The organism is Lacrimispora xylanisolvens, from assembly GCF_002934545.1.
GTDB classification, from domain to species: domain Bacteria; phylum Bacillota; class Clostridia; order Lachnospirales; family Lachnospiraceae; genus Lacrimispora; species Lacrimispora xylanisolvens.
Genome location: NZ_PTJA01000004.1, coordinates 1 through 230,686 on the forward strand (window position 1 = coordinate 1; position 230,686 = coordinate 230,686).

Annotated in this window: 214 protein-coding genes, 3 tRNA genes and 3 pseudogenes (1 of these 220 cut by a window edge); 51 read left to right on the forward strand and 169 right to left on the reverse strand. The window is 40.9% G+C overall.

Features of this window, described 5'->3' with window-relative positions:
- Positions 1-693: 693 nt before the first annotated feature.
- From BXY41_RS08020 to BXY41_RS08045, 6 genes are all read right to left on the reverse strand, one after another.
- Positions 694-1,758 (reverse strand): pentapeptide repeat-containing protein, encoded by a 1,065-nt coding sequence (locus tag BXY41_RS08020; protein ID WP_104436318.1) that lies wholly within the window; start codon positions 1,756-1,758, stop codon positions 694-696.
- A 651-nt stretch (positions 1,759-2,409) separates the two neighbouring features.
- Positions 2,410-4,257 carry a P-loop NTPase fold protein gene (locus tag BXY41_RS08025; protein ID WP_104436319.1) on the reverse strand — a complete coding sequence of 616 codons (1,848 nt, stop codon included), beginning with the start codon at positions 4,255-4,257 and terminating at the stop codon, positions 2,410-2,412.
- Positions 4,258-4,387: 130 nt separating this feature from the next.
- Positions 4,388-8,947 (reverse strand): hypothetical protein, encoded by a 4,560-nt coding sequence (locus BXY41_RS08030; RefSeq protein ID WP_104436320.1) that lies wholly within the window; start codon positions 8,945-8,947, stop codon positions 4,388-4,390.
- A 300-nt stretch (positions 8,948-9,247) separates the two neighbouring features.
- On the reverse strand, positions 9,248-10,501 hold the full coding sequence (locus BXY41_RS08035; protein ID WP_104436321.1) for a recombinase family protein: 1,254 nt from the start codon (positions 10,499-10,501) through the stop codon (positions 9,248-9,250).
- Between the two features lie 433 nt (positions 10,502-10,934).
- Positions 10,935-11,438, reverse strand: a complete 504-nt coding sequence (locus BXY41_RS08040) for an SF0329 family protein (RefSeq protein ID WP_104436322.1) — start codon at positions 11,436-11,438, stop codon at positions 10,935-10,937.
- Between the two features lie 102 nt (positions 11,439-11,540).
- Positions 11,541-12,191 carry a TetR/AcrR family transcriptional regulator gene (locus BXY41_RS08045; protein WP_104436323.1) on the reverse strand — a complete coding sequence of 217 codons (651 nt, stop codon included), beginning with the start codon at positions 12,189-12,191 and terminating at the stop codon, positions 11,541-11,543.
- Positions 12,192-12,307: 116 nt separating this feature from the next.
- Here BXY41_RS08045 and BXY41_RS08050 point away from each other — a divergent pair, with 116 nt between their 5' ends.
- The 3 genes and pseudogenes from BXY41_RS08050 to BXY41_RS08060 all read left to right on the forward strand — a co-directional run bounded on the left by BXY41_RS08050 (position 12,308) and on the right by BXY41_RS08060 (position 15,920).
- The gene (locus BXY41_RS08050; RefSeq protein ID WP_104436324.1) at positions 12,308-13,558 is read left to right on the forward strand and encodes an alpha/beta hydrolase family protein; all 1,251 of its coding nucleotides are present in this window, start codon (positions 12,308-12,310) and stop codon (positions 13,556-13,558) included.
- 167 nt (positions 13,559-13,725) lie between these two features.
- A pseudogene (locus tag BXY41_RS08055) lies at positions 13,726-15,272 on the forward strand (IS1182 family transposase).
- 12 nt (positions 15,273-15,284) lie between these two features.
- A complete protein-coding gene (locus BXY41_RS08060; RefSeq protein ID WP_104436325.1) occupies positions 15,285-15,920 on the forward strand; it encodes a hypothetical protein in 636 nt (211 codons plus the stop codon).
- 213 nt (positions 15,921-16,133) lie between these two features.
- Here BXY41_RS08060 and rlmD read toward each other — a convergent pair whose 3' ends face one another.
- Positions 16,134-17,672, reverse strand: coding sequence for a 23S rRNA (uracil(1939)-C(5))-methyltransferase RlmD (rlmD, locus tag BXY41_RS08065; RefSeq protein WP_104436326.1), 1,539 nt, complete (start codon positions 17,670-17,672; stop codon positions 16,134-16,136).
- A gap of 154 nt (positions 17,673-17,826) precedes the next feature.
- On the opposite strand from rlmD, the gene BXY41_RS08070 reads away from it, so the two are divergent.
- Complete coding sequence (locus tag BXY41_RS08070; protein ID WP_104436327.1) at positions 17,827-18,420, forward strand: prolyl-tRNA synthetase associated domain-containing protein; 594 nt, start codon at positions 17,827-17,829, stop codon at positions 18,418-18,420.
- A gap of 59 nt (positions 18,421-18,479) precedes the next feature.
- Here the strand turns inward: BXY41_RS08070 and BXY41_RS08075 are convergent, their stop codons facing one another.
- Positions 18,480-19,379, reverse strand: coding sequence for a GGDEF domain-containing protein (locus tag BXY41_RS08075; protein ID WP_104436328.1), 900 nt, complete (start codon positions 19,377-19,379; stop codon positions 18,480-18,482).
- A 171-nt stretch (positions 19,380-19,550) separates the two neighbouring features.
- Between BXY41_RS08075 and BXY41_RS08080 the strand changes: the two genes are divergently transcribed.
- A complete protein-coding gene (locus BXY41_RS08080; RefSeq protein WP_432765506.1) occupies positions 19,551-19,892 on the forward strand; it encodes a helix-turn-helix domain-containing protein in 342 nt (113 codons plus the stop codon).
- 23 nt (positions 19,893-19,915) lie between these two features.
- Here BXY41_RS08080 and BXY41_RS08085 read toward each other — a convergent pair whose 3' ends face one another.
- Genes BXY41_RS08085 through BXY41_RS08095 form a run of 3 tightly spaced genes read right to left on the reverse strand, consistent with a single transcriptional unit; the run spans position 19,916 to position 23,926 of the window.
- Positions 19,916-21,703, reverse strand: a complete 1,788-nt coding sequence (locus BXY41_RS08085) for an aminopeptidase P family protein (protein ID WP_104436329.1) — start codon at positions 21,701-21,703, stop codon at positions 19,916-19,918.
- Positions 21,700-23,133, reverse strand: a complete 1,434-nt coding sequence (gene lpdA / locus BXY41_RS08090; RefSeq protein ID WP_104436330.1) for a dihydrolipoyl dehydrogenase — start codon at positions 23,131-23,133, stop codon at positions 21,700-21,702. The genes BXY41_RS08085 and lpdA overlap by 4 nt, the downstream gene beginning before the upstream one ends.
- A 7-nt stretch (positions 23,134-23,140) precedes the next feature.
- Positions 23,141-23,926 carry a Cof-type HAD-IIB family hydrolase gene (locus BXY41_RS08095; protein WP_104436331.1) on the reverse strand — a complete coding sequence of 262 codons (786 nt, stop codon included), beginning with the start codon at positions 23,924-23,926 and terminating at the stop codon, positions 23,141-23,143.
- Positions 23,927-24,053: 127 nt separating this feature from the next.
- On the opposite strand from BXY41_RS08095, the gene BXY41_RS08100 reads away from it, so the two are divergent.
- From BXY41_RS08100 to BXY41_RS08120, 5 genes are all read left to right on the forward strand, one after another.
- Positions 24,054-24,127: transfer RNA gene (locus tag BXY41_RS08100), tRNA-Pro, on the forward strand.
- A gap of 75 nt (positions 24,128-24,202) precedes the next feature.
- Positions 24,203-24,275: transfer RNA gene (locus BXY41_RS08105), tRNA-Val, on the forward strand.
- 162 nt (positions 24,276-24,437) lie between these two features.
- A complete protein-coding gene (locus BXY41_RS08110; protein WP_104436332.1) occupies positions 24,438-24,617 on the forward strand; it encodes a hypothetical protein in 180 nt (59 codons plus the stop codon).
- 71 nt (positions 24,618-24,688) lie between these two features.
- Positions 24,689-25,117, forward strand: coding sequence for a GNAT family N-acetyltransferase (locus BXY41_RS08115; RefSeq protein ID WP_104436333.1), 429 nt, complete (start codon positions 24,689-24,691; stop codon positions 25,115-25,117).
- Positions 25,118-25,233: 116 nt separating this feature from the next.
- Complete coding sequence (locus BXY41_RS08120) at positions 25,234-25,839, forward strand: DJ-1/PfpI family protein (RefSeq protein ID WP_104436761.1); 606 nt, start codon at positions 25,234-25,236, stop codon at positions 25,837-25,839.
- Positions 25,840-25,939: 100 nt separating this feature from the next.
- On the opposite strand, the gene BXY41_RS08125 is transcribed toward BXY41_RS08120, so the two are convergent.
- A complete protein-coding gene (locus BXY41_RS08125) occupies positions 25,940-26,503 on the reverse strand; it encodes an HD domain-containing protein (protein ID WP_104436334.1) in 564 nt (187 codons plus the stop codon).
- A gap of 215 nt (positions 26,504-26,718) precedes the next feature.
- Positions 26,719-27,216 carry a GNAT family N-acetyltransferase gene (locus tag BXY41_RS08130; RefSeq protein WP_104436335.1) on the reverse strand — a complete coding sequence of 166 codons (498 nt, stop codon included), beginning with the start codon at positions 27,214-27,216 and terminating at the stop codon, positions 26,719-26,721.
- A gap of 360 nt (positions 27,217-27,576) precedes the next feature.
- Here BXY41_RS08130 and BXY41_RS08135 point away from each other — a divergent pair, with 360 nt between their 5' ends.
- Positions 27,577-27,942 carry an ACT domain-containing protein gene (locus BXY41_RS08135; RefSeq protein WP_170072275.1) on the forward strand — a complete coding sequence of 122 codons (366 nt, stop codon included), beginning with the start codon at positions 27,577-27,579 and terminating at the stop codon, positions 27,940-27,942.
- Between the two features lie 85 nt (positions 27,943-28,027).
- The gene (locus tag BXY41_RS08140; protein ID WP_104436337.1) at positions 28,028-29,698 is read left to right on the forward strand and encodes a S8 family peptidase; all 1,671 of its coding nucleotides are present in this window, start codon (positions 28,028-28,030) and stop codon (positions 29,696-29,698) included.
- A 10-nt stretch (positions 29,699-29,708) separates the two neighbouring features.
- On the opposite strand, the gene BXY41_RS08145 is transcribed toward BXY41_RS08140, so the two are convergent.
- Positions 29,709-32,105, reverse strand: a complete 2,397-nt coding sequence (locus BXY41_RS08145) for an HAD-IC family P-type ATPase (RefSeq protein ID WP_341457815.1) — start codon at positions 32,103-32,105, stop codon at positions 29,709-29,711.
- Between the two features lie 276 nt (positions 32,106-32,381).
- Here BXY41_RS08145 and BXY41_RS08150 point away from each other — a divergent pair, with 276 nt between their 5' ends.
- Positions 32,382-32,582: a cold-shock protein gene (locus BXY41_RS08150; protein ID WP_104436338.1), complete on the forward strand. Its 201-nt coding sequence runs from the start codon at positions 32,382-32,384 to the stop codon at positions 32,580-32,582.
- A 177-nt stretch (positions 32,583-32,759) separates the two neighbouring features.
- Here the strand turns inward: BXY41_RS08150 and BXY41_RS08155 are convergent, their stop codons facing one another.
- A complete protein-coding gene (locus BXY41_RS08155; protein ID WP_146088559.1) occupies positions 32,760-32,969 on the reverse strand; it encodes a hypothetical protein in 210 nt (69 codons plus the stop codon).
- 409 nt (positions 32,970-33,378) lie between these two features.
- Positions 33,379-33,516, reverse strand: coding sequence for a hypothetical protein (locus tag BXY41_RS26675; RefSeq protein WP_170072273.1), 138 nt, complete (start codon positions 33,514-33,516; stop codon positions 33,379-33,381).
- 107 nt (positions 33,517-33,623) lie between these two features.
- Between BXY41_RS26675 and BXY41_RS26680 the strand changes: the two genes are divergently transcribed.
- Positions 33,624-33,770 carry a hypothetical protein gene (locus BXY41_RS26680; RefSeq protein WP_170072277.1) on the forward strand — a complete coding sequence of 49 codons (147 nt, stop codon included), beginning with the start codon at positions 33,624-33,626 and terminating at the stop codon, positions 33,768-33,770.
- Positions 33,771-33,892: 122 nt separating this feature from the next.
- On the opposite strand, the gene BXY41_RS08160 is transcribed toward BXY41_RS26680, so the two are convergent.
- The 16 genes from BXY41_RS08160 to BXY41_RS08235 form a co-directional block, all read right to left on the reverse strand.
- Positions 33,893-34,198: a hypothetical protein gene (locus BXY41_RS08160; RefSeq protein WP_104436340.1), complete on the reverse strand. Its 306-nt coding sequence runs from the start codon at positions 34,196-34,198 to the stop codon at positions 33,893-33,895.
- A gap of 99 nt (positions 34,199-34,297) precedes the next feature.
- The gene (locus BXY41_RS08165) at positions 34,298-35,182 is read right to left on the reverse strand and encodes an ROK family protein (protein ID WP_104436341.1); all 885 of its coding nucleotides are present in this window, start codon (positions 35,180-35,182) and stop codon (positions 34,298-34,300) included.
- A 16-nt stretch (positions 35,183-35,198) separates the two neighbouring features.
- Positions 35,199-36,134 (reverse strand): type I phosphomannose isomerase catalytic subunit, encoded by a 936-nt coding sequence (locus tag BXY41_RS08170; protein ID WP_104436342.1) that lies wholly within the window; start codon positions 36,132-36,134, stop codon positions 35,199-35,201.
- A gap of 83 nt (positions 36,135-36,217) precedes the next feature.
- A complete protein-coding gene (locus BXY41_RS08175; RefSeq protein WP_104436343.1) occupies positions 36,218-37,012 on the reverse strand; it encodes a DUF7402 domain-containing protein in 795 nt (264 codons plus the stop codon).
- A complete protein-coding gene (locus tag BXY41_RS08180; protein ID WP_104436344.1) occupies positions 37,012-37,716 on the reverse strand; it encodes a GntR family transcriptional regulator in 705 nt (234 codons plus the stop codon). Before BXY41_RS08180 ends, BXY41_RS08175 begins: the two co-directional genes overlap by 1 nt.
- A gap of 127 nt (positions 37,717-37,843) precedes the next feature.
- Positions 37,844-38,650, reverse strand: a complete 807-nt coding sequence (locus BXY41_RS08185; protein ID WP_104436345.1) for a gluconate 5-dehydrogenase — start codon at positions 38,648-38,650, stop codon at positions 37,844-37,846.
- Positions 38,651-38,821: 171 nt separating this feature from the next.
- On the reverse strand, positions 38,822-39,496 hold the full coding sequence (locus tag BXY41_RS08190; protein WP_104436346.1) for a response regulator: 675 nt from the start codon (positions 39,494-39,496) through the stop codon (positions 38,822-38,824).
- Positions 39,493-41,100 carry an ATP-binding protein gene (locus tag BXY41_RS08195; protein ID WP_242980118.1) on the reverse strand — a complete coding sequence of 536 codons (1,608 nt, stop codon included), beginning with the start codon at positions 41,098-41,100 and terminating at the stop codon, positions 39,493-39,495. Before BXY41_RS08195 ends, BXY41_RS08190 begins: the two co-directional genes overlap by 4 nt.
- Before the next feature lie 172 nt (positions 41,101-41,272).
- On the reverse strand, positions 41,273-42,256 hold the full coding sequence (locus tag BXY41_RS08200) for a 2-keto-3-deoxygluconate permease (RefSeq protein ID WP_104436347.1): 984 nt from the start codon (positions 42,254-42,256) through the stop codon (positions 41,273-41,275).
- Positions 42,257-42,305: 49 nt separating this feature from the next.
- The gene (locus BXY41_RS08205) at positions 42,306-43,478 is read right to left on the reverse strand and encodes an NAD(P)-dependent malic enzyme (protein WP_104436348.1); all 1,173 of its coding nucleotides are present in this window, start codon (positions 43,476-43,478) and stop codon (positions 42,306-42,308) included.
- Between the two features lie 260 nt (positions 43,479-43,738).
- Positions 43,739-44,029 carry a hypothetical protein gene (locus BXY41_RS08210; RefSeq protein WP_104436349.1) on the reverse strand — a complete coding sequence of 97 codons (291 nt, stop codon included), beginning with the start codon at positions 44,027-44,029 and terminating at the stop codon, positions 43,739-43,741.
- A gap of 81 nt (positions 44,030-44,110) precedes the next feature.
- Positions 44,111-46,180 carry a ribonucleoside triphosphate reductase gene (locus BXY41_RS08215; RefSeq protein WP_104436764.1) on the reverse strand — a complete coding sequence of 690 codons (2,070 nt, stop codon included), beginning with the start codon at positions 46,178-46,180 and terminating at the stop codon, positions 44,111-44,113.
- A 17-nt stretch (positions 46,181-46,197) separates the two neighbouring features.
- Positions 46,198-48,240 carry a cell division protein FtsA gene (locus BXY41_RS08220; protein ID WP_104436765.1) on the reverse strand — a complete coding sequence of 681 codons (2,043 nt, stop codon included), beginning with the start codon at positions 48,238-48,240 and terminating at the stop codon, positions 46,198-46,200.
- Positions 48,241-48,417: 177 nt separating this feature from the next.
- Positions 48,418-48,936: a GNAT family N-acetyltransferase gene (locus BXY41_RS08225; RefSeq protein ID WP_104436350.1), complete on the reverse strand. Its 519-nt coding sequence runs from the start codon at positions 48,934-48,936 to the stop codon at positions 48,418-48,420.
- 241 nt (positions 48,937-49,177) lie between these two features.
- Positions 49,178-49,528, reverse strand: a complete 351-nt coding sequence (locus BXY41_RS08230) for a VOC family protein (RefSeq protein WP_104436351.1) — start codon at positions 49,526-49,528, stop codon at positions 49,178-49,180.
- A 257-nt stretch (positions 49,529-49,785) separates the two neighbouring features.
- Positions 49,786-50,493, reverse strand: coding sequence for an SHOCT domain-containing protein (locus BXY41_RS08235; protein ID WP_104436352.1), 708 nt, complete (start codon positions 50,491-50,493; stop codon positions 49,786-49,788).
- A gap of 180 nt (positions 50,494-50,673) precedes the next feature.
- Here BXY41_RS08235 and BXY41_RS08240 point away from each other — a divergent pair, with 180 nt between their 5' ends.
- Positions 50,674-51,168 (forward strand): HIT family protein, encoded by a 495-nt coding sequence (locus tag BXY41_RS08240; protein WP_104436353.1) that lies wholly within the window; start codon positions 50,674-50,676, stop codon positions 51,166-51,168.
- 47 nt (positions 51,169-51,215) lie between these two features.
- Here the strand turns inward: BXY41_RS08240 and BXY41_RS08245 are convergent, their stop codons facing one another.
- The 3 genes from BXY41_RS08245 to BXY41_RS26685 form a co-directional block, all read right to left on the reverse strand.
- Positions 51,216-51,725, reverse strand: coding sequence for a DUF6773 family protein (locus tag BXY41_RS08245; RefSeq protein WP_341457818.1), 510 nt, complete (start codon positions 51,723-51,725; stop codon positions 51,216-51,218).
- Positions 51,691-51,900: a helix-turn-helix transcriptional regulator gene (locus BXY41_RS08250; RefSeq protein WP_104436355.1), complete on the reverse strand. Its 210-nt coding sequence runs from the start codon at positions 51,898-51,900 to the stop codon at positions 51,691-51,693. Before BXY41_RS08250 ends, BXY41_RS08245 begins: the two co-directional genes overlap by 35 nt.
- A 285-nt stretch (positions 51,901-52,185) precedes the next feature.
- On the reverse strand, positions 52,186-52,338 hold the full coding sequence (locus BXY41_RS26685; RefSeq protein ID WP_170072279.1) for a hypothetical protein: 153 nt from the start codon (positions 52,336-52,338) through the stop codon (positions 52,186-52,188).
- A 315-nt stretch (positions 52,339-52,653) separates the two neighbouring features.
- Between BXY41_RS26685 and BXY41_RS08255 the strand changes: the two genes are divergently transcribed.
- Complete coding sequence (locus tag BXY41_RS08255) at positions 52,654-53,004, forward strand: hypothetical protein (protein ID WP_146088560.1); 351 nt, start codon at positions 52,654-52,656, stop codon at positions 53,002-53,004.
- 115 nt (positions 53,005-53,119) lie between these two features.
- On the opposite strand, the gene BXY41_RS08260 is transcribed toward BXY41_RS08255, so the two are convergent.
- The gene (locus BXY41_RS08260) at positions 53,120-53,974 is read right to left on the reverse strand and encodes a hypothetical protein (protein WP_104436357.1); all 855 of its coding nucleotides are present in this window, start codon (positions 53,972-53,974) and stop codon (positions 53,120-53,122) included.
- Positions 53,975-54,476: 502 nt separating this feature from the next.
- Here BXY41_RS08260 and BXY41_RS08265 point away from each other — a divergent pair.
- The gene (locus BXY41_RS08265) at positions 54,477-54,956 is read left to right on the forward strand and encodes a hypothetical protein (RefSeq protein ID WP_104436358.1); all 480 of its coding nucleotides are present in this window, start codon (positions 54,477-54,479) and stop codon (positions 54,954-54,956) included.
- Positions 54,957-55,252: 296 nt separating this feature from the next.
- Here the strand turns inward: BXY41_RS08265 and BXY41_RS08270 are convergent, their stop codons facing one another.
- The 4 genes and pseudogenes from BXY41_RS08270 to BXY41_RS26690 all read right to left on the reverse strand — a co-directional run bounded on the left by BXY41_RS08270 (position 55,253) and on the right by BXY41_RS26690 (position 57,156).
- Positions 55,253-55,591: an LPS biosynthesis protein gene (locus tag BXY41_RS08270; protein WP_104436359.1), complete on the reverse strand. Its 339-nt coding sequence runs from the start codon at positions 55,589-55,591 to the stop codon at positions 55,253-55,255.
- Positions 55,592-55,943: 352 nt separating this feature from the next.
- Complete coding sequence (locus BXY41_RS08275) at positions 55,944-56,195, reverse strand: TIGR04076 family protein (protein ID WP_104436360.1); 252 nt, start codon at positions 56,193-56,195, stop codon at positions 55,944-55,946.
- 217 nt (positions 56,196-56,412) lie between these two features.
- Positions 56,413-56,940 (reverse strand): annotated as a pseudogene (locus tag BXY41_RS08280) (manganese catalase family protein); the annotation flags it as partial.
- A gap of 54 nt (positions 56,941-56,994) precedes the next feature.
- On the reverse strand, positions 56,995-57,156 hold the full coding sequence (locus tag BXY41_RS26690) for a hypothetical protein (protein WP_170072283.1): 162 nt from the start codon (positions 57,154-57,156) through the stop codon (positions 56,995-56,997).
- A 142-nt stretch (positions 57,157-57,298) separates the two neighbouring features.
- Between BXY41_RS26690 and BXY41_RS08285 the strand changes: the two genes are divergently transcribed.
- Positions 57,299-57,979 carry a DUF3298 and DUF4163 domain-containing protein gene (locus BXY41_RS08285; protein WP_104436361.1) on the forward strand — a complete coding sequence of 227 codons (681 nt, stop codon included), beginning with the start codon at positions 57,299-57,301 and terminating at the stop codon, positions 57,977-57,979.
- A 15-nt stretch (positions 57,980-57,994) separates the two neighbouring features.
- On the opposite strand, the gene BXY41_RS08290 is transcribed toward BXY41_RS08285, so the two are convergent.
- Positions 57,995-58,174, reverse strand: coding sequence for a hypothetical protein (locus BXY41_RS08290; RefSeq protein WP_104436362.1), 180 nt, complete (start codon positions 58,172-58,174; stop codon positions 57,995-57,997).
- 93 nt (positions 58,175-58,267) lie between these two features.
- Here BXY41_RS08290 and BXY41_RS08295 point away from each other — a divergent pair, with 93 nt between their 5' ends.
- Positions 58,268-59,728 carry a recombinase family protein gene (locus BXY41_RS08295; RefSeq protein WP_104436363.1) on the forward strand — a complete coding sequence of 487 codons (1,461 nt, stop codon included), beginning with the start codon at positions 58,268-58,270 and terminating at the stop codon, positions 59,726-59,728.
- Here BXY41_RS08295 and BXY41_RS08300 read toward each other — a convergent pair.
- From BXY41_RS08300 to BXY41_RS26695, 3 genes and pseudogenes are all read right to left on the reverse strand, one after another.
- A pseudogene (locus tag BXY41_RS08300) lies at positions 59,728-59,823 on the reverse strand (manganese catalase family protein); the annotation flags it as partial. The gene BXY41_RS08295 and the pseudogene BXY41_RS08300 overlap by 1 nt on opposite strands.
- Positions 59,823-60,095, reverse strand: coding sequence for a spore coat protein CotJB (locus tag BXY41_RS08305; protein ID WP_104436364.1), 273 nt, complete (start codon positions 60,093-60,095; stop codon positions 59,823-59,825). The pseudogene BXY41_RS08300 and the gene BXY41_RS08305, both read right to left, overlap by 1 nt.
- On the reverse strand, positions 60,095-60,331 hold the full coding sequence (locus BXY41_RS26695) for a spore coat associated protein CotJA (RefSeq protein ID WP_170072284.1): 237 nt from the start codon (positions 60,329-60,331) through the stop codon (positions 60,095-60,097). Before BXY41_RS26695 ends, BXY41_RS08305 begins: the two co-directional genes overlap by 1 nt.
- 65 nt (positions 60,332-60,396) lie before the next feature.
- On the opposite strand from BXY41_RS26695, the gene BXY41_RS26700 reads away from it, so the two are divergent.
- Together BXY41_RS26700 and BXY41_RS26705 are read left to right on the forward strand one after the other, a co-directional pair.
- Complete coding sequence (locus BXY41_RS26700) at positions 60,397-60,642, forward strand: hypothetical protein (RefSeq protein ID WP_170072285.1); 246 nt, start codon at positions 60,397-60,399, stop codon at positions 60,640-60,642.
- Entirely contained in the window at positions 60,609-61,073 is a 465-nt protein-coding gene (locus BXY41_RS26705; protein ID WP_170072286.1) for a hypothetical protein, read from the forward strand. The genes BXY41_RS26700 and BXY41_RS26705 overlap by 34 nt, the downstream gene beginning before the upstream one ends.
- A 222-nt stretch (positions 61,074-61,295) precedes the next feature.
- Here the strand turns inward: BXY41_RS26705 and BXY41_RS08315 are convergent, their stop codons facing one another.
- The gene (locus tag BXY41_RS08315) at positions 61,296-62,630 is read right to left on the reverse strand and encodes an FAD-dependent oxidoreductase (RefSeq protein WP_104436366.1); all 1,335 of its coding nucleotides are present in this window, start codon (positions 62,628-62,630) and stop codon (positions 61,296-61,298) included.
- 174 nt (positions 62,631-62,804) lie between these two features.
- Here BXY41_RS08315 and BXY41_RS08320 point away from each other — a divergent pair, with 174 nt between their 5' ends.
- Positions 62,805-64,157, forward strand: coding sequence for a GGDEF domain-containing phosphodiesterase (locus BXY41_RS08320; protein ID WP_104436367.1), 1,353 nt, complete (start codon positions 62,805-62,807; stop codon positions 64,155-64,157).
- A gap of 57 nt (positions 64,158-64,214) precedes the next feature.
- Here BXY41_RS08320 and BXY41_RS08325 read toward each other — a convergent pair whose 3' ends face one another.
- The 13 genes from BXY41_RS08325 to BXY41_RS08385 form a co-directional block, all read right to left on the reverse strand.
- The gene (locus BXY41_RS08325; RefSeq protein ID WP_104436368.1) at positions 64,215-64,664 is read right to left on the reverse strand and encodes a CBS domain-containing protein; all 450 of its coding nucleotides are present in this window, start codon (positions 64,662-64,664) and stop codon (positions 64,215-64,217) included.
- A 110-nt stretch (positions 64,665-64,774) separates the two neighbouring features.
- The gene (locus BXY41_RS08330) at positions 64,775-65,530 is read right to left on the reverse strand and encodes a M23 family metallopeptidase (RefSeq protein ID WP_104436369.1); all 756 of its coding nucleotides are present in this window, start codon (positions 65,528-65,530) and stop codon (positions 64,775-64,777) included.
- A 40-nt stretch (positions 65,531-65,570) separates the two neighbouring features.
- Entirely contained in the window at positions 65,571-66,491 is a 921-nt protein-coding gene (locus tag BXY41_RS08335; RefSeq protein ID WP_104436370.1) for a SpoIID/LytB domain-containing protein, read from the reverse strand.
- A gap of 101 nt (positions 66,492-66,592) precedes the next feature.
- Positions 66,593-69,046 carry a glycogen/starch/alpha-glucan phosphorylase gene (locus tag BXY41_RS08340; RefSeq protein ID WP_104436371.1) on the reverse strand — a complete coding sequence of 818 codons (2,454 nt, stop codon included), beginning with the start codon at positions 69,044-69,046 and terminating at the stop codon, positions 66,593-66,595.
- A 21-nt stretch (positions 69,047-69,067) separates the two neighbouring features.
- Entirely contained in the window at positions 69,068-72,181 is a 3,114-nt protein-coding gene (ileS, locus tag BXY41_RS08345; RefSeq protein ID WP_104436372.1) for an isoleucine--tRNA ligase, read from the reverse strand.
- Positions 72,182-72,557: 376 nt separating this feature from the next.
- The gene (locus BXY41_RS08350) at positions 72,558-73,103 is read right to left on the reverse strand and encodes an accessory gene regulator ArgB-like protein (protein ID WP_170072287.1); all 546 of its coding nucleotides are present in this window, start codon (positions 73,101-73,103) and stop codon (positions 72,558-72,560) included.
- A gap of 13 nt (positions 73,104-73,116) precedes the next feature.
- Positions 73,117-73,263: a cyclic lactone autoinducer peptide gene (locus BXY41_RS08355; RefSeq protein WP_104436374.1), complete on the reverse strand. Its 147-nt coding sequence runs from the start codon at positions 73,261-73,263 to the stop codon at positions 73,117-73,119.
- 86 nt (positions 73,264-73,349) lie between these two features.
- Positions 73,350-74,006, reverse strand: a complete 657-nt coding sequence (locus BXY41_RS08360) for a 3-oxoacid CoA-transferase subunit B (protein WP_104436767.1) — start codon at positions 74,004-74,006, stop codon at positions 73,350-73,352.
- A gap of 3 nt (positions 74,007-74,009) precedes the next feature.
- Positions 74,010-74,666, reverse strand: a complete 657-nt coding sequence (locus BXY41_RS08365) for a CoA transferase subunit A (protein ID WP_104436375.1) — start codon at positions 74,664-74,666, stop codon at positions 74,010-74,012.
- Positions 74,667-74,683: 17 nt separating this feature from the next.
- Positions 74,684-75,427 carry an acetoacetate decarboxylase gene (locus BXY41_RS08370; RefSeq protein ID WP_104436376.1) on the reverse strand — a complete coding sequence of 248 codons (744 nt, stop codon included), beginning with the start codon at positions 75,425-75,427 and terminating at the stop codon, positions 74,684-74,686.
- A gap of 29 nt (positions 75,428-75,456) precedes the next feature.
- Entirely contained in the window at positions 75,457-76,641 is a 1,185-nt protein-coding gene (locus tag BXY41_RS08375; protein WP_104436377.1) for an acetyl-CoA C-acetyltransferase, read from the reverse strand.
- A 232-nt stretch (positions 76,642-76,873) separates the two neighbouring features.
- Positions 76,874-78,181 carry a sensor histidine kinase gene (locus BXY41_RS08380; protein ID WP_104436378.1) on the reverse strand — a complete coding sequence of 436 codons (1,308 nt, stop codon included), beginning with the start codon at positions 78,179-78,181 and terminating at the stop codon, positions 76,874-76,876.
- Between the two features lie 8 nt (positions 78,182-78,189).
- Entirely contained in the window at positions 78,190-78,933 is a 744-nt protein-coding gene (locus tag BXY41_RS08385; RefSeq protein WP_104436379.1) for a LytR/AlgR family response regulator transcription factor, read from the reverse strand.
- 879 nt (positions 78,934-79,812) lie between these two features.
- On the opposite strand from BXY41_RS08385, the gene BXY41_RS08390 reads away from it, so the two are divergent.
- On the forward strand, positions 79,813-81,276 hold the full coding sequence (locus tag BXY41_RS08390) for a nicotinate phosphoribosyltransferase (protein ID WP_104436380.1): 1,464 nt from the start codon (positions 79,813-79,815) through the stop codon (positions 81,274-81,276).
- Between the two features lie 232 nt (positions 81,277-81,508).
- Here the strand turns inward: BXY41_RS08390 and BXY41_RS08395 are convergent, their stop codons facing one another.
- Positions 81,509-81,691 carry a DUF6472 family protein gene (locus BXY41_RS08395; RefSeq protein WP_104436381.1) on the reverse strand — a complete coding sequence of 61 codons (183 nt, stop codon included), beginning with the start codon at positions 81,689-81,691 and terminating at the stop codon, positions 81,509-81,511.
- 12 nt (positions 81,692-81,703) lie between these two features.
- A complete protein-coding gene (locus BXY41_RS08400; RefSeq protein ID WP_104436382.1) occupies positions 81,704-82,762 on the reverse strand; it encodes an acyltransferase in 1,059 nt (352 codons plus the stop codon).
- A gap of 145 nt (positions 82,763-82,907) precedes the next feature.
- Here BXY41_RS08400 and BXY41_RS08405 point away from each other — a divergent pair.
- Positions 82,908-82,979 (forward strand) — tRNA-Glu (locus BXY41_RS08405).
- Between the two features lie 118 nt (positions 82,980-83,097).
- On the opposite strand, the gene BXY41_RS08410 is transcribed toward BXY41_RS08405, so the two are convergent.
- From BXY41_RS08410 to BXY41_RS08455, 10 genes are all read right to left on the reverse strand, one after another.
- A complete protein-coding gene (locus BXY41_RS08410) occupies positions 83,098-83,520 on the reverse strand; it encodes a flavodoxin (protein ID WP_104436383.1) in 423 nt (140 codons plus the stop codon).
- Positions 83,521-83,553: 33 nt separating this feature from the next.
- Complete coding sequence (locus BXY41_RS08415) at positions 83,554-84,108, reverse strand: DUF3793 family protein (protein WP_104436384.1); 555 nt, start codon at positions 84,106-84,108, stop codon at positions 83,554-83,556.
- 507 nt (positions 84,109-84,615) lie between these two features.
- On the reverse strand, positions 84,616-85,380 hold the full coding sequence (locus BXY41_RS08420) for an SDR family NAD(P)-dependent oxidoreductase (protein ID WP_104436385.1): 765 nt from the start codon (positions 85,378-85,380) through the stop codon (positions 84,616-84,618).
- A 12-nt stretch (positions 85,381-85,392) separates the two neighbouring features.
- Positions 85,393-86,415, reverse strand: coding sequence for an alcohol dehydrogenase catalytic domain-containing protein (locus BXY41_RS08425; RefSeq protein WP_104436386.1), 1,023 nt, complete (start codon positions 86,413-86,415; stop codon positions 85,393-85,395).
- A gap of 32 nt (positions 86,416-86,447) precedes the next feature.
- The gene (locus BXY41_RS08430) at positions 86,448-87,698 is read right to left on the reverse strand and encodes an enolase C-terminal domain-like protein (protein ID WP_341457821.1); all 1,251 of its coding nucleotides are present in this window, start codon (positions 87,696-87,698) and stop codon (positions 86,448-86,450) included.
- Entirely contained in the window at positions 87,695-88,696 is a 1,002-nt protein-coding gene (locus BXY41_RS08435; protein WP_104436388.1) for an ABC transporter ATP-binding protein, read from the reverse strand. Before BXY41_RS08435 ends, BXY41_RS08430 begins: the two co-directional genes overlap by 4 nt.
- Entirely contained in the window at positions 88,696-89,664 is a 969-nt protein-coding gene (locus BXY41_RS08440) for an ABC transporter ATP-binding protein (protein WP_104436389.1), read from the reverse strand. Before BXY41_RS08440 ends, BXY41_RS08435 begins: the two co-directional genes overlap by 1 nt.
- Positions 89,665-89,680: 16 nt before the next feature.
- Positions 89,681-90,535: an ABC transporter permease gene (locus BXY41_RS08445; protein ID WP_104436390.1), complete on the reverse strand. Its 855-nt coding sequence runs from the start codon at positions 90,533-90,535 to the stop codon at positions 89,681-89,683.
- A gap of 12 nt (positions 90,536-90,547) precedes the next feature.
- Positions 90,548-91,477 carry an ABC transporter permease gene (locus BXY41_RS08450; RefSeq protein WP_104436391.1) on the reverse strand — a complete coding sequence of 310 codons (930 nt, stop codon included), beginning with the start codon at positions 91,475-91,477 and terminating at the stop codon, positions 90,548-90,550.
- A gap of 22 nt (positions 91,478-91,499) precedes the next feature.
- A complete protein-coding gene (locus tag BXY41_RS08455) occupies positions 91,500-93,083 on the reverse strand; it encodes an ABC transporter substrate-binding protein (protein WP_104436392.1) in 1,584 nt (527 codons plus the stop codon).
- Between the two features lie 265 nt (positions 93,084-93,348).
- On the opposite strand from BXY41_RS08455, the gene BXY41_RS08460 reads away from it, so the two are divergent.
- From BXY41_RS08460 to BXY41_RS08525, 15 genes are all read left to right on the forward strand, one after another.
- A complete protein-coding gene (locus BXY41_RS08460) occupies positions 93,349-95,652 on the forward strand; it encodes a helix-turn-helix domain-containing protein (protein ID WP_104436393.1) in 2,304 nt (767 codons plus the stop codon).
- Between the two features lie 106 nt (positions 95,653-95,758).
- The gene (locus tag BXY41_RS08465) at positions 95,759-96,043 is read left to right on the forward strand and encodes a hypothetical protein (protein ID WP_104436394.1); all 285 of its coding nucleotides are present in this window, start codon (positions 95,759-95,761) and stop codon (positions 96,041-96,043) included.
- 62 nt (positions 96,044-96,105) lie between these two features.
- The gene (locus tag BXY41_RS08470; protein ID WP_104436395.1) at positions 96,106-96,396 is read left to right on the forward strand and encodes a hypothetical protein; all 291 of its coding nucleotides are present in this window, start codon (positions 96,106-96,108) and stop codon (positions 96,394-96,396) included.
- A 37-nt stretch (positions 96,397-96,433) separates the two neighbouring features.
- A complete protein-coding gene (locus BXY41_RS08475) occupies positions 96,434-98,164 on the forward strand; it encodes a motility associated factor glycosyltransferase family protein (protein ID WP_170072288.1) in 1,731 nt (576 codons plus the stop codon).
- A gap of 29 nt (positions 98,165-98,193) precedes the next feature.
- Complete coding sequence (locus BXY41_RS26710) at positions 98,194-98,358, forward strand: hypothetical protein (protein ID WP_170072289.1); 165 nt, start codon at positions 98,194-98,196, stop codon at positions 98,356-98,358.
- Between the two features lie 30 nt (positions 98,359-98,388).
- Positions 98,389-98,715 carry a carboxypeptidase regulatory-like domain-containing protein gene (locus BXY41_RS08480; protein WP_104436397.1) on the forward strand — a complete coding sequence of 109 codons (327 nt, stop codon included), beginning with the start codon at positions 98,389-98,391 and terminating at the stop codon, positions 98,713-98,715.
- Positions 98,712-99,008, forward strand: coding sequence for a hypothetical protein (locus tag BXY41_RS08485; protein WP_104436398.1), 297 nt, complete (start codon positions 98,712-98,714; stop codon positions 99,006-99,008). Before BXY41_RS08480 ends, BXY41_RS08485 begins: the two co-directional genes overlap by 4 nt.
- 15 nt (positions 99,009-99,023) lie before the next feature.
- Complete coding sequence (locus tag BXY41_RS08490; RefSeq protein ID WP_104436399.1) at positions 99,024-99,260, forward strand: hypothetical protein; 237 nt, start codon at positions 99,024-99,026, stop codon at positions 99,258-99,260.
- Between the two features lie 11 nt (positions 99,261-99,271).
- Entirely contained in the window at positions 99,272-100,252 is a 981-nt protein-coding gene (locus BXY41_RS08495) for an NAD-dependent 4,6-dehydratase LegB (RefSeq protein ID WP_104436400.1), read from the forward strand.
- A gap of 22 nt (positions 100,253-100,274) precedes the next feature.
- A complete protein-coding gene (locus tag BXY41_RS08500) occupies positions 100,275-101,423 on the forward strand; it encodes a LegC family aminotransferase (RefSeq protein WP_104436401.1) in 1,149 nt (382 codons plus the stop codon).
- Positions 101,424-101,444: 21 nt separating this feature from the next.
- The gene (locus BXY41_RS08505) at positions 101,445-102,491 is read left to right on the forward strand and encodes a nucleotidyltransferase family protein (protein ID WP_104436402.1); all 1,047 of its coding nucleotides are present in this window, start codon (positions 101,445-101,447) and stop codon (positions 102,489-102,491) included.
- Positions 102,488-103,135, forward strand: a complete 648-nt coding sequence (locus BXY41_RS08510; protein WP_104436403.1) for an acetyltransferase — start codon at positions 102,488-102,490, stop codon at positions 103,133-103,135. The genes BXY41_RS08505 and BXY41_RS08510 overlap by 4 nt, the downstream gene beginning before the upstream one ends.
- Positions 103,128-104,123 (forward strand): N-acetylneuraminate synthase, encoded by a 996-nt coding sequence (gene neuB, locus BXY41_RS08515; protein WP_146088562.1) that lies wholly within the window; start codon positions 103,128-103,130, stop codon positions 104,121-104,123. Before BXY41_RS08510 ends, neuB begins: the two co-directional genes overlap by 8 nt.
- Positions 104,120-105,283 (forward strand): UDP-N-acetylglucosamine 2-epimerase, encoded by a 1,164-nt coding sequence (neuC, locus tag BXY41_RS08520; protein ID WP_104436405.1) that lies wholly within the window; start codon positions 104,120-104,122, stop codon positions 105,281-105,283. The genes neuB and neuC overlap by 4 nt, the downstream gene beginning before the upstream one ends.
- A complete protein-coding gene (locus BXY41_RS08525; protein ID WP_104436406.1) occupies positions 105,283-105,990 on the forward strand; it encodes an acylneuraminate cytidylyltransferase family protein in 708 nt (235 codons plus the stop codon). The genes neuC and BXY41_RS08525 overlap by 1 nt, the downstream gene beginning before the upstream one ends.
- Here BXY41_RS08525 and BXY41_RS08530 read toward each other — a convergent pair.
- From BXY41_RS08530 to BXY41_RS08600, 14 genes are all read right to left on the reverse strand, one after another.
- On the reverse strand, positions 105,985-107,130 hold the full coding sequence (locus BXY41_RS08530) for a M20/M25/M40 family metallo-hydrolase (RefSeq protein ID WP_242980120.1): 1,146 nt from the start codon (positions 107,128-107,130) through the stop codon (positions 105,985-105,987). The genes BXY41_RS08525 and BXY41_RS08530 overlap by 6 nt on opposite strands.
- 18 nt (positions 107,131-107,148) lie before the next feature.
- Positions 107,149-109,125, reverse strand: a complete 1,977-nt coding sequence (locus BXY41_RS27135) for a glutathione S-transferase C-terminal domain-containing protein (RefSeq protein WP_104436407.1) — start codon at positions 109,123-109,125, stop codon at positions 107,149-107,151.
- 50 nt (positions 109,126-109,175) lie between these two features.
- Positions 109,176-109,667 carry a GNAT family N-acetyltransferase gene (locus BXY41_RS08540; RefSeq protein ID WP_104436408.1) on the reverse strand — a complete coding sequence of 164 codons (492 nt, stop codon included), beginning with the start codon at positions 109,665-109,667 and terminating at the stop codon, positions 109,176-109,178.
- Complete coding sequence (locus tag BXY41_RS08545; RefSeq protein ID WP_242980121.1) at positions 109,660-110,682, reverse strand: glutathione S-transferase C-terminal domain-containing protein; 1,023 nt, start codon at positions 110,680-110,682, stop codon at positions 109,660-109,662. Before BXY41_RS08545 ends, BXY41_RS08540 begins: the two co-directional genes overlap by 8 nt.
- A 13-nt stretch (positions 110,683-110,695) precedes the next feature.
- Positions 110,696-111,454, reverse strand: coding sequence for an amino acid ABC transporter ATP-binding protein (locus BXY41_RS08550; RefSeq protein ID WP_104436769.1), 759 nt, complete (start codon positions 111,452-111,454; stop codon positions 110,696-110,698).
- 9 nt (positions 111,455-111,463) lie between these two features.
- Positions 111,464-112,189, reverse strand: a complete 726-nt coding sequence (locus BXY41_RS08555) for an amino acid ABC transporter permease (protein ID WP_104436410.1) — start codon at positions 112,187-112,189, stop codon at positions 111,464-111,466.
- 23 nt (positions 112,190-112,212) lie between these two features.
- On the reverse strand, positions 112,213-113,148 hold the full coding sequence (locus BXY41_RS08560) for a transporter substrate-binding domain-containing protein (RefSeq protein ID WP_104436411.1): 936 nt from the start codon (positions 113,146-113,148) through the stop codon (positions 112,213-112,215).
- A 29-nt stretch (positions 113,149-113,177) separates the two neighbouring features.
- The gene (locus BXY41_RS08565; protein WP_104436412.1) at positions 113,178-114,155 is read right to left on the reverse strand and encodes a glutathione S-transferase family protein; all 978 of its coding nucleotides are present in this window, start codon (positions 114,153-114,155) and stop codon (positions 113,178-113,180) included.
- A 148-nt stretch (positions 114,156-114,303) separates the two neighbouring features.
- The gene (gene cysK / locus BXY41_RS08570) at positions 114,304-115,236 is read right to left on the reverse strand and encodes a cysteine synthase A (protein ID WP_104436413.1); all 933 of its coding nucleotides are present in this window, start codon (positions 115,234-115,236) and stop codon (positions 114,304-114,306) included.
- A gap of 345 nt (positions 115,237-115,581) precedes the next feature.
- Positions 115,582-116,766 (reverse strand): MalY/PatB family protein, encoded by a 1,185-nt coding sequence (locus tag BXY41_RS08580; protein ID WP_104436415.1) that lies wholly within the window; start codon positions 116,764-116,766, stop codon positions 115,582-115,584.
- The gene (locus BXY41_RS08585; protein ID WP_104436416.1) at positions 116,759-117,913 is read right to left on the reverse strand and encodes a trans-sulfuration enzyme family protein; all 1,155 of its coding nucleotides are present in this window, start codon (positions 117,911-117,913) and stop codon (positions 116,759-116,761) included. Before BXY41_RS08585 ends, BXY41_RS08580 begins: the two co-directional genes overlap by 8 nt.
- Positions 117,914-118,051: 138 nt before the next feature.
- Positions 118,052-118,960, reverse strand: a complete 909-nt coding sequence (locus tag BXY41_RS08590; protein WP_104436417.1) for a LysR family transcriptional regulator — start codon at positions 118,958-118,960, stop codon at positions 118,052-118,054.
- 73 nt (positions 118,961-119,033) lie between these two features.
- The gene (locus BXY41_RS08595) at positions 119,034-120,341 is read right to left on the reverse strand and encodes an O-acetylhomoserine aminocarboxypropyltransferase/cysteine synthase family protein (protein ID WP_104436418.1); all 1,308 of its coding nucleotides are present in this window, start codon (positions 120,339-120,341) and stop codon (positions 119,034-119,036) included.
- A gap of 143 nt (positions 120,342-120,484) precedes the next feature.
- Positions 120,485-120,943, reverse strand: a complete 459-nt coding sequence (locus tag BXY41_RS08600) for an HIT family protein (protein WP_104436419.1) — start codon at positions 120,941-120,943, stop codon at positions 120,485-120,487.
- Positions 120,944-121,103: 160 nt separating this feature from the next.
- Here BXY41_RS08600 and BXY41_RS08605 point away from each other — a divergent pair, with 160 nt between their 5' ends.
- A complete protein-coding gene (locus BXY41_RS08605; protein WP_104436420.1) occupies positions 121,104-121,745 on the forward strand; it encodes a superoxide dismutase in 642 nt (213 codons plus the stop codon).
- 462 nt (positions 121,746-122,207) lie between these two features.
- On the opposite strand, the gene BXY41_RS08610 is transcribed toward BXY41_RS08605, so the two are convergent.
- Complete coding sequence (locus BXY41_RS08610) at positions 122,208-122,585, reverse strand: hypothetical protein (RefSeq protein WP_104436421.1); 378 nt, start codon at positions 122,583-122,585, stop codon at positions 122,208-122,210.
- A gap of 214 nt (positions 122,586-122,799) precedes the next feature.
- Here BXY41_RS08610 and BXY41_RS08615 point away from each other — a divergent pair, with 214 nt between their 5' ends.
- Positions 122,800-123,519 (forward strand): LytR/AlgR family response regulator transcription factor, encoded by a 720-nt coding sequence (locus tag BXY41_RS08615; RefSeq protein WP_170072290.1) that lies wholly within the window; start codon positions 122,800-122,802, stop codon positions 123,517-123,519.
- Positions 123,520-123,804: 285 nt separating this feature from the next.
- Here the strand turns inward: BXY41_RS08615 and BXY41_RS08620 are convergent, their stop codons facing one another.
- The 8 genes from BXY41_RS08620 to BXY41_RS08655 form a co-directional block, all read right to left on the reverse strand.
- Positions 123,805-124,815, reverse strand: a complete 1,011-nt coding sequence (locus BXY41_RS08620) for a GGGtGRT protein (RefSeq protein ID WP_104436423.1) — start codon at positions 124,813-124,815, stop codon at positions 123,805-123,807.
- 74 nt (positions 124,816-124,889) lie between these two features.
- Entirely contained in the window at positions 124,890-125,582 is a 693-nt protein-coding gene (locus tag BXY41_RS08625) for an iron-sulfur cluster assembly scaffold protein (protein WP_104436424.1), read from the reverse strand.
- A 178-nt stretch (positions 125,583-125,760) separates the two neighbouring features.
- The gene (locus BXY41_RS08630) at positions 125,761-127,008 is read right to left on the reverse strand and encodes a C40 family peptidase (protein ID WP_104436425.1); all 1,248 of its coding nucleotides are present in this window, start codon (positions 127,006-127,008) and stop codon (positions 125,761-125,763) included.
- A gap of 85 nt (positions 127,009-127,093) precedes the next feature.
- Entirely contained in the window at positions 127,094-128,458 is a 1,365-nt protein-coding gene (locus BXY41_RS08635; RefSeq protein WP_104436426.1) for an MATE family efflux transporter, read from the reverse strand.
- Between the two features lie 61 nt (positions 128,459-128,519).
- A complete protein-coding gene (gene gltA, locus BXY41_RS08640) occupies positions 128,520-129,908 on the reverse strand; it encodes an NADPH-dependent glutamate synthase (protein ID WP_104436427.1) in 1,389 nt (462 codons plus the stop codon).
- Positions 129,908-130,798: a sulfide/dihydroorotate dehydrogenase-like FAD/NAD-binding protein gene (locus tag BXY41_RS08645; protein ID WP_104436428.1), complete on the reverse strand. Its 891-nt coding sequence runs from the start codon at positions 130,796-130,798 to the stop codon at positions 129,908-129,910. Before BXY41_RS08645 ends, gltA begins: the two co-directional genes overlap by 1 nt.
- Positions 130,799-130,932: 134 nt before the next feature.
- Positions 130,933-131,439, reverse strand: coding sequence for a dihydrofolate reductase (locus BXY41_RS08650; RefSeq protein ID WP_104436429.1), 507 nt, complete (start codon positions 131,437-131,439; stop codon positions 130,933-130,935).
- A 15-nt stretch (positions 131,440-131,454) separates the two neighbouring features.
- Positions 131,455-132,078, reverse strand: a complete 624-nt coding sequence (locus BXY41_RS08655; protein WP_104436430.1) for a hypothetical protein — start codon at positions 132,076-132,078, stop codon at positions 131,455-131,457.
- 226 nt (positions 132,079-132,304) lie between these two features.
- Between BXY41_RS08655 and BXY41_RS08660 the strand changes: the two genes are divergently transcribed.
- The gene (locus BXY41_RS08660) at positions 132,305-132,625 is read left to right on the forward strand and encodes a helix-turn-helix domain-containing protein (RefSeq protein ID WP_104436431.1); all 321 of its coding nucleotides are present in this window, start codon (positions 132,305-132,307) and stop codon (positions 132,623-132,625) included.
- Between the two features lie 59 nt (positions 132,626-132,684).
- On the opposite strand, the gene BXY41_RS08665 is transcribed toward BXY41_RS08660, so the two are convergent.
- From BXY41_RS08665 to BXY41_RS08690, 6 genes are all read right to left on the reverse strand, one after another.
- The gene (locus BXY41_RS08665) at positions 132,685-135,849 is read right to left on the reverse strand and encodes an AAA family ATPase (RefSeq protein ID WP_104436432.1); all 3,165 of its coding nucleotides are present in this window, start codon (positions 135,847-135,849) and stop codon (positions 132,685-132,687) included.
- Entirely contained in the window at positions 135,846-137,015 is a 1,170-nt protein-coding gene (locus BXY41_RS08670) for an exonuclease SbcCD subunit D (RefSeq protein WP_104436433.1), read from the reverse strand. The genes BXY41_RS08665 and BXY41_RS08670 overlap by 4 nt, the downstream gene beginning before the upstream one ends.
- A gap of 44 nt (positions 137,016-137,059) precedes the next feature.
- Positions 137,060-138,337 carry a hypothetical protein gene (locus BXY41_RS08675; protein ID WP_242980123.1) on the reverse strand — a complete coding sequence of 426 codons (1,278 nt, stop codon included), beginning with the start codon at positions 138,335-138,337 and terminating at the stop codon, positions 137,060-137,062.
- Positions 138,338-138,478: 141 nt separating this feature from the next.
- A complete protein-coding gene (locus BXY41_RS08680; RefSeq protein ID WP_242980126.1) occupies positions 138,479-139,825 on the reverse strand; it encodes a methyl-accepting chemotaxis protein in 1,347 nt (448 codons plus the stop codon).
- Positions 139,826-140,197: 372 nt separating this feature from the next.
- Positions 140,198-141,475, reverse strand: a complete 1,278-nt coding sequence (locus BXY41_RS08685) for a 2-hydroxycarboxylate transporter family protein (RefSeq protein WP_104436434.1) — start codon at positions 141,473-141,475, stop codon at positions 140,198-140,200.
- A 1-nt stretch (position 141,476) separates the two neighbouring features.
- A complete protein-coding gene (locus BXY41_RS08690) occupies positions 141,477-142,646 on the reverse strand; it encodes an NAD(P)-dependent malic enzyme (RefSeq protein ID WP_104436435.1) in 1,170 nt (389 codons plus the stop codon).
- A gap of 202 nt (positions 142,647-142,848) precedes the next feature.
- Here BXY41_RS08690 and BXY41_RS08695 point away from each other — a divergent pair, with 202 nt between their 5' ends.
- Entirely contained in the window at positions 142,849-144,465 is a 1,617-nt protein-coding gene (locus BXY41_RS08695) for an ATP-binding protein (protein ID WP_104436436.1), read from the forward strand.
- The gene (locus tag BXY41_RS08700; RefSeq protein WP_104436437.1) at positions 144,437-145,117 is read left to right on the forward strand and encodes a response regulator; all 681 of its coding nucleotides are present in this window, start codon (positions 144,437-144,439) and stop codon (positions 145,115-145,117) included. Before BXY41_RS08695 ends, BXY41_RS08700 begins: the two co-directional genes overlap by 29 nt.
- Positions 145,118-145,144: 27 nt before the next feature.
- Here the strand turns inward: BXY41_RS08700 and BXY41_RS08705 are convergent, their stop codons facing one another.
- From BXY41_RS08705 to ssnA, 69 genes are all read right to left on the reverse strand, one after another.
- On the reverse strand, positions 145,145-146,281 hold the full coding sequence (locus tag BXY41_RS08705) for a TRAP transporter substrate-binding protein (RefSeq protein ID WP_104436438.1): 1,137 nt from the start codon (positions 146,279-146,281) through the stop codon (positions 145,145-145,147).
- Between the two features lie 115 nt (positions 146,282-146,396).
- A complete protein-coding gene (gene recQ / locus BXY41_RS08710; protein ID WP_104436439.1) occupies positions 146,397-148,229 on the reverse strand; it encodes a DNA helicase RecQ in 1,833 nt (610 codons plus the stop codon).
- 585 nt (positions 148,230-148,814) lie between these two features.
- Complete coding sequence (locus tag BXY41_RS08715) at positions 148,815-150,815, reverse strand: glycoside hydrolase family 31 protein (RefSeq protein ID WP_104436440.1); 2,001 nt, start codon at positions 150,813-150,815, stop codon at positions 148,815-148,817.
- 180 nt (positions 150,816-150,995) lie between these two features.
- On the reverse strand, positions 150,996-151,958 hold the full coding sequence (locus BXY41_RS08720; RefSeq protein ID WP_104436441.1) for an AraC family transcriptional regulator: 963 nt from the start codon (positions 151,956-151,958) through the stop codon (positions 150,996-150,998).
- Positions 151,959-152,041: 83 nt separating this feature from the next.
- Positions 152,042-154,810, reverse strand: a complete 2,769-nt coding sequence (locus BXY41_RS08725; RefSeq protein ID WP_104436442.1) for a Spy0128 family protein — start codon at positions 154,808-154,810, stop codon at positions 152,042-152,044.
- Positions 154,811-154,840: 30 nt separating this feature from the next.
- On the reverse strand, positions 154,841-156,082 hold the full coding sequence (locus tag BXY41_RS08730; protein WP_104436443.1) for an ABC transporter substrate-binding protein: 1,242 nt from the start codon (positions 156,080-156,082) through the stop codon (positions 154,841-154,843).
- Between the two features lie 24 nt (positions 156,083-156,106).
- Positions 156,107-156,676, reverse strand: a complete 570-nt coding sequence (locus BXY41_RS08735; RefSeq protein ID WP_104436444.1) for a hypothetical protein — start codon at positions 156,674-156,676, stop codon at positions 156,107-156,109.
- Positions 156,677-156,703: 27 nt separating this feature from the next.
- A complete protein-coding gene (locus BXY41_RS08740; protein ID WP_104436445.1) occupies positions 156,704-157,252 on the reverse strand; it encodes a TadE/TadG family type IV pilus assembly protein in 549 nt (182 codons plus the stop codon).
- Positions 157,253-157,275: 23 nt separating this feature from the next.
- Positions 157,276-157,797 carry a TadE family protein gene (locus BXY41_RS08745; protein ID WP_207657060.1) on the reverse strand — a complete coding sequence of 174 codons (522 nt, stop codon included), beginning with the start codon at positions 157,795-157,797 and terminating at the stop codon, positions 157,276-157,278.
- Positions 157,790-159,349, reverse strand: a complete 1,560-nt coding sequence (locus BXY41_RS08750; RefSeq protein ID WP_104436446.1) for a coiled-coil domain-containing protein — start codon at positions 159,347-159,349, stop codon at positions 157,790-157,792. The genes BXY41_RS08745 and BXY41_RS08750 overlap by 8 nt, the downstream gene beginning before the upstream one ends.
- A gap of 1 nt (position 159,350) precedes the next feature.
- On the reverse strand, positions 159,351-159,701 hold the full coding sequence (locus BXY41_RS08755; protein ID WP_207657061.1) for a DUF192 domain-containing protein: 351 nt from the start codon (positions 159,699-159,701) through the stop codon (positions 159,351-159,353).
- A 2-nt stretch (positions 159,702-159,703) separates the two neighbouring features.
- Positions 159,704-160,621, reverse strand: a complete 918-nt coding sequence (locus BXY41_RS08760) for a type II secretion system F family protein (protein WP_104436448.1) — start codon at positions 160,619-160,621, stop codon at positions 159,704-159,706.
- 20 nt (positions 160,622-160,641) lie between these two features.
- On the reverse strand, positions 160,642-161,577 hold the full coding sequence (locus tag BXY41_RS08765) for a type II secretion system F family protein (RefSeq protein ID WP_207657062.1): 936 nt from the start codon (positions 161,575-161,577) through the stop codon (positions 160,642-160,644).
- Positions 161,578-161,579: 2 nt separating this feature from the next.
- On the reverse strand, positions 161,580-162,938 hold the full coding sequence (locus BXY41_RS08770) for a TadA family conjugal transfer-associated ATPase (protein ID WP_104436449.1): 1,359 nt from the start codon (positions 162,936-162,938) through the stop codon (positions 161,580-161,582).
- 3 nt (positions 162,939-162,941) lie between these two features.
- Complete coding sequence (locus tag BXY41_RS08775) at positions 162,942-164,138, reverse strand: CpaE/TadZ family protein (RefSeq protein WP_104436774.1); 1,197 nt, start codon at positions 164,136-164,138, stop codon at positions 162,942-162,944.
- A 27-nt stretch (positions 164,139-164,165) separates the two neighbouring features.
- Positions 164,166-164,984, reverse strand: a complete 819-nt coding sequence (gene cpaB, locus BXY41_RS08780) for a Flp pilus assembly protein CpaB (RefSeq protein WP_170072291.1) — start codon at positions 164,982-164,984, stop codon at positions 164,166-164,168.
- Between the two features lie 118 nt (positions 164,985-165,102).
- Positions 165,103-165,267 carry a Flp family type IVb pilin gene (locus BXY41_RS08785; protein WP_104436451.1) on the reverse strand — a complete coding sequence of 55 codons (165 nt, stop codon included), beginning with the start codon at positions 165,265-165,267 and terminating at the stop codon, positions 165,103-165,105.
- Between the two features lie 113 nt (positions 165,268-165,380).
- A complete protein-coding gene (locus BXY41_RS26715; protein ID WP_170072292.1) occupies positions 165,381-165,542 on the reverse strand; it encodes a Flp family type IVb pilin in 162 nt (53 codons plus the stop codon).
- 12 nt (positions 165,543-165,554) lie between these two features.
- Entirely contained in the window at positions 165,555-166,232 is a 678-nt protein-coding gene (locus BXY41_RS08790) for a prepilin peptidase (RefSeq protein WP_170072293.1), read from the reverse strand.
- Between the two features lie 292 nt (positions 166,233-166,524).
- Positions 166,525-167,412 (reverse strand): tyrosine-type recombinase/integrase, encoded by an 888-nt coding sequence (locus tag BXY41_RS08795; protein ID WP_104436453.1) that lies wholly within the window; start codon positions 167,410-167,412, stop codon positions 166,525-166,527.
- Between the two features lie 336 nt (positions 167,413-167,748).
- The gene (locus tag BXY41_RS08800; RefSeq protein WP_104436454.1) at positions 167,749-168,633 is read right to left on the reverse strand and encodes a hypothetical protein; all 885 of its coding nucleotides are present in this window, start codon (positions 168,631-168,633) and stop codon (positions 167,749-167,751) included.
- Complete coding sequence (locus BXY41_RS08805) at positions 168,617-170,173, reverse strand: hypothetical protein (protein WP_104436455.1); 1,557 nt, start codon at positions 170,171-170,173, stop codon at positions 168,617-168,619. Before BXY41_RS08805 ends, BXY41_RS08800 begins: the two co-directional genes overlap by 17 nt.
- Positions 170,173-170,322 (reverse strand): hypothetical protein, encoded by a 150-nt coding sequence (locus tag BXY41_RS26720; protein WP_170072294.1) that lies wholly within the window; start codon positions 170,320-170,322, stop codon positions 170,173-170,175. Before BXY41_RS26720 ends, BXY41_RS08805 begins: the two co-directional genes overlap by 1 nt.
- Positions 170,323-171,059: 737 nt before the next feature.
- Positions 171,060-171,269, reverse strand: a complete 210-nt coding sequence (locus tag BXY41_RS08820) for a hypothetical protein (protein WP_104436456.1) — start codon at positions 171,267-171,269, stop codon at positions 171,060-171,062.
- A gap of 8 nt (positions 171,270-171,277) precedes the next feature.
- A complete protein-coding gene (locus tag BXY41_RS08825) occupies positions 171,278-172,054 on the reverse strand; it encodes a hypothetical protein (protein WP_104436457.1) in 777 nt (258 codons plus the stop codon).
- A gap of 67 nt (positions 172,055-172,121) precedes the next feature.
- Positions 172,122-174,740, reverse strand: a complete 2,619-nt coding sequence (locus tag BXY41_RS08830; RefSeq protein ID WP_104436458.1) for a molecular chaperone — start codon at positions 174,738-174,740, stop codon at positions 172,122-172,124.
- Between the two features lie 50 nt (positions 174,741-174,790).
- Positions 174,791-175,342, reverse strand: coding sequence for a DUF5071 domain-containing protein (locus tag BXY41_RS08835; RefSeq protein WP_104436459.1), 552 nt, complete (start codon positions 175,340-175,342; stop codon positions 174,791-174,793).
- Positions 175,327-175,860 carry a hypothetical protein gene (locus tag BXY41_RS08840; RefSeq protein ID WP_104436460.1) on the reverse strand — a complete coding sequence of 178 codons (534 nt, stop codon included), beginning with the start codon at positions 175,858-175,860 and terminating at the stop codon, positions 175,327-175,329. The genes BXY41_RS08835 and BXY41_RS08840 overlap by 16 nt, the downstream gene beginning before the upstream one ends.
- Positions 175,860-177,110, reverse strand: a complete 1,251-nt coding sequence (locus BXY41_RS08845; protein ID WP_104436461.1) for a tetratricopeptide repeat protein — start codon at positions 177,108-177,110, stop codon at positions 175,860-175,862. Before BXY41_RS08845 ends, BXY41_RS08840 begins: the two co-directional genes overlap by 1 nt.
- Positions 177,111-177,157: 47 nt before the next feature.
- Complete coding sequence (locus tag BXY41_RS08850; RefSeq protein ID WP_104436462.1) at positions 177,158-177,349, reverse strand: hypothetical protein; 192 nt, start codon at positions 177,347-177,349, stop codon at positions 177,158-177,160.
- Positions 177,350-177,550: 201 nt separating this feature from the next.
- Positions 177,551-178,471 carry a hypothetical protein gene (locus tag BXY41_RS08855; RefSeq protein WP_104436463.1) on the reverse strand — a complete coding sequence of 307 codons (921 nt, stop codon included), beginning with the start codon at positions 178,469-178,471 and terminating at the stop codon, positions 177,551-177,553.
- Positions 178,472-178,494: 23 nt separating this feature from the next.
- On the reverse strand, positions 178,495-179,925 hold the full coding sequence (locus BXY41_RS08860; RefSeq protein ID WP_104436464.1) for a hypothetical protein: 1,431 nt from the start codon (positions 179,923-179,925) through the stop codon (positions 178,495-178,497).
- A gap of 3 nt (positions 179,926-179,928) precedes the next feature.
- The gene (locus tag BXY41_RS08865) at positions 179,929-180,513 is read right to left on the reverse strand and encodes a hypothetical protein (protein ID WP_104436465.1); all 585 of its coding nucleotides are present in this window, start codon (positions 180,511-180,513) and stop codon (positions 179,929-179,931) included.
- Between the two features lie 3 nt (positions 180,514-180,516).
- A complete protein-coding gene (locus tag BXY41_RS08870; protein ID WP_104436466.1) occupies positions 180,517-181,089 on the reverse strand; it encodes a hypothetical protein in 573 nt (190 codons plus the stop codon).
- Positions 181,090-181,110: 21 nt separating this feature from the next.
- On the reverse strand, positions 181,111-182,379 hold the full coding sequence (locus BXY41_RS08875) for a hypothetical protein (protein ID WP_104436467.1): 1,269 nt from the start codon (positions 182,377-182,379) through the stop codon (positions 181,111-181,113).
- Between the two features lie 49 nt (positions 182,380-182,428).
- The gene (locus tag BXY41_RS08880; protein WP_104436468.1) at positions 182,429-183,817 is read right to left on the reverse strand and encodes a hypothetical protein; all 1,389 of its coding nucleotides are present in this window, start codon (positions 183,815-183,817) and stop codon (positions 182,429-182,431) included.
- Between the two features lie 1,020 nt (positions 183,818-184,837).
- On the reverse strand, positions 184,838-185,668 hold the full coding sequence (locus BXY41_RS08890) for a hypothetical protein (protein WP_104436470.1): 831 nt from the start codon (positions 185,666-185,668) through the stop codon (positions 184,838-184,840).
- Between the two features lie 351 nt (positions 185,669-186,019).
- Entirely contained in the window at positions 186,020-186,622 is a 603-nt protein-coding gene (locus tag BXY41_RS08895) for a hypothetical protein (protein WP_104436471.1), read from the reverse strand.
- Positions 186,623-186,678: 56 nt separating this feature from the next.
- Positions 186,679-186,906 (reverse strand): PAAR-like protein, encoded by a 228-nt coding sequence (locus tag BXY41_RS27470; RefSeq protein ID WP_432765510.1) that lies wholly within the window; start codon positions 186,904-186,906, stop codon positions 186,679-186,681.
- 189 nt (positions 186,907-187,095) lie between these two features.
- A complete protein-coding gene (locus BXY41_RS08900; RefSeq protein ID WP_242980128.1) occupies positions 187,096-187,674 on the reverse strand; it encodes a hypothetical protein in 579 nt (192 codons plus the stop codon).
- Positions 187,652-188,344 carry an iron-dependent peroxidase gene (locus tag BXY41_RS08905; protein ID WP_104436472.1) on the reverse strand — a complete coding sequence of 231 codons (693 nt, stop codon included), beginning with the start codon at positions 188,342-188,344 and terminating at the stop codon, positions 187,652-187,654. The genes BXY41_RS08900 and BXY41_RS08905 overlap by 23 nt, the downstream gene beginning before the upstream one ends.
- Complete coding sequence (locus BXY41_RS08910; RefSeq protein WP_104436473.1) at positions 188,341-189,654, reverse strand: hypothetical protein; 1,314 nt, start codon at positions 189,652-189,654, stop codon at positions 188,341-188,343. The genes BXY41_RS08905 and BXY41_RS08910 overlap by 4 nt, the downstream gene beginning before the upstream one ends.
- A gap of 39 nt (positions 189,655-189,693) precedes the next feature.
- Complete coding sequence (locus tag BXY41_RS08915; RefSeq protein WP_104436474.1) at positions 189,694-191,577, reverse strand: PP2C family protein-serine/threonine phosphatase; 1,884 nt, start codon at positions 191,575-191,577, stop codon at positions 189,694-189,696.
- A gap of 29 nt (positions 191,578-191,606) precedes the next feature.
- Entirely contained in the window at positions 191,607-192,452 is an 846-nt protein-coding gene (locus tag BXY41_RS08920; RefSeq protein ID WP_104436475.1) for a PP2C family protein-serine/threonine phosphatase, read from the reverse strand.
- Between the two features lie 54 nt (positions 192,453-192,506).
- The gene (locus tag BXY41_RS08925) at positions 192,507-193,037 is read right to left on the reverse strand and encodes an FHA domain-containing protein (protein ID WP_104436476.1); all 531 of its coding nucleotides are present in this window, start codon (positions 193,035-193,037) and stop codon (positions 192,507-192,509) included.
- A gap of 71 nt (positions 193,038-193,108) precedes the next feature.
- The gene (locus tag BXY41_RS08930) at positions 193,109-193,663 is read right to left on the reverse strand and encodes an FHA domain-containing protein (protein ID WP_104436477.1); all 555 of its coding nucleotides are present in this window, start codon (positions 193,661-193,663) and stop codon (positions 193,109-193,111) included.
- A gap of 69 nt (positions 193,664-193,732) precedes the next feature.
- Positions 193,733-193,972, reverse strand: coding sequence for a hypothetical protein (locus tag BXY41_RS08935; RefSeq protein WP_104436478.1), 240 nt, complete (start codon positions 193,970-193,972; stop codon positions 193,733-193,735).
- Between the two features lie 596 nt (positions 193,973-194,568).
- A complete protein-coding gene (locus BXY41_RS08940) occupies positions 194,569-195,351 on the reverse strand; it encodes a hypothetical protein (protein ID WP_146088565.1) in 783 nt (260 codons plus the stop codon).
- A gap of 41 nt (positions 195,352-195,392) precedes the next feature.
- Positions 195,393-196,583 (reverse strand): DUF4280 domain-containing protein, encoded by a 1,191-nt coding sequence (locus tag BXY41_RS08945; protein WP_104436480.1) that lies wholly within the window; start codon positions 196,581-196,583, stop codon positions 195,393-195,395.
- Positions 196,584-196,770: 187 nt separating this feature from the next.
- The gene (locus BXY41_RS08950; RefSeq protein ID WP_104436481.1) at positions 196,771-197,358 is read right to left on the reverse strand and encodes a hypothetical protein; all 588 of its coding nucleotides are present in this window, start codon (positions 197,356-197,358) and stop codon (positions 196,771-196,773) included.
- A 93-nt stretch (positions 197,359-197,451) separates the two neighbouring features.
- On the reverse strand, positions 197,452-198,090 hold the full coding sequence (locus tag BXY41_RS08955; RefSeq protein ID WP_104436482.1) for a hypothetical protein: 639 nt from the start codon (positions 198,088-198,090) through the stop codon (positions 197,452-197,454).
- 111 nt (positions 198,091-198,201) lie between these two features.
- Positions 198,202-198,657, reverse strand: a complete 456-nt coding sequence (locus tag BXY41_RS08960) for a DUF5991 domain-containing protein (RefSeq protein ID WP_104436483.1) — start codon at positions 198,655-198,657, stop codon at positions 198,202-198,204.
- 34 nt (positions 198,658-198,691) lie between these two features.
- Complete coding sequence (locus BXY41_RS08965) at positions 198,692-199,450, reverse strand: transglycosylase SLT domain-containing protein (RefSeq protein ID WP_104436484.1); 759 nt, start codon at positions 199,448-199,450, stop codon at positions 198,692-198,694.
- 76 nt (positions 199,451-199,526) lie between these two features.
- Entirely contained in the window at positions 199,527-199,967 is a 441-nt protein-coding gene (locus BXY41_RS27330) for a DnaJ domain-containing protein (RefSeq protein WP_104436485.1), read from the reverse strand.
- Between the two features lie 125 nt (positions 199,968-200,092).
- On the reverse strand, positions 200,093-200,521 hold the full coding sequence (locus tag BXY41_RS08975; protein WP_104436486.1) for a membrane-associated protease 1: 429 nt from the start codon (positions 200,519-200,521) through the stop codon (positions 200,093-200,095).
- 27 nt (positions 200,522-200,548) lie between these two features.
- Entirely contained in the window at positions 200,549-200,980 is a 432-nt protein-coding gene (locus BXY41_RS08980; RefSeq protein WP_104436487.1) for a hypothetical protein, read from the reverse strand.
- Positions 200,981-201,026: 46 nt separating this feature from the next.
- Positions 201,027-203,210, reverse strand: a complete 2,184-nt coding sequence (locus tag BXY41_RS08985) for a transcriptional regulator (protein WP_104436488.1) — start codon at positions 203,208-203,210, stop codon at positions 201,027-201,029.
- Between the two features lie 41 nt (positions 203,211-203,251).
- A complete protein-coding gene (locus tag BXY41_RS08990) occupies positions 203,252-205,093 on the reverse strand; it encodes a vWA domain-containing protein (protein WP_104436489.1) in 1,842 nt (613 codons plus the stop codon).
- Between the two features lie 201 nt (positions 205,094-205,294).
- Positions 205,295-206,791, reverse strand: coding sequence for a hypothetical protein (locus BXY41_RS08995; RefSeq protein ID WP_104436490.1), 1,497 nt, complete (start codon positions 206,789-206,791; stop codon positions 205,295-205,297).
- Positions 206,792-206,984: 193 nt separating this feature from the next.
- Positions 206,985-207,707, reverse strand: coding sequence for a LytR/AlgR family response regulator transcription factor (locus BXY41_RS09000; RefSeq protein ID WP_170072295.1), 723 nt, complete (start codon positions 207,705-207,707; stop codon positions 206,985-206,987).
- A gap of 339 nt (positions 207,708-208,046) precedes the next feature.
- The gene (locus BXY41_RS09005) at positions 208,047-209,789 is read right to left on the reverse strand and encodes a sensor domain-containing diguanylate cyclase/phosphohydrolase (protein WP_170072296.1); all 1,743 of its coding nucleotides are present in this window, start codon (positions 209,787-209,789) and stop codon (positions 208,047-208,049) included.
- Between the two features lie 135 nt (positions 209,790-209,924).
- Positions 209,925-210,500 carry a nucleotidyltransferase family protein gene (locus BXY41_RS09010; protein ID WP_104436492.1) on the reverse strand — a complete coding sequence of 192 codons (576 nt, stop codon included), beginning with the start codon at positions 210,498-210,500 and terminating at the stop codon, positions 209,925-209,927.
- On the reverse strand, positions 210,497-211,312 hold the full coding sequence (gene yqeB, locus BXY41_RS09015; RefSeq protein ID WP_104436493.1) for a selenium-dependent molybdenum cofactor biosynthesis protein YqeB: 816 nt from the start codon (positions 211,310-211,312) through the stop codon (positions 210,497-210,499). The genes BXY41_RS09010 and yqeB overlap by 4 nt, the downstream gene beginning before the upstream one ends.
- Before the next feature lies 1 nt (position 211,313).
- On the reverse strand, positions 211,314-212,348 hold the full coding sequence (locus tag BXY41_RS09020; protein WP_104436494.1) for a molybdopterin-binding protein: 1,035 nt from the start codon (positions 212,346-212,348) through the stop codon (positions 211,314-211,316).
- A gap of 24 nt (positions 212,349-212,372) precedes the next feature.
- Positions 212,373-213,176: a selenium cofactor biosynthesis protein YqeC gene (gene yqeC / locus BXY41_RS09025; RefSeq protein ID WP_104436495.1), complete on the reverse strand. Its 804-nt coding sequence runs from the start codon at positions 213,174-213,176 to the stop codon at positions 212,373-212,375.
- Positions 213,176-214,552 carry a dihydropyrimidinase gene (hydA, locus tag BXY41_RS09030; protein ID WP_104436496.1) on the reverse strand — a complete coding sequence of 459 codons (1,377 nt, stop codon included), beginning with the start codon at positions 214,550-214,552 and terminating at the stop codon, positions 213,176-213,178. The genes yqeC and hydA overlap by 1 nt, the downstream gene beginning before the upstream one ends.
- A gap of 137 nt (positions 214,553-214,689) precedes the next feature.
- Positions 214,690-217,257 (reverse strand): selenium-dependent xanthine dehydrogenase, encoded by a 2,568-nt coding sequence (xdh, locus tag BXY41_RS09035; protein WP_104436497.1) that lies wholly within the window; start codon positions 217,255-217,257, stop codon positions 214,690-214,692.
- A gap of 16 nt (positions 217,258-217,273) precedes the next feature.
- Positions 217,274-220,264, reverse strand: a complete 2,991-nt coding sequence (ygfK, locus tag BXY41_RS09040; protein WP_104436498.1) for a putative selenate reductase subunit YgfK — start codon at positions 220,262-220,264, stop codon at positions 217,274-217,276.
- 64 nt (positions 220,265-220,328) lie between these two features.
- A complete protein-coding gene (gene ssnA / locus BXY41_RS09045) occupies positions 220,329-221,663 on the reverse strand; it encodes a putative aminohydrolase SsnA (protein ID WP_104436499.1) in 1,335 nt (444 codons plus the stop codon).
- A gap of 321 nt (positions 221,664-221,984) precedes the next feature.
- Here ssnA and BXY41_RS09050 point away from each other — a divergent pair, with 321 nt between their 5' ends.
- Genes BXY41_RS09050 through BXY41_RS09080 form a run of 7 tightly spaced genes read left to right on the forward strand, consistent with a single transcriptional unit; the run spans position 221,985 to position 229,295 of the window.
- Positions 221,985-222,635 carry a helix-turn-helix transcriptional regulator gene (locus BXY41_RS09050; protein WP_104436500.1) on the forward strand — a complete coding sequence of 217 codons (651 nt, stop codon included), beginning with the start codon at positions 221,985-221,987 and terminating at the stop codon, positions 222,633-222,635.
- Positions 222,636-222,692: 57 nt separating this feature from the next.
- Entirely contained in the window at positions 222,693-223,898 is a 1,206-nt protein-coding gene (gene dpaL / locus BXY41_RS09055; RefSeq protein WP_104436501.1) for a diaminopropionate ammonia-lyase, read from the forward strand.
- Between the two features lie 29 nt (positions 223,899-223,927).
- Positions 223,928-225,241, forward strand: a complete 1,314-nt coding sequence (locus BXY41_RS09060) for a YgeY family selenium metabolism-linked hydrolase (protein WP_104436502.1) — start codon at positions 223,928-223,930, stop codon at positions 225,239-225,241.
- 27 nt (positions 225,242-225,268) lie between these two features.
- Entirely contained in the window at positions 225,269-226,465 is a 1,197-nt protein-coding gene (gene ygeW / locus BXY41_RS09065; RefSeq protein WP_104436503.1) for a knotted carbamoyltransferase YgeW, read from the forward strand.
- 17 nt (positions 226,466-226,482) lie between these two features.
- Complete coding sequence (gene arcC, locus BXY41_RS09070) at positions 226,483-227,427, forward strand: carbamate kinase (RefSeq protein WP_104436504.1); 945 nt, start codon at positions 226,483-226,485, stop codon at positions 227,425-227,427.
- A 26-nt stretch (positions 227,428-227,453) separates the two neighbouring features.
- Entirely contained in the window at positions 227,454-228,779 is a 1,326-nt protein-coding gene (locus tag BXY41_RS09075) for a uracil-xanthine permease family protein (protein WP_104436505.1), read from the forward strand.
- A gap of 51 nt (positions 228,780-228,830) precedes the next feature.
- Complete coding sequence (locus BXY41_RS09080) at positions 228,831-229,295, forward strand: TspO/MBR family protein (RefSeq protein WP_104436506.1); 465 nt, start codon at positions 228,831-228,833, stop codon at positions 229,293-229,295.
- 85 nt (positions 229,296-229,380) lie between these two features.
- On the opposite strand, the gene BXY41_RS09085 is transcribed toward BXY41_RS09080, so the two are convergent.
- Positions 229,381-230,686: the 3' portion of an NCS2 family permease gene (locus BXY41_RS09085; protein ID WP_104436507.1), read on the reverse strand. Its footprint extends 89 nt past the window's final position; 1,306 of the gene's 1,395 nt are visible here — the last part of the coding sequence; its start codon lies beyond the right edge, outside the window; its stop codon occupies positions 229,381-229,383.

The following is a 230,686-nucleotide window of genomic DNA, read 5'->3' on the forward strand; positions in this document are numbered from 1 at the left end:
TTCTGTGTGAAAAGTTTGTTAGAAACTTTTCAACTTTACACCATTATCTCAATTTTATGAGGAATCCAAAAGTAGACGGGTTATTTACCATTTACGAATGATCTGCTTTTAAGACAGTGGTGGTATTTTATATTTCGTTTCCGGAGGTTGCCAGTCTTCTCCATATAATGCCCTGCATTGCCTTAGCCCAATATTTTTATTCGTGGTCGCAGATTCACGTTATTTTGGTTGTGTATATAGAACTAAGGGCATCAGGATTTTGATTTCCTGATGCCCTTGTTTTTTTCTTTAATTTTGATTTTGAAGGTTTCATACTCTGAATAACCTTTTGTCATCTATGAAAACGGGTCAATATTTGCACTCTTCAGCCTCAAATTTTGCCTGATTTCCGTCCAATAACTGCAACATCTTGTGGTCAAAGTACCTATTTTCCATTTCGACCACAATTCTGCATCATTATTATACACTCAACGTGCCTTGAGTGTACAAAAATGATGCCCATTGAAGCTGATACCCCCTTGGCGTCATGACTAATTTCTAAACAATCACTGGAGTAGACCTTTTTATTACTTTGCAAATTAAATGAGTGCTTATCTCCTATAGGCTTTATTCGATGCAATTCTCTCATCTTACCAACCATAGTATGCCAGACAATTGAGAATTATCCGTCGAGTATAACAACAATAAAGGAGCTCACTTCAAAGTATCCTCACGCTGATCAATAATTATCTTCTCTAATATATCTCCAACCTGATTAGGTTTATATGTCATAATAGGCTTGACCCAATTATATTCTAGCAAGTCATTAAACATCCCATATTCTTTATCACCACATACTATTAATGGATAGAAAGTGACTGATGGGAGTTTAGGTACAATTGTAGCAAGCTCATGCCCAATGCTTCGGACGCTGCTTAAATCTGCAACAACAAATCGAGCCATATTCGCTAATGTAAATACAGTTTCTGTAAAGTTCCGTGACGATGGTTTTTCAAAATCAAACATTACTGGTATATAGTCATAGTCCCGAAGCTTTTCTCTTATTTCATCTAAAACTATTTTTCGCTCAGGAGAAAAGTTACCAAGTATCAATACCACTTTTGAAGTAAGTGTATCAATGATGCTCCGCAATTTTGTGTTGTTGATCATCAAATATATAAATTGTGCTAACTCTATATTATCTACAGTTATCGTTGGTTGATCATCTTTCGTTATAATCAGGTTCTTTTGAGTTGAATTATCTAAGTTTAAGTCCCATGAAGAAATACCATATACAGAGCATCCAATTAGCTCAGTATCAGAAAAATTGTTTGCTACAAAAGTAACATGTTCTAAAGCAGTGTTTATAAATTTTGACCCTTCAAATGAAGTATCTTTGGCTGAACAATACGATAAATCAGAATTTTCAAATATACAGCTACTAAAAGTTGCTGAACCAATTTTCGAGACACGCATATTTACATCTTTAAAAGTGCAATCTACAAAATACGCATCAACAAGATCAGCAAAAGTAATTTTTGCACCATCAAAACGGCATTCATCAAAAAAGCAGTTGCGTAGTGATGACATATGCAAATCTACATTAGTAAAATCGATACCGTAGAAGCGTGGCAAATCATATATGTCTTTCTTATCTTTCATTAATTCATTTACAAAGTTAACTTCTCGTAAACTCGGAGTTTGTTCTGGATACTTTCTTCTCCACTCATTCCATGCCAACGCATTATTTTTTAGCAGTTCAACAAATTCTTGTTCCACACATTCACCTCCATTTATTATCGCTAACAAGTTCTTAGCTTCGTATCATAGTCATAGAATCAAAATTATACCTCTGAATTAAATAAGTTTCCATAAACTAATAATCATTGCGAAAAGTATACGACCATTTCTTTCATAATTCAGAAAAGCTTTGATTCACTGGGATTTCCACTCTCTATCAGACGAACAGGTTCAACATGCCCAGAGGATATAGAAAAGATGATGGATGAAGCTAGTAAGGGGTCTTGGTAAAAGTGTAACTCGCCTTGGTTAATTATTTATTCTTTGTCTACAATCATCGCTACAATTCCCCCAAAATATCTGCCAGCTTAATTCCTTAATAATCATATGTATATATAATCCCATTATATCCCATAAACTCTTTTGTCTGCTCAATTCGCCCTCCCATAACACCGTCTTCGCTGCCGTAAACGACACCACATAAGAATCTTAGTTCATGTTCTGAGCTATATTTTTTTCCTTAAGTACCCAAGGTAAAATAGAAATCGTAAATCTATGAAAATTATCGCTTGTAAAATTAACTTCAGATTTATTCAAATATATTACAGGAAAAATTTGTCTATATCCACTAACTTAAATTTTAAACATAGCCATTTGCATCTAAGCATATTTCCTTTCATAAAATTAAAATCACTTAAAATTGTCTATAATCTGTTGTACAGCTTGCTCAGAAGTTTCCCCATTAGAAAAAGTTTTTTCAGTGTAATATATACCTAAATCCTTGATCTTTTTTAATAAATCAGTAATACACCTACTTTTTTCACTTGAGTATGACCCGGCCTCATTGTAAAAAGCATATCTTCTACCTATGCCTGAATCAATAATAACCAAAAGCGAATATTCTTCATCTGTATACCATGTTTTCCCACCATCTCGTACTCTTTTCAGCCATATTATTTTATTAATATTAAAGTAATTTGATATTATTAAATGCTCCATTGCTTCTTCATACGCCTCTGGCTCATTATCTCCTAACTTGACCAGTTGAATTGTACCTATACCATTAGTGTGAGTTCCCAGTCCTTTCTCATAAAAAGGATAAAAACTCTCAATTCTTATTCTATTATTTAGTGTTACCCTTTTATTTAAATTATGATCATGGGCCTCCAAGCTCTCCCATGAATTATGTAAATACATATCCTTATCATACCCTATGATTATCCTATCATTTTCAAATTTAACCATTTTCATCTCTAAGCTATCTTTATAATTTCTAATGCATTCCAATATTTCATTTGCCTCAGGATATCTGTTTGTTCTGACATTATTAAAATAATCAGTAGCTGTAGATATCTGACATTCTTTTATGTCAAAGATAAATTCGATGAGTGCTTTAACATCAACTTTGAGCATATCTTTTTTAAACATTCTCATATCATCAACATCCAAGTCATATCGAATGCTCTCTATAATATAGTGAAACAATCTTGCCTTATATAATAAAGCAACGTGTGCAGAATCAAACAAATTAAGTCTGAAATGTGTCTTGTAATTAATATTTATTATTCTGGTATTTCCAAGTGAAATATAATACAGTACATCAGCATTACATAGCTCTTCTTCACAATGTTGTCCAAAACAATACCTTAGTGTTTCTTCATATGACATATTTGATAAATAGAAGGCTTTTATAAAATAAGTAAATAGTAAACTGTCTCTTGATTGCATGAAAGCTTTATACATCTTTTCATCTGTTAGAAATATACTGAAAATCTTAAAATTAGTTAATAAATCTTTATATTGATTAAATATTTCATCTAAAAACGTTGTACTACACTTGTCCACTTCATCAAAAATAAAACTTAATCTGATACCTAAACTTTCAAACTCATTTAATAATTGTCTAAATAATTCATGTGGATCTTCTTGCATATCGTATTCAATTTTTCTTTTCGTATTTGACTCTGATTCAGTCTTAGTATTATTGCTACTCGTTTGCCCACGTATTAATTTTCCTATTAAAGGTAATTTAAATGCTCCGGCTACATCAACTCCAACTTGTTCTTCTTTTGTGAAAGAACTCGTAATGCCTTCATTAAGTGTAGATGCAACCTCTTCTTCCCAATGAACTTGTAAATTTCCAGAACATACAAGTTCTATTTTTCTTAGCTTGTTATAAAAGACATTTATAAGGCTGTTTTTATCTGTTGAAACACGTAGCAACTCTTTAATCAGTAACAAAAATAATTTATTAACATCAGCCACACGAGTGGAATTTAATTTGATTGTAACATAAGATTTTTTGAATATTTGATCCTCTAAATTTGATAAAGTAGTATTAATAAAACTTGTTTTCCCAATACCTTTCATACCCGATACTAAATAGCAACCATATGTGTCCTCTTTTATGAGGTTTTGCAATTCACAAATCTGTTTTTTTATATTTTCGGCAACAAAAAAGAAACCCGTTTGTTCCTCCGTTATTGGTTCGATAATATTATTAGCTCTATAAGAACTTAATGAATACTTTCTACTCATAATTTACCCTTTCTCTAAATAAGCTTATTAAGCAGATATACTGTATTAATTTTCATTCCACATCCTCCTTTCTACATAATTTTACAATGCCCTCTGTATGACATGGAGTGTACGATAGTACTAACTATTTTCACCTATCCATCATCTCCTGACTCAATTTCCTAACTGGCCCTATTTGCTTTTCAAACATCAAATCCCATAAATCAAGACATTCTTTTGCAATGTTCTTCAACTCAGGTTGATATGAACCGCATGTCTCATCATATAATCCAATTACTAACTTAGAAATTTCATCTTCTATTTCCCAAATACCCTCATCCTTATCATATTCATTTTGTAATAAATGATAGCTCATTGACATTATAATATCTTTGTAATCAACCACTGATTTTGATTCCTCTTCAAGATAATGTACAAATGAATACACTGCCCTACGGCTTAAACCAGAACTCATAATATCAATCAAAAATTCCTTATCTCTAGTTAAATCTATGAGATTATCATAAAATAACCTTGAAATCGGCATTTCTAAATCTAAAGCACTTGTCTTAAAGTTACGTATAATATCTTTAGCCAAAGAATTGTATCCATCTTTATTAAAATAAATAACAGCCATATGAAGAACCGCTTCTGCCTGTATTTTACTCATACTATCTACATGATTCATTTCATCAACAAATTCATCTTTAAGAATAAACATTTCAGCTAAACTATATGCTCCTGTTTTAGTTAATTCTTTATCTTCAGAGTCATAGCATTCTTTTATAATTTTCAACACACGTTCACGATATTGGGGATACAATAGGAAAAACATATTTTTCGAATCATAAAAACCCGCTAGTCTATAATCTTGCTCATATAAATTTAGGATTTTTGCAGATGCCCAATCTCTGTCAATATTGTACACAGGCCATAGCGAAAATAGGCTTGAATATTTTACTGCCGGATTTTCATCCGATGCCAATTTTTCAATCGTATTTTTAAACTGGTCAAAAAGAGTATCATCTTTCCATAATAAATTTGCGATTGCTTGGGCAGTCTGACCTCTTACGCAGTTTAATGCATTACTTTGTAACATTTCAAAGCTATGCATTTCTTTATCTTCACTATTAGTTACATTTGGTTTATCTATTTCTGGATTCTTATGATTTACTGCAATTTTCTTAATAATATCTAATATTTCCTGTGACCATCTATCATCTGCTCTTTTTTCAATAATCGTGCAAATATAATTTGCTCTAAATGAAGTATAATCGCACGGATAACTTAAAATCATTGTTTCTAGCAATTTTAAAGGCACTTTATCCAATTGCTTACTATATGCCACACCGCTAATAAGTGAATCTATATACACATCCGGAATTTCTTCACTATGAGAAAGAACCAATTTTATCATTCGTTCCGGTTCTTCAGAAGCAACATTATTAAAACTTCTGGAAAATTCTTCAATAGAACTTTCTATAAACCCTCCTTGGACCTCCTTCCAATGAGAATGCTTTTTATGGTTTATTTTTTTATTTGTTAATATTTCTAACCACTTTTTATCATTTAATCTTTTCCCTCCTATGGGTGAACTTACCCATCCACTATGTCCATCTGTATATTTATACAGAGTAGATTCACTAGAAAATTTACGTTTTAAGATTCGTATTAAATCTTTTGCCTTATTACTCAAACGATTATTTGGAAGAACTTCTAGGATTTCTTTCTGCAAATCACCCCAAAAACTCCAATATACCACATACCCATTATTCTCTTTATTGCAATTAATTCTACGTTGATATAAATCTTTCGCTTTCGGTGACACATAGTTGATAACAGTTTCCTCTAATACCTCAAAAACATTTTGCCTACAAGATTGAGAATGCTTACCCAAAACTAACTTGACAAGCAATAATTCATCACCATTACCACTTGTCTTATCAAATATGTTATTATTAAGGTCTTTACATAAATATTGAATAACTACATCACTATATACTTCTGGTAAACGGTATAATGCATCTAATATAATTTCATTGAATAAATTATTCCCTATGCCCATATATTCTTTATAACATTCCAAGAACACTTCTGGATTTAAGTCTATCAAAGCTGCATTCGCTTTCTTTATAATTTGAATGCATGTTCTTTCAAGACCTCTTTTATGAAAACATCTCCCAGACCAATCGCTAAAAGACGATATTTTATCATTCTCCATTGGTATATTTGGTAATAATAAATTAACAACATCGATACTATTTTTAATTAATATTTCTGAACCTTCCTGTAAAAATTCTTCTTCATACCTGTAAATACTTTTACCCTTACTCTTAATTTTATTTTCCAGTAAAAAAGCAAACAATCGTATTGTTCTCATTTCACAATTTTTAAGCATTGATTTAAAATCCAGGTATGCATCAGCCATTTGCGGATACTTATGATAAAATTTCATCCGCAATTCAAACATTTCATCTGTATCTTGATTAATATCGTGTAAAAAGCACCGAGAGAATTTGTTATCATCTTTCTCTGACAGAAATGCATGTTTTTCTATTAATAAAACATCCTTTATCTCATATTCTGGGCGTATACTGAAAAGTAAGTTAAATACAATATCCTTCTTTTCAGAAGTATCGAGCCATTTATCCAAAATGCCACAATCTCTAAGCAATTTAATAAACAGAGGTTTCGAATATATGACATTATTAATAATATGTTTACTGTATATTCCATCTTCGCAATTTTTTATAATAAAATTCTTTATATTTTCATCTAAAATATCTAGTTGATTTAATACTTCATAAAACACAAATTTAATACTATATCTAATTTTATCTGAAGTTAAAATCGTTTGACCTGCATTTAGAAAATCCTGACTATCAAATTCAATTAAATTTTGCATTAACATTTGTACCTGATATCTTCTTCCTGGTGTTTGTTTTTCTTTGTTTCCGATAATTTCAACTATATCTTCACCCGCATAGTATCTCATAAACATTTTTTCAGTTAAAAAACAGTCTAATATAGATTGATGTGCAAATGAGACTTTACTGTCTTGAATTACCAAAAAACCGTTGGAAGATAAAAATTCCAAACACGACTTATTGACTTTCAGTATATTTAAGGGAATACATATCCGACCTAAATTATCACACCACATTACCAGTATTTCCTTTGTCTCATTTATATCTGTTTCACTAATTCCCATTTCAAAACATTTTACTGATAACTGTATCCACCATTCAGAAACTAAATGATTTGCTGTAGAGCATTCATTATATTCTTTCCTTGGATCTAATTGATGCCATATGTATAAATTACTTGGATTTCTTAATATTTCTTTCAATTTACCAGTTAAACTTTCATAACGTTTCCCAATAATTAATTTTACAATATCCTCGCTCAATTCATGAACTTGAATTTTATTCCAATTGATATTTTCGCTTTTTTTATCCTCCTTTTTAAACAACGCCCTGATATTATTGTCATTCTCTAAGTCGTATGTTCTACATACGAAAACAATAGATATCTTATATTTTCTTTCAAAATTTAATTGTTCTACTTGATTTATAATTTGAGTGCACACTAATAAAGCATCTCTGGAATGCGCTTGTGTCCAACGCAATGCATCTAACTGATCTAAAATAATTACTGCTCTTTCATTTTTAGATACACTATGTATACAATGAACAATGGACGCTGGTAATCCTAAATCCCAGCCCCATTTTTGAGCATTCCCATTGGGGATACGTTTATCTAATTTTATAGCCAAATATCGAATTGATCTTTCCAAACAATAATCAATAATATCCTCTGTGCATCCACTTTTTCCTCTACCAGCTTTTCCATGTATTATTAAAGAATTTCCTAAGTCAATTGCGTCTCTACAAATAGAGAATTCATTTCTTTTCATTAGTTCATGATTTATTGGAATGAACACTGATCTATATTCCTTGTTCAATTCCAGTAATCTTGGAATAATATGACTATCCATGGCTAGATTTTTTAGTTTTATATCTTTTTCTTTTAAAAACGCGTACAAAACAGAGTGATTTATTTGTTTCCCTAGAATATTCCCATCTACAATCCATGCAATAAATGTATCATAGATATCTTCTTCATTCCCTACAAATAAATAATTAATTTTAGACAATATTATTTCTTTCAATTCTGAATCCGGAAATTGACGATACGTTATTCTTTTCAAATACTCAATACATTTTATTAGTCCCAATTCTTGTTCTGTATCTATATTCATAACTTTACAAAAATTCTTAAAAAAATTCGATAATTCTTTACTAGAATTCAATATTTGACTATTATAAAAATCTTTAGGGTTATTGTTTGTATTCTTAGCTCTTTCAATTAAATCTTCTAATAAAGTAAAAGATAGAGGTGATACTAAAGCGACTAAGTTGGATTTATCCCTATCTAGCTGAAACTTCCAATTAGTAAAAATATTTCTTGCATTAGTAGTGCCAAAATCCCAATACTCCTTACTTCCATTTCTCCCTTTACATTGCTGCCCCTCTCTGCAACCATTCCTGTTACCAATCCATACATCAATACCTTCTTCATCATCACCAAGTGCTTCTAAAACAACATAATCTAATTTTTCTTCTAATACTCTAAGCATTTGGTATACTACCCATTTGATTTCAAATTTATTTCCACTTTTATCAGCTCTTCCTCCCAATTCATATGGCATACCAAACACCTCCGAGTTTTTTATTACTAGATTCCTTATATAAACTTTTTACAATAAGCACAATATACCAATATAAACATAATAAAATTATACCATTTCATACATATAAATACAATTTCTTTATCAGGCACTAATTCTCCCACAAATACAACGTTTTATGCTAACTTAATGAATCAGATTATTTTCACCAGTGTCTTATATAGAACATGATCGAATCTCTGAACTATCTTTATAAAACTATGGTTTTATTTATATTGAATTACTCTATACATACTAATCACAAACAGCTTTCTATTTATATTAAAACAACTTAACATTCAACTTTTTCTCATTTCTATAACATATTTCTAGATAACTCTCAAAAATTAAAATCTTCTCAATGGAATTTCGCACTGTATCTTCATTATAAACATCATTTTCACATACCATTTCACCTAAAACTTTTTGAATCCAATCTTCATTCAATGTGGGAGAATTGAAGCATACCTCTTTGCCTTTTTCAATTCTCTCTGCACATCTCCAAACTACCTTACCTCTTTCCGTTCTCCTTCGAAATGATGCTCCGCAATCACCACAGACAAGTAAATTTCCCAAAAGATATTTTCCATTATATTTTCTGGAATTAGACTCCACTGTACCATCTGCTTTACGAACTAACCTTACCCGTTTAGCCATTTCTACCTGCACCTTGTCAAATTCTTCACCAGATACAATAGCTGGGTGACTATTTGCTACATAGTATTGATTACGTTGCCCTACATTTCTTGCTTTTTTACCTATCATAAAATCTTCCGTATAAGTCTTTTGCAGCATAGTATCACCCTTATATTTCTCATTCTTGAGCATTTTCTGTATAGTTGTCGTATCCCAATACTCGTTACCTGTAACAGTCTTAATTCTCATTGCCTCCAGATAAGCTTTTATCTGCCCAAATGATAAACCCTGTAAATACAATTCAAATATCTTTCTGACAACCTCAGCCTGCTCCGAAACAATGACGATTTCACCATCGACACAGGTATATCCCATAAAATTCTTATACTTCGTGAAGATATCACCTTTTTCAAATTTGCGTTGAAAGCCCCACTGTATGTTTTCGCTGATATTTCTGCTTTCGTCCTGTACAAGCATGCTCCTAAGTGTAATTTCAAATTCCTTGTCTAATCTGATAGAATCTAAGTTTTCATTTTCAAAATACATGTTTATTCTCCTCTCTCGCAAATATCTTACTATTTTTAAAACTTCCACAGTATCTCTTGATACTCTGCTGATAGATTTTGTTATGATATAATCAATTTTCCCTTTTGCTACCTTCTTTAGCATTTTGTTAAGTCCGATTCTTCCACTCCTCCTTAATCCGCTTTTACCCGCATCATAAAATACACCGGCAAAAATCCAATCCGGATGCTCTGATATCATCTTTGTATAAGATTTGATTTGCCAATCAAGGCTACGCTTTTGAGTTGGACTTAATGTACTGACTCGACAATACGCTGCAACTTTCAGCTTTTTAGGTTCTGGTGGTTTAGGTGGTATGAATATAATCTTTTTCATAAAGTAATTCTTCGGCATTTATGTAAAATGGGTGACCCCATATAATTTTCTATTAAAAAAGGACGTGAAAGTTTCCACTCCCATGTCCTTAATTTTACCGTATTTCTATTAATTTTTCTTCGATTATTTAACTGTTTTTCCGTTGCAACAGGATTATGGATTCCACATGCGTTGATGCTGTGATAATGATTCCTGAAAAACGCATTTCACCCTTGGCGTAGGCATAAAATTGACTAATGTTTATAGAAGAAAGATAACTGATGGAGCCTTGAGCTTGTCAACTAGCATTTACTTACGCCTTTTGAAGCTGGTTGGACCTTGGCTAAACTGAAAACCAACCGCTAGGCAGTTAGATGCTACGCTAGCCGCAAAAATCACACTGGCCATATTTTTTATTACTTACAGTAGCCACCGTGCAGTCTGTTCTAATTCTTCATAATAATCTTAACCTATAGAACTGTTGAAGCCATTCATTTTGCTCTTCCATCGTTTCTTTCAGCTTTTCGAGGCTTCTTTTACCAACTCGTCTATCTAAAACAGCAAACATCCTTTCCAATGGATTTTCAGATTGTATGCTGTCCTGAATACTTTGATTTCGGTAATTCTCCAACGACTTACAGAATTCATTATCCGTATATTCCTGTCTTGATTGCATTGGAACAGTATCCATGAGTGCCCAAAACTCATCCCAATATTCGATTATACCAAAGTAATTTGAATCCATTTTATATTCGTTTTCTATAAAATAAGTATTTACTGTTTCCCAAGAGAACTGCTTCACCATTTTATTATCAATGTAAACTTCGAAAATATGACATCCATCCATACCAACATAAGTAGTACAGTTATACCGAATTCGTCCGTGCAAACAGTCTGCAAGCATTTCTTTCTCAAGATATTTTCGCATTCCACTCCATGATCCTAATATTTTACCCATTCAACTCCTCCTAATTCCAAGTTTACCGGCGTAAACTGTTGCTAATCTTAAAGCAATAATGAGACCAATTCCATTTGCAAGACCTAATCGGCACCTCACCTGCTACAGGGAATTACGAACCAACGGTAAAAAGATATCGTCAACGATTTCCATAACTCTTTCGTTAGAAATTGGTTCATGGGTTGTGAGAACTTCATACCGAATCAGATCCATTGGCAATGATATTATCCGATTTTTGATTTTTTTGAGATCAACTTCACCGCGTGCCTCCGCATTTGTAAGAATGGTCATCATAATCCTATCACTCTCATCAGATATTGCACCTATTTTCAACGGGAGAGACGTGGACAATTCCATGCCAAATTGATCTGCCATAAGTCCGTGCAGGGTTTCCGCTCCAATACCTTTCATGGTTTTTGTGATATTGTAAAGTAAATCCAGCAAATCGCTTCGCAGACTTCCTGTATTGGGAATAACAACGTCCCGCTCAGATAATTGCTTTTGAAGTGACGCAATAACGAGTTCAGATTTTTTTGGCCAACGGCGGTATACCGATGGTTTATTTGTCTTTGCACGAGCCGCGACCCCTTCCATCGTCAGATGAGTATAGCCAACCTCGGCAAGCTCAGCCCAAACTGCCTGTAAAATATCATCTTCAAGGATTTTTCCCCGGCGTCTTGAATTCGGATTGTTCTGGCTCTTATTGACGGATTGTTCAAAATCAGAGGGATGTACTCTTTTTTCTTCTTTCATATCCTATATCCTCCTCCTTTATAAATTATTTTACTTTGGTATTGCAATTTTTACAAGCATATAATATAATAAGGTACGGTACGTACCGTAAAAAATATAAAAGGAGGTTAATTTAAATGGCAAAGGTAGAATTGAAATTAACACAACGCTTAAAAACCAAACTTTTTTTTGATGATGAGGACATGGATTTTGATTTTCAGTTGTTTCTAGCAAACCTTGAGAATCATGGTGCCTCAATCGGAGAGATATTTAACACTGCCCGCAGAATTGATACCAAGAATGAGTTGAGCTGGAAAACAGAATTTGTGAAAGAGGCAGAGAGGGTTGAAGCCCTGGCTGAAAACTGCTTGAAGAAAGGACATCGAATCAGCGCTGGAGACGCGTTCCTTAGAGCCTTCACCTACTATCGGTCCGCTTTTATGGCTATATTGCCTGAGGAGGACGATTTTAAGCGTGTCTATCATAAGTCCGTCTCATGCTTTAGAAGGGGGCTGGACGCAAAGGCTAAACTCATCCCCCACGAGTGGGTGACCATCGAGTACAACGGGTATAAGTTCCCGGGTTGCTTTTTAAAGGCTGATAATACCGGCAAGAAAAGGCCTACGATTACGATGCACAACGGCGGAGATTCACATTCCGAGGATCACTTCTTCATGTATGGGCAGGCGGCCATTGATCGTGGATACAATTGCTTGTTATGGGATGGTCCCTTGGATACGGGCGGAAGGTTCTATGAACCTGATGCAACGTACAAAACATTCGGTAGAAAAGAATTAACAGGTGCCTATAGGGCTGCTGTTGACATGCTGATTGCCCGCCCGGATGTCGATCCGGACCGTTTGATTTTGACTGGTGAAAGTTATGGTGGCGCGAAAACAATGTTCAACGCGACCATCGACGACCGTTTTGCAGCAGTCATTCCAAATTCACCCATTTATTCGGCACCGAAAATGGTAAGATTCATGAATGAGAATCTACCTGTCTTTGAGGGTGTAACCAAGGAAGAGTCCAACGCGCTCCTCAATAAGATGCCGTTTTTCAGCCGAAATACATTGAAAACCTTAATCTGGTACAATGGATTTGACAGTCTTCTGGATTGGATACCGGCTGCAGAGGAATTATTTGAAACAGACTGTAAAAAAATCACTGCACCGTTCCTGGCCATGTACTCTGAAAGCGAGAATACGCAGTTTCGCGAGCAGGCTGAATATGCTTATAAGCATGTATCCAGCAAAATAAAAGACATTATCATGACGACTGTTGCGGAAGGCGCGGATCTGCATTGTCAGGTCAACAACTATGCAAAAAGCCAACAGGTGATGTTCGACTGGTTGGATGAACTTTTAGACTACCAGGTAGAAAAATAGGTCCTACTAGAAAAGTTGAACATCACAATGATTGCAAGACGGCAGTCTCCATGAGACTGCCGTCTCAGACTGTAGACAAAGTCCGGGCTTACGCCTCGGATTTTGTTGCTTTTTGGGGTCTGTTTTTGATATAATGTAAGTATCAAACCAGAGGCGGTGGATTACTTATGCTGACACAGAATTCGGATAAAAAACGAGATCAATTGCAGATTTTTTGTATGGATGACTTAGTACCTCAAGATCATCTTTTGAGGTTGATTGATAAAGCCATTGATTGGAGCTTTATTTATGATCTGGTCCAGGACAAGTATTCTATAGATACTGGTAGACCCAGCATGGATCCGGTTATGCTGATTAAAATTCCTTTTATTCAGTACCTTTATGGGATTAGAAGTATGCGACAGACTATGAAAGAGATAGAAGTCAATGTTGCTTATCGTTGGTTTCTTGGACTCGAAATGACGGATAAAGTCCCTCACTTTTCAACTTTTGGAAAGAACTATGCGAGACGTTTTCGAGATACTGACCTTTTTGAACAAATTTTTACGCATATTCTCGAACAATGTTATAAATTCAGGCTGGTGGATCCAGGAGAAGTTTTTGTGGATGCCACGCATGTAAAAGCCTGTGCTAACAATAAAAAGATGCAGAAACGGATCGCAAAAGAAGAAGCATTATTCTACGAAGAACTTCTGAAAAAAGAAATTAATAAAGACCGTTCTTTGCATGAAAAAAAGCCTTTAAAGGACAAAGACGACAGTGGGGACCAGCCTCCATCTTCGGGAAGTTCTAGTATAGAGCCAAAAACCATAAAATGCAGCACAACAGATCCTGATAGCGGCTGGTTTCGAAAGGGAGAACATAAACATGTCTTTGCTTATGCAGTGGAGGCGACCTGTGATAAAAATGGCTGGATTCTTGGGTATACAGTGAATCCGGGGAATTTGCATGACAGTAGAACTTTTAAAGGTCTTTATGATAAAATTAAAAATATAGGGATCCAAACCCTGGTAGCAGATGCAGGGTATAAAACCCCAGCAATTGCTAAGCTGTTAATAGATGATGGAATAAATCCACTATTTCCGTATAAGCGTCCTATGACAAAAGAAGGTTTTTTTCGAAAACACGAGTTTGTATATGATGAGTATTATGACTGTTACATTTGTCCAAATAACAAGACATTAAAATATAGTACAACAAACAGAGAAGGCTATCGTGAGTATAAGAGTTGTGGTTATATATGTGAGACCTGCCCTTATCTAAAGCAATGTACAGAAAGTAAGGAACATGTGAAACTGGTGACCCGCCATATCTGGGAGCCCTACATGGAGATGTGTGAAGACATCCGTCAGACACGGGGGATGAAGGAACTTTATGGGCACCGTAAAGAAACGATAGAACGGCTCTTTGGAACAGCGAAGGAAAATCACGGATTCCGATATACGCAGCTGATAGGAAAAGCTCGAATGGAAATGAAGGTCGGGCTTACATTTACGTGCATGAATTTGAAAAAACTAGCAAAAATGCAACAAAGGTTTGGTCTGTTAAAAGCTAGTTTAACTTTGTTAGCGTCTAAAATTACAGAAAAACCGTATATACAGAGAAAATCGGTGCTAGGACTTGCGTCCTGACACCGATTTGTCTACAGTCTGAGACGGCAGTCTCCATGAGACTGCCGTCTTATAACAATTGCTTATACGGTAAAAATACTTAAGGGGGATTTTAAATGATTTTGAAAGAATTAAATCATAGTAAAACCGAAACAGGGACATCCGAAAAACAAGAGCGGCCGGGGGACCCCGGACCAGCATTAACCTTTATTTTCACAATGCTTACCATGGAGTTTTGGGGAATTCAAGCTGGTATTTTCAACGGCCCCACAATGCTATCGGTTGGTCTGGTGCAGATCGCCTGCTTTATTCCCTATCTGATTGGTGCAATCCTATTCTTCATTAGAGGCGATTCCGTCAATGGCAACATTTTTCTCATCTTCGCCACCTTGTTCGGCGGAGTCGGCGGTTTCTGCAATACAATGATCGGCTTTGGAAATATTATGGGCTGGCCAATCTGCACACAGATGACGGCACTTCCTTACATCTTAGGCGGCTTATCGATTTTTCCGGTTTTATGGGTCAACCGTAAAACGGCGGATAAAGTTACCGCCATCTGTTATCTGGCGGCAGCCTTCTTCCTTTCGCTTTCAGGACTTGTCAGCCTGAATATTCTGAGTGGTAGTTGGAACGCAATCATCCAGTGGCTGAGCCTTACCGTCGTTATCACCGGTTTCTACAGTTGCTTCAACGGTCTGCTGGTCTGCGGCGGAAGCAGAGGCATCCCTGTAGGAAAACCTTTCTATAAATAGACATCTGAAAGAATACACAGAAAGCCCGGCTTTCACGTCGGGCTTTCTTCTTTACAGACTTCCCTATACAGGGTGGACTTAAACGCAATGCAGGCGCTCCCCAGCTGAGCTATATCCCATCCTTTTCCTAACTATAAAAGCACTTCGGAAAGATTTTGCCTTTAACTATCCTATGTCATCCGTGGAAGAGCAAAAAACACAACAGCTTGTGGTTCAACCCCTATTTTTCTTATCTAAACCGCAATACGTCATCATTATCACCGCTTCAACATGCGTCGTCCAGGGAAACATGTCCACCCCCCACGCCTTCTTCGCCTCATACCCCTTCTTCTTAAAATACTCCAAATCCCGAGCCAACGTCTCCGGCCCGCAAGACACATACACCACTTTATCCGGCCGCATTTTAGTTACAGCGTCAATAAACTCCTCCGTGCTTCCGCTTCTTGGGGGATCCATAAACACCACATCCACATGCTCTCCGGATTCTGCCATATTGACCATAAATTTTCCTGCATCATTACAATAAAAGCTTGCATTCTTTATATGATTAAGTTTTGCATTTTCAATTGCATCACGTACTGCATCCTTATTTAATTCCACGCCAATCACTTCTTTTACATGGCTGCTGGCAACAATTCCGATTGTACCGATTCCACAATAAGCATCAATAATTCTTTCTTTTCCAGTCAGCCCCGCTGCTTCAATGGCCTTCTTATAAAGAACCTCTGTCTGCACCGGATTTACCTGATAAAAGGATTTGGAGGATATGCGGAAACGGCATCCGCAGAGAACATCTTCTATATAGCCCTTGCCATAGAGTACATTCTCCTTATCTCCAAGCACCATACTGGTTCCCCTGTTGTTTAAATTTTGTATCACTGTGGTGATTTCCGGATGGCGTTCTCTTAGTGCTTTAATAAAATTGTTCTTTGATGGAAATACCGGGGAAGCTGTTACAAGCACAACCATAATCTCACCAGTCTCAAAACCGCGGCGGATTAAAACATGGCGCAGCAGACCATATCCTGTATCCTCATCGTAAGTACGGATTTTGAAGGATTTGAGCATTCCCCTGATAGTTCCGATAATCTCATCTGATTTCTGATCCTCAATGAGGCAGCTTTCCACAGGAACAACAATATGAGAATTGGCTTCATAAACGCCAGAAATAGGATTTCCCTTTCTGTCATGGTCAAATACGGCATGTACCTTATTGCGATAATGATAAGGATCACTCATCCCAATCATAGATTCCAGACGGCAGAAAGGTTTTAACAGCGTTTCCAGATCTTTTTGTTTCTGCTCCAGCTGTTTTTTATAAGGCAGATGAAGGAGCTGACAGCTTCCACATCTTCTATAAACAGGACACTGAGACGAATTTCCCTGGCCGCGTTCTTTATGAAATTTATTACCTGGCCTCTCATCATTTCTTATCTTATCATTCCGAGTCTTATCATTCCAAGTTTTATCATTCCGAGTCTTTCCATCTTGTCTCTTATCACTTTGTGGAGTTCGGGAAAATGTTTTTTCATTCTGCACTTTACCATTCTGCGCCTTCCCATTCTCTCCCTTCCCGTTATACATCTTCTCACTCCGCGTCTCCACTCTCGGCTTCTTCCCGCTTATGGCCTTTCCGCCTTGTGTCCCCACTCTCCCCTTATTATCACTGGCAAACTCTTTCTTCTCGGTTTTTGCCACCGGTTTTTTGCCTTCTATACGAAATTTTTCTTTCTTCAAACGATTATCTATCATTTCATTAATCCGCCTTTTCTTCTCTGTTATCAAAAGCTATTATAGTATATTCTTCCCCATAAAACCACCGAATTCCGTTGTTTATTGAAAAACTATTGCATTTTCGCCATTGGCGTTTATAATAATTCAAAAAGAGAAAAGGAAGAATCGACAAATGACTGATGAAGACAACAGCTTCTATATAGATAAAACACTTTACAACGGACGTCCCGCAAATTCTTCGGACCGATTGGAAAAGGAGTCTCGCACCTATGATCTCTTAGACCAGCTTGAAATCCCTTATCAGCGACTTGACCACGAACCACTCCCAACCATTGATGCCTGCCGGGAAGTTGATACCCTGTTAAACATTGATATTTGCAAAAACTTATTTCTCTGCAATGCAAAAAAGACGGAATTTTATTTACTCCTGCTGCCAGGAAAAAAGAAATTCCGTACTGCCTGCCTTTCAAAACAAATTGGCTCCTCCAGGCTCTCATTTGCTGATCCGGAGTTTATGATTCAGTTTCTTGATATCACCCCGGGCTCTGTTTCTGTTCTTGGACTCATGAATGACAGAGACAACAAAGTTCAGCTCTTAATTGACAAAGATGTGCTGTCCTTTGAGTTCTTCGGATGCCATCCCTGCATCAATACCAGCAGCCTGAAAATGAAAACAGCCGACTTAATTGACCGGATTCTTCCTGCCATAAATCACAATTATATTCTGGTGGATCTTCCTGATGAACCGGATCCTGCAACGAATTGAAAAACTAAAAAAGGGCAGGATTTCTATCTCCTGCCTGATCTTTATTTTCTTAATATATCTTACTTTACCTGCCAGATATTGTCGTGATAAGAGGCAATTCGGTTCTTCCCTGCCTGCTTGGCATAATACATGGCACGATCCGCCTGTGAAAAAAGTCTCTGATAATTCTCTTCCTTCTTACCAGTGCTGGAAACGATTCCGATACTGACGGAAAGGCGTCCTTCTCCTTCCGGTACCGATTTCTTTGCCCGCTTTAACAGTTTTTCCGCCCGCTTGTACACATCGGGTTCGGAGGTAAATACTACGAATTCATCGCCGCCGACTCTGCCTACCAGATCCGGCTCCGGGAAAAGATCACAGAGCATTCCGCCGACTTTCATAAGAATGCGGTCTCCTGTGGGGTGACCGTAGGAATCGTTAATTTCTTTGAAGTTATCAATGTCAATCATGCACAGCCAGCTTTCTGAGTCACCTTTTAACAGCTCATCGACCCGGTATTCGAAGGCTGATTTGTTGTAAACTCCTGTCAATCCGTCTTTCAAGGACTTTAAAAGGAGTTGCTCTTCTCGCGCTTTTGATCCGCTGATATCCTGAAGCTTGCCGATCATCTTAAGCGGAGCAGTCTTTTTGTCTTCCCAGATAGCGGTTAAATTACAGCAGCACCAGTGAAATGGTTCCCCTTTCTTTGCCATACTGAATTCGAAGGACCGCATCTCCCCTTCATTGGGTGCATTATCTCTGTGCTTCATAAAAAAACGCTCAAATGCCTGTAAATTAATCTGGCCTTTTGCATTAGCTGAAAGATACAGCCGCTTCTCTGGATAGGAATACTCGAACAATACAGTGTCAGTAAAAAAACTCATGTTCCCGTACAGCTGCTCTGCCTGGCTGAAACGGAAAGACTCCTGTATGATTCCCTTACTCTCACTTTCTAATTGTCTTTCTGAATTTCCTGTCATGATACTTCCCCCTGTACCTCACGGAATCCTTTATTACCCGTCTTTTCTATATGTATATCATACATGATAACGCTTTTTACCCGTATATGCAACTTGTTTTTGGAGCATTATTACGCATATAATACGTAATGTCTGGTTAAAATATCCTTTATGATAAACCAAGAGGTGATAATGTTGAATGAACAATTTGTCAGGAACCGAATCACAGAACTCCGCCTGAAGAAAAATATTTCGGAATATCAGATGAGCTTAGATCTGGGGAAGAATAAAAGCTATATTCAAGGTATTTCTTCAGGACGTTCTATGCCATCCATGAAACAGTTTTTCGAAATCTGTGATTATCTTGAACTTACTCCCATTGAGTTTTTTAATACAGAAAAAAAAGAGCAGACTCTTTACAGGGAGGCCGCCGCAATTTTGAATGAATTAAGCCTCGAAGATCTGGAAGCGGTTTTTCCAATTTTACTGCGGCTCAGGGCGAAGACGGACATAAAAAAACAGGCAGAACCTTAAATCACTAAGGTCCTGCCTGTTTTTTATATTGCTCTGGTCTGCTCTTTCAGCCAGACAGCTTCTTCCTCTGTCAGATGAGGCGCTACCGCATCATATACTTTTTTGTGATAATCATTTAAAAGTGTTTTATCCCGTTCTGTCATCAGTGACGGATCTAATGCCTCTAAGTCAATGGGTACCATAGTCAGAGGTTCAAATTCCATAAACTGACCGTATTCATTCAACTCCGCTTTTTTACATACAATCATGTTCTCAGTTCTTACTCCGTGGCTTCCCTCGATATAAACTCCAGGTTCATCAGAAGTGATCATTCCTTCTTCCAGAACGCAGTTGTCCTGACGCTCGGCAACCATACGCCAGCGGAAACCATTGGGACGCTCATGAACATTGAGAAGATATCCAACTCCATGCCCTGTACCGTGGTCAAAGTTAATTCCTCGGCTCCAGAATGGTTCTCTGGCAACATAGTCAAGTGTCAGACCTCTGCAGCCATGCAGGAACTTTACAGCTGCCAGACGGAGCATGCTGATGACTGTAAGTGTAAAATGCTCCCGTTCTGCATCGGTAAGGGGGCCTACCGCAATGGTTCTTGTTACGTCAGTGGTTCCCTCATAGTACTGGCCGCCGGAATCCACCAGGTAAAGTCCTCTCGGTTCAATGGAAGCATTGCTTTCTGAAGTTGCCTTGTAATGACACATGGCGGCATTGGATCCATAAGCTGAGATGGTGTCAAAGCTGATTCCTAAATTACCTTCCTGCTCAGAGCGCAGCTTATCTAAGTATTCCTGAGCACTGATCTCGGTGATTTCCTGCTTACCTACATTGTGCTTCAGCCAGTAAATAAATTTCACCATGGCTGTTCCGTCTTTTATATGGCCCTTTTTCATATTTTCCACTTCAACAGGGTTTTTGATTGCCTTTGCCAGTACAGAAGGGTTCATACGGTCAATGATCCGGTTGGAAGAATCAATTCCTTTTACAATGGCGTAATTGGTCCTGCCCGTCTCAAGGAGAATTCTCTGATCTCTTAACTGGCTGACAGAAGCATAGATGTCATTATAAGGGCGCACCGTTACGGAAAGATCTTTTAAATATGCTTTTACCTGGTCATTTAAGGTTTCTTCATTTATAAACAGGTAGAAACGCTCCATTGTCACCATTGCATAGGAAAGAACAACCGGATTGCAGCTTACGTCATTTCCCCTGATATTTAAAAGCCATACGATATCATCCAGTGAGGTGAGAATATGAACAGTTGCTTTTTCTTTTTTCATCTCTTCTCTTAAATCACTGATTTTTTCAGCTGCAGATTTACCGGCAAACTTTTCGTCGAGAATCCAGACCGGCTCTTTTGATAAATGGGGACGCTGCTTCCAGATCTGGTCCACAAGATCCTCTTCATATGCCAGGGTTACATGTTTATCTGCCAGCTTTTCTTCAAAATCCAGTCCCTGACGGCAATTTACAACCCGTCCGTCAAAGCCCAGCGTTCCGCCTTCTGGCAGCACCGTTTCTAAATATTCCAGAATTTCAGGAACTCCCGGATTTCCCATCTTTCTCAGTTCCACACCTGTGCCGGAAAGCTGCTTTCCCGCCTGAACAAAATATCTCCCGTCTGTCCACAGACCTGCTTCATCTTTTGTGATTACGGCAGTTCCTGCAGAACCGGTAAAGCCTGTCATAAATTCTCTGGCTTTAAAATATTCTCCTACATATTCTGATTCATGAAAATCAGAGGTGGGAATCATATAAGCGTCCATATGGCGCTCTGCCATTAAGTCTCTTAACTGTTGCAGTCTTTCACTTATCATTGCTTTGCTTCTCCTTTGGTTTCAAAATAATTTTCTATTGCCTCCGTAATGCCCTCGCTGTATGTGGGGTGGGCGCGCATGGCCAGCCGGAGCTGTTTGGCCGTTAACCCGTTTGCAATTGCGGTTGCCATCTCACTAATCATATCCGTTGCTCTGGGACAGACAATCTGGGCTCCCACCAGAGTTCCGGAGTATTCCTCAAATACCAGATGAATAAATCCGTTCTGCCTGCTGGTAATAATGGATTTTCCATTGGAACTCATGGAATAGCGGCCACAGCGCACATTCATATTGTTTGCATTGGCCAGTTCTCTGGTAATTCCCACCGAAGCGATCTCAGGCTCTGTATAGATACAGCTGGGAACCACCGGCAGTTTCACAAACATTCCGTTTGGTACAACACTAAGGCGGATGGTATGCTCGATCCCCGCGATCTTTTCCACTACATAAGTTCCCTGTGCAGCAGCAACGTGAGCCAGCAAAATATCTGATGCCACATCTCCGATGGCATAAATTCCGGGCTCACTGGTCTGAAATTCTGAGTTTACTTTTAAGCGGCCATTCTCCACCTCTAAGCTTACATCTTCTCCCAGAAGTTCGTCAATGCAGGGAATCCGTCCTGCTGCAATCAATATCTGACTGGTACGAATGGTCTGTTCCTGCCCGTTCATTTCAAAGACACAGGCAAGTCCGTGTTCTTCCTCTTCTTTAATTTCCTTAATATTCACCAGGCAGTGAACTGTAATTCCTCTCTGCTTCAGCTCTTCTTCCAGTGCCTGTGACACTTCTAAATCCATGGGACCCAAAAGATGGTCTTTCTGTTCAAGAATTGTTACATTGGAACAAAGCGCGCTGAAAATGGTGGCAAACTCCACCCCAATCACACCTCCCCCGATCACAAGAAGGCGGTCATAATTCCAGGTATCTGACGCAAGGAGCCTCTCACTGGTTAACACTCCCGGCAAATCCACTCCCGGAATATTGGGTATGGCACATTTTGCTCCAGTGGCTATTATGAGATGATCCGCAGAATAAAAATCTTTTCCTTCCGGGCCGCTCACTTCCACCGTTTTATTTCTACGAATCACAGCCGTACCGGTGATCACTGTAATATTCTCAGCTTCAATCAAATCTGTAATGCCTTTTCGGTATGATTTCACCGAGTTTTTTTTGTAATGCTGCATCTTCTTAAAATCAAAGGAAATAAAATCCGTAGATACACCGAATTCATCACAGTTTTGAAGCTCTTTAAATTTACTGGCGGCATGGAGAAGGGATTTTGTTGGAATGCACCCTTTGTTCACACAGGTTCCTCCAAGCTTTTCTTTTTCCACAATGGCCGTCTTTAATCCCAAAGAAGCAGCCTTTAACGCGGCAGTATAACCGCCCGGCCCTCCTCCAATGATAATGATGTCATAATGTTTTGCCATAAACCTCCTACTGCCGGATCAGTCCATAATGAAGGCAGGCATTCTTAATTCCATCCTGATCGATGGCATCTGTAATATAATCTGCTGCCCGCTTCAGCTCATCCATGGCATTGCCCATTGCAATTCCGATTCCTGCAGCCTTCACAATATCATAATCATTCATGCTGTCTCCAAATGCAATCGTTTGGGAAAGAGGAATCTTATAAAAGTCACAAAGTCTGGCAAGCCCTACCGCCTTAGATGCCTTTCGTTCTACTACATCTGCACCTTTCTTGTCCGCAAACATATGAACGTGGATTTCCGGGAACTCCTCTTCCATGGTTCTTGCACCAGCTTCGTCTCCGATGTATGCCATGGTTCTTACATCAAGATGTACCAGCTTATCGGCATCTGCAAAATTTCTTCTGCATTCTCCCCATAGCTTCCTGTCATGCTCTGCAACTGTCTCCGGGTTTACATAATAATCGTATTCCCCTACCGTGGTACCAACACTGTATGATGTGGTCTTTGCATAGGCCAGAATCTGCTTTAAAAGATTTTTATCAAAAAAATGTTCATAAATTACAGTCTCTCCCACAGTCACCTTGGTTCCATTGAGATGAATAATTGCATCGGGCCGAATCTGATCCCTTATTGCTGTACTGAATATGGAATCCATATCTCTTCCAGTTGCCACCACTATGGTATAATTCTCCCTCAGTTTCTCGATTGTCTCCATCGCACTTGCCGGAATCGACCAGTCTTTATGATCTAGCAGCGTCATATCTATATCAAAGCTTACGATTGGTTTCATCTATTTTCACCTTTTTTTCTTCCTGATTAGTCTTGTCTATTCCATCATATATTAAATTTTGAAATATTTCAACAAATATACTTTACCAATTGGAAATTTTCTGCTATAATGTCTGAGTGTCAGGAAACGGAGTATGGCGTAGCTTGGTAGCGCGCTCGGCTGGGGGCCGAGAGGTCGCAGGTTCAAATCCTGTTACTCCGATTGACGATTGTATTATTAGTACCGGATTTCCCATCAGATAGGAAACCGGTGCTTTTGGTTTACCGATAAATGTATGGAGACATAGCTCAGCTGGGAGAGCATTTGCTTGACGTGTAAAGGGTCGCAGGTTCGAATCCTGTTGTCTCCATTAATTTTGAACCCTGGTAAATACAAGGATTCCTTGTGTTTACCAGGGTTTTTGTATTTTAAAGATTACGGACCCGTTAGACTTTATTAAATAAAAAATATATGAAAATGCTTGACCAATCGAACAAACGTTCTTATAATTATCTCCAGGAGGTGATTATAGATGAAGGCAAAATGTGAACTTGAGCCAGTTTTGAATAAATGTCCCCATTTTGATCCAGTGGAACAGGAATGTAATTCTGATAATAGCTGCTGCGGATTTTATAGAATTCCCAGCGCAGAAAGTATCCCTCAGTATTTTAGACAGCCACGGTGGTATGAACAATACTACAAAAAACGATAGCTCAATACGGGCTCACAAAACAGGACCCGACTTTAAACAATTATTTATACTTTGTGACGGAGGTTGTAAATATGAAAATAACACATTTAGAAGTTATTTCTGATGAGGTTATTAAACTCTTTTCCGATCAAGATGACTTTATGATAGACTTTCTCGGTACTGATTGTGCTTATTATACCCGTTATAGCAAAAATGAAAATATAAAAATTGTTTGGTTAGCCTACTTGGATGACTTACCAATAGGATGTGTTGCTTATAGAAAAAAATCTGATAATGTGGGCGAAGTTAAACGTATGTTTATAAAGAATGAATATCGCGGACGTGGAATTTCTAAATTATTGCTTAATATGGTAGAGCAATATGCAAAACAGTGTGGTGATAATAAACTACATCTAAGTACGCGTATTACACTTGAGCCAGCTGTCACATTGTACCGACATTCTGGATTTTTTGAAACATTTCGCAATGGTCTTTATATAGAGATGGAAAAGAAACTGTGATTAAAATTTGGGGAAACTTAATATTGATAGTTAGTAAGATGTGTAGTAGTCTATTCATTAAGATTATTTATATAATGGAACCCATTCCTGAAGCACATGAGATTGGAGAAATAGATATGAAAAAGTATTGGAACGTTGGTATACTTCTTTTTAACGAGGTTGAATTGCTGGATTTTGCTGGGCCATATGAGGTTTTTTCAATTGCTTCATATCCAAATTGTAAACAGAAGCCCTTTACAGTAAAGACTGTCGCTCAAACAACAGATTTAGTCAGCGCTCGAAATGGTCTAAAAGTTCAACCCGATTTTGACTTTAGTAATAGTCCTCATTTTGATATATTAATTGTACCCGGGGGGTATGGAGCAGAAGAAATAGAAATCCATAATGAAGCTCTAAAAAAATGGATTAAGATCAAGGCAGAGGAATGCGATATTATCGCATCTGTGTGTACAGGCTCATTATTATTAGCTGAGACTGGATTATTAGATGGAAAAAGAGCAACAACACACTGGCTGGATATAGATAGACTGGAAAGTGAGTATAAGGAAATAAAGGTTCAAAGAGGAGTTAAATATGTTGATGAAAACGATATAATCACATCTGGTGGTATTTCAGCCGGAATCGATATGTCTTTTTATCTTCTTAATAGACTTGTTGGAAAAGAAATTGCCATTACTACAGCTAAAAGAATGGAGTATGATATAGACCTCCATAATATTTAAGGATAATTTTAATTTATTGGTTCCTATTCGTGTAAGAAGTTCAAAAGTACTTCTGACGAATAAATCTTATACACTTAAATTGGGTAGTTTGTCTATAGGTTCAATTCAAAACGTTCATAACTTGATCAAATTTGGTTTTGTACAACATTTTACTCTTGTCAGAGAGTTTTTCATAACTCCTTATTAATTTATTTCTTACAAATTCTCTACCTTCATTAATATCCAGCTTTTTATTTACATAAGCTAAATATAATAAACCTGGGACATTATCAAAATGAGATATAGCATCTGCATCTGTAACACATAGTTCCTCCAGAGTAACTCTTGAATTCGATATACTACCCCTGTGATTTCTGATACATTGCTGTATAAGTTTAATTTTATCAGGGGAATAGTTAAATTTGTGCAGAATATCCTCAGCCATTTCTGCACCATGAATATGATGATCCTCGTAAAAGCTATAATCTGTTATAGAAGCAATATCATGTAACCATGCAGCAATTAATACAACTTCCTTATCCGCACTATAGCTATCGGCCAGAATTTCAGCATTTTTAACTACAGCCTGGATATGATAAAAACATCCCATTCCAAAATGATTAGTTGGTAATTTACACCTTTGTTCAACTTCTTCACATAAGTAATTTAAAATATCTTCTCGCATATTGACCTCACTTAATACAGCCATAAATTCTTGTATTATAATAATACAGGACATTATATGAACTATCAATATTAATTTTTACAACATACGCTACTCCATCAAATACTAATTTGCTTTGTCCGCTCAATGGGCAGAATAACGATCTATTCTCTCCATTTTCTGAATTCATATAGAAAACACGGAGATTCCTTTCAGCACAAGGTTTCTGGTGATACTTATCTTTTTATTGAATAATAAATACAATGCTGCAATCTATCCTGATAAACCAGATCTTCTTCCCCATCAATTCGTTTCATACCACATTTCTCCATCACCCGGATACTCGCTTTATTTGTGTCAAAAGTACCTGTAATAACTTCATTATATCCCCTTACAAATAAATCTTCTATAACCGCTTTTAACACCTCTGTTGCAAAGCCATTATTATGATACTTCGGATTAATCACATAACCCAGTTCTATTGCATCCGTGTCCATAGATACGTCATTAACCCAGCCAATTAATTGATCATCCTTATAAACACCAAATTCATAATGGTCATCTGAATAAGAAAACTTCTGAATTTTTTTAAAAAGAGAATACGCTTCTTCTTTCGTATTAAAGTCAGGTATCATATAGGTTTTCTTAATAATTTCATTTATTAACATTGCGGCCATTACCTCTTGGTCTCCATCAGAATACGGTCTTATTACTAATCTTTTTGTTATAATCATAAAATCCCCCTCAGATTGCATTCTATTTTCCGATATCATAGTTCACGCCTTATCTTTTTTTTAAGCATCCTTTCATTACAGATTATAGAAATTAATGCTAAGTGTCAATATCCAAATTCTAAAGTACGATAAACGCTAAATATTAATTTACTGGCTCAAAATCCAACCACAATAGCCCTGCCTCCCATTTTTTAAAATCACTTGACCTCAAACACAAATAGTGGTAAATTATACACAATCGTTTATAATTATTCACGCAGACTTTGCCGCCGGGTAAAGTATCACACCAGCGTTCAGATTTCATACCATTAGGCCATTGAAGGTATGATATTCTGGACTTTTTTAATAGGAGGAAATGAAATGGATTTGCAGATTATTGACAGAAAGTTTTCTATCTGTAAGCTGAAAGAAATAAGTACTGAGCTTTTAAATCATGAATTTACATTTGTCAGCAAGACCGATAACGAATTATCGTTGATATGCGAAACGGATCATATGCCAGAAATAAATCTGACTGCAGAACATGGATGGCGTTGTTTTCGGATTGCGGAGGATGCGTCATTTGAGAAGTATGGCATGATTTCGTTCTTATCTAAAATTATTGCTGATGAGAAGACCTGCATTTTAGTTGTGGCCACTTATGATACGGATTACATATTTTTAAAAGAAGATCGTTTAGAAGACGTCAAAAAGGCCTTGCTGTCAAATGGGTGCATATTTATCTAAATCCCCATTCAGCCATACTTAGAAAGAATACATAACCGGCATCCGCATACTATATACCATAAGTAAAACAGATTGGATGCCGGTTATGCAAAAAATATTGGATGAGAATTATTACGATTTTATCATTGATAACTCCATGATACCAAGATATAGTACCGGAGATAACATCACATTATTAAATGATGCTCATTCATTGCTGCATGTCTCCAGAAGTGTGATGGACGTTTGCGATATCGGACGCACTCCCTATTACGCCTTCCCATCAGTTTATACCCTTGCCTCTTCTGCCAGTGATGAAAATTCACCCAATAAAACCGTGGAGCAAAATACCAATTACAATCTCCTTGGGCAATGTACACTGGTTGGCATTGTGGACACGGGAATCGATTATCAGCATCCTGCTTTCCGAAATGCAGATGGTTCCACCCGCATCGTATCCCTATGGGATCAGACTGACCAGAGCGGGGCATCTCCAAAAGACTTTACCTTTGGAACAGAATACACCAAGCAGCAGATCAATGCCGCACTGCTCTCCAATAATACGATGTCGCTCGTCCCTACAGTTGATACGATCGGTCATGGAACCGCTATCGCAAGTATTATATCAGGCAGTATAGATACCAAAAATTCATTTAGAGGAATTGTTCCCTATAGCGAACTTGTTGTGGTGAAATTAAAAGAGGCAAAGAAAAATCTGAGAAATGTTTTTTTAATACCAGAGGATGAACTGTGTTTCCAGGAATCTGATGTAATTCTTGGTATCCGTTATCTGGTTGAAGAAGCAAAAAAAATGGAGCGTCCCCTTGTTATTTGTATTGCAATGGGAACCAGCCAGGGAATTCATGACGGGCAGGGCGTAATGAGCCAGTATCTGGCAAATCTTCTGCTCTTATCAGGTGTTAATGTTTCCATTGCTGCAGGTGATGAGGGGAACCGGGGCCGGCACTATTTTGGAAGCATTGATTCGGCTCCCTATAGCACCGAATTCCAGTTAAACATAAGTAATGAAGATAAAAAATTATCCATGGAAATATGGCCCAGCATTCCTGGCAGACCGGCAATCCAGATTATTTCTCCGGATCGATTGATCACATATAAAATAGAACCTTCCTTTAACGAATGTATTAAATTTGCTTTTGACCAGGGTCTGGTATGGGTGAATAACATTATTTTTGAGGAAGAAACCGGGCAGCAGCTGATCTTAATACGCTTTGACCAGGCTGAGCCAGGACTTTGGACCTTCCGTCTGGACAGCACGGAAATCCAGCCTTTTTATTTTAATTCCTGGCTTCCATCTGGTAATCTCATATCGGATGATACCTACTTTATAAATGCAAGTTCCGATACTACCATAATCAATCCGGGAAACTCAATTAATACTCTGACTACCTCCGCCTACAACCAGCTTGACGGTACAATATTAGTGCAGTCCAGCAGAGGCTATACCAGCAACGGAATGGTGAAACCAGACATTGCAGCTCCCGGTTACCAGATCCCATGCGCACTTCCCCAAAACCGGTACGGAACCATGAGCGGGACAGGAGCTGCAGCTGCCCAGGCGGCGGGGGGAATTGCCATGGTCATGGAATGGACGCTGTGCAAAGGAAATTTTACCTCTCTTACCGGAAAACAGATTAATCGCATGATTGCCCGTGGAGCAAAACGCAGCAGCTCCTATCTCTACCCCAATAATGTATGGGGTTATGGACAATTAGATATTAATGGGTTAATAACCCGGCTGATTAATGTTTTATAATCCATGAAAATTATTGTTTCTTTTGTCTAATCTTCCTGTACAATTCATCCAGCTTCTCTATACCAATGGTCAGATACCGGAAAAGAGACTCTGCCGCAAAGGAAAAAACAATCAATAATAACACACATATATTGGACATTTCACTTATGGCAAACAGCTGATGAAGAAAGATCCCGCAAAATACCAAACCCAGAATATTAAATATTATAATGCCGTTTTTAAAAGGATTGAGCGGCGCACTGATCTTCGTGAGTATCATAAAGCCAACCACAGACAAAAGCATGGTAGACGCGGTGGCAATATCATTCTTAGGAAGTGAAAATACTTCTCCGCAAACCACCAGGGCTCCCACTGCCAGTACGTCTGTCAGGCCAGCAGGAAGCGCTTTAATCAGCACATTTTTCAGGAAATGACCTTTGATGCGGTTTTTATTTGGTTCCAAGGCCAGCAAAAATCCGGGGAAACCTATGGTAAACATACTGATCAGCGATATTTGGGACGGTTCCAGTGGGTAGGTAAACGAAATTACCAGTGAAAGCAGAGCCAGCAATATGGAGAAGATATTCTTCACCAAAAATAAGACCGCCGAGCGCTGTACGTTATTTACTACCCGTCTTCCTTCTATTACCACGTTGGGCATATGGGCAAAATCGGAATCCAGTAAAACCACCTGAGCAGCCTGTGCAGCAGCTTCGCTTCCCGACGCCATTGCCACACTGCAATCGGCATCCTTCATTGCAAGAATATCATTTACTCCGTCTCCGGTCATAGCAACCGTATGACCAGCCTTTTGCAGTGCCTGTACCAGCTTTTGTTTCTGTTTGGGCGTAACACGCCCGAAAACCGTATATTCCTCTAAAGCACTTGCAAGCTTACTGTCTGTATCCAGTGTCCCTGCATCTATGAACTGATCTGCATGCTCTATTCCTGCACGTTTTGCGACCTCCGATACTGTTTCTGGATTGTCTCCCGATATGACTTTGACGCATACCCCCTGCTCTTTAAAATAGGAAAAGGTCTCTCTTGCATTTTCCCGGATAGGGTTTGTTAAAATAATGTACCCCATGGGCACTACCTTTTCTGACAGTCCATCCTTGAGACTGGTTCCTTCATATTTTCCCAGCAAAAGGACTCTGTGACCATTTTTAATATAAGTGCTGATTTCAGGAAGTACCAAAGGATACTCTTCCCGCATTATAAATTCAGGTGCCCCAAGTAAGAAGCTGCCATCTGAAAATGATATCCCGCTGTATTTTGTAGTAGAAGAAAATGGGATAACCTCCATGGTTTCCCTTTTTTTTGAATTGGTATCAAAAGCTGCAACATATTCCCGGATTGCATGCATTGTTGCATTATCATCTGGAATGGAAATAGCATAATCCGCTAAAAGCAGCTCAAGTTCTTCTTTCGTCTTAATTACCTGGGAGTTTACTTTGCTTGGGATAATTTCCAGAACCTCCATACCCGGTTCCGTAATTGTCCCTGTCTTATCGACACACAGTACGTCTACCCTTGCAAGGGCTTCGATACTTTTCATATCATGGAGAATGACCTGATTTTTTGCCAATCGCATGGTACTTAAAGCGAGGGCTATGGTAGTCAGTAAATAAAGTCCCTCCGGTATCATACCGATAATAGCGGCTACCATGGAAACAATGCTTTTTTGCATGGTTTCATGATTCATATAATATCCCTGGGAAAACAGAAGGATACCGATGGGAATAATTCCTATACCAATCCATTTCACCAGCTGATTGATGGAACGTATCATTTCTGACTGCTCACCGCTGCCCATGGCTTTTGCTTCCGCCGTGAGTTTTGTTATATAGGAGTCATTTCCCACATGCTCCAGCTTTGCATAACATTGCCCGGATACCACAAAACTTCCGGATAAAAGACTACTTCCACTTATTTTTTCAATTTCATCTGCCTCTCCTGTTAAAAGGGCTTCATTAACCTGTATATTACCCTCAACCACAATTGCATCTGCACAAATCTGATTTCCGGCTGACAGTAAAACTATATCGTCCTTTACCAGTTGCTGGGAAAGGATTTGTTTCTGTACTCCATTTCTGAACACGATGGAATGGGGGGCATTAATTAAATTCATTTTATCCAGTATTTGTTTGGCACGAAGTTCCTGGACGATACCTATTACTATGTTTCCTATAATAACAGGTAAAAATGTCAGGTTGCGGTAGGAGCCAACGTAAATCAGCAGTATGGCTATGATTAAAAAAATCAGGTTAAAATAGGTCAGTATATTGGACAAAATAATATTTTTAACGGACTTTCCAGTTGAAATGTCGCTTTGATTTATCAGCCCCTGCTCTACTCTTTCATTTACCTCATCTTCCGTAAGTCCTCTCCAGCCAGTGTTTTGCGCATCATTTGTCATATCACTCATCTTACACCTCATAATCATTTTATAAGTTTCTATTGTATCAATAATATCTTAAACAACTGCTAAAACTTTATTAATAATTCCAAAGCAGAATGGAAATTTTTAATTACTTTATTTTATATTGACTATTGTTCTCTTCTGTGGTATATTAGATTAGTATTTTAATAAAGTTTTGATTTCGCATATATTTGTAAGTCATTATTCTATTGATGATTTACAAGTATATGCGATTTTTAGTTTTAAGCAGAATACACAATAATTTTAAGGAGGTATCTTTTCATGAAAAAAGGTACAGTAAAATGGTTTAATGCACAAAAAGGTTTTGGTTTCATCTGTGACGAAGAAGGCAACGATATTTTCGTTCATTTCTCCGGTCTTGCTATGGAAGGTTTCAAATCTTTAGAAGATGGCCAGTCTGTTGTTTTCGAAACAATCAACGGTAACCGTGGTCTTCAGGCTGTTAACGTTCACGTAGCTTAATTTCATACAGATGTACGAATCACGTCTATTTATCCATTTTCTTCAAATACCCATTTGATAAAGTGAATTTGTTAAGGTGAAAATGTACCAACTATCTGTATTTTAAAAAGTCAGAGTAATTTTTATTTATTACAGCTAAGCCAGCAAGGTTTATTTTATATTCCCTGCTGGCTCAAACTATTTATATATTATTATATATTTGTTAAGAAGGCGGGTACCGGAATCAACCGGATACCCGCCTTTATTATGATTAATTGCAGCCACAATCATCGTCATCATCAAAACGACGATGGCAGCGAGGATCATTACAGCCAGCTCTATATCCAGCCCAGTAAGCTCTTCTAACTTCCTCTGAGCAGTCAACTTCATCATCATCATCGCAGTCACAATTATTATTCCAATTGCCATTACAATTATTATTGCAATTATTATTGCAGCGATTTCCGCAACCCCAGAAGCATCCCATTGTTTACTACCCCCTTTTCAAATTATAATGTATTATATGGTGTATAAAGACAAGATGTGAATGGAGTAGCGCTGGCATGTCCGGCTTGTTCACACAATATAAGAACATGCATATATTATTATTACAGAACGAGATATCAAAACATTACCGGGGAACACAAAAACGAGCGCAAGCCGCCGCAAATCCGCCTTACCAATGTAAAAAACTCATTTTCCGCGCTGTCAGATATTGTATCTTCGGTTGATAATGAGTTCTGTAAACTGCCCGATCATAAGTATGAAACCTCAGCAGGGCGAAAACCAACGCATCCTGGTTTTCGCCCTTTTCTAATTAATCTGATCTTCGTTTGGTATTGGGTCCCATACCTTCTCTGCGGGAATTATGGGTGTGGTTCTGGTTTTCAACTTTTCCTTTTTCTTCCCTGTATTGATTGGCTGAATTTGTTTTTTTTGTATCATCCTTTGACATAATTATCACCTCTTATTTAATATGTCTGCCAGTCCCATATTTTATGCAAATCTGGATTCACGCATAAATAATTCCTCCTGGTACATTCTAATTATGAGGTGATAATCATGTCATATATAGCTCCTGCAGTCCAGGCAAAATTTGAAACGCTTTCCATCGATTTAAAAAATCAGATCCTGGAACGAAATGTGCAGATCAACAACATTTACGACCTGATCCGTGTTCTGGAAGAAATCGTAAATGAAGGAAAATGATCCTTATGTCAGCAGCCACAGGCCTGTTAAGACCTGTGGCTGTTTTCATCTGCTTCACAGTCATAAAAAAGAAATAAGGGCCGAACCCCTGAGGAACGACCCATGAAAAAATGAATATTCAATTATCTGCAGCTTCTTAAGAATGAGGAAAGCTGACGGGTATTGCAGGAACTTCCGGTATTGCAGGTCTTGCCTGTGGATGCACCTTTTTTGCCAGTTGAAGTATTGCAGTTAGAGCTGTTGGTGTTACATCCATACTTGCTTAACAGACTGTTTAAAGACTGTCCATAGCAGGATGAAGTATAGCAGTTAGATGAATAACAATTAGGCACTGAACTGGAACAGGTCGCTGCCTGTGCTGTGATTGGTGTTCCTGCTACGGTGAATACAGCTGCTGCTGCTAATACAAATGCTGGTAATTTTCTCATGGTAATATCCTCCTTATTTGTTACGCAATTGTTACATTTCCTTTACAAAATGTATCATAACATACATAAAATGGAATTACACTAGGAGAAAAATGGCAATTAACCTATCTTTTCCAGTTGATATTCATCCACTGCCAGCTTCAGGGCACCCATGATCCCCTGATTGTCGTTAAGGCTTGGTAAAACAATATAATGCTCCATATCTTCCAGTTCTTTTGTTTTGATATAACCGCCCAGCTGACGGGTTACTTCCTCTCTCACCAATGGAATTAAATGCTCCTGATGCATCACACCGCCTCCCAGAATAATACGCTGGGGAGAAAGTATCATAATATAATCAACAAGTGCCTGGGCGATATAATAAGCTTCCAGCTCCCAGACTTCTTTTCTGTCTGCCAGCTGTGCTCCCTTCATTCCCCAACGAGCCTCTATGGCAGGGCCTGCCGCCATGCCTTCCAGGCAGTTTTTGTGATATGGACAAGCTCCTTCAAAGGAATCTTTCGGATGTCTGGATAGAAGCAGATGTCCGCCCTCCGGGTGAAGCATTCCGTGAAGCAGCTTTCCATTGGATATAATACCAGCTCCCACGCCAGTTCCAATGGTAATATACATACTGTTCTCAAGCCCCTTTGTAATCCCCCAGGTAGCCTCCCCAAGGGCAGAACCATTCACATCGGTATCAAACCCCACCGGTACCTTTAAAGCCGCTTTAAATGCTCCCACAATATCATAGTTCAGCCACGCAAGCTTGGGAGTGGTGGTAATATAGCCATACGTATCTGAATTCCTGTTAAGATCAATGGGACCGAAGCATCCGATCCCCAATGCTTCAATTTCCTTATCCAAAAAATATGCAATCAGTTTGGGCATGGTAATCTCCGGTGTCTCCGTGGGTATGGAAACCCGCTCTAAAATCTCGCCGTTCTCATTGCCTATGGCACAAACCATCTTTGTGCCCCCTGCTTCTAATGCTCCCAGTCTCATAACTTCTCCTCCTGCTTTATTCGGGATTGGAACAGATGACAGACATCTTCCCCTCAAATCTGCACTCTTTACTCTTTGCCGGTATAATAAAATTCTGACCTGCTTCCAACGGGATTCCATTGATGGAACCTTTACCGCTTATCACACTGACATTGGTAAAATACTTGGAAAACTCTTTTGCGAACACCCCATCAATCTCATACTTGTCCACGGAGTAGTACTTACAGGTGATTAAATGTGTATGCACAGCCCCGGACAGCTTCTCTGTTACAGCAATTGCCTGATTTTCCTTAAATGGTGCTCTGATGGTGGCAATACTCTGTTCCACATGCAGCTGTCTTGGTTTTCCATCTGAAAGACGGTCATAGTCATAAACACGGTAAGTGATATCACTGCTCTGCTGGGTCTCAAGAATTAAAGTTCCGCCCTTAATCGCATGGACACAACCCGGATTAATCTGGAAGAAGTCTCCCTTCTTAATGGGAACAGTCCGTATGAATTCCTCCCACTGATGGTTCCGTATCATAAATTCCATCTCGTCCCGGTCTTTGGCATGATGCCCGATTACAATTTCTGTGTCCGGTTCACAGTCCAGAATATACCAGCATTCTGTTTTTCCAAGAGAACCATTCTCATGAATCTTTGCATAACTGTCGTCAGGATGTACCTGAATGCTTAAATCATTCTTTGCATCGATGATTTTAACCAGAAGAGGAAACTGGTCTCCGGGATAAAAACCGAATATCTCCGGTTTTTCCTTCCATAAACGGCTTAGAAGCTTTCCGTCATAAATCCCCCCGGCAATCTGGCATTCCCCATTCTTGTGAGCACTGATTGCCCAGCATTCCCCTGTGGTATCGCTTGGTATGTCATATCCAAATACTGTCCGAAGCTGATTGCCGCCCCAGATGGCTTCCTTAAAAACAGGTTCCAGAAATAAAAACTCCATCACTCTTCCTCCTTATGTGTCAACCCTGTATGCTTACTGCCTATATTTTACATGAATATCAGCAAAAGGAAAAGAGGTATTTCAAGTTAAAGAGAATCTTTTCCATATACTTCAATCTGAGTAAGGGCAGGAAACGGAGAAGGATCATCTGCTTTGATTAAATTACTAAGCTTTAGCCAGGTAATCTTGTTCTTTTTTATTGAGAATCCATGAGGTTTTATGCTTTTTTCCATTTTCACAGCCTGGCTCGATCCGTCTGAAAATGTAAAGGTTGCTTCCACCCACCAGTTATCGTGGGGGAAATCGGCACGGGTATATAATACAATCTGGTCAAAATCCACTTCCCGTCCAAAATCCAGAGTGATTTCTGCATCATCCTGTCGGTTAATTCCCCATGATTCATATGGCCACTCCCCATGGGATTCATTGGCAAGAACGCCATCGATGGCATTGCGTGCAGCAAATACTGCCTCACCTCTGGTTTCTACATTGGCAAATGCATGAGGAAAACAGCCGGTATCACCATGCTGGTCCATCACATTGACAGCAAGATTGCGGTACTGTTTTACTTCTGTTTCCCCTGCTTTCCGAATGGTAAGGTAATGCTTCGTTCCTGTAAATGCCTTGGGGTTGTAAGATACTTTTTTATCTCCAAAGGGTATGGTAAAAATCACTTCCGGTTTTGTTATATAGACTAAGGATTCATCCATGCAGTCATCAATCCGGATTACGTAATGTCCGCCGGGCTCATCAGTTTTGCATACAATGGCATCTCCTTCTTCATAACTGCCTTCATACACCAGGACTGCCTGCTCCTCTCCTGATGCAAATGCTTTTATGGTATCACTTAATCCCTTTACAGTAATGGATACACTGGTCATCATTCGTCCTCCTGCTCTTCCTGTTCAAAATAGTCTTTGTATTCTACCTCAATCTGGTGTTTCATACGTTTCATGCTGTAAGTCAGGTGTTCTCTGAGGGATTGTTCCAGACCTTCAATATCCTTTTTTTCCAGCAATTCAAATAACTCCGTATGCTCTCTGATAATTCTTGTAAAATCGGTTTCTGTTACAAAATCCAGCATTCGGAATCTGGTGTAATGAAGCTGCTGTGCCTGTATCATATCCCAGAGTTTCCGTTTACCGGTAGCCCGGTACCAGATGGCGTGCATCTGTGCGTCCATGCGGTAAAACTGCTCTGGTTCAAAACCTTTTTCCAGTATAAGCGCCTGCTGCCTGCGGATCATATACCGGACTTCCTCCATCCAGAGTGGAGTAGCCATATTGGCAAAATCACGCATAACCATGGTTTCCACGGCAACGCGCATATAAATCATCTGTTTGATGGTATCCAGATTAAGAAGTGTCACCTGCGTACCGGAATAAGGTACGGATATGACGAATCCCTGCTCCTGCAGCTTTCTTACCGCTTCTCTTACAGGAGTCCGCGATACACCAAACCGTTCGCAAATCTCATTTTCACTTATGATCTGTCCGGGCTTTAATTCCAGATCCAGAATCTCCTGCTTTAAAGTTTCAAATACCAGGTCGCCACGGTTTTTATAGGTCTTGGTCTTTCCTTCCATTGAACCCTCTCCGTCCTTAAAATTTAAACGTAACAATTAAATAAAATATGCCATGACTCCCGCCTGTTAAGGGCGGGCATCATGGCCATGTTTATCCCACTGGGGACTTCCCTGTAAGGGCATGCAATTACTGTGGCTGTTTACCGATGTAAGCTAAAATACCGCCGTCAACGTAAAGAATATGTCCATTGACAAAGTTAGAAGCATCAGAGGAAAGGAATACTGCAGGACCTGCAAGATCCTCAGCCTCACCCCAGCGTCCTGCCGGTGTCTTAGCAATGATGAACTGATCAAACGGATGTCTGGAACCATCTGCCTGTACCTCACGTAAAGGTGCAGTCTGTGGTGTTGCAATATAGCCAGGTCCGATACCGTTACACTGAATGTTGAATTCACCGTACTCAGAAGCAATGTTCTTTGTCAGCATCTTCAGTCCGCCCTTTGCAGCTGCATAAGCAGATACAGTCTCACGTCCAAGCTCAGACATCATGGAACAGATATTGATAATCTTTCCGTGACCTTTTTTAATCATTGACGGAATTACTGCCTTTGCTACGATAAACGGAGCATTTAAGTCAACATCAATTACCTGTCTGAACTGTTCTGCTGTCATATCGCACATGGGAATACGTTTGATAATGCCTGCGTTATTAAACAGGATATCGATTACGCCTACTTCTTTTTCTATCTGAGCAACCATGGCATTAACAGCCTCTTCGCTGGTAACATCACAAACATATCCGTGAGCAGTAATGCCCTCTTCTTTGTATGCTGCAATTCCTTTGTCTACTAATTCCTGCTTAATATCATTAAAAACAATGGTAGCGCCAGCTTCTGCAAGAGACTTAGCAATCGCAAAGCCAATACCATAAGATGCGCCAGTTACAAGTGCAACTTTTCCTTCAAGAGAAAACTGTTTTGTAAAGTTATCCATATTCGTGATTCTCCTTTGCTTTTATTCTGGTCAGTTATTTCGTCATTAGAAAATTAGTTTGTATTCAAATATAAAAGTTTGTATACAAATTCTATGACTTGTATTTATGCTAACACAGCCCGATTTTTTTTTCAATATACATTATAAACAAAGTACTGTAATTTTATTTAGTCATAATTTTCGATACTTGTGCTGGGGCCTTCCTACTTTCCCGTACTCAACTAATTTATAGATCTTTTCTTCCTTTTCCATCAGTTCCAGATATCGTCTTACTGTAACTCTTGCAATCTGCAGCATCTCCGCCAGATTTTCGGCTGTATAGTATTCTTCCCCGCCCTGTTCTATCTTTTCCCATATGGCACAGTATGTGTATTTATTAACCCCCTTTGTAAAATCTTCCTCATTCTGGGCTGAAATCTGCCCGGATAAGTACCGGTCCAAGTCCTTTTGCTCGATGACTTCGCTGTTTTTAAAGCTGTCATATCTGTCCTTATACTGTAAGAGTGCCTCCCTGAAACGTTCAAACCGAAACGGCTTGATTAAATAATCAACCACTCCATAACGGAATGCCTGCTGTATCCGTTCCATGGACTTATCCGCAGTGATTAAAATAACATCTGCATCCAGTGCCTGGCTGCGGATCCATTTTAAAAAGTCAATTCCATTTTCATTGGGCAGATAGACATCCAGGAGAATTAAATCCGGTTTTTTAGACAGCATGTATTTTTTTGCTTCCTGTAAATTGGAAACTCCTTTTAAGAAAGTAAATCCCTCCACCCTTTTTAAAAATTTTGAGTTGATTTCCATAACCATAGGATCATCTTCCACAATCATGACTCCGATCAAATCCTTTCACCCCTTTCCATTGGGATCGCAATATCCCATTGTACTCCATTTTCAGATGTAAAACCAATGGTTCCCCTGCATTCTTCTATGATCCGTTTCACAATAAACAGGCCACTGCCTCTTTGCCCTTTCTTGGTAGAAAAACCCTGGTTAAAGATCCGATCACCTATTTCAGGGCTGATTCCTCCTCCATTATCTTTAACGCGAATGTTCAGATGATTGTTTTCTTCTGCAATCCGGATATCAATTCTGCCTGTCCCGTCATTTTTTACTTCATCAAGGGAATTCTCTATCAGGTTCCCGATGACAGAACCAAGATCCTGGCAGTTCATTCCTTCCGGTAATTGATTAAGTCTGGAATCTTCATCGATCACAAGCTTTACTCTGCATTCCTCCGCTTTACTGTACTTCGCCAAAAGAAGAGCAGAAATGGAAGAATCCTTGATCTGAGTGGTGAGAATGTGGCTGACTTCCGTTCTGATCCTGGCAACATCCGATATAAAATCCAGGGCTTCTTCATATTCTTCCAGCTGTATCAGGCCTGCAATGGTATGAAGCCGGTTCATAAATTCATGGTTCTGGGCGCGGAGAGACCATGCCAGTTTTTTCACTCCGGTCAGTTCTTCTGCCATTTTCCTCACTTCGGTTTTGTCCCGAAAGCTGGCTATGACTCCGATCACCTGCCCTCGGTCCAGAATGGGAATCCGGTTGGTGACGATTACGGTATCCCACAGCTTCTGCTCGTCATCGAATTCTGCCTTTTTTGTACTTAAAATATTCATCATGCGGGTGTTGGGTAATACTTCTTCTATATTTTGCCCAATCACCTGGTTCTTCATCTTTTCTTTATCAAAGCCAAGAATCTGCAAGGCAGAATCATTCATTAAAGTAATACGGCCTTCCCGGTCAATGGCGACCAGGCCTTCATGGATGGCATCCAGAATCCCTGTTTTTTCATGATACAGCTTGGTTATCTCGTCGGGCTCCAGTCCCAGCAGTATCTTTTTAATATGATTCGCCAGTAAAAATGCCCCCACACTTCCTGCAAACAGACCTCCAAAACCAATCAGGATAATATAAAAAGCAGCCTGATGTTTTGCACTCTCAATCCGCTCGATCAGTGTGCCAACGGAGACAAAACCAATTTCCTGATTCTTATCATTATAGACCGGGGCAAAGGCGCGCAGGGATCTTCCCAGAGTTCCGGTAGCCTCTGATACATAGGTCTCCCCAAGTCGTACCACCCGGTCTTCATCTCCTCCTTCAAAGGTTTTACCGATCATCTGGGGATTGGGGTGAGAATATCGGACTCCCTGGTTGTCCGCAACTATAATATAATCAACCAGTTCCAGATTTTTCAGCTGCATCGTAACATAAGACGATATGACACTGGTGTTTTTCTGTTCCAGCGCATCAACCACCTCGTTTGAATGAGCCACCAGCTCCGCCACATTCATGACATTGGTCTTTGCCTCATTTTCTATGTTCCTGGTCATCCAGGAAGCGACAAAGGGAATAATAATAGCAATTGATATAAATACAACTGCAATGACCAGTAAGATCATCATTGTCTGCAGCTTCATTGTTTTTCTTCTATTCATCATAAAGCGCTTCCTTTCTATCTATTAATTGTATCAAATAATCTGCTGCCTCACAATGTCATTATAATACTCTCCTGACACGCAAAAGATACTCCCTGGAGAAACAGACCTGTTTATTTCTTACATCGCCTGTCTCTTTGGGAGCATCTTATAATAATTTATGTCTTAAGCACTGCTAACTGGCCAATTCCCTGCTGCCGGCTGCCTCCATGGTTTTCATCTGCTTTTGCCTCATTTTCTTAAATACAAAGGATACAATAAATGGGCAAACGATGGCTGATACCACGCAGGCTGCTGCAACCTGGGCTGTTGCTGCTGCAGCTACCACTGCAAGGGAGGGATCTGCCGCTGCTACCGCTTCTGGTGTCGCCACTGCATTCCCAGCTGTAGAACCGGTTGCCAGACCGATAATCGGCTCTTCTTTAAACAGCTTTAAAAGAATATATGCGCCTATTCCTGTAAAGGATGCCACAATACCAAGGATAATGCCGGGACCTCCTGCTTTTACAATGGTTTCCAGGTTCATTCCTGCCCCAAGGGGGAAAGAAAAGAACGGAATCAGCAGCAATTTACTGCTTCCCAGAAAGGTTCTCATATCGCTGTCAAGATTTCCTAATATCATTCCGATTACGATGGGAATCATAACTGCAATTACTGCTTTTACAGGGACAACTGCCAGACCGGAAGCCCCCAGTGCAACCAGGGTAAAGAAGGGGCCGTCTTTAATGGATAAAAGAGCGTATGCGCCTACATCTGTCTCATCACCGTACTGTGACGCAAGAGAAGCATACAGACCACCGTTACAGTTGGTTAATGCAGCCAGAACTGCCAGAGGAGAAAGTCCCAGAACACCGGCAGAACCAAAGATCTTACCAACCAGAATACCAATTCCTGCTCCTACAATGAACTTTCCTGTTATCAGGAGAGCTCCTTTTTTAATTGCTTTGGGAGCCAGTTTAAAATGGATCTGGGAACCGATCAGAAACATAAAGCAGGCCAGTATGGGCTGTGAAGCTGATTTACTGAACAGGGCTGTTGTAAATCCGCCCAACTGTAGAAACTGAGGGAAAAACGTATTTACAATTACTCCCAAAAACAGGGGTACTACCATCATACCACCTGGGATTTTATCAAGGGTCTTTTTTATCGGAATCTGCATATTTTAATCCTCCTGTCTTTCATGCAAGCCATCATTTTTCCTTGCTTACTTATATTCTGGCGGCTCCTGTTTCTCTGGCTGCTTTTTTCACAGCCTCTGCCACATTTTCAGATACGCTTTTATCGAGGGCATTGGGAAGAACGTTCTGATCATTCAGCTCTTCGTCCGGGATCATGGCAGCAATGGCATATGCTGCTGCAAGCTTCATTTCCTCGTTGATCTCTTTCGCCCTGACCTCCAGCGCTCCTTTAAAGATTCCAGGGAAGGCCAGTACGTTATTTACCTGATTTGGAAAATCAGATCGTCCGGTTCCGATTACTTTGGCTCCTGCTTCTTTTGCAAGATCAGGCATAATTTCAGGAGTAGGGTTTGCCATGGCAAACAGGATGGAATCCGGATTCATGGAGCTGACCATTTCTTTACTTACAATTCCTGGAGCAGATACTCCGATAAATACGTCAGCGCCTTTCAGTGCATCGCTTAAGTCTCCCTTTAACTGATCCGGGTTGGTGATCTTAGCCAGATCCTGTTTTGCATAATCCACACCTTCTATGCCTTCGTATAAGATTCCAACTTTATCACAGACTATTAAATTGGTTACGCCGCATACAAGCAGCAGCTTTGAGATAGCGGTTCCAGCTGCCCCCGCACCGTTTACCACAACTTTGATTTCTTTGATCTCTTTGCCCACTACCTTCAGTGCATTGATCACTCCTGCCAGAACTACGATTGCCGTTCCATGCTGGTCATCGTGAAATACAGGAATATCAAGTTCTCTCTTTAACTTTTCCTCAACCTCAAAGCATCTGGGCGCCGATATATCCTCAAGATTGATCCCTCCAAAACCAGGAGCAATCATTTTAACTGCGGTTACTATTTCATCAGGATCTTTGGTGTCCAGACAAATGGGAAATGCATTGACATCTGCAAATTCCTTAAACAGAATGGACTTACCTTCCATAACAGGAAGACCAGCCTTTGGTCCGATATCTCCAAGTCCTAAGACTGCGGTTCCATCTGTGACAACTGCCACCATGTTTCCTTTTGATGTATATCGATAAACATTGTCCTCATTTTCATGAATCTTCCGGCATGGCTCAGCAACACCCGGTGTGTAAGCAAGGCTTAAATCCTCCCTTGTTACAATGCTGACCTTTGACTTAATTTCCATCTTTCCTGCATGAAGTTCATGTAATTTCAAACTCTCCTCAAAATAATTCATAATGAATCCCCTTCCCTTTTAAATCTTTCTGTTTTTAGTGTTTTTGCTGCAAAATGAGAATAACACAAACCAGAAACAAGGAAAATATTATAACCATAAAGAAGTTATTAAGTTCATATTGAACATTTTGTTAAATATAAGACAATTTTTTATTCTTTTCTTTTTCACTTTGCACATAAAAAAAGCGCCTGTCAGCAGCGCCCGGTACAAAAAAAGTTCCGGCCTTCAAAAATGAAAACCGGAACTTTTTGTTTACTGAATTATTTGCATCCACATCCGGAATCCGTAGATCCCATTACAGAACCGCTGTAGGTTCTTCCACAGCCATTTGCACTCCAGAATCCATCACGGAATCCGGTCTCATAACCATCTTTAAAGCCGCATGCATATCCCTGACGATAGCACATGTTCATGTTTCCGTTTCCAGTTGATGCATCACTGACATCACTGCATTTGTCATTACATTTAGTATTACAATTATTTGCATTGCTATTTCCGCTTGGGCAGTTGCAGTTGCAATTGCATCCGTTATTCCAATTATTACAACTCATTTTCATTTACTCCTGTTTAATCAGTTCGTAATATATCTTATGCCCAAGTCTTTCATATGTGAGTTAAAACGGTAAAATTTTTCACTCCAAAGTCATCATTTTTCTATTTTTAAACTCCTGAGCTTTTCCTTCATTCCAGTCATTTACCGGGCGGTAGTATCCTGCAATTCTGCTGTAAATATCCGTCTCTTTCCCGCACCTGGGACAAATCTTTTGTTCCCCCGGCAGATAACCGCAGCTCTGACAGACGGAGTATACTGGTGTAAATGTCAGGTAGGGAATCTCATACTGACTTGTCATGCGCCTTAATGCATCTCTGACAGTCCGATAATCCTCTTCCTCCTTCTTCATAAAGACTGAAAATACAGTACCCGCCGTATACAAAGGCTGAACACGATTCTGTATGGTCAATGCCTGAGTAAGGATGCCTCCCCAATCTGCCGCAAGTTTGGTGCTGTTGGTATAATAAGGTACGGGTGAATGATCACCTGCAGATCTTATGTCAGAAAATTCTTCTCTGTCGATTAATGCCAGCCGGTAAGCCGCCGATTCGGCCGGAGTTGCCTCAAGGCTGTACAGGCTTTTGTACTGCTGCTGATAAGCAATCAGTTTTTTCTTTAAGTGCTCCATGACACGAACTGCAAATGCCTGAGTTTGTTCTGATTCCATTCCCATCCCCAGCCATTTTGCATTCTTTCCTGCTTCATCCATCCCCACAATACCGATCGATGAGAAATGATTGGTGAAATTTTCCAGATAACAGGCAGTATAGGGGTAAAGCCCATTTTTCAAGAGTCTGGTTACTACATTACGCTTGATATCAAGAGATTTTGCGGCAAGATCTGCCACCCTGTCCAAACGCTTATAAAAGTCAGCTTCATCAGAGGCCAGATATGCAATTCTCGGCAGATTGAGAGTTACCACACCGATGGAACCTGTATGTTCTCCATATCCGAAAAAGCCACCGGCTTTATGGCGCAGTTTTGTAAAATCAGGAATACTTTTGGGTGTATATGCCCGCACGTCTCCTGGAGTAAGACCACTGTTGATGTAATTGGAAAAGTAAGGAGTTCCGTAATGGGATGCCAGGGTAAATAACAAGCGGTTTCTTTCTGAATCGGACCAGTCAAACTCCTTTGTTATTCCAAATACCGGAATCGGATACTGAAATCCCATTCCACCGGCATCTCCTTCCAGCATTGTCTCTAAAAAGGCACGGTTCACCATATCCATCTCTGCCTGACAGTCTCCGTAGGTAAAATCCATAAACTTCCCGCCCACAATGGCCTTTTGGGATTTCATATCCTCTGGTACCGTCAAGTCAAGGGAGATATGGGAAAATGGCGCCTGGGTTCCCCAGCGGCTTGGAGTATTAACTCCAAACACAAAGGCCTCCATGCATTTTTTTACTTTATCGTAAGACAGTCCATCTGCTTTAATAAAGGGCGCAAGATAGGTATCAAAGGAGGAAAATGACTGGGAGGCAGCCCATTCATTCTGCATAATACCGAGAAAATTAACCATCTGATTGCACAACGTGGCCAGATGCTTTGCCGGTGAAGCTGTGATCTTTCCGCTGATTCCGCCCAGTCCGTCTAATAAAAGCTGCTTTAAAGACCAGCCGCAGCTGTATCCTGTCAGCATGGAAAGATCATGGATATGGATCTCTCCATGATTATGAGCGTCTGCAATCTCCCTGTCATAGATTTCAGACAGCCAGTAATTTGTGGTAACTGCTCCGGAGTTGTTAAGGATAAGACCACCCACCGAATAGGTCACCGTGGAATTTTCCTTCACATGCCAGTCCTCTACTTTTACATACTGGTCCACAACATCTTTGTAGTCCAGGGTGGTGCTCCCTAAGTTTCTGATCTTTTCCCGCTGTTTCCGATAGAGAATATAAGCCTTCGCCACTTCCGTATAACCGGTTTCTTCCAGAACCTTTTCCACACTGTCCTGTATGTCTTCCACCGGAATACTCTCCGTATGAATCTTATTTTGAAAATCAGAAGCTACTCTTAGTGCAAGAAGCTCGACAATACTGTCCGTATAGTACTTACCCGTTGCCTCAAAGGCTTTCTTAACTGCTTCCTTGATCTTGGATAATTCAAATCCTGTGACTGTTCCATCCCTTTTTACTACATTCAACACGCCCATACGCACCCCTTTTATTCATTTTCCTGATAAATCATAATACGGTCTCTGCTTTTTAATTCCTGCTGAAAATAACCGCTTTCCCCGTTGACCTCTAATACTACTTTCCCGGTAAGATTTTTAAAATCAAGTCCGGAATATTCCAGCATGTCCATAAGATAATAAGGACGCTGATCCGGCTTAATGGGAAAAGTCACAGGTTTATCATTTAAGAAAAATGTGATTTTTCCATTGCTTTTATGAAAGGCTGAATCGGAAGAAGCAGATGCATCCGCATGCCCTTCCAGTTTTAATCGTTGTTCTTTATCAATCTGTATGCCTGTAGACGTCATCTGTGCCGGAGGAGTCAGAATACCCGGTATATTCTGAGGAGCCAAAACCGGTTCCTGATACGGGACTTGTTCTTCCTCTGCTTCATCATACCAGTCTTCCTCTGGAAGTATTTCCTTTTCCCGAACTATTTCTATTACAATGCTGTCTCCGGTTTTTAAGGGAAGATCTTCTTTTGCCTCTATTCCATTTACCAAAATCGTCTTTCCCGCTCCTGGCTTCTCAATATCCGAAAGCATGGCAGAAGCGCTCTTTCCGTGACTGGCAGGCACAAATACGATCCAGTCCTCTGCGCTTACCTGATCAGAAAGCTGTGCTTCCTCTCCGTTCAGTGTGAGGACAGACGGTTCCGCCTTCTCGCCATAAAAAACAGTCCGTTTGCCGTTTACACTTACAACCAGATTCTGACCGGAACGCCCGATCATATCCTGATAGTTATATCCGTTCATCATTAAAACGTCCATAACGGTAAAGGTTCCGCCTCGGAAAAGCTTTGCAGGACGTTCGTTTAAAATCACCCGAAAACCATCATTGACTATATTAAATCCGGCTGAGATTACGATCCCAAGAGGAGTGGCATATTCCGGATTCTCCAGATCATATTCATCGGAATAAGCGTTAATCTTAAAATTATTTCCTGCAATGGCAACACGCTTGGAATCAATTTTTAAATGCTCTACAATTCCTTCTTTCAGTCCGGACAGCCTGCTGCCACCGCCTGCCAGAAAGACAGCTGACGGCATACCGCCATTCACCTCCAGTATTTTGTCTGAGATCTCCTGACAAAGCCTGGAAGATGCCTCCTTGATGCTGGAAAAAATGGCTTCCCTGGTGATTGTCTGCTCAAAACCAAGGATATCTGTAAAATTAAGTTCCTCTGTTTCATCGATCTGAGATTTGATCTTTTCCGCAGTCCCAAAATCCACTAAGTATTCCTTCATAATGGATTCCGTTATCTCATCTCCTGCGAGTATGGCCATGGTATAACCGGTCACACTTCCATCCCGGCATACAGCGATATCTGAGGTACCTGCACCGATATCCACCATGGCAAGGTTTAGAAGGCGGATATTCTGGGGAATGGCTGCATTGATGGCTGCAATCGGCTCCAAAGTCAGGCTTGCTACCTCAAGTCCGATCTTATGCATGGCAGAGTATAAGCTTTCTACAACCTCGGTGGGAAGAAATGTGGCAATGATATCTGCCTTTAAAACCCGTCCATGATGATCTATTAAGTTGGAGATCATATAATTATCCAGGAAATATCTGCTTACGGTATAACCAACCAGATAAAACTGACGGTCCGTATCCCTTCCCTCCCGGTTCATAAACTGCTTTTCCGCTTCACTGATGGCTCCCGCTTCCAGTCTGCTGACGGATTCCGCATCAATCTTCTGTGCCCTGGCAAGCTCCATCTCATAGGTCACACTTTCTGTTCTCAGTGCTCTTCCCGCAGCTGCCACACAAACCTTTAACAGCTTGCAGCCCAGCTTTTTTTCCAGCTTTTCTTTCACCTGTCCGGCAATTTTTGCAACCTGATCAATATCCTCGATCTGTCCGTCAATCATCGCCCGCTTGGTGTGCTCGGCTCTCTCTATGGCAACGATATGTATTCTGTCCCCATCCGGCATTCCTACCATGCCAATGATGCTTCTGGTTCCAATATCCAGAGCGAAAATAGCCTGATCCGGGAGTGTATCTGTCAAAATGCTATTTCTGTTATCCATAAATAATGCCCCATCCTCTTTCATATTTGTCTTTATTTTACTAGTATCAGGGGTCTCCGTCAATCGAATAAAGGAAACTTTTGTTGAAACAGGGAGATTTTTGATACAAAAGAACTGGCTCATGTATTAAAAACATTAAGTTTGTCACCATAAACGACTGATTTATTTCCCGTATTATTAACGTTTCACCATCTCATATAACGGGTGATACAACCCTGTTGGTAAATAAAATTCTTTGCCAATGGATTGAAACCCCAATTTCTTCAGCAGCTTTTCCGACGCCTTGTTTTCAGGATGATGGCCTGCATATAGTTTTTTAGCATTTAATATATGAAAACTGTAATCAATCACGGCATTTGCTGCCTCTGCGGCATACCCCTGCCCCCAATATTTTTTCCGCAGATGAAAACCGAGCTCGTAAAAATGCTTTTCGGATTTATAAGGACGGATCCCGCAGCATCCAATGAGTTCATCTGTTGACCGTTCAAAAATCGGCCAGTATTGTATATGATACAATTCATGATTACGAATTTCCGTATTCAGGCGGTTTTCAATCTCTTCCTGTGTAAACTTACCTGTGGAACAGATGAACCGGGTAACTTCCTCTTCTCCCCATAGCTGGGATGCCAGATTTATATCGTCATTATTCCATTTGGAGAATCCAATTCTTACTGTTTTAATAAAATAGTCACGCATGTTAAATCCTCATTTCTTTGGTAGTCTGTTTGTTTATCCCAGCACTCCAGCTCAGCCAGTTTCACAAACTCTTCACAGATCCATCAAATTCCGGTCACACTTTCACAGTATATTAATAAATGTAAAGAGGCCAATAACCTTTTAAATAAGACTTTTTTTCATATAGCCGACAGGATTCCCCCATCTTGTCGGCTCCTCCCTTTTTTAAGGGTGATCAGAGTGAATTACTAACATTTCCATACTATTTTTTAGAGAAACTTCTAAATACAATTAAGTTATCATCAGGATCCAGAAAGCTCATGTTTTTTGCTCCCCACTGTCTTATTGTTGGCGGTTCCAGGATCTTAACACCAAGGGTTATTAATTTTTCATACTGAAAATCCACATCATCTACCGTAAATGCTATACATATGTTTTGAGCATTCCCATCTCGTTCCTTACCGTCATTATAAACACTTAGGGTTGTTTCATCGGAAATAATAAACTGATGAATATTATCATTACTACCATTATCAATATCAAAAATGGATTTATAAAAATTTGATAATCCAACAACATCTTTTGTAAACAAACATACTTCTCCCACCTTCACAGACTCTCTCCTCATTTTTTTAATTACTATTTACTGCCCTGTGATGTTTCTTTTCACAATCTCTTCACAAATCCATCAATTTCCCGTCACATTTTTCCGCTATATTAATAATTGTAAAGAGGTCAATAACCTTTTAAATAAAACTTTTTTTCATACGGCCGACAGGATCCCCCCATCTTGTCGGCTTCCTCCAATTTACAGGATGTAATCTTAAGTATAACAGATAAGAGGCGGGGTGAACCGCCTCTACTCTTATTTTACATTTTATCTATAATATCCCTTTTTTTGTTCTCGTACTCCTCTTCCGTTATGAGACCGCCTTCTTTCATAAGAGACAGTTCCTTTATTTTATTTAAGTTTATATTTTCACCTTCTACATTTTTTAAAGTTTTGTCATTAAGATCAGAACTAATTATATTGTCTTTATTGGAACTTGCCAAAATTTTCTTAATATCATCTTTACTATAAAACAGAAGACCTCCCGCTGTTATTAGTATTGCTAAAACAGCAAAACCATTCATAAATCCCTGACCTTTAATTCGGTCAACTCTTTCCCATGTTCCCCGCTCATCTTCTATGACAGTGACTTTATCAGGCCTTGCCATATATTCTTCATAGATATAATCGGGATTATAGATAAACTGCGGTTCGCCTATTACTTTTGCATCTTCCGATATAGGAATAATTAACTGCAGCCAATCTGAATCTCTTAATATTGAATTCCCTAATTTTGTATAATAAATTACTTCAGTTAAATTCTTTTCTTTATTATGCAAAGTATATAAATACTTTAAGCTGCCTGGTTCTTCCTCTTTGTCCACAGTAATTTTAAACCACATATTTGCGTATTTTCTGGTCTTTCTTTCATAGTTCTTTTTAGCGCCCAAATTAATTACTAATAAAAACACAATTAAAATAAAAATAATACAACTTCCAATAATTAAAACTTTTTTCTTGTTCTTCATTGTTATCCCCCATTTTTTACTTATATTCTATCTCATATTCCATTAAATTAAAAGACATTCGTACAATTCAAATTAAAAATTTAATCATTTTCTTAATTGATGTTTTTTTAATCTTTATATATACTTATATAATAATTGTTAGTGAGTTTATATGGATTAAAGGAGAAAATATAAAAAGTTATGTACAATCATGCACCCTCAGACTATGTCTGCCCTTTTTGCCTAATCGCTAAAGGAATTGAAAAAGAATACATAAATACAAAACAGAACGATATCATATTTCAAGATGATTATGTTACTGCATTTATATCATCCTGCTGGTGGAAAAATAATAAGGGTCATGTTATCATAATTCCGAATGAACATATCGAAAACATATACGATTTACCATCTGAAATGTCTTACCGAATACATGATTTAGAAAAAGATATGGCAATAGCATTAAAGGAAACTTATCAATGTGACGGAGTATCTTCCAGACAGCATAATGAACCATGTGGTAATCAAGATGTATGGCATTATCATCTCCATGTGTTTCCAAGATATAAAAATGATGATCTGTATAAGTCAGAAAGAGAAAATACCAATCCAGAAGAGCGTTTAGAATATGCAATAAAGCTGAAGGATTATTTTATCAAGATGAAACATAAGCAGGACGCTGATTCACAAAACTAAACCAACGTCCTTCTTGTCCTGCTTAATCAAATTGCGCTTTAGCTTTATCATTTTTTATTCGAAGCTGATTCGCTCTCTGCTTCAAGTTTTTGTACCCTTTTTTTATAAATAAATACAGAAAGCATTAATGCACCCAGGGTTAATATAAATACCTGCGCAAATATAAATCCCCCTGTGGCAATTGCACCTGCTAATTTACCATATTTATAGTAAGATGATGCAAAGAAAAGAATTCCACACAATACTCCGGATATCAGACTGAGTATGACGTTTGTTTTTAAATTTGGTTTCAGTCTCCTGTCCCATATGCCATTAATCAGGCATGCTATAAGCAGATATATGGAAACAAGCATAAATACCACCCATTCACCTGCAATATTACGGAATAAGTTTTCTGAATCTGTAGAAAAGGTTACCTGTAGTAAAATTGCAGCTAACAACCCCCAATATACAATCCAGAATCCATAGTGTTCGATCTTTAATAACTTTTGCTCCTGCATTTCATCCAGATTATTCTTTTTTCTATTCATTATTATCATCCTCCCAAAATAAATCATCAAGACTTTTTCCTAATACTCGGCAAATAGCCCGGCATAATTTTATCGTTGGATTGTATTCACCTTGCTCTATGGCATTCATGGTCTGCCGTGAAATTCCCACTTTCTCAGCCAGCTCCTTTTGTGTCAGATCCAGTTGGGCACGGGCAACTTTTATTGGTATATTTCGACCCACTGCAATCACCTCCACATGACTATATTACTATATATTATACTCAATGTCAAGTATATGCGACATATAATATTCTATTTTAGACATCAGTCTAATAGTTAATTGATCTGGCTGCATATGACTGCCGTAAAGTGAAAATTTAAACGTAAAGTAAAAAACTAAATTCCACATCACGACTCACCCCACAACATTCAATCATATTCGATATATTAGGGCAAATTGGTTTGTCAAGAAAATCTCGTACTTAGATTTACATCCATTCACTTTCAACAGATCAAGTAATGTCATTTACTTATTACCATGTTTAACTATATCAGCGATAATATATATAGTAAGTGGTATTAAAATCAGCAATGAAATTACTGTTTTTTCAGGCTGGGGTAATATAAGACCCAAAATTGATAAAGTGGCAAGCAATACCAAAATTACAGTTTTTTTCATTCACATTTCCTCCAATAAAATTCAATTTACAGGTAATACGATAATCTTTACAAACAATATACCATTGTATATACATAATCAATAATTTACTATTAACTCTTCTCTCACAAAATTTTCACATATTCCACAACTTTTCTACATAACCAGGAAGTATAGTAATAATTGTTACAGGTAATATCCTTTACATTTATATAAGCCGGTGAGATCCTTTGATCTTACCGGCTCCTTCCTTTCGTTTTGGCAATTTATGTCTGAACAGGCCCTCCTATGTACTGATTGATGTTTAGTTGTATTTTTCAAACACTGAAAGATATAATGGAGATAAATATTCCAATTAAAATGATTGGAGACTTGACACAAGAAGATTTAAATAAAAAATGTAAAGAAAAAGTGGATCAACCACTTGATGCATATTTAGTTGGTACAGATGGCTACCCTAACTGCATAAATGTGACGTTTAATGATAATTATACTGATTTTGAGATTACTACCAAATCCACTGAATTAGACCTGGCAGAATCCTTATCTATCAAAGGCTATTATAGGACTGGAGAAGATTATAATTACTATAATGATACGCCGTTTAACAATGTCCATGTAAAATTTATCAATGCTGATACAGGAGAAATGATTTCGGACACAAATTCTAAGGACATGAAGGAATGATTTTATTGCGCCAAACCTATTTTAGACATAATGAGAGAAAGCACCCATCAACAAGAAGTAGATCGGCGCTTTCTCTCATTATGTCTGGGGTATTCATTTCCCCCATGAGCTATTTTTATTTACTTACTGTCATGTGAGCATTCAACCAATTTAAAAGCTGTTCTTCGTCCTCCGGATTTTGAAATGATATTTCAATTCCCCAACTAGCACCTCCTGGTATGGGACTAAATAAGCGAGTGGTGTAAAAAATGCGTTGATCATTTGGATAAGTGCTAATTATTTGGTAACCTTTAAGAAGTTTTCCACCTACTAAAATTTCCTTATGTATAACATTTGAACCGGTAATTTTGGCATAATCTTTATCGTCAACCCAACCACTGATCGCTTCATCACTACTCTTATCAAATGGGAAAGTACTCAATTTAGCCGCTACTTTAGCCGGAGAGATAATGCTGAATGCAGTGTATGAGCCAGCACATGTATAGTTATCCATATCCAGTTCAAATCCTTCCTGATATTCCTTATCTCCATAATTTAAATTGATTCCTAAATAATCATTACGAACAATTTCCCCATCATATGAGAACGGAAAAAAAACAGAACCGTATTGTTCTATACGCCCTTCCTGAGCCACATTAATAGTGGCCTTAGGACAATTCTTATACCATCGGCCTTCATAGTTAACTAAATATCCATCTGGCGTAGTAGTATTAGACAAAATATTTCCATCATCTCCGTAATATTCAAAGATTGATACACCCACACCTCCCTCAGAAATGCTTTCTATCCACTCGTTTCTAGCCATGTTACCATCTTCTTTAATGTAAGAGCTAAATAATTTATAAGTACCGTCTTTTTGAAGTGTTTTAGAACCCCATTTTCTATGTCCCTGTTCAATTTTGCCGAATGAAGTTAACGGAATCCCTAATGCAAAAATAAGCATAAACAATAAAACTCTTTTCTTTTTCATCTTCATATCTCCCTATGAGTAAATTTGTTTAATTATATCATTATTACAGATATAGTCAAATTTATCCACTCAAATAATTTAATTAATAATTATCTATTTACACAATATCAATATGATTTTATCAATGTATCCCTCCTTTGTATTTTTTTATTAATATGCTTAAGATGCCCGATAATCTAAAAGGATACAACTGTAACTGTGTTGTGTAAATAACTATTATCATAGACAGAATTCGACTTATGCTCTTCTACAACGCGTTAAGGATAATAAAACCATATTAATAACGTCGAATTATGCGAGGAAATAAGAATAATTGGCCAAGTTAATTATTGACTGATTTCTTAAATAGTGAGAAGCTATATTTAGTAATTACTATCCCTATAATAATTACTTATGATATCTTCGTTAGGGGGGAGGTATTAGATATAATCAGCTATTCTGTATTAAAGCAGTGAAATACATATGCCTTTGAAAGGTACATAGAATATGGAGGGTATTATAATTGAATTTAATTAAAAGATCAAAAAAGTTTTTTGCTATCTTATTGACGTTAGTCTTTATTTTTTCATTAAGCAGTGCAACCTTTGCAGAAAGTACTAATCACATTGTTTATGACGATTATTGTTTAACCACAACCGAATGGAACAGTGGTGGGTGGGGTAATCCAAATGATGTATACAACCTGGTTTTAAATGATAACGATAACTACCAGTTTTCAATCATAAAACGAAAGGGAAAGTGGACAAATGAAGGATCTATGAGGCTTGTTCGTATATCAGATAATAAAGTTATGTGGCGAGCAATACAGCATACATCTAGCGATTGGTATGTTCATACTTTGTCTGGGGAAAAACTAAACTCTACTTATCATGTTGATGATGGGGATTATAGACTAACTTATGGTTATGGCTCACCTTCCTCTGGTAGTAATTGGAATATGTATTATAGTAAAATAATAAGAGTGACACATGCTAAAAAATAAAATTAATAGAAGCAAAGTGATATAAACTTTGCTTCTATTAATTTTATCTGATAAGTCTGGATATCACTTTAATCCAGTAACTCTTAAAATAGCTGTTGCGGATTTTACAAAACAACCAATACAGACAGTATTCATCAGTATTTAAGCATTATAAAACATGATGATATAAAACAAACCCAGAATGTCGGACCGCCTCTATTATATCTAAAATATGCTTCTCCAGGACAATGATATCTTGCTAAACAAATTGGATTTTGGGTAAATGGAATTTGTATTAGCATACTACCAGTATACTTTTAATTTTCTTGTTTTTCTCGTCTTAAAATTTCCTTTGGCGGCTCTATTTCATTTGCTAGCGTATGCTCAGTAAGTTCGGAAAGAATTATAAGCTTATTATTTACAATAGGGCGCATACAATTGGGCAAATGTTCTTGGTGTGCTCTGTGAATAGCTACACATTCTTTACAATTCCCATGATATCTGCAAGCCTTTTTGCATGAGCAATGATCCTTTTCTTTATATTCTTCCCGGAATTGTGCCGCAAATTCTTCCTGAAGCTTTAAGCCTTCTTTCCTGTTTCCTTGATGAAAAGCTTTCATAGCTTCTTTCTCTTTATCATTGCCATCAATAATCATAACAATTCCACCTTATAAATTTCTTTATATTATAATCCTAACCTAAATATTACTAACTTTCAATAATAAGTTTCCAAAGTACTAATTCCTCTTACAATCTTTTAGCAGTATTATAGCCAGACCTTCATTGTAGTCAATCATGGTTCCGAAATTCCTACCAGGATAAGCCGGGCAGAATTCATAACCGGCGGTGCTTTACAGCTGCATACGCTTCGGTCAGAATGCGACTGTTTACGCAGGCTCTGTCTGCACTGCAGTTTTTTGAGGATTTTAGCAATGTATATCTTGTTTTTGCAATAAAAGACTAACGGCTTAAGATTGATAGTTGATAATATAAAATATCTTAACTGTATTAATTTTTAACCAATTCTCCGTGTAGTATTACCCGTCCTCCATCTGGACATTTAATATCAAACTGAGTGTCTTTACCTTCGCCATAATCTAAAACAGCGCCATTTTGTAGTGCATATATCATAGGATATGCACTATTCCATAGTTCATGGCATATTGGTGGGCACAAATCTGTAACATAAAAACTTTCACCCGCTTTATGATATCCACCACGACATTTACTTTCCATTATTGTTATCTTAATTTGGGGCATGTCTTCTCTCCTATCATCATTTTAATAATTTTATAATAACTAAAAGCCTACCAACTATCAACATCAATATATCAATGTAATAATTCCTTTCACAATCTCTTTACAGCTCCATCAAGAACAATGGCTGCTACCAATTTATAAAATTATAGTAAGAAAGCGCCGACCCACGAAAAGTGAATCGGCGCTCTCTTTCATTATGTCTGGGTAATCTTTACCCCTATTTACATTTTGTTTTAACATCAAAGCTGGGATTAAATGCATAAAAGTTTTTGCTGTCCAGATTATCCTGGGTGACTCTAAGTGCCTCACCAAATCTCTGGAAATGAACAATTTCACGCATCCGTAAGAACCGGATAGGGTCACACACATCAGGATCAGTAATAACACGCAAAATGTTGTCGTAAGTACTCCTTGCTTTTTGTTCTGCTGCCATGTCTTCTACCAGGTCAGTGATTGGGTCGCCTTTGGACTGGAATTCACATGCATTAAATGGAACTCCACCCGCTGCCTGAGGCCAGATTCCAGTGGTATGGTCAATATAATATGGACCAAAGCCTGATTCTACTACCTGCTCCGGGGTTAGGTTTCTGGTTAACTGATGAACAATGGTTGCTACAATTTCAAGATGGGCCAGTTCTTCCGTTCCAATATCCGTTAAAATTGCTTTCCCCTCTTTATAAGGCATAGCATAACGCTGGGAAAGATAACGCATGGAAGCGCCCATTTCTCCATCTGGTCCGCCAAATTTCAAAAACATATAATCAATGACCAATCCCTAAAAAGGAAGAGAAGTGTTTTATCACTCCTCTTCCTTTTTTTCATACACTTTAATGCTTTCTTCATGTCTCAGCGTATTGGGACCTAGAAATTTACCAGTCTCCCAGTGATTCTGGAATGTTTCGGGCTTTTTGTTCTCATCCTTTGCACTGGAGCTGTAGTTATCCTTATTTTTATTTTTCATGTTTGTTCACCTCAAAGATAGTATGGTAAAAACAGTCCCGATTATGCATATTCAATCTGAGATTCAGCCCGTTTCTCATTTTTCCGCAATAAACCTGCTGCGCATTCATATAATATAAAAAACTTTCTTTCCTGAGGTTCTCATGCAGACAATCACCCAAAAGACAAAGACGGATGTAATGAAGCATAACGACGTTCCTGTCTTTACTTATACCATCAATTATCCTTATTTTACATCAACCTGCAGCACTGCCGCGGCAAACACCATTAACCAGTTCTATGAGATTCAGTCCCAGCAGTCGGAAAAATACTGCCGCGAGGTTTTATACCCTCAGGCAGTGGAAGATGCCATGTATGCAAAAGACAATGAGTTTCCCTTTCACAGCTATGAATTCCTTTCCAACTATGTGATCACATATAACGAGGATTGCTTTACCAGCCTCTACACCGACCAGTATTCGTATCTGGGCGGGGCTCATGGAAATACGGTGAGGCAGTCCCAGACCTGGAACTTCCAAACAGGGAAGCAGTTGCATATAACCGACCTATTTCTAGATGTAAAAGATGTAAATGATATTTTTAATGTAATTGAAAATGAGATTGTTATTCGCCAGAAAGAAAATCCCGGCACCTACTTTGATGATTATGCAAAACTGATCCGGGGAAATTTTGATATGAACGCATTTTACTTAAAACCCTGCGGTGTCGTCATCTACTATCAGCAATACGATATCGCTCCATATGCCTCCGGAATTCCGGAATTTTTCTTTCCCTTTAAAAACTGCACGGATGATACAGGTTCCCAATCCACATCACAGTCATAGAAAATAGTCCGGTCATCACGATAACAGATGACCGGCATTTTTTTTGTTTTCTGTCTTAATATAGCCTGCCTGCCTCATTATCAGATCCAGAATCTTTTCAGCGGCCTCCTTTTTTTCCTCTTCTGGCAGGGTCTCAAACAAAACCATTTCTCCAGCAATCTCTATGTAATTTACAATCTTGATTGTTTTACTCATAATTTTATACCCCTTCCTGTAAAATGTATGTGACACAGATTGTACCTGTTTCCAGGTATCTTCTCTTTTAATTATCGGAAAGAAGGGAACTCATTGATTAAAAATGAGACAAAACCGATTGGGGCGGCTTATGTACGGGTAAGTACAAATGATCAGACCGAGCTCTCTCCAGCTGCACAGCTTCGGGAAATTAAAAATTCGGCCAATGCTGACGGTGTGCTGATTCCGGACGAATACATTTTTATAGAAGAAAAAGGAGTAAGCGGGCGCAGAGCTGATAACCGAAAAGAATTTCAGCGGATGATCTCCATTGCTAAATCCCATCCCTCCCCTTTTCAGTATCTGTATTTATGGAAATTCTCCCGCTTTGCACGTAATCAGGAAGAGAGCATGTTTTATAAAAGCGTACTTCGGAAAAAATGCGGTGTTTCAATAAAAAGTGTTTCTGAACCAATTATGGAAGGCATGTTTGGGCGGCTGATCGAAAGCATTATTGAATGGTTTGATGAATATTATTCCATCAATTTATCTGGTGAGGTTACACGGGGAATGACGGAAAAAGCCTTGAGAAACGGGTATCAGGCCGCTCCCTGCCTGGGATACCATGCTGTAGGGGAGGGGAAGCCTTTTGTTATAGAAGAAAAGGAATATGAGGCCGTAGTATTGATACATCAGTCCTTTTTTAATGGAATGGATCTCACATCAATTGCCAGAGAGGCCAATAACCAGGGCTATTGTACCAAACGGGGCAATCCGTTTGACAGAAGATCGGTAGAGCGGATATTAAAAAACAGATTCTACGAAGGCACAGTTACATGGAATAATATCTCTTTTCAAGGCTCACATGAAACAAGAAAAGAGGTCACCTCTGTTTTTCAGGCTAACCAGCAGCGGATGAAACAGGAATACAGACCTCGGAACAGAAGGGAAGTTTCCTCATGCAGACATTGGGCCAGCGGACTTTTGGTCTGCGGTTACTGCGGTGCCAGCCTGGGATATAACTCGGGAGGAAAAACGGATCATCAGTCCGGTTATTTTCAATGCTGGCGCTATACCAAAGGACTTCATAAGGAATCCTGCTGTATTTCTGATAAAAAAGCGGAGTCTCTCATTATTAAATCCTTACAGCAGGTCACCGCAATTGCAGAGAAACAAAACGATTACATCAAACAACCAGACTCAGGACGGTCATTAGAAAGGCAACGGTTAGAATCCGCATTGGAAAAACTTCGTACAAAGAAAACTAAAATAAAATCAGCATATGAAAATGGAATTGACACTCTGGAAGAATACCGTGCCGGAAAAGAACGCCTTATGAATGCTGAATCAGAACTGGAAAGCAGACTAAAATCCATAGAAGCCTGGGAACGTCAGGAACACACCCAAAGTAAGGATACATGTAACAATAAAATCAAAGGTGTCTGCGATATATTAACAAATCCTTCAGTCAGCAGTGAAGGGAAAGGAAAAGCGCTGCGCAGCGTGGTAAAAAAAATCGTTTATGATAAAAAGTCTGGTGAAATGAAGTTTATTTATTATATGCATTTACAATAGGGTCCGCCATACTGGCTCATAATGAAGGTAGCGATTTTAGGATTGGGCGTTTTAATATTTACGGGATACTGCAACCTCTTTTCATATCTCCACATTAGCCGCACACTCCTTCCCATGGCCATGGATCATTAACCCAGGTCCAGTAGTTTTCGTCCATAACTCCATCTGCCATAAGTGGACCACAATATTGCTCATAGGTTTGCATAGCCTGATTACGCATATTTACTACACAATGGTAATAATTCAATGCATCTTGGTCACATGGGTGGGTATCAAGATACAGGACTACATCGTCCATTGCGAAACTGGCTTTATATATCTGCATTAATAACATATCGCAATCAACAACATTATTACAATTTCCCATTACTTGCACCCCCCCATCAAAAATGGTTTAAATAAATCTGGGAAAATCGTTCCCATTTCAATTGCAGTATCTACAGAATAAAGTTCCTGCCATCTCTGCCACGGAACATAGGCCATACCTACTGGATACCGGTCAATACATTCCGCACCGGAACAATCAGCTGGTTTGGCATCAGTACACGTACCGGGAGCTACTCCCATTGGCGGCATATTGGGTCTCATACGGCATGGAGGCATATCCGGGTACATCCTTGGACATGGGGGCATTTCCGGACATTTTGTTACTGCTGGAGAAACTCCCTGTGACGGACATTTTGCTGGTTTGGGGGGCATTTCCGGACATCTCATTTGGCATGGGGGCATCTCAGGACATTTTGTTACTGCTGGAGAAACTCCCTGTGACGGACATTTTGCTGGTTTTGGAGGCATTTCCGGACATCTCATGCGGCATGGTGGCATCTCAGGACATTTTGTTACTGCTGGTGAGACTCCCTGAGGTGGACATTTTACCGGCATGGGGCATGGGGGCATTTCCGGACATTTCATGACTGCTGGCGATACTCCCTGTGATGGACATTTCATTGGCATTGGGCATGGGGGCATTTCCGGACATTTCATGACTGCTGGCGATACTCCCTGTGATGGACATTTCATTGGCATCGGGCATGGGGGCATTTCCGGACATTTTGTTACTGCTGGCGATACTCCCTGTGATGGACATTTCATTGGCATCGGGCGTGGGGGCATTTCCGGACATTTTGTTACTGCTGGCGATACTCCCTGTGATGGACATTTCATTGGCATCGGGCATGGGGGCATTTCCGGACATTTTGTTACTGCTGGCGATACTCCCTGTGATGGACATGGCATGGGGCACGGGGGCATTTCCGGACATTTCATGACTGCCGGGGATACTCCCTGTGACGGACATTTCATTGGCTTGGGGGGCATCTCCGGACAATTCATGGATCCAAAGTAAGAGGGACATCTGGATAAATCCTGTTGTCTCATTGGAATGGGTGCTGACGGGTTTTTTAAGCTCTTTGCCGGACCTGATCCCAGAGGCATATCTGGACGAATCACTGTACCCGGACATACGGACATATCAAGTTCCATAGGCGAAGACCAGTCGGAACACCGTTGTTTCGTATAACCATCCATAGGATGTTTGACTCCTTTCATACTTGAAAAGTTTCTAATATCAATCTATGAATGGAATACTCTGTTGTGCAGGATTAGAAGATATTTTTCCGTTTATTTCAAAAGAAGATCCATGACATGGACATTCCCATCTCTTATCGTATCGGTTCCAAACCAGACGGCATCCCAAATGGGGACAGTTGACCGCACCTTTTAATACTCCGCCGGAAAGCCCCTTTACGGATTTAAGGCCATGGGAAACCAGGGTGCCTGCACCCGCTTTTATATGATGCCTCCTGGGTGTAAATACCTCATCAAAAGGTGTTTTCTTTCCCAAAATCTGCATGCTTAACATCTTAGCTGCAACCATGGACGTACTCATACCCCATTTGCCAAATCCTGTTGCCACATACCAATCAGGTTTAAAGGCGGAATAAGTGCCGATATAGGGAATTCCGTCCAGAGTCATACAATCCTGTGCAGACCACTTACCAATCTCCTGTGCACCTGGAAACAGATGCTTTGCTGTCTGCTTCATAACCCCATACGGGTTCTCTTTGGGTATACTTCCCGTTCTGTGGCTTCCATATCCCATAAGCAGCTTGTCTCCTGCATTTCGGAAGGAATAGGCTTTGGAATCGACTCCCAGATACATTCCGTCAATGGAGGGAACGCCATCAAACTCTGTGACATAGCTTTTTTCCTGATACATTTTAGCAAAATAGAATCCGGGAATATTGATAAATGGATAATGGGTTGCAAATACTACCTTCTCCGCCTTAATCACTCCCCGGTCTGTGATAACCTCGTGCCCCTCTACTTTTAACACTCTGGTCCTTTCATAAATTGTAAGGCCCGAGGAGATGTCTCTTAAAAATTCCAGAGGGTGAAACTGTGCCTGTCCGGTAAACCGGACTGCTCCGAAAATGGGAAAAGGAAGTTTAATCTCCCGCTCAAAAGAGGCAGGAAGACCAAGTCTTTTAGCACATTCTGCTTCTTTTAAAAGTTTTTCCGATTCCTGTACAGAGTAAAGATAAGCATCTTTTTCTTCATAATGACACCGGATCCCATATCGTCTGATCAGCTTTCCATACTCCTCTACTGCCAGCTGATTGGCTCTTCCGTACAGTCTGGCCGTATCCTCTCCTACGTTTTTCACCAGTTTATGATAGATTAAATTATGCTGGGACGTAATTTTTGCAGTGGTATATCCGGACTGACCGCTTCCGATCCTGTCTGCTTCCAATACCACCACATGAACACCGTGCCGCTGTAAATAAAAGGCAGTCAGTATTCCTGCCATTCCTGCCCCAATCACCACCACCTCTGTCCGTCTGTTTCCGGCAAGTGGGTTTCTCCCCGGAATCCGGACTGTTTCTGTCCATATTGATTTCATTTATTTTCACCTCTGTTGTTTGTCTTTTTCGACGCTGTATTAATATGCATATTTCCTATTATTCTCACATTTGACAGAAGTAATGCCTTTTTTCCCGTTTCCAATTATTTCTTGCTTTCCTCTCTTTTCTATACTAAAATAAGAACAGACAACCAAGAACAGGAGGCAATCCCAATGCACTGGTTTCAAAAAAAAGAGAATCTTAATTCTGACGATAAACAGACAACAGGAACCGAACAGGGCAGTGACACTTCGGTTAAACTGGAACGTGATGCCTGCTTACATCATCTTACCCACGCACTCAGTTCCAATGAACGGGGCGTTGTTTTAAAACTATACATAGAGAATTTTAAGCAGCTCAATCAATTACTTGGTTACGAATACTGTGAAAATCTGCTGAGTCAGATTCTTGCCTATTTAAAGGAATCATGCGGGAATAATGTCTATCATTATATCGGCGTGGAATATATGATCTTTTTGGATCATTATACCCAGGGACAGGCCATGAATCTTGCAGACGAAATCGCCCAGAGATTTGACCATGCCTGGAAGATTGGCAGCACGGACTGTATCTGCTCTGTACAGATGGGGCTTTGTGCCTATCCCGGTCATGCAGAAACCACGGAACAGATGCAAAAATGTCTGGATCTGGCAGTGACCAGAGCCGGTGAGGGCGGTCCCAATCAGGCAGTCATGTTTGACAGTACTTTACAAAATCAGCTCAGGCGGCGGCAGACCATCGCCCTTTATTTGAAGACGGCTCTGGAAAAAGATGAAGTGGAGATTCTTTACCGTCCTTCCATTTGCGTTGTAACAGGAACATTTTTAAGAGCAGAATTATCCATGCGTATATTTATAAAAGGCCTGGGGTTAATCGGAGCGGGAGAATTCATGACTGTGGCAGAGGATTCCGGGCAGATCCGTGCATTGCTGTATTATGCTCTGGAAAAGGTCTGCCAGTGTATCAGACAGGCATTAGATGATGGCTGTGAATTTGAATCCATCGCACTTCCTGTCTCTCCTGTGCTGTTTTTGCAGGAGGACTTTATTGACGAAGTTGCGCGGGTGATGGAGGCATATGAGGTTCCCCAGGGTAAGCTTGCACTGGAGCTGAAAGAAAGTGCACTGACTATGGGTTATCTGAATTTTAACATTATTCTTCAAAAGCTTTCAGATATGGGAGTGGAACTGATACTCAATGAGTTCGGCTCCGGTTATTCCAGTATCTCTGCCAGCCTGGATCTTCCCGTTCACACTGTAAAGTTGGAACGGCTCTTTATCTGGCAGCTTGAGACCAATGAAAAATCCAGATATATCATACAAGGATTAATTCGTATGGCAAAGGATCTTCACCTGTCCATAATCGCAGAAGGCGTGGAAACAGAAAATCAGGTGTCCGTTTTAACAGAAGCAGGCTGCAGCTATCAGCAGGGATTTTATTATTCTACTCCCTTAAAGCAGGAGAATCTGTTGAAAATTTTAGGAAAGAACCGGGATGAATCCGCTCCATATCTGTCTGAGGATTAAAAATATGGGATGAAAAAAGCGCTTTCGGCTAAAAACCGAAAACGCTTTTCTATCTGCTTAATTACTTACAATTGTCCTGACCTTGATCTCGTCGGACTTTTTTACTTCCTGGGACTTCTTGTAAAAGTAGCGTATGATATCCTTACGGGTTACTAACCCGATGAAATTCTTCTGATCATCCACCACCGGTACAAAATTCTGGTTCAAAGCCATATCAACCAGGTCTTCCATTGTGGAATCTGCAAAAACGGGGCGGTTATCCGATCTTCTGTCAATGGCGGCTACCGTCACATTCTCCGCTTCCTTCAGACTTAAATTGAATTTATTCTTTATTCCCCAGAGCATGTCCCCTTCTGTTATTGTTCCAACATATTTGCCGTTCCTGTTGATGACAGGTATGGCGGAGTACTTGTGATACTCCATCTTCTCCAGCGCCTGACGCAGAGAATCATCTTCATAAATATAAGCCACTTCATTCTTAGGTGTTAAAAAAAACAATATGTTCATAGCCACACTCCCCGTTTGATGTACGGACTTAGTATAGCAGATGAGTCTTAATCACGTGTGAACAAATTATTATTTTTTTATAACTTTTTCCTAATATTTCCTGAGCATGATTATTGCATATGGTCAAGAGGATCAATGGCTTTGTCTTCATGGGTCACTTCAAAGAATAGGTTGGCGCCTTCTACGGAATAATACTTTGTGGGTTCTGCAATATAACCCAGCACCTGGCCTTCCTTCACATATTCATTTGCTGTTACCTTCAGTTCTTTTAACTGACCGCATACAGCCGTGTACTTGTTGCCCATGTTTAAAACAACGTAGTTACCAATTTCTTCATTGGAACCGATTTCCTGCACTTTTGCATTGGCGGGTGCGACTACCGGAGTGCTCACATCTCCCTGAATTACCACGCCTGGATTGCATTTATACTGATCCAGGGTTGGGAAGTAGATGGTCTTATCCATACTGTAGTCCAAAATAACATTTCCGCGTACCGGCCAGGTCATTCTGGTGGAGTCGTTAAAATTAAGTACCAGTGACTTGGCGGCATTTTTGTCTGCTGCGGCTTTTGCTGCCTGTGTTTCTTTTTCGGCTGTGGCTTTGGCTGAATCAACAGCCTTCATTTCCTCTTCCGCATTTTTTGTTGCATTGGAATCTCCTGCAACAGCTACCTGTGTATCCTGGGGGACTGATTCTTCAACAATCATATTGCTCTGATCCGGTACTTTCAGATAAGGGCTTTCTCCTCCACCATTTCCTCTTTGAACGGTAATGACTCCTGCTGCAGCTACTATAGTCAGCAGGCCTAGAACCAACAGGACAAGGAATACTTTATCCTTGAACAATTGACTTATTTTCTCCTTCACGTTTATCACCTCGATAATATTCTTACCAAGAGTGAAAGAGTTATTCAGATTTCAAAACAATATTTTTATAAAAATAAGCAAGAATTTTTTCTGCCGTCCATCCTTCCTCACTTTTACATTTTGCACCGTACTGGCTAAAGCCATATCCATGTCCGATCCCCCGGCAGACAGCTCTCACACCGCCCTCATAATCTTCAAATTCAAAGGAAGGCGACGGCAGGGAAAGTGCGTACTGAACCTGATCTCCCGTGAGGGTATGAGTACCGATCTGGATCTGTACCACATAACCGGAATCATCCCGCTGAACAATCTGAATGCTTTGCGGAATCTGATCTGCCTTTACAGAACCATCTCCTGATATCTTGTTGATTTTATCCGCAAAGTCTTCTTTGCTGAACTGAAGAATTGTTAAAAAACCCTCTGCCTCCACATCTTTTTTGCATTCTACAGGCTGTAAATATGGGTGGTTTGAATCTCCCGCTCTTGTCATTCCGTTGCTGGCACGATGAAACAACGGTTCAATTAAATTATCGTTACAGGTGATCACTGTCCCTGTGGTAGAGCGTACCGCATCTTCAATTGCCTGATAGCTGGTGACAAAAGCCTCGCTTCCCCACATCTTTTCCATCTGCTTCTGCTCTAAATAATCCATATGGAGATCGGATTCCTTTACTTCCTTCTGACCGTTCATTTTACCATAAATATAGGTCCGGGCGATGATTGCCTGGGCCCGGAGCGCTTCTTTCCCGTAATCTGCCGGCATCTGCTTTGCTACCACTCCCGGAAGATATTCCTCCACATCCATAGAGGTTTCCCCGCCCTTTCTGTCTAAGATTACACGTTTTCCACTAAGTGTAATGGGCATATCTTTTTTCTCCTCAATTTTCCCGGTCCACGCCAGAGTTATAATATATGGAAACAAAAATGCCAGTATACATGCCATTAAAATTTTCTTCCCCATCATCCCGCCGCCTTTCTTTCAGTCTGAACCCTTGTTCAATATATGCGAAAAAGCGCCCCGGAATCACTTCCGGAACGCTTTTTCAGAAACCTTCATATGGATCAGAGTTCCACATTTACCTTTTCCAAATGCCAGATGTCTCTGACATATTCAAGAATGGTACGGTCTGATGTAAATTTACCGCTGTTTGCTACATTTAAAATGGCAGCTTTTGCCCACCAGGATTCATCTCTGTATGCCTGATCGATCCGCTTTTGTGCCTCCCCGTAAGAAGGAAGATCCTTTAAAATAAAGTACGTATCGGCACGGTCACTGCTCATGGTGTTAAGCAGGGAATTATAAATATCACGGAACAGCTCCGGATCCTGTGGAGAATAATAGCCATTAATCAGCTGCATCAAAACTCTGCGGATCTCATAATTGTTGTTAAAAATCTCCATGGGATCGTATCCGCCTTCCCGCTCATAACGGATGACCTCATCGGATGTGAGGCCGAAAATAAATGCATTCTCCGCTCCCACTTCCTCTACGATCTCCACATTGGCTCCATCCATGGTTCCAAGAGTCAGAGCACCGTTTAACATGAATTTCATGTTGCCGGTTCCGGAAGCTTCTTTGCTGGCAGTGGATATCTGTTCACTGACATCTGCTGCAGCGAATATAATTTCTGCATTGGACACTTTGTAGTCTTCAATAAATACAACTTTTATTTTACCGCCAATGCTTCTGTCGTTGTTAATCACCTCTGCCACAGAATTGATCAGCTTAATGGTAAGCTTCGCCCTGCGGTAACCGGCAGCAGCTTTGGCTCCGAAAATAAAGGTCCGTGGAACCATATCCAGATTAGGATTATCCTTCAGCTGATTATACAGATACATCACATGAAGAATATTCATCAGCTGTCGTTTATACTCGTGAAGACGTTTTACCTGCACATCAAATATAGATCTGGGATCTACCTCTATGCCGTTATGTTCTTTAATATATCTGGCCAGCCGGACCTTGTTCTGATATTTGATATCCATAAATTCCTGCTGACATTTGGGATCATCTGCGTAAACAGCCAGGCGGTGAATATGAGGCAGATTGGTGATCCATTCATTTCCAATTTTCTTCGTCACCCACTCAGACAAAAGAGGATTTCCATGTAATAGAAAACGTCTCTGGGTAATACCGTTGGTTTTATTATTAAATTTCTCCGGCATCATCTCATAGAAATCTTTCAGCTCCTGATTCTTTAAGATCTCCGTATGAAGTCTGGCTACCCCGTTAACGGAAAAGCCTCCGACAATGGCAAGATTGGCCATTCGTACCTGACCGTCATAAACAATGGCCATTTTACGTACTTTATCCTGATTTCCCGGATACATCTGGCTGATCTTCTGCTGAAAACGGCGGTTGATTTCTTCCACAATCTGATAAATTCTGGGAAGGAGTCTGGAAAACAGCTCAATGGGCCATTTTTCCAGAGCCTCTGACATAATGGTGTGGTTGGTATAGGCACAGGTCTTCGTAGTAATTTCCCATGCCTCATCCCAGCTCAATCCGTAATCATCAAGTAGAATCCGCATCAGCTCCGGTACAGCCACCGTCGGATGGGTATCGTTTAACTGAAATACGTTCTTCTCATAGAATTTATGGATGTCATCATGGTTTTCCATATATTTTTTGACTGCTCTCTGCACGCTGGCAGAGATAAAGAAGTACTGCTGCTTTAAGCGCAGCTCCTTACCTGCGTAGTGGTTGTCATTGGGATAGAGGACTTCAACAATGGTTTTAGCCAGATTCTCCTGCTCCACTGCCTTTTGGTAGTCCCCTTTATCAAAGGAATCCAGGCTGAAGGTGTTAATGGCCTGGGCATCCCAGATACGCAGAGTATTTACTACGTTATTGCCATATCCTATGATGGGCATATCGTAAGGAACCGCCAGGACGGACTGATAGCCCTCCTGAACAAACCGCTCCTTACCATCTTCCCGTACCACCTTTACATATCCCCCAAATTTAACTTCAGTGGCATATTCTGCCCTGCGGATCTCAAAGGGATATCCGTTTTTCAGCCAGTCATCCGGGATTTCCACCTGGTAACCGTTCTCGATTTTCTGTTTGAACATGCCGTAACGATATCGGATTCCACAGCCGTAAGCAGGATATCCCAGTGTTGCCAGTGAATCAAGAAAGCATGCCGCCAGGCGGCCAAGCCCTCCGTTTCCAAGAGCCGGATCCGGCTCCTGGTCTTCAATTGCATTTAAGTCAAACCCAAGTTCTTCTAACACTTCCTTCACATCCGGCTGTGCCATGAAACTTATGATGCTGTTGCCAAGAGCACGACCCATTAAAAACTCCATGGACAGGTAATACAGGGTTTTTACATCCTGCTTTTCGTACTCTTTGTGGGTTGCGATCCATTCATCTATGATCACATCTTTTACTGCATAGGCGACTGCCTGGTACATCTGCTCTTTGGTTGCCTCATCTACCGTTTTACGAAACACGTTCTTCATATTAAACAAGACACTTTTTTTAAAGGTTTCCTTATCAAATCCCATGCTCATTCCACAAGACCTCCTGACTGTTTACTGGATCTTCTCCACGCCTAAGGTTACATTCTCGCCGTTAATATTCCATTCCTTTACATAACCGGCAGCTTCATTTAATATGATATCGTCTGCAAGGACCTCGTTCTTAACGTCGTTTTCATGAGCCTTTAAAATACTCTCGATTTTTTCATTGTCTTTGCTGTATACCCGGATGTGGTCTACCACCTCAAAACCGGCTTCTTTCCGCATCGTCTGGATCTTGCTGATCAGCTCGCGTACAAATCCTTCTGCTAAAAGCTCCGGAGTTAAATTGGTATCCAGAACAACGGTAATGCCGTTGTCTCCCTCTGATACATATCCTTCCGTCTGAGCAGTATCAATGAGTAAATCTTCTTTTGTAAGCACTACCTCGGTTCCATCAAAATCAAAGGTAAGAGCACCTTTTTCATTGAGGGTATCCATCGCCTCATTGCCGTTTATCTCTGTAAGCGCATTTTTAATGCTGCCTAACTGCTTGCCGTACTTTGGACCAACGGTTTTTAACTGTGGTTTAAAGCTGTAAGAAGTGAAGTCTCTTACATCATCTTTAAATACAACTGTTTTTACATTCAGCTCTTCTTCGATAATCTCCTGATAGAAGACAGGAAGTGTATGAGGAGCCTTTACAAACATCTGACCGATTGGCTGGCGATTTTTGATATTTGCAGTATTTCTGGCTGCACGGCCCAGGACTACAATTTTTAAAACCTCATCCATATTATCTTCCAGCTGTTTGTCGATGAAGGTTTCATTGGCTGCCGGATAATCGCATAAGTGAATGCTTTCCGGAGCGGAACTGTCCACACTGCAAACCAGATTCTGATAAATCTGTTCTGTCATAAATGGAATAAGAGGAGCAGCAATCTTGCTCACATCAACCAGGGCGGTATAAAGGGTCATATAGGCATTGATCTTATCCTGCTCCATACCCTTTGCCCAGAAACGCTCTCTGCTTCTGCGAACATACCAGTTACTCATATCATCCACAAATTCCTGCAGTGCTCTTGCTGATTCCGGAATCTGATAATTAGCAAGGTAAGAATCTACCTGTTTGATTAAAGTATTTAACTTGGATAACAGCCATTTATCCATTACCGGAAGCTTCTCATAATCCAGTTTATATTTGGTAGGGTCAAATTCATCAATATTCCCGTAGAGCACAAAGAATGCATAAGTGTTCCACAAAGTTCCCATGAATTTACGCTGTCCTTCCATAACTGCTTTTCCATGGAACCGGTTTGGAAGCCATGGTGCACTGTTTACATAGAAATACCAGCGGATTGCATCGGCTCCATAGGTCTCCAGCGCTTCAAACGGATCTACCGCATTGCCCTTGGATTTACTCATCTTCTGACCGTTTTCATCCTGAACATGGCCAAGTACGATTACATTCTTATATGGTGCCTGATTGAAAATCAGGGTTGAGATGGCAAGAAGGGAATAAAACCATCCTCTTGTCTGATCCACCGCTTCTGAAATAAAGTCTGCAGGGAACTGTTTCTCAAATAAATCCTTATTCTCAAATGGATAGTGATGCTGTGCAAATGGCATGGAGCCGGAATCGAACCAGCAGTCAATAACCTCTGGCACACGCTTCATCTGTTTGCCGCACTGAGGACAGGTAATGGTAACCCCGTCGATGTAAGGACGGTGAAGCTCGATCTCATCCGGGCAGTTGTCAGACATGCTCTTTAATTCCTCGATGCTGCCGATGGAATGCTGATGTCCGCACTCACACTCCCATACATTTAAAGGAGTTCCCCAATAACGGTTTCTGCTGACACCCCAGTCCTGAACATTCTCCAGCCAGTCACCGAAACGGCCTTTTCCAATGCTCTCAGGGATCCAGTTAATGGTATTGTTGTTGCGGATTAAATCGTCTTTTACTGCTGTCATCTTAATAAACCAGGACTCTCTTGCATAGTAGATGAGAGGAGTGTCACATCTCCAGCAGTGTGGGTAGCTGTGCTCAAATACCGGAGCAGAAAACAGAAGACCTCTCTCTTCCAGGTCTGTTAAAATAAGCGGATCTGCTTTCTTACAAAATGTGCCAGCCCATTTGGTTTCTTCTGTCATCTCTCCTGCACCATTTACCAGCTGCACGAAAGGAAGATCGTATTTTCTTCCAACCTTGGAATCGTCCTCACCGAAGGCGGGTGCAATATGAACCACACCGGTACCATCTGTTAACGTAACGTAATTGTCGCAGGTTACGTAAAACGCCTTTTTGCTTGGTTTTACAAAATCAAAGAGAGGCTCATATTCCTTAAATTCCAGATCTTTTCCTGTAAATTTCTCTAATACCTGAAACTCTTCTCCCAATACCTTTTCACAGAGTGCCTCTGCCATATAATAGGTATAGTCTCCGCTTTGTACCTTCACATAGGTCTCAGACGGATTCACACAAAGTCCCACGTTGGAAGGCAGGGTCCACGGAGTTGTGGTCCATGCAAGGATAAATGCATCTTCGTTTTTCACCTTAAATCTTACAATTGCAGAGCGCTCTTTTACATCTTTATAGCCCTGGGCAACCTCATGGCTGGATAAAGGAGTTCCGCAGCGGGGGCAATAGGGAACAATTTTAAAGCCTTTATATAAAAGCCCTTTTTCCCAGATCTGCTTTAAAGCCCACCATTCGGATTCAATAAAATTATTATCATAGGTAACGTAGGGATCGTCCATATCTGCCCAGAAACCCACAGTCTTTGAAAAATCTTCCCACATTCCTTTGTACTGCCATACACTTTCCTTGCAGTATTTGATAAATGGTTCCAGACCGTATTCCTCAATCTGTTCCTTGCCGTCAAGTCCCAGCTTCTTCTCAACCTCAAGCTCTACCGGCAGTCCGTGAGTATCCCAGCCTGCTTTACGGGGAACATCATATCCTTTCATGGTCCGGTATCTGGGGATCATATCCTTAATAACCCTGGTTAAAACGTGACCGATATGGGGTTTTCCATTGGCAGTAGGCGGTCCGTCATAGAAGGTATAAGTTTCTGCGTCCTTCCGGTTATCCATACTCTTCTGAAACACGTCATGTTCTTCCCAAAACTTTTCAATTTCCTTTTCTCTCTCCACAAAGTTTAAATCTGTAGGGACTTTTCTGTACATCTTTATAACCTCCATTAAAATTTTTAATCAAAAAAACCTCCATCCTGCAATCAGGACGAAGGCTGCATTCATTCTTCGCTATACCACCTAATACCGCATACTGACATATGCTATTCTTTAACGCAGAAACTACGTCCTGACCTACTAAATGTATTCAGCCGGCAACTCCGGAGTGATGTTCGAATCCATAATACTCTCACCAGGTTTCCACCCTCCCCGGCTCTCTGTAGATTTCACACGGTTCTACTGTCTCCATCAAAGTCTTTCTATGTCTACTAATTATAGGGATCGAAAAAAGAAATGTCAAGGTTATTTTTGTATTCAGCTGCTGCAGCTTAACAAAAAGGAGGGTATCCCCTCCCTTTTGCATTCTGCATTATGAAAGTACCAGTAAAAATGCCGCTGCAGCAATACCCCATATGAAAAGATTTCCTGCATAGCAGAAATGAAACGCAGTCAGTACCAGACAGCCTGCATTGGCCACCATCAGAATCAATCTTGCTTTTCTTCTGTAATGTACCACTTCTTTCTCATCCAGTCTTTTATTCTCATTATCTGCCGGACTCATAAAAAATATAACCGCATCAGACAAGACCAGTGCGCCCCACAAAAGAACCTGGTGGATTTGAGCGTTTGAGAGGAAAAGAATTATGGCTATATAGCAACAGGAAAATATGTAACACCCCATTTTAGTCTTCGCATGATAACCGCCTGCATTTCTCCTAAGCGGTATAAGGACACAGCCAATAACAATTAATTGCGGCACCATCTGAAAGCAGGCAGCAATGCATAAATAGGAAATACAATGGATCAGTTTTAAAACCAGACACTCTATTCCAAACTGATACAGATCTGCCTCTTTTTCGTTGATAATTTCATTGGATACCAGTTTTTCTACAAATGTTTCTTCCCATCTTATCATCTGGATTTTCATCCTAGAATTTTCTTAATTTTTTTGCGTTATCCGGTAATTTAGGCTGATAGCCGATAAAAAAGCAGGAACTGTTTACCTCTGTTTTTGCTGAATTTAAAATGGCTTTTGATGCAATTTTTAATGTTACTTTCTTTAATTCGGATTTCATAGGAATGCCTTCTTTCTACTTTTAATTTTTATTACTATATGACTTATGATCCTGTATTATACGGTTTACTGAACCGTTACAGGATTTTATACATGAATCACCTTTAAATCCGGTGATACGTTAAGGTGAGCCTCTGTTGCATTCTGGACATCTTCCACGGTCAGGCCCGGGGCAATTTCCTTTAACACAAGCCCCTTGTCCGGAACCACATCAATGACAGCCATATCAGTGACAATGGTCTTCACCACATTTACTGCCGTCAGTGGAAGCTTGCATTTTTTCAGTATTTTCGGAGCCCCCTCTTTGCTTACATGCTCCATGGCTAAAATCACCTTTTTCGCTCCAACCACCAGGTCCATAGCGCCTCCCATTCCAGGTACTTTTTTGCCTGGAATCATCCAATTCGCCACGTTACCTTTTTCATCAACCTCCAGTGCCCCTAAGACTGTAACATCTACGTGGCCTCCGCGGATAATGCAAAATGAAAACGAACTGTCAAAATAGCTGGCGCCCTTTACAGTTGTTACGTAGTTTCCTCCTGCATCGATACAGTCCAGAGTTTTATCCTCCTGATCTGCATTGGGTCCCACACCCAATATTCCGTTTTCAGCCTGCAGCATAATATGTATATTGTCTGGTATGTAGTTTGCCACCATTGTAGGCATACCTACTCCAAGATTAACAACATCTCCGTCTTTTAGTTCCTTTGCAATTCTTCTTACAATTGCTTCTCTTTTATTCATCATTTACTGGCCCACCTTTACAATATTATCTATAAAAATTCCGGGAACAGTTACATCATTGGGATCAATTTCCCCCGCTTTTACGTATTCATCCACCTCTGCGACCACGTAATCCGCGGCGGTAGCCATAACCACATTAAAGTTGCGGGAAGAGCCGTTAATAATCAGATTTCCAGTCTCATCTGCCTTTTGGGCTTTTATAAATGCCACATTTGCCTTAAGCGGCATTTCAAGCAGATAATTTTTCTCTCCGATCTCTATTTTCCTCTTACCTTCTTCTACAACTGTACCCAGCCCAACTGGTGTCAAAACCCCTCCCAGTCCTGCGCCGCCTGCACGTATTTTTTCAGCAAGGGTACCCTGGGGAAACAGCTGGACTTTAGCCTCTCCAGTCATAAGAAGTCTTCCGGTTTCCGGATTGGAACCAATGTAGGAGGCAAAGATCCGCTTCACTCTTCCGCTTTTTATCAGTTGATAGATGGAAAGCTCCGTGGTTCCGGTATCATTGGATATAATGGCCAGGTCACTGGCTGTACTGGTATTTAGAAGTGCATTTACCAGCTTTTCAGGATGACCTCCTGCCAGAAATCCTCCGATCATAATAGCATCTCCATCTTTGACTTTTTTCACTGCTTCTCCGGCTGATATTAATTTGTTCATATAGAATGGCCTCCTTTTTATTCACTTAGGTAATCATGGATCACTCGTCCATAAGGTAAGGTTAAATCTGAGATGATATGCGTTCCTCCCACGCAGACTTTTACAGGCAGATCTGCCACAGGCGCATTTACATGGGGAACTAAATGAAGTCTTGCAGGCCCGGACCATGCCTCCTTTACCTGAATATCTTCCAGATTGTAAGCCACCAGCTGGGCAATCTTTGGACTTCCGTCTGCATCCGGAATCAGCTTTAAATTGACTTGCATTTTCCCCAGGTTCTTGGCAACTGCTTTTTTATCAAGAGTATGATATTTAAAGGGCATGGTTCCCATTGACACAAGAATATTATTGTAAATCAGAGTACCGGTTAATGTCTCGGTATCTTCAACTCTAAGGTGAGGCCGTCCCCACTTCTTTGGAAATCCCCAGATTTCACGTCCGGCAAGAATGGCAGGACCGTTATTTAAATACATTTGTGCTGTAAAATTACAGGCTTCTCCATGGAATGTACATGGAATTACAATCCCGCTTTCCTCATAGGTTCCAAGACCTGAGGAATCGGGCATCTTGATCCATTCATACAAAACAAGATTGCTTCCATCCGGTTCCAGTGGTTCGGGAACCGCCTCTTTAATCAGATCCGGATCTGATTCATAGCTGACTGTAAAATATTCCCTGTTTATAAAACGGCACGGAGGACGTCCATAACTGGCGCTTGCTGCAGGCATGGACTGCAGAGAGAGAATCGTTTCTGATTTCATAAACATGTTCCTTTCTATGTAAAAGTTGTTTATAAGTTAGCATTTTCAACCAGCATGGCAATTCCCATACCTCCGCCGATGCATAATGATGCCACACCGTAACGGGCGGATCTTCGCACCATTTCATGCACCAGAGTAACCAGTATCCGGGCACCGCTTGCTCCAAGAGGGTGTCCGATTGCAACAGCCCCGCCGTTAACATTCACCTTTGACTTGTCAACTCCAAGTTCCTTTGTTACTGCCACTGACTGTGCTGCAAATGCCTCATTTAACTCCAGTAAATCGATATCATGAATGGTTAATCCCTGCTTTTTCAAAAGTGTGGAAACTGCCTTTACCGGTCCGATGCCCATATATGCAGGATCAACGCCTACCAGCGAATAGCCTTTGATATAAGCCATTGGTTTTAAGTCGTACTCTCTGCATTTATCTTCGGATGCCACAAGCATGGCTGCTGCACCATCACTGATTGGGGAAGCATTTCCGGCTGTGACTGTTCCGTCCTGTTTAAATACAGTTCTTAACCCCGAAAGCTTTTCCATTGTGGTATCTGCTTTGATGTGTTCATCTTCTGAGAAGCAGATTTCTTCTTTCTTCTTTTTAACGGTTATTGGAACAATCTGGTTATCAAAGATCTTAGCATTTTTTGCTATAGCTGCCTTCATATGGCTGCTGTAGGAAAACTCATCCTGCTCTTTCCTGGTTACCTTATATTTTTCTGCTATATTTTCCGCTGTAATTCCCATATGATAATGATTTATAGCACAGGTAAGAGCATCAGCAACCAGACTGTCTACCAGTTCTCCATTACCCATTCGATAACCGTTTCTTGCTTTTTTCAAAAGATAAGGTGCATTTGTCATACTTTCCATTCCACCAGCTAATACAATGCTGTTTTGTTCCGCCAGTATTGAATCGTAAGCCAGTGCAACTGTATGCAGCCCGGAACCGCAGACCGTATTTACGGTGGATGCAGGAACCTCAACCGGGATACCTGCATTTACTGCTGCCTGTCTGGCAGGGCTTTGACCAATTCCCGCCTGAAGCACATTTCCAAGATATACTGCATCAATATGTGAACTCTCTAATTTACTTTGTTCCAGGCAGGACCGAATGACCGCAGTTCCCAGTTCGGATGCATTTAAGGTTGAAAGAGTACCGTTAAAGGAACCAACAGCAGTTCTTACGGGGCTTATTAAAGCTATTTTTTTCATATTATTTGCTCCTTTCTATTCTCATTTCTTGTTTACAGCCACATTCTCCTACTTCTTATTGTGGTTTTCAACAAAAGTCGTACAACTTACAGTTTTTATGTATAATCTACAACTTTTTGAATGTTTCAATCATGAAACATGTGGTGTAAATAAAGATCAGAAAGCAAAAAGAAAGCACTCCGAACTTTTTTATACCAGTCCGTGTGCTTTTTTTTTCAGCAAATGATATATCTTAATTAAATATTATTTTACAGGAAAATATTCTGTTTTCTTCTTCCAGAACCATACTTCCATTATACTTTTTAATTATATTTTCCACATTCAGAAGACCAATTCCATGATTTTTTCCTTTCTTTGAAACTGGTTTGCCATGATGCCATCTTTCTATGGGAGCTGTGCTGTTGGTAATATTTATAACCGTAAAATCATTATATTTATCAAGCTTAACTTTAATAAATCTGTCCTGTGGCACCTGGTCACATGCATCAATGGCATTGTCCAGCAGATTTCCAAATATTGTTGTTACTTCTATTGGCTCCATAAAGGAAAGATCAACAATGCCTATTTCCAGATTGAACTTTATTTTATGAAAGATGGCAATTCGCTTCTTATCATTCAATATCACGTTTAAAATAGGATTATTGGTATAATCCTCCAAAGACAGCGGAATCAGTAATCTTCCTATTTCTTTGGCATACGTAAGTGCTGCTTTATGGTCATTTGCCTGATACATTTCCTCAATCAGATTCAGACGCTTATATACATCATGAAGTATTATAATGGACTCATTATACTTTTCTTTCTGATCTTCATAAAATTCATACTGCAGCAAAGACTGCTGCTCCAACAATTTTAATTTTACTTTTAGCTGGTTGTTCTCTTCTACAAATCTTGCCAGATATAAAAAATACAGATCTGCAAATAAGATGCACCCCATATTAATAAGTATCAGTATATATTCTGTTATATTTGTAATTTTCGGGATTGCCACGATGATTACAGCTATATTGGTCATACTGAACAATATAATTATTACTTGTATCAGGCATTGGGTGATTGTATACTTTACAGCAAAATCTTCCCGCCAGAGTCTGGTAATAATCAGATAATATACATTGAGGACAACTAACTTGGAAAATGTCAGTTCCATACTTTTGATCATAACAGGCTGAATGCCATGAATCTGAAATTTCAGAAGTATGTATTCCAGCATTACTACCCCAACCGTTTCGCAGACAGATAATATTAAAATCAAAACCGGTACTTCAAAGATCCGGTATCTTAATTTTTTATTGTCATTGCGGTAAAAAATAATATTTATAAAACTAAATAACACAACCCAGATTACTATATTAAGGACTGGCTTCCCCAATTCATTTATTACTACAACGATTAAAAATGCAGCTGTTTTTAATAATATGTTTAAAAACCGGTTATTTATTTTCCGTTCATTTCTTTCTTCTATAAATTGAAATAAAATAATGATATTTATCATACATGAAATGAAGGTTCCAAACGTAAGAATCATATAATTTTCCATTTTACCTCCTATACATTACTCTGTATGAAATTATTTAGTTTTTTCCTGAAATCCGCAGATTTTTTCTGGGAAACAGGAAGTTTATCATTATTATTTAACAGAACCTCGTAACCTTTAATATTTTTTATATGTCTTAGATTTACCAGAATGCTTTGATGGCAGGCTTCAAAATTGTACTTTTGCATCCGTTCCGTTAATTTTTTCATTTTATCTATAAAAAAATATTCTTCATTTTCCAGTTTTATTTTTATTTTTCTATTTATATACTCAAAGTAAAAAATATCTTTGACTTCAAAACTTTTTATTCTGCTTTCTAATTCACCAGCCTCTGTGACCTCTATAATTTCAAAATTTACTATCTCTAATTTACCAGGTTCTTCCTGAATGTATTGTATAATTTCCTGAAGCTGACGTTCCACATTGTTCTTGGTAACGGGTTTTTCCAAAAAGGCAAACGCATGGACATAATTGACAGCCTGTCTGCAAAATTGTTTATAACTGGTGGTATAGATGACTTTAACATTCCGGTTCATTTCCCATATTGTTTTACCAATCTGAATCCCATTCATTCCGGTTAAGGCAATATCAAGAAATATCAGATCAAACTTTCCATGAAAATCAAGCAGCTCTTCCCCTGATCTAAAAGTTATAATCTGAAATGGAATTGATACGGATTTCATATAACCTTTCACATATTTTGCTGTTCTGACTGAATCATTTTTATTATCATCACAAATGGCAATAAGAAGCATTAATACCCTCCTCTTCTGATATTTTATATTGTAGTAATAAAACGCTTACATTCTATATCCTTTTTATGTACATTTCAACCCAACCGCCAAAATTGTACATTTTGAGTGCTAATATTTACATATTTGCCTCTAAATTGTGATGACGTTTATGAAACAAAAACAGAGCGGGTACCGAATTCTTTCCTCAATTCGATACCCGCTCTACACGTTTTCATCCATCTGTTAATTCATGCCTCTCTTTAGATTTTTGATAATGCTTTTCTGGATGATTCTCTATATGAACTTGTTTTCGCTTCCCTTACTGATCCCTTATGCAATCTCAATTATTCTGCTTCTTATTTTCATTCTTCTATCTTGTCAGGGAACCATTGGGTTTGGGTCGCTGGATATAACCAGCGAAATTACTTAATATAGTTCTGACCAATCATAGGCACGTCAATGAATTGCCGGACCCTTCTGCCATCTTCCATGTCAGCTGAACTGCTGGAATCCACTGGCTTTTATAAAGTGGGGAAACGTCTTATCTTTTGCCTGAGCTCTTTGTCAGTCAACAGGCGTAACAACTGTTTTTGGTGGAATCGACCTCCTTCGGCTCTGTCTTATGAATTATTTTAGAAAAAAGGGTGTAACTGTTAATCTTTTGTAGATGATATTATTATAATGCATTGCGTTTTATTTTGCAAGTTATTTTATAAAATTTTAATCATTTATTTTTCTATTTGCAAATTGTATATATTAATTCTGGTAATTTATTCTATTTGGACACTTTAATTGTTTATTTAAAGTTCGGTGAGATTGTTATATTTTTATCAATGTAATTGTTTTTTTGTAAACATATGGTATAATGTGCGAAAAGGATTTGTAAAAAGGAGAAAAACTATGAGCCAGCGCAATTTAACTTTATTAACAGATCTCTATGAGTTAACCATGATGCAGGGTTACTTCAAAGAGAAAGATGCCAACGAGACCGTAATATTCGATGCCTTTTACCGCAGCAACCCAGGCGGAAACGGGTACGCGATCTGCGCTGGTCTGGAACAGGCGATTGAATATATCAAAGAACTGGAATTTAACAGTGAGGATGTGGACTATTTAAGATCCACCGGACTGTTTGAGGAAGACTTTTTAGAATACCTGCTTCATTTTAGATTTTCCGGAGATATTTACGCCATACCGGAAGGAACCGTTATATTTCCCAGAGAACCTCTGGTAAAAGTAATCGCTCCCATTATGGAAGCCCAGCTGGTAGAGACGGCGCTGCTCACCATTATTAATCATCAAAGCCTGATTGCCACAAAGACTGCCCGTGTGGTATTTGCAGCGGAAGGTGACGGAGTAATGGAATTTGGTCTTCGCCGTGCCCAGGGACCTGATGCTGGTATCTACGGTGCCCGCGCTGCCATGATTGGCGGCTGTGTGGGCACCTCCAATGTTCTGGCTGGTAAGATGTTTAACGTCCCGGTTAAGGGGACTCATGCACACAGCTGGATCATGAGCTTTCCTGACGAGCTTTCTGCATTTCGCAGTTATGCAAAACTTTATCCAAAAGCATGCATTCTGCTGGTAGACACATATGATACACTGAAATCAGGTGTCCCCAATGCGATCAAAGTATTCAGGGAGATGAAAGAGGCGAATATTCCTCTGACCAGTTATGGAATCCGGTTAGACAGCGGAGACCTTGCCTATCTTTCCAAAAAAGCCAAGAAAATGCTAACAGAAGCAGGATTTCCTGATGCCATTATTTCTGCCTCCAATGACCTTGATGAGACTCTGATCAACAGCTTAAAGATCCAGGGCGCAACCATAAACTCCTGGGGTGTGGGTACTAATTTAATCACCTCCAAGGATTGTCCTTCATTTGGAGGAGTGTATAAACTGGCAGCTGTTCTGGACCGGAGGACCGGAGAATTTAATCCCAAGATTAAGCTTTCAGAAAATGCAGAAAAGATCACCAATCCTGGCAATAAAGAGATCAAACGAATTTACAGCAGGGAAACCGGCAAGATTATCGCTGATTTAATATGTCTGGAAGGCGAAGTATATGATGAAAACCATTCACTCCTTCTCTTTGACCCAATTGAGACATGGAAAAAGACACACCTCGCCCCTAATACTTATACCATGAGGGATTTACTGATTCCTGTATTCCAGAAAGGCAAATGCGTCTATGAATCTCCTGCTGTAATGGATATCCAGGCTTATTGTAAAAAAGAGCTTGATACCCTCTGGGATGAGTCAAGGCGTCTTGTGAATCCTCATGAGGTTCACGTCGACCTGTCTAAGCCGCTTTGGAACATGAAAAATCAGCTGCTGGACAACTATCATTTTCAGGAATCCTGATTGTATTAAGGCACAAAAAACGGCAGTCCATTAAAAGGCTGCCGTTTTCCAGTTATTGTTCACATTCTGGTCATAATATTGTTACATGCCGGACAAACTCTCTTCATATTTTACTCATATACTTAAATCATCAGAAAAAGATGTTGCCAACATACTTTGAGATAAGAATTTTTTTCATAATTGCCGGTATTCCTCGTAGGGGATACCGGCTCCTCCCTTTTTAGGGGCTTTTTTACATCTGCTTCTTTACGATGGAATAATCATCACCATATTTAAAGTGAGGGCAGCTTTGATGGGATTCACTTAAAAAACGCATCATCTCATCCTCATCTAAATTAATCCCACACTCATAATATTCATAGTCTTCGTTGTATTGATAATACATACAATATTCACAACTGCTTTTCTTTGCCATTAATATTCTCCTTTATCTGTCATTTTCCCGTTTCCATATCAGTTTAGGAATCCTTTTTAACAGTTTCATTACTGTTTCATCCAATAACCAGGCTATTACCAGAGAAATAAAAAATGTCAGTACCGTCAGGCAGATAATTTTAGGAACATAAAAATGTCTGATCCATGTTTTTTCTATGATTGCAGCAGAGACCTGTCCCAGCACCAGATAATGGATTAAATACATACCATAGCTGTGTCTGCTGATCAATCCGCATGCGTTTGTAAACCCAGGAAATGATACCGTTCCATATTGTTCAAAAAACAAAAAGACAGCGGATGCCATGGCTATCATAGTGGGTGCCAGATCATGAATACCGGGTGTAAATCCAGGTGTAAAAAACTTCTGAATCATGGTCAGCGCAAATCCTGTAAGTCCTGCTGCCAGGAAAGGAAAATACCTGGTGTTTTGATATAAACGTTTTAATGAATAGCCAAGCACAAAGTAAATCAGCCAGCCTTTAAATATCATATATTGAAAAAACTCTCCTGGTAAAACCCCAAGCGGCTGCAGATAAACAAACAGAGTCTGTATAATAAGAATCATGACCAAAAAAATTCTCAGCTCATGATCTGTCATAGCCTTTAGCATTCGTGATAAAAAGGGCGCGCACAAATACAACCCCAGAATCACATACATAAACCACATGTGCGGAGCCATGGGCGTGGTTTCTGTCAGCCACCCAAAAAGCCATGCTTTGATATGCGGGAAAAACCCAGGCTTCTCCTGTCCCAGATATACATTGTAATAGAAGTAATAGATTCCGGTATAGAAACCAAATGGGATCACAATGGTACGAAACCGGTTTTTATAAAATCTCAGAATGTTCTCTGTACCATCATCAAGAATAAACAAACCACTGAGCATAAAATAGATTCCTACAAAAGACAAAAGCACAGGCATAAGCACTGCACTAAAAAGCTGCTGCGTATCATTGGCTGCCTGGGCAGGAATGGAATGCACCATAATAATTGCAATAACTGCAATTACCCGCAGATAATCATACTGAATTTCCCGATTTTTCCGTTCCATACGTCATCTTAAGCCTCCTTTTTCTATTGCAAAGTATAACATAAAAAATCTGTTTTTGACAATTTTTTTATTTTTTCGAAAAAACAGTAGACAAACCGGAATACCTGTGATATTATAATGGAGCTGTCAGAGATGACAGGGAAACGGCCTATTGGTCAAGCGGTCAAGACGCCGCCCTCTCACGGCGGAAACCCGGGTTCGATTCCCGGATAGGTCATAGGTAAAAAGCTGAGTTTTCGATTAGAAAACTCAGCTTTTTTGTTGGGATATTAATATATTTTGCATAAAAAAAGACATGGGCAGGACTTTAACATCTCGTACCCATGTCTTTTCGATTATGCAAGTGCCTTTCCAAGTTCCACACACTGGGCTGCCCCATCCTCGTCAGGTTCATTGTTACAAATCACACTGTCATGAACCAGAACTGCTCCAAGAGATTTTACGGAATCTTCCCAGTTGCGCATCCACTCACCGTCTCCCCAGCCATAAGAGCCGAATAAAGCAATTTTCTTTCCACTGAGTTTTGCCTCACAGCTTTTAAACATGGGTTCAAATTCGCCCTCCTCTAATTCTTCACTTCCCATGGAAGGACAGCCAAAGGATACAGCATCGTAATCATCCATCTGATCTGCTCCAAAATCAGAAGCGGTAAACAAAGAAGCATCAGCACCTGCAGCTTTTGCACCTTCCAGTACTTTATTTGCCATAGCTTCCGTATTACCGGTTCCGCTCCAATATACAACTGCAACTTTACTCATCTTATCCTACCTCTTTCTTTCCTTTTTATATGCTTAAGCAGCTACTGTAAGCTGCCAGACGGATCTTCCATTTCTCCAGAGCCGGGAATAAATGGTTCTGCATTTTTGATATCTGGCAAAGGTTTTCACCGCTTCACATTCATTGCAATATACTTTCCAACAGCCTAAGCACTTACAGTTCTTTCCAGAATTTTTAATAAAACCAATTACGTCTCCCAGAGGATACCCAAGAAATAATCCAATCTCATGAGGAAAGCCCCCCTCTTCTTTCAGTCGGATTTTTAATCTGTCCAGGGCATGATCCACATCCATCTCTTCGTAACCGTATTTTTTTAAAAATCTGCTTACTCCCGGCCTGTTTAAATCCTTCATTAAATGAGACTTGCGATATACATAAATCAGAGCCTTATTCCCGCGTCTGTATAATTCAATCAATGATATGCCTTTTTCTCCCAGCTGCAGGTTTAAATATTCCAGCTGGCAGCGCAATTCATCTTCTGAAGTAAATGAATGATTAAACAGATTTGCGGTTTTCAAAGAAGCCAGAGTTGGGGAACAATATTCAATTAAATGCCTTTCCAGTAACATATTCATACCTCCATCATGAAATTTGTTTCCCATTTATCATTCAAAAACTGTAACAGCCTATTTGTATGGGTTGTTGTTTGGTTAGTTTTAACTAACACTATATAAATACCATATTTTTCACTGCCAGGCAATACTGTTTTTGCTTAATGGGAATTTTTCTACTATATGATAGTATCTGCAAAGAGGTTTCTGTTACTGTACCAAATTCTGTCATAATTTCTTCATTGTTTTCATACTATTTTTAGATCCTGGTCAAAATTCCTTCACATTTTCCATGTATGATAATATCATAAACATGAAAGATCCCACAAAGTGGTCAGAGCGCTTTCATACATATGTTTTCTAAGTCGGCAGAGTTGCTCTGAAAAGCTTCTTTGCCGGCTCAACCTAAAAAATGTGAATAAATTTGTCAATATTGCATTCCTGAATCCAGGGATTTCATATATATAATAAAGAGGAAGCTGCAGCCGTTAATGGTCTGCAGCTTCCTCTTTATTATGTAATACACTATTTTACAAGATATCCGCCATCTACCGGAATCGCAGTTCCGTTTAAATAATCAGATGCCGAAGATGCCAGGAAAAGTACCGGTCCCTTTAAATCTTCCGGCGTTCCCCATCTGCCTGCCGGTATTCTTACGGTACATTCATCTTTTCTCGCCTGAGTCATATTGGCACACATCTCAGTATCCATATAACCAGGGCAGATACAGTTAATGTTAATGTTCCGTCCTGCACAGTCTACCGCAAGACTCTTTGTCAGCTGGGAGACAGCACCTTTTGTCGCCGTATAAGCAGGTACGGTAGTGCCGCCGAACCAGGTAACCATGGAGCCAATGGTGATGATTTTACCGCCAGTAGACTGTGTAAGCATAACCTTTAACGCCTTCTGTATCATGATAAACACATGGTTTAAATTAATATCCACTACCAGATCCCATTCTTCCATGGGAAATTCCTCAGGCAGATGTCTTCTTTGAATTCCAGCAGCAGGAATCAAAACATCAAGCCTTCCTTCTAAAATATCCATAGATTCTGTAAAAATCCGGTTTATATCCTGGCGGTCTGCCAGATTTCCCGCTACGCCGTAAGCTTCATAACCTTTATCCTGATATTCCTTTACCACCTGTTTCAGTTTTTCTTCCTGTACATCGATCAATACCACTTTACAGCCGGCTTCCAAAAGACCTTCGGCCATTCCTCTGGATAAGCCCTGAGCGCCTCCTGTTACAATACAATGCTTTCCTGTCACATCAAATTTACTGGATATCATGTCTGTTCCTCCCTAATCAAATAGTATTACGGTTTTTTTCACTGCCGGATCCGGATTTTCCATATTCTTAAATACCTGATCAATTTCACTGAATTTCACAAAAGTTGTGGCAAGGCCTTCCAACTGGTATTTCCCCTCTGCCATGTTCTTTGCTACAGGCTGAAACTGATAGGCGCTCATTCTGCTTCCGATGATGTCAAGTTCCCGCTTGTTTATATCTGCCTGGCTGAAACTCTCTGGTTTATCTGAAAATCCCATGGGAATCACTCTGCCTGCGTTGCATACGATTCCCGGCTGTAAAAGAAGTGTAAGACTTCCTGGGAAACATGCGGAATCAAATGCAGCCGTACAGCCATGTCCGCCGGTAATCTGGGATATTCTTTCAGCAATGTCCTCTGTTTTGCTGTTAATTGTCTCATCTGCTCCAAAGGATTTCGCACGGATTAAAGAATCATCGTCAATATCGCAGCAGATCACCTTTGCTCCGATTACCTTGCAGGCCTGAAGAATAATCGTTCCAATGGTTCCGGTTCCAAGTATAAATACGGTATCATCAGGTTGGATTCTGCCCCGTTTGGTACAGTGAGCTCCTATGGCAATGGGCTCGATTAAGGCAGCGTCTTTCCATGGAATGGAATCTTCTATTTTATATACATCATCTTCAGGTGCTGTAAAATACTCTCTCCACCCTCCGTCAGTACCGCTGCCTCTCACCAGTACATGTTCGCATACTTCTTCTCTGCCATGAGTGCACTGATAGCATTCACCGCAGGTAATGATTAAGTCCACCACTACGTGATCTCCTACTTTAACATTTGTAACATTTTTACCTGTTTTTGCCACAATACCGGCATTTTCATGACCAGGTACCAGAGGATAGGTGGAACAGGGATTCTCTCCCCTGTAGATATGTAAATCGCTGCCGCATACACCGGCTGATTTCATTTGAATTAACACTTCATTATCACCTGGTTCTGGAATGGGAATTTCACGGATCTCATAGTGAAACGGGCTGGTAATTACACAAGACTTCATTGTTGTTTCCTCCTTGTTTCTTCTGCTATTAATTAAGGGGTCTGAAGCGCACCATCTCTGCGCCTGGTCTGAGTCCAGGTGACAACGGTATTTTCGCATGGATATTTTGCAGCTTCTTTTTCATTGATATCAACTCCAAGACCTGGCTTATCATTGGCATACACATAGCCATCCATAAATTCCGGAAGTCCCGGAAATACCTCTAAAAGCGCTCCTCTTGGACCTTTTAGATCCTGAATTACAAAGTTTGGCGGCTCAATTCCCGACCACTCCTGTACACCGAAATTTGGTGCAGAAAGATCTAAATGAATATTGGCTGCATGGGCAATGGGTGACATGTCTCCAGGTCCGTGCCACGCCGTTCTTACCCCGTACTGCTCGGCAAAAATCTGAAGCTTTCTCGCCGGAGTAATGCCTCCGATCTGACTTAAATGAACCCGGATAAAGTCAATTAAGTGTTCTGCGATTATCTGCTTCCATTCCACAGAATTATTAAACAGCTCTCCCTCTGCAATGGGAATACTTGTCTGCTCCCGCAGATTTCTAAGCCAGGGCAGCTGCTCAATGGAAACCGGATCCTCCAGGAAAAATAAATCATAAGGTTCCAGTGCTTTTGCCAGCTTAATCGCATCCACTGGCGCAATTCGTTCATGAACGTCGTGAACCAGATTCATATCGAATCCGATCTGATTCCTGATGTCTTCAAACAGTTTGACCGTATTGTGGATATATTCTCTGGAATCCAGATACACACCGCTTAAAGCTCCCTTAGGAGCGGTAGCCGGAACCGTTCCATAGCTGTCTCCTCCATAACCGCCGCACTGGCACCTGATATTGGTAATACCCATTTCTTTATAACGCAGGATATTTTCACAGACTTCTTGTGCATCCCTTCCGTCTGCGTGGCGGTAAACGGGAATTCCCTCCCTGCATTTCCCCCCAAACAGCTGGTATACCGGCATGCCTGCCATCTTTCCTTTAATATCCCATAATGCCATATCCACCCCGGAAATTGCATTGTTTTCTATTGGTCCGTTTCTCCAGTATCCGTTCTGATGCATGAGCTGCCAGATATCTTCGATCCGGTCCACCTCTCTGCCTGTAAGAAGAGGCTTTAGATACTCCTCCACTACGGTCTTTACTGCCAGATGACGGTAGGCAAAGGTCCCACAGCCAAGTCCATACAGCCCTGGCTGATTGGTTATTACCTTTACAACCACCAGATTAATTCCTTCCGGTGCCGTGAGTATTACCTGAATGTCTCTGATTTTTGTATCCATCATTTCCTCCCTGCTTCCAGCTTTCTGGCTTTTTCCCTTGATTCTTCATGGAAATGACAGGCTGCATAGTGGCCTGGTTCCACTTCCTTTAAATCCGGCTTCTGGGTTTTACAGATATCTCTGCATAAAAAGCACCTGGGAGCAAATCTGCAGCCTTCTCCCGGATTGATGGGGCTGGGCACATCTCCGGTCAGTACAATCCTGTTTGTTTTCTCTTTAAAATTAATTTTTGGAACTGCTGACAGCAAGGCGATGGTATAGGGGTGAAGTGCATTGGCAAATATTTCGTCAGTCTGCGCCATCTCTATAATCTGCCCTAAATACATCACTGCCACTTTCTGGGAAATATGCCTTACCACACTTAAATCATGAGAGATAAACAGGAAGGATAAATTCATCTTTTTCTGCAGATCCATGAGCAGATTAATAATGGTGGCCTGAATTGATACATCCAGAGAGGATACCGGTTCATCACAGACGATAAACTCCGGTCCTAAGGATAATGCTCTGGCGATCCCAACCAGCTGACGCTTTCCTCCATCCAGCTCATGGGGATATTTATCCAGTACATATTTCTCCAGTCCGCAAAGCTCAATGATCTCTTCAATCTTCTGCCGCCGTTCATTTCCTGAACAGAGGTTATGGATCCGGTAGGACTCCTCCATAATGCTTTGAATGGTCTTTTTGGGATTTAATGAGGAATAGGGATCCTGGAAAATGATCTGGATTTTCTTTCTGAAATCCATGCTTTCATCACCTTTGGAGTCCAGAACGCTGCTTCCCTTATAAAGGACCTCTCCGTCAGTTGCTTTATGAAGCCTCATGATTACATTTCCTACTGTTGACTTTCCGCAGCCGGATTCCCCCACCAGCCCCAGAGTTTCCCCTGGCATGACTGAAAAGCTGATACCGTCAACCGCATGAAGGACTCCTTTGTTTTTCACTTTAAAATGTTTCTTTAAATTCCGGACTTCAATCACCGGAAGATTCTGCTTCTCCATTAATTTGCTTCCTCCCTCTCAAAACAGGCCACCAGATGACCTGACCCGTATTCCTGAAGCGGCGGCACTTCCTTCCTGCAGCGGTCAGTACAGGAGTTACAGCGGGGATGGAATTTACAGCCGTCAGGCAGTAAACAGGCATTTGCCACATTTCCCGGAATGAAAGCCAGACGGTTTCTGGGACCGCTTAAGTTTGGAATGGCACCTAAAAGCCCTTTTGTATACCAATGCCTGGGGTTTGTAAAAACTTCCTCCACAGTGCCGTATTCGATAATGGTTCCGGCATAAATGACCGCAACCTTCTGGCAAAGTTCTGCAATAATTCCAAGATTATGGGTAATCATCAGCAGAGAACTGGAACGTTTTCTCTGCAGTTCCTTCATCAGCTCTAAAATCTGTGCCTGTATGGTCACATCAAGGGCTGTGGTGGGTTCATCCGCAATCAGAAGCTCCGGATTACAGGCAAGGGCTGCTGCAATACCCACTCTCTGCCTCATACCGCCGGAAAACTGATGGGGAAAATCATCTAAACGGTACTTTGCAATGCCCACCAGTTCTAAAAGCTCCTGGGCTCTTTTTGCGGCCTCTTTTTTACTTAGCTTTTCATGCTTTCTGATTACCATGGAAATCTGTTCTCCAACCGTAAATAATGGATTTAAAGAGCTTAGGGGATTCTGGAATATCATGGATATTTTGTTTCCTCTCATCTCCTCTAAGCTTTTGTGATTCATATCCAGAACCGATTTTCCATCAAAAAGTATGGAACCTCCGGTTATGTTGCCCACTTCTCTTGGAAGAAGCTTTAAGGCAGATAAGGCGATGGTTGTCTTACCAGCTCCAGTCTCCCCCACAAGTCCCAGTGCTTCTCCCCGCTCAATGGTTAAATTAATTCCATTCAGCGCCTTTGCGGTTGCCCGCCCGGTTTTATATTCTACATGCAAATCTTTTATTTCCAACAATGGTGCCATGTTGTCGCCTCCAGCCTTAATCTTTGTTTTTGGGATCCAGTATGTCGCGTACTCCGTCACCAAGGAAGTTAAATGCCAGTACAATGATCATTAATGTGACTCCCGGAACAACTACCGTCCAGGGTGCAGTGGCAATATATTCTCTGCCATCTGCAATCATGGAGCCCAGAGACGGATTGGGAAGGGGAACTCCCATGCCCAGGAAGCTTAAATTTGCCTCCGTCAGAATGACAAATCCGATCTGCTGGCTCATTAAGATAATGAGCGGAGTCAGTACACAGGGAAGAACCTGGGTGATCAGTATCCTGGCATTGGAAGCGCCAAGTACTCTTGATGCCTGGATAAATTCGCTGTTGCGGATTCCCATTACACTTCCCCGCACCACCCTTGTATAAGAGGTCCAGCCCACAATGGCAAGAACCAGTAAAAGATTGGGTACGCTGTTGCCGAAGATTGCCATTACGGTAATTGCCAGTACCATGGTGGGAATGGAGAGCTGTATATCACAGATACGCATGATAACATTATCGATGGTGCCTCCGAAAAATCCGGCAATCGCTCCCAGTGCCGTTCCGATTAAAGCAGGGATCAGCACTCCTGCTGCTGCAATTAGCAAAGAGATGCGGCAGCCCGTAACCAGTCTTGTAAAAATATCCTGTCCAAGGGCATCTGTGCCCAATATGTATCCGTTTATTCCGTTTGCAAGGAATTCCGGTGAAATCAGACGTTTCCTTAAATCCGACTGTATGGGATCATGAACCACAAACAGCGGAGAAGTGAAAGCTGCCAGAGTAACAAAAACTGCTATAACCAGCCCGATTACAAAGAACTTCGATTTTTTCATCCTTCGAAGCAATTCACTTTTTTTCATGTTGTTCCCTCCCTAATTCAGACTCATGCGCGGATCAACAGCCACGTAGATGATGTCCACCAAAATATTAATGATTACGAACAGGGAAGCCGTCACAAGCAGAATAGACTGAATCAGTGGAAAATCTCTCATGTTAATGGCTTTTACAGTCAGACTTCCAAGCCCCGGCCAGCCAAATACCTGTTCCACTATAATCGCCCCTGCAAGAAGCTGTCCGATCTGCATCCCAATGATGGTGATGGTAGGAAGCAGCGCATTTTTTAAAGCATATCTGGTATAGATCTTAAAATTACCGATTCCTCTTGCCTTTGTCGCTGTAATGTAATCCTCTTCCAGTACCTCATACATTCCGGAACGGAGCATTCTTGTAACTAAAGCAGCCAGGGGAAGCCCAAGGGTAAGTGCCGGAAGAATCAGATTCCGGAAGGAACCGTACCCCTGTGTGGGAAGCACTCCCATAAAAACTCCGAAAAACAGGATAAAGAGAAGCCCAAGCCAGACCTGGGACATGGACATTCCTAAAAGAGCAAATACCATGGAGAAAAAATCAATTGCTGATCCCTTCTTAATTCCCGATATAATACCCATGGGAAAACTGACTAAAATGGATACAACCACTGCAGCAAAGGTCAGTAAACCAGTTGCCGGAAGGCGTCCGAATATCAGTTCTCCGCAAGAACGGTTAAAAAAAATAGATGTACCCAGATTTCCGTGGAGAACATCCCCAATGTAGATTAAGTATTGCTGAATAAGCGGTTTATTCAATCCCATTTTCGCTTCTACGGCTGCAATCTGCTCCACTGTAGCATTATCCGGCAGCATAAGAGCTGCCGGATTGCCCGGGGCGAGACGCATAAGTCCAAAGGCTACAATGGATACGCCAAACAGCACGATAACCGCTGACAGCAGTCTTTTTACCATAAACTGCATGAAATTCTGCATTTCATTACCCCCTGGTTATAGATTAGTTTTTCATGACTCTTGAAAGGTCAATAATAGTGTCGTTGTAAAGCTTTACTCCGCTCAGCTTATTGGAATAGGCATTGATGGTATCCAGATTGATGAAGTAGCACATACGGCCTCCGTCTTCCATCATTAATGTAAACGCCTGCTTTAACAACTCATCCTGCTTGCTTCTGTCAATGGTCTGTCTGGCCTCTGTTAACAGGGAAGTGATCTCAGGATTTTCAAGCTGGGTATTACAGGAATCGGACAGCCAGTGTGTTATCATATGTCTCCATGGAGAGCCGTTGTTGTAAAATACATTGGAGAATGCAATATCATAATCTCCGGCAGAACGCTTTGTTACAAACGTAGCGCCTTCCATGATTTCCAGTTTTACATTAAATCCTGCTTCTGTCATCATGGACATGACTGCCTGAAGCACCTCTTTTGTACGGGGTACCTTTCCGTCAATAGCCATGAAATAGATTTCTTCTCCCTTGTAGCTGCTTTCTTTTAAAAGTTTCTTGGCAAGCTCTGGATCATACTGGTTGTATTTGCTTTCCAAATCCTTATCGTATCCCGTAACGCCTTCCATTACAGGCCAGTAAGCAGGGGAACCGGAACCAAGAATGCTTTCCACAATTAACTTGCGGTCAATGGCGTGGGTCAGGGCAAGGCGCACATTTTTATCTGCAAAGGGCTTTCCCTGTCCGGACTGAAGAGCCATCCAGCTGATGGTTGTACCTGGCTTGGAATCCACCGTCACTCCATCTGTTCCGGAAAGTACATCCACCTGATCCGGGGGAATGTTGGATATCAAATCAAATTCACCGGTTCTCATACTGGATACACGGGTGGTGTCTTCCGATATTGGCTTATAGATGATCTTATCCACATTGGATTTCTGATCGCCCCAATCCCAGTAATCATCGTTTCTTACAAATACGGCTTCATTACCCGGATCCCAGCTGACAAACTTCCATGGACCTGTACCAGGGCTTGTCTTAAACATATCCTCTCCCTGTTCTGCCAGAGCCTTTGCCGGCAGCATAGGCATATAGGTAAGTTGGTTCAGCATATCGCCGATTGGCTTCTTACAATGTATAACAGCTGTATATTCGTCTGACGCTTCCACAGATTCAATATCAGACCAGAGGAAATTCATATTTAAGGTATTGTTAAACGCACCTCTTTCCAGAGTTGCCTTTACTGAGTCCGCATTGAAGTCTTCTCCATTATGGAATTTGACTCCCTGTCTTAATTTAAATGTCCAGTCCAGACCGTCATCGGATACACTCCATTCTGTAGCAAGACCTGGTTCATAATTACCTGCGTGGTCCGTACGAACCAGCATATCGTAAATCAGAAGCTGAATGCTGTAAAACGGAACAACCGGCTGTCCCATTGGATCCCATGTGTAGACATCTTCAGACATGGAAAATGTCACAACATTCTCTCCGCCTTCTTTTTTACCTGCAGAGGTTTCCGTACCGCCCTCCGCGTTTGTTCCCGGGGTACTGCTCTTTGTGCCGCCCCCGCAGCCTGACAGTGTGCCAATCCCCAGGACAGCCGCCAGCAGACAGCAAATAATTCTTTTTCTCATAATGTTCTTTCCCTTTCTCCATACAAATTCACACCAAACCGAGCTCGTTGCTGTATGGTGAGTATAGCCTACTGGTATGCAGACTGTAAATATCCCATTCTTCAACTGGTTTCCATTATTTGCCCTGAAAAGATAATATTTGTTAATAGTACAAAATTTATCAAAAGATAGGCTTCTTTCAGCACTTGTTATCAATCTTTAAATCTTATATACTTATTTTTGTGACATTTACATAATTTTCTACACCTGGGAGGGGCCATCATACATGAATCATAATTTAAAAGACATCTTACGTAAATTCCGGAACAAAAAACTTCTCACACAGCTTTTTACTGTCATGGCTGCTTTCAGCGGAATTTTAATGGCAGTGGTATCCATGGTAGTCAACCATCAGACTACGGCCACCTTTCTAAAAAATAATAACCTGATCTACACCAACACTCTGGAAGTTTCCATTAAGACACTGGACACATTATTTTCCGGTTTTCACAACTCCCTGACGCATATTACCTATGATGCAAGCATTGTGGATTCCGTGGTGACGCCAAAGCCTTTAGACTCTGTAGCCAATTATCAGGTATGGTCAGTTTTAAACGGTTACTGCCAGGAAACAGAAGGAATGGAAGAAATTTATCTCTACATAAGAAAAACCAATCAGGTGCTTACATCTACCTATGAAAAATGTTCCCTTGACTTTTTTCGGGAGAGAGATCTGGTAGACAGACACTTTGCCTCCCGCCCTTCCACTGTTCTTCTGAAAAGCGGACGTACCACCTCCATTGAAATTTATAAGGACAGAGTTTATATGGTGAGAGACTTTCCCTTAAACGGGGAAAAAGGACTGGGAACACTGTTTATGAAGATGAAGTCTTCAGTCCTTTCGGATGCACTGGAGGCAGCCCAGACATCCTATAGCCATCTTCTGGCCTATGATAATAATTTTAATCCGCTCTTTCCCGGCATGCTGGATTATGACAGGGTGCCAGAAGGATTGATTGATCTGATACCTGGGTATATAAAAGAGGGTAGAAATACCATATATTCCGACAATCAGCACTATTATTTCTGTCAGTCTGATCAGACCGGAATTAATCTGGTTCTGTTGGTTGACGATACGGCTTTCATGCCTTCCACACGCATGGTGTTCATGAATTCTCTCCCTTATTTTGCCCTTATTTTAGTTTTAAGCAGTCTTTTGTCTGTATGCGTTCTTTACTTAAGCTATATGCCTGTTCAGAAATTAAAGAAAATGATTTCATTGGAGGAAAGCAGTGGTAACAATGCTGACAGCAAGAATGAATGGGATTATCTAACAGAAAGCTTTTTAAAAATATCCAATCATAAATATCAGCTGGATTATATTTTAAGTAATATGATTCCAAAAATTTCCAAGGAATTTTACTTTGACCTGTTGAGCGGAAAACCAATGGATCTCCCTTATATTAAAAGCATACTAACAAATATAGGCAGTCCTTTAAATACTGAAGATCCCTGCAAAGTGATCACAGTCACTTTTCTGGATTTTGCTGATCCGGTTTTAAAAAACCATCTCACTGACAGTTTAAAGCAGATCCTTAAACGGAATTCAGATGGTATCTGCAGATATGTACTGCAGCAGATCGACGAATCCCTTTATGCAGTGATTATTCAGTTTATAGCAGACCTTGGATATAGTAAAATTACAGATTTTGAAATTAAGGTGGAACAAGCCTTTTTTCAATCCAACGATGACCGGAGTAACGGTGTATTACTGGAAATTGGTCCCAAATGCAGTTCGATTCAGAATGTATCCTTTTCTTATCAGGAAAGCCTGGAAAGACTGGCCAGACAGAAATACCCTTCCAAAAAAACCAATGAAAAAACTGTGCGCAGTGAGGAAGACTCTGTAAAGTTCAACCATCATTTCTTTCAGCTGCAGATGAAATCAATCTCAGAGTTAATTATGAAAGGGGATACTGACACAGCTTTAAAAAAGGCACTCCATATCTGCCATACCCTGCCTCACGACGGTAATCCCGAGGAGATATGCAGAGCTTATGAATATTACCGTCTGGCTTTTTTAAATACACTTGCTTCCTACCGCATTACGGAAGCCGAAGAAAAAGAATACGCATTCCTCTTTGATCCCGACCCCTATTCCTCCCAATGCGCAGAGAATCCTGCCTGTATGCAGGAGTATATGGTGCCGTTTTGTACGGCTGCCGTAAACCTTCTGTCAGAAAAATATTTAAAGCAGCAGCATAAGTATTTAATTCGGGCAAAACGCTGCATTGAAGAGAGCTATGCAGACCCAAATCTTTCCCTGAACCTGCTGGCAGAACAGTGCAAGACCACCACCAGTTATTTGAGCAGGCTTTTTAAAGAAAGCTTTGGAATTAATTTTGTGGACTATTTAAACCAGTACCGGATAGAAAAGGCCAAAGAACTGCTTATGACTACCAGTAAACCGGTAAAAGAGATTGCTTCCACTACAGGATTTAATTCCCAGCAGAACTTTATCCGGGTATTTAAAAAGCATGCAGGCGTGACGCCTGGACAGTTTAAGTCTGAAAAAGAGAGTACGAAATAAAAGACTGGAAGCATGCGGGAGGCGGCAATTTCACCGTTTTGTAATTAGTACATACTATATATAAGAAATACGTATTTCTATTACTAAAACAAGTGGGGGCGTTATTATGGCTAATTATAAACCAATTGCTAAAACAATCGGAGCAGCATCCGCTGCATCAGGTATTGTTCTTCATGCAAAAATTTCAACAACAAGCTGGGTACTGCTTTTAGTCAGAGGTACTGCTGTCTTTAGCAATACAATCTTAAGAAGTGGTGCTGTCGCTATCTGGACATCCGGAACTCCGACAACTGCGACTCCAACCTATACAACGTTTACAGACGCAAATGCAATTTACGGCATTTCAACCAGGGCTGGTGTTGGACTTACAATTAAATTCTACTCCAAGTAGTAGCACTCCGGGGGTGTCCTTAAATCTCTTTTTGGGGTCACCCTCTATAAAGGAGGCATGATATGTTATCTAAATTATGTTTTACAGGCTGCCAGTTAATCTGCTCCGGAGTTGTGACTGCTGATGTGAATCTAACATGTGATTCGTATCTGTTTCTTACAGGAACGGTATACACCCCTACCGGAGATCCTTTGCCAAATGCTGCCGTTGAAGTGCGCATCCTTGATGACGCGGATCCTTCCCGGGTGATTAGGATCGGTGTCACGTTTTCTCTTGCAGATGGCACTTATGGGGTCTCTCTGCCCAGAATACCCGGCAGACAGTACCAGCTGCTGGCATTTTCGCCTTTATAGTCATTGGCTTAAGGCCACCATTCTTGTGGAGGAAGCTATGAAAATCATTAAAACTTCTGATGGATATAAAGTCTGCCGTATAAAAAAAGATGGGAAATATGAATATCTGGCAGACATTGCACATTACGACCAGGAAATTCGCAAGCTTATAGATACTCTGGATGGATTAAAATTCGATTCTCTTATTTTTTTATTCGGCATTGACACAGGATCTTATTTAGAGCAATTAAAAAAATGTCTCTGCAGCAAAAATAATGTCATTATCTTCGAACCGAACCCCTCCGTTTTCAAGCAGTTTAAAGCGGCCTTAAGCGATAATATCCGCCTTGTCTTTTACGAAGAAAAACTGGTGAAGCAGATATTTGAACAGACCATTACTCTTAAGAATATCAATAATATCTATTTTTATGCTTTTGGAAATTACCAGAAAATCTATAAAAAAGAATATGACCGGCTTATTGAGCACCTGGACTGGACTATCACCAATGCTGCCTCTCAGGTATACTTAGCCAAGCGCTTTAAAAATGTTTTCATTAAGAATATGATTGCAAACATGAAAATAATTAATCAGGCTACTCCAGTCAACAACTATGTATTTTCCAACAAGGATGTTCCCGCCATTGTAGTCTCCGGGGGTTCTTCTCTTGATCAGAATATAAAGGATATGGTAAAGCAGAGAGATAAGCTGAACGATTACTTTATCATTACAGGAAGCAGAACATTGAAAGCACTTGTTGAGAACGGAATTGTTCCGGATATGGTTGTTTCCGTTGATCCGGTAGATGCTAATTACGAAATGATGAAAGATTATCTGGATTTAGACGTACCGCTGGCATTTTATGAATACAGCAACCGTTATCTTCTCAGGGATTATAGCGGTGAGAAAATTCTGATTTCTCTTCTGCTTTCACATACGATAAAAGGAATGGAGAATGTGAAATCGGTCTATTGCGGCGGATCCGTATCCCATGCCTGTATTGACATCGCCAATATGCTGGGCTGTTCCCCCATTCTTCTTACTGGTCAGGATTTTGCACTTACAAATAAAAAACATCACGCAGACAGCGCACTATTTCCCTTTGACAGCACCAGCCGGTATGATGCTCAGATTTTAATTAAAGATATCAACGGAAATCCAATAGAAACAACTGTAACCCTGGATTCCTTCAGACGGAATCTTGAGTATTATATCAGCTGTTATAAAGACCGGCCCCGTGTCCAATTTATTAACTGTTCTTATGGAGCTGAAATAAAAGGAGCCCCTCACAGAGAATTAAGTGAGATATTGGAAAAAGGTACTTTTTCCGGAAGAAAAACTCCCTGCAGACCAGATCATGAGCTGAATATAAATCCTGAAAAGACAATTAAAACCATTTTGGAATTTTTGGATAACTATCTGACTAAAACCAGTCAGGGATTGGAATTGTGCCAGATAATACTATCTGAAAATAATTCGAAATCCCTTCTGGAGGTTGAGGAAGACGATATTGATCTTCAGAGAATCTTATATATCCTGCAAATTGTAAATAACATTGAAAATGACCCATACAACCAGTTTATTGGAGGGTATTTTACGGAATTTCTTTATGATATGAAAGAAAAAAACAACCACATGTCTGCAAAAGATTTTGACAGATTAACTTCCGACCTTCAATATCAGACAAATTTTTTAAATGAATACTTGGAATGCCTCAATAAAATACTGGCAGAGGTTAAGGATACCATTGTCTCTACGGTATCAGAATTCTACCAATCGCATATAGTTTAGTAAATCCTATGAGAATAGAGGGTATGCATATGGAAGACGACGTTCAATTTGATTCAATTAAGAACAATTACAAGGAAATGAAAGTATCCAAAATGATTGTAAATGGAAAAGAGCAGGAAGGAAATATCATCAGTGCTGAAGTTACGAAAGACAGTCAGCAGTTAAATGTGACCGTTTATACCCAAAACAAGTAAAGAAGGAAAGAAAGGGGGCGAAACGAAACCATGGACTGTCATAAACATTCCTCTTTCACCATAAGAGGCTCCAGGCTTCTGCCCTGCAGAGAAAATCATTTTGATTTTCATCTTGGCCGAATCAACTTTCAAATTATCAAGGGAACGGTTTACTGCCTGAATCAGACCCCCAGCGCCGGAGCTGCCGTACAGATCACCCAGGTCGATATGGTGAATCACACTTCCACTGTACTTGGTTACGCAATTACAGATGAAGCGGGGCGTTATGTCTTTTCCCTTGAGGCACGGCCTGACATGAAATATGAGATTTCGGTCTTCGCCCCATTAATCACTGAGGGAAAGGGGGATATTTGTTGAGCTGCTATACAGAACTTTTAATATCACCAAAGAATTTTAATAACAGAAATATAGCTTCGGCGGTCATTACCATGGAATACGTTCCTGAAGTACTGCTGACCGGAACCGTTTATAATAACCGGTGCGAAGCTGTGGAAGGTGCTGTCGTCCGTGTTATCGCTGTGGCCTCTCTTACAAAAAAGGATCTTGGTTATGTAATGACCAATCAATTCGGAGAGTTTGCCATTGTGGTAGAAAAGAATCCGCAAATCAACTACCAGTTCGATATCTACGAACCGGTCCTCACCAGTTAATTAAGGGGAAATGTCATGGCACGTGGAATAATCAGGGGGATGGTCCGCTACAAAAATCGTGTTCCAGTGAGAGGCGCCATCATTATTTTGGAACGAATGGTAAATGTATTTAATGAAGAACTGAAAGAAGACGACTGGGAAGGGGTCTATCTGGGTTTCGCTCAGACTAACATGCACGGGGAGTTTTGTTTTTCTGTCCCGGACAATACCGTTACTTACCGGGTAAAGGTTTTTGACAATCATCATGAGTGAGGAGGAACATCATGAAAAAGGTACTGGTCACGGGAGCAGACGGCTTTATCGGCAGCCATCTGACAGAAGAGCTTGTCAACCGGGGATATGAGGTAAAAGCATTTGTCTACTATAACTCCTTTGGTACCTACGGCTGGCTTGATACTCTTCCCGCACATATCAAGGATGAAATAGAAATACATAGCGGAGACATCCGGGATCCCAATGGAGTAAGGACTGCTGTGTCCGGTGTGGATTCTGTCTTTCACCTGGCAGCGTTGATTGCCATTCCATACAGCTATGAGTCTCCTGATTCTTATGTGGATACCAATGTTAAGGGAACCTTAAATATTCTTCAGGCTGCAAGAGCCCTGGAAACTGGCAAAGTCTTAATTACATCCACTTCAGAAGTCTACGGCAGTGCCGACTATGTTCCCATTGATGAATCTCATCCATTAAAAGCCCAGTCCCCTTATTCCGCTACGAAGATAGGCGGGGACCGGCTGGCAGAATCATTTTACAGGAGTTTTTCTCTTCCTGTTGCAATAGTGCGGCCGTTTAATACGTATGGCCCAAGACAGTCTGCCAGGGCAGTCATCCCCACAATTATCAGTCAGCTTCTGGCAGGAAAGGAAGACATCCATCTGGGAAGCCTCACTCCTACCAGAGATTTTAATTATGTAAAGGATACTGTCAGCGGCTTTATTGAAATCGAATCATCGGAACACACCGTGGGAGAAGAAATCAATATAGCCAGCGGAATAGAAATTTCTATCGGGGAACTTGCCCGGGAGCTGATCCGTCAGATTAATCCAAAGGCAGAGATCATCTGTGAAAATGAAAGACTGCGCCCGGAAAAAAGCGAAGTGACCAGACTTCTTGGATCAAATAAAAAGCTGAAAGCCCTGACAAACTGGAAACAGCAATATACCTTATCTCAGGGTCTGGAAGAAACCATACACTGGATGGAAAACAATTTAAACCATTACCGGACAGACCGGTATAACATTTAATAGAAACCACAGGAGGCATCCCATGATTCCCCTATCTGTGCCTGTAATCAAAGGCAATGAAAAAAAATATGTAGACGAGGCAATTTCAAATGGCTGGGTCTCTACTTCAGGCAGCTATGTAACCAGATTTGAACATGAAATGGCTGATTATTTAAAGATAAAGCAAACAGCTGCGGTCCAAAGCGGCACAGCTGCTCTCCATCTGTCTTACCTTCTTTCCGGGGTAAAACCAGGTCAGGAAGTGATCGTACCTGCACTGACTTTTATTGCCGCGGTGAATCCTGTAAAATATCTGGGTGCAGAACCAGTCTTTATGGATTGTGATGATTCACTGAATATGGATTGCCAGAAACTGGAAGATTTTCTAAAAAAGGAATGCACAAAAACCACTTTAGGTCTTAGAAATAACAAATCCAAACGGATTATCACGGCTATCACAGTGGTTCATGTTTTTGGTAATATGGCAGATATGGAGACCCTCGTCCGTCTGGCTGATGAGTATGGCTTAAAGCTGATTGAAGATGCCACAGAAGCACTTGGAACCAGATATACAGACGGGCTATATGAGGGGAAATTTGCAGGCACCATGGGTGATTTCGGAGCCTATTCCTTCAACGGCAATAAAATCATCACAACCGGCGGCGGTGGACTGGTGACTGCAAAAAAGGCGGCTGATGTGGAACGATGTGCCTATCTGGCGGCTCAGGCAAAGGATGATACTCTCTTTTATGTCCACAATCACATTGGCTACAATTACCGGATGACCAATATGCAGGCAGCCCTTGGAGTGGGGCAGCTGGAATGTCTGGAAGATTATATCCACATGAAAGAACAAAATTATAATTATTACAGGGAAGGGCTTGAGAATTTTGAGGATGGTAAGCTGATGCCATTTAACGAAAAAGCCAGAAACAATCACTGGTTTTACTCACTTCTTTTAACAAACAAGGCCTTAAAAAGAGATTCTCTTATGAAACAGCTGAAAGAAGCAGGAATTGAGTCCAGGCCCATCTGGAAACTGAATCACACACAGACCATGTATCAGAGCTGCCAGGCCTATTATATTGAAAAAGCGCCTTACTATCAAAACAGAATCATAAATCTGCCCTGCAGTGTAAATATAACGGAAGCAGACATAAACTATGTTATAGAGGCTTTAAGGAAAAGCTGACAACCAGAAGGAGGGATTGGCATGGACGTGGAAAAATTCTTTGTTACGCCGGACATTCCAATCAGAGATGCAATCCGGCAGTTAGATGAGACGGCTATGAAAATGCTGCTGGTTGTAAATAATCGAAAGCTGACAGGTGTTATAACAGATGGAGATATCCGCCGGTGGATTCTGCAAAACAAGGATTTGTCCATGCCAGTGCATCATATCATGAACCCCTCCCCCATTGTTATAAAAGAAGAGGAACTTTCCAAAGCACTGAATATCATGAAGGAAAAGCGAATTGAAGGGCTCCCTGTGGTAAGTGACAGCGGCCAGGTCCTTGATCTGGTCTTCTGGAATGAACTGCAGCCTGAAAAGAAGCAGCCTGTAAGGAAAAGGAAAACTCCGGTAGTAATCATGGCAGGAGGGAAAGGTTCCAGGCTTTACCCTTATACAAAGATTATTCCAAAACCACTAATTCCCATCGGAGATACCCCAATCGTGGAACGAATCATGAATCAGATGATGTCCTATGGATTTACAGAGTTCTATTTAACCGTTAATTACAGAAAAGAGCTGATTAAAGCATATTTTAACGGAGATCGGCGTTATCATCTTCATTTTGTGGAGGAAAAGGAAGCCCTTGGAACAGCAGGATCCCTGACTCTTGTAAAGGATCAGATTCCCGGAAGTTTTTTTGTCAGCAACTGCGATATTCTGGTTGATATCAATTATGCAAAGCTCCTTCTTTTCCATCAAAAAAGTAAAAATCAGATTACGGTTGTGACAGCAATGAAAAACTATGAGATTCCTTATGGAGTAATCTCCTTAGACCAAAACGGCTGTATTCAATCCATGAGTGAAAAACCAAAGTATGAATTTCTGGTCAGTACAGGGCTTTATGTACTGGAAAAAGATATTTTAAAATATATTCCCTCGGACACACCGTTTGACATGCCGGATTTAATCCGCCTGTGCATGAAGAATGACGAAAAAGTGGGCGCTTACCCGGTTATGGACAGCACATGGCTTGACATGGGGGAATTCAGTGAAATGAAAAAAATGGCTGAGAGAATGAAACTATGAAAAAGAAACTCATCCTCCTTGGCGGCGGAGGTCATGCGGAGAGTGTAATTGATACCATTCGTTCAAAAAAAGAATACCAGATTGAAGGGATCTTAGACAACGGCAAAAGCCGTGGAATGACAGTCTCCGGTATTATGGTGCTTGGATCTGATGAACTTCTTGCAGATATTTATGGCAGAGGGATCCGATATGCGGTAATTGCAATCGGTAGCGTAGGAAATCCACAGACAAGAATCCGGCTTTTTGAAGAGTGTAAGGCTATCGGCTATCAGCTCCCTTGCATTATTGATAAAAGTGCTGTACTACCCACAGATCTTCATATGGGGGAAGGGATCTTTATAGGAAAAGGAGCAGTCATAGGAGCGGGCGTGAGCCTTGGTAATGGCTGTATCATTAACAGCGGCTCGATTCTGGAACATGGCTGTACAGTTGGAAGTTTTGCTCACACAGCACCTGGCTGTACACTCTGCGGCAACGTAAAAATAGGGGATAATACCCATATAGGTGCTGGAAGTACTGTAATTCAGAATCTGACCATTGGAAGTAATTCCATGATCGGTGCAGGAAGCCTGGTCCTGTCTGACATTTCCTCAAACAAGCTGGTATATGGGAGTCCTACAAGGGAGGTTGGTCGTTTTGAGTAAAATTATGATAATAGCCGAGGCCGGAGTGAACCATAATGGGGATTTAAACATTGCCAGACAGTTAATTGATGCCGCATGTGCAGCAGGAGCTGATGCGGTGAAATTCCAGACCTTCCGTGCAGAGCTATTAGCTACTCCCAAAGCAAAAAAAGCAGATTATCAGTTTCATAATACAGGAACGGATCATTCTCAATTTAAAATGTTAAAGGATCTGGAATTATCCTGGAATAATTTTAAGCTTCTCTCCGACTACTGCACGTTACGCGGCATCCGGTTTCTGTCCTCTCCTTTTGATGAGGACAGCATGGAGTATCTGGACAGCATAGGTATGGAGATCATTAAAATTCCATCCGGTGAGATCACAAACTATTGTTATTTAAAAAAAGCTGCTGCATTTAAAAAACCAATTATCCTTTCTACAGGAATGTCAACGCCCGCAGAAATACAGGATGCTTTAAAGCTTCTGGACCAGAGCGGACAGGATATCACACTGCTCCACTGTTCCAGTATTTATCCAACACCCATGGAAGATGTAAATTTAAACGCCATGATTACCTTGAGAGAGACGTTTCATAAAAAAACAGGATATTCTGATCACACTGCCGGAATCGAGGTAGCGGTGGCTGCGGCTGCACTTGGAGCCTGCGTCATTGAAAAGCATATGACTCTTGATAAAACCATGCCAGGGCCGGATCACCGGATGAGTCTGGAACCAGACGAATTTAAGCATATGGCTGATAGTGTGCGAAATATTGAAAAAGCAATGGGAAACGGAATAAAAGCTCCTGCAGGAGACGAACTGAAAAACCGGGATCACGTAAGAAAGTTTCTGGTAGCTGCAAAGGACATTCCCATGGGAGAACCATTTACCATGGATAATCTCTGTGCCAAACGCTGCTCTCCTGGAATATCGCCTATGAAGCTTCCTCAGATTCTTGGCACTCTTGCAGACAGAAACTATGGAAAGGATGACAAAATAGGGGAATGATCAGACTATGTGTGGTAACTGGCAGCCGGGCGGAATACGGTCTGCTGACTCCATTAATCCGGAATATAATGAAAGACCAGGACTTGAAACTACAGCTTCTGGTTACGGGAACTCATCTGGATACCCGGTTCGGACTTGATTATCAGGCAATGGAACAGGACGGAATTGTGATTGACGAAATGGTGGAAATGAATCTGGCCAGTGACACTTCCTATGGCATCTGCAGATCCATGGGACTGGAGCTGATTGGTATTTCCGGGGCCTTTGAACGGTTAAAACCCCATATGATACTGCTTCTTGGAGACCGCTATGAGATTTTTACGGCAGCAAGTGCCGCTGTGATCTGCAAGATTCCAATCGCCCACATACATGGAGGGGAACTGACTCAGGGGGCTTATGACGACTGCATGCGTCATGGAATCACTAAAATGAGTTATCTTCATTTTACCAGCACGGAAGAATACAGAAAGCGGGTGATCCAGCTGGGAGAATCGCCTGACAGAGTTTTTAACGTGGGTGCACTGGGCATAGAACAGATTAAGAGTCTGACTCTCCTGTCAAAAGAGCAGCTGGAACAATCACTTCATACAGCTCTGCCCTCCCCTCTTTCCCTGGTCACATACCATCCGGCTACCCTGGATCCTTTCAGTGCAAAAAATCAGTTTCAGCCGCTTTTAGACGCTCTGGATTCCTTTCCAGAGCTATTTACGGTGTTTACAGGGAGCAACGCCGACACTGGTGGAATTCAGGTCAATGAAATGGCGAAATCCTATTCCAGACAACATCCGGAGCGGGCGGCATTCATTTCTTCTTTAGGTTCCCTTCGGTATTTAAGTCTGATGAATCTGAGCAGGCTTGTTATCGGCAACTCTTCCAGCGGAATTTTGGAGACTCCCGCCTTTCATGTTCCCACAGTGGATATCGGACTCCGGCAAAAAGGCAGAATAAAGCCAGATTCTGTTATCAGCTGCGGTACAACCGCCGAAAACATCCGTAATGCAATTACTCAGGCAATGAATCTGGATCTCAAGAACCATAAGTACGAAAATCCCTATGATTGTCCGGGAACCAGCCAAAAAATCCTGACATGCATAAAAGAGGCGTTTCACAAGGGAATTCATTTAGAAAAAGAATTTTATGATATTGATTGGAGACTGTAATGATCCGGAATAAAAGAGTTCTTGCAATAATACCAGCCAGAAACGGCTCAAAGGGCATCAGGGATAAAAATATCAAAGAAATGAATGGGAAGCCATTAATGGGATATACCATTGATGCCTGCATAAAAGCAGGATTTTTTGACGATATCCTTGTATCTACCGATTCAAAGCTTTATCAACAGACAGCGGTAGAACTTGGTGCCTCAGCTCCATTTTTACGACCTCCTCACCTCTCTGGTGATGAAGCAGCCTCTGGTGATGTGATCCTCCACGCAATAAATGAAATGAAAAAGCTTGGGAAGGAGTATGACTATTTTATGCTGCTTCAGCCTACCTCTCCCCTGAGAAATGAAGAACATATCCTGGAAAGTATGAATTTGCTGTTTGAAAAACATGCCGATTCTGTAATCAGTGTCTGTCCTTATGACTGTAAATGTTATCTGTCCGTGGAAATTGCTGAAACCGGTGAACTTAAAACGCCAGATTCCTTAAAAAAACAAATAAGGAGACAGGATGTAAAATCCGGCTTCCGGATCAACGGCGCCATCTATCTTACATCTGTCCCCAATTTTCTTAACTATGGTAATTTTTACAGCGGAAAAACTTATCCCTATTTTATGAATCCTTTCGACTCTGTCGACATCGATGACAACGATGAGTTCTATCTGGCAAAACTCATACTTCGTGACAGAGCTGGTACGTCATGAGGGTTGGCAGGTCATAAGGCCCAGAGCCAGTAGTGCACTTTTCTCCAACTGGTCTGCTGTTGTGTATTCGCTTGTGGTATGCACCTCATTCATACCGCAGGCGACCACAATGCCCCTGATTCCGTTGCGTACAAAATGGTTGTTATCGCTGCCGCCCAGTGTTTTATGGGTGATGGCCTCTACGCCAATGTCATCGCAGACCCTTCTAAAGCGCTTTACCACTTCTTCATCCTCATGGATTTCATAAGCCTCGATCTGCTTTTCAAAGGTAACTTCTATGCTTCCCCCGCGGCAGCCCGCAGCTTCTTCAAAGACTTTTTTCAGCTTTTCCCATTCTTCCATAGCACGGTCATCCTTAAGGCTGCGAATCTCACCAATTAAAATACACTCATCCGCAACAATATTTCCCTGCTTTCCTCCGCTTATCTTTCCGATGTTAACCGTAGTCTCTTCGTCAGCCCACCCCTGCCTGATGCGGGATATGGCGGTTGCTGCAATCTCTATGGCATTGATTCCAAGCTGGGGGCAGAAACCGGCGTGGGCATTTTTTCCCTTTACTTTGATTTCAAAGGACAGAAGGGTAGGCGCTGCCAACGCTGCATTGCCGATCTCACCGCTTAAGTCAAACACGTATGCCTGTTTGGAATGGATGGTCGAATAGTCCGCAAGCTGGCTGCCTTTTCCGTAATTTTCTTCTGCCACAGGGAACAAAACTTCAATATCCGAATGGGGAATATCTTGCTCCTTCATACTGCGGACTGCCTCCAATATGGCTGCAATTCCGGAAAGATCGTCTGCTCCCAGAACCGTCTCTCCTTCAGAAGTAATCACACCGTTTTCATCCTCTGTGGCATGCTTCCCAATTCCGGGTCTCACCGTATCCATATGAGCGGATAAAAGAACCGGTTCTCCAGCCGTATTGCCTTTTAAATAACCGTAGAGATTACCTGTTGGAATTGCATCTCCATAACCTGCTATCCGTTCTTTCAGACGAATACCAGCATCATCTTCTTTCACGGCAAATCCCAGCTGTTTCATCTCTTCAATCAGATAATCTGCAATTTCTCTCTCATGATACGTCTCTGAATCAAATTCCACCATTCGTTTAAACTGGCTGACCAGCCTGCTTCTGTTAATCATTCAATCACCTGCCTGGAATTATTTAGTCACTGATTCCTGTCTTTTAAACTTTTCTTCTGGAGTTTTACTTAACTGTTTTCTGTTCTGCGGGGCTGACCAGATGCCTTCGTAATCAATCTGATCCACAAAGCGGGAATTAAAATCCTGGAAAAGAGATTTGTTATCTGATCTCGATGCCGCAATATCGCGGAAATAGGTATTATTCCGAAATGCAGGGATCACATATAAATCTTTTAAGTATCCCCATATGTTTTCATAGTCCACCACTCTGCGTTTAATGGGACCAAGGTTTCTGTAGTAATGGGTATCAAACCTTGCCAGCGTTACAAAAAGTCTGACATCACTGTCTGTTACATAATCTCCGAATAAAAACCGGCTGGCAGACAGCCGTTCCTCAATCTGATCCATGGCACGGTAAAAATCGTCAAAAGCCTCTTCATAGGCTGTGATCGACTGAGCAAACATCATGCGGTAAGTGGCATTATTGACATTTGGAAACAGCCAGTCATTATAGGCATCGATCTCACTTCTTAACTCAACCGGATAAAGATCCGGTGCATCAACCGCCTGAAACGGACGGAATGCTGTTTCGAAATAATTCGTCAGCCTGTGATAATCATTATTTACTACCTTTTTTGTGGTAATATCTACCAGAGCCGGAACGGTGCAGCGACCTTTGTAATCAGGATCAGCATTGTAATAAAACTCGCTTAAAAACTGTGCTTTTAAAACAGGATCTTTTCTGTCCTCATTATACACGAATTCCCATCCATATGCACTATTTTCTTTGCTGTGCCCCACAAGATTAATTCCAATCGCCTCTTCCAGACCCAGCAGCTCTCTTACGATAGACGCCCGGTTAGACCAGTGGCAGCCTTTTGCCCAAAACAGCCGGTACCGTCCCCTCTCTGCCTTTAACTCTCCTTCTGCCTCTCCAAATGGTGTTGTAAAGTGATTGGGCTGGCGGATAAAGGCTCCTCTTTCATCGATTTCATTCTCGATCTCTTTTGGCCTGGGTCTTGGTACTGGGCTGCTCCCTGTATGAAACTGGATTTTGTCTCTGCCATGAGGCGTATTCCATGAAGTTAGATCCGGACCCTTTGGTACGATTTTATATGGATTACCAGCCACCGCACACAAATGATAATGCTTCTTAATTGCTTCAAAATCAGTCGTTTCCTTAAATTCAGGTAACGAATACAGATCTCTTACATAGCCCCAGAGATTTTTAAAATCGGTAATACGGCTGCGGTTTAACTGAAAGCCATTATAATATGCACTGTCAAAGCGTGCCAGAGTTACGTAAAGGCGCACATCGGATTCTGTAATGCTGTCTCCAAAAAGGTAACGGCTTTTACCAAGCCTTTCCTCCAGCCAGTCCAGGCGGGAGAACACCAGATTATAAGCCTCGTTGTAAGCTTCCTGACTTCTTGCAAAACCTGCCTTATAGACTCCGTTATTAATTTCATGGTATAGAATCTCATTTAATTCGTCGATTTCCCTGCGCAGATTTTCCGGATATAAATCAGGCGCACCTGGCTTATGATACTTCTTCCATTCCACTTCCCAGTATTTTGTCAGGTTAAAGTAGTCGTTATTTACCACCTGCCCGGTTGTTAAATCAACGACTGCAGGTACGGTAAATCTTCCGCTGTAATTTTCATCTGCTTTTAGATAAGCCTCACTTAAATACCGGATTCCCAGCACCGGATCTTTTCCACCCTCATCTAATGTAAACGCCCAGTCCGTTCTCCCCACATCCGGTCTGACCGGATCAAGAGTTCCAAGGCTTATCACATCTTCCAGTCCCAGAAGCCTTCTTACGATGACAGACCTGTGTGCCCATGGGCAGGCAGGTGACCAGATCAGACGGTAGCGTCCCGCTTCCACCGGAAGATTTCCCTCCTCTGTACCAAAAGGAGTTGTAAAACGGTTTTTCTGGCGTTTAAATGTTCCATCCTGCTGGACTTCTTCTTTAATAAACTTTTCTGACATTCCGATTCCCTCTTTCTTTTATTCTTCCCTTAAATCCCATCAATCAGGATTTATTTATGTTTCATATCTTCTCTGCCATACTCATCTGCAAACCGGAATGTCTGAGGCAGCATAAATCCCTGATTCTCCATCCATTTTAAAGAATCTTCTGTTCCGCTGAAGATGCACATCGCAGTCTTATTTCTTCTGAATCCCATTTTTTCATAAAGAGCCACTGTTCTTGGATGGGTATAGAGAATAATATTCTGACCCCTTACCTGATCAAGCAGTTTTGTAATCAGGGTTCTTCCTATTCCCTGTCCCTGAAATTCATCGTCAAGTGCGATATTATAAATAGCTGCCTGACAGACACCGTCAGACAGCGCTCTTCCAACGCCTATTATCTTTTCTTCGTGATAGACAAAGACCACTGCATAGCTGTTTGTGAAAATAGTCTCCTGTTCTTCTGCGGTGTGATCCGATAAACCAGAACGGCGCAGAACATCGGAAACCTCCTGCCAGTTGATATTTTCTTTTGTTGTTTTAAATGTAATCTCAGACATGCTGCTCCTCCTGAAGCAGGAACTTCTCTTTGGGATTCCTGCTTAAAAATTCTCTATCAGCCTGAAGCTCCCAGCCACTTACATCTGGTCCCTTCGCCACAATGGAATGCACATTTCCCCACAACGGTTTTAAATGGGGAGAAAGCTGATAATGTCTTTTATAAATATCAAAATATGTACTTTCTTTAATTTCAGGAACATGATATAAATCTCTGGCATAAGACCACAGATTTTTATAATCTGTCAGTCTTTTTTTGTTTGCTTTAAAAACCTGATGATATACTACATCAAATCTGGCAAGGGTGGGATACAGCCTGATGTCGGAATCAGTAATATAATCTCCCAATAAAAACCGCCTGCTTTCCAACCTTTTATCTAAAATATCCATTGCTTCAAAAAACAGATGGTACGCCGTTTCATATGCAGCCTGAGACCGTGCAAATCCAATGTCATAAACACCGTTATTGATCCTATGAAAGATAAAATGGTTCCACTGGTCGATTTCTTCTCTTAAATCTGCCGGATACAGCTCCGGTGCTGATTTCTTATGGTATGGTTTCCATGCCGTTTCAAAATAAACAGGAATCCAGAAATGATCATTATTCACTCCCCGTCCTGTAAAGGTATCTGCCAGAATTGGTACCGTTGGTCTTTCCTTATAATCTCCTCCAGGCGCATCCCTGTCATATAGTTCTTTTAAATAATGAATGCCTAAAACAGGATCTTTTTCACCCGGATCTTCAGTAAATACCCAGCCTTTGGGATCTCTGTAGATTCCTGTTGTTCCCAGGCTGATCACACGATCAAGTCCAAGCAGTCTTCTTGCAATCACCACTTTATGTGCATGGGGACAGGCTGGCATCCACAGGAGTCGATACCGGTCTGGTTCCACCGGCCATTCTCCCTCTTTATCGCCAAATTTGTCTCGAAAAAAATTTTCCTGTATTGTTATTTCACCATCTGACTGAATCTGATGGCGAAACGTGTTTTCAAAAATTTCAACACCTTCAGCCAAACCGTCCGCCTCCTTATATTGCATATTCCGTGTTTTCCAGCATATGGATTTTCACCAGAAATTCCTTTAACCGCTCATTGTCCGGATTGTCAAAAATCTGTTTTGGAGTGCCGTCTGCCACAATTTTTCCGTTTTCTAAAAAGATAATGCGGTTAGCCACATTCTTTACGAAATTCATTTCATGGGTTACTAAAAGTATGGTATTGCCTTCGGTAGCCGCCTTTTTAATTGTGACCAGAACTTCACTGACCAGCTCCGGGTCTAATGCTGATGTAGGTTCATCCATCAAAAGCAGTTTGGGCTCCATAGCAAGTGCTCTTGCAATTGCCACCCGCTGCTGCTGACCCCCTGATAAATGCCTGGGGTAATGGGTAAGCCGGTCGCCCATTCCCACTTTTTCAAGCTGTTTCTCAGCAATCCTCTTTGCTTCGCTCTTCTTTATCTTTTTTACCACAGTTAAGCCTTCCATCACATTTTCCAGTGCGGTCCGGTTTTTAAAAAGGTTGAACTGCTGAAACACCATCTCTGTATAACGCCTTAACTCCAGCTTTTCTTTTGCGGACCGGGTAGTTAAATTAATTTCTTTATTATTAATCCGTATTGTTCCCTCCTCCGGCTTCTCCAGCAGATTAATGGAGCGCAGAAGCGTGGATTTCCCAGTTCCGGAAGGCCCGATAATTGCCACAACGTCACCTTCTTCAATATCCAGATCCACATGATCTAAAACCACATTGCTGCCATACTTTTTGCACAGTCCGCGAATTTCAACCACACTCATCTTCTATGCCTCCTTTTTCTCTGCAATCTGTTCCGGAACGCTCATCTTCTTTTCTATGTAAGTAAAGAGGCGTTCAATAAAAATGGTAATAACCCAGTAAATGATAGCGAGGGAACAGTATACTTCAAAGTAACGATAGCTGTTTCCTGCCAGGATTTTGCCCTGTGCTGTGATTTCCACAACCGAACAGGTAAAGGCCAGCGAAGTGCCCTTTACGAGTCCGATAAGGGAGTTTCCAAGAGAAGGGATTGCCACCGTTACAGCCTGGGGAAGAAGAACCCGATAGAAAATCTGCAGCCCATTCATTCCTAATGACTTGGCTGCCTCCACCTGACCTTTTTCTACAGACTGTATGGCGGCACGAATGGTTTCTGAATCAAATGCTGACTGGTTTAACCCAAGTGCTACGATTGCAAAAATAATCGGCGGGATCCCATTGACGTTATAGGATGTTCCATTATAAAAATTGTAATATTTTAAGAAAATGGGTATTCCAAAGTACGTTAAGTACAGCTGAACGATAATAGGAGTTCCTCTGACCACTGAAACAAACAGGGTACAAAGCTGCTGTAATACCGGTATGCGATGTATCTTTACAATAGCAATGAAGAGTCCTGCCACCCAGCCAATAATTAACGCAATCAGCGTCAGCTGTATGGTTACCGGTAAATATTTTAATAATAAGGGGATCTCTGTAAATACCAGCTGCCAATCAAATATTTTGCTCATCTTGTGCCTCCAGCCATGGGTTTTTATTTATAAGAAGGAGAATAGTCGGAACCGAACCATTTCAAGTTGATTTCCTTAGAGGTTCCGTCTTCGATCACTTCTTTTAATGCCTGATTCAGATCTTCAACCAGCTTTTCATTTCCCTTGCTTACAATTAAGTAGCTGTAAGGCTCTTCCATTAAATCCTTTGCTACATCACTGCTGATAGAGACACCAGTCACATTAAAATTAAATTCTTTCTCGTAATATTCAAACATCGGTTTATCCATTAATACAAAATCATATTTTCCAGCTTCCACATCCTGAATCTGAAGAACCAGATCCTCGTCGCTATACTCGATGTTAATGGCTTTCTGAGGATTTGCTGCATTGTAGTTCTCCAAAGCAGTTGTAATGTTAATTCCGGATTGTGATATGGTTTTTAATCCGGAAAGATCTTCCCAGGTGTTAATACTCTCCGCCTTTTTATTGTCTTTTGCAAAAATTGCCACGTACTCATTAGCGAAAATAGGATCTGTAAATAAATATTTTTCTTTCCTCTTTTCATTTTTCGCGAAATTATTCACTCCGATCTGATAACGGTCTGAATCAAGTCCTGCAAAAATTGATGGAAAATCGGTTACTTCTATTTCCAGTTTATACTGGGGAAGGCGGTCAAATATAGCTTTAATCAGTTCAATGTTATGGCCAGTCAGCTGATTACTGCTGTCTACAAAGGTAAATGGTTTAGGGGATCCGCCTGTTGCTGCATAAATTGTAACAGGTTCTGCCGCTGCAGTAGTTTCACTTCCTGACTGGGCAGCCACAGAGCTGGTTTCCTCTTTCTTTGATTCTTCTGACGCTTTTGCCGTGGTGGTTTCAGCTGGTTTCTGTGAATTGCTGCATCCGGATAATGCTCCTAATATGGTGGCTGCTCCCAATACTCCAACTATCGCTTTTTTTAATCGATCTCTTTTCATAATTTTTTCTCCTCTTTTTAATTCGATTTTTACTTTGCTTTAAATTTTTCTTTCCTGTTATGAGGTTCATCCCAGATCGACACATCCGGTCCTAAGGGAAGAATACCATATGGGTTATGTGCATGATTTCCAAGTAAGTAGCCTTTTTTAATGGAATTAAAATCTGTGGCTTCCTTAAATGCCGGTATGGAATATAAATCCTTTGCATAATTCCACAGATTCTCAAATTCTGATAACCGGTTTCTGTTGGTTTTAAATGCAAAATAGTAAGCGGTATCAAATCTGGCAAGTGTTACATAAAGCCGGATATCGGAATCCGTAATCTGATCTCCAAATAAATATCTGCTTTTTGAGAGCCGCTCTTCCAGCCAGTCGAGTCTCTGAAACAAAACATCGTACGCTTTTTCGTACTCTGCCTGAGATTTGGCAAACCCGGCTTTGTAAACTCCGTTATTAATTTCGTGAAATAGAATTACATTCAGTTCATCAATTTCTTTTCTTAAATGTTCGGGATAAAGATCTGGTGCGTTCTGCTTATGAAACGGTTTCCATACAGTCTCCCAGTAATTAGTCAGATGGTGATAATCGTTGTTTACCACCTTTCGTGTTTTTAAATCTACAACGGTAGGAACGGTTGCTCTTCCTTCGTAGTCCGGATCGGTTGCTGCGTAGATCTCAGGCAGATAACGAATTTTAAGAACTGGATCCACATTTCCCTCATCTAACGAAAATTCCCAGCCATTCTCTGTCCTGACCGGACTGACGGTTCCAACACTGATTACATCTTCCAGACCCAAAAGCTTCAGTGCGATGATCTGTCTTGTGGCCCAGGGACAAAGGGGTGTCCAGATCAACCGGTATCTGCCGGCTTCAACCGGAAGTTCACCTTCCCCACTGCCAAAAGGTGTGATAAAATAATTATCCTGTCTTACAAAAGCGCCTGTTTCCGATACTTCATGTGCATCCTCACTGGTTGCTACCTTACCAAATTTATCTTCTATCGCCATACTTTTTTCCCTTCTTTCCTGCTTCGTCTTGCTTCGTGTGAATATCATACCACAATTGTATGTTAATAGGTAATATGTATAAAAAACAACTGGCAATAAGAATATCTTATAACCAGCCGTTTTTTTAACATGGTAATTTTATTATATTTTATGCGAATAATGGTGTTGATAAATACCGGTCACCGGAATCAGGAAGTAATACAACAATGGTCTTTCCCTTGTTTTCAGGTCTTTCCGCAACAAGCTTTGCTGCCTTTAATGCAGCTCCGGATGAAATACCAACCAGAATTCCTTCTGTGACTGCAAATGACTTGCCTTCTTTAAATGCATCTTCATTTTCAACGGTAATTACTTCATCATAGATTGCAGTATTTAATACCTCCGGTACAAATCCGGCTCCAATTCCCTGAATCTTATGAGGCCCTGGTTTGCCTCCGCTAAGTACAGGGCTGCTTGCCGGCTCCACTGCCACGATCTGCACATTGGGATTTTTTTCCTTTAAATAGGCTCCAACACCTGTTACAGTTCCGCCTGTACCTACACCTGCAATAAAGATATCAACGGTTCCGTCCGTCTGTTCCCAGATCTCCGGTCCGGTTGTCTCTTTATGCACTTTTGGGTTGGCAGGATTTACGAACTGTCCTAATATCACGGAACCTTCAATGGTATCCTTTAATTCATCTGCTTTTTCTATAGCACCTTTCATACCCTTGGCACCTTCTGTGAGAACCAGTTCTGCGCCATAGGCCTTTAAGAGATTTCTTCGTTCCACGCTCATGGTATCGGGAAGAGTCAGGATTGTTTTGTATCCCTTTGCTGCTGCTACAGCTGCAAGACCGATTCCTGTGTTACCGGAAGTTGGTTCGATGATAGTCGCCCCTGGTTTTAAAATTCCTTTTTCCTCTGCATCTTCAATCATCGCTAAAGCAATACGATCCTTTACGGATCCGGCTGGATTTAAATATTCCAGCTTTGCCAGAAGTGTAACCCCTTCTACTCCCTCCGCTGCACTGTAGCGGCTGATTTTCAGTATCGGTGTTCCTCCAATAAGTTCTACTGCACTTTCTTTAATTGATCCCATATCCTTATCCTCCATATTATCATTTTATTGTTTCATTATTATTGTTTTTAAATTATAAAGAAGCAGCTGCTTCTAAGGCACCTGCTTTCATCTTTTATGGGATAAATAAATACCCCCATATCCGATGCTGCCAGGCATTAGAAAGAGCAATCCAATGAAACTGTTTTTTTTCTATAACAAACAGCCTGGCAACAACATATATACTGATTCCACTTACGGTTTTTCTGATCTCTGTTATTTTTCATATGGAACTGCCACCTTTCTACCTACAACATTAATATGTTTATATGTTATAATTATATTAATGCAGAATGCGAAAAGTGTCAATACCTTTTTTCAAAGATTCTATAAATTTTTAACCGCTGTTTTTAATTGATCCAATGCTTCCATGATAATCGATCGGGGACATGCGATGTTAATCCGTTCAAAACCTTCTCCTATGGAACCGAACATGGCGCCGCTGTCCAGCCACAAACCAGCCTTTTTTACAATCAGCTCTTCCCGTTCCTGTTCACTTAAGCCTAATGCCCTGAAATCCAGCCATATGAGATAAGTCCCATCCGGCTCAATCAGTTTAATCTGCGGTAAATTGTCCGTCAGATAAGTACGTACAAGGTTTATATTTTCTTTTAAATACTCCATCAGCTGGTCATGCCAGTCTTCTCCATACCGGTATGCGGCCTCGCAGGCAGTTAATCCTAATGCATTTAACTGGCTGTATCCGGCAGCTGCAATTTCTTTTTTAAACTTACGTTTTAATTCCGGATTGGAAATAAAAATATTGGAAATCTGCAGTCCCGCCACATTAAACGTCTTACTTGGAGCGGTGCAGGTAATGGTTCTGTTCTTAAGCTTCTCATTAATTGCTGCAAACACCTGATGTTTTCCCTTAAACACAAAGTCCTGATGAATCTCATCGCTGACAACAATGATATCCAGACGCTCACAGATCTCACCAAGCTGAGTCAGCTCTTCTCTTGTCCATACTCTTCCCACCGGATTATGAGGACTGCAAAGGAAATACAGTTTTACCTGATTTTCAACTGCCTTTTTTTCAAAATCTTCAAGATCCATATGATAGATCCCATCTTCACCCAGATATAAGGTATTATCAATGATCTTTCTGTCGTTATCTTCTATCACTTCACTAAAGGGATAATAAACAGGCTGCTGAATCATGACACCGTCTCCCGGTTTTGTGTATGCTTTCACTGCCATGGCAAGTGCGAAAACCACACCTGGTGTTTTAACCAGCCATTTTCTCTCAACTGCCCAGCCATGACGGCGACCCATCCAGTCCTGCACTGCCTCAAAGTACTCCTCTTTCCCCTCACTGTAGCCGAAAATCCCATGTTCCACACGGTCTTTTAATGCATCAAGCACAGGCTGGGGTGCTTTGAAATCCATATCTGCTACCCAGAGCGGCAGGATCCCTTCTGGTTTTCCCCTTTGAACTGCAAAGTCGTATTTGATACAGCTTGTATTTTTTCTGTCTATCCGTTCATCAAAATCAATTCGTTCTTTACTCATGAAATACCCGCTCCAATTCATTTATTAAATCCTGTACATCCTCGATTCCCACCGATAGCCTTAAAATCCGGTCTGTGATTCCATTGGCAGCCAGTACATCTGCAGGCACATCTGCATGTGTCTGAGTGATGGGATATGTGATCAGTGTTTCCACACCGCCAAGACTCTCTGCAAACCGGATGAGACACACATTCTTTAGTATACTATGGGCAAGTTCCTTTGACTCCACCTCAAAGGTTACCATACAGCCAAAGCCTCTCGCCTGCTTTTTACAGACTTCGTGTCCGGGATGGTCTGTAAGACCAGGATAATAGATCTTGTTAACTTTTTTCTCGTTTTTAAGCCAGTCCACCAGATTTTTAGCATTCTTCTCTGCCTGGTTCATACGAATCGCCAGTGTCTTGATTCCCCGTAAAATAAGCCAGCTGTCAAAGGGAGCCAGACCGGAACCTACTGTTTTTATGATAAACCGCAGTCTTTCTGCTATTTCTGCTGATGAAGTAACAAGAAATCCAGCTATGGTATCGTTATGTCCTCCCAGGTACTTGGTTCCGCTGTGTACCACCAGGTCTGCGCCCAGTTTTAACGGATTCTGGAAGTAGGGAGACATAAATGTATTATCCACAATCAAAAGAATCCCATGCTTTTTGGTGATTTTAGCAAGCTCTTCAATGTCGGTTACATTCATCATGGGATTGGTAGGGGTTTCAACAAAAACAGCTTTTGTGCTTTCACTGATCAGTTCTTCCACTTTCTCGTAAGAGGAACCGGAGCAGTCTACGGAATCAATTACGATGCCGTTTTTCTTGCTGATGTTGTCAAACAGCCGGATGCTGCCTCCGTATAAGTCACAGTCTGTAATAATGTGGTCACCCGGCGCAAACAGTTCCATAAGTGCTGTAATTGCTGCCATTCCGCTGGAAAATGCCAGAGCATCGATGCCGCCTTCCAAAGAGGCTACTATATTTTCCAAATGCTCTCTGGTTGGGTTTTGCAGACGGCTGTAATCGTATCCGGTCCCTTCCCCTACTCCTTTATGGGCAAATGTGGCAGTCTGATAAATGGGGAAGCTGATTGCTCCTGATTGATCCACCGTAAGTTCTTTCCCATCACCATATAAACATTTTGTTGAAATTCCATATTCCATGTTAAGTCACCGCTTTCTATTCTTTATCGTGATTCTTAAATAACAGTATATCAGCCCCACAGACAGTAGCGGTATGATTGAAAAACAATAGCCTGCTATTTATAATTTCTATAACAACAGCAAACTTACTTCTTATTCTTACAGAACCTGTTTCTCAAATTTTTTCAATTCCGCTATATATTTTTCTCCCAGAATACTGAGGGGCATTTTTCTCTTTTTAATGTAACCAATCCGCATCCGGTCGCTGGTATTAAGAGGAATGGCACAGTATTCATCCCCATTCAAATCCTCACATATAATCCCGGAACAAAGGGTATACCCGTTTAACCCCACCATTAAATTCAGCAGTGTGGCTCTGTCATCTGCCTTAATGATCTGCTTGTATTCATAGGTACTGAATACTTCTTCTGCAAGATAAAACGCATTGTTCGTTCCCTGTTCAAACGAAAGACAGGGATAATTTTTTAAATCCTCAAATTCAATCAGTTTCTTTTGTGCCAAAGGACTTCCTTTCCAGAGATATACATAAATCTTGCACTGGAACAGCTCTGTAAATTCAAGATCGCTGTCATGAATCAGCTTTTCCATTGATTTCTGATTAAATTCATTGAGATAAAGAATGCCCAGTTCACTCTTCTGATTCTTTACATACTCAATTACGTCGTATGTTCTGGTTTCGTGAACCGCAAATTCATAATCATCCATTCCGAATTCTTTTGCCATATGAATAAATGCCTGCACTGCAAAGGTATAATGCTGCATGGAGACACTGAATTTTTTCTTGAATTTTTCTTTTTTCACAAACCGTTCTTCCATCTGACGGTACTGCTCCAGCATCTGTCTTGCGTATCCTAAAAATTCTTCCCCTTCCGGCGTAATTACAATTCCCCGGTTAGACCGTAAAAACAGCTGAAGACCTATTTCTTCTTCTAAATCCCTTATTGTACTGGATAAACTGGGCTGGGTAATAAATAACTCCGCCGCCGCTTTATTCATGGATTTCTGATTTGCAATGCAAATGGCATAACGAAGCTGCTGTAATGTCATAAGTCCTCCTTTTATTCTGCCTGCGCAAAAGCTGCCATAGAACCTATGGCAGCCTGCATATAATCTGATTCAGTTATTTAACCGCCTGAAATGCTTCTTCCAGGTCTTCAATAATGTCAGATGCATGTTCTGTTCCGATTGAAAGACGGATGGTGTTGGGCTTAATTCCGGAATTTTCAAGTTCCTCTTCAGTCATCTGTGAATGAGTGGTTGATGCAGGATGAATCACCAGAGACTTCACATCTGCAACATTTGCAAGAAGAGAGAATAATTCCAGCTGATCAATAAAATCCTTCGCTTTTCTTGCATCTCCCTTGATTTCGAAGGTGAAGATGGAACCGCCTCCATTGGGGAAATATTTGGCATATAATTCCTTTTGACTCTCATCATCGGAAATGGATGGATGATGAACTTTTTCAACCTGGGGATGATTTTTCAAATATTCCACAACTTTCAGCGCATTCTCAACATGGCGCTCCACTCTTAAGGATAAGGTCTCAAGTCCCTGTAAAAAGATAAATGCATGAATTGGGGATAAGCAGGCTCCTGTATCACGAAGTAAAATCGCCCGGATCTTAGTCACGTAAGCAGCAGGACCGGCTGCCTTTGTGAAGCTGACCCCATGGTAACTTGGGTTTGGATCTGTGAGTGAAGAAAATTTTCCTGATGCCTCCCAGTCAAATTTTCCGCCATCTACAATTACACCACCAATGCTGGTTCCATGTCCGCCAATGTATTTTGTAGCAGAATGTACCACGATATCAGCACCATATTCGATAGGTCTTACCAGGTAAGGGGTTGCAAATGTATTGTCTACAACAAGCGGAATTTTATGTGCGTGTGCAATCTTTGCGAACTGTTCAATATCCACCACATCGGAATTGGGGTTTCCCAGGGTTTCAATAAAAATCAGCTTGGTATTTTCCTGAATGGCATTCTCTACTTCTTCATAATTAAATGGATCCACAAAGGTAGTGGTAATACCATAATCAGGAAGTGTATGCTCCAGCAGGTTGTAAGTGCCTCCATAGATATTCTTTGCTGCGACTACGTGATCTCCGTTCTTTGCAAGGTTTTCGATGGAATAAGTTACTGCTGCCGCTCCGGAAGCCGTAGCCAGTGCTGCCACACCGCCTTCTAATGCTGCAATTCTCCGTTCAAACACATCCTGGGTGGGATTGGTCAGTCTGCCATAAATATTCCCTGCATCTGTTAAATTAAATCTTGCAGCAGCATGGTCACTGTTATGGAACACATAGGAAGAGCTCTGATAAATAGGTACTGCTCTGGCATCTGTCACGGAATCTGCCTGCTCCTGGCCAACGTGTAACTGCAATGTCTCAAATTTAAGATTTCTTTCTCCTCTGGTCTTCTTGCTCATATTCGTATCCTCCTGTGGGGTAAAATGCTGTTTCGCATGTTCTTGTTAAGTGGTATTATACTGGATTTTTTTATCCTGTGTTAATATTTATAACTATGATCTGGCTATAGGAAAAATCTATAGCCAGATTCTTAATGATAAGATTAGTCCTGCTGAGCCAGAAGTTTCTCCAGTTCCTCATTGAGTTTTTCTTTCATAAGGAAGAGGGTTTCATCTCCCGGCAGGTACTTATCATTATAAAGTTCCTCCACCGGCAGCTTCCAGACAGGACCAGGAGCTGGTGTATCGCCAACGGTTCTGGGATAGAAATGCCAGTGCATATGTGTGAAATTACCGCTTCCCAATAATTCATAATTCAGTTTATCTGGCCCAAAAGCCCGGTAAACTGCCTCTGCAGTCAAAGCCATCTCCTGCAAAAAACGGTTTTTAAATTCCTTTTCCAGAAAATGAAGCTCCGACGCATGTTCCTTACACAAAAAAACAGTATAACCCTGAAATCTCTGGTGATCCCCCAGCACTACATATCCTGTCTCCAATTCCTTTACAAAATACGGATTTCTGCCTTCTTTAATAAGCTGTATCCGGTCACACACTCCGCACATAGCTGCACCTCTCCTTTTTCCACTTTTTCTGCTTCTCATCTTTTGTTATTATACAACAGATTTTCCACCAGCACACTATTTTTTTATTCCTTGCTTATCCATCATATCTCAATGGCTTTGGAATATATATATACAAAAATGCAAAAGGAAAAATCTGCCCATGAACGAACATTATCCATTTGTGAATCCACCGCTTCCCTATGCATACGACTCACTTGAACCTTATATCGACACTCAGACCATGTACATTCACCACGACAGACAGCTTCAGAGATATGTAGTGGAACTAAACACCATCCTGCGTGATTATCCGGAGCTGCAGAATCTTTCTTTGGAACAGCTTCTTACAAATACGGAAAGCCTTCCGGAAGAGATCCGACAATCTATTATCAACTACGGCGGCGGCGTTTACAATCATATTATCTATTTCAATGGCATGATTAATTCCCAGGAGCGTTCACAGGCCGAAACACTATATCCAATTATATTAAGGGATTTCGGAACAATAGAGGATTTTTTTAATGAATATAAAAGAAAAGCACTATCTGTTTTCGGTTCCGGGTATGCATGGCTGGTTGTCGACCAGAATGGAACTCTATCAATCGTAACCACCCCGAACCAGAATACTCCAATCTCATTTGGATTTTGTGTGATCTCCGGCATGGATGTCTGGGAGCATGCCTATTTTCTGCAGCGTTTTAATGACCGGGCTGCATACATCGAAGACTGGTTCCATGTGGTTAACTGGCAGGAGGCTGATGCACGGTATAAACGGTGTATGGGGATTGATGAGGAGCAATAAGTGCAAAAGGGAGAACCAGGTATTCACTTGGTTGCTCCCTATTAATGCGCCTCTTGCAAAATCGTGTTTCCAGATTTATAATTATACTATTACTTATTGTACAAGCGTGTGTATTTTCTGCACTTGATAGAAAGGACGTATTTGTGAAGAACTCTTTTAAAATTCTGTTTCACCCTCTAAGTCCATTTACAGCTTTCTTGTTCGGTATAATTATTGGCTTTATAATATCTCCAATAAAAAAAGGCATCTACTTTGGTAATCGAGACATTACTTATTAAACAAATAGAAAAGAAGTATTACCTTATTTCGTGTTTTATCTTTATTTATGTCTAGTACTCGGTCTGCTAATGGACGAATCACACAATTCAGGACCTACGCTCATAGATGTGTGCCTGCGGGGCACACGTAAAAAAAACGCCCTCTATCTGTCAGAGAGCGTTGCAATTCTATACTTATATAATCTTATTTTTCAGCTTTTTCATCTTTTACGAAATACATCTTCGTGCCTTCCAGCTCGAAAAGCAGTTTCGAATCTGTGATCGGACATTCAATGGTCTCTCCGTCAGACTTTATTGTAATAACATTGTCCTTTTCTGACCAGGTACCCTCTCCATTTTCAGTTCCAAAATTAAGTGTTACCTTTTTTGCATCAAATTTAATGGTTGCAGCATCCATAGCACTCGCTAACAGTTCCCCTTCAAGTACGATTCCCTCAGCTTCCACTGAATTTAAAGTCCAGGTTGTTCCTACGTAGACAGAATCATTTTTTGCTCCGCAGCCTACCAGCATAGCACCAAGCACCATTAAAATTGCAAGTAAAATTGATAACCTTTTTTTCATGACTTCCACTCCCTCTTTTGTAATTTAATTGATTCACTCGGCACTACTTTTATATTTATACCGAGTTCTGGTAAAGTTTATTATAATATATAATTACAGTCAATACTTTTGTCGCAAAATGCATGATTATGGCGTAAAAATCAAAAAAACATTTGCAATTCAACATAATTATGGTATATTTGTTACATCAGGATTAGAAAAATTGAGGAATATCATGAAACTTGTAATTTTAGATTCAATTACCACTGATAGAAATCATTTGATCGTTTTTTTAGAAAGATATTTCCAGAAGCGTCTGATTGATTTCTCATTACATGAGTATTCATTACATAAAAATATGTTTGAACATGAAAATTTCCAAAGTGAAAAGCTTCCATGTTGTTTTATTAACTTATCAGAAACTGATCAAAATGGTTTGGAAATAGGTCTTAAAATTCGTCAAATGAATCAGGATAGTATTATATTCTTTACTTCCAACAGTCCCCAGTATGCAGCAGAAGCTTATCGAATGCAAGCAGATGGATATTTTCTTAAGCCTATTCGAAATAAAGAATTAGAAGCTTCTCTTGATAAAAGTTTAAAAAACATAAATTTTATTTACAAGAAAATACAAATACGTTCAGAATATATGACAATGAATATACCCCTTAAGGATATTATCTATATTGAGGTGTTTAATAAAACCTGTATTATTTATACAAAACAAAAAACAATTACCTGCTCAATTTCATTAAGTGAATTGGAAGAGAGATTGAAAAAAGAAGGATTTCTCCGGTGTCATAAAAGCTATCTGGTTAATATGAATTTTATTGAAGAATATAACAATTTTGGTTTCTTTCTCACTAACAAACAATTCATCCCCATATCAAAACGGGAACGTTTAAAACACCGTGAAACCCATCTAAATTGGTTATTGAAATCCATACCTGATTAATGACTGCAACTCGGGAAATGTTAGTGTGACAGAGACTTATTGTAGCAATTACAATTTATGCAAACAATATGGTACTTATGGTGAGAGTTGTGAAGAGGATCCTTATATAGGCATCTACACCTATTTTGATAATAGTGAGAAGCAGATAATAAAAATTCTGGCAAGTATTGATCAGAAGCTCTCAAAACTTCTGGAAAAATAGATATAAAAAGAGGAGTCGCCCTAAGCGAACTCCTCTTTTCTATATCAAATGGTATTTTCCCTTGAAAAATCAAGGTTTTATCATTAGAATTTACCTGCGTTAGCAGCCTCTTCGATTCCAACAGCTACAGCTACAGTGGCTCCAACCATAGGGTTGTTACCCATACCGATCAGACCCATCATTTCTACATGAGCCGGAACGGAAGAAGAACCTGCGAACTGAGCGTCAGAGTGCATACGTCCCATAGTATCTGTCATACCATAGGAAGCTGGACCTGCTGCCATGTTATCTGGGTGAAGGGTACGTCCTGTACCGCCGCCGGAAGCGACTGAGAAGTACTTTTTGCCTTTTTCTGTACATTCCTTTTTGTAGGTTCCTGCTACCGGATGCTGGAATCTGGTTGGGTTGGTGGAGTTACCAGTGATGGAAACGTCAACGCCTTCCTTCCACATGATAGCAACGCCTTCTGTTACGTCGTTAGCGCCGTAGCAGTTAACTTTTGATCTTAAACCTTCGGAATAGGATTTTCTGAACAGTTCTTTTACTTCGCCTGTGTAATAATCCATCTCAGTTTCTACATATGTAAATCCATTGATTCTGGAAATGATCTGAGCTGCGTCTTTTCCTAAACCGTTTAAGATTACTCTTAATGGTTTCTGACGTACTTTGTTTGCCTTCTCAGCAATACCGATAGCGCCTTCTGCTGCTGCAAAGGACTCGTGTCCAGCAAGGAAACAGAAGCAGTCTGTGCCCTCTTCCAGAAGCATCTTTCCAAGATTACCATGACCGATACCTACATTACGCTGATCAGCTACGGAACCTGGGATACAGAAAGCCTGAAGACCTTCACCAATTGCTGCTGCTGCATCTGCCGCTTTTCTGCAGCCTTTTTTGATTGCGATCGCTGCGCCTACTGTATAAGCCCAACAAGCATTTTCGAAACAGATAGGCTGGATCTTCTTCACCTGTTCGTAAACATCCAGACCTGCATCTTTTGTAATCTTTTCCGCTTCTTCAATGGAAGCGATGCCATAGCTGTTTAAAACAGAATTGATTTTGTCAATTCTTCTCTCATATGATTCAAATAAAGCCATTATCTTGTCCTCCTTATTATTGGCCAAATCTCTTCGCTTTCATAACCGGATACCGGCAGGCTTTCGCCGACCGATTATTCGTGTCTTGGGTCAATGATCTTTGCAGCTTCCGCTACACGGCCGTACTGTCCTTTTGCTTTCTCCCAAGCAGTGTTGGGATCATCACCCTTCTTGATGAAGTCAGTCATCTTACCAAGACTTACGAACTGATAACCAATGATCTGATCTTCTGCATCAAGAGCAATGCCGGTTACATAGCCTTCAGCCATTTCCAAATAGCGAGGACCTTTCTTTAAGGTTCCATACATGGTACCAACCTGAGAACGAAGACCTTTTCCTAAGTCTTCCAGTCCCGCACCAACTGGAAGTCCGTCTTCTGAGAATGCACTCTGAGTTCTTCCGTATGCGATCTGTAAGAATAATTCTCTCATCGCTGTATTGATGGCATCACAAACAAGGTCTGTATTCAATGCCTCTAAAACGGTTAATCCTGGCAGAATCTCAGCTGCCATAGCAGCGGAGTGTGTCATACCGGAGCATCCGATTGTTTCTACTAATGCTTCCTGAATAATACCCTCTTTTACGTTAAGAGTCAGCTTGCATGCGCCCTGCTGGGGAGCACACCAGCCAACACCGTGTGTCAGACCGGAGATATCTTTAACTTCTTTTGATTTTACCCATTTTGCTTCTTCTGGGATTGGAGCAGCGCCGTGATGAACGCCCTGTGCTACTGTGCACATCTCTTCTACTTCATGTGAATAAATCATGTTAAAACTCCTTTCAAATAAGTAATCATCATGAAAAGTACTTTGTTAATTATATCACATCATACTTGATACCATTTTCTCATATTCTGTCGAATTCCGCAAGTGTTTTTTAGGGCTTGCAAAACAGCCAGAGGAAGAAACTGACCCATTCCTTCTCTCCGGCCGGTTGTTTTACACACTATTGTATCACTCTTCTGACCGACAAGATGGTACGGTAAGTGGCTGTACCAACCTTGATACCGGTAGCTGGAGAGCTTGCATGAACAATCTGACCATTCCCGATATAAATGCCAATATGACCTGCGTAACAGATTAAATCTCCAGGCTGGGCTTCGGAATAAGGGACTTCTGCTCCGACAGAACGCTGCTCGGAGGAACTTCTTGGCAGGGAGTATCCAAAATGTCTGTATACACCCTGTACAAATCCGGAGCAGTCTGTTCCGTTTGTCAGACTGGTTCCGCCAAACACATAGGGGTTCCCCACAAACTGCAGACCGTAATCCGCAACAGATCTTCCCTGAGCCGTTCCCCCTGTACTTTTCGATGCAGAAGGTCCGGAGTATTTGTTATTATTATTGGTGCTTCGGCTGCCGGTGTTAGAGGCAGCTTTTTTCCTTGCATCCTCTTCCGCCTTTTTTCTCGCCTGCTCTGCTGCTTTTTTTCTGGCTTCTTCTTCCTTGGTCTTACGGATTTCCTCATTCTTCTTTGCTACCGTCTGAGCATAAAGATCCGCATCCTTCTTGGCCTGTGCCAGCTGGCTGTCAAAATTAGAGACTTCTTTTTTCTTTGTTGCAATGAGAGTTTCCAGCTGTTTCTTCTGATCCTTATACTCCAGCTCCATTACTTCCATCTCATTCTTGTCCTCTTCCAGATCGTCCTTATAATCAGCAACCTGCTGTTTGGTCTCCTGGAATTTTACAAGCATCTTCCGGTCATATGTATAGATTCCTTCCACATATTCCGCTTTATTAAGCAGATCCGACATATCCTTTACCTGCAGAAAAATATCCATGTATTCTGTATCACCCTTCTCATACATATACTGGATTCTTTTTTTCATGGCAAGATACTGCTTCTCTTCTTCTTTCTTCGCTTCCTGGTAATCCGATTCAGCCTGTTTAATTTCTTTTTCCTTATTGGCCATATCGTTTTCCAAGACTTTAATATCTGATAAAAGAGCGGTTAAATCAGTGGTAAGCTTAGAGACCTGATTCTGAGCCGCATTTTTCTTATTGGCTGCATCCTGTGCCTGTTTATTGGCCTCATTCAGCTTTTTCTGAGCTTCCTGCTTTTCTTTTTCGGCCTTGGAAGTCGCAAAGACCGGAACAGTCTGTGTGCAGACCATGGCACTTATCATGATACCGCAGAACAGTCTTCGAAATACCCCTGCATTTTTATGATACATAATCTGTACTTTTCGTTTCATCGTCAGTTCCTTTGCATTTTTCTATCTTTATCCCTCCTATATGTTAACGTAAAACGAGGGTAAAATTCAAGTCCAAAATGAAATTTTATAGAATTTTTTTCTCCTGATGTTTTCCAATCTTTCTGGATACCACAATAAAACACAGGAAAAACAGAATTCCCTTTATGATACTGGATATAGAAAAGGCCCACCAGATTCCGTCAAGTCCCAGAAATGTACTTCCTAAGAACATGGCAAGAGGAATTCTTGCTGTGGTAAACACAATACTGATTACAGAACTGAGCAAGGTTTTTCCAAGCCCTGAGAGCGCACCTACCGTGGTAAGCTCCACACACATAAACATCTGGCTGACACCTAAAATAACAAGATAGCGCACTCCCATAGGAATTACATTTGCCTCATGTATGAATAGTCCGAATATCTGCTTCGGAAAAACAATCAGCAAAAATGTGCAGAATAATCCCCAGAAAAACATGACTGCCACTGCTGTGAAATATCCTTTTTTTACTCTCCCATACTGCTTTGCTCCATAATTCTGACCCACAAAGGAGTTAATGGCAGCTGCAAAACCATCTGCAGTCATCCATGAGATGGATTCAATCTGCCCGCCTACCCGGAGTACCGCAACTGCCGTATCACCAAATTCAGCTACAAACCGGGTTAAAATCATGGAAATGCTGGTGTATATTAAATTCTGGACAGACGCAGGGAATCCAATTCTGATCATAGAGCTCATATAGTCCCGGGGAACTCTCTGGATCAGCCGTACTTTATCAAATACCAGTTTGTCTTTACGGATTGCTATTATAAATACAAGTGTTACAACTGCCTGGGCAAATACCGTAGCTGCTGCTGCCCCCGCCACGCCAAAACCTTTAACCGGTCCCGCTCCGAATATTAAGAGCGGATCTAAAACCATATTTAATACAAGTCCTACCACATTCGCCTTTAAAGGAGTTCTGCTGTCTCCCATGGCTGTGAGAATACCGGTCAGAATCACATTCATATAGGAAAATACAATCAACCCGCAGGTGATTTTTAAATATATCTGTGCATCCTCTACGATTCCTTTGTTGCTCAATCCGAAAAAACCAATCAATGGCTTTGCCCCAAATATGCAAAGAGCACCGTAAAGAACAGAAAACAGAATGCCAAGCTGAAGTGCCCCTGATGCATATTGAGCGGCTTCTTCTTTCCTGCCTCCGCCAAGAGCATGAGCTACTTTAACCTGCCCGCCCATTTTGGCCAGTGCAACAACTCCCTGGGAAAGCCACACATACATACCTCCTGCCCCCACCGCAGCAACCGATGAAGCGCCAGCAATACCGATCCACGCCATATCCGTTAAGTTATAAGCCATCTGGACCAGTGCGGTGACCATAATAGGAAGTGCCAGCTCTGTCAGCGAAGTAAAGATGTGTCCCTTTAGTAAATCTACTTTTTTATTCATAAAAAGATTTTCTCCGTTTCAAAAGGGCTGCCAAATGAGCGGCAGCCCTGATTTGTCCGGATTAATTCCTGGCAGAAAGATATTCGTCAATTCCTCTTGCGCCAGCACGTCCGGCTTCCATGGCCAGGATTACAGTTGCAGCACCTGTTACTGCATCTCCTCCAGCATATACGCCTTCCTTGCTTGTCTTTCCTGTAGACTCCTCTGCAATAATACATCTGCGCTTATTAATATCCAGTCCCTTGGTGGTATTGGATATTAAAGGATTGGGGGATGTTCCCAGTGACATGATGACAGTATCTACATCAATGACAAATTCAGATCCTTTTACCTCTACAGGTCTTCTTCTGCCGGAAGCATCCGGTTCTCCAAGTTCCATTCTGATACATTTCATTCCGTTAACCCAGCCCTTCTCATCGGTGAGAATTTCAATGGGGTTTGACAGAAGATCAAATATAATTCCTTCTTCCTTTGCATGATGGACTTCTTCCGCTCTTGCAGGAAGTTCCGCCTCGCTTCGTCTGTAAACTACATGCACCTCAGCGCCAAGACGAAGAGCCGTTCTGGCTGCGTCCATTGCAACGTTGCCTCCGCCGACAACTGCTACCTTATTACCTGCTACAATCGGGGTATCGTAGTCGTCGCGGAATGCCTTCATTAAATTACTTCTAGTTAAGTATTCATTGGCGGAGAATACACCATTGGCATTCTCTCCCGGAATTCCCATGAACATCGGAAGTCCGGCTCCTGAACCGATAAAGACAGCCTGGAACCCTTCTTCATCAAGAAGTTCATCAATCGTCACAGACTTACCAACGATTACATTGGTCTCAATCTTAACGCCCAGCTTTCTGACGTTATCGATTTCCGGCTGTACGACACCGTCTTTTGGAAGACGGAACTCAGGAATACCATAAGTAAGTACACCGCCCGGCTCATGAAGCGCTTCAAATATTGTAACTTCGTATCCCAGCTTTGCAAGATCCCCTGCACAGGTAAGACCAGAAGGGCCGGAACCGATGACTGCCACTTTCTTTCCATTGGTTTTTTCAGGTGCTTCCGGAACAATTCCATGCTCTCTGGACCAGTCTGCAACAAACCGCTCAAGCTTGCCGATAGAAACCGGCTCTCCCTTAATTCCGCGGATGCACTGACCTTCGCACTGACTCTCCTGGGGGCATACACGTCCGCATACTGCCGGAAGTGCTGAGGATAGTGCGATCACTTTTGCAGCTTCCTCAATATTGCCCTCTTCCACCTCTTTAATAAAACCAGGTATGTTAATAGATACAGGACAGCCCTTTACGCACTTGGGATTCTTGCACTGAATGCAGCGGCTGGCCTCTTCTCTTGCTTCTTCTTCATTATATCCAAGACATACTTCTTCAAAGTTTGTTGCTCTTACCTTTGGATCCTGTTCTCTGACTGGTACTTTCTTTAAAACGTCCATTAGTTGTCACCTCCACACTGTCCGCAGCCGCCATGATGAGTATCGCCTTCCCGGGTTTTTAAAATTGCACGCCCTTCTTCGCTCTTATACATCATCTGACGCTTCATGGCTTCGTCAAAATTTACTTTATGGCCGTCAAATTCCGGTCCATCCACGCAGGCAAATTTGACTTCGTCCCCAACTGTGATACGGCAGGCTCCGCACATTCCTGTACCGTCTACCATGACTGGGTTTAAGCTGACAATGGTTGGAATTCCTAATTCCTTAGTTAAAAGACAGGTAAACTTCATCATAATCATGGGGCCGATGGCAACACACACGTCATACTGCTTTCCCTGATTATTCACAAGATCCTTAATTACTTCGGTAACCATTCCTTTTCTCTCATAGGAACCGTCATCCGTAGTAACATATAAATTGCCGGCCTGTTCTCTCATGGCATCTTCTAAGATCAGCAAATCCTTAGTCTTGGCGCCTACGATCACATCAACCGATATTCCGTGCTCCCTCATCCATTTTACCTGAGGATAAACAGGAGCAGTTCCAACACCACCAGCTACAAATAAATAGTTGCGTTTCTTTACTTCTTCTAAATCTTCTTCTACAAATTCAGATGCATTACCTAAAGGTCCTACTACATCCTCAAAGCTGTCCCCTGTTTTTAAATCAGCCATCTTTTCCGTGCTGGCACCCACTGTCTGAAATACAATGGTAATTGTCCCTTTGTCACGGTTATAATCACAGATCGTAAGCGGAATACGCTCCCCTCTGTCATCCATCTTAACGATAACAAATTCTCCAGGCTGGCAGGCTTTGGCAATCCGGGGTGCTTCCACATCCATCAGATAGATCTTGTCAGCTAACATCTCTGCTTTTAAAATCCTGTACATCTTCATCCTCCTAATGTCTTCGTGAATATACCTTTGCACCGTTCCTGATAGCCATCCTGACAATCAGGTGAAATGGTACTCGTTCCATATTATCATTTTTAAATATCAAAGACAATACAAAATAAAAAATATCATTATTTTTTTATCGATTGACCCGTCCTTTGGTACATGCGGAACGTATAACACAAATTAAAGTATGTCTGTTCTTCACTTTCAGCACACATCTCCCAGCCGGTGTCCTGATCCAGATTTGGGAAATGAGTATCTGCACTGTATGCATAGTCTATATATGTCACATGAGCTGTATGGCAGTACGGAAGGAACTGTTCATAGATACTCTGTCCGCCAATGACAAAACACTCTTTACTAGGATGCTTTTCAAGCTCTTTCATCACTTCTTCTATGCTGTGGCAGATGGTAGCGCCTTTCACTTTATAACCGGTATTTCTGGTTAGCACGATATTGGTTCTTCCATATAATGGCTGTTTCCCCGGAAAACTCTCCAATGTCTTGCGGCCCATGATAATTACTTTTCCAAGAGTTTCCTCACGGAACATCCGCTTGTCCTCCGGTATGTTTACCAGAAGCTGCCCCTGGTTTCCAATGGACCAGTTTTTATCCACTGCTACTATTAAATTCATAAGCATGTCCACCTTTTATTCTTCCTCTGCAAGAATCAGTTCCTTTGCATAAGGAAGGCTTTCAATCCAACTGCAGAATGTATGCCATTCCTGTAATTTGTGGCTTTTTCTTGCAAAATAGATGTTGATTAAAGTTTCATAATTTAATGTACAGGTGCGCATCTGATTGTAGCTGGAAGGAAGAAGCTGAATCATGTCATACCAGTCTTCCTTGTTCTTTGTTTCTATATAACGCAGACGAATCTTTTCTAATTCTTCCACAACACTTCCCATAAAGGCAAGGGTTCCCTCTGTCATATGATCATGGCTGAAATCGTCCATATCAAATGGTTTTGAATGCATCTTATGCATGGTACTTGTAGAATTCGCTACAGTGGATACCTTATAGGTATCGTATTCCTTCCACCAGTATATAGGAGCAGTCACATCTACTGAAACAAAGATCTGACGAATAAATTTTCTATGATCACTGCCAGCTTTTCTTAACCGCCTGGCAAGTCCCAGATCATTTGGCCCCAGTATATATTCCCCTTCCTCATTATACTCGCTGTCCATACGGTCCCAGCTGTTCATTGGGTTTCTTGCACCACGTATGGCGTTTTCTATGTTCATAACACTGGTTCTTTCACACTTTAACATGGTATCTTCCTTTCTAACTGCGGATTCCCTCTTGCATGATCCTATCCATTATAAAACAAAACATGTGTTACGTCTATTCCTTTATTACCCGATTTGTTCTTAATAAACAAACATTATTTTTGCGAAAATTTACATAATAAAAAAAATAATATCTGTTTTCTATTGAATCATAGCCAATAGTCTTCTATAATTATAATATTAAGTTTTTGGAAGGAGAATGATACCAATGGATGAAAATTACATACCGTTAAGGCTGGCACAGCTTCGGACAAAAAAAGGCATATCTGCCAGAGAAATGAGTCTTTCACTGGGACAGGCGGAAGATTACATCAGCGATATAGAATCCAAAAATAACACACCATCAATGGACCACTTTCTATTGATTTGTGAATATTTAGGGATATCGCCAAGGGAATTTTTTGATGAAGAAAATCCAAACCCCATCCTGCTTCATGAACTGATCACAGAACTGGAACCACTGGGGGACCAGGACTTCGATAATCTGCTAAACCTGCTGTTTGAAGGCCAGAAAAAAATAAGAGAATAGCGAAAAAGCAAGCGGGAAAACTGACTTTTATGTTCCCAGTCTCCCGCTTCCACCACTTATCAAAGGCAGGACAGGTGATCCAGCTCCCACCGGATTTTACTGCCGCTCTCGTTTTTTAAAACAATCAGTTTTTTATCAATCTGCTCTTTTAATTCACTTACATGGGAAATAATTCCTATGAGTCTGTGTTCTCCCGCAAGTTCCAAAAGTATCCGCACTGCTCTTAATCTGGATTCCTCATCTAATGATCCGAAGCCTTCATCAATAAACATGGCATCCATCCGTACATTTCCTGCTGTTCTTTGAATAATATCTGCCATTCCAAGAGCCATGGCCAGTGCTGCCATGAAAGATTCTCCTCCAGACAATGTTTTCACATCCCGCAGCTGCCCGGTTGACAGGCTGTACACGTCAAGATCCAGTCCCACCTCCCCTTGTCTTCCCAGCGCATTTAAATCCCGGCACTGGAGTAAAAACTCACCGTCAGACATGATTTTTAACCGCTTATTGGCGGCATGCACCATCTGATTAAAATACTGACGCTGAACATAAGTCTGAAAATCCAGACTGACGGAAAGCTTTCCATTGGCTGTCTGGTTTAAACTGTGATACAGCTGGTATTGCTTTTCAAGTTCTTTCCGTTCCTTAAAAAGCTTTTTTAAATTACTTTCTGTCCGCTCTGTCCGGCTTTTGATCCCTGCTATTTCTGCCAATTTCAACTGAAGTTGTTTTTCTTCTTCCCTTAAGACGGCAGCCTCTTCCTCCCAGTGTGATGTATCGATTCTTTCCCGGCCTTTTGTCTCTTCTTTGTACTGGTTATAAATCGTCCTGGCAGTGAGACAAGCCTCTTCATAGCCACGTATTTCCTGTTGCCAGGCTGTCAGCTGCTCCGAAGATATCTTTGCCTTTTGATAATCTGTTTCATCAGAAAATCCCAGTTCGCGAAGCAGGGAATCATAAACCTTTTTTGAACTTTCCTGGGCCCTTAGAAGGGTCTCTCTGTTCTCTTTTAATGAAGCAAGACGGCCTCTTTTCTCCTGTTCCTCTTCTGATAACAAAAGAAACTTTTCGTTTGCCTGTTTCTCCTGGGATAGCAAAAGGTCTCTCCTGTTTTTTAATTTTTCCAGCTGGATTTCGGCCTGCTTCTCATCTGGATAAGGAAGATTCTTTTCTAATTGTTCCCGCTGTGCAAATAAAGCAGAATTCTCCACTTTCTTATCCTGCCACTCACTCCTTAGCTTCTCCTTTATCTGCTCCAGTTCTGCCATACGCAGCCCATCCGCCTGCCTGCTTTCAATCAGTTCCTTCAAACCGGCTTCTGCTTCTTTCGCCTTCTTTTCTTCCTCCCGTGCTTTCATTAACAGGTCTTTTGTTTCCTTCTCTTCCAGTAAGAAACGCTCCTCCATTAAATCCAGATCAATGCTTGGATCAAACCATAAACTGGCTTCTTTTTTTATCCATTCTTCCTGGTGCCGACAGCTTTCATATCTTCGTATCGTAAGAAGTGCTGCTTCCGATCGTCGTTCATTTGCCTGATCTCTCTTAATCCTGGCTTCATCTACCATTTCAGCTGTGATGCTGTCCTCATAAAACTTCGCTTTCTGTGGGTGGTGGATGGAGCCGCATACAGGACATGCAGTCCCGTCATTTAAATCCTTTGCCAGCAGGCCTGCCTGATGTTCAAAAAAGCTTTGATAGAGAATGGCATATCTAGACTGTGCTTCTTCGTATTCAGTCTGTGCCTCCTTCTCAGAAAGCCTTAATTGGGATACTTCCAGCTGAACTTCCCTGTACTGTTTTAATGCCAGCAGAAGGTTCTTTAACGCTTCTTCCTTTCTCGTAAACTGGCCTGTCAGTTCCTTTAAGTCAGAAAGTTTTGCAGCTGCTGCTGTCAGAGACTCCTGTCTTTTTTCATATTCTTTTAAGCGCAGACTGACCCTGTCCAGTTCTTTTTCAGCTTCCAGAAACCGTTTCTGGGATTGGTCCTCAACACGTTTATTGATCCGGCATGTTTCTTCCATCTTCTTCCAGTCTTGGTACAAAGGCATGGAAGAATTAAGCCTGTCTAATAAAATAGTAAGCTTTGGAACTTCTTTTTCTGATGCTTCCTGACTTTCCACCGCAGCTTTTTTTACAACAGCTAGTATTTCCCCTGTCTTTTTAAGCTCTTCCTCAAGCTCGGCTTCCCGTTTTCCGGCTGCTTCCCAGTCGTTTTTTCTGTCCTTATACTGAATCTCTGCCGTATATGCTTTTTCTGCCCGTTCCCCTGTGGCAAGGCGTTCTCTTTTTAGCTCCCAGCCTTCCCTCTGAAGCTTCAGTGCCTCCAATCGGTCAGCGGCCTCATTTAATTTATCAAACAGACGGTTCTGTTCCATCGCCTGATTTCGTTTTTGTTCTACTATGGAAAGAGTTTCACTGCCTTTTTCCCTCTCCTCAGAAAGCTGCTTTTCTTTAACGTAAATTTCATTAAGAATAACAGATACCTGGTTTATGATCTCCTCTATTTTCGTTTCCGGAAATTCCAGAAGCTGAAACCACTCATCTTTCTGTACGCTGTCATGCAAAAGCTCCAGATTTCCTGTCTCATGAGCGCAAAGCTTCCTGTTGTCCTCCAGCTTTCCTGCATAGAAATTATTTTTTTCCTTTAACTTATACTGAATCCGGCTGTAAATTCCAGTATTGAAAATTCTGGAAAAGATTTCTTTTCTTTCTTTGGAGGTGGCAAGAAGAAGCTTTAAATAGTCTCCCTGTGCAATCATTGCAATCTGGGAAAACTGACTTAAATCCACTCCTATAATTTCTTCTATCTTCTGGTTAATATCCCGGATATTTCCGGCATATTCAAGTCCGGTAGGAAGAATCAGGGAAGCCTTCGCAGGAACTGATATTTTAGTATATTCTCCGTCTTTGTTTTTCCTCTTACTGCTTCTTAGATAGGAAGGACTTCTTGTAATTTCATAGATTTCCCCCTGTTCCAAAAAGCGGAAGGTAACAAAAGTCTCCCTGTCATCCTCTGCATACTGGCTGCGCATCATGGAGGGTTCTCTTCTCTGTCCGCTGGTTTCTCCAAAAAGAGCGTAGGAAACAGCATCAAAAATTGTAGTCTTTCCAGAGCCGGTGTCTCCCGTAATGAGAAAGATTCCATGACCTGCAATCTGAAAATCCACTGTTTCCAAATCTTTGTAGGAACCAAATGCCGACATTGTCAGTTCCAGCGGTTTCATAATCCTTCCTCCTCCTTTGCTTCCTGGACAATTTTTTCCATGGCTTCATAAGCTTCCTTGGTCATCTCTTCCCCGCTTACAGCTTTATAAAACTGTAGGAACGCTTCCAGTGGATTTAATACAGACACTCGCTCCTCTTCCTCCATCATCTTTTCCCTGGTGCGTACATTATCCACTTTCAGTTCCAGCAGATAATCATATACTTCCTTCAACTGTTCCCTGATCCGGTATGGCTCATCCTCATCGGTCAGCGTAACACTGACAAAATCATGCCGGTTTTTCTCATCTGCACGGCTTAGAACCTCTTTCAGTGTTCCTCTCTCACGTCTTACATCCTGAATTCCGCTAAGAGGTAGAACTTCACAAACAGGTGATTCCCCTTTTGCACCCATTTCTATAACAGTGATGCCTTTCCTGTGGTGTTCCTCACTGATGGAGTATTTAAAAGGAGTCCCGCAGTAACGAATCCAGTCTGCTGAAACCTTTTGGGGACCGTGAAGATGACCCAGTGCCACATAATCAAAGGGAGGGAGCACGGAAACATTTACCCGGTCCAGACCACCTGCAATTATGACTGCCTGCTCCGATTCACAGGTTTCCGGGTCAGTGCTTCCTCCAGTATAGAACTGATGGGACAAAAGAACATTCCGCTCCCTGGTATCTATGGCTTCTCTTTCCAGAACCCCTTTAATGGCATTTTCATATCCTTCCGGCTGACTGTCGGGAAATAAATTTCTTACGTAACCGGGCTTTAAAAAAGGCAGCAGATAGAAATTAACCGGACCATATTGATCGGATAGCACCACCTTTTTTAAGTATTCGTCCTGATTTTGGGGCGGCATCACCGACAAATGGATGGAATGCTTCTCCAGAAAGGGGCCTGCATAGGAAAGCCGTTCCGGAGAATCGTGGTTTCCAGCAATAATGAGAACGGAAGGCTGCGGCTGGATCATGGAAAGGGCATTTAAAAATCCCCCAAACAGGGTATAAGCTTCTGCCGAAGGAGCTGTCTTGTCATAGATATCACCGCAGATTAATATCACATCGGGTTTTTCGGTGACTGCGTAATTAACAATCTGGTTTAGTACAGCCTCCTGATTTTCTTTCAGGCTATAGCCATTTAACTGCTTGCCAATATGTAAATCGGACAAATGAAAGAACTTCATCCTTCTGCCTCCTTTCTCTTTTTACCTATCATACCATAAAGAATTTATATTTTACAGAAGGTGGACACACAGTATACATTTACATTCTGATTCATGCGGCTGTTAAAAAATATACGGTCCCCCCAGTGACTGTAGATTGGATGGGGGTGGGCATCTTGTCCCAGCCAGTCACTTTCATGCCTGCAAAGAGGAATCCATTTCAACTCTCCACCCTCCCAGTCGACCAGTACCCGGCAGATGTATTCCGCATCTTTTTTATGTGGATCCGGTCCATTATCCGTACTGTTTTCCCTTATTTTTTTAACTTCCCAGGGATATTTAAAATATCCGTCGCACACCAGATTTCCATCATGATCCATGGTAAAATGTCCATATGCATTATAACTGTCAGGAAGAGCAATCTCCCAGTATTTCCCTGTACCCGGTTCATATTTTCCGACCATGGCGGGGCCTCCTGCATAGCTTCCATGATAGATTATACTTGCCCCGTCATCACTCCACATCTCGTGGCAGACCCAGTCGTTTCTGCTTCTTAAATAGCCTTCTGGTCTCCCCAGTGTATCACTTCCTTCATTTCTTACTGGGATCAGAGTGTCCCGGCTATGATCATAAAGCCAGATTCTGCGGATTCCACAGTCAAAAGAGGCCCATTCGTGATTGTACATAATCAGATCCGAATTTTGTGGATGAAACTGAACATGGGTAATCCAGCACTTTTCTACCACCTTCTCATACACCAAATCGCCCGTATGGGTATCGTAGACACATAAGTAACTGTTTAAATTTTCTTCCTGAATGCGGCCATCAATATTATAAACTGGTCTTTTGTCCAGTCCACAGCCTTCCGTTTCCGGATCAAAATCCAGGCATCTGCCATCTGTCATGGGAACACAGAGATATTTTCCATCTGAACTGGCATGGGTGAATGCTGTCATTCTTCCTGATGGTACTTTATTTAAAACAGTAACTGTACCGGTTAAATCCGTCTTGCAGATCTTATCATCCTGAATAAAATAAACCACGTCCCTTTTGCTGTCCAGGCATACACTGGCCTTTCCAAGCCCCTGATTCAATGTACCTCCAAAATACACGTAGCTCTTTAAAATTCCCTTTTTATTCTCAGTCAGAAACCGTTCTTCGCCTGTCAGTAAATCTTTAACCATGACGTTGGGATTTCCTCCTTTGTCACAGATCATATAGATCCTTTCGTCATTCTCGCTGACAGACGAAGAGGTGAAATACAAAAGCTGTGTATTATAGTGCTCCTTGACTCCCCCACCTCCGGTCAGCATACGGCCATTTAGCATTGATTGTTCCATCATATTATTACAGTCCCTCCCTTTTTTCTGTACCAAGTATAGCATAGCTTTTGTTATTTGTTCCAGATAAATAACACAAAATCAGGGTTAAAAACCACCCGTCGGTTTTCAGCCCTGATTCACTTCTCCTTTATTCCTGAAACATCAATACTTTACATTTGAACCTGCTGCCACATGCCTGGACTCGTCAACGATCCTTCCTGACTCTGTCCTGCCATGACTGGAATATTCCTCATGCAGCTTGAATTTTCTAACTTCCTGCTGCAGTATTTCAGCCTGTGCAGCAAGTTCTTCACTGGCTGCAGAGCTTTCTTCCGCAGTAGCCGCATTGGTCTGAACGACTGCAGAAACCTGGGACAATCCCTGATTAATCTGTTCAATTGCTCCCGCCTGCTCGGTAGACGCTGATTCAATTTCACCAATTGCCTGTTCCACCATCAAAGCCTTATCTTTCACCGTAAATAACAGCTTTAGTGTATCATCAGCAAGACGTTCCCCATGAGATACCATTGATACCGATTTTTGAATCAGATCAGCTGTCTGCTTTGCTGCATCCGCCGATTTCGCCGCTAAATTACGGACTTCATCAGCAACTACCGCAAAACCTTTCCCGGCATCACCGGCACGGGCAGCTTCTACAGCAGCATTGAGTGCAAGAATGTTGGTCTGAAATGCAATATCTTCCACAAGCTTGGTAATCTTTGATATTTCCTGGGAAGACTCCCCAATCTCTTTCATGGCAGTATTTAGTTCCTGCATATATTCGTTGCTTTCCATAACGCCCTGACCTGCCTGATTTACATAATCAGCTGCTTTTTCAACGCTTCTTGCATTTTTTGTTGCCTGATCAGCCACATTTCCAATGGAAGCATTTAACTCCTCCAGAGTTGCTGCCTGTTCTGTTGTTCCGCTGGACAGAGCCTGGGCACCGTCAGAAACCTGCCCTGATCCGGAATTAACCTGTTCTGCTATGGTAGTAATGGAAGAAGCCAGATTGTGAAATTTTTCAACCAGTTCTGCAAGTGCTTTCCCAAGGATATCCTCTTCGGAGCGAATGGTAACAACAGTTGTTAAATCACCGTCTGCAATGGCCCTTGTCGTCCGGGCCAGTTCAATGTTGCTAATAATCATCTTGTCAAAAGCACTGGCGAGGCCGCCGACCTCATCTTTCCTGGAAGCCCAGCCTCTTTCTTTTTCCCCTGCGATTTTTTCTACTCCAAAATCTCCCACAGCCACCATACTGGCAAATGACTCAAATATATAAAGGGGATAGGCAATAATATCTGACATATAACTGGAAAGATATAAGGAAAGAATCACAGAAACAACAGAAATTAATGCAATTACAATTATGATAGCTGCCACATTCCCGGTAAAATGCAGCAATGTAAAAATACCTGCACCTGCTATTATCATGGTAAATGCAACAATTAGCAGATAGCTGATTAACAGTTTCTTTGCAACTTTTAAATCTTCAAACCACTTTTTCACTTTAACATTCCCTCTTTCATTTATTCCGGATGACTGGATCCGGTCTCCTCTTTTGTATCCGCCCGCATTTAATTAAATATTATTGAGCACCTCCTTTTTCTCCGTCTTTTTAAGCCTTTATAGACTTACAAACAATCTTCGCAGTATATCTCATACTGCGGTTGCAAAATTACGCCGTCTGATAAACCGTCATTACAGCTAAAACCAACCATTTATCTTATGTTTATCCGCCTTAGACACAGTATGAGATATACTGCGCAAAAATTTATATTTATACAATACAATCTGGTTTCCATAATGATTAAAAAAATCCTCCAATGAAGATTACTTTTTTCTTCATTGGAGGATCATTTTATCCCCTCTTAACCATATTTAAAATAAAATCTGAGTCAGCAGACTGGCTACAATTAAAATAAGCGCGCCGCAGATTCTGGTAGCTATCTGTGCAAATGGCAACAGCTCCATTCTCTTTGCTGCTGAGAGAACCGCAATATCTCCAGTTCCGCCCATATTGGTTGTGCAAAGCCCGGCTGTGATTGCAGACTCCACCGGATAAAAGCCAACCAGATAGCCGCCAATTCCGGCACCTACGGAAACACTTCCAACTACTACAAATACAAGAAGAAGATACATGGGGCTTACTGCCTGGGCAACTGCACCTAAATCAATCATAGAAATTCCAATTCCAACCAAAAGTGCGCTGGTCCAGTTTTTCATAACAAATTGAGACCACTGGCGGGCGGAATCTTCAAATTTTACAGGTATAACGCCGCATGCCTTGCTGACAGCCACCAGAATAATCATCCATGCATAGGAGTGAACTGCAGGGACAAATTTATTAATAATAACACCCAATAAGAAGAAAAACATAGCTGTGATCATACCGATTCCCAATTCTTCCAAAGTGATAGAAGAGTTCTTTTTTTCATTCATGTCAGAATTGTGATTTCTCATGAGACGGCCATTGCCGGTTAAAGCCGGCTTCACATCTCCAAGCTTTGCCAGCAGACCAGCGCCTACAATTGCCATTACATTGCCAAGAGTAGAAGCCGGTATCATTCTTGATATGATTGCAGCTTTATCTGTCTGCAGTGCTTCTGCATACATACCGGACAAAGGAACGACTCCCGCTCCCATTCCGCCTCCCATCATGGGAATTGCCACATACATGATGGCATCTACAAAGCCATATCCCACCAAGGCTCCTACTGCCCCAACGCATAAAATTGCCACTGTCATGGCGCAGAGAGCAACCGGGAGAAAACGTACAGCCGCTCTTAATAAAAGAGTACGGTCCATTCCAAGAATACTTCCTGTAATTAAGGCTGCTATGTAGAAATTCAAAAATCCTGTTTTATTCATGAACTGATCTATATTTTCTACTACATCATTGGGGATCAGTCCCGCATACACCAAGCCTGCTGAAGCAAAGATACACACAATTGCACCACCGCCCAAAAAGGTTTTTACGATGGGAAGATTATTACCAATAATATTAAACAATCCTCCAAAAATCATCATAACCAGCAGCGCCCCGATCATTCCGGACGGAAGCCATTTCATGGCGATAGAAACTCCGGTAATTGCGGTAAATCCAAGATAAATGAGGAGTGGTATCCCGGATATCTTAATGCTTTTTACTTTATCCATTTTATTTTACTACCCCCTGCTCCTCCGCTTTTTGCTTCACTGCTTCTGCAACTGCTGCTGCAACACGTTCATCAAATGCACCTGGTATGATGTACTCCTCTGTCAGTTCCTCTTCCTTTATAATTCCGGCAATTGCATAAGCAGCCGCAATCTTCATCTCTTCTGTGATATCCGTCGCTTTTGCGTCAAGGGCTCCCCGGAATATTCCCGGAAATACCAGTACATTGTTGATCTGATTTGGGAAATCGGAACGTCCGGTTGCAATAATTCTTGCTCCGCCTTCCTTTGCTTCATCAGGCATGATCTCTGGTGTTGGATTTGCCATTGCAAATACAATCGGATCCTTTGCCATAGAGGCCACCATTTGTGAAGTCACGATTCCTGGAGCGGAAACACCGATAAAGATATCTCTTCCTTCCATAATATCTTTTAATTCACCGTGTTTATTTTCCGGATTGGTAACCTGAGCCATCATCTTCTGAGCGTCATTCATCCACTCTTCGCCTTCTGCCAGAGCACCCTTTTTATCAACCAGAATCACATCTTTCATTCCAATGGATAATAAGAGCTTGCAGATTGATATACCGGCAGATCCTGCTCCGTTGATCACTGCTTTTACCTCATCGATTTTCTTCCCAACCACCTTTAATGCATTGATAATACCCGCAGACACCACAATGGCTGTTCCATGCTGATCATCATGGAATACTGGAATATCCAGTTCCTCTTTTAAACGGCGTTCTATTTCAAAACATCTTGGTGCAGAAATATCTTCTAAATTGATACCCCCAAACCCCGGCGCAAGATAGCGGACTGTTTTGATAATTTCCTCTGTATCTTTTGTATCCAGGCAGATAGGAAATGCATCCACTCCCCCAAATTCTTTAAAAAGAATAGATTTGCCTTCCATTACCGGCATAGCTGCTTCAGGGCCGATATCTCCAAGTCCCAGTACAGCCGTTCCGTCGGTAACCACAGCCACCAGATTTCCTTTTGCTGTATAGCGGTATACCTCAGATTTATCATCTCTTATTTTTCTGCATGGCTCTGCCACCCCCGGTGTATAGGCAGTGCTTAAATCTTCTCTGCATTTTACTGATACCTTTGAAATTACTTCGATTTTTCCTTTGTTTTTTTCGTGAAGCTCCAGTGCAAGTTTGTTATAATCCATAACTTTTCACCCTTCCCTTTCGTTGACTTTATATTATAACCGTATGTTATCACCGATACTGGTCTTTTGAAATCTTGTGAACGTTATTAAAACCTTATGTAAGTAAAGAAAACGGATTTTAACATAATTTTAACATAATCCCGATAACCGTTGATTTTCCAGCCTGTATCTAATACAATAGACTCATTGGAGGAAGTATTTCATGAAAGAAAAACCATTGGAACACCAGATCTATGTCTCTCAGATTTTCAGCATAACTCTTGCTATTTTACTGACTTTAGGTGTGTCACTGCATTATAATCTGGTCACAAAAAGAAATTCTCTGGATATGAACATAAAAAATGCTGGTATTTTTATATCCGGTATGCCTGAAGTCGCTGATATATTAAAAAATGGTCAGCCTTCCGGGGCTTTTAACAAACGCATGGACCTGCTGATTAAAGAACTGGACTATATCGATGTTGTTACCATCTGTAATAAAGACAGCATCCGCTTTTATCATAATAACAAAGCTCTGATCGGAAAAACTTTTGTAGGAGATGACGAGGCTGCCATATTAAACGGAGCTGCCCCATACATAACAAACGGAAAGGGTACTTTAGGAAACCAGCGCCGTGCTTTTTTTTCCATAAAAAATGAACAGGATGAAATCATTGGTTTTGTAATGGTTTCTGTACTGACCGCCAGTATTTCCCAGCTGACCAGAAATATCCTGCTTGTTTTTCTGCTCCTGGCACTGATGCTGTTGTCCATTGGTTTTATTGTTTCCGAACTGCTGTATAGCCGTCTGAAAAAAATACTGCTGGGTTATAAACCGGAAGAATTCCGTAAAATTCATATTGAAAGAAAGGAAGTACTGGATGCCCTGGAAGAAGGTATCTTTGCCATCAATACCGAAGGAGAACTGATCCTTATCAATGAATCTGCAAAGAAAATACTTGATCTGGACACTATGCCAGAGTACGGAACAAAGCTGACGGAGCTATATCCGGAAACGAAACTTCCACATGTCCTGCAGACAGGTTTGCCAGAATATAATATCAGCCTTATGATTAATGGCAAACATATCATGTCAAACCGGATTCCCATTATGGAAAATGGAAAAACTGCTGGAGCCGTATCCATTTTTCGTAATAAGACGGAATACACCCGTCTGGCAGAAGAACTGACCGGAGCCCGTTACATGGTGGAGACACTCCGCGCCTTAAATCATGAATTTAAAAATAAGCTTCATATCATCCTGGGTTTTATTGAGATGGGGCAGCCAAAAAAAGTGACTGATTTTATTATCAATACAAGCATGGCATCTACTCTTGCAGTCAGTGAGGTAACAAAGCAGATACAGATTTCCAGCATCGCAGCACTTTTAATAGGTAAGATTATCCGTGCAGGGGAACTTGGTATCCGCCTCACCATCAAGCCTGACAGTTCCTGTGTGGAATCAGAGCTTCACCTGCCAGTGGATTTATACATAACCATCCTGGGTAATCTGATTGAAAATGCAATTGAAGAGTTAAATGACCTAAGCTGTGATATTAAAGAAATTGAAGTGGGGATTAATATATGGCAATCGGGCAGCATCCTTTCTGTTGATGACACAGGAAGGGGAATTCCCGCCGATCTTCAGGATCAGATATTTGAAAAAGGATATTCCACCAAAGGAGACGGACGAGGGTCGGGTATGTTTCTGATTAAGGAACTGGTGGACCAGCATCACGGTATCATTGAGGTGGAATCGGAAGAAAATACAGGTACTTCATTTACAATCACCTTTACAGAGGAGGATCATCATGTATCAGGTAATCATTATAGAGGATGACCCCATGGTAGCTTCTATTAACAGACAATATGTGGAATTAAACAAATATCTAAAGGTAACCGGCCAGTTTTCCAATGGGAAAGATGCTCTTAATTATTTAAAGGACCATACCGCAGATCTGGCAATTATGGATGTCTACATGCCGGTAATGGGTGGAGTGGAACTTCTTACTGAAATACGAAAGCTGCATAAGCACATCGATGTCATCATGGTTACGGCTGCAACTGATGCTTCTCATGTAAAGAAGCTGCTGGGCCTTGGAGTCATTGATTATCTGGTGAAGCCTTTTGAATATGTTCGTTTTAATCACGCATTGGCACGGTTCATGGAACATCAGGAACTGCTTAAGCAGGAGACTTTCTCTCAGGAGCAGCTGGATTCCCTGTTTGAGGTTTCTGCAGGCACTGCCTCTCAGCAGGAGGTGCTTCGAAAGGGTCTTCAGGAAAAAACTCTGGATACCATTTTATCGTATATGAAAGAACACCCTGCAGATTCACTCACCAGTGAAACCGTTGCAGAGGAGGTTCACTTATCAAGGGTAACTGTACGCAGATATATGAATTATCTTCTGGATAAAAAGCAGATTGTCAGTGACATCGATTATACCACTGGTGGCCGGCCATCGATTATTTACCGGTATGTAAAAGAATAACAGGTGAGATTTTTCCACCTGTTATTCTTATTTTTGAATATCAATGATTTTATATAACCATCTTTCCAGTCCCGGTGTGAAGCTGACCCGGACGATTTCTTCGTCTTTTCTGGCTTCTTCCTCTTCATTATGAGACAGGGGAATTACTGTTACTCCTTTATCCACCATCTCTTTTTTCAGTTTCTCTTCTACAGAAACAATTTCTTTCTTGTTCCATTCCGAAGCCATTTTACCGGCCTCCCTTAAAAGATTCTGGTCTTCTTTGCTTAATGTGTTCCATTTTCGTTCTGACATCATGATGATTCCAGGGCTGAAAACGTGTCCACTTAGAAGATAATAAGGGGCAACCTCATAAAATCGGTTGGAAAGATACGCCGGAATGGGATTTTCTGCGCCTTCCACATCACCGTTTGCCAATGCATTATATAAATCTTCATAACGCATGGGAATGGGCTGTGCTCCCAGCGCAGATATGGTATCCATCATAAGAACGGATTCCGGGACTCTGATTCTTTTATTTTTCAAATCAGCAAGGTTTTTAATGGGCTCCGTTGTAAAAATATTTCTGGCACCCTCATCTGTATAGAAAAGCCCGACCATATTGGCGCCAATCTCCTGTCCTTCATTTAGAAATGCCCTGCCAAGATCCTTATTGTCTAAAACCTTCCACATCCCTTCCCTGCTCTTAAAAATGTAGGGAAGACCAAACAGATTCAGCTTTTTAAACCCATACCCGGTCAGTACATTGGTATTAACGCGGTACAAATCAAGCAAACCATTTCCTGTCTTTAATGAATTAAGAGACGTTTTCTCATCTCCCAGAACTGCCCCTGGAAATATATCAACTTTAATTCTTCCATCAGACAATTCATAGACGTATTCTGCAAACTTTTCTGCAACTTTGGTATCAATATTCCCCTCAGGGTTAACTTCTCCATACTTTAAAACCAGTTCTGGCACTGACGGAGTTGCCCGCACTGCCTTTGTGGCTGCAGTGGATGTAGTGGCAGTGGCTGCCTTTGCTGTGGCCTGCGCTGCCTCTGCTTCTTCCGCCTTTGTTTCTGCGGAAGCTTTGCTGCTTTCTTTTACAGCGATACCGGAACCACAACCATTCAGACACAGGATCATTGCAGTAATAAATAGGAAAGCCAGTGGTTTCTTCATAATCGCTCCTCCTGTTTGTTTCTAAAAACTTTTCTGTTTCATTATGCCCAGAAGTTTGCATTTCAATTAAAAAAATTCCGCCAGGAAGCAGATCAGATCGTTCCTGGCAGAATTTTTATTTTAAAATTTCTAAAAATCTTTCTCCATATTTATCGTATTTAAATGTTCCCACACCGGACACCAATAGCATCTCTTCCCGGTTTTTTGGTTTTTGCACCGACATATGGATCAGCGTTTTATCGGAAAATACAATATAAGGCGGTACTTTTTCTTCTTTGGCTATTTTAAGCCGCAGTGTTCTTAATTTTTCAAACAGTTCTTCCTCTGCCTTAGAAAGATCCAGTGGCGATGAACTGCTCTTTTTTGTCTTACGGTTTTCTTTTGCCTCTGAAACAGCAGCTTCCTCTTTTGCCATCTTCATGAGTATGGTTTCTTCTTCCTTTAAAACAGCACCTGCCTTTTGCGTCAGCTTTACAATGGCATATTCATCGTTGGTGACAGACAGATACTCCTTTAAAAGAAGATGATTCATGACCTGTCTCAGCTTGTATACAGGAACTTTTGATAAAACTGCATAATGGGGGTTTTCATTCATACCGTAATTCCTGATCTTAGCCGTATTGGCGCCATGCAGAGTATCCATAATTACGTTGGCGCCATACCGCTGTCTGCTGGTTTCCGTACATCCAATCATGGCTTTTGCAATATCCGTCACATCTACAGTCTCAAATCCGGTTAAGCAGTTGGAACAATTCCCGCAGTAATTTTCCTTATACTCTCCAAAATAGCGGAGTATGTAATCCCTCAGGCAATCGTTGGTAAAGCAGTAATAGGTCATTTTTTTCAGCCGTTCTCTGTCCCGTTCTTCCACAAGCTTTCGGGTAATGGGATCAAGTTCCTGATTATCCTGATTGCTTTCAATAAACATCTGATTGGTAATTACATCCTGACCACCATAAAGAAGCAGGCACTCTCCCGGCTCCCCGTCTCTGGAGCAGCGTCCCACTTCCTGATAATAGGACTCCAGATTTTTTGGCATATTATAATGAATGACATAGCGGACATTGGACTTATCAATACCCATTCCAAAGGCATTGGTAGCCACCATAATAAGGCTCTTGTCATAAATAAAATCATCCTGATTGGTTCTGCGTTCTGCATCACTTAGTCCTGCATGATACCTGGTTGCAGAAAATCCCTCTTTGTTTAATTTCCCACAGACTTCCTCCACCATCTTTCTGGTGAGACAATAGATGATTCCACACTGTCCGGGATGTCTCTCCACAAAATTTTTCATGGTGGCATACTTATCCTTCGGAGACTGCACACTTAAATAAAGATTGGGTCTGTCATAACCAGTTGATACAACAGCCGGATCCTGAAGCATTAAAATGTCAATAATATCTTCACGAACCTCCTTTGTCGCCGTAGCAGTAAAAGCACTGATCACCGGTCGTTTTGGAAGTTTTTCAATAAAATCAACAATCTTTAAATAGCTGGGTCTAAAGTCCTGTCCCCACTGGGATACGCAATGAGCTTCGTCCACTGCCACCATAGAAATCCGGACGTTTAAACAAAAATCCAAAAATTCTTCGGTCAAAAGCCGTTCCGGTGCAACGTAAATAATGGGATAGCGCCCTTCCCGTGCATAAGCGAGGGCTTTTATATACTGACTTGAACTTAAAGAACTGTTAAGATATGCGGCGTGAATGCCTGCCTGATTGAGTGAAGCGACCTGATCTTTCATCAGGGAAATCAAAGGGGAAATAACTAAAGTAATTCCTTCTCTCATAAGAGCCGGAACCTGAAAGCAAAGAGACTTACCTGAACCAGTCGGCATAATCCCCATGGCATCTCTCCCTGCCAGAATGCTGTCAATCAGTATTTCCTGCCCTTCCCGGAAACTGTCGTAACCGAAATAGTGCCTGAGTACTTGATGTTTATCCATGTATCGTATTTTTATGCTCCTTTTCCTTTTTTTCCATTGTACCAGATTTCTAGCGCGATGGCTAGCGCCGCTGCATATTTTCCTCTACCTTTTCTCTAACTTTAACTAATTTAGACCTGCTATACAACAAAGAAAGAAGCAGGGAAATTTGTCTCCTCTGCTCCTTTCTTTTGTTGTTTTTCCGATCATATATAATGATTGAAATCACAGTTTTTCATACATGTTCTGATTGCATATGATATTGATATTCCAATACTGAACTGTAAAAATTGTATCTTACACGAACAGCGCCAGTAATATGTAACCAAAACCAAAAATCAGAAAAAAGCCCCCTAAAACTTTAATCATTATTTTGGATTTGGCTGCCGGAAAAATTTCAAGAAATTTTTCATATGGCATAAATACCAGAAGCAATCCAATTACGATAAATGCAATTGCAGTAAAAATCCTATCTCCTCCCTTCCTGTTTCCATTGTGGTGATTATACTACAAAAGACTGCATTTTTTTCGTTCATGTAATATTTAGCGCTCTACATGTAATTTTTGGTAAAAAAAGGGGCTGATTGGGTACGGATTGGGTTGGATTTATATTTTTCCAATCAATTCTTTCTGACTTCCGTCACGAAGAAAAACAGGAATCTGATCAATACCGGCTGTCTGATGAACAATTTGTCCACCTTCGTATTTTGTTCCATCATAAATCAGGGTCCAGCCAGCTCCGCGTGGGAGATATACATCCCTTTCGTATGTATTCTCGTAAAGAATTGGCGCCACCAGAATATCGGAACCAAACATATACTGATCGGTCAGATCCCAGCACATCTCATCCTGGGGAAATTCATAGAACATGGTACGCATGACTGGTTTACCAAATTCATGGGCTTCATTCATTAATTTCCGCAAATAAGGCCGCATTGCTTCTCTGAACTGTATGTATTTTTCTAAAATAGGTGTGTTTACTTCTCCAAAGCTCCATATTTCATTATCTGCTCCTGTTGGCATTGATGGGGAACCGTCTGCGTGATTAACTGGCTTTGATGGACTCCGGTCGCCATGAAGCCGCATAACCGGACAGAACGTTCCCCACTGGAACCAGCGAACGAACAGCTGCTGGAAGGAAGGATCTGTGGGATCTCCGCCCATGAATCCTCCGATGTCAGTTGTCCACCAGGGAATTCCGGCTATTCCCATATTCAGACCTGCACAAAGCTGTTCTCTAAACGTCTTCCAATCGCTGTGGATATCCCCGGACCATACCAGTGCGCCATAGCGCTGGCTGCCTGCCCAGGCGCAACGCAGCAGATTAACCGCTGTATCCATACCGGAAGCAATCTGACCATCATAGAAAGTTTTTGCATAGAGCTGGGGATAAATATTTCCGATCTGATTAACAGGTCCCATATAATAGCGGTAATTGTCATACTCATATGTGGAAAATTCAGGCTCGGCCTCATCAAGCCAGAAGGTTTTAATCCCGTAATCATAATAATTCTTTCTGCATAAGTTCCATACATATTCTCTGGTTTTTGGATTGGTCGCATCAAAAAATGCATTCTCCCCCTGGAACCGCATTGCAATGGGAACTCCGCGTTCTGATTTTACAAGCAGTCCTTTCTGTTTCATTTCCTCATAATTTTCACTGGTTAAGTTCACCTGAGGCCAGATGGAAACCATCAGCTCCATTCCGTAACTGTTTAGTTCCTCTACCATTGCTTTTGGATCGGGGAAATCATTTTCATCAAAACGGTAGTCCCCACACTTCGGCCAGTGATAGAAATCAACCACGATCACATCTACCGGAATCCCTCTTTTATGATATTCTCTGGCAACGCTTAAAAGTTCTTCCTGATTCCAGTATCTTAACTTGCACTGCCAGAATCCAAGACCATGTTCCGGCATGGGAGGAGGTGTTCCGGTGGCTTTGGCATAGGCTCCCACGATTTCTTCCGGGGTATCCCCTGCGGTGATCCAGTAATCCATCTGCCTGGTGCTTTCTGCATACCACTGGGTAATGTTCTTTCCGAAGGAGGCGGTTCCCACTGCAGGGTTGTGCCAGAAAAAGCCATATCCTTTATCAGAAAGTACAAAGGGAACAGATGCCTGGGAGTTTCTATGGGCAAGTTCTAAAATGCAGTTCTTCACGTTTAAGACTTCCTGCTGATACTGCCCCATTCCGTACAGCCGTTCCGACTGGTCGGATGCAAATGTTACCGTCAGCTCATAGTCACCTCCCAGTCTGGGTTTGAAATTTCTGGTCTTTTTATTAAGGGCACCCCCGGCTTTTTCTTCCTCCAGAAGCAGTTCTCCCTTCTGGTTAAAAAAACTTACCCTGCATCTTTTGTGCCAGTCGTCTACTGATAACACTGCAGTGATTTTTCCGTTGGTAATTGAGCCGTTAAACTCATCTTTTATTATGATTGCGGCTGTTGTAAATGGTGCTGAGAGAAGTGCGTAATCCGTATCTTTAATATCCCCCATCATCACGGCTCGCACCCGCAGGGAATTTGTTCCCCACGGCTCGATACGAAGGGTTTCCCCGTCATTTTCAAAAATAATAGTTCCCTGGTCTTCTCTGATATAATTCATGCCTGTTTTACCCCTTTCTATCGGATACATACTATTATTTTAGTTGTATGCACATGAAGTTACCCTGTTTTTATTGACCTCTTTTATTAAAAAAGTAACTTTATTGGAGACGGGATAATAAAGGAGAGAGGCTCCGTAAATGATTGGAGCTCCTCTCCTTGTGGGATAGGTGCAGTATGATTAAATATTAACTTCGTTCCGGTATCTTGTAGGAATCATATGATAATGCTTCTTAAAACTGACTGTAAAGTAATTGGAATTGGAAAAGCCGGTGCGGATTGCAATCTCTTCCATCCCAAGGTGTGTGGTGCGAACCAGATTCTCAGCTTCCCGCAGCCGCACATGAGTCAGGTACTCATGAAAGGTCATGTGAAATGCATGTTTAAAGTAGCGGCAAAAATACCCCTTGCTCATGGAAACGTGCTTTGCTGCGTCACTTAGATTGATTCTGTTTGTGTAATTTTCTATTATGTAATGATTGATGTTTTTCATAAACAGGCCGATTCCTGCATCAGTCTGTTCCTGGGTTTGTGTTATTTTTCCGCTTTTTATTACTTCATAGAAGAATTCCAATACTCTGGCTTTTAAGAGCAGTTCAAATCCTTTTTGGCCATTTTCATATATAGCGTAAGCTTCATTTAAAAGCTGATACTGTCTTTCACTCTCCTGCTGTTGGGATGACAGAAAAATATAAGGTCCGGTTGTTACGGAAAATAGGGGGTCAATGTAATTTTGCCTGATGACATCATTTTCCATACTGCCTACGAACTCATAGCTGAATAGGATTGTCCGGTAAATGAGGTCTTCTTTTAGAAAATCATTGGAGCCGTGGATTCTGTCTGGGCGTATTAACAGAACGTCTCCTGCACGGACTTGAATCTCTTCATTTTCTATGCTGATTCTGGCAGTTCCTTTACATACCCAGAATAGTTCCAGTTCCCTGTGACAATGGAAATATAGGGGAGGCTCCTGACCCAGACCAACCAGACCTCCAAAGTTCTCTCCGTTCATAATGTAGGTGTGAAAGGTTTTTCCTTCCCTTAGCCTGATATCGGTTTCGTGGGTGCTGAATGGGAAGAAGGCGTTTCCGTGCTGGATCGGCTCTTTGTATTTTGATCTTCTGGTTGATTCCATGGAGTCCATCTGGTTTGTCACCTCCCCCTTTCTTTTTTTATACTTCAATCGATATAACCGTTTAAATAATTATAACATAGCTTTGTGGTTTATTACCAGATCCCTCCCCGGATCTGATAGGAATTATAAAAAGTTTTATCATCGGGATATTCCACTGTTGTGACTAAATTCCCCGTACCATCATCTTTTACCAGTACTGTAACGGTTATGATTTTGCTGTCATAATTCATATACAGAATGGGTTCAGAAGGTTTTATTTCCCGGATCTGATAAGTATGTTCGCCAGGCTCCTCATAGGACTTTATAAAGCCAACAGTCCCATCTGCCCTGTTTTCAGATTTTTGTACGTCACCAGTCTCCATGTCCTTAAGTTCAAATTCAAACAGTCCGGCGGTGAGCTGCATTCCGGTCAGTACCTTTTTTACTTCGATCGTCGCCGATTCCGTCTGATAAGTAAAACTATTTTTAAATACCTGATCGGGCCAATAGGAAACTTCTGCCTTCAGCTTGCCGCCGCTATCCGTCACCAGAACTTTTGCCGTGATGGTTTTTAAATCATACGTAATATTCGGATCGGCAGGAATGGGAACAGACTCCCGGATCAGATACGTGTAGGTTCCTTGTTTTGTAAATGTGAGCGGAGAGAAACTGATTTTACCGGAACCATCATTGGTCACTGTCTCCACTCCCTCATTGTTTCCGTTAAGAAGCCGGAACTGGAACATCCCTTTCTTTAAGGTTCTTCCCAGAAGCTTTTTCTGAGCGCTCAGGCTTACCGATACCGGCTGTGGTTCGTAATGATTTACGAAGGAAACATCTGCCGGATAACGGACCTGGACTTTTAGTTCATCTCCTGATCTTACAGCCTCTGCCTCCACCTGAATGGTTTTTGTATCGTATACCATGCCCGGTATTTTATTTTGGGGAATGATCTCCTTTACATGATAGAGAAAAACCCCCGGTTTTTTCAGTTCCACATCCGGAAAGGTAATATTGCCTTCTCCATCATTAAAAGCTGTTGAAACAGGAATTTCTTTCCCTTCGGAAATCCTGCTGATCTCAAACTGGAAACTGCCTGCTTCCAGTGTCATACCTGTCAGAATCTTTTTTAATTGAATTTCAGCTTTAACAGGTTCCGGTTCAACGACCTGAACCACCGGCTTATTGTAAGCATACTCAGCTTTACCGCTTTTTCCATATGAATAGGTAAGTCCGGCCTTTGAATTGGAGTAAAATCCTGGCATTCCCGAACTGGTGCCGTTGCCGGGATAATCCGTGCCGGAATCTCCCGTATGGGGATAGCTTTGGTTTGAATCGTAGGAATCCATTGCTTTGTCTGAGGCGCGTACATTAAAAGATACAACATAACGGCTGGCCGGCAGTGTTCCGCTTAACAGTTTTATATTGATCCCTGCGTTTTCAAAGCCTGCCGTATAATCACTGCCATCGGACAGATATTCCGGCTGTGCGCTTCCGCTCTGGCGCATCACCTTTAGGTCTCCCATATAATCAACGTACTCAGAAAGCTGATCATTGATTGTCACATCGTAAAATGAATTGCTGATTTGTGATAAGAACCGGTTGAATGCATTGCTGATTTGCTCCGCGCTGGCTGCCTGTACCATATATTTTTCTATATTGGTATTTACCATCTGGGTAATGGTCTGCAGAGTCGATGCACCTCCGGTACTGCTGCCCATGAAAATAGAGTAAAACCGGTCAACACCCTGCATCCGCCTGGCCGCATCCGCAGCGTAAACCGTTCCCACCTCTGTATAAACGGAATACCCCAGTGCCTGTGCAGCAGGTGTCGCTGCGGTAGGCTGCCCATCGGTGATGAAAAACACCACCTGCTCGGCTCCCGGTGAGGAAATCCCTCCGATCAGTTCAGATGCCTGATTCATGGATTGGTAGTAATTTGTTCCGCCTTCTAATCCCCCTGGAAGAGCCAGGGAATTGATAGTCTGAAGCAGACTGTTCCTGTCTGTACTTCCGGAAACCACAAGATTGGAATTCGTTCCGAAGGTGATGATGGAAAAGCGGTTATCCGGATTTTCTGAAAGAGTTGATACTGCATTGTATACCGTCTGTTTCATGACCTGGAACCTGGTCTGGCCTCCCATCGATTCTTCCATGGAGTTACTGACATCCAAAACAAAAATGATATCTGATTTTTTTGCTTCCTCTTCCCTGCTGGTGGTTAAATCCAGATAAATCCGATAATTATTAACCCCATGGGCATCTGTATCCGGATTTCCGGCACCGTCGCCGAGATAATCGATCACTTTCTTATGTTCCGGCTCCGGAACTTCCTCTGGCGGTACTTCATCAATATCAGGATTATATTTAAAATGAAGGGTAACCCTGACCTCGGCAGCATTACCACCGATCGAAATCCAGTTATAGGCCTGGAGAGCAAATGGATTGGAAGCGTTTCCGGTTCCGTTATAGGTATAGGCGCTTACGTTCTTGCCATATTCTACGGAGACAAGACTCAAATGGGAATCGGTATATCCATTTGCCCCAAACCAGACCGTATTGCAGTTTATGCCTGAAGATTTTCCGGAGAACTTTACGGTTGATGTAAAGCCGTTTTTCACAGTTACCACTCCTGTTTCATATCCGGATGGATAATAAGCCGGATAGCTGCTGGTTTTTGACATCTGATAGATCCGTTTTGCGTCGTATCTGGAATTGATCTGTCCGGCCTGATTTGGATAATCAGCAGAATTATCTATAACGGTAGTTACATAAACCGTCAAGGGCTGGGCAGAAGCTGCCAGGGTCTTTTCAGGACTAAGAAACAATCCCAAAAGTGCCAGCAGCATGACCGGCAGCCCTTTTCTTATAATTTTTAACATTGCTTTTACCTCCGCATACTACTTTACCTGCTAATTTTTCAGTTTTTTGATCCACTCTGTTAAAAAACCTTCCGGATCCGTGACTTTACCTGAAAAAATCAAATCTAAATTCTCGGCACATAACGTTCTGTCTTCCTGTGACATGGTCTGAAAAAACGGGAAATACACTTCCTTTTTTCCGCTTACCAGTTCGTATGCCTGCCTGATTTCCTTATCATCCGGCTTTATGCCTTTTACAGCCGGAAGCATCCCAAACTCCGTTGAAAATGCCAGCTGATTCTTTTTGGTAAGAAAATAAGAAAGGAATTTTTTTGCTTCCTTCACTGATTTTCCCTTTTTTGCAGCTCCGTACATATGATTTGCCTTCCAGACTCCTGCATTTGTGTAATCCTCTCCCGGCAGCGCGAACCACCCAAAGGAGGATGACATGCGCTCATTCAATACGTCAATGTCATCTGTGGTGCCGCAGATCATGGCGTATTTGTTCTGTGCAAAATTTTCTAACAGAGCCTGATGTCCCTTTACACAATTTTCCTTATCCAGTGATAATTCCATTGCGACTCCAATCAGATCGTAATAGCCGGTATTTTTATCCAGCAGCTTTTTAAAATCCTGTTTTTCCGGCTTTCTCCCGTCCAGACTCTTTCCGTTAGCCAGAATTCCGGATGTAAAATCAAAAGAATCAAACAACCCTTCCTCCGTCAGCGACATGGCAAACGGCTGACAGGAAGACTGTTTTAATATGGCACAGTTTGTCACAAAATCCGAAAGTGTTTCCGGAACAACAAGCTGATTCTGTTCATAAATATCTTTGTTGTAAAAAATCACCGGAAGACTGCCGGCTGCAGGAAGGGCATAAGCCTTCTCTTTTCCTGATGTGTCTATAAGAAATTCCTCTTCACTGCCTGCAGGGATCAGATCTGCATAGGTCAGCGCTTCAAGCTTTTTGCTGTCTATAAATTCAGCCAGACTTTCAGGAGGAATGGCAAATACATCTGCAGTTTCACCCTCTGCAGCAGCTTCCATCCACTCCTTCGTATAAGTTTCATAGGGAACCAGCCTGATATTTATTTTTACTCCATCATTCTCCCTGGCATATTCCGATGCAATTTTCTCATAAAATTCTTCATGCCCGGTGTCCCAATGCCAAAATGTAAGTGTACACTCCCTGACTGAATTCTCTTTAAAAACAAAGCCGCTCTTTTTGCATGCGGTGAGAATACACGCCGCTGCAATCAGAAAAACGGCAGCTGAAAAAACCTTCTTTTGCATTTTAAATTACCTCATATTTATCCGTTACCAGTCAGCCGGTAAATCTGCACTGTCATACCCGAAGCTTCCGTCAGGCTGGCTGGTATAAGAACCATTGTAGCTGGAAACCGGTAAAGCAGGATGCCATATGACATCCGAAATCCCTTCTCCGTATGTCTCCCCTCCGTCGAAATAGACGGTAATGGTAGTTGTATCAGCTCCGAAAATCTTTAAAAATGTATAAGAATATTCTTCGCTGAGCTGTGTCCGTATTTTGTAATACCGGTAATTGGTCTCCGGTGTATCTTCTTTAAAATAAACCTTCACTGTTCCATCAAAATGATTCCTTCTTATGGCATCTTCTATCATGGTAAAGCTGTCCTTCCCCGGATTATCGGAATATCGGATGGAATCCTGGAACGTAAATCTGTCTTCTTTCACAAGCTGGCATAGATTCATCAGTGCATTGCGCTTTAAATAAATGAGCCCCAGATCCATGGATATCCCGATAAAAAAAATCAGGACGGTCAGGCTTCCGGCGAAAAGCAGCAGAATATTTCCATCTTCCCGGCCAAAACAGGCAAACTTTTTTTTCCACCTGGTTTTACATTTCATGCTATCCTCCCTTTTTATACTCCAAAGCTACTCAGATCTGTGCTGGGTGGATACGACCCGGATGCAGCTTAATTTTTTTTCCTTTGTCACCCTGGATCCAAAAACCTGCCGCCCCAAAAAGGTAAGAGGGTATATATCATAGGACAGGGTGGCATTTAAATCCATATAGCGGGTACGGCTGATTGCCGTTATGGTGTCAGCCGGTGTCCGTCCTGGCACCGAAAAGGGCTTTTCCACATTTTTCATTACTGCCTTTGCATCACTGACTGTTAAATTCTCCGGTAAAAAGCCCCAGAAGCTGGCTTCTTTTATTCTTTCCACCAAAGGGTCTGACACCGTATTTCCGGTATAGACAGCGCTGGATGGGCAGGTATTAAGAGGATCTGAGTCCCCGAAATCGGATGCCTGCACAGACCAGCTGGAATACTGGTAACTCTGATCGAAAACAGTCTGCTGGTATGTAATCCAGCCCACTTCGATTATGAAAAGAATGATCATAATAAAAATAGGAAAGACCAGTGCAAATTCTACCATTCCCTGCCCGTTATCCTGTTTCAAACTCAGAAAACATTTCATACATTTTCCTCCTCCCGTCCGTACTATGGAGTATAGCCGCTTATATAAATATCACGGGAATAAACAGGTGTTTTCACTTTATATGTATTGCCCAGAAAAAACGTTCCCCAAAAGGTTACTGCAGGGCGCTCATAAGAAAGCTGCAGCTGTACCTCAGTATACTCATAACTGCCGGGGCGCACTTCAAACTGGCTGCCAAAATCAGATGGATTGGCCAGATCACTGGAATAAACGTAATAACTGTAATCGTTCTTTTGGCTGCTTCCTGTGTTCAGTTCCTCAATCGTAACCTTGGAAGGATCCAGCCGTTCGGTGAAATTCTGCATAATGATCTGTGTCAGCTTATTGCTCACTGTTCCCGAAGAAATATCAGAATAGTCCAGACGGCTGATACATTCGCTGGCAGCACTGCTTAATGTCATCTTTGTATTCATGCAGATAAAGAAATCCACAGGAGCAGTAAAGAGCAGCACTATAATAGGAAGAATCAGGGCAAATTCCAGGATTGACTGCCCGTTTTCATTCATTCCGTTAAAGTCAGCCAATGTTCTTTACCTCCCGGGTCTTCTCGGCATATTCTCCTTCCATCACAGAGAACAATCCCCTGGCTTTCTGCATGGCCTTGTCACAGGTAAACAGCTCCGGGTCAGAATTCTCCCTTTCTGCGCTGGCAGAGGGCTGCTTTTCCGGCAATACACCCCGTTTTTCCCGTTCCACGGGTAACGATACTTTTTTCTGCAGCTCCATCCCTTTCTCCAGCTGCATATTTCTGGATTTCAGCTCCTCGATCTGGGCCATCAGGCCTCTCTGAATGTCCAGCAGTTCCACATTCTGTAGTTTCAGTGCTGCCTGTTCCCCAATGGCTTTTTTAAGGGTATCCCGTTCCTGGGTGGTTCGCTCCATATAAAGGTTCATGCTTTCAGACTGAGTTTCCATCTGTTCCATTATCATCTGAATCGTTTCTTTTAAGGAATCTATGGTATCTTTTAATTTTTGATTTTCCTGGCGGGTCAGTATGGTTCCCTGCTCTTGCCCCTGATAATGATTTAAAAGCATGTCCTTTTCTTCAATCTGCTGTTCCTGTCTTTTTATCCGGGATGCGTTTTCCTCATAATTCTTATATAAAACGTCAACCTTTTCTTCCAGTTCCTTTTTATAGTTCTCCTGTTCTTCGTACTGCTTCTTTAAGTCATCAAGCCTTTTCTCCCATTTTTCCTTTTCAGCCGTCAAAGCCAGCTGCTCCAGTTTTTCCCGCTCGGCTATGAAAGCCTGGTGTTCCAGCTTTTCCTTTTCAGCTGACAGGATCTGCTGTTCCAGTTTTTCCCGTTCAGCAATTAAGGCCTGCTGCTCCCATTTTCCCCTTTCTGACATCAGGTTTTGCTGCTCCCGCTCTTCCTTTCGTGCCTGGCGTTCCTGTTCTAACGCTATGGTGTTTTCTTCCAGCTTCATGAGAAGATTTTCATATTTTTGTTCAGCCTCCTCTTTCTGCCGAAGCATTTCTTCCATATCCGGCTGAGGCCGGCCCAGGGAAACCTTCAGCAGGTTCTCCTCCATATCCTTCATCTTTGCCTTAAGAGCTTCATAATCGTGCTGATAGTTTGATAATTGTCCATTTAACCGGATAATATCCTGTTCTTTTTGGGAGATCTCTTCCTCATACATTTCTTTCTGCAGCTGCATTTCTTCATAATCGGAATGCTGGTTCTCCCATTCTTCCAATTTTGCTGCTGACAGCCTTGCTTCCTGCAATGCCCGTTCCTTTCGCGCGATTGCATCGGAAAGCTTTTCCTCCGCTGTGTTTAATTGCTCCCGAAGCACCTGGCATTCCTGGGTCACACTGACCTTTTCAGCGGTCAGCTCACGGATCTGCTGCTCCAGCTGCTCCTTTATCAGCATCAGATTATTCCTCATATCCAGAGCATATTCTTCCACACTCTTTTTGGTATACCCTCCGACCACTGTTGTCTGGAGCTTTGCAGCAAGCTCGGTCTGAATATTCTTACCGGTCAGACCTTCCATGCCGTCAGGAAGCATGCCCCCCATTTGTCCGGCGTTTCCTTCTTCCTGTCCGAAATCATTTAACTGATTGTAATTCATCTTACGACCTCCTTTCTTCAATAGAACTGATAAACAGCTGTTTTTCGGTCTTTAACTTTCTTGCGGCGCCTTTATTTAATTCCAATATCTTTCTGGTTCCTTTCACATGGCTTCCCAGCCGCCATGGATAAACGGTTTCCCTTTTTAAAACCATATTACCATGGTCCAGGTATACCACATCGATGGGAAAGTGCATAAAGCATGTATGAATACGGGAACAGGAATCTAAAAGCAGAGCACTCCCCTCCTGCAACTCCCTGCAAAACATCAGCCCCAGCAGTCTTTTTATGAAGGTATCGGCGATTTCCGCCTTCACATTGAAACCATGTTCCCCTTCTATCAGAACGATCATAATTACATACCTCCAAACATTTCCATAATTGACATGACTGCAGGTCCCAAAAGTACAATAAAGATGACAGGAAATATGAACAGCACCATGGGAAGCAGAATCTTAACAGACAATTTCTGTGCCTTTTCCTCTACATTCTGTTTATGAGTCTGCCGGATTGCAGACGCCTGGATGGAGAGGATGTTCTGCATGGAGGATCCCATTTCATCGGCCTGGACCACAGCAGTGACAAAGGTCCGGATCTCCATATTTTCACACCGGTCTGCAAATCCATTCAGGGCATCCTTTCTCCGGCGGCCCAGGGAAATTTCCCTCTGGGTAACATCCAGTTCGTCGATGAGGGGACCACTGGATTTCTCCACCACATATCCCAGGGCCTGGTCAAAGCCCAGTCCCGCCGAAACACTGACACTTAATAAATCCATCATTTCCGGAAGCTGATGATATAGTTGTGCTTTCCGTTTTTTTATTTTGCTCTTCAAATGAAAACGGCTTACCACGATTCCGGCATAAAGGCCAAGTGCGCCATAAAGGACCGCCTGTAAAATGCCTCCTGTCCTTCCGTATAAAGCTCCCAAACCAATGCAGACTGCTGTAAAAAAGGCAACTGACGCGCTGTAGTTTTGGGATTTCATATGAATGCCTGCCTGTCTGAGCTGCTGCTCCATTCTCTCCAGAGCGGCAGGATTTTTAGGGGCAAATACGGAAAATATGGTAAGGATGCGATTAAAAACCGGTCTCATGATCCGGTCTGCGATGGAAACCTCCAGTTCCCCCGCTTCTCTCTGCCGTTTTCCCATTTCCTCCACAGATTTTAAGCGGCTGTTCAAAGCAAGGGTTTTAGAAAAAGCGGCTGAGAAACATAGATCAACAAAAAAATAAGTAAAAACTGCACCGGCTATGGCTGTCAGAAATATCATTTTTTCTTCTCCTGATTTCATCAAAACTTAATATCTACGATTTTATTGATTATTAAGAAGCCAAAAATCTCCATTCCTCCGCCAAGCAGCAGCAGAAAACGTCCTGGCAGAGATGAAAACAACGGCGAAATATATTCCGGATTGGCAAACGAAAGAGCAAGCAGCAGAAGGACCGGAAGTGCACCAATCACCTGTCCTGTGATCCTGCCCTGTGCGGTCAGTGTCTTTATGGTTCGCTTAATTGTCAGTCTGTCCCGAATCGTCTGGGAAATAATATCCAGTATTTCTGCCAGATTTCCCCCCACTCTCTGCTGGATAATAACAGCTGTTGTGAGCAGCTTTAAATCATCACTCTTCATTCGATCAGCTACGATCAGAAAAGACTGTTCCAGTTCCGCTCCAAGCTTTAACTCCCTGACAATTGTGTTCAGTTCCCCGCCAATGGGATCGGCTAAATCCCCAGAAACATTCTCCAGTGCCTGCTCAAAGGAAAAACCGGCTCTTAAACCATTGGAAAGCACCATCAGCGCATCCCCTAACTGAGCCTCAAACATGGAACGCTGTTTCGCAGCCGCTATTTTCAGAAAGAAAGGGGGAACAACCAGTCCGATAAGAAAAAGCCCCATGCACTGAATCAAATTCGGAGCAAACGCAAACAAAAGCATGGCAGGTGCAAAGATAAGAAGGAACCAGATCATGATAAATTCCTCCGGACGCAGTCTGATTCCGGATAAGCTGACTTCTTCTTTCAGCTTCTTTGAAATATGTATGAAACGTAAAAGCTGTCTGTCTTTTTTTTCTTCTCCGGCAGACGATACTCCTGTCTCGTTTTTCACCTCGCTTAAATCACTTAATCTCTGATTGATCTGCAGCTGTTTATTTAACAGAAACTCCAGTATTATCTCAATGGCACAATAGCAAAATAACGCCGCTGAAGCCAGACAAACCATTTCCATTGTTACCTCCGTTCTGCAAGGAACCAGTCATCCCTGCAATAGCCTCCATTTTCTCTGATCTTATCAAGAATCTTCGGATGAATTCCCGTAGGTTCAAACTTCCCTGCAATTTTTCCGTTCCCATCCGTACCGTTCTGGCGGAAACTGAAAATATCCTGCATGGTAACGGTATCACCCTCCATTCCGACCACCTCCGATATATTGATAATTTTTCTGCTTCCATCCCGTAAACGGGACTGATGCACGATTAAGTCAATGGCTGAGGTAATCTGCTCTCTGATGGCTTTTGCAGGCAATTCCATTCCTGACATTAAAACCATTGTTTCCAGACGGGATACCACATCTCTGGAGGAATTTGCGTGTACCGTAGTCAGGGAACCGTCATGACCTGTATTCATGGCCTGAAGCATATCCAGCGTCTCACCGGACCGGACCTCTCCCACAATAATCCGGTCCGGACGCATTCTAAGTGCATTCTTCACCAGATCCCGGATAGAAACAATTCCTTTTCCTTCAATATTGCTTGGACGCCCTTCCAGAGTTACCACATGATCCTGTTTCAGCTGGAGCTCAGCCGCGTCCTCGATAGTCACAATTCTTTCACTGTCAGGAATATAACCTGATAATACATTTAACAGTGTGGTTTTTCCTGAACCGGTTCCTCCTGAAACAATGATGTTGCAGCGTCCCTTAACTGCTGCCTCCAGAAATCCCGCCATCTGGGAAGACAGGGAACCGTATCCTATTAAGTCTCCAATCTTAAGGGGGGTGGAAGAAAATTTTCTGATTGTGATGGAGGGACCTTTTAAAGCGATGGGCGGAATGATGGCATTTACACGGGAACCGTCTGCCAGGCGGGCATCCACCATGGGGGTGGCTTCATCACACCGTCTTCCCACAGATGAAACGATCCGGTTGATTACCTTTAACACATGGGCATCATCCCGGAAGCTGGCAGGTGTCTGTTCCAGTCTTCCTCCCCGTTCTATGTATATCTGTCTTGCACTGTTCACCATGATTTCAGAAATAGAATCATCCCGCAGGAGCGGCTCTAAGGGTCCCAGTCCCATGACATCATCATGAATTTCCTGGGCAAGCTTTGATTCTTCCAGACGGGTCAGGCTCTCCTCCTGTCTGGCAATGGCCTGATGGATGATTTCCATAACATCAATGGACCTTCCACTGGCATTATCCGAGAATCGGTCATTGTATTCCCGTATTACCTCCTGGTGAACCGTCTGCTTTAATTTGTCATAATTTTTATCCGTTCTGTTTCCCGGCTCCGCACTTGAAGCGCTGAATGCCTTTGAAGCAGAATGGTTTGTTTCCTTTGGCTGACCCAGACGTGATACCCACTCCATCGCTTATACAGTCTCCTTTCCTTTTTGAAAGAATGACATACGCTTCTTCTTCCTGCTTTTTACACTTCTGTAACCTTCGTTCATTCCTTCCAGCCGTTCTGCCATATTGGAAATTTCTTTACAAATTTTACTTTTCGGATACGATAAGACTAGAGGCTGCCCCTGATTTGCCGCTGCCACCGCCGCTTTCTCATCATAGGGAATGGAACCCCACACCGGTGTGCCAAGCACCCGGGAAACATCGTTGTCTGAAATTCCGTATCCACAGCACTTTCCAACAATCAGTCTGATTTTCTGTTTATCCGTCAGTTCTGCCAGCACCTGCAGACTTTTCTTCGCATTATGGAGCGCGGGCACATCTTTTCCAGTTACAAATAAAACAGAGGAGGCACAGTCAATGCAGCTTGCTGATGTATCATCAAAGCCCGAGACTGCATCGACGATAACATAGTCATAGTAAACCCGAAGCGCGGCGATGATGCTCTCCGCCTGCCTTGCAGTAATAGAAGCCCCATATTCCGGGCTGTGGGGATTGGGAAGAAAGTTCACTCCGGAAAGATGAAGAGACAAAAACTGCCGGATTGTATCCACGTTAGGATTGCTCTGTTCCTGTATCAGTTCCAGAATTGTATTTCTGGGATTCATACCAAGCAGGCTTCCCACATCTCCGGACTGAAAGTCATAATCCAGAATAACCACTTTATTGTTTTTCTGTGCCAGCTTAATTGACAGATTTACAGCCAGAGTTGTCTTTCCCACTCCAGCCTTTGGTCCAAAGACCATAATCACTTTTGATTTGGAAGACTTGGCTCCGGTATTCTCCAGTGCCAGAATTCGGTTTGATTCATTGCTGTAGATTCCTTTTAATTCTGCAATCAGATTAATTGGCTCTATCGTTTCATGCAGAATATAGTGGACTCCGGACTGCAGGATCTTATACATCAGATCGCTGTTTTCCAGATCTGAGAGCACAATCGGAACGGAGCGCGGGCGCAGCAGATAAATCTGCTGGCAGGACCGCAGGGCCATGGGCGAAGTATCCGTAATCAGAATCAGATCCGGCATCGTCCGGTTTATCTCATTCAGAACCTGATTCTCATCCACCACATATCCGACTATGGAGATCTCCTCGTCTTTTATCTGCGTTTTGATCTGTGAACATTTCTCCGGTATTCCCAGGAGCAGAACTTTAATTTTCACAAGCTGATTCCCCTTTCCCAAAGAAAACTAATTTCCTTCATAATTCTTAAGTACTGATCCACGGGGTTCTTTAACAACATTGCTGTCCTCCTGCGGTCTGAGTGCCAGCTGAATTTTCCCTTCCCCGCTCTTCATAAGGGCAATCTGTGCTGCCTGGGAGGGGGTCACCTCCAATGTGACGCTTACGTATTCCTCGTCTTTATAATCTTTGTTGCTGTCAAAGGAAAATGAGTTACCAAGTGCTGCAACCTTAATATTCTGCAGGGCAATGACAGAGAATTCATTTCCTATGGAATCATTTACAATCTGGGCATTGGCCGGATTCTGGGGACCCATAATCCTCTCCATGGCCAGTCCTGCCGGAATCGCTTCTTCACTCCCCTGCGCTGAGGATTTCAAAGTGCCTGTAAAAATAACGTCCACGTAATTTCCAACTCTGAGATTATTGGAAACTCCCTGTTCTAAATCCGTATTTATGGATACCGCCCGTTTTCCATCCTCCAGTCTGGAGGAAAGTCCAAGAACTTCAGCTTTGTCATCTGCAAGCCTCCGGTCAGTCAGCATTTCATCCTGAAAAACATTTGTCAAACATACCTTACCCACTACTTCCTCCGGCTTCCTGTAATAGCCCTTTGTTTCTTCATCAACCAGTACCTTTTTAAGCTTTATCATATCCTTCGTCAGTGTTGTGTAGGGACTCAGATCCTGCGCCGCAACGACCACTTCAATTTTCTGCCCGTCTGCCTGAGTCTGGGACTGATGGTTCACTGTCGTTACAAGCATCCGGTACCCGGCTATGAACACAAGGAATGCCACTGTCAATGCAATCAAACGAATTTTTTTCACCTTAATTCCTCCCTGGTATTACACCTCATTACAATTCAAGACGAGGCTCGCAGATGTTCACTGAATATTCGCCTCGTCTTTATATAAGCAACAGCCGGTTTGATTTTTTATCCCTTTTTTACGGCATTGAAGTATTTATCTTATCAAATGTACCCTGAACCTTACCACCAAGTGCCTGTAATCCAACAATAACTGCAACAGCGATCAGTGCGAGAATTAAACCATATTCCACCATTCCCTGTCCGCTTTCCTCAGAAACAAATTTATCCCAAAGTTTTTTCATATTTTTCACCTCCCCATCTTCTGTGTATTTAGAATTAATATAAACTTCATTATACCAATTTCCATATTTTATCTTTCATATGTTCTAATCAAACCGGCTGGTTACTACAAATATTACGGAAACACAGGAAGCAGACTGTTCTGAATCAGATTAAAAATCTTAACCGCTGCCTCTGACATATTTCCGAAGGTAATCACGGCCACGATCACAACTGCTGCAAACAGAGCTGCATATTCTACCATTGCCTGTCCATTTTCAGATCTTAAGCGTTCCATATTCTCCTCATTTTATAAAATAGTGGTTGAAATGTACGGCCAGAGCAATGCGATCAGAAAGCCCGCCATGATATGTCCGCACATGGGAAATGTACTGTCCCGGACTAAAAAACCATATTTCATGCCTGCCAGACAATAAAATCCGATCACACAAGCCATTCCGGTCAGAAAGTAAAAGACTCCGGGAAATCCCACCGTTATTCCGATAACCATGGCGAGCTTTACGTCTCCCATTCCTACTCCGGCAGTTCCTTTCCTTACATAGGTGAACAGCATTGTCAGACCAAAGATAACAACAACCAGTACCACTGCTCCGGCGGAACCAAAAAGTCCTCCCAGGCCGTCTGAATGAATACGGTATGTAATACCTGCTGCCAGAATCACCCACAGCATTTCATTGGCGATAATTCTTATTAATCTGTCCACAAAGATACCGAAAGCTGCAATATAGCAGATGAACACCGTAAATATGGCCTGATCAAACGGTAATAAAAAGCAGGACAATCCTGTAACGCCTGTCGTAAAAATAAGACTGAAGCCTTTCCACCGGAGACCGGGGATTTTTAACGGCCTCGGATATCCTTTTCGCCCGCATTTATAACAGGCAAAGGAATATGACAACTCCGGCATAAAATAACCAACCAGACTGCTCATGCCGGTTAAAACGGCAGTACCTAAAATTCCATTCATTTTCTCCCCCATGTTCCTGATCTTATAAGGTATATATGCTTATATAATGACTCGCTTATGGTCAGTTACAACAGAATACCTCTTTTGTTGTAAATAAAAGAAAATATAACCAGAGGTGGGCCTTTTATAAAAAAAAGAAGGACACCGCAAACAGGCTGGGGATTTTTTCACAACTCCAGCCTGTTTGCGCTATCCAAATTCAACAAATTTATACAAATTACCTAGTTTATTAAAATAATTGTAGACTTTTAAGCATTTATGTAGTATATTAAAGAATAGATTCGACTTGTTTTTACAACAAAAGAGGTATTCCGTTGTATTGTGTGACAAATAGATCCAATTGCTCCAGTATTTTTAAATGTGCATGACCACTTTCTTTTGTGTAAATACGGGTGGTATTCACGTCACTGTGTCCCAATATATCTGCAAGTCTCGATAAATCTTTCTCCATCGTATAAAAGGTTCTGGCAAACAAATGACGAAGGTTATGAGGAAATATCTTTTCTTCAGCAACTCCGGCCTGTCTTCCCAACGCTTTCATTTCCCTCCAGATATTGCTTCTGTCAATCGCTTTTCCATTACGGGTAATAAATATCTTACCGGATATAATATGCCGCTTCTTTGCGTATTCTGTTAATGCTTCGCATAATTGGCGGGTAAGAATGACGGTTCGGATCCTTCCCTTGCATTCAACCTCTGCCACACCGCTTCTCACTGCTTCAAGGGTAATAAAGGGCAGTTCGGAAATCCGGATACCACTGGCGCAGATCGTCTGCAGGATCATGGCCAGACGTTCATTTTTGTTTTCCTGTGCTGCTTTTACCAGCCTTTTATATTCGCCTTTATTCAGCTCCTTTTGCTCTGTACAGAACACACTTCTGCTGATCTTATAAAATCTGACCCGGCAATCCGGCCAGCCGCTGTATTTAAAAAATCCATTGACTGCAGCCAACGCTCCGTTGGCAGTCACAGGAGAAAACCTTTTCCGCAGCTGGGCTTTCCATAAGATTACCAGCTCTTTGTTTATGCTCCTCCCCTCCAGAAAGTATGAAAATTGTTCCAGATAATACCGATATTTTTGAATGGTAACCTGGCTCTTTTCCTGGCAGTACAGCCATTTGCAGTATTCTTCAATTACGCCTTCTGTTATAGTTCTTACTTCTCTCTGATTCTCTTTCATATTTCCCTCCATAGTCTGCTATTGACATAATTCAGAATTGAAATTGTTTTATGTAATTCAGTATCTGAAGATTATATCACTTATATGCAATATCGAATAATTTTTGTGATTCAGATAGCAGATAATATGTTTTTGCATAAAATATGATTGGTTATTCATTAAAGTAGACGATAACTTACAAGGTTTCCCATCATTGTCTTAAGCACGCACAAGGAGAGGAGCTCCGTAAATGATTGGGGAGCTCCTCTCCTTGTGGGATGGGTGCAGTGCGATTAAATATTGACTTCGTTCCTGTATCTTGTAGGAATCAAATCGAATCAATGCTCCCTGTTGGTGTTAATTACTCAGCATTTCCTCATATGTATAAGTTAATGTCGAAGTCTTCTGGTATGCCAAATCTATTGATTTAAAATAACCTGCAACTAATTGGTCATATTGCTCCTTGGTTACTCTGAAAAAATATTTTTCATGATATTCGTCAAAATATTGTTTGGATTTCATTGCCTTTGTATATTTCACTGTTTTGCCTGCGTACTCAGGCATAGAAACCATATATGCATACTCTGGCTGTTCTGTTTTATCATTCATAAGCACTTTCAAATGAAAGTAAACGGTACAATTTGGATTTCCGTTTTCATCTAATATATAGAATATATTATTTTCCAGAAATCTAGACCAAAATACTTTTTGAGTACCTGCTAACCCATACCAGGTTGACCCTAAATCCGACCACAAAATAAACCTGTCTGACTTTGGATTATACTTAAAAACATACTTGTACCTTGCACCATCAGTAATACACAGTTCCGGATTTCCATCTCCACTCATATCGAATAGCATAAACAGACTTTCTTCAGGATTCACTTCCTGTTGTAAATCACCCATTGAAAATTTTTCTCCCGTTTTTCTATCATAGAAATCTGCCTCTCCTTTAATCAATTTCACATATTCTTTCTTATATAAATCACATACTGCTTTATCTACCGTTCTAAATTCCGCGGAAAAGTCTACCTTGTCATAAGCCGATTTTAAAATACTATATGTTGCTTTGTCAACAAACTCTATCTCTCCATTGTGCGCAAAAAAACTACTGCTGAAGCTGTCATAGGAACGTTTTTCATTTAAATTCGGATTGTTAACGGCTCTTGAAATGACAATAGATAAAAATAATAGTATTAAAATTATAATAAACGGTTTTATTCTACTATTCAAAAACATCATTACCCGACAACTTCTCATATGTAAAATCCACCTTTTTTATAGCCTTTTTTGCTGATTTAACCATCTTAAAATAATCTCTAGTTAATCTATTATATTGTTTTTCTGTTACCCTAAAATAGTATAAATCCTGATTTTCATCATAAACAGCCTGCTCTCTCATATGTTCGGTTAATTCTTCCTGGTTATATTGATCTACATATTGAGGCAATGACACCATAAAAATACAGCTGTCCTTTTGAGTCTCTAAATCCCTGTACCCCTCTGTTTTAAACCAAATAAAACAATCATATTCACCATCTTCATCCAACATAAAAAATGCATCCTTGGCATTTCCTGAATAACCAATTTTCTTAGTTCCCAATAAATATATATATGGAGTTTCATACCTTTGCCATAAAGTAAACAAATCTGATTTTATATCATAGCTAATAACGTAAGTGAATCTTGAATTATCCGATATGCACAGTTCTGGACTCTCATCACCATTTATATCATAAACGTAATAGGTATAATTATTGAGGTCGTACCTGCCAAGGTCAACATCTATAGAAAAGTATCCATATTCATTTAAATAAAACTCTTCGCCGGTTTCCTTTTCAGTAAACATCACTTCATTTTTTAACAATCTGCAAAATTGCTTTTTATACAGACTATATTCTTCTATGTTGCCGGTATTAAAAGAAACATTAAAGTTCAATTTATTATAGGCTCTCTCAATCTTTGAATATGTTTCACTATCGATACAATTAACATTTTGATATTTAGAAATTATTGTAATATCTGGAGACGATTTAATTGCCATTAATTCTTCATAATTAAAGGACTTTGGTGCATTTTCACGCAAATCATCAAACGGCTTCTTCATCATTTCCCACTGTTCTTTTGTAACGTCTGTTCTATTGCTAGTTGTATTCAGTTTATCAGGCCCATCCGGTAAACGCATCTCTACATTAATTGAGTACTCAAAATAAGGCTTTTTCGTTTCATTAGGTATAATAACATCTCCCATATAATCCTTAAAAAAAGAGATAGTAGTAATAGGCTCACCTGATATATCAATAACTTCATAAAAGGTCGCTGAGCTGGAGGCTGAGCTTGAAGCCATCATAACCTGTCCGTTCCCTAAAATCTCTGTATAGATATGAGAATCTAATGCGGGACTTAAAGTATCTGTATCTTCATCGTAATAATATGTCAATAATACATTCGTTGGGAACATGATTCCTATATCTAACTTTTTATCTCCATTAATATCAACAACAAAAAATTTACTATCTGACAGCATCTCCTTATAGTAAACTGAAACCTCATCCGAGAAATGATGTTTTCTCCCGTTCTCATTTATTGCTATATCATCCTGGATTAAACGTATTAATATCCTTTTGTAAAAATCTACACCCTGATCTACGTCAATCATCAGGACTTCATTATCGCTCTTTTCCCTTAAAGTGCAAGAGGTCATCACAATCAGAACAGCTGGAAACAGAAATATAATAAGAGCCACTACAGTGCTTATCTTTTTTATTTTGTCACTTTTCATTAAACTTTCAATCTCCTGTCGTTCCTGAAGTTTACTTTCAGTACATTTTCTAAGGTCTGGAAACCGACTTCGGCCAGACTATCTATCAAAAAATACTCTTCCGCCCCTTTGAAGCGGGGAATTACATGGATAAATTCTTCTTTATCCATAGGATTAATAATTCCATGAGGAAGTCGAATATAATAAAATCATACTCATTTTTATCAAACGCATTGGTCTTACTTATTCCATCTGAGAAGCAGGCAAGTCAGCAAAGCCTCCGCGTGTTTACCCGGGATTTGAAAACTCCCGAACTGATATAACATCAAACGATGAATTAAAATACAGTTTGTCAAAAGTAATAGCCCCCATATTTCCACCTCTCTATGATAAAAACGGAATTTACTGGTAATTATTCTACAATTTGTTAATATATTTTACATCCTCCATATAGCAATGAAGTAGAGAAATAATTGCTAAGAATTATTTCCCTCTCATTGAACCGTACGTACGGGTCTCGTATACGGCTCTACAATTTATATCCCAACATTTCTTAGATAATAATTTAAAGGATTGAGCGCCCCAGCTCCGTACTTTATTTTTGTTTCAAGCAGTGTAGGATTTAGAATAAAATTCACTACATCCATACTACATCTTTTGTACCAACCTAATCTTGAATTTACAACTTTGTAAATACTTTCGTCGTTAAACCCATTTTTATGTTTTCTATTTAGATATGGACACACCCCTGATTTTTAAGCAGCCGGGTATCTGCCCTCAACCGTAATCAACCTAATTTATCTTTCTTCTGCTTAATCGTTAATGTGAATGTTCCTGTTCCTTCCACATCTACGAATTCTTCTTTAAAGTCACCTGTTGCGTGCCGCATAACCCTCTCCATGTAGGTTTAAGTATTATAGATAGGCTCAAACCTTTGGAAGTTAAGCATTCCTTTTAACTTTTGGGGATACTGTTCGAAATAACGCAAAATACCAAGCAGTCTCTTCATGAGAGGTTTTACAGTTTTGATAAAAGCATCCTTTGATTCCTTATAGAATTCCAGATAGGAAACGGGTTCCTTTATCTGATTGTTGTGATCGACTGGGACAGCTACCATTTAATCCTTCAATCGACAAATATTCTGTGCCTCTCTCTTCTACTCCCTGCCCCCTCTTTATTTCCCTTTTGAATTTCTTTAATTATTTCACGCATGGATTGGTAAATTAATTGATTATTAACAACTTCCTCCAGCCTGATTCCATTCCGCTTACTGATATAGGAAGCTAATACATGAACCGGAACTGCCCCAGGCTGGGTCAGGCAAAGATAGGCAAAGGAACGGTCTTCTAACTGGCTGTTTTCACTTTCCAAAATAATTCTTGCAAAATATTTTATAATTGCAGGAGACAATGTTTTTCCTCCCAGGCCTCCCCAATCTGAATAAATGAGGCTGACCGTATCAAATTCAGTTTCCATATCTCCAAAATCCCTGTATTGATCCCTGAGCCGCGCACCACTCCGCAAATGAAAGCGGCAGAGTTCGAATTCATTTTCTTCCTTCTTTTCATCTGTTGTCACATAATACTCCATTTTATAAGCAATATAATCCTGAGAGGTTCTGTCTACTTCCACTTTCATTCTTAAATACTGGGGCTGCTCCTTGGGTGAATAAGGTATCCGTTCCTCCTCTGTCTGAAGACATACAAAATTTCCGTATTTAAAGATTCCGGGACCAATAACCAAATCATTTTCCCTGACCTTTATTTCATATCCCCTCAGAATGCCCTGTTCATATTCCTGGTATTCCAATTGAATATGGGCAAAGGAATAATCTCTTAATGACCATAGCAGTTCTTTCTTTAGTATTCGGTTTCGCTCAAATAACGGATATAAATTCTGCATCTGCTGATTCCCCCTGATCTTTTATCTAATTCCAATTCTAGTGTATTCACTCTTTTATATCAGCCCATTATTTCAATCCATCAAAAAAGCTTTGAACCCAACCGTCATTTTCAAATGAAAATTTCTCCTCATTTCCAAGATATAGTTTTTTCTCCTTCCGGTATACCGGTACCACAGAAAAGGCCCCTTCCATAGGGCTGGCCCATACAAAAAACTTTACTTCCTGTTCAATGATATCATCTGTATCTGCCTGTAAAATGTGTTCTCCATACAGCTTTCGAATCTCCTCATATTCTTTCTCTTTAAAATCCTGAGGATTACTGTAAGATGTGTATTGATACCGTTCCTTTCCTGATAAATCTTTTAAATGAAGCTTCAGGGTTAAATCCTCCATATTTCTGGATATCATTCCACTGGGACTATTCCGCTTTAGGGGGTGGATTAACACCACCTCATCTCCATTGTGAGTAACCGCGGTGATCTGATACGGCAGTGCTGGCTCTTCTGTGCGGATGGTCACATCTGCAAATCCGTATTTTTTGTCCTTTAAATATTGCAGTGCTCCATCCACACACGCCATCTTCAGTTCGAAATCTTTAGTCATATCTCCGCTTCTGCGCTTAAACCGAATTGCCTTTCCAGGAACAAACTCCTTTAGGGCATCCCGGAAGAGTTCAATCTTGCAGGATTGTCCAGTAAGTCTGATGATGGAATAATCCTCTAACACATCTTCCTCATACATTCCTTCTACGAATTTACGGATAACACCGTAAATATCCGCCTTTAATAACATTTCAATTTCATAGATACTAAAATAAACAACTGGAAATTCTTTTATAGTCTCAAGCCCTGATTGCATCCGGCAGGACATCTTCCATTTGTCTGCGGGGATCCAGCGGGTAGCACTCTCCCTCACTTCCTGAGAAGACAATGCCACCCGGAGAATTCCCACATGATTATAAAACTCCTTTTTTACCACCTCTGCCAGGTGATATAAAAAGTAGAAATTATTTTTTACCTTGTAATAATCTGCACGGCTCCGGTTCTCATACTCCCTGAAACGGGTAGGCAGAAATTCCTCCGCTTTATTGTACTCCAGTTCTAATTCACGGTATAATTCTGACGCGCCACTTTGATCCACACATCGGAACACATCTACATCGTACCCTGCCAGAATCTGTTCTGTTGATAGCAGAGTACCGGGAAATAACTGGTTTACTATGGAGATTTTTAAAAGCTGCATAATCCGGAAGGTTAAGTTATTTCCTCCAAAATCCGTATCTCCATTTTCATAGGAAGTGTCAATTTCAATCCGGTAAGATACCCGATTGTCGAAGATACGGAAACGGCAGGAGCAAAGATCTGTGGTTCCACCACCGCAGTCTATAATGAGAGCTTTGTATTGTTCGCCTTCTTTTGCAGTCCCTTTCTGTATCATACCAGATATCGTACTGTAAAGAACAGAGACACCTTCATCCAACATATCTCCCTTTTCTATTGCATATCCGGAAAGGATTTCGGAAAACAGTTTTTGGAACTGGGTTTTCTGCTTTACCGGGCAGGAGACGTGGACACTCTTAATGTCACATTTAAAACGGTTTTTGACCTGGTCTAAAACGAATTCAAAATATTCCCTAAGGATTTCCTTTCTCGAAATAAATCCCCGCCTTCCCTGGCGATCCGTTATTTCTTCCAGCTTTTCAAAATCTCCAACCCAGCGTTTCATATCATAGAACACGCAAAATCCCTCATCAATATAACTGGAATCAGCCAGGCGAATAGCATCATAACCGAATAGAAACGCAGGTCTCCCGGATTCTACCGCCTGAACTCCTGCCACACTTGGAAACAAAGTTGTCTCTTCCCAGTCTGATGAAGTGTCGTAAAACAGTGCATAATTGACTGCGTTGGCTTTCAGGCCTTTTTCCCCATCATGAAGACCAGACTTTTCAAAGTAGAGACTGTCTAAATAAACGCCTGCGGTGGTATTGGACGTCCCAAAATCCATGGCGACTGGCATGGATAAGGGAACTGGCTTTCTGATCTCAAAGTCTAAAAGAGGCATACGGTAGACGTTAAGATTTTCTGGTATGTAATCATATTTTCCATTATAGATCTGATATAAGAGCTCTGACTCTTTACGTCCCACGCAAAACAAGCTGTAATTTTTTATGCTGGACTCCCTACAGGAAATATCAGCCGCCTTTGTCAGATATAAACAGTCCTTTTGCGACCCCATAGGCATAACATTTAGAATTGCGCACAAGGTCATGTCGCCCCCCACCACAAAGGCATTGGTTCCTGCCAGCCGTTCTTCATAGGGTATGGTCAGCCCGTCATAATAGCCAATTGCCAGCCCGTCATATGCTACAATTTTGGAGCCACACTGAAGGTTCATATCCTGCCGTTCCTGAAGTTTACTTCCTTTCAGTACATTTTCTATGGACTGGAAACCGGCTTCGTCCGGACTATCTATCAAAAAATACTCTTCCGCACCTTTGAAGCGGAGAATTACACGGATAAGTTCTTCCTTATCCATGGGATTGATAATACCATGAAGGATCTTTTCTTTCCTGCATATTTCACGCAGTTGGAAAGTAGTCATTAATTCTAAATCATTTTTGTGGTAACGATTGTCCGTGACCGTTTCTTCCTGACGCTTTAATACATACCCATACTTGTCCATTTCATTCCCCTTTATCTCTTGTCTGAATTATTACAATGTAAATGAGATTTTTATAAATCCCTTGTATAAAATATCTGGTAAATATCTTTATTTTGGAAATCCCACGATCCAATTATTAACTCCTGTGCAGCTAGATACATTCCTGAAATCCACATTTCATCTTCGTGTGATTTTGCCTCTTGTAAACACTTCTCCATAACGGATACAACATCTCTTTTATCAAAGGACATTAAGGCATGAATTACATTTTGATATACCGGCCAATTAACGTCCTTCAGCAATTCGAAAAGCCACGGCAGACATTTTAACTTTTGTGGATATTCCATTACATTAATGATAAGGATTGCATTCAACCAACAGAATTTAGTAGAAAATTTATTATAAGAGAAGTATTCAAGTGTATCTATATCTTCTTTAGAAAAACATTCCGCTAACTGGCACAAATTGTCTGGATTTATGGATTCATTATTATATATGTCATATTCGTGTAATTTTAATAATCTATCAGCATCCGTGATGATCTCACCCACCTTATGTATTATATTAAGTGTTTTTATCCCTATCCTTATCCTTATTAGCTTCTCCTTTAATATACTATCCAATCAACAATTGCATACATAGCATTATCTGATAATATTAATAATAATATCTCACTTGTGACAACAGCAATCCCACGAAATACCACTGTTTTTTCAGATGATGTCATCCAGGTAATTAAATTTACAGTACCTTTTCGATTATCTTTGATTCTCTTTTTTATACTTCTATATAAAAGTCTATCACCAAAGCATCCTAATAATATAAATTTTATGACCCAGAAGAAAAAGAAAATTTTTAATTCGGTTAAAACCACACTTACTGTATTATCCTTTTGAAATTGTAACAAGATTGACAGTAAAAGTTTTAGAAAAAGACCTGAAAAACAAATAATCACCCAATCCAAAAACATAAAATGGTATGCCAGCCACAAGTGCTGAAAAAAAGCAGCCGAAAAGTTAAATCTGTTTTTTCCTTTTTCTATCTGGTCAAAACGTTTGAGGTAATCTTCCAAATTAGTAGATAGATTATAACTTATTTCCCTTACATCTGCACTGCTGACACCTTGATTATTTTGTTCCATTACAACCTCCTTTCAATTACTTCCCCATTGGTTTTCCAAATCATTTTTTGCTTTTTCAATTTTTGTTTAAACCAAATATCATAACTTTCATTTTCAACATTTTGTCGTGTATATTCCTCCCTTAATTCACTTTCTATATCCTGATTTAGATCTGACCAGCCCTCAAGTTGCCAAAGGTAATACGCTTTAGCATATAAATCTGTAATTAAAGATGCATTTTCATAATAAAAATACATCTTAGCTAAATTATAATATGATGCTGCTGCTAACTCATGATACGGGGGACAATGATCCAAAACATACTGAAAATCTTTAATTGCTAAATCTCTATTCGGCAGAATCATATTAGTATAAAAAGTCCCTCTTATTTCATAAGAAGCCAATAAATCATAATGGTCTGGATTCTGCCAATCCTCTAAAAGGTCAATGGCTTTACTTATATAATCAATGGCTTTATCTGACCCATCCTTTAAATCCTCATACATTAATGCCATTCTTTTAAACAAATAGGCGTCTACGTAGACATACTGATATGTGTTTTTATTTAGAGCCACTGCTTTCTTTATGTAATATTCACATCTATTAATATTATTCTCGTAATAGCAAGCATAAGCTAATGTCTCATAATTGAAAATTCCCACAAACTGATTAGAGCCTAATAATTTTCTTTCTTTTTTTAATAATGCCTTAATCTTTGCTATCTCCTCAATAGGCTTTGTTTTATGAGATAAACTGATTGAAGTAAGATTTGATTCTAAAACCAGGTTTTTTAAAGGATTATCTTTACTTAATTTCAATGCTTCTTCAGTATAATTTTCTGCAGATACTGTATCATCTTCAAATAACATAACCTCAGCTAAATTAGTTAGAATACATACCTTATCTTTATCACTTTCAGCCATGTTAAGAGCTTCTAAAAGCTCCTTTTCAGCTTCATTAAAGTTCCTTAAACGTAAATATGCAACCCCGAGAGCATTTTTTACATCAGGAGTCTGTTCCATTTCTTTTAACATATTTATCGCTTCATTTAAAGAATCTCCATTTCCTTTTAACTTTACCATTAGATCTTTAAAAGAATCCTGCTCTGGCCTTTCGCAGAGCATTAAAATAGTATATTCACCTAATATAAACCATGTATCATCTACCAACCTTCTGTTTTGTTTCTTATATCCAATAATGATAACAATAGCAAAAATAATTAATAGAAAATATACGGTAAAACGCATCCTGACTTTTTTCTTTTTTTTCATATTTCATTTGACCCACTATTCCGACTTTAAATAAAAATTCAAACTGCTTACCACTTATCTTCAATTAACTCCTCATAATTAAAGGGCTTTGGCGCATTTTCTCGCAAATCATCAAATGGCTTCTTCATCATATCCCACTGTTCTTTGGTAACATTAGTAGTGCTGATGGTAGAATTAGGGCTTCTCCTCCTATCAACTATCTTAGATGGATCTTTGTTTAATAATTGCCTGGTTTGCACTTGACATGGCCCCCCAGCATACTTAGAAGAGCTTGATCATCATTTGCTGGTATTATAACGGTAGGATTAGCCCCTAATACTGTCAGTATGAACTTTCAAAAATCCCGTGTAAGCTGAACATTCTCAAGGGGGTAGCGGCGGATGAACACCCTGTGTTCTTGCCTTCACATAGTACCTAGATCTCGTTCTTACCAAATATTGTTATGTACCAAACAATTCCTTATATGTAAACGTTACTTTTTTTATAGCTTCTCTTGCTATTTTTACTGACTTAAAATAATCTTTTGTTAGATATTTATATTGTTTTTCTGTAACCCTAAAAAAATACAATTCCTGATTTTCATCAAATACAGCTTGCTCCTTCATATGTTCGGATAATTCATCTTGGTTATACTGGTTTACATATTGAGGTAATGTTACCATAAAGCAATAGCTATCTTTTTTGCTCTCCGAATCTCTATACCCCTCTATATTAAACCATATAAAATAATCATATTCGCCCTCTTCATTCAGCATAAAAAAAGCGTCTCTTGCATTTCCAGAATATCCATTTTTTTTTGTCCCCATCAAAAATATATATGGAGTTTCATATCTTTGCCATAATGTGAACTGGTCCAAATCTTTATCATACTTGAAAACATAAGTAAAACTTGCGTTATCTGAAATGCAAAGTTCAGGGTTTTCATCACCATTTATATCAAAAAAGTAATAGGTATAATTATTCAGATCAAATATACCAAGGTCAACATCTATTGAAAAAAAACCATATTCATTTAAATAAAACTCTTTTCCGGTTTGTTTTTCAATGAACACCACTTCATTTTTTAATAACCTGCCGAATTGCTTTTTATACAACCCATATTCTTCTACATTACCTAAATTAAATGAAACATTGAAATTTAGTTTATTATAGGCTGATTTAATTTTAGAATATGTCTCATTATTAACATAATCTACCTTTTGATATTTAGAAATTATTATATTTTCAGTATTATTTAATGATGTTTGCAAAACAGATTGCTGTGGAGAATTATAACTCTTCCTTGAACTTGCTTGTATCATAAAAATTAGAATACTAACGATGACTATTGTAAATAACGAAGCTATAATCCGGTTTCGCATATTTGTCAAACTCCTATACTTTGTTATTCTAAAACAATTAATTTAACTAACTTATAATCATTTGCATTAAAATCAATTGAACTTCCATAAAACTCTACCGGTGAACCATTCATATGAGCAATTGCTATTGGACCATCATAATCCTTGTCCTTTTGAGCATTGGAGCAATTGGGATAAGCAATACCTGTCTGCAATAAACCATTCTCCACCTGAAATGAAGCTGTTATATTTTTATTATAATTAAATATCTTATGTTTATGTCCCTTAGTTTTATCTGGATGAATATTATAAGTATGTGCCTTAAGTCCTACTGCAACGCATTCAATTGTTTTTGTGTTACCTGATAATTTATTTTCTAATACAACATCAATTCTAACATTTAGACTTTCTACACCAAAATCTTCTGCCCATAATTTCCCCTCATCAGGATAATAGAGATCTAAAATCTTAGGACCAACCACGATTTTGTATCTTCCGTTAGTATCCTTAGCAGTCCCCTTAGTTGTGCATTGATATGAAAACCATTTATTATTTGGATATAATTCTTTATTAACACCATTTAATTTACCTTTAATAGTATCAGGAAAAGTATACTCTCTACCACTGCCTGCGACTTCAGTAAGTACACCTTTGTCATCTGCTTCATAAGTCTTCCCGGTGTCCGGATCAGTTATGGTCTTGTTCACTGCCATAACCCCATCATCATCTACAAAATATTTCTTTCCCTTCCAATCAACTATCTTAGATGTTGCCATAGCCCCATTCTTGCCACAAAAATACCATTTTCCGTCCTTACCTTGTTTCCAGTTGTTTGTCAGCAACTCCCCTGAACTACGGAAATAATACCACGTTCCATCAATCTTCTCCCAGCCGGTTACCATATAACCACCGGCCTCCAGGCCCTTGCTTTTTTTCGATTTAAGATAGTACTTTTTCCCGCCGATGGTCTGCCACCCCAGTGCCATATAGCCGTTTTGATCCAGATAATACCAGCGGTCCTTGTAATTCACCCACTGTCCTTTCACATATCCATTTAGGTAATATCTCCACCTGCTGCCATCCAACTCCCATTTTCCAACTACTCCTATATTGGATTTATTCACATTGGATGAAGTCTGCATCGCTTGCAAATATGAACCATTGGTCAGACTCTGCTCCGATAAATGAAAAGTCACATTGTAATTACCTGCCTGGTCTTTGTTGATAATTGCCTGATTTGCACTTGCCATGGCCCCCAGCATACTTAGAAAAGCCGGGTCAGCATTTGCTGGTATTATCACTGTTGGATTAGCCCCTAATACTGTCAGTATGAACTTTCCAAAATCCGGTGTAAGCTGTACATTTTCCTGGGACAGCGGCGGATGAACACCTTGTGTTTTTGCCTTCACATAGGTTGTATTTCCATACCCATTGACCTCATTCTCCATTCGGAAAGAACTTTTTTTCCCACCCATTTTTTATCTCCTTTCTGTATCACCATGCCACACGATCTGTAAATGATCCATATAATTTCCGGATAGAACTACAAGTTCTTTCTCCAGTTTAAGAGAGCGGTTCATGAACACCTCCATCGCTCCCTTGATTAAGTCAGAAAAGCACTTCTGAAGCAAATTCCAATCATCACCCAACAGTTTACGTTTTAAATAAAATAACTCCGAAGCCTCTAATCGCAAAAATTTCTTTCGCACAATCTGCTCCACTTCCTTCATATCCATTTGGATATTTTTATAAATCAAATGTGGGAACCAATAAACCTGGCTTTTCTGCTCATCCAGATAAAGCATCTGTGTGCTCAGTCCCAAAACAGATTCATAGCTTTCCGTATATTCACTGCTCATCAGACGGCACAAGTAAAAATATTTGACTTCTCGCTCAGTTTCACTTTCTTGCAGGCTTGTCTGTTCCTTTACTAATAATTCCAGTTTTTCATAAAACAGCGTTTCCATAGACGTGAGATTATTAGCTAAATAGTCACTTTTTTTCTCTATACGAACTTTTCTGTATTCTTCTATGCACTCTTCCAATTCATTACATCGGTTCATTTACTATAACTCCTCTTCTACCGCCTCAAAAAATTTCTCTACAATATTCTCCCAGTCGTTTTCAGCCTTTTGCATACAGCTGAACATTCCGTGCATGACATATTTTCTCATTTTAATCAGATACACTCGATTATAACTTTGTCCGTCAAGCTGATATCCCTTATAATCAAACCATTCAAGTTCATTTCCCTGTTCGGTACGACCTTCTGACTGTCTTTTTATTACAATCGATGGATTGAGATTTTTTAATGCTGTCTGAAATTGAAGACTCATGGTCTTAATTTGCCCCTCTTCCAATACAACAGGCAATAGATTGACACATATATTTACAGTACTGTCCAGACTTGTTATAATAAACTTTGGTGCATTTACTGAAGGATATTTTACACGCTTGATCTCTTCTGGCATTACAATAAACTGCTCGGGAATTTGTAAATGAGCACATAAGTCCGGCAATGTTATTCTTCTGAAAGTGATCAGCTCCTCTCCTGCGTAAATTCCTGTTTCTAAAGTAGTATGTCTCTGCCGCTCCAGTTCTCTTTTTGCTTCCAGTAATTCTTCATCCAGGTAATCCATACGCTTTGTCTCCTCCCTATATTATCCATGATAGATTATTAATTCTTCCGGTGTGTCAATCCGTAATGTTCTGGCTTTTATCCTTATTCCGTCATTAGCCAGAATATTTAAGTCTTTTACTGTATTAACTTCAACGGTATCATCATCAATGGACAGAGTATGGTCCCCTCCCTGTGATAAGGTCAGGCTCTCTTCTGTAAGACCTATATAATTACCATCCTTAAATTTGATTCCCCGATCTTTGTAGCTGCGTTTTTGTGCATTTTGATTCAGGCAATGAATTACTGCACCTTCCTGCTGATCTTCTCCAAAAAAATGCAAAAGTGCACGTGCCCCTTTTTCTGGCATAGCATACATAATATTCCCAGTCTCCGGATACCATGGATAGAAATAACTTCCGGTGCTTTTTTTCTGATCAATATCCAACGCAATGCTTACCCTGTCTTCTTTTACTGATTGAATCGTTCCCCAGAAACCTAAGCCTGGGGGCTGACCACCGTATTGGGGACTAACATGCCGGAAGGCTCTGTCTTCTAATACATACTGAAAGGTTAGATTCCCATGCTCATAAAGTCCTTTTACACCTGTAACTGTGACTTTCTTTTCCATGTATGTCATGGTATCGCCTATTTTACAGAACTCCTTTCCTTCTACATAAAAGAGAACTCTGGATATTTTCCCGACAGGACTCATTTCTACTGTATAGCATTCCTCTGAAAACGGTGATACTTCTTTCCCATTCCTCATACCAAACCAAAGATTGGGCTTTCCAGTCTCAATATCGGAAATCACGTAACTCCCCAGGCGATCAGCCATGCGTTTTGCAAACTGCCATGGGGTCTCCTTATTGCAAATTACAGGAAAACCGATCTCTGTATCAATTTCTCTCTCTCGTATTACCTGCCCCGATTGTCCCTGCACTGTATCCCTTACGATTTCGCCATATGTTTTAGAAACATCCTGAAATGAACAACTGGAAGGTTCTCGGTCCAATAACTCAGAACCTGATTTTATTAGAAGATAGAACCGAGTCGTCTGACCTATCTCCTCAGTCTTAAATTGACTTATGTAACCACAGAAAATTCTTTGAACCGTTCCTTTTTCTGTCAGGTACAGCTGTATCTGTTTTTCACATATCTGATCATATCTCCAGCTGGTATTTCTGTTTAAAAGCCCTTCAAAATCCACAAAAGCATGTTCGTTCAACTCCCATGAGAAATGAATTTTTTCTACCTTTAAAACAGGAATTTCAGTCTCCAGTCTTAACCTCTCATTTATTATAATTTCCATGTATTCCACACTCCTTTCACTCTGCAGGGTACAAATTAAAGAGAACCTCTTACAACATGACCTTAGCTCCTTCCAGGGTAAGATCTCCATTCAGATTCAGGACCGAATCCCCCCGTTTTACAGTAACTTTTTTAGGTGCCGACATGGTTATGGAGGAATTGGAACTGGTTATGCTTACGCTTCCCTCAGACCTTAAGTTCACCGATCCCTCACTAACGATATTGATTCCATCCTCATCGGATAATTCAATAAATGTCCCATCGTTATTTGTCATTAAAATACGACCTGGGGACAGCTGTACTTCTTTGCCTTCTTTATTACGTAAAAATTTACACTCCGGATTCTTTCTGAGCCTTGCATCACCCTCATGGTATGCACTTACCACATATGCCTCTGTTTCCCTGGATACTGGAAAATAGAGCCTGATGGTATCTCCGATTTCCGGCATACAATACCAGCCAGTTCCGTCAGGAGAAGAATATACGGTAGAAAAAGAATACCAGCACACTCCACATTTTTCTTTATTTTCATCACTCTGTATCGTTATCTGTACTTTCTCATCCTTTACTTTTACAACATTCCCAAATAGTGAAACACCAGCAATATGATCATTATCGTACAGGGGTTCCTGCAAGCCCCTGCGGGATTTCATAAAAATTGTGTGATATAGCTCATTTCCCTTTAAGCAGGAATCAATCCTCCAAATAAATAATTCGCTCCCATCAACAATTCTTCTTTCACCCAGCTTGTGAATCTCTCTTGTTTCCAAAACAGAAGACATCGTATCTTCCGGTTGGACGGATAATCCCTGTTTTTTCTTATTCCAGTACTCCTGCATGTCATATTGTGTCCAATATTCACCAGAAGGTTCCTCGTTCTCTCCTTTTCTATTAGGAATTCCAAAATGATACCGCTCTCCTTTGGTTGAGCAATCTGCAAAGACTACCGTATGATTCATTGACGCCAGCCTTTTAATAAATTCCCAATCCGTTTCCCCATACTGCATTATAAAACGGTTAATTCTCTTTCCATTTCCTTCGGTCATAATCTTTGCCGCTTCTTCATATCCCTGGTTACAGGTATCAAGTAAGCTATTGTAAGTTAGCTCCTCTTCCTGAAAGCTTCTTGTATGCTTCTCATAATCCATAAGCTTGGTACCTGAGCACAGGTATATGTCTACCATGCAGCTTCCAACTACAACCTCTATGCGTAATTTTTCAATAAGACCATAAAACAGGATAACTTCTTCATTTCCGGATATAGCATCCACCTGCACCCAGGTAAGCCGTTTTCCCAACTTCATATAATCCTCTTTTCGATCAATAGGAATACGACCTCTCATATGTACCTGTGCATGTTCATTGATCCGTTGCTTTGAGTTGTAATCCAAAATTTCTAAGTCTTCAAACGGCCGAACAACCAATCTTTCTTCTCTCATTTCAATTCCTCCTTAGTATAATATCATTCATTTGTTTCTCAGTTGATTCCTAAGAATCGCCGAATAATTCGTCATAAGTAAACGTTACTTCTTTTATTTTTTCGCGTGATAATTTGGCAGCTTCATAATAATCTTTTGTTAGTACATTAAATTGTTCTATTATGTATGGCTCCCCACTTCTGTCATCATGTCTTCTTGGTTTAAGGAAGCATACTTAAGTAATGAAACCATGGTGTTTTGTTGCTTAAAATTATGGATCTAATTTTTACAATTCGTAAAATGTAGATTGTCGAACAGCAATTATATGATCATTAATAATAATGAATTTTGTTGGAATAGCTTCGTATTTATCATGAAAATTGGTTGACTTTCCAATTACGGTTACTATAGTTCCTATAGTGTCAAGGTCTAAATCCTTTATTCCAGAATAATTATCAAGAAAATCATCTTGTTTCATTTTATCTAATGTTTCTTGATAATAAATAAATATAGGAGTATCATATTTATCTGAAAAAGAGTCTTTGAAAGTCTTATAGCTGTACTAGATACTAAGCTGGTCTTCTGATATCTCAATTACTGAATAATATAAGGCACCACCAGTAATATCATATTTTAAACTGTACCCAATCGTTTCTCCAACCAACCACTTTCCGTATAATGAGCGTTCTATTTTTTTTGTGATCAACTTAAATTCATGTCCATAATTCTCACTATAATTATCTATTATTATAGAAATCTGTTCGTTTTCTTTATGATAATTAATTCTGCTATTACTTCGTTATTCCATTTGAATATTACAGCAACAAAAATTAGTAGAACAATAGGTATAGTAATTTTTTTCATAAGAGAAGGCAACCTTCCTTCTTGTAATTATCACAAAATAGTTTCATTCATATATTTGATTAAACAAGCCAAGTCTTCTTCTGCATTTATTGAATTCGGATTAGATAAAAAAGAGTTATTATTAAAATGTTAATAGTTAATTGATATTAAAAATCCTGTAACTAATTATTCAGTATCTTACCATTTATTAACTTTCAGGTAATGTTCTATGTCATTTACATTCAAAGTTACAAAAGATTCACCTCCTTGATATATAATAATCACAAGCATTCCGTCTCGTAGAAAGAATGAGTTTCTAAAAAGCAGTGAGCCAATCGATTCTTCAATAGAATAGTATCCATTTTGAATCAATTCCTCTTGTGTATATGAGCATTTAATGAGTTCATCCATTAGTTCAAATGAGGTATATTTATTTAAATCAGGTATTCCTTGCCATAGTGGCTGAGGTGGTTCTTTCACTTTACTAAGATTTTCTTGTAAATATTTTGCAAAGTCTTCATTGATTTCAACTAAATCATTAAGATAAACACGTTGCCCTGTTAACATGTCTATCGTAACATAATCATTGATGACATCAACATGATTACTATCATATGTAAAAGAATTAACAAAAGAAAGGTATCTAGTTGAATGACAAGTAATTGTTAAATCAACCGAATCAACCTTAAAAATCTCGCCTCCTATCCAAGAAGTCAACGCTTTTATTATATTTTGATTAATTGCATCTTCTAAAGGTAATCTTTCTTCTGACATATCTTTTATTTGAGGAATCTCAAATGATAGTTTATCACTCCAATCCAAATTCTTAATATTCGACGTATCAACAAACGAAATACTATAATAATTGGTTGGAGCCATATTATCTTGGGTTTTACTAATATTTTCCATTATTGGTTTGGTGTCATTTATTTTATTCTTAGACTTATCAGATTCACACCCTGTAAGTAAGAGCAAAAGTAAAAACATAATAAATATTGTCTTTTTATTGAAAATGTATAATTGCTCCATTATAAGTACTCTCCTATTATAGCTATTGGGGGTATCATTCCAACATTTTGGTAATCTACCTACATCTACCCCTTTTACTAGAACTCTCCCATTTGCTACAGTCCATGATATATTGCCTACACTAATATCACTTAAGAAGAACCTACCCAACCATTCTGTGCAAACTGTTTGTTTTGCAATGCATTGAAAAACTACTATTTTCCATCTTAATTAGTCTCTGCAGTTATGGTAATAGTCCTACATAATTAGACTCCGGACATAGACATGAACCGAAATAATAAATTATATTTTTCCACTATCAATTGTCGTTGGCTTTCCAACTACCTGCAACAATTCTCTGCAACCGTTTTTTTATAATGCATGATAAAAAGCATCGTAGCCTTCAATATGCTCAATACGACGTAATTCTAAATAAGCATCTTTATAAAACATTATTACTGACTTATCATCTTTAAGGATAAAAAAAACGTCATATCCTCTTACAGAAAAAATAGTAACATAACTTCCGATTATTCCCAATTCACTTAGCCTGGGCATATAAGGAAAATATGTCGTCTGTTCATCTAGTGGAATAATAGTTATTTTATAATTAGGATTTTCAATTTCTGTATCTTCATTATGATAGCAAAATATAACCCTTCTTTTTGAAAACACAAAGGTCTTCCCAATAACGTCACTAACATCCTGAATATCAAGTCTGTAACTCTCACCTATTTTTTTCTCCACTAACCATTCCCCATACAATATCTTATAACCATCGTCAGTATTATCTTTTTGAACTTCAGTTTCTGCGAAAGGATCATTTCCTTGCTGTGTTTCGCTTACCACCTTTGGGTCATTTGATTGAGAAGGAATCTTTTCTGCGGGCTTCACATCCTGACAGCCAACCAACAAAGCTGTAGTAATTATTCCGGTAAATAAACTCATTTTAACTTGTAATGCTTTCTTATTCATGTATTCACCTCTTTAGCTATATTCTTAAGGGATATATCCCTATCAGGCTAGCTCCATTATATACTCCTAATCCCCAGCCACAATCGTCCTGCATAATTAGACTCTGGACATAGACATGATCCAAAATGATAAATATTGTTTTTTCCACTGTCAATTGTCGTCATCAATGGTAAATTCCCTTTATATATCCCGTGATCCTGCCCTATATCTAATAAAGAATAATTACTTCCAAACGAACAGCTAAGTTTTGATTCCCGCGGAACATAGTTCTGTTTTATTATTATCCCATTATACTACTGGTGCATGTACATAAGTTCGAGGTATTGCTCTTGTCTTTCTTTCTGATTTTTATTACTATCACTGGCCCAGACAAAATTCCCAATTTCATTAACAGTTGACATAACAGCCTCCATTCTATTGTTAAACATCAGTTCTGTATGTGAAAGTTTTATCTCCAATCATATAAAATACTATTATTTACTGTATAATTCCACCTCACAAAATCCCGGTCCGGTTACTCCCCGCCGAATCAAACTCTCTACCATATCCAGCGATAAAATAATATGCCTTTTTTGTAGATCCTTAATCCAGAATAGATTTCTGTCCATTTCAATTTTCTCTCTTTCTTCATTAAATGTCCCAGGAATATTCTCTCCATCTTTATATTGGATTCTCTGCAATTGTATATCACTAGTTTCATCTAATACCGGTAAGTAATATAATCTCGACTCTTTATTAAATTGATCTAACAAGATAACAATTCTAAAATAGCAATGCTCCCGGTACATTTCTATTACTTCTTTTACCATCGGAGAAACCAGCAAAAAGGGGAACAAAATTATGTCTGTAAAAACCGTATTTTCACAAGGTTCAATAGTAAATAGTTGCCTCTCAGGTAATTTAGGAAATGTATCAATTCGTATATCTCGTACATCAAATGTTCCATACCAATTTTTCAATTGGGGAGCATACTTTAGCTCCGGCGAATCCTGAATCTCAAAATATTTCACCCAGTCAGCCCCTTTCTTTTTAAAACAATACCATTCCGTCAAACTCCATTGTTTCCTCCACATCAATAATACCAAAATGATGCTCCCAGAACAGAAACACCTGATAATTGACGGGAAGAAACATATCCTGCAAAAATTCCAGCCGTTCCCGTTCTGCTTCCGTCTCCTTAAGCCCTACATACACCAGCACCTGCCGTGCAGCTTCATTATTGGCATAAACCATGGAATCCGGATACATGTACCGCATAACTTCCCGAAACAGATAGATCGAGCTTCCGCACTGATATAATTTTAAAATCAGTCTCAGCAGCTGCCGAAGCTTTTCCTTTTCAAACTGCTCAGCCACCCGGGCTGCCTGGCTTCCACATACTCCCTCTAACAAATCCCGTAGCAGAAAACGCAAGGCATATTCCTGTTTGGAAAGTCCCTGGCGTAAATCCAGCTGTACCAGGTATTGCATGGCAGCATCAAAAAAAATGTTTCTTGCCGTTTCAAAACCTGCCAGATTGATATCAAACATTTCTGAAAATTCTCTTGAAAATCGGTACAGAGGGTTTATTTCCACTCTTTTTTCTTCCAGGCACTTGCTGTTAATTGTCTCCAGCGTCACCTCTGTATACGGACTTCCGTTACTCACCGGTACATACCGGACATCTTCCCGCCTTATCCCTGCCCGATCTGCAGCAAGCGCGGCTTCCCATGCATAATTCATTCCATCACTCCCTCGCAGCGGTATTCGCTTATTTCTAGCTGAATCTGAGAGATTACAAACCGCACCATGCTGTCATTTAAATAATGCCCAGGTTCCTTTTCCTTAAATTTTAAGAGCAATACCTTACGACTTTCCAAGGGAAAAAGTTCATCCCGTACAAACCAGTTCATACCCTCCTTATTGGGAAAATCCTTACCATTTGAGCAGATTTCATAACCCACAACTTCAATGTAATCACGGATATCCAACTCCATGATCCTTCTAAACAGATCTGTTTTCGTCATCAGCTGTGCCCGGCTGTTTTCTGCATAACGGCGGATAAATGAATCATTTTTATGGTTGGTTACCAAGGGTTCCTTGTAATCCAAAGAACGTATTGTTTCCTTTTGTATAATATGAAGAGCTTTCCAATTTTCAAATGTTTCCATTTCAGACTTAATTACAATCTTATTTTTCTCATGCCGTATTTCCAGGATATCCTCACTGGATTCAATTAAGTATCCGTCTCCTTCCTCTTTATCTTCCAGAGTGAATTCATGTTCATAATAAATTCCATTAACGCTGGGAACCATGAAGTCTGCACTGTCAAACTTTACCCATTCCATATTCCAGAGAGGAATCAGATCATAACAGACAAACGCCTTAAACTCTCCAAAGTCAATTTCTATATTTTCAGGAAAATTTGAAATATTTTCTTTTTCTAATTCTTCTACACAGATAAAAACATCATAAAACTTATCTAAATATGCTGTATTGATGGTTTCCCATGGAATATGATTATCCTGAAACACCTGATATAACCGTTCCATAATATCCCGGTAACGCTTTGCTGGCTGTATATAAAATCTGGCTTCCTTGTTTGTGTCATCTTCTTTTAAAATGCCAGTAAAAATTTCAGAACCTTCAAATCTTCTTCGTTGCTGTTCGTTTATCTCTAAGAAAATACTCCCGATCCATACATGATTTTCATTGGAAAGGTCTTCAGACAGTCTGTCCTTTTTTAAGTCTGTTTCATCAACTGGATACAGGGTATTGTTTGTCGGATCATAATGATTCCGTTTTACAATAGTCATAACCGTTTCATACTGGTTCGCTCCGATTTCCAGTTCTTCATAAATTCGCTTTTCCAGTTGAAGGTACTTGTCCTCTGTACAACGAATAAGTTTACCCAGTCCCTCGGCGAGTATTTTTTTTGCATATTGCCGCTCATCTAAATTATCAATTTCCCTTAGCCGTTCCTCTATGTACCTTTCAAAATCAAAGGGATATTCCAAGATGGCGGATAAATTGTTATCCCTCCAATCTCCCATGTGCTCCTCCTTGCTTAATAATTCTACATTGCAATTATGTTACTCTCCTGGTCCAACAGCCTTAGTTTCCTTAACCGCAGTCTTCTCTTTTTCTGTATTTTCCCCTTCCGACTGCTTTTTCTGGTTTTTTTCCTCTTTAAGCTCTGCTTCCCTACTTTCTTTTTCCGCTTTATCCTGATCCATTGCCGTCTCCAGAATCTCAATCAGACCGTCTACTTCCTCAATCTTATCATCCAATTTCAATTCTTTATAAATACTCTTTGCAAACAGATACTGTTTTTTTGCCTCCAATCGGTTTCCAGCAGTTTCTTCCTCCCTGCCAGCATCCACATATTCCTGCGCCTGGGCCTTTTTCTGTTCATTTTCTTCTGCCTTGCTGTCACTGGAAGCAATCTTCACCTGTATTAATTCACCATGAACATCGTCTTTCAACTGCTGATATTTCTCCAATGCCATAGCATAGTAAGCTTTTGCACCCTGGTAATCTCCGTCAGCAAATGCCTTATCACCCTCCGCAGCAAGCTGGGCAGCTCCGGTTTCATCCGATGCTTTATCCTTTGCCTGTTTTGTATCTGCTTCCTCTGCCTTATCCCGTTTAGTGTACATAGCTTCCAGCGCATCCATGGCTTCCTTACGCCCTTTTTCGAAATAGGACCGTGTAGCCAGACTCTTTGCCTGTAGATACTTTTCTTCCGCCCTTTTATAATCTCCCTGTGAGACCAGAGTATCTCCTAATTGAATATAGTCAAATACCGAGAGATAATCCGTAATTCTTCCCAACTGTTTGTCTATGTACTCATCTGCTATCCTGTCTGCATACCTGGACCGCTCTTTTGCCTTTACATAAGCTGTCTGAGCATCCTCGTATTTCTCACCACTGTAAGCGTCTTCCGCAATGTTGATTGCTTCAATCAGCTTCTGATAATCAGTAAATTCCCGAACCTGCTTCTTATCCCGAAGCTTTTCTGCCAGTTTCACTGCCTCTTTACACTCTTCTTCTGCTTTAACAAAATTATTATCCTGTATGTATTCGATGGTATTCGTGTACCTTCGCTCCATATCTTCTTTATACTTCTGCTTCATGTAATGAAACAGCCATAATGCCAGACTGATCACTAAAATAATGACAATGGATATAATTGCTATAGTAATAAACTTTTTTGTACGGCTTTTTTTATCAGGATCTAAAAAGACCTTGTCTATAAAAATGGCAGCCAATGTATAGTTGTCCAGATTTTCCGGCTGTCTGGACAACAAAAGATCCTCGACATTGTTCAGGCACTCCTGCGGATCCCCTTTCGCCTCAGAGAATACGTCATCTAATTCACCGCTGTCTAAATTTTCCCAAATTCCTCTTGTATAGAATGCCAGGATATCTCCGTTAATCAACTTTTTCTTCTTTGATACAAATGATTTTAAACCTTTTCCGATTCCTAAATAGGAATATAAATTATTTCGTTCTTCATGACGGGAGAGAACATCCTCCGTAAGCTTCTTCTCCTTTACCAGCTCTGTACCCAGAGACATATCCTGGGTGGATTCAATCACAGAACCATCCCGGTAAAGGCGCAGTCTGGTGTTGCCCACATGACCATAACGTACCTTTGCATAGTCGGTAACAATTACCGTAACAGAAGCTTTTAGACGCTCCCGGCAGTCTGCCGTAAAGAGCGCCTGATTTGCTTCTTCCAGGTAGGATAGTACTGCTCGCTTTGTCATAGACGGGTGCGTCTGGAAAGCCAGGATAATGCTCTGTGTTGCCAGCCTGGCACTTTCCGCATCGGGCAGGTCATTCAATCCATCCGCTATCACATAACAGGCATACTGTTCCAGCTCCACAAAAGCGAAATAATCATTATTTTTTAATTCAGAACCCGCTTCTGATATAAATGCCGTCTTGAATGTACTGTTTTGTTTTCTCATCCCATAGTCTCCTTCTGGTCCTTTCTCCGTCAGCGTATCTGCAACACTACCACCGCTGCATTATCCTTATCTTCTTCCTGACTTTTATTAACCAGTTCAATTATTTTATAAGCTTTTTCCTGGCAGCTTCCTCCCTGCTCCAGACAATCTTCGATATCTTTCCATTTGGCTGTTTCATAGAGACCATCTGTCATGAGAAGCACATATTCACCGCCGTAAAGGGTAATGGGCGTATCAAAAAATTCCACATCCCGAAATCCATCCTGTCCCACGTAATTATACAGCCTGTGATGATCCAGAAGACTGACTGCTTCCTGCCTTGTCAGCTTACCTTCCTCGTACTTCTGCTTTGCCAGAACATTAATCGTATGTCCCGATGTTACAGGAACCAGCTCTCTGTTCCGATAAACCGCAGCTTTTACATTACCAACAGCAGCATAGTAGAGCTTACGCTCTTTTATCATGACTGCTGCCACAGAAGCGCAGCCCTGATTCTCCTCTAATTGATTTAGTATTTCGCGGTTAGCTCCATGAAATGCCTTGCGAAAGGAATACTGGGGATTATAGAAAGCATTTTTATCCTCAAACATATCCAAAAATGTCTGAACAGATGTCCGTGCGGCAATTTTGCCTCCAAAATGTTTTCCCATGCCGTCTGCAAGAACCGCCATCGACCCCTCTGTTGTTTCGGTCATTCCGTATTCATCTTCCTGCACCTCCCGGTCACCGATGGTTTTGGAAGCTCCGCTTTCACAGCTTAAACGCCTTCTTCCGGATCTGCTCCGGAAATTAATAACTTCCAGTCTGATGCGCAGAAACATTAGTACTGTTCCTGCAAGCCCCAGAAAAAGAAGAATTGATTCGGGAATTGTCATGATTCCCCTCCATTCTGTTATATTCAAATTCAGGAATCTTTTTTACCTGCAACCCTACTGCTTTGATTCTGGATTGCTTTCCTTATCTTCCCACATAAAGTTTTCTCCGCAGAATGGCTGGAATGCAAACTTGCTCTCTCCCATCTCAATTACGTCATAAGCGCTTAGTACTGTCGGGGTATAAACTGCTGCATCATTATGATATACAAGGCCATTGCTATCACCTGGAAGTAATACCGTCTCTTTTTTCTTTGGATCAAAGACGATGACACCGTGATTACGCCGGGATATCTTGTTGTCTCCCAGCACCTGGATATCCATATCATCTGCACGTCCAACAAAATTTTTGCCTGATTTTATCTTATAATCCTTTCCCTGCCTTGGACCGGAAATACAGACCAGCCAGCCGCATACCGGAGATGTTTCCTGAGTAAATAAAAGTTCCTCTAATTCTTCCTCATTCTTTCCGCCTGCCTCTTTTTTCTCCTTTGTGGCTGTTTCAATGTTGCAATAAGGACATACCGTCCCATATCTTCTTGATGAAAATAAATGCCCGTTCTGGCACCGAATCAGATTTCCGCTCATGTCTCTAGCTCCTTTTCTTTTGTGTTATAAAATTATTATAAATCTACTAAATAAAGAATCCCTTTATTAAATCATCTTAAAAGAAGTCGGTTTAACCCCACATACAAACAGTCTCCCCTTTCCATTCGACAGGGCGTATCTGCAGAAAGTTTATAAACTCTTCCATCCTCCGCCTTTTTAACGCTAATACCGTTCGTACTGCCAAGATCTTCCACATACCAGTTCCCAATAGAATAATTAAGCACTGCATGTTCGATGTCAACCATACTGGCATAAGTACTCCTCCCCAGGTCAATATCCACCTGGTTTTCTTTTACATCCCGACCTATGATCATGGCTATTTTCCCATACATATCCCAGGTCATCAGTTCTGTATCTTCTTCACTGAGCAAAACTATTTCAGTTATTAGCTCTGATTCTGACGGGAGCCCCATCCCCAAATGCCCCACAGCTTCCTTTCGCTCCTCCTTATCCCTTATTGAGAGTATCAGAAATACAACTTCTAATAATATTGCTGTTACTAAAATAGTATTTCTTGCTCTGATCTGATTGGGGTAAAGTATGGCCACGCCTATGACCGTCAGACAGATACATGCGCAAAACAAATCAACTACCCTTCTTTTCATTCCCTCTTTTTTCCTTTCCTGACTCTCTAAATCATATGAATTAGTAACATTGAATCATAATAGTCACTCCTAATAAAGGTTCAGCCATTCGATTTCATTTTGTATTTTCAAGTCTCCATTTGAATCACGATATAAATACTTCGCCGTCAATTCATCCCATTGCTTTTTAGAGATTTCAGTATCATCAAATAGATACTCATCGTTTTCATCATAACTACCATTTTCATTTATGTCATAGCATAAAAAGGTAATATTCCATATCTCACTTCCCATAAAATTATAAATATGATAAGTATATATATCATTCATAGGTGCACTACCCGGCTTATAACTGATAAAAGCACCATTTTTCAACGCAAAATAATAAGGGGAGGGGGATAGATCTTTCCAAATAGTCAATTCATCATTTCGTACTGTGTAAATTACATAATAGCGAGATGAATTAATATGTAATTCCGGTTTTCCATCGCCATTAGAATCAAAAAATGCATATTTTGTACTATACCGTTGACCTGGTTCCCCTGTAGGAACCGATAATGAATCGATATTATCACCATTTTCGGCTTTTCTTTTACCGTTCAGGAACTCTCCATATATATCTAATATTCTTTTGGCATCGCTTTCTTCTCTACTTAACTGCGTATTAACTTTTATTTGTTCTGTTTCGTGATTTTCTTTATTTTTATAAAATACGTTAGTAAGTAATACTAAAATCAGTGTAGATAAGCATAATCCACTAATTAATCTTTTGATAAGGAATCACCACTTTTTATTTAATATATTGTTATTATTTATAATTTTTAATCTTAGTCTTTTTCATATTTAATGACCACTGAATCTCGTTCTTTATTTGTAATACCCCTTTAATATCTATAAAAAAAATTTGATTATTAATATTAGACAATCTATAATAATTCACCAAATATCTCATTAAGGTTTTTAGAAGGTATAGGATTTTTGGTCTCATTAAAAAACGGAGTTGTTACTTTCTTCCAAAGTTCTTCATCCAAATTAATATTTTTATATTCACCAATAGATACACAATAAAAAGGAAAAGTGTCTATCCCCTGTTCAAGCGTAAAGACTGTTTCCCATTTGCTGTTACTATTAAGTACAATGTATTCATCCCTTATTGTTCCTGAATGTAAACCATCATGATACCACAATCGTCCGTTTCCGAGTATAGTGATATACATGCTGGGATTACTAAAAAGCACATTAAACTCATTTAATTCTTGTTCATATTTTAAGATATAAGTATAGCCTGTACTTTTGATACCTAATTCAGGAAACCCATCATTATCTAAGTCATCATAATAATAAGTATATGAATCATCCAGTTTTTCAAATTCTGTACCTATTCTATACAAATCTCTAAAATACTCCTTTTCTCCATTTTTACTTATTATTGGTATCTTGTTTTTAAGTATGTTAAGGTATGCCTTTTTATACATTTCTGCTGCTTCAGGTTGTAAATTCATAACTGACTGTTTTGACGAAAAATCTATTTTCTGCAACTTTTCACAAACAATCGTAATTATATCATTTTCATCAACTACAGTAGATTTACTAAAATCTTGTTCAATAATTAATTTTTCATTAGATAAAGTATTTTCTATATATTGACTATAATTAGTATTTTTTTCTACTTTATTAATGCTTGAACATGCTGTAAGTAAAATCCCCATAACTACCACTAAAATATACTTTTTTATTTTAAACACCTCCTTTATTTTTGATATACAAATAATTCAACAACACTGTAATTACTCATCTTTCCATTACTGGAAGGTTGCTTACCAGTAAACTCAACAATTGAACCATCTGCATATTCAACCTTGTATGGTTCCGCTTTTGCTGAATGACTATTGGGATAAGGATGTCCTGTTTGGTAAATTCCATTGCTATAAGTGTGTGCTTTAATATCCCCACTAAACACGCATTCAATATATACATATTCGTCTTCATTGGCATCAAATAAAACGACATCAACTCTGCAACCAATATAATCACCAAACTCAGATGTTACCAGCTTTCCATTATCTGGATAATTAGGTAGAATCACTTTAGGACCTAATGTTATCCAATATCTGCCACTCTCATCAGTTAGTTCACCATCCTGCCCAATGTTAAAGGTTCTATTTTCAAGATATGGAGCTGTATACACATTTGGACCTGTACGGTTTTCATAAGAATACCAATCAATTCCTTTAACACCTTTTATATTATTTAATTTTTGTCGCTCTTTTGATGAAAACTTTACACTTCTCCCATTTACAACATTTGGCTTTCCCCTATACCCGAAAAGCCATGGAGCAATTTCTATTTTCTCACATATTTCTTTAGCACTACTTGGAACCTCTTTAATCCTGATAATACCCCCATACTGACAAACCAACACCGCACTTTCTAACAGAATGGGCGCATATCCTTTTTGCTTTAATTCAATTAAAACTTTACTATCTACCTGATGCCACACACTATTTTCGTTTATAACTGGTACACATATATGGGCATAATTATTTCCCGGAGCTTTTTTCGCAGGTGTTCCTTTACTGTCTTGCGCAACAGTCATTGGCAGACGTCCTTCATAATTTTTCTCAGGACATAAACAAGAACCAAAACTATGTATATTGGAATCAGCACAGTCAGAAATTGTCATCACCGGATTTCCTTTACTGTATACACCATGATCCTCTAAGCAGTCCAATTTACTCAACTTTGTCCCATACTGACAGGAAAGTATAGATCCTTGGAGTACATATTTTTTTGTTTCAACCACTCCATAATAGCTCTGGTACATATACATCATTTCAAGATACTGATTCTGATGCTTTTTCTCTTCTTTCTGTTCTTCTTCCTTACTTAAATTTCCGTTATTAGGAAATAAAAAATTACCAATATTGTCAAACAGTGCCATAAACTACCTCCTTATTCCATTTACGGATTAATATAATATAACTTTTTCTAGCGCCTCTCCATGCCATACAAAAAACGGTACAATATAGATTTTTTTATATTGAGAATTAAAAATATAGTTCTAATATTCCTCTTAGTAATGAAAAATTCTCTGTAAAAAAATAATACTAACCAACATAAATAAAATATTAATTCAAATTTAACATAACAGCCTTTTCTTTAAATTCTTGACCAGACATATACACAATATTCAATGTATTTTCATCCAAAAATTCTGCTTTAATAATTGGCGAAACAGCTAAAGAAATATCTTCTAAAATAAATTCTTTTAGAAACTTATTTGTTTCATATATATTTTTGACAACAAGTGTAAAAGGATTTTTGTTATAGTCAATATAAACTATTTTTTCATATTCGCATATAATTGGTGATTCATATTGATCAGAAAATCTATCATTATTAATATCATAATAGGTACAATAAAACATATTTGTTCCTGCTTGTAACAATATCTCAATAGTACCATTATCTATATAATTAATTACAGGTGATGGTCCATAATGACTTCCCTCTTTTACGATTTTTTTATCATTATTATATATAATATAATAATATTCGGCATCCGCTCGTTTAATTATTTTAAAGTATTTATCTTCTTCTACAATTTGACCATTTATGTCTGTATCATATGATATATTTTTTGTGTAATAATTTCTTCCTGCTATGGCTATGAATAAAACAATGAATATGATGAAACTAGTCACAATTTTTCGCAATTTAATCTCCTTCATATCTTATCTAAGGATCAGCCTTGTCTTTAAGGTAGTAACACACTATATTCCAGTGTTATTCTTGCGTTACTTTATATTTCAGAGTGCATGATAATTAGATTTGTATCCTTCTTCATGTTCTATACGTTTTAATTCTAAATATACATCCTTATAAAACATAACTAATGTATCATCATCCTTTAAAATATAATATATATCATAATCACCCATTACAGAAAATATAGTTACATAGTTACCTGTTATTCCAATTTCCTTCATAGTAGGCATATAAGAAAAATACATTGTCTTTTCATCCAAAGGAATAATTTTAATATCGTAATTAGGATAATTAATTTGTACTTCCTCATTATCATAATAAAACATACATTTCTTTCTAGAAAATACGAATGTTTTCATTAACATATCACTAGTATCTTCTATTTCAAGTCTAAAACTTTCACCTATTTCTTTTTCTACTACCCATTTGCCATAAAACATTTTATATCCATAATCACTGGCATATCTATTGACAATACTCTCCGATTTCTCGCTATATTTTTCTGTAATCCTTTGATTATCAGGCTTTGTTTCTTCATCTACTTCTATTGGCTTTCCATAATTTGAGGATTGACATAATGAATTTTTTTCAAGTGTTGCTTTCTGGCATCCAATTATTATAAATGATGCCATTATCCCTATAGCTATTACTATCTTAATTTGTAGATATTTTGCGAACATAAATTTACCTCAATCTTATTTCCATTCCATAATATAGCTGATATCGGTAATGAAGCTTTGTTTTTTCGTGCTTTTATGCCTGAGTATCTTTTGAACATTTTTAGGTGATAATTATTTAATTTCAAAATATTGACCTGGATATTCGTTCTCCGAAAGCATTGGTATAATATTCACCCATTCTGTTATAAGAACACCTTTCTTCTTTTTTAATTTTAATAGAATATCACCCTCATTATATGATTCATTTAAAGTATTATTTCCCTCTAAATCTGTATAATACTGATAAAATACAAACATGATTTCATTTTCTCTGCTCCATACTTTTGTCTTCAAACGCTTTAATGTATGAAATCCATCAATCGCTATATAAGCATATAAACCATCATCTTCATATACATTAATTTCATATTTCATATTCTGATTTGGTGGAGCAAATTCATAAAACGTATATTGTCCAATCCATGATATCATTAAACTATTACGATTAAAATTATTTATAATCATAAAAAGTATAAACAATATACAGAAAACAAATGTTATAAAAAAACAAGATCTCTTTTTTGTCAATTCATTATACTCCTAGCAAAATATTTTTTAAGTTCTAATTATAATTATTTCTTATATTTAGTACTCTCTGTACCGCTTCTTGTTTTGTTATCTTTCCATCTTTATTAAAATCAAGACCTTTATTTTTTGTATATTCATTCGTACCTGAAGAATATAATATATACCCAGAATCTTTACCTATGGCCTCCGGACAAAGTATTCTCATGTAAATATCACCCAAAGTACTAATTTTACCTTTTTGAGGATACAGATATCCAAAAACATAATCTAGCTTTTCTACACCTGACATTTTTGATAATTCATTTGTTGTGGTATTCAATTCTTCTGCAACCATAGGCATAAATTGAACCAATCCTGTTGCAGAACCTCCCGCCATATTTTTTTGTGCTGGATTAAGACCTGATTCGAATGCCATGACCGTCATTAAATCATCTGGGTCAAGACCTAGCTCTTTTGCAACCCCTGCTACTTTATTTTTAAAATCACGAGTTACATATTGTGACTTATCCCAATTATATTGATATTTATAGTCAGTAACTGGCTGAGGTAATTCTTCTAGAACTTCTTTTGCTATCCACGCAATATTGCTTCCATCATAGAAAACTTTTATCCATATACTATCAGAACCATTAACTTTTTTTAATTCTTTTGACGGGTGGACTTTTACAATTGCACCTTTTATAAAAACTTTATTCCTGTTGTTTTTCTTGGTTAGTTCTCTCTTTTCCATTATATAGATATACAAATTCCATATCGCATCTGACATTTGATAATCTTTTATATCATCAGCCAAAATATTTACCTCATTTATTCTGGAGTAATGTATTTCGACTCACTTTTTTATTATAAATAATACTAATACACCACATCTATTTCTTAATACCCATATATCTCTCAAACATATCCGTCGCATCCAGCGGATTTGTCCTTTTTTTCTTATTTGAATTCATCTTATCTTCATCAACTTTTCCATTCTTGGGATTAAAACCAAAGAATTGAGCAAACTGTTCCTCCATATTGGAGAAATTGATGTCAGCAGGAGATGCGGTATTTCCGCGTGAAGCTTTGTTTGCTTTTCCTGCTTTTTCTCCCTGAACATCTTTTTCAAGGGTTTTGTCATATGCTTTCCGTTTTTCCTGATCTTCCAGGGTGGCATATGCTTCCGATACCTCTATAAACTGTTCCTCTGCTTCTTTATTTCCCGGATTTGCATCCGGATGATATTTTTTAGACAGTTTTCTATATGCTTTCTTTATCTCATCCTCTGACGCAGACTGGGAGACTCCCAGCACACTGTATAAATCCTTCATCTGCTCCGCCTTGTCTCCCGGCACAGTCAACGTTTACCGGGGGTGTTTTCTTTATTTTCTAACTTTCCTCTTTATCTGGAAAAAGGGCGCGCCCGGATTTCTCCGGACACACCCTGCGATCCTGCTTATGCGGCCGGATAGCCACCCTCCACTGTAATGAGGCCTAACTTATCTTTCTTCTGCTTAATCGTTAATGTGAATGTTCCTGTTCCTTCCACATCTCCGAATTCTTCCTTATAATCAATGACAAAGGAATTGGGGAAATAATACTTTCTTTCCATGATTCCAGCTGCTACATGCTCGATGGTTACCTTGCGGTAGCAATCTGCTTTCTCTGCCGGAACGGCTGACCATAAAGCCAGCTTTCTGGTGCTGTCAAAGGGATCTCCGTCAACTGCGGTTAAGATCCTTCCGGTGATAACCAGGGTGCTTCCCACATCCTTGGTTCTTGCGTTGGAATCCAGCGGAATATCTGTGGTGAATTTCACGCTGCGTACGCATTCTTTTGCAATCTCAAAGCTTTCCATTCCTTCTACTGTTACTCTGTATGACATGTCTTAAATCCTCCTTTCATTCCTCCGTTATTCGCCGCCGAAGCCGCCTTCAATCTTAGTAACTGCGTTCTCATCCTTCTTCTGCTTCATGTGAATATAGAAGGTTCCTACGCCGCTCTCATCATCAACTTCCTCGCTGTACTCCATAACAAATGCATTGGGAAGGGTGAACTGGCGTACTACCTGGCTGGCAGATACAACTGTGATCTCTGCACTGCGGTAGCAGTCTGACTTCTCAGATGGTACCTGGGCCCACTGGGCAAGTCCTAAAGTCGGATCATTTCCTTCTCCTCCCAGTTTGTACAGCATCTTTCCCCATACCTTAACTGTAAGGCCATAATCTGTTGCTCTTGCGTTAGAGTCCGCTGAGGAAATGGAGTCAAAATCAACTTTTGAAATGCTCCGCTCGTCAAAAACGATATCCTCTGGTCCTCCGGTGATTTTCATACGAAATCCCATGCTTACTTCCTCCTTTTCTTTTGAAAAATATATGCTTCAAAGGCATTTAAGCCTTATTCGCCGATAATCGGTTAATCTCTACTTCTAAGTTCTTTACATTGCCATTAAAGGTAATGTCCAGCGTACAGTAGCCTGTTTCTTCATTAATACTGCAGCTGATGTCATCTCCTGCTCCGAGGACTCCGTTAAGATATTCTCTTCTGGACAGCCACTGACTCTTCTGGCTGTTCGGATTATTGGAAAAGAACTGGACAATGGAATCTTCTTTAAAGTCTCCTGTTCCGTGCCGCATAACCCGTTCGATATAGGTAGTTACCTGTGTTTTATAGATAGGCTCAAACATGGAACCATCAGACATTAAGTTCCTTGCTTTATAAACCATAATTTTTGTGATGTTAGTTCCTTTGTAAGAAGCATTTTCTGAACTGAAAATGAATCCAAAATTTTTCCGGTTGATATCATTCTTAATGGAATTGGTAAATCCGGTGATTTCCTTTGCCATGGTGGTGCAGGCAATCAGGGAATGATCATCTGCTTCAATATCAAATCTGACTCCCGGCAGTTCCATATCTAATCTGACACCAGGTCCGAATTTTGATTTTAAATATTCCGGACACTGACAGGCGGCTACAACTCCTGCAGCTACATACGCTGCTCCAACGTAAACACCATCGATCCAAAGTTTCATGATGTCTTCTTTTTCCTTGGAAAGCTCTGCTGTCTGGTTTTCACCCACAACCATACGGCTGTCTAAAACAACCCCTGATTTGTCCTTGGGAATGATTGTATAGTTTGGCAGACACGGGATGGCAAATTCACTGAATTCTTTTCCCATAAGTGCCGCACAGCGGTCCTCGTATCTGGTGATACCTTCCGTTGCCAAAGCATTAAAGGTGGTGCTGTCATCTGCCTCGTAGGAGAAGAAGCACTGAACCTTATAATCCTTGAACACATCCAGCAGACGGATTAATGATTCCACACTGTTGGTATCATTCTTCTCTGCCTTGGAATTTCCTTTAAAACGCTCTCTGGTCAGCTTCATCTTACTGTTCTGATCCAGGGATACGTTTGGTACTACTGCGTACCAGACTGTATTGGTAAAGTCATTCTTTGCGTTAACAGTGGTTAAATAGGTAATCAGCCTTGGGATATTGCTGCTCTTTGCCAGCATCTCATTGGATACGTTGGTTACAAGCATGGAAGGACGCATTCCTTTTAACTTTTTGGGATACTGTTCGAAATAACACCAGATACCAAGCAGTCTTTCAATAAGAGGTTTTACCGTTTTGATAAAGGCATCCTTTGATTCCTTATAGAATTCCAGATAGGAATTGTAGTTGGAAACCTCTGTTGCTATGTCAATACTGCTCTCCATGGTAGAGGACAGCGGGCAGAAGGTTCTTGCAACAAGTGCACCAACATAATCATTGCTCTCCTCATTTAAAGCCTGGTAATCATCCTTTAATGCTTCGATCAGCCCGGTATTTACATTGTCATCAATCGTGGTTAAAGCCGTTGTTTCAACCTTGGGAGCCTCCAAGACACGAAGTTCTCCCTGGTCACCCATGCTCAATACACCTAACGCAAGAGGGGTATTGTCCTTTTTATCTCCTCCGTCTCCTAACAGGAGTCTGGTTTTGATGTCTTCGATTGCCAGGGGGAGGAGCGCCATGACGTTGTTATAATTGGCGCTTGCCTCCTCAAACATAACATTTAATTTGTCGCCTAAATCTCTCTTCTTAGGATCCTCTTCATCCAGCTTTGCGTATTCCCCATATGTATACTGCAGTTCTTTTCGGTTCTGCTTGATTGCATCCATGACTTTTTTGGGAGAAATCATATCTGTAAGTTTCTCAAATTTGAAATCTACATTAATGGTCCCCTCGGAACGTTTTGTCTCCACCATAGACATAAGCATTCCCATAAATTCATTCTGGCGGTTTAACGGTATTTCTGTAAGCATCTCATCAGGTACCTGTTCCGGCTTATCCAGCTGATAAACAACTCTCTGATTATTGGCATTGTAGTAACAATAGACTGTCGGTGCGAATTTTTCCAAAAGTTCATCGAAACTGCGGACCATTAAGTGATCGTTAATTTCCTTGATTTTGTCATCAGACAGACTCTCCACTCCCCTGACATCTCCAACAAGGGTTAACAAATCCAGTTTTTCCGGATTAATGACCTCCATTAACAGAGTCCGGTTGGTCTGCTTTATTACATTTCCCATATTGCTTATTCCTCCTTTGTTATCTATCTGAAAGGATGTTGCTATGATTTCCTCTCACTTGGCTTTAGGTTTTTATAATGAATTTCCATCTCAGTGGATTCATCTTCAAAAGTAATTGTAATTTTCTCGTTGTAAAATACAGGATATCCCATGCCCTTTTTTAAAATTTCCATTCCTCTCAGTACCGTGCACCGCTCCGACTGATCCATAATAATTACAGAATGATCTGGTCCGGGGTAGATAATGATGTCCTCTTCCCCGATTTTTCCAAGCTTTATTTTACAGGAAGCAAGAATCTGTCCAAGTGTCATACGCCCGCTGTTTCTTCCAAACAGATGATAAGTCTGAGGAGGTACATCACGCCCGTCTGCGGTTCTTACCACGTAAATACTGAATTTACCAGAGTAAGTACAGGCCTTGGTTTTCATCTTAACTGGTTCTTTTGAAGAAGGAGACTGGGACACATAGATCACTGCTGCATTCTTTTTCTTATACCACCAAAGCAGGATTAAGACGATTACCAGTGCAAGCGCTCCCAGTATCGCCCATAACGGGCGGTAATCCGGTTCTGGCTCCGGTATAGGATCTGGCGGTGGAGCCAGCTGTTCTGTCACCGGCTGTTCGATCCTATATTGTTCCGCAAACATGCTGGTATCGAACTCAACTGTCACTGTATCAATTCCATCAATAGGAAGGGAATAAGGTATGAGACCCCCGCTTATAGTGCCGGATTTCCAAACACCATTGACACAGAAAGGTACCGACTGCCCTTCATAATAAGGCGTGTTCCAGAGATTTTCGTTCTTACCTGCAGTATCCTTAAGAGACAGTTCCAAGTCTGCATAGTGCTTGTAGAGTGGTGGGAATTTTGTTTTACTTTTCTCTTCACTTCCTGCATCAGGTAATACTTCTTCTCTCCTGTAATTGATATTGACCACTGGTCTGGCTGTGTATTCCACAGTCATATATGCTTCCACACCAGAAAGCTCCGGTGTCTGGAAACGGACATCAACGGCGCCAGATGCAGGTCTGGTCATCTCTATGACTGCAAAATTTCGACCGCTTGTAATATGTCCTTCATCCGCCGTATAATCTGCTGTCACATTCTGAATTCCCTGTCCGGAGGTCAGCACTACTTTTACACGTTCTGCTCCCGGAGAAGGAAGTTCAACATGAAGGCTTCCGCCATTTCCATCTGTAACTCCTACTGACCGTTTCGGAAGATTCATTCGATCATAAAGAATACGGTTCATGATCTGTACCAGATTTCCGGATTGTCCCTGCCAGTAGATGGCACCATCGGTCATCTCTGCGCCGTCGAAGATATGCATATTAGGATCATTTAACTCACTGCCTACGGCAACAATATAAATCTTTATTCCCGCTTCTTTTGCTTTTTTAATGGTTTCAGAGTATAAGGCACGTGATGATTCTTTTGCCTGTTTATCAGGCATATCGATTTCTCCGTCAGTTACCATGACAATACTGCGGTCCACATTCTCATCTGCAGAAAAAAGACCTACTGCCTGATTCAGTCCTTCTCCGGCATTGGTATAGCCCTTATATATAACAGAGGAAAGCTGTGTACCCATGGGATCTGCCCCGCCACTTAAAGGAACAATCGTCTGAATTCCTGTATTGTAAGCTACAAGTCCAGACTTATAATTTGATGGAAGACTACAAACTGCCTGACGTATGGCATCAATCGCAAAGCGGCTTTTATCATTAGAGTTCATGGAACCACTGGTATCCAGAAGAAATACTATTTCACCATTCTTTGCAGGCTGCCCATGGTATTCTTCAGCTGCCAGAGTATCCTGTCTGATCGGCAGCAACAGCATCATAACCCCGATAAACAGAAAAATCCTTTTTAAATTTTTCATCTCACCCCTCCTGACAAAGATTTGGTTAACATTTTAAACCTCCATACCTTTGTCTCATTTTTGTTAGTTACATTATAATATAAAAACAATCAAAAAAACCATTCATGTAATATTTAGCACGCTACATGTAATATTTGGTAAATAACTGTCGTATTTTTCCTCTAATTCGACATTTTTCGACACGAATTATCTGACCTTTCATTAATTGAGAGGCAAAATGTGACTATCAATATCCGGATTTTCCAGGTAATCAGCACGAATGATCCCGGCGTACCTGCTGTCAATTCCAAGCAGTAAAGAAAGCTCACCGCCAAGCTCCCTGATAAACCATCTGTTCTCATATTTCACGGTATCAATACAAATAATATAGCGGGCACCATTTAGTTCAAACACAGCCCCGATACTTTCTATATCATCTGCACCGTAAGCTTTCATCTTCCTGAGTTCTATATCCTGAAAATCATTTGACCCATAAGACTCTGACATTTTTTCCGGACTAATATATCCCAAAATTTTTATGGAACTAGTATTCAAACGTTTCGGCAATTCTGATAACGCGAAGGATACATCCAAATCTTCCGCCTGAACCAGATCAGCTGTATCTATTTCCGAGAAGACACCCAATGCTGTGTATTGTTCTAATAAATTCCACCGGATGTCATTTTTTCTGCTTTCAATGTTTAAATCTCTGGAAAAATCAGTTACTGCTGGAAAATTGAATTCCTGCTGCATAAAAATATATGCCCCACTACTTTCCAGTCTGGTCCGAAAATCAAAATGATCCACGTAGCTCTCCACTGCAAATGTTCCAATCATCTTGTCCTGTTCATTGGCCGCAAGATATTCCAGGTATCTTCTGACTGCCGTCTGAGACGAATCAAAGCCTCCTGCTTCCTCGTTAGTGACAGCAGACCCTAATGCCCCATGCCCCGCTTCTGCATCTAATAAGTTTTTTGAAAAATCAGGCACTAATTGTTTCAAAATCTGCTCATCCGCTGTTTCTAACGAAAGTGTACCTGCCTCTTTCCTTTCCATTCCTGACATATTAGCAAAGATTCCGCCTAACTGATGATTAAACCACCGACCATCCTTTCTTATTACATCAAAAATCAAAAAGAATTTTTTACCATTCACCTCAATAGCGGCAACACAGCTTACCATCTTATCCCCACCATACCGATTAGCTATTCTGATTAAATTTTCCTGATGTTTTTCATTCGTGTAAGCATCATCTAAATCTCCAGGGTCAACAAATCCCACCAGCTTCACTGAATTAAGATCCATAGCCTTTATACCACTCTCCAGATTATCGACAAATGCCTTTACCTCCGCTGTACTTTTTAGACTCACAGGTTCTCCCTCATCCAAACCAAGCCCGCAAAGAATGGCATATTGACGCATAATATCATCTATTTCCATACTTTCTGAAAAGGTATCTGTCATATACTTTAGATTGCTCTCCCTAAGCCCTGTTAAATAACCCTTTACTGCACTCTCCGGTGAATCAAATCCAGGCTGTACAGTTGTCTGGGATGTATTTGTAAAACCTTTCTGCAAAGGTAATTTAGACTGCATCTGTGAAAGAACCTTTTTCCCTTCTAAAAGCTCAGAACTCTCCTGCGCAGAACAGGCACATACAGATCCAGATATCAGAATTGCTGCTGCAATTGCCAGAACAAATTTGCCACATTTAATCATTTTCATACTCCTCCCTTAATCCAACGACTTTTAGTTACATTATAATCCATTAATTGACAAAAAAGGTATTCATGTAATTTTTAGCACCCTACATGTAATTATTGGTAATTTAGTATTAGGAATTAGGTCAATACAAAAAAAGAAAAGCAGCTATTAACTGCTCTTCTCTGCACTAGACCTCATCCTGCTATCTTTAAACCTGACACCACCCCATGGTCTCAAACATAATCTCTTCCACTTCCTTACGTCTGCTGCGGCTGACCGGCAGACAGGTTCCATCCATTAATTCCACTACGTCATTGGAGATTCTGGCGATCTGGGTAAAACTCACCAGATAAGACTGGTGTATTCTGATAAAACGAATCTTACGGTCTTTTAATTCGTTTTCTATCTCCTCCAGACTTTTGTATAGTCTGTGACGGCCCTCTTCACATGCAATCTCAGTCAGTCGGAGCTTGCTTTCAAAATACAGCACTTTCTTTAAATATACCTGACTCTCTGTTCTGCCATATTTGAAGTGGTAATATAAGTCTTTTGTCTCAATCAGATTTAATATGTGGCTGAAATTATTATTAAATTCAGGATCCCTTACGGGCTTAACAAGGTATCCGATTGGCGCTGAGCGAAAGGCCTGATTGATGTATCTCTGATGAGATGTCATAAATACAATTTGTACCATGCGGTCGTATTCACGGATTCGTTCTGCTGCCATCAATCCGTTCATACGTCTCATCTCAATGTCCATATAAATGATGTCGAAACGCTTTCCTAAATAAACAGCTCTGACAATTTCATCACCGTCACAGAAGGTCTCCACATCCAGATTCATTTCTCTCTCAATCCCAATCCTGCGCAAACGCGTTTCTGCTTCCAACAGCAGCAGATGGTCATCATCACATACTCCTATTTTTAACATGGCCTCTCCTCCTATTATCCAGCAATCTCCGAAATCAGTTTTTCTACAGATTTGCTTCTTCATCAAATGTTAATGGTATGCTAATTATGTATCTTAACGGTCTCAGCATATAACTATTTTCGACAACTTTCAACCCAAGTGCCAAAATTATACACGTTGAGTTCCAAAATTGACACATTCCACTTACAAAAAGTTACTTTTTTTATATTAAAACAATATTTTTTTATGAATTTATAATTGTTAATTTTAACATGTTCTTTATAAAAAAGTAAAACAGGAATGAGCGGTATGCTCCTGAAAAAGAAGCATACCGCTCATTCCTGTTAATTTTATAACAATCTAGGCACCAGTTCCGGATTTATTAATTACTTTGTCAATGAATATCGATACATACTCTTTACAAAACTGCGTTCCAGCTCCCTTTAAAAGCTCACTGACTGCAATTTCCTTTGACAGCGCATGGCGGTAGCTCCGCTCGCTGATCATGGCGTCATAGGCATCAGCTATGGCGATAATTCTGGACTGTATGGGAATCTCCTTTCCCTTCAGCCCTTTGGGGTATCCGCTTCCATCCCAGCGCTCATGATGGGCAAGCACGTAATCAGCCATTTCTGAAAGCTCATTCACTGTACTTAAAATGCGGTATCCGATTTCGGGATGCTTTTTTATCTCTCCCCATTCATCTACATCAAGCTTTCCGTTCTTATTAAGAATACCCTCTTCAATTGCTACCTTGCCAATATCATGAAGAAGGCCAACTGTTTTTAATTCCTTGATGTCATCTTCCTGAAGTTCAAGTGCTTCCCCCATCTTTTCACACAGTTCTGATACACGAAGGGAATGCTGTTCCTCTCGGAAGTTTTTTTCATGAAGTGCCGCCATGATGGTATAAATGGTCTTCCCCCTCATGCTGGGACTTTCCATCAGCTTTTTCCGATACATAAAATCTTCGGCTTTCTTTAAAACCTCTGTAATGGATTCATCACTGCTGCACTTTATGCTGTATCCGAAAGAGATGGAAAGCATGATTTTATTCACAGCCTGAGCTTTTGCCATGTCACTCATGGAAGAAATCATCTTTTTTATCTCTTTTTCGCCTGTGCCAGGTGAAAAGATAACAAATTCATCTCCTCCCAGCCGGCATATGATATCATGGCTGCGGGTGTTGTTCATGAGAACTGCTGCCGCTTTTCGTATGTATTCATCTCCTGCTGCATGGCCAAAAGAATCATTGATCAGTTTCAGACCATTGATGTCTGCCATGGTAATTACCAGCGGATAGTTAAACTCCTGGTCCAAAACTTTCAGCTGCTCTTCAAAATACCTTCTGTTATACAAACCAGTAAGGGGATCATGAAAACTTAAATAATTCAGCCTTTCCTGAGCCTGCCTGCGCTCGGTTATATTATTGACAATCAGGGCCAGCTGGTTTTTGCCAGGGCAGAAAACAATCACCTCATAATATGTGCTTGTCCTGTTCCGGAACCGTTCATAGCGGGCTGGCTCCCCTGTTTTCACAGTCCTTGCAAGCAGCTCCCATATATCAGGATCCAGAGTGTCATGTATGTCACAAAAATATCCTCCCAACACAGAAACTTCCTTGTCACAGGCCAGTTCCTCATAGCAGGGATTTACATCAATCAGCCTGTAGTGCCTGATGTCGGTTTCATTCTCTCCCTCAAACAGTGCCATCCCAAGCTGCATATGAGCTATAATTGTACGGTATTTTTCTTCACTTTCCATAAGCATCTGATCATAAAGACCGATCTTTTTATACTGCATCTTCAGTTCTTTATAACTTTTGCTCAGTTCTTCTTCTGCGGCACCGGCTTTGTTAAGCAGTCTCAATATCACATAGTATAAAAATGCGGAAGTACAAAATACAAATAAGACTCCCTTCCCCATGCTAAAAAGCATGACTGAACGGGAATTACTGACAATGGCAGGAACCAATCTGTCAGAACACAAAATCCAGAACAAACCAAGCAGAAAATAAGCCGCACAGATCTTAAGTCCTTCCTGCTTTAATTCCTTTCTGCTCTTATTTAACATAAGGAAATGTTCCCTCAGCCTTTTCCACATACCGCCCCTCCTTTGATGATTTTATTATACACGATTTTCATTCTTCTGAAAACCAATAAGTGATATTTTTCTATACTTGGATAAAACTGGTAACAAAAAAACACGGTCTTATTATAGCCGTGTTTTTCTAACAATTTATTCGAATTCATCGGACAGTTTGTCAATGTCCTTTAATTCATCAGCACTTTCTGCTTCTAAAAGAAAAACATCAGACGGATGGGCTCTGATTATCTTTTTTCCGCCTTTGTCTCCTGTAAGTTCCATCAGTTCTTTTCTGTAGCTGCCTGCAAATATGGCAGGATTGCCGGGCTCTCCTTTCAAACACAAACAGGCAAGTCCTTTTTTGCTTTCATAAAATCCTTTCACCAGCGCCTCTATGGTAAAAGATTTTAAGTAAGGCTGATCACAGACTGCAAATAAAAAATCCGTGTTTTCATATTCCAATTCCTTAAGTGCCAGATGAATGGAATGAGAAATCCCCAGTCTGCTGTCCCTGTTTACAATGATTTTATATCCGGAGTCTTTCATGCATTCCATAATCTCATCATATTGGGTAACTATCAGTTTTCTGAAAAACAAATCTTTTGGAAGCTGGTCGATTTCTTCTATAATATAACGGTACATAGGCTTTCCATTGATTTCATAAAGCAGCTTATTGCCGTTGAATCTTACGCTGTCTCCCGCTGCCAGAAGAATCAGTGTCATATTCATGTTGAAATCCTTTCCTTCTGTGCAAGTTGCTTTTTCTGAAGACTTAATATAGCTTCCAGCACTCCCCCGCCAATGGCAGATGCCTTGTCTGAGATGGTATAACAGTGCCCGGTCACACCTCTGGGATCTATGTCTCCTGATTTCATTCCACGAAAAACAGTCACACCATCCTGAAGCAGTCCTCTTACAACTCCCCCAACCTGGGCAAGCACAGGAGCATCATTCACATACCCAACCACATCATTTAACTGTACGACTGTCCCTATGGTTACAGCCGGGTGAAATACGCCGTTATCCACAGCACGTATGATCCGTTCTTTATCATAGCCACCGATAATCCCTGGAACTCCCGTATTGGGGATGGCACTGCCGTTCCAGATGCACCTGCCCAGATCATGGCCCCGCTTTGTTTCCACCACGCAGTGGCAATCCTTCCCTGCAGTAAAACCAGGTCCCACTCCGACTACAATGTCTGCATCCGTAATCCTGGTACCCAGATTCTTCTTTGCTATAATCGCATCTACAACTGCATCCGGATTCCATTTTTCACGTATTTTGCACTCCTCATCAACCACCACTGCCACCTGGTCATTTGACAATGCTTCCTCTACTTCTTTCATGCTGCGGCATAATATGCCGGTAATGTCCTCAACTTTTGTCCTGTCTTCGTAAACAGCTCTTGAAAATGCAACAGTGCGCCTTACGGTGGTGGGTACTGGTTTCTCTGTCATAACGACTAAAAAGCCGCAGCGGTGGAGGCGGCAGGCGATCCCGGAAGCCAGATCACCTGCTCCTTTGATCAATATCTTCATCCTACCAGCCCTTTCCGAATCCGCAGTTAGGATAATGACATTCCTCACAGGAGAGGCACAGCCCCCCTTTCCCCAGCTTATCAAGTTCTTCTTTTGTTATGGGATCATCTGCCATCAGTCTTGGCAGCACTAAGTCAAATACCGTTCTTTTGGAGTACATCACACAGCCCGGTAGTCCAGCTACCGGAATGTTCTTTCCATCTTTACGGTAATAGGCCAGAAGAAACATGGCACCCGGCAAAACCGGAGCACCATAGGATACCACTTCGGCTCCCGTATTTCGGATTGCCAGCGGAGTTTTGTCATCCGGGTCCACGCTCATGCCGCCGCTGACCAGTACCATGTCCGCTCCCTGCCTGATAAATTCAAGAATGGCATCTGAGGTATGCTCCGGCTTATCATCTGTTAAAGTCTGTCCCAGTATTTCTCCTCCAAACTCCTCTGCCTTCGCTCTTAGTACCGGGCCAAATGCATCCTTGATCTTTCCACAGTATACTTCACTCCCAGTTGTAACAATGCCCACTTTTTTATTTTTATAAGGCAGTATGGAAAATATCCTTTTTCCGCCGCAGAGTTTTTTTACTGCCTCCATCTTATCTTTTTTAATTACGAGAGGAATAATCCTGGTTCCGCAAAGCTTATCTCCCGGCTCTACAGGAGTATTGGAATGCCTGGAAGCAATCATCATATCTCCGGCACTGTTTATTATATCAAGCAGACCGGTATCTATTTTTAAAAGCCCGCGAATGGTGGATTTTAATTCTATTTTCCCTTCTTTTACATCGCCCCTGTCCATATGGTCGTTTCTGCATAATTCACAAAGTATTTCAGCAGCCTCATTCTCATGATACATGGTATCATCTTTTTCCCATATATACAGATGCTCTTTTCCCATTGACAGCAGTACAGGGATGTCTTCCTCTGTCACCACATGACCTTTCCGGAATCTTGCATCCTTTGAAACTCCAGGTATAATCTGGGTCATGTCATGGCAAAGAACATGACCTGCTGCGTCTTCCGTTCTGATCTCTTTCATCTTGCTGATCCCTTTCCCGTGTGTCTAATTCTGATCCTTTTCTATAAAACTGGTTACTGCTGTGTTCTTCGCCCATTGTTTTCCCATTGCATCTGCTACTGCCTGAGCACTGGACAACTGCCTCTGATCATCTGCTTTGTTTATAAGAATCCGGTATTCCATGGATTCAGCTCCCTTTCGGGTTCCATTGGTGCTGGTCAGTATTTTTGCTGCATCAGAAGGCGTAATTCGTCCGTTCTTTTTCTCACCGTCAAACACCTGTGGTGTCAATTCATAACGAAAGCACATTTCTTCCCACGGCTCCCCGATACAGTTAAGGCCCATACAGCCAATTACTGCATGAGTACCGCCAGGTAAAACCGGTTCATTTATCTTGGGTATCTTCAATGGAAGGCGCTTTGCACCATCTGCTTCCACAAGAAGGACATCACATAGCAGCGTCAGCCGCTCCAGCTCAGAAAGTTCCATTCCCTTTAACTTTCCCTCTTTGTCAGGCAGGCCGGTAACCAGCACCCAGCCTGCCAAAGGAAAAAGTTCCTTATGACTTGTTATAAAATCACTTACTGTATTCCAGTCAGCTGCCTCTGTGACGATTCTGTCAGTCGGCCGTAAGATATGGGTACTGGTAGTTACAATGACCCGCTTTCCCTGAGCTGCCAGCTCGTCGGCCAGGCAATACATGGAGGTTGTCTTCCCGCCCCCGCCGGTAAAAGCTACAATCATCGGTTCTTTTAAGGGAATACGAAGAGCCTCCCATAGAGAATCTTTTTCTTCCAGCTGTAATATTCCATCTGTCACATCAATCGCATAGGCGCTTTTTAATATCATCAGGAGATTACCATAGGCTTGTTTCTGGCTACATAGGCGCCTGTCTTTTCCAATAAGACTTCACCATTTTCAGCCGCCAGTCTGCCCTTTAAAAATACAAGTTCCGCTTTTCCTTCAACAGAAATCCCTTCAAACGGACAGTAATCCACGTTGGCAACCTGATTCTCAACAGACATGGTCCATTTGGCATCAGGGTTAAAAACCACAAGATCAGCGTCGCTTCCAGGAGCTATCACGCCTTTTCTTGGATAAACGCCGTAAAGCTTTGCCGGATTTTCTGAGAGCATCCGGCACATCTGTTCCACTGTCAGACCATTTTGTTTAACGCCAAAGTTGTAAACCAGGGCAGGACGGGCTTCCACTCCGGGCATTCCGTTTGGTATCTTCGTAAAATCTTCTCTGCCTGCTGCTTTCTGAGCGGTAGTGAAGCTGCAGTGATCGGTGGATACCGTCTGAATCTGATCCGCCTTTAAGAGCTCCCACAGCTTCTGTCTGTCTGATTCCTTCTTAATTGTAGGAGAGATTACATATTTACTTCCCTCAAAACCTGGGAGATCATAAACATCTTCATTGAAAATCAGATACTGGGGACAGGTTTCCACATATACTTCCTGTCCTCTTTCTCTTGCATAAGCAATCTCTTTATAACCGGCTTCCGAGCTTAAGTGTACGATGATAACCGGGCAATCCGCTACCTGGGCTATCTTTAAAAGACGGCCTGCTGCCTCTGCCTCTACTGCCGCAGGTCTTGTCTTTTTATGGGCATTCACCGAAAAATTACCGTTTGCTTTTTCTTCCTCAATCAGCGCCTCGATGATTCCCTTGTTTTCACAGTGTACACCGGCAATTCCTCCGGCTTCTTTTAAACGTTTTAAAATCTGGTATATCTTTTTATCAGCCATATACATCTCATCATAAGTCATATAAAGCTTAAAGGAAGTCACACCTTCTGAAACGATGGTGTCAAGCTCTTCGCTTACGGAATGATTCCAGTCTGAGATTGCCAGGTGAAAGCCATAATCACAGGATGCGTAGCCATCTGCTTTTTTATGCCAGTTATTCAGTGCCTGATGCAGACTTTCTCCCTGGTACTGGGTGGCAAAATCAATAATCATGGTGGTTCCTCCGGCTAAAGCTGCCTTGGTTCCTGACTCAAAATCATCTGCTGTTACGGTACCTGCCACATGAAGATCAAAATGAGTATGGGCATCAATAAACCCCGGGAACAAAAGTCTGCCGGTTACATCAATAATATCTGCTTCTTTCTCTTCAATTCCCGGTTTCACATCCAGAATCGTTCCATTCTCCATGAGAACATCCGCTGCAACCGCCTTGCTTCCCGATACCACGGTTCCGCCTTTCAACAACGTCTTCACAGCAAATCCACTTCCTTTCTTCTAATCCGGTTTGCCTTTTGCATACCGGTCTATGCCATCTATTTTCCCTTTTTCATGGTTCTTTGTCAATCCCAAAAAGACGCAGAGAATGTTTTTTCTCCTGCGCCTTTTTCCGGTTATTTTTTCTTTTTCCGATAAGCCGTCTCTTCCAAAGGCAGAGAGGTGCGAAATACACCGTCATACTTATAATAAGCGCCCTGCACCGCTGGTGCAGTAGGAATTGAGGTAATCTCTCCGATTCCAATTGCCCCGTAGGCCAGCGGATCGTGATTTCGTTCTACAATAATGCTCTCGACATCCGGTGTCTTATCTGCCCGGAACAATCCAAGCGTACCGAATTTTGCAAGTGGAACTCCCTGGTTCAATGGAAATTCTTCTGTCAGGGCATATCCCAGTGACATGACCACACCGCCTTCAATCTGTCCTTCTACAGACAGAGGATTAATGGCCTTTCCTACATCGTGGGCGGCCAGTATCTTTTCCACGGTACCGTCTTCTTTTAAACAGGCTACTTGGGTGGCATAACCGTATGCCACATGAGAGACGGGATTTTTCTTCTCGCTTCCCATAGGATCAGTAGCAGCCAGATATTCTCCATAGTATTCTTTTCCATTTAGAGCTGACAGTTCTTTTTTGCCACCTAAATCCTGAAGGATCTGGACACATGCCCGCCTTGCCGCTTCCCCTGTTACCAGAGTCTGGCGGGACCCGGAGGTGGTTCCGGAATCAGGTGCCAGATTGGTCTCTGCAGCAACGTAGACCACCTGATCTCCTGTAATACCAAGGGTTTCGCATACAATCTGCTCCAGAACAGTTCCCAGTCCCTGACCAATGCAGGATGCACCCGATCTGATATGGACTTTTCCATCTTCCACCGTAAGCCTGCATCTTCCCCAGTCAGGAAGCCCGACTCCCACACCGGCATTTTTCATGGCACAGGCGATTCCTGCATAAGGGTGGCTTTCATAAATATCCTTTACTGCAAGCAGGGTTTCCACTAGGGCAGTTCCTTCCGCAGCAATCTGACCATTTGGCAGCTCCTGCCCCGGCCGAATGGCATTCCGAAAACGGATTTCCCATGGGCTGATACCAACTTTTTCTGCCAGCAGGTTTAAGTTGCATTCTATGGCAAAACAGCTTTGTGTGACTCCGAACCCCCGAAAAGCGCCTGCTGGCGGATTGTTGGTGTATACGGCTGTTCCTTCAATGTCAATATTCTGATAATTATAAGGTCCTGCCGCATGGGTACAGAGGCGCTGAAGTACAGGCCCTCCCAGGGAAGCGTAAGCTCCTGTATCTGTAATCACTACTGCTGTCATGCCGGTCAGATAACCATTCTCATCGCAGGCAGTGGTAAAATCCATAGAGGCCGGATGGCGCTTGGGATGAACCATAATGCTTTCTTTCCTGGTCAGCTTTACTTTGACTGGTTTACCGGTATGATAAGCTAAAAGTGCAGCGTGATGCTGAACAGACATATCCTCTTTTCCGCCGAATCCGCCTCCTACCAGCTTATTGATGACATGGACCTTTGAAAGCTCCCAGCCAAGCATTCCCGCACATTCCTTTTGCGTATCATAAGTTCCCTGGTCAGAGGAATAGATGACAGCTTCTTCTTTTTCCCGATCTACAATGGCTATGGCGCACTCCGGTTCCAGAAATGCATGCTCTGTAAACGGAGTTTCATAGTGCATGGTTACCGAATAGGCGGAGTTTTCTATGGCTTTCTTTGCATCTCCCCTGACCAGATGCTCATGGGCTAGAATATTACCGGTATCATGAACAAGAGGTGCATCCGGCTGTAAGGCTTCCTGGGGTGAAAAGACTCCTTTTAACTCCTGGTATTCAATCTCAATCAGCTTTTTCGCTTCTTCCAGAATCTCCGGGGTATCCGCTGCCACAAGACAGACGGCATCTCCCACATATCTGGTAATCTCGCCTACCGGAATCATGGTATCCCAGTCTTTTTTTAAATGTCCCACTTTATTTTTACCGGGAACATCTTTGGCCGTTAAGACTGCACGGACTCCAGGCAGTGCTTTGGCTTTGGAATCGTCGATAGACAGAATCCTTGCCCGGGGGTATTTACTTCGCACCGCACTGCCGTAGATTAAGCCCTCCACTTCCATATCGTCTGCGTATTCCCCGTAACCCAGCACCTTTTCCGGCACATCCAGGCGATGAGCCCGCTGCCCCACAGATGTTACCTCTGGAGCCTTTAAATCTCTGACATCTTCACGAAACAGTCTGGCTGCAAGAAGAATGGCATCAATGATTTTCTTATATCCGGTGCAGCGGCAGACATTTCCCCGTACTGCAAATGCAGCCTCTTCCCTTGTGGGATCGGGGTTTTCATCTATGAGGGCTTTTGCACAGATTACCATGCCCGGGATGCAAAAGCCGCACTGAACAGCTCCTGCTTCCCCAAAAGCATAGACAAACACTTCTTTTTCTCTGTCAGACAGTCCCTCCACTGTCATGACAGATTTTCCTTCCAGTCTGGCTGCTTTCTGAACACAGGCTTTTACAGCCTTTCCATCTATCAGGACCGTACATGTTCCACAGGCACCTTCGCTGCATCCGTCTTTCACAGACTTAAGCCCCAGATCAGTTCTTAAAACATCAATCAGCTTCCTTTCTTCCGGTACTGTAACAGTCTCTCCGTTTACCAGGAAACGAACCATTGCTCCACCCACTTTCTTATCCTAAAAGATAATCGTAGTCATTGATAACGGTTTCCACAATCTTTAAAAGCCCCTCTGGAACTGCGTCAACCGCTTCCCCTGCTTTCCCTGTATACAGACTTCCCATATACTTTAAAAGGAACGTACCATTTTCTTTGTCTGTCACAACAAAGCCCTGATTTTTACTGTTATTTAAATCAGCTTCATTGGCAAACAATGTAAATTTATCTAAGTACGGAGCACTGTCATAGGGACAAAAACTTCGGCAGTTTCCGCATTCGTTGCATAAATAATCCACATGAAGGATCTGATGCTTTGTGAAACCTGGAACAAAGAGTGCTAAATTTGCGCGGTTTGGACAGACCTCTGCGCAGTTTTCGCAGATACTTTTACAGCCAAGACATCTTGTACTTTCTTCCTGGTCACTCAGCGTTTCTTTTAAGATTCCTCTTCTGCCGTATAGCTTTTGCGGATCGGATGATGTGATATCAAAATCCCTGGCAGCTTTTCTGCCCAGGATTGATTCAGCCGCCATTCTGGCATCTCTTATGGCTTCTACCACAGTTCCGGGACCGTACAGACCGTCACCCACTGCATAAACTCCGGGCACACTTGTTTCCAAAGTTTCCTCATTTACAAGCACTCTTCCCCGGCTTGTCAATTCAATACCGTTCTTTAAATAAAACTCTTTTGGAATTCCCTCTCCAACTGCGGCTATGACCGTATCTGCAGGTATGGAAACGGTCTCTTCTGTTTCTGTAACAGCTCTTCTTCCGCTTTCATCTGCAGCAGCAAGCTTCATCACATTGCAGATTAACTGTCCATTCACCAATTCTGCAGGGGATAAAAGCTCCATGAATTTAACACCATCCTCCATGGCAAGCAGTAATTCTTCCTCATCTGCTGGCATGTATCGCCTGGTTCTGCGGTAAACGAGAGAAACTTCTTTCACACCGTGGGTTCTGACAGCCGCTCTTGCCGTATCCATGGCAGTATTTCCTCCGCCGATCACAGCAACTGCCTTTCCGATATTTACATTTTTATCCATTTCCTTGTATTCATTAAGAAAATGAAGGGCATTCATGGTCTTGCCGGTTTTCAGATTTAAAACTCCCGGCTCACTTGCACCTGCAGCCAGAATAATAAATTCAAAACCTTCTTCTCTTAATGCATCCAGATCCGCTATTTCCGTATTCAGCCTTACTTCGGCCCCGTAAGAGAGACATAAATCGATGTCACGACCAATCACGTCTCCTGAAATTCTGAAATCAGGAATGATGTTTTGAACCACGCCACCAAGCTTTCCGCTTTTTTCAAAAATAGTAGCGGGCATACCGCACTTTGTCAGGAAATACGCGGCGGAAAGACCTGCCGGTCCGCCTCCGATAATCGCTGTCTTTTTACCGGTCAGCTCCCCTTTTTGAATGGTTTTCCGATATTCCTCATAGCCTTTTTCTGCACAAAGAAGCTTTGCCCCCCTTATATTTACCGGAGATTCGTAATGATTTCTTGTACACATGTTCATGCAGTTATGGGCACATATGGAACCGGTTATGAAAGGAAGGGGATTCTTCTCAGCAATCACTTCCATGGCTTCCTCATAGTTTCCCTGACCGGAGAGCTTTAGGTATGTGGTAATATCCTGATGAATGGGACAGGCTTCCTGACAGGGAGCCGTATAACAGTCAAGCAGGGGAACTGTTTTCTTCATCTTTCTGTCCGGCAGAAGTTTTAAGGCTTTCTTATAATGAGAATCTGAAATGGAGTCCTGGGCAAGGGTGAAAGCTTTATCTGCATCTACACCCAGAAATGAGACGCCTGTCTCCTTCGTCTTCTCTGCCATCTGAAGAAGTCTCTGATAGCCACCTGGCTTTAAAAGGGTAGTGGCAACAGTTACCGGCCAGATTCCTGCATCAGTAATGTCTTTGATATTATGGTAATCAGCTCCGCCTGAGAATGAAATCCGAAGTGCTCCGTCAAATTCTTTGGAAAGTCTGGCTGCCAGTGCCATGGACAGGGGGAACAGCGATTTTCCGGACATGTACATCTCCTGGCTGGGGAGCTCTTTATTTTTCACATCAACCGGGAAGGTGTTGGTAAGCTTCACACCGAACTCCAACCTGCGTTCTTTTGCCAGTGCCATCAGCCGTTTCAACATGGGGATGGCATCCTCATACTGAAGATCATCAAGAAAATGGAACTCACCAAAAGAAATGTAATCGTACCCCATCTGGTCCAGCGTGTTTCTGGCAAATTCATAGCCAAGAAGTGTGGGGTTACATTTAATAAAGGTATTCAGACCCTTTTCTTCTATTAAATAAACTGCAATCCGCTCAATCTCCTGTGGGGGGCATCCGTGTAAGGTGGAAAGGGTCACGCTGTTGCAGATCTGGGAAGAGATAGACTCAATATCCTCTTTTGTCACATTCTCAAACTGCTCCAGATGCTCCAGAAGATACTGCCTGCAGGAATGAAACGTCTCCGTGTCTTTTGCATCCATCATGGAGTCGATGAAAGAATTGACTTTGGGAGATTTAATTCCCTCCAGATCGTATCCCACACTCATGTTAAACTGAAACCCATCCATCTGACCTAATCCGTATTCTTTTGCCATAAAAGAAAGCAAAAACCAGGCCTTAATATATTCTTCCTGAGCCTGGGGAACATAAAGTTCCGTAGACCACTCGCAGTTGTAGCACTCATCTTCTGCCCTGATACAGGGCTTTTCTACCGGCAGATCATCTCCGTCTAAAATCTGTACAGTCTTCAGCTCAAAGAAACGGCTTCCTGCATAGTAAGCTGCCACAATGTTTTGCGCCAGCTGGGTATGGGGACCCGCCGCCGGTCCAATCGGAGTTTCTAACGTTCTTCCAAACAGCTCCCTGTTATGTGACTCATCCGCCCGGTAGGGACGGTATACTCCAAAAACTGATTCCTGCTTTCCCTGCTCCTGCCTTACCCAGTTCATTAATTGTGAAAAAGGCATCGGTGTCATTTTGTCTCCCATTGATATCCTCCTGCATCCGGGCTCTCCCTGTGTTTGTTAAGCCCTGTATGAATATTCTGTTTTTTTATCGTCCGTTAATTCGTGCAGCAAGCGCTCCCGCCGCTTCCCTGCAGTCTGCCATCAGCTTCTCTTCGTCAACTCCCATAAGGATTCTGTCTTTCATGAGAACCTTACCGTTGCAGACAGTTGTCACTACACTGCGGCCTGTCATTCCAAACAGAATGTGGCTGTTGGCATTGTCCCCGTTCATGGGCGTTAATGGATTGTAATCCGTAACAATCACATCTGCAGCAGCACCCTCTTTTAAAATACCAAGGGGTCTCTTAAAATACCTGCCGGCAATCCTTGCATTCCCTTCAAAGAGCATCTTTGGAACCTCGCTCCATGCCGCATTGGGATCGCACAAATGATGTTTATGAAGAACATTGGCTGTCTTATAGGATTCTAACATATCGTGGGTATAGCCGTCTGTTCCAAGGCCGGTTAAAATCCCCCGCTTCACCAGTTCCATGGTTGGAGGGCATCCGCAGGCATTTCCCATATTGGATTCCGGATTGTGAACTACCATGGTGTCTGTATCGAGTATTAAGTCCATCTCATGAGGATTAATGTAGATACAGTGCCCAAGAAGCGTCTTTTCCCCAAGAATCTGAAAATCCATCAGGCGGTCCACAATCCGCTTGCCGTACTTCTTAAGACAATCATGGAGATCTTCAATTCCTTCTGCCACATGAATGTGGTAGCCTGTTCCTTCAGGCTTATGAGCGGCTGCAAATTCCATGGTCCGATCAGATATGGTAAACTGGGCATGCATTCCCATCATGCCTGCAATCATATCGCTTTCATCGGAAAGAGCATGGCGGATAAATGCCTCATTTTCAAGAATTCCTTCCTTTGCCTTTTCCTCTCCCCCACGGTCGGATACCTCATAGCATAAGCAGGTTCTTATCCCGGTTTTACCAGCAGCTTCCTCAATCTTAAATAAAGAATCGGTGATCTGCCCAAAACTGGCATGGTGGTCAAAGACCGTTGTCACTCCGTTTTTAATGGAATCCACATAAGTAGCCATGGCACTTAAATAAACATCATTTAATGTCAGATTCTTATCCACCGTCCACCAAAGACCGTCAAGAATCTCCAAAAAGCCATGAGGATCATACCCATCAATGGCCAGTCCTCTGGCAAAAGAGCTATAGATATGCTCGTGGGTATTGATAAATGCCGGCATGATTACCCCGCCTCTGGCATCAATGTATTCCGCCTGTGGATATTCCTTTCTCATCTCAGCCGTGGTGCAAATCCTTTTTATGACCCCATCTTCTATCCCAACTGCACCGTCTTTCAGAAACGGATTCTCCGGATCTCTGGTGATCATTCTTCCATTACCGATTATCAGCATGACTCCATCTCCTTTTCATTTTTCTAAGATACGAAAGCAAATTGCTAATTTTCTTATGTATACAAACCTCACAGAAGTATTTTCCAGGTCTTATACTTTATTTTTACAATATGCTTACATTTCATCAGTTTCATTTCTTTTTTTTATGCACATTATACCATGGTTCTCTGTTAGAAACAGTGTATCATTTCATTTTCAGAAAATCAAGCATGAATTACAAAAAAAATTAGTAAACCTAAAAATTTTTTAGAAAACCACTTGTAATTAAATTTTTTTATGCTATGATGAATTTATTAAAGATCCTGCAAGGAGGATGAAAAAATGGATTCAAAGCTTCAGTTACTGACACAGATTGCACAGGGAGTCGCAGTTCACTTCGGCAGCCAATGCGAGGTAGTTATTCACGATCTTCGCGGCGAAAACATGGAAAGTTCCATTGTTTTTATAGAAAACGGCCAGGTCAGCAACCGTAAAATCGGAGACGGACCTTCTGAAATTGTTCTGGAGACGTTAAAAAAGGATCCTGACCTTTTAAAGGACCGCCTTTCCTATCTGACAAGAACCGAGGATGGACGAATCTTAAAATCCAGTACCATGTATATCAGAGGCAACGATAATACGGTTGATTACATCCTTGGCTTAAATTATGACATCACCGGACTGCTTACAATTGAAAATGCAGTAAAGTCTCTGATTTCCACCGGAGAGACTGCCGGAGATCACAACAGGGAACCTAAAAAGATCACGCACAACGTCAACGATCTGTTAGATACCTTAATCGAACAGTCCGTGGCTTTAGTAGGAAAACCAGTTGCTTTAATGAGCAAGGATGACAAGGTTCAGGCGATCCAGTATTTGAATGACGCCGGTGCATTTCTCATTACCAAATCAGGCGACAAGGTCTCCAGTTATTTTGGTATCTCAAAGTTCACTTTATACAGCTATATGGATGCCAACAAAGAAAAAGCTTAAGCATCTGGCAAATGATACCCGTTAATTTTAATTTATTATAAAGGAGAATGTGCAGACATGAAACCAATCGAATGGGCTGTAAACACCATGCCAAAGACCGATGACAGACATCTGCCTGTTATGTCACAAGAGGAGATTAAAAAAGCGCGAAGCTTTCACGAAAGCTTTCCCCAGTACAAAGAGACTCCTCTTACAAAACTGCCCCATATGGCAGACCATCTGGGATTGGGTGAGATTTACATAAAGGATGAATCTTACCGGTTCGGCTTAAATGCATTTAAGGTTTTGGGCGGATCTTATGCAATGGCAAAGTATGTGGCAAAGCAGACAAAAAAGGAAGTCTCTGATCTTCCCTATCAGGTGCTGACCTCACAGGCTTTAAAGGAAGAATTCGGTCAGGCTACCTTTTTCACCGCCACCGACGGTAACCACGGAAGAGGCGTTGCCTGGGCTGCCAGACAGCTTGGACAAAAGGCCGTTGTCTTCATGCCAAAAGGCACTACATTAAACCGTTTTAATAATATTAAGGCGGAGGGAGCCGATGTAACCATTGAGGAATCCAACTACGATGAATGCGTCCGCATGGCTGCAGATGCCGCTTCCAAGGTAAAAAACGGCGTGGTAGTTCAGGATACAGCCTGGGATGGCTACGAGGAAATCCCGGCATGGATCATGCAGGGCTATGGCACCATGGTTATGGAAGCAGACGAACAGCTTGAGGAATACGGCTGTGAAAGACCTACCCATGTCTTTGTTCAGGCAGGTGTGGGATCTCTCGCCGGAGCAGTTATCGGATATTTTAAAAACCGTTATCCTGAGAATCCGCCCGTCTGTGTTGTGGTAGAAGCAGATGTGGCAGCCTGTCTCTATGAAGGCGCCAAAGCCGGCGACGGCAACATCCGGATCGTGGACGGGGATATGCAGACCATTATGGCAGGGCTTGCCTGCGGAGAGCCCAATACTATTTCCTGGGATATTTTAAAGAATCATACCGATACCTTTATTTCAGCACCTGACTGGGCAGCTGCCGAGGGCATGAGAATGCTGGCGGCACCAATAAAGGGAGATACACCTGTCACATCAGGGGAATCGGGAGCCGCACCGTTCGGAGTTTTGGCTTCTATCATGAAAGATGACTCCTGCCAGGCTTTAAGAGAGCATCTGGGACTTAATAAAGATTCTAAAGTTCTTCTTTTCTCAACAGAGGGAGATACCGATCCTGACCGCTATAAAGCCATTGTATGGGAAGGGAAAGATCGTTAATCATTTCATAAAAACCGGAGGTAAAAAACATGGATTACGCGAAAATCAAAGAAGCAGCAAAAAGCTACGAAGCAGACATGACAAAATTTCTGCGTGACATCGTAAAATTTCCTGGAGAAAGCTGCGATGAAAAAGCTCATATTGACCGGATTGCACAGGAGATGAGGGCCCTTGAATTTGACAAGGTAGAGATTGATCCCATGGGCAATGTGCTTGGATTTATGGGAACAGGAGAAACTCTGATCGGCTTCGATGCCCACATTGATACCGTAGGAATCGGCAACAAATCCAACTGGAATTTTGACCCCTACGAAGGCTACGAGACCGATGTGGAAATTGGAGGAAGAGGTGTTTCCGATCAGTGCGGAGGTCTGGTATCAGCTGTTTACGGTGCCAGAATCATGAAGGATTTAGGTCTCTTAAATGACAAATACACCGTTCTGGTTACCGGCACTGTACAGGAGGAAGACTGCGACGGTCTTTGCTGGCAGTACATCATCAACGAAGATAAGATCCGTCCGGAATTTGTAGTTTCCACAGAGCCCACTGACGGAGGCATCTACCGGGGTCAGAGAGGCCGTATGGAAATCCGTGTGGACGTAAAGGGTGTTTCCTGCCACGGCTCTGCACCGGAACGCGGTGATAACGCAATCTATAAGATGGCTGATATTCTTCAGGATGTCCGTTCTCTTAATGAGAATGATGCAGCTGATGACAAGGAAATCAAAGGACTCGTTAAAATGCTTGATGAATCCCATAATCCGCAGTGGAAGGAAGCAAACTTTTTAGGAAAGGGTACCATTACCGTTTCAGAAATTTTCTTCACTTCACCAAGCCGCTGCGCAGTAGCTGACTCCTGTTCCGTTTCCTTAGACCGCCGTATGACAGCAGGGGAAACCTGGGAAAGCTGTCTTGACGAGATCCGCAATCTGCCAAATGTTAAGAAATACGGAGATGATGTTATCGTTTCCATGTATGAGTATTCCCGTCCTTCCTATAAAGGCCTTACCTATCCCATCGAATGTTACTTCCCTACCTGGGTCATTCCTGAGGATCATAAAGTAACCAGATCATTAGAGGAAGCTTATAAATCCTTATACGGGGATACCAGAATCGGTGCCGAAGAGACTGTTTCCATGCGCCTTGCCCGTCCTCTCACCGACAAATGGACCTTTTCCACCAACGGCGTATCCATTATGGGACGCAACCAGATACCATGCATTGGCTTTGGACCGGGAGCAGAAGCTCAGGCTCATGCGCCAAACGAAAAGACCTGGAAACAGGATCTTGTTACCTGTGCTGCTGTATATGCCGCACTTCCCACTGTTTACTGCAAAGAATAAAACTAAAATCAGGAGGCTTACCACATTATGAAAACCTTACAGGACTATATCGACAAACTGAATTCCTTAAATTTTAAGGAGATGTATGAAAATGACTTCTTTTTAACCTGGGAGAAGACAGATGACGAGCTGGAAGCAGTATGGACCGTTGCAGACGCGCTCCGCTTCATGAGAGAAAACAACATCTCCACAAAGGTTTTTGAAAGCGGACTTGGAATCTCCTTATTCCGCGACAATTCCACCCGTACCCGTTTTTCCTTTGCTTCTGCCTGCAACCTTCTTGGACTGGAAGTACAGGATTTAGACGAAGGGAAATCCCAGATCGCCCATGGAGAGACTGTTCGTGAAACAGCCAACATGATCTCCTTCATGGCAGATGTCATTGGTATCCGTGACGATATGTATATCGGAAAAGGAAACACCTATATGCACCATGTTTCCGATGCAGTAACAGAAGGATATAAAGATGGAATCCTGGAACAGAAGCCGGCTTTAGTAAATTTACAGTGTGATATTGACCACCCCACACAGACCATGGCTGACATGCTTCATATCATTCATGAAATGGGCGGCATTGAGAATTTAAAGGGCAAGAAGCTTGCCATGACCTGGGCTTACTCTCCTTCCTATGGAAAGCCCTTATCCGTTCCTCAGGGTGTTATCGGATTGATGACACGTATGGGAATGGAGGTAGTTCTGGCTCATCCGGAAGGTTATGAGGTAATGCCTGAGGTTTTGGAAGTGGCAAAGAACAACGCAGAAAAATCCGGCGGATCCTTCCGTGTATCCAATGATATGGCTGATGCATTTCAGGATGCTGACATCGTTTATCCAAAGAGCTGGGCACCATTTGCAGCCATGGAAAAGAGAACCGATCTTTACGGCAATGGTGATATGGAGGGAATCAAAGCCCTTGAGAAGGAACTTCTGGCCCAGAATGCCAATCATAAGGACTGGTGCTGTACAGAAGAACTGATGAAGACGACTAAAGATGGAAAAGCCCTCTATCTTCACTGCCTCCCGGCAGATATCAACGATATCAGCTGCAAGGATGGAGAAGTAGAAGCTTCCGTATTTGACCGTTACAGAAATCCGCTTTATAAAGAAGCCAGCTATAAACCTTATGTAATCGCTGCCATGATCTTTTTAAGCAAATTTGAAAATCCCCAGGAAGTCTTTAAAAAGCTGGAGGAGAAGAAAACACCTCGTAAGTTCTCAATCTAATCAAGGGGATCACTTATATGGAGAAAAAAAAGAGAATTGTAATTGCCTTGGGCGGAAACGCCCTCGGCAATACCCTGCCGGAGCAGATGGCAGCAGTTAAAATCACTTCAAAAGCGATTGTAGATCTGATTGAAGAAGGCTGTGAGGTGGTAGTTGCCCATGGAAACGGTCCCCAGGTGGGAATGATCAACAATGCCATGAGTGCCCTGTGCAGAGAAGACCCCAATCAGCCTAATACGCCTCTCTCCGTCTGCGTTGCCATGAGCCAGGCATATATCGGCTATGATTTACAGAATGCATTAAGAGAAGAGCTGGTGAACCGGAATATGAGAAATATTCCTGTGACCACCATGATTACCCAGATCCGTGTGGACGAAAACGATCCCGCATTTTCAAATCCTTCCAAGCCAATTGGACATTTTATGACGGAAGAACAGGCAAAGGAAGCATCGGAAAAATACGGATACTTAATGAAAGAGGATGCAGGCAGGGGATACCGGAGAATGGTTGCCTCTCCCAAACCCCAGGAAATCATCGAAATTGAAGCGATCCGTTCCCTGGTGGACAGCGGACAGCTGGTGATCGCCTGTGGAGGCGGCGGAATTCCTGTAACCTTAAACGGAAATCACTTAAAGGGTGCCAGCGCAGTCATTGATAAAGACTTTGCCAGCGAACTCCTGGCTGAAGAACTGAACGCAGATCTTCTTATTATACTGACAGCCGTGGAAAAAATCGCCTTAAATTATGGCAGACCTGATGAAATATGGCTGAGTGATATTACCGTGAATGAGGCGCGTCAGTACATCAATGAAGGGCACTTTGCACCTGGTTCCATGCTTCCCAAAGTGGAGGCAGCTGTAAAATTTGCCGAATCCAGGAAAGGGCGGACGGCACTTATCACTCTGTTAGAAAAAGCAAAAGAAGGAATACTTGGAAGTACGGGAACTCATATTCAACAGTAAAACATCTTAAAGGAGAACATTTTACTATGAGACAAACTGACAGGAAGTATGCATCTATTTTTGAACTCGACGGCATCCCCAGGTTTTCTCACGCACTCCCCCTTGCAATACAACATCTGGTTGCAATGATTGTCGGCTGCGTCACACCACCCATCATTGTATCCAATATCGTAGGACTGGAAGGTTCCGAACGGGTCATCCTCATACAGGTTGCCCTGGTTGTATCTGCCCTGTCCACCCTCCTCCAGCTTTTTCCCATTGGGAAAAAGAATGGATTCCACCTTGGAGCCTCCCTCCCTGTTATCCTGGGTATCAGTTTTGCATACGTCCCAAGTATGCAGTCCATTGCGGCGGATTACGGTATATCTGCCATTCTGGGAGCCCAGATCGTCGGCGGCATCGTGGCATTCGTGGTAGGAATCTCAGTTATGCGGATCCGGAAATTCTTCCCCCCATTAATTACCGGAACTGTAGTTTTTACCATAGGACTTTCTCTTTACCCTACTGCCATTAACTATATGGCAGGCGGTGTTTCAAATCCCTCATACGGATCGTGGCAGAACTGGACTGTTGCATTTATAACCCTGACAGTCGTCACAGTTCTCAATCATTTCGGTAAAGGAATCTATAAACTGGCTTCCATTCTCATCGGCATTATTGTGGGATATGTGACTGCATTGTTTTTTGGAATGGTGAGTTTTTCCAACATCGCTGCTGCTTCCCTGTTTTCCATTCCAAGGCCCCTTCATTTTGGAATTGTATTTGAACCCTCTTCCTGTATTGCCATCGGACTCTTATTTGCCATTAACTCCGTTCAGGCAATCGGAGACTTTACCGCCACCACCAGCGGCTCCATCGACAGAGAGCCTACGGATAAGGAATTGCAGGGCGGAATTATGGGTTACGGTGTAACAAATATTCTGGGAGCACTTTTGGGCGGTCTTCCAACCGCTACCTACAGCCAGAACGTGGGTATCGTGACCACGACTAAGGTGGTCAACCGCTGCGTAATGGGATTAACTGCAGTCTTTTTGCTGGCTGCCGGTCTGATTCCCAAGTTTTCTGCTTTGCTTACCACCATTCCCCAATGTGTGTTAGGAGGCGCCACTGTATCTGTATTTGCCTCCATTGCCATGACGGGTATGAAGCTGGTGACTTCGGAAGAGATGAACTACCGGAATTCTTCCATCGTAGGACTTGCTGCCGCACTTGGAATGGGAATATCCCAGGCTACCTCTGCTCTTTCTACATTTCCAGCCTGGGTAGTCACCATCTTTGGCCGTTCTCCTGTGGTAGTTGCAACTTTAGTAGCTATCTTTTTAAATATTATTTTGCCTAAAAACGGGAAATAATTAATACAATCGTGGAATAGATTATATTAATTACAGGAACAGGAGATTCCTATGAACGCAAACAGAAAAAAATTAATTTTCTTCCTGGTACTCCCTCTGGCAGTTGGCGCATTGGCTGGATTTCTTACAAAAAACAGCATGATGATATACAAAAATTTAAACCAGCCCCCGCTTTCCCCTCCAGGGTGGATTTTCCCAATTGTCTGGACGATCTTGTATCTTCTGATGGGGTTAGGATCTTATATCATTGCAGAGTCCTATTCACCGAAAAAAAAGGAAGCGCTCCTGCTTTATGGGATCCAGCTGGCACTTAACTTTATCTGGAGTATTGTTTTCTTTAACCTGCAGAATTATCTACTGGCATTTCTGATTCTGCTGCTTTTATGGTACTTTATCGTTCGCATGATCAGGGCGTTCTGGAATGTCAATCAGACTGCTGCCCTCATGCAGATACCTTACCTTTTATGGGTTACGTTTGCAGGATATTTAAATCTGGCCATTGTTTTATTAAACTGATTATAGACATGAAAAAGGCGGTGACAATCTTTCATTCAGGCAATATGCCTGGTGAATGTCTTGTCACCGCCTCTATTCATAATCATTAGATCAGTACATATTTCAACACAAATAATACAGCTAAAATATACATGAGCAGACTTATTTTCTTCTTCTTTGCATTGCCTGTTACAACATTAATAAATACATAAGAGATTACGCCCATAGCGATACCCTCAGAAATGCTGTACATAAACGGCATGGCAATGATAGCAATGTAGCATGGAATGGACTCTGTAAAATCCGTAAAATCGATTTTCGTCACAGATGTCAGCATAAGGAATCCAACAACGATCAGGGCAGGTGCTGTTGCAAATGATGGAATTGCAAGGAAAATCGGTGATAAAAACAGGGATAAACCAAATAATAAAGCTGAAACTACCGCAGTCAATCCGGTTCTTCCGCCTTCTGCCACTCCGGCAGCACTCTCAACGAAGGTAGTCACTGTTGAAGTTCCAAACAATGCACCAACGGAAGTACCTACCGCATCGGAAAGCAGAGCGCCCTGAATGTGAGGAAGCTTTCCGTCTTTATCAAGCATATCTGCCTTTGATGCAACACCAATGAGAGTACCTAAGGTGTCAAAGAGATCTACGAATAAAAACGCAAACATTACCACCAAAAAATCAATGGACAGTGCTCTGGAAAAATCAAGTTTCAAAAATGTGGAAGACATACTTGGAATCCCAAATCCTTTGGAAAAATCAGGGAGTACACTGAACATGCCTACTTCCGGATTTGGCTGGTACAAGCCGGTAACCTGACAGATGATTCCCAACAGCCATGTAATTAAAATCCCCCATAAAATATTACCTTTTACATTCTTCACAACCAGGACTGCTGTAATCAAAGTACCGATGATTGCAAGTAACACGGTGATACCTGTCGTATGAAAGGTACCATCAGCCAGAGACGCTTTAAAAGAGTACATGGTCACAAGGGTAGAACCATCAACCACCACTTTCGCATTCTGAAGACCAATAAATGCTATGAACAGACCAATACCAACCGATACGGCATGCTTTAAATTCATGGGAATCGCATTAAAAATTGCTTCCCGGACGCTGGTAAGAGACAAAATGATAAATATAATTCCCTCAATGAATACAGCAGCCAGAGCCATCTCCCAGGTATAACCCATATTCAGTACAACAGTATAGGCAAAGTAGGCATTAAGACCCATTCCCGGTGCCAGAACAAACGGGTAATTTGCCAGACCTGCCATTAAAAGAGTTGCAACTAAAGATGACAGCGCTGTTGCGGTAAAAACTGCCCCGCTGTCCATTCCTGCTGCTCCAAGAATGCTTGGATTCACGGCCAGAATGTAAGCCATCGTCATAAATGTTGTGATT

Coding starts and splice junctions, on each gene's coding strand:
- BXY41_RS08735 (WP_104436444.1), bottom strand. CDS start 156,676: ATGAAATGTAAAACCAGGTGGAAAAAAAAGTTTGCCTGTTTTGGCCGG.
- BXY41_RS08890 (WP_104436470.1), bottom strand. CDS start 185,668: ATGGAGCAATTATACATTTTCAATAAAAAGACAATATTTATTATGTTT.
- BXY41_RS08505 (WP_104436402.1), top strand. CDS start 101,445: ATGGACGTGGAAAAATTCTTTGTTACGCCGGACATTCCAATCAGAGAT.
- BXY41_RS08375 (WP_104436377.1), bottom strand. CDS start 76,641: ATGAAAAAAATAGCTTTAATAAGCCCCGTAAGAACTGCTGTTGGTTCC.
- BXY41_RS08335 (WP_104436370.1), bottom strand. CDS start 66,491: ATGGGGAAGAAAATTTTAATGGCATGTATACTGGCATTTTTGTTTCCA.
- BXY41_RS08650 (WP_104436429.1), bottom strand. CDS start 131,439: ATGAATTTAATAGTAGCAGTGGATAAAAACTGGTCCATTGGAAACCAG.
- BXY41_RS08975 (WP_104436486.1), bottom strand. CDS start 200,521: ATGTCATACAGAGTAACAGTAGAAGGAATGGAAAGCTTTGAGATTGCA.
- BXY41_RS09050 (WP_104436500.1), top strand. CDS start 221,985: ATGGATTCAAAGCTTCAGTTACTGACACAGATTGCACAGGGAGTCGCA.
- BXY41_RS08635 (WP_104436426.1), bottom strand. CDS start 128,458: ATGAATAAAAAAGTAGATTTACTAAAGGGACACATCTTTACTTCGCTG.
- BXY41_RS08955 (WP_104436482.1), bottom strand. CDS start 198,090: ATGTTCGCAAAATATCTACAAATTAAGATAGTAATAGCTATAGGGATA.
- BXY41_RS26675 (WP_170072273.1), bottom strand. CDS start 33,516: ATGTCAAAGGATGATACAAAAAAAACAAATTCAGCCAATCAATACAGG.
- BXY41_RS08995 (WP_104436490.1), bottom strand. CDS start 206,791: ATGATTAAATGTGGCAAATTTGTTCTGGCAATTGCAGCAGCAATTCTG.
- BXY41_RS08095 (WP_104436331.1), bottom strand. CDS start 23,926: ATGAAACCAATCGTAAGCTTTGATATAGATATGACGCTGCTAGATCAT.
- BXY41_RS08595 (WP_104436418.1), bottom strand. CDS start 120,341: ATGAGCAAGAAGACCAGAGGAGAAAGAAATCTTAAATTTGAGACATTG.
- ileS (WP_104436372.1), bottom strand. CDS start 72,181: ATGTACAGAAAAGTCCCTACAGATTTAAACTTTGTGGAGAGAGAAAAG.
- BXY41_RS08195 (WP_242980118.1), bottom strand. CDS start 41,100: ATGATGAATAGAAGAAAAACAATGAAGCTGCAGACAATGATGATCTTA.
- BXY41_RS08530 (WP_242980120.1), bottom strand. CDS start 107,130: ATGATTAACAGAAGCAGGCTGGTCAGCCAGTTTAAACGAATGGTGGAA.
- BXY41_RS08260 (WP_104436357.1), bottom strand. CDS start 53,974: ATGAAAAAGAAAAGAGTTTTATTGTTTATGCTTATTTTTGCATTAGGG.
- BXY41_RS08495 (WP_104436400.1), top strand. CDS start 99,272: ATGAAAAAGGTACTGGTCACGGGAGCAGACGGCTTTATCGGCAGCCAT.
- BXY41_RS08870 (WP_104436466.1), bottom strand. CDS start 181,089: ATGGATTACCTGGATGAAGAATTACTGGAAGCAAAAAGAGAACTGGAG.
- BXY41_RS08785 (WP_104436451.1), bottom strand. CDS start 165,267: ATGAAAAAACTTTGGGATAAATTTGTTTCTGAGGAAAGCGGACAGGGA.
- BXY41_RS08145 (WP_341457815.1), bottom strand. CDS start 32,105: ATGAGTGATATGACAAATGATGCGCAAAACACTGGCTGGAGAGGACTT.
- BXY41_RS08770 (WP_104436449.1), bottom strand. CDS start 162,938: ATGGAGTGGGTATCACGTCTGGGTCAGCCAAAGGAAACAAACCATTCT.
- BXY41_RS08380 (WP_104436378.1), bottom strand. CDS start 78,181: ATGGAAAATTATATGATTCTTACGTTTGGAACCTTCATTTCATGTATG.
- BXY41_RS08040 (WP_104436322.1), bottom strand. CDS start 11,438: ATGGGTAAAATATTAGGATCATGGAGTGGAATGCGAAAATATCTTGAG.
- BXY41_RS08305 (WP_104436364.1), bottom strand. CDS start 60,095: ATGGGAAATTGTAATAATGTTGTTGATTGCGATATGTTATTAATGCAG.
- BXY41_RS08220 (WP_104436765.1), bottom strand. CDS start 48,240: ATGGATAACAGAAATAGCATTTTGACAGATACACTCCCGGATCAGGCT.
- BXY41_RS08820 (WP_104436456.1), bottom strand. CDS start 171,269: ATGGTAGCTGTCCCAGTCGATCACAACAATCAGATAAAGGAACCCGTT.
- BXY41_RS08625 (WP_104436424.1), bottom strand. CDS start 125,582: ATGATTTATTCACATGAAGTAGAAGAGATGTGCACAGTAGCACAGGGC.
- BXY41_RS08655 (WP_104436430.1), bottom strand. CDS start 132,078: ATGTTAAAGTGTGAAAGAACCAGTGTTATGAACATAGAAAACGCCATA.
- neuC (WP_104436405.1), top strand. CDS start 104,120: ATGATCAGACTATGTGTGGTAACTGGCAGCCGGGCGGAATACGGTCTG.
- BXY41_RS08060 (WP_104436325.1), top strand. CDS start 15,285: ATGATTTTGAAAGAATTAAATCATAGTAAAACCGAAACAGGGACATCC.
- BXY41_RS08605 (WP_104436420.1), top strand. CDS start 121,104: ATGAACGAACATTATCCATTTGTGAATCCACCGCTTCCCTATGCATAC.
- BXY41_RS08925 (WP_104436476.1), bottom strand. CDS start 193,037: ATGAGCGGAAATCTGATTCGGTGCCAGAACGGGCATTTATTTTCATCA.
- ssnA (WP_104436499.1), bottom strand. CDS start 221,663: ATGCTGATAATCGGTAATGGAAGAATGATCACCAGAGATCCGGAGAAT.
- BXY41_RS08705 (WP_104436438.1), bottom strand. CDS start 146,281: ATGAAGAAACCACTGGCTTTCCTATTTATTACTGCAATGATCCTGTGT.
- BXY41_RS08610 (WP_104436421.1), bottom strand. CDS start 122,585: ATGAAAAAAAGGTTATCAATTTTACTTGCAATTTTAATGGTGCTTGGT.
- BXY41_RS08910 (WP_104436473.1), bottom strand. CDS start 189,654: ATGGGAGATTGGAGGGATAACAATTTATCCGCCATCTTGGAATATCCC.
- BXY41_RS26705 (WP_170072286.1), top strand. CDS start 60,609: ATGGGGCATGGGGGCATTTCCGGACATTTCATGACTGCTGGCGATACT.
- BXY41_RS08290 (WP_104436362.1), bottom strand. CDS start 58,174: ATGAGTAAAACAATCAAGATTGTAAATTACATAGAGATTGCTGGAGAA.
- rlmD (WP_104436326.1), bottom strand. CDS start 17,672: ATGATAGATAATCGTTTGAAGAAAGAAAAATTTCGTATAGAAGGCAAA.
- BXY41_RS08795 (WP_104436453.1), bottom strand. CDS start 167,412: ATGAAAGAGAATCAGAGAGAAGTAAGAACTATAACAGAAGGCGTAATT.
- BXY41_RS08700 (WP_104436437.1), top strand. CDS start 144,437: ATGTATCAGGTAATCATTATAGAGGATGACCCCATGGTAGCTTCTATT.
- BXY41_RS08175 (WP_104436343.1), bottom strand. CDS start 37,012: ATGACCAGTGTATCCATTACTGTAAAGGGATTAAGTGATACCATAAAA.
- BXY41_RS08940 (WP_146088565.1), bottom strand. CDS start 195,351: ATGGGGATTTTACTTACAGCATGTTCAAGCATTAATAAAGTAGAAAAA.
- BXY41_RS08755 (WP_207657061.1), bottom strand. CDS start 159,701: ATGATCGTTCTGATAGAAGGGGAACATGGTTTCAATGTGAAGGCGGAA.
- BXY41_RS08790 (WP_170072293.1), bottom strand. CDS start 166,232: ATGAATGGAATTTTAGGTACTGCCGTTTTAACCGGCATGAGCAGTCTG.
- BXY41_RS08875 (WP_104436467.1), bottom strand. CDS start 182,379: ATGGAAATTATAATAAATGAGAGGTTAAGACTGGAGACTGAAATTCCT.
- BXY41_RS08470 (WP_104436395.1), top strand. CDS start 96,106: ATGTTATCTAAATTATGTTTTACAGGCTGCCAGTTAATCTGCTCCGGA.
- BXY41_RS08385 (WP_104436379.1), bottom strand. CDS start 78,933: ATGCTTCTTATTGCCATTTGTGATGATAATAAAAATGATTCAGTCAGA.
- BXY41_RS08275 (WP_104436360.1), bottom strand. CDS start 56,195: ATGCCCCAAATTAAGATAACAATAATGGAAAGTAAATGTCGTGGTGGA.
- BXY41_RS08845 (WP_104436461.1), bottom strand. CDS start 177,110: ATGAAAAAAAAGAAAAAAGTCAGGATGCGTTTTACCGTATATTTTCTA.
- BXY41_RS08560 (WP_104436411.1), bottom strand. CDS start 113,148: ATGAAAAGAGATCGATTAAAAAAAGCGATAGTTGGAGTATTGGGAGCA.
- BXY41_RS08185 (WP_104436345.1), bottom strand. CDS start 38,650: ATGGATAACTTTACAAAACAGTTTTCTCTTGAAGGAAAAGTTGCACTT.
- BXY41_RS08315 (WP_104436366.1), bottom strand. CDS start 62,630: ATGAAATCAATATGGACAGAAACAGTCCGGATTCCGGGGAGAAACCCA.
- BXY41_RS08825 (WP_104436457.1), bottom strand. CDS start 172,054: ATGCAGAATTTATATCCGTTATTTGAGCGAAACCGAATACTAAAGAAA.
- xdh (WP_104436497.1), bottom strand. CDS start 217,257: ATGGTTCGTTTCCTGGTAAACGGAGAGACTGTTACAGTACCGGAAGAA.
- BXY41_RS08475 (WP_170072288.1), top strand. CDS start 96,434: ATGAAAATCATTAAAACTTCTGATGGATATAAAGTCTGCCGTATAAAA.
- BXY41_RS08525 (WP_104436406.1), top strand. CDS start 105,283: ATGATCCGGAATAAAAGAGTTCTTGCAATAATACCAGCCAGAAACGGC.
- BXY41_RS08430 (WP_341457821.1), bottom strand. CDS start 87,698: ATGATGGATACAAAAATCAGAGACATTCAGGTAATACTCACGGCACCG.
- BXY41_RS08555 (WP_104436410.1), bottom strand. CDS start 112,189: ATGAGCAAAATATTTGATTGGCAGCTGGTATTTACAGAGATCCCCTTA.
- BXY41_RS08510 (WP_104436403.1), top strand. CDS start 102,488: ATGAAAAAGAAACTCATCCTCCTTGGCGGCGGAGGTCATGCGGAGAGT.
- BXY41_RS08395 (WP_104436381.1), bottom strand. CDS start 81,691: ATGGCAAAGAAAAGCAGTTGTGAATATTGTATGTATTATCAATACAAC.
- BXY41_RS08075 (WP_104436328.1), bottom strand. CDS start 19,379: ATGACAGGAAATTCAGAAAGACAATTAGAAAGTGAGAGTAAGGGAATC.
- BXY41_RS08200 (WP_104436347.1), bottom strand. CDS start 42,256: ATGCAGATTCCGATAAAAAAGACCCTTGATAAAATCCCAGGTGGTATG.
- BXY41_RS08450 (WP_104436391.1), bottom strand. CDS start 91,477: ATGCAGAATTTCATGCAGTTTATGGTAAAAAGACTGCTGTCAGCGGTT.
- BXY41_RS08730 (WP_104436443.1), bottom strand. CDS start 156,082: ATGCAAAAGAAGGTTTTTTCAGCTGCCGTTTTTCTGATTGCAGCGGCG.
- BXY41_RS08725 (WP_104436442.1), bottom strand. CDS start 154,810: ATGTTAAAAATTATAAGAAAAGGGCTGCCGGTCATGCTGCTGGCACTT.
- yqeB (WP_104436493.1), bottom strand. CDS start 211,312: ATGAAGATATTGATCAAAGGAGCAGGTGATCTGGCTTCCGGGATCGCC.
- BXY41_RS08140 (WP_104436337.1), top strand. CDS start 28,028: ATGCAAAAAATATTGGATGAGAATTATTACGATTTTATCATTGATAAC.
- BXY41_RS08355 (WP_104436374.1), bottom strand. CDS start 73,263: ATGAAATCCGAATTAAAGAAAGTAACATTAAAAATTGCATCAAAAGCC.
- BXY41_RS08365 (WP_104436375.1), bottom strand. CDS start 74,666: ATGAACAAATTAATATCAGCCGGAGAAGCAGTGAAAAAAGTCAAAGAT.
- BXY41_RS08590 (WP_104436417.1), bottom strand. CDS start 118,960: ATGACATTACAGCAGCTTCGTTATGCCATTTGCATTGCAAATCAGAAA.
- BXY41_RS08410 (WP_104436383.1), bottom strand. CDS start 83,520: ATGAGTAAAGTTGCAGTTGTATATTGGAGCGGAACCGGTAATACGGAA.
- BXY41_RS08935 (WP_104436478.1), bottom strand. CDS start 193,972: ATGAATGATATATATACTTATCATATTTATAATTTTATGGGAAGTGAG.
- ygeW (WP_104436503.1), top strand. CDS start 225,269: ATGAAAACCTTACAGGACTATATCGACAAACTGAATTCCTTAAATTTT.
- BXY41_RS26680 (WP_170072277.1), top strand. CDS start 33,624: ATGTCATATATAGCTCCTGCAGTCCAGGCAAAATTTGAAACGCTTTCC.
- BXY41_RS08585 (WP_104436416.1), bottom strand. CDS start 117,913: ATGGAATATGGAATTTCAACAAAATGTTTATATGGTGATGGGAAAGAA.
- BXY41_RS09000 (WP_170072295.1), bottom strand. CDS start 207,707: ATGTTAAAAATAGGAGTATGTGATGATGACCATCTGCTGCTGTTGGAA.
- BXY41_RS26690 (WP_170072283.1), bottom strand. CDS start 57,156: ATGAAAAATAAAAATAAGGATAACTACAGCTCCAGTGCAAAGGATGAG.
- gltA (WP_104436427.1), bottom strand. CDS start 129,908: ATGGACGTTTTAAAGAAAGTACCAGTCAGAGAACAGGATCCAAAGGTA.
- BXY41_RS26720 (WP_170072294.1), bottom strand. CDS start 170,322: ATGGATAAAGAAGAATTTATCCATGTAATTCCCCGCTTCAAAGGGGCG.
- dpaL (WP_104436501.1), top strand. CDS start 222,693: ATGAAACCAATCGAATGGGCTGTAAACACCATGCCAAAGACCGATGAC.
- BXY41_RS08235 (WP_104436352.1), bottom strand. CDS start 50,493: ATGAAGAACAAGAAAAAAGTTTTAATTATTGGAAGTTGTATTATTTTT.
- BXY41_RS08440 (WP_104436389.1), bottom strand. CDS start 89,664: ATGGCACCATTGTTGGAAATAAAAGATTTGCATGTAGAATATAAAACC.
- BXY41_RS08415 (WP_104436384.1), bottom strand. CDS start 84,108: ATGTTACTGGAAAGGCATTTAATTGAATATTGTTCCCCAACTCTGGCT.
- BXY41_RS08360 (WP_104436767.1), bottom strand. CDS start 74,006: ATGAATAAAAGAGAAGCAATTGTAAGAAGAATTGCAAAGGAACTAAAA.
- BXY41_RS08030 (WP_104436320.1), bottom strand. CDS start 8,947: ATGCCATATGAATTGGGAGGAAGAGCTGATAAAAGTGGAAATAAATTT.
- BXY41_RS08070 (WP_104436327.1), top strand. CDS start 17,827: ATGACTGATGAAGACAACAGCTTCTATATAGATAAAACACTTTACAAC.
- BXY41_RS09080 (WP_104436506.1), top strand. CDS start 228,831: ATGAACGCAAACAGAAAAAAATTAATTTTCTTCCTGGTACTCCCTCTG.
- BXY41_RS08695 (WP_104436436.1), top strand. CDS start 142,849: ATGAAAGAAAAACCATTGGAACACCAGATCTATGTCTCTCAGATTTTC.
- BXY41_RS08465 (WP_104436394.1), top strand. CDS start 95,759: ATGGCTAATTATAAACCAATTGCTAAAACAATCGGAGCAGCATCCGCT.
- BXY41_RS08740 (WP_104436445.1), bottom strand. CDS start 157,252: ATGAAATGTTTTCTGAGTTTGAAACAGGATAACGGGCAGGGAATGGTA.
- BXY41_RS08490 (WP_104436399.1), top strand. CDS start 99,024: ATGGCACGTGGAATAATCAGGGGGATGGTCCGCTACAAAAATCGTGTT.
- BXY41_RS08615 (WP_170072290.1), top strand. CDS start 122,800: ATGAAACTTGTAATTTTAGATTCAATTACCACTGATAGAAATCATTTG.
- BXY41_RS08840 (WP_104436460.1), bottom strand. CDS start 175,860: ATGGAACAAAATAATCAAGGTGTCAGCAGTGCAGATGTAAGGGAAATA.
- BXY41_RS08945 (WP_104436480.1), bottom strand. CDS start 196,583: ATGGCACTGTTTGACAATATTGGTAATTTTTTATTTCCTAATAACGGA.
- BXY41_RS08340 (WP_104436371.1), bottom strand. CDS start 69,046: ATGAGCATGGGATTTGATAAGGAAACCTTTAAAAAAAGTGTCTTGTTT.
- BXY41_RS08830 (WP_104436458.1), bottom strand. CDS start 174,740: ATGGACAAGTATGGGTATGTATTAAAGCGTCAGGAAGAAACGGTCACG.
- BXY41_RS08715 (WP_104436440.1), bottom strand. CDS start 150,815: ATGAATTATATCAGAGAAGACCAGGGAACTATTATTTTTGAAAATGAC.
- BXY41_RS08600 (WP_104436419.1), bottom strand. CDS start 120,943: ATGTGCGGAGTGTGTGACCGGATACAGCTTATTAAAGAAGGCAGAAAT.
- BXY41_RS08895 (WP_104436471.1), bottom strand. CDS start 186,622: ATGAATAAGAAAGCATTACAAGTTAAAATGAGTTTATTTACCGGAATA.
- BXY41_RS08320 (WP_104436367.1), top strand. CDS start 62,805: ATGCACTGGTTTCAAAAAAAAGAGAATCTTAATTCTGACGATAAACAG.
- BXY41_RS08800 (WP_104436454.1), bottom strand. CDS start 168,633: ATGATGTTTTTGAATAGTAGAATAAAACCGTTTATTATAATTTTAATA.
- BXY41_RS08565 (WP_104436412.1), bottom strand. CDS start 114,155: ATGGCGATAGAAGATAAATTTGGTAAGGTAGCAACCAGTGAGGATGCA.
- BXY41_RS08370 (WP_104436376.1), bottom strand. CDS start 75,427: ATGAAATCAGAAACGATTCTCTCTCTGCAGTCCATGCCTGCAGCAAGC.
- BXY41_RS27135 (WP_104436407.1), bottom strand. CDS start 109,125: ATGTCAGAAAAGTTTATTAAAGAAGAAGTCCAGCAGGATGGAACATTT.
- BXY41_RS08135 (WP_170072275.1), top strand. CDS start 27,577: ATGGATTTGCAGATTATTGACAGAAAGTTTTCTATCTGTAAGCTGAAA.
- BXY41_RS08160 (WP_104436340.1), bottom strand. CDS start 34,198: ATGAGAAAATTACCAGCATTTGTATTAGCAGCAGCAGCTGTATTCACC.
- lpdA (WP_104436330.1), bottom strand. CDS start 23,133: ATGGCAAAACATTATGACATCATTATCATTGGAGGAGGGCCGGGCGGT.
- BXY41_RS08645 (WP_104436428.1), bottom strand. CDS start 130,798: ATGTACAGGATTTTAAAAGCAGAGATGTTAGCTGACAAGATCTATCTG.
- BXY41_RS08660 (WP_104436431.1), top strand. CDS start 132,305: ATGGATGAAAATTACATACCGTTAAGGCTGGCACAGCTTCGGACAAAA.
- BXY41_RS08025 (WP_104436319.1), bottom strand. CDS start 4,257: ATGAGTAGAAAGTATTCATTAAGTTCTTATAGAGCTAATAATATTATC.
- BXY41_RS08670 (WP_104436433.1), bottom strand. CDS start 137,015: ATGAAGTTCTTTCATTTGTCCGATTTACATATTGGCAAGCAGTTAAAT.
- BXY41_RS09075 (WP_104436505.1), top strand. CDS start 227,454: ATGAGACAAACTGACAGGAAGTATGCATCTATTTTTGAACTCGACGGC.
- cysK (WP_104436413.1), bottom strand. CDS start 115,236: ATGGGATCAATTAAAGAAAGTGCAGTAGAACTTATTGGAGGAACACCG.
- BXY41_RS08930 (WP_104436477.1), bottom strand. CDS start 193,663: ATGAAAAGAAGGGTAGTTGATTTGTTTTGCGCATGTATCTGTCTGACG.
- BXY41_RS08980 (WP_104436487.1), bottom strand. CDS start 200,980: ATGGGATTTCGTATGAAAATCACCGGAGGACCAGAGGATATCGTTTTT.
- BXY41_RS08125 (WP_104436334.1), bottom strand. CDS start 26,503: ATGCGAGAAGATATTTTAAATTACTTATGTGAAGAAGTTGAACAAAGG.
- BXY41_RS27330 (WP_104436485.1), bottom strand. CDS start 199,967: ATGAAGGATTTATACAGTGTGCTGGGAGTCTCCCAGTCTGCGTCAGAG.
- BXY41_RS26710 (WP_170072289.1), top strand. CDS start 98,194: ATGGAAGACGACGTTCAATTTGATTCAATTAAGAACAATTACAAGGAA.
- BXY41_RS08110 (WP_104436332.1), top strand. CDS start 24,438: ATGAAGGCAAAATGTGAACTTGAGCCAGTTTTGAATAAATGTCCCCAT.
- BXY41_RS08225 (WP_104436350.1), bottom strand. CDS start 48,936: ATGCGTGACTATTTTATTAAAACAGTAAGAATTGGATTCTCCAAATGG.
- BXY41_RS08050 (WP_104436324.1), top strand. CDS start 12,308: ATGGCAAAGGTAGAATTGAAATTAACACAACGCTTAAAAACCAAACTT.
- BXY41_RS08120 (WP_104436761.1), top strand. CDS start 25,234: ATGAAAAAGTATTGGAACGTTGGTATACTTCTTTTTAACGAGGTTGAA.
- BXY41_RS26685 (WP_170072279.1), bottom strand. CDS start 52,338: ATGAAAAAAACTGTAATTTTGGTATTGCTTGCCACTTTATCAATTTTG.
- BXY41_RS08240 (WP_104436353.1), top strand. CDS start 50,674: ATGTACAATCATGCACCCTCAGACTATGTCTGCCCTTTTTGCCTAATC.
- BXY41_RS08665 (WP_104436432.1), bottom strand. CDS start 135,849: ATGAAACCGCTGGAACTGACAATGTCGGCATTTGGTTCCTACAAAGAT.
- BXY41_RS08880 (WP_104436468.1), bottom strand. CDS start 183,817: ATGAGAGAAGAAAGATTGGTTGTTCGGCCGTTTGAAGACTTAGAAATT.
- BXY41_RS09020 (WP_104436494.1), bottom strand. CDS start 212,348: ATGAAAGAGATCAGAACGGAAGACGCAGCAGGTCATGTTCTTTGCCAT.
- BXY41_RS08765 (WP_207657062.1), bottom strand. CDS start 161,577: ATGGAAATGGTTTGTCTGGCTTCAGCGGCGTTATTTTGCTATTGTGCC.
- BXY41_RS08420 (WP_104436385.1), bottom strand. CDS start 85,380: ATGATATCCAGTAAATTTGATGTGACAGGAAAGCATTGTATTGTAACA.
- BXY41_RS08180 (WP_104436344.1), bottom strand. CDS start 37,716: ATGGAAGGAAAGACCAAGACCTATAAAAACCGTGGCGACCTGGTATTT.
- BXY41_RS09060 (WP_104436502.1), top strand. CDS start 223,928: ATGGATTACGCGAAAATCAAAGAAGCAGCAAAAAGCTACGAAGCAGAC.
- BXY41_RS08210 (WP_104436349.1), bottom strand. CDS start 44,029: ATGAGTTGTAATAATTGGAATAACGGATGCAATTGCAACTGCAACTGC.
- BXY41_RS08690 (WP_104436435.1), bottom strand. CDS start 142,646: ATGGATTATAACAAACTTGCACTGGAGCTTCACGAAAAAAACAAAGGA.
- arcC (WP_104436504.1), top strand. CDS start 226,483: ATGGAGAAAAAAAAGAGAATTGTAATTGCCTTGGGCGGAAACGCCCTC.
- BXY41_RS08920 (WP_104436475.1), bottom strand. CDS start 192,452: ATGACAATTCCCGAATCAATTCTTCTTTTTCTGGGGCTTGCAGGAACA.
- BXY41_RS09005 (WP_170072296.1), bottom strand. CDS start 209,789: ATGTGGAAAAGGCTGAGGGAACATTTCCTTATGTTAAATAAGAGCAGA.
- yqeC (WP_104436495.1), bottom strand. CDS start 213,176: ATGATATTAAAAAGCGCCTATGCGATTGATGTGACAGATGGAATATTA.
- BXY41_RS08805 (WP_104436455.1), bottom strand. CDS start 170,173: ATGAAAAGTGACAAAATAAAAAAGATAAGCACTGTAGTGGCTCTTATT.
- BXY41_RS08165 (WP_104436341.1), bottom strand. CDS start 35,182: ATGAGACTGGGAGCATTAGAAGCAGGGGGCACAAAGATGGTTTGTGCC.
- BXY41_RS08990 (WP_104436489.1), bottom strand. CDS start 205,093: ATGAAAAATTTAAAAAGGATTTTTCTGTTTATCGGGGTTATGATGCTG.
- BXY41_RS08460 (WP_104436393.1), top strand. CDS start 93,349: ATGAATCATAATTTAAAAGACATCTTACGTAAATTCCGGAACAAAAAA.
- BXY41_RS08435 (WP_104436388.1), bottom strand. CDS start 88,696: ATGGAGAAGCAGAATCTTCCGGTGATTGAAGTCCGGAATTTAAAGAAA.
- BXY41_RS08985 (WP_104436488.1), bottom strand. CDS start 203,210: ATGGGAAATGTAATAAAGCAGACCAACCGGACTCTGTTAATGGAGGTC.
- BXY41_RS26715 (WP_170072292.1), bottom strand. CDS start 165,542: ATGGAACGCTTAAGATCTGAAAATGGACAGGCAATGGTAGAATATGCA.
- BXY41_RS08915 (WP_104436474.1), bottom strand. CDS start 191,577: ATGAGAAAACAAAACAGTACATTCAAGACGGCATTTATATCAGAAGCG.
- BXY41_RS08455 (WP_104436392.1), bottom strand. CDS start 93,083: ATGAGAAAAAGAATTATTTGCTGTCTGCTGGCGGCTGTCCTGGGGATT.
- BXY41_RS08255 (WP_146088560.1), top strand. CDS start 52,654: ATGGAGATAAATATTCCAATTAAAATGATTGGAGACTTGACACAAGAA.
- recQ (WP_104436439.1), bottom strand. CDS start 148,229: ATGGATAAACATCAAGTACTCAGGCACTATTTCGGTTACGACAGTTTC.
- BXY41_RS08115 (WP_104436333.1), top strand. CDS start 24,689: ATGAAAATAACACATTTAGAAGTTATTTCTGATGAGGTTATTAAACTC.
- BXY41_RS08080 (WP_432765506.1), top strand. CDS start 19,551: ATGTTGAATGAACAATTTGTCAGGAACCGAATCACAGAACTCCGCCTG.
- BXY41_RS08205 (WP_104436348.1), bottom strand. CDS start 43,478: ATGAATTATTTTGAGGAGAGTTTGAAATTACATGAACTTCATGCAGGA.
- BXY41_RS08500 (WP_104436401.1), top strand. CDS start 100,275: ATGATTCCCCTATCTGTGCCTGTAATCAAAGGCAATGAAAAAAAATAT.
- BXY41_RS08130 (WP_104436335.1), bottom strand. CDS start 27,216: ATGATTATAACAAAAAGATTAGTAATAAGACCGTATTCTGATGGAGAC.
- BXY41_RS08085 (WP_104436329.1), bottom strand. CDS start 21,703: ATGATAAGTGAAAGACTGCAACAGTTAAGAGACTTAATGGCAGAGCGC.
- BXY41_RS08905 (WP_104436472.1), bottom strand. CDS start 188,344: ATGAATTATGCATGGGAAGCCGCGCTTGCTGCAGATCGGGCAGGGATA.
- BXY41_RS08630 (WP_104436425.1), bottom strand. CDS start 127,008: ATGAAACGAAAAGTACAGATTATGTATCATAAAAATGCAGGGGTATTT.
- BXY41_RS08425 (WP_104436386.1), bottom strand. CDS start 86,415: ATGAAGTCTTGTGTAATTACCAGCCCGTTTCACTATGAGATCCGTGAA.
- BXY41_RS26695 (WP_170072284.1), bottom strand. CDS start 60,331: ATGCCTCCATGCCGTATGAGACCCAATATGCCGCCAATGGGAGTAGCT.
- BXY41_RS08750 (WP_104436446.1), bottom strand. CDS start 159,349: ATGAATTACAATCAGTTAAATGATTTCGGACAGGAAGAAGGAAACGCC.
- BXY41_RS08865 (WP_104436465.1), bottom strand. CDS start 180,513: ATGAACCGATGTAATGAATTGGAAGAGTGCATAGAAGAATACAGAAAA.
- BXY41_RS08035 (WP_104436321.1), bottom strand. CDS start 10,501: ATGAAAAAGATTATATTCATACCACCTAAACCACCAGAACCTAAAAAG.
- BXY41_RS08245 (WP_341457818.1), bottom strand. CDS start 51,725: ATGATTTATTTTGGGAGGATGATAATAATGAATAGAAAAAAGAATAAT.
- BXY41_RS08855 (WP_104436463.1), bottom strand. CDS start 178,471: ATGCGAAACCGGATTATAGCTTCGTTATTTACAATAGTCATCGTTAGT.
- BXY41_RS08325 (WP_104436368.1), bottom strand. CDS start 64,664: ATGAACATATTGTTTTTTTTAACACCTAAGAATGAAGTGGCTTATATT.
- BXY41_RS08480 (WP_104436397.1), top strand. CDS start 98,389: ATGGACTGTCATAAACATTCCTCTTTCACCATAAGAGGCTCCAGGCTT.
- BXY41_RS09010 (WP_104436492.1), bottom strand. CDS start 210,500: ATGAATATGACACTGATTCTTCTGGCAGCGGGAGACAGCGTAAGATTC.
- ygfK (WP_104436498.1), bottom strand. CDS start 220,264: ATGGGAGACAAAATGACACCGATGCCTTTTTCACAATTAATGAACTGG.
- BXY41_RS08540 (WP_104436408.1), bottom strand. CDS start 109,667: ATGTCTGAGATTACATTTAAAACAACAAAAGAAAATATCAACTGGCAG.
- BXY41_RS08150 (WP_104436338.1), top strand. CDS start 32,382: ATGAAAAAAGGTACAGTAAAATGGTTTAATGCACAAAAAGGTTTTGGT.
- BXY41_RS08580 (WP_104436415.1), bottom strand. CDS start 116,766: ATGAGTAAAGAACGAATTGATTTTGATGAACGGATAGACAGAAAAAAT.
- BXY41_RS08400 (WP_104436382.1), bottom strand. CDS start 82,762: ATGGAACGGAAAAATCGGGAAATTCAGTATGATTATCTGCGGGTAATT.
- BXY41_RS08445 (WP_104436390.1), bottom strand. CDS start 90,535: ATGAAAAAAAGTGAATTGCTTCGAAGGATGAAAAAATCGAAGTTCTTT.
- BXY41_RS08685 (WP_104436434.1), bottom strand. CDS start 141,475: ATGGATAAAGTAAAAAGCATTAAGATATCCGGGATACCACTCCTCATT.
- BXY41_RS08350 (WP_170072287.1), bottom strand. CDS start 73,103: ATGATAAGATGGGAAGAAACATTTGTAGAAAAACTGGTATCCAATGAA.
- BXY41_RS08720 (WP_104436441.1), bottom strand. CDS start 151,958: ATGGACTCCATGGAATCAACCAGAAGATCAAAATACAAAGAGCCGATC.
- BXY41_RS08620 (WP_104436423.1), bottom strand. CDS start 124,815: ATGGCTTTATTTGAATCATATGAGAGAAGAATTGACAAAATCAATTCT.
- BXY41_RS08045 (WP_104436323.1), bottom strand. CDS start 12,191: ATGAAAGAAGAAAAAAGAGTACATCCCTCTGATTTTGAACAATCCGTC.
- BXY41_RS08390 (WP_104436380.1), top strand. CDS start 79,813: ATGAGCCAGCGCAATTTAACTTTATTAACAGATCTCTATGAGTTAACC.
- BXY41_RS08675 (WP_242980123.1), bottom strand. CDS start 138,337: ATGATGGAACAATCAATGCTAAATGGCCGTATGCTGACCGGAGGTGGG.
- BXY41_RS08285 (WP_104436361.1), top strand. CDS start 57,299: ATGCAGACAATCACCCAAAAGACAAAGACGGATGTAATGAAGCATAAC.
- BXY41_RS08760 (WP_104436448.1), bottom strand. CDS start 160,621: ATGATATTTCTGACAGCCATAGCCGGTGCAGTTTTTACTTATTTTTTT.
- BXY41_RS08860 (WP_104436464.1), bottom strand. CDS start 179,925: ATGGGTGGGAAAAAAAGTTCTTTCCGAATGGAGAATGAGGTCAATGGG.
- BXY41_RS08270 (WP_104436359.1), bottom strand. CDS start 55,591: ATGATTATTGATGGCAATGATAAAGAGAAAGAAGCTATGAAAGCTTTT.